Origin of the sequence: Novosphingobium taihuense (assembly GCF_007830315.1) — a bacterium.
Classification (GTDB): Bacteria; Pseudomonadota; Alphaproteobacteria; order Sphingomonadales; family Sphingomonadaceae; genus Novosphingobium; species Novosphingobium taihuense.
This window is the reverse complement of record NZ_VLKJ01000001.1, coordinates 169,182-399,867: the sequence shown is the minus strand read 5'-3', so window position 1 is coordinate 399,867 and position 230,686 is coordinate 169,182. Positions and strand designations below refer to the sequence as shown.

Annotated in this window: 191 protein-coding genes (2 of these 191 only partly in view); 122 read left to right on the top strand and 69 right to left on the bottom strand. The window is 63.3% G+C overall.

The annotated features are described in order from the left end of the window. From IQ25_RS01780 to IQ25_RS01760, 5 genes are all read left to right on the top strand, one after another. Positions 1 to 774, top strand: partial view of a CaiB/BaiF CoA transferase family protein gene (locus IQ25_RS01780; protein WP_144901658.1) — the 3' portion only. 417 nt of this gene lie to the left of the window's left edge; only the last 774 of its 1,191 coding nucleotides appear in the window; its start codon lies beyond the left edge, outside the window; its stop codon occupies positions 772 to 774. 142 nt (positions 775 to 916) lie between these two features. Next, positions 917 to 2,863: a TadE/TadG family type IV pilus assembly protein gene (locus IQ25_RS01775; RefSeq protein ID WP_144901656.1), complete on the top strand. Its 1,947-nt coding sequence runs from the start codon at positions 917 to 919 to the stop codon at positions 2,861 to 2,863. Beyond that, positions 2,860 to 3,444: a TadE/TadG family type IV pilus assembly protein gene (locus tag IQ25_RS01770; protein WP_258536928.1), complete on the top strand. Its 585-nt coding sequence runs from the start codon at positions 2,860 to 2,862 to the stop codon at positions 3,442 to 3,444. Before IQ25_RS01775 ends, IQ25_RS01770 begins: the two co-directional genes overlap by 4 nt. A 29-nt stretch (positions 3,445 to 3,473) precedes the next feature. Then, positions 3,474 to 4,106, top strand: coding sequence for a TadE/TadG family type IV pilus assembly protein (locus IQ25_RS01765; RefSeq protein WP_246415401.1), 633 nt, complete (start codon positions 3,474 to 3,476; stop codon positions 4,104 to 4,106). 117 nt (positions 4,107 to 4,223) lie between these two features. After that, positions 4,224 to 4,655, top strand: coding sequence for a CHRD domain-containing protein (locus IQ25_RS01760; RefSeq protein ID WP_158637648.1), 432 nt, complete (start codon positions 4,224 to 4,226; stop codon positions 4,653 to 4,655). A gap of 1,716 nt (positions 4,656 to 6,371) precedes the next feature. Here IQ25_RS01760 and IQ25_RS01755 read toward each other — a convergent pair. The 4 genes from IQ25_RS01755 to IQ25_RS01740 form a co-directional block, all read right to left on the bottom strand. Beyond that, on the bottom strand, positions 6,372 to 7,586 hold the full coding sequence (locus IQ25_RS01755; protein WP_144901650.1) for an argininosuccinate synthase: 1,215 nt from the start codon (positions 7,584 to 7,586) through the stop codon (positions 6,372 to 6,374). 104 nt (positions 7,587 to 7,690) lie between these two features. Next, on the bottom strand, positions 7,691 to 8,665 hold the full coding sequence (locus IQ25_RS01750) for an MBL fold metallo-hydrolase (RefSeq protein ID WP_144901648.1): 975 nt from the start codon (positions 8,663 to 8,665) through the stop codon (positions 7,691 to 7,693). A 78-nt stretch (positions 8,666 to 8,743) separates the two neighbouring features. Continuing rightward, positions 8,744 to 10,087: an aldehyde dehydrogenase family protein gene (locus IQ25_RS01745; protein WP_144901646.1), complete on the bottom strand. Its 1,344-nt coding sequence runs from the start codon at positions 10,085 to 10,087 to the stop codon at positions 8,744 to 8,746. Positions 10,088 to 10,185: 98 nt separating this feature from the next. Continuing rightward, positions 10,186 to 11,460, bottom strand: a complete 1,275-nt coding sequence (locus IQ25_RS01740; protein ID WP_144901644.1) for an SAM-dependent methyltransferase — start codon at positions 11,458 to 11,460, stop codon at positions 10,186 to 10,188. Positions 11,461 to 11,598: 138 nt separating this feature from the next. Between IQ25_RS01740 and IQ25_RS01735 the strand changes: the two genes are divergently transcribed. After that, positions 11,599 to 13,647: a S46 family peptidase gene (locus tag IQ25_RS01735; RefSeq protein ID WP_144901642.1), complete on the top strand. Its 2,049-nt coding sequence runs from the start codon at positions 11,599 to 11,601 to the stop codon at positions 13,645 to 13,647. 52 nt (positions 13,648 to 13,699) lie between these two features. On the opposite strand, the gene IQ25_RS01730 is transcribed toward IQ25_RS01735, so the two are convergent. Further along, a complete protein-coding gene (locus IQ25_RS01730; protein ID WP_144901640.1) occupies positions 13,700 to 14,074 on the bottom strand; it encodes a glycine zipper 2TM domain-containing protein in 375 nt (124 codons plus the stop codon). Between the two features lie 310 nt (positions 14,075 to 14,384). After that, positions 14,385 to 15,785 carry an OprO/OprP family phosphate-selective porin gene (locus tag IQ25_RS01725; protein WP_258536927.1) on the bottom strand — a complete coding sequence of 467 codons (1,401 nt, stop codon included), beginning with the start codon at positions 15,783 to 15,785 and terminating at the stop codon, positions 14,385 to 14,387. Positions 15,786 to 16,134: 349 nt separating this feature from the next. Between IQ25_RS01725 and lepA the strand changes: the two genes are divergently transcribed. After that, complete coding sequence (gene lepA / locus IQ25_RS01720) at positions 16,135 to 17,952, top strand: translation elongation factor 4 (RefSeq protein ID WP_144901636.1); 1,818 nt, start codon at positions 16,135 to 16,137, stop codon at positions 17,950 to 17,952. A 73-nt stretch (positions 17,953 to 18,025) separates the two neighbouring features. On the opposite strand, the gene IQ25_RS01715 is transcribed toward lepA, so the two are convergent. Then, entirely contained in the window at positions 18,026 to 19,816 is a 1,791-nt protein-coding gene (locus IQ25_RS01715; protein ID WP_144901634.1) for a DEAD/DEAH box helicase, read from the bottom strand. Between the two features lie 257 nt (positions 19,817 to 20,073). Between IQ25_RS01715 and IQ25_RS01710 the strand changes: the two genes are divergently transcribed. The 4 genes from IQ25_RS01710 (at position 20,074) to IQ25_RS01695 (ending at position 23,664) form a co-directional block, all read left to right on the top strand. Then, the gene (locus tag IQ25_RS01710; RefSeq protein WP_144901632.1) at positions 20,074 to 20,985 is read left to right on the top strand and encodes a CmcJ/NvfI family oxidoreductase; all 912 of its coding nucleotides are present in this window, start codon (positions 20,074 to 20,076) and stop codon (positions 20,983 to 20,985) included. A gap of 57 nt (positions 20,986 to 21,042) precedes the next feature. Beyond that, positions 21,043 to 21,531 (top strand): flavin reductase family protein, encoded by a 489-nt coding sequence (locus IQ25_RS01705; protein WP_144901630.1) that lies wholly within the window; start codon positions 21,043 to 21,045, stop codon positions 21,529 to 21,531. 244 nt (positions 21,532 to 21,775) lie between these two features. Then, positions 21,776 to 22,471 carry a Crp/Fnr family transcriptional regulator gene (locus IQ25_RS01700; RefSeq protein ID WP_144901628.1) on the top strand — a complete coding sequence of 232 codons (696 nt, stop codon included), beginning with the start codon at positions 21,776 to 21,778 and terminating at the stop codon, positions 22,469 to 22,471. Between the two features lie 305 nt (positions 22,472 to 22,776). Then, entirely contained in the window at positions 22,777 to 23,664 is an 888-nt protein-coding gene (locus IQ25_RS01695) for a bestrophin family protein (protein WP_144901626.1), read from the top strand. A 58-nt stretch (positions 23,665 to 23,722) separates the two neighbouring features. Here the strand turns inward: IQ25_RS01695 and IQ25_RS01690 are convergent, their stop codons facing one another. Together IQ25_RS01690 and IQ25_RS01685 are read right to left on the bottom strand one after the other, a co-directional pair. Further along, entirely contained in the window at positions 23,723 to 26,143 is a 2,421-nt protein-coding gene (locus IQ25_RS01690) for a TonB-dependent receptor (RefSeq protein ID WP_144901624.1), read from the bottom strand. A gap of 311 nt (positions 26,144 to 26,454) precedes the next feature. Continuing rightward, the gene (locus IQ25_RS01685) at positions 26,455 to 27,141 is read right to left on the bottom strand and encodes an OmpW/AlkL family protein (RefSeq protein ID WP_144901622.1); all 687 of its coding nucleotides are present in this window, start codon (positions 27,139 to 27,141) and stop codon (positions 26,455 to 26,457) included. Positions 27,142 to 27,376: 235 nt separating this feature from the next. On the opposite strand from IQ25_RS01685, the gene ccoN reads away from it, so the two are divergent. The 12 genes from ccoN to IQ25_RS01625 all read left to right on the top strand — a co-directional run bounded on the left by ccoN (position 27,377) and on the right by IQ25_RS01625 (position 40,254). After that, the gene (gene ccoN / locus IQ25_RS01680; protein ID WP_144901620.1) at positions 27,377 to 29,023 is read left to right on the top strand and encodes a cytochrome-c oxidase, cbb3-type subunit I; all 1,647 of its coding nucleotides are present in this window, start codon (positions 27,377 to 27,379) and stop codon (positions 29,021 to 29,023) included. Positions 29,024 to 29,047: 24 nt separating this feature from the next. Continuing rightward, positions 29,048 to 29,797, top strand: coding sequence for a cytochrome-c oxidase, cbb3-type subunit II (gene ccoO, locus IQ25_RS01675; protein WP_144901618.1), 750 nt, complete (start codon positions 29,048 to 29,050; stop codon positions 29,795 to 29,797). Continuing rightward, the gene (locus IQ25_RS01670) at positions 29,794 to 29,964 is read left to right on the top strand and encodes a cbb3-type cytochrome c oxidase subunit 3 (RefSeq protein WP_144901616.1); all 171 of its coding nucleotides are present in this window, start codon (positions 29,794 to 29,796) and stop codon (positions 29,962 to 29,964) included. The genes ccoO and IQ25_RS01670 overlap by 4 nt, the downstream gene beginning before the upstream one ends. After that, positions 29,957 to 30,871, top strand: coding sequence for a cytochrome-c oxidase, cbb3-type subunit III (ccoP, locus tag IQ25_RS01665; RefSeq protein ID WP_144901614.1), 915 nt, complete (start codon positions 29,957 to 29,959; stop codon positions 30,869 to 30,871). Before IQ25_RS01670 ends, ccoP begins: the two co-directional genes overlap by 8 nt. Positions 30,872 to 30,886: 15 nt before the next feature. Next, positions 30,887 to 32,401, top strand: a complete 1,515-nt coding sequence (ccoG, locus tag IQ25_RS01660; RefSeq protein WP_144901612.1) for a cytochrome c oxidase accessory protein CcoG — start codon at positions 30,887 to 30,889, stop codon at positions 32,399 to 32,401. Then, the gene (locus IQ25_RS01655) at positions 32,398 to 32,868 is read left to right on the top strand and encodes a FixH family protein (RefSeq protein WP_144901610.1); all 471 of its coding nucleotides are present in this window, start codon (positions 32,398 to 32,400) and stop codon (positions 32,866 to 32,868) included. Before ccoG ends, IQ25_RS01655 begins: the two co-directional genes overlap by 4 nt. Continuing rightward, positions 32,865 to 34,988 carry a heavy metal translocating P-type ATPase gene (locus tag IQ25_RS01650; RefSeq protein WP_258536926.1) on the top strand — a complete coding sequence of 708 codons (2,124 nt, stop codon included), beginning with the start codon at positions 32,865 to 32,867 and terminating at the stop codon, positions 34,986 to 34,988. The genes IQ25_RS01655 and IQ25_RS01650 overlap by 4 nt, the downstream gene beginning before the upstream one ends. Further along, on the top strand, positions 34,985 to 35,134 hold the full coding sequence (gene ccoS, locus IQ25_RS01645) for a cbb3-type cytochrome oxidase assembly protein CcoS (RefSeq protein ID WP_144901608.1): 150 nt from the start codon (positions 34,985 to 34,987) through the stop codon (positions 35,132 to 35,134). Before IQ25_RS01650 ends, ccoS begins: the two co-directional genes overlap by 4 nt. Further along, positions 35,131 to 35,391: a hypothetical protein gene (locus IQ25_RS01640; RefSeq protein ID WP_144901606.1), complete on the top strand. Its 261-nt coding sequence runs from the start codon at positions 35,131 to 35,133 to the stop codon at positions 35,389 to 35,391. The genes ccoS and IQ25_RS01640 overlap by 4 nt, the downstream gene beginning before the upstream one ends. Then, positions 35,381 to 36,730 (top strand): oxygen-independent coproporphyrinogen III oxidase, encoded by a 1,350-nt coding sequence (hemN, locus tag IQ25_RS01635; protein WP_144901605.1) that lies wholly within the window; start codon positions 35,381 to 35,383, stop codon positions 36,728 to 36,730. Before IQ25_RS01640 ends, hemN begins: the two co-directional genes overlap by 11 nt. A 101-nt stretch (positions 36,731 to 36,831) precedes the next feature. Beyond that, positions 36,832 to 37,446 carry a bifunctional 4-hydroxy-2-oxoglutarate aldolase/2-dehydro-3-deoxy-phosphogluconate aldolase gene (eda, locus tag IQ25_RS01630; protein WP_144901603.1) on the top strand — a complete coding sequence of 205 codons (615 nt, stop codon included), beginning with the start codon at positions 36,832 to 36,834 and terminating at the stop codon, positions 37,444 to 37,446. Between the two features lie 24 nt (positions 37,447 to 37,470). Beyond that, positions 37,471 to 40,254, top strand: a complete 2,784-nt coding sequence (locus tag IQ25_RS01625) for a phosphoenolpyruvate carboxylase (protein WP_144901601.1) — start codon at positions 37,471 to 37,473, stop codon at positions 40,252 to 40,254. A gap of 22 nt (positions 40,255 to 40,276) precedes the next feature. Here the strand turns inward: IQ25_RS01625 and IQ25_RS01620 are convergent, their stop codons facing one another. The 16 genes from IQ25_RS01620 to IQ25_RS01545 form a co-directional block, all read right to left on the bottom strand. Continuing rightward, complete coding sequence (locus IQ25_RS01620; protein WP_144901599.1) at positions 40,277 to 41,377, bottom strand: potassium channel family protein; 1,101 nt, start codon at positions 41,375 to 41,377, stop codon at positions 40,277 to 40,279. 51 nt (positions 41,378 to 41,428) lie between these two features. Further along, positions 41,429 to 42,541 carry a HupE/UreJ family protein gene (locus tag IQ25_RS01615; protein WP_158637647.1) on the bottom strand — a complete coding sequence of 371 codons (1,113 nt, stop codon included), beginning with the start codon at positions 42,539 to 42,541 and terminating at the stop codon, positions 41,429 to 41,431. Between the two features lie 4 nt (positions 42,542 to 42,545). After that, complete coding sequence (locus tag IQ25_RS01610) at positions 42,546 to 43,892, bottom strand: tetratricopeptide repeat protein (protein WP_144901595.1); 1,347 nt, start codon at positions 43,890 to 43,892, stop codon at positions 42,546 to 42,548. 16 nt (positions 43,893 to 43,908) lie between these two features. Beyond that, positions 43,909 to 44,667: a DUF4331 family protein gene (locus tag IQ25_RS01605; RefSeq protein WP_144901594.1), complete on the bottom strand. Its 759-nt coding sequence runs from the start codon at positions 44,665 to 44,667 to the stop codon at positions 43,909 to 43,911. Beyond that, complete coding sequence (locus IQ25_RS01600; protein ID WP_144901592.1) at positions 44,667 to 45,332, bottom strand: DUF4331 domain-containing protein; 666 nt, start codon at positions 45,330 to 45,332, stop codon at positions 44,667 to 44,669. The genes IQ25_RS01605 and IQ25_RS01600 overlap by 1 nt, the downstream gene beginning before the upstream one ends. A gap of 176 nt (positions 45,333 to 45,508) precedes the next feature. Next, entirely contained in the window at positions 45,509 to 46,912 is a 1,404-nt protein-coding gene (locus IQ25_RS01595) for an SLC13 family permease (RefSeq protein ID WP_246415440.1), read from the bottom strand. A gap of 72 nt (positions 46,913 to 46,984) precedes the next feature. Next, positions 46,985 to 47,800 (bottom strand): phosphoadenylyl-sulfate reductase, encoded by an 816-nt coding sequence (locus IQ25_RS01590; RefSeq protein ID WP_144901587.1) that lies wholly within the window; start codon positions 47,798 to 47,800, stop codon positions 46,985 to 46,987. A gap of 24 nt (positions 47,801 to 47,824) precedes the next feature. Beyond that, complete coding sequence (locus IQ25_RS01585; RefSeq protein ID WP_144901586.1) at positions 47,825 to 48,256, bottom strand: DUF934 domain-containing protein; 432 nt, start codon at positions 48,254 to 48,256, stop codon at positions 47,825 to 47,827. After that, complete coding sequence (locus IQ25_RS01580) at positions 48,249 to 49,901, bottom strand: nitrite/sulfite reductase (RefSeq protein ID WP_144901584.1); 1,653 nt, start codon at positions 49,899 to 49,901, stop codon at positions 48,249 to 48,251. The genes IQ25_RS01585 and IQ25_RS01580 overlap by 8 nt, the downstream gene beginning before the upstream one ends. A 25-nt stretch (positions 49,902 to 49,926) precedes the next feature. Next, the gene (locus IQ25_RS01575; RefSeq protein ID WP_144901582.1) at positions 49,927 to 50,334 is read right to left on the bottom strand and encodes a class I tRNA ligase family protein; all 408 of its coding nucleotides are present in this window, start codon (positions 50,332 to 50,334) and stop codon (positions 49,927 to 49,929) included. A 1-nt stretch (position 50,335) separates the two neighbouring features. Next, the gene (locus IQ25_RS01570) at positions 50,336 to 50,632 is read right to left on the bottom strand and encodes a DUF2849 domain-containing protein (protein WP_144901580.1); all 297 of its coding nucleotides are present in this window, start codon (positions 50,630 to 50,632) and stop codon (positions 50,336 to 50,338) included. Beyond that, on the bottom strand, positions 50,629 to 51,399 hold the full coding sequence (gene cobA / locus IQ25_RS01565; protein WP_144901578.1) for a uroporphyrinogen-III C-methyltransferase: 771 nt from the start codon (positions 51,397 to 51,399) through the stop codon (positions 50,629 to 50,631). Before cobA ends, IQ25_RS01570 begins: the two co-directional genes overlap by 4 nt. A 118-nt stretch (positions 51,400 to 51,517) precedes the next feature. Continuing rightward, positions 51,518 to 52,528: a mechanosensitive ion channel family protein gene (locus IQ25_RS01560; protein WP_258536925.1), complete on the bottom strand. Its 1,011-nt coding sequence runs from the start codon at positions 52,526 to 52,528 to the stop codon at positions 51,518 to 51,520. Then, positions 52,525 to 53,760, bottom strand: a complete 1,236-nt coding sequence (metC, locus tag IQ25_RS01555) for a cystathionine beta-lyase (RefSeq protein WP_144901574.1) — start codon at positions 53,758 to 53,760, stop codon at positions 52,525 to 52,527. The genes IQ25_RS01560 and metC overlap by 4 nt, the downstream gene beginning before the upstream one ends. A 381-nt stretch (positions 53,761 to 54,141) precedes the next feature. Further along, positions 54,142 to 54,984: a sulfurtransferase gene (locus tag IQ25_RS01550; protein ID WP_144901572.1), complete on the bottom strand. Its 843-nt coding sequence runs from the start codon at positions 54,982 to 54,984 to the stop codon at positions 54,142 to 54,144. A 140-nt stretch (positions 54,985 to 55,124) separates the two neighbouring features. Further along, entirely contained in the window at positions 55,125 to 55,634 is a 510-nt protein-coding gene (locus IQ25_RS01545; RefSeq protein WP_144901570.1) for a hypothetical protein, read from the bottom strand. A gap of 148 nt (positions 55,635 to 55,782) precedes the next feature. Here IQ25_RS01545 and IQ25_RS01540 point away from each other — a divergent pair, with 148 nt between their 5' ends. Then, positions 55,783 to 56,310 carry a hypothetical protein gene (locus IQ25_RS01540; RefSeq protein WP_144901568.1) on the top strand — a complete coding sequence of 176 codons (528 nt, stop codon included), beginning with the start codon at positions 55,783 to 55,785 and terminating at the stop codon, positions 56,308 to 56,310. A gap of 91 nt (positions 56,311 to 56,401) precedes the next feature. Continuing rightward, complete coding sequence (queF, locus tag IQ25_RS01535; RefSeq protein WP_144901566.1) at positions 56,402 to 56,854, top strand: preQ(1) synthase; 453 nt, start codon at positions 56,402 to 56,404, stop codon at positions 56,852 to 56,854. An 8-nt stretch (positions 56,855 to 56,862) separates the two neighbouring features. Here queF and IQ25_RS01530 read toward each other — a convergent pair whose 3' ends face one another. Together IQ25_RS01530 and IQ25_RS01525 are read right to left on the bottom strand one after the other, a co-directional pair. After that, on the bottom strand, positions 56,863 to 57,345 hold the full coding sequence (locus tag IQ25_RS01530) for a winged helix DNA-binding protein (RefSeq protein ID WP_144901564.1): 483 nt from the start codon (positions 57,343 to 57,345) through the stop codon (positions 56,863 to 56,865). A 259-nt stretch (positions 57,346 to 57,604) separates the two neighbouring features. After that, complete coding sequence (locus IQ25_RS01525) at positions 57,605 to 57,991, bottom strand: hypothetical protein (RefSeq protein WP_144901562.1); 387 nt, start codon at positions 57,989 to 57,991, stop codon at positions 57,605 to 57,607. Between the two features lie 232 nt (positions 57,992 to 58,223). Between IQ25_RS01525 and IQ25_RS01520 the strand changes: the two genes are divergently transcribed. From IQ25_RS01520 to IQ25_RS01505, 4 genes are all read left to right on the top strand, one after another. Continuing rightward, a complete protein-coding gene (locus tag IQ25_RS01520; protein ID WP_144901560.1) occupies positions 58,224 to 59,810 on the top strand; it encodes a hypothetical protein in 1,587 nt (528 codons plus the stop codon). A 93-nt stretch (positions 59,811 to 59,903) separates the two neighbouring features. Further along, positions 59,904 to 62,582, top strand: a complete 2,679-nt coding sequence (locus IQ25_RS01515) for a TonB-dependent receptor domain-containing protein (RefSeq protein ID WP_144901558.1) — start codon at positions 59,904 to 59,906, stop codon at positions 62,580 to 62,582. Between the two features lie 257 nt (positions 62,583 to 62,839). Continuing rightward, the gene (locus IQ25_RS01510; protein WP_144901556.1) at positions 62,840 to 63,184 is read left to right on the top strand and encodes an ArsR/SmtB family transcription factor; all 345 of its coding nucleotides are present in this window, start codon (positions 62,840 to 62,842) and stop codon (positions 63,182 to 63,184) included. Next, the gene (locus IQ25_RS01505; RefSeq protein ID WP_144901554.1) at positions 63,177 to 63,665 is read left to right on the top strand and encodes an SRPBCC domain-containing protein; all 489 of its coding nucleotides are present in this window, start codon (positions 63,177 to 63,179) and stop codon (positions 63,663 to 63,665) included. Before IQ25_RS01510 ends, IQ25_RS01505 begins: the two co-directional genes overlap by 8 nt. 2 nt (positions 63,666 to 63,667) lie before the next feature. Here IQ25_RS01505 and IQ25_RS01500 read toward each other — a convergent pair whose 3' ends face one another. Together IQ25_RS01500 and pobA are read right to left on the bottom strand one after the other, a co-directional pair. Next, positions 63,668 to 64,342: a response regulator transcription factor gene (locus tag IQ25_RS01500; RefSeq protein ID WP_144901551.1), complete on the bottom strand. Its 675-nt coding sequence runs from the start codon at positions 64,340 to 64,342 to the stop codon at positions 63,668 to 63,670. A gap of 107 nt (positions 64,343 to 64,449) precedes the next feature. Further along, on the bottom strand, positions 64,450 to 65,619 hold the full coding sequence (gene pobA / locus IQ25_RS01495) for a 4-hydroxybenzoate 3-monooxygenase (protein WP_144901549.1): 1,170 nt from the start codon (positions 65,617 to 65,619) through the stop codon (positions 64,450 to 64,452). Positions 65,620 to 65,732: 113 nt separating this feature from the next. Here pobA and IQ25_RS01490 point away from each other — a divergent pair, with 113 nt between their 5' ends. The 4 genes from IQ25_RS01490 to IQ25_RS01475 all read left to right on the top strand — a co-directional run bounded on the left by IQ25_RS01490 (position 65,733) and on the right by IQ25_RS01475 (position 69,126). Beyond that, positions 65,733 to 66,578 carry a helix-turn-helix domain-containing protein gene (locus IQ25_RS01490; protein WP_144901547.1) on the top strand — a complete coding sequence of 282 codons (846 nt, stop codon included), beginning with the start codon at positions 65,733 to 65,735 and terminating at the stop codon, positions 66,576 to 66,578. Positions 66,579 to 66,857: 279 nt separating this feature from the next. Then, positions 66,858 to 67,991, top strand: coding sequence for a cobalamin-independent methionine synthase II family protein (locus tag IQ25_RS01485; protein ID WP_144901545.1), 1,134 nt, complete (start codon positions 66,858 to 66,860; stop codon positions 67,989 to 67,991). Then, positions 67,988 to 68,380: a nuclear transport factor 2 family protein gene (locus IQ25_RS01480; RefSeq protein ID WP_144901543.1), complete on the top strand. Its 393-nt coding sequence runs from the start codon at positions 67,988 to 67,990 to the stop codon at positions 68,378 to 68,380. The genes IQ25_RS01485 and IQ25_RS01480 overlap by 4 nt, the downstream gene beginning before the upstream one ends. Further along, positions 68,377 to 69,126, top strand: a complete 750-nt coding sequence (locus IQ25_RS01475; RefSeq protein ID WP_144901541.1) for an IclR family transcriptional regulator — start codon at positions 68,377 to 68,379, stop codon at positions 69,124 to 69,126. The genes IQ25_RS01480 and IQ25_RS01475 overlap by 4 nt, the downstream gene beginning before the upstream one ends. A 21-nt stretch (positions 69,127 to 69,147) precedes the next feature. Here the strand turns inward: IQ25_RS01475 and IQ25_RS01470 are convergent, their stop codons facing one another. From IQ25_RS01470 to IQ25_RS01435, 8 genes are all read right to left on the bottom strand, one after another. Further along, entirely contained in the window at positions 69,148 to 69,987 is an 840-nt protein-coding gene (locus IQ25_RS01470) for a beta-etherase (RefSeq protein ID WP_144901539.1), read from the bottom strand. Positions 69,988 to 70,260: 273 nt separating this feature from the next. Continuing rightward, positions 70,261 to 71,649, bottom strand: coding sequence for a syringate O-demethylase (gene desA, locus IQ25_RS01465; protein WP_144901537.1), 1,389 nt, complete (start codon positions 71,647 to 71,649; stop codon positions 70,261 to 70,263). Between the two features lie 288 nt (positions 71,650 to 71,937). Next, positions 71,938 to 72,195 (bottom strand): ATP synthase F1 subunit epsilon, encoded by a 258-nt coding sequence (locus IQ25_RS01460; protein ID WP_144901535.1) that lies wholly within the window; start codon positions 72,193 to 72,195, stop codon positions 71,938 to 71,940. A 47-nt stretch (positions 72,196 to 72,242) separates the two neighbouring features. After that, the gene (gene atpD, locus IQ25_RS01455) at positions 72,243 to 73,685 is read right to left on the bottom strand and encodes a F0F1 ATP synthase subunit beta (protein ID WP_144901533.1); all 1,443 of its coding nucleotides are present in this window, start codon (positions 73,683 to 73,685) and stop codon (positions 72,243 to 72,245) included. A 28-nt stretch (positions 73,686 to 73,713) separates the two neighbouring features. Continuing rightward, positions 73,714 to 74,586, bottom strand: coding sequence for a F0F1 ATP synthase subunit gamma (locus IQ25_RS01450; protein ID WP_144901531.1), 873 nt, complete (start codon positions 74,584 to 74,586; stop codon positions 73,714 to 73,716). 221 nt (positions 74,587 to 74,807) lie between these two features. Next, on the bottom strand, positions 74,808 to 76,337 hold the full coding sequence (atpA, locus tag IQ25_RS01445; protein WP_144901529.1) for a F0F1 ATP synthase subunit alpha: 1,530 nt from the start codon (positions 76,335 to 76,337) through the stop codon (positions 74,808 to 74,810). 28 nt (positions 76,338 to 76,365) lie between these two features. Continuing rightward, positions 76,366 to 76,920, bottom strand: a complete 555-nt coding sequence (locus IQ25_RS01440; RefSeq protein WP_144901527.1) for a F0F1 ATP synthase subunit delta — start codon at positions 76,918 to 76,920, stop codon at positions 76,366 to 76,368. A 180-nt stretch (positions 76,921 to 77,100) separates the two neighbouring features. Continuing rightward, positions 77,101 to 78,657: a S1C family serine protease gene (locus tag IQ25_RS01435; RefSeq protein ID WP_246415402.1), complete on the bottom strand. Its 1,557-nt coding sequence runs from the start codon at positions 78,655 to 78,657 to the stop codon at positions 77,101 to 77,103. A gap of 146 nt (positions 78,658 to 78,803) precedes the next feature. Between IQ25_RS01435 and ada the strand changes: the two genes are divergently transcribed. Continuing rightward, a complete protein-coding gene (gene ada / locus IQ25_RS01430) occupies positions 78,804 to 79,853 on the top strand; it encodes a bifunctional DNA-binding transcriptional regulator/O6-methylguanine-DNA methyltransferase Ada (RefSeq protein WP_144903056.1) in 1,050 nt (349 codons plus the stop codon). Between the two features lie 3 nt (positions 79,854 to 79,856). Continuing rightward, positions 79,857 to 80,738, top strand: coding sequence for a CPBP family intramembrane glutamic endopeptidase (locus IQ25_RS01425; protein ID WP_144901523.1), 882 nt, complete (start codon positions 79,857 to 79,859; stop codon positions 80,736 to 80,738). Here the strand turns inward: IQ25_RS01425 and IQ25_RS01420 are convergent. Beyond that, on the bottom strand, positions 80,735 to 82,288 hold the full coding sequence (locus tag IQ25_RS01420) for a cryptochrome/photolyase family protein (protein WP_144901521.1): 1,554 nt from the start codon (positions 82,286 to 82,288) through the stop codon (positions 80,735 to 80,737). The genes IQ25_RS01425 and IQ25_RS01420 overlap by 4 nt on opposite strands. A 48-nt stretch (positions 82,289 to 82,336) precedes the next feature. Then, on the bottom strand, positions 82,337 to 84,502 hold the full coding sequence (locus tag IQ25_RS01415) for a primosomal protein N' (RefSeq protein WP_144901519.1): 2,166 nt from the start codon (positions 84,500 to 84,502) through the stop codon (positions 82,337 to 82,339). Positions 84,503 to 84,574: 72 nt separating this feature from the next. Here IQ25_RS01415 and IQ25_RS01410 point away from each other — a divergent pair, with 72 nt between their 5' ends. The 12 genes from IQ25_RS01410 (at position 84,575) to cysS (ending at position 112,173) form a co-directional block, all read left to right on the top strand. Continuing rightward, positions 84,575 to 85,258, top strand: coding sequence for a DUF4197 domain-containing protein (locus tag IQ25_RS01410; protein WP_144901517.1), 684 nt, complete (start codon positions 84,575 to 84,577; stop codon positions 85,256 to 85,258). A 95-nt stretch (positions 85,259 to 85,353) separates the two neighbouring features. Then, complete coding sequence (fsa, locus tag IQ25_RS01405; RefSeq protein WP_144901515.1) at positions 85,354 to 86,007, top strand: fructose-6-phosphate aldolase; 654 nt, start codon at positions 85,354 to 85,356, stop codon at positions 86,005 to 86,007. A 28-nt stretch (positions 86,008 to 86,035) separates the two neighbouring features. Beyond that, positions 86,036 to 87,850 carry a cobaltochelatase subunit CobT gene (cobT, locus tag IQ25_RS01400; protein ID WP_144901513.1) on the top strand — a complete coding sequence of 605 codons (1,815 nt, stop codon included), beginning with the start codon at positions 86,036 to 86,038 and terminating at the stop codon, positions 87,848 to 87,850. A gap of 46 nt (positions 87,851 to 87,896) precedes the next feature. Continuing rightward, the gene (locus tag IQ25_RS01395; protein WP_338112185.1) at positions 87,897 to 88,568 is read left to right on the top strand and encodes a nitroreductase; all 672 of its coding nucleotides are present in this window, start codon (positions 87,897 to 87,899) and stop codon (positions 88,566 to 88,568) included. Between the two features lie 11 nt (positions 88,569 to 88,579). Then, positions 88,580 to 89,251, top strand: coding sequence for a nitroreductase (locus IQ25_RS01390; protein WP_144901511.1), 672 nt, complete (start codon positions 88,580 to 88,582; stop codon positions 89,249 to 89,251). A 181-nt stretch (positions 89,252 to 89,432) separates the two neighbouring features. After that, positions 89,433 to 92,600 (top strand): CHAT domain-containing protein, encoded by a 3,168-nt coding sequence (locus IQ25_RS01385; protein ID WP_144901509.1) that lies wholly within the window; start codon positions 89,433 to 89,435, stop codon positions 92,598 to 92,600. 3 nt (positions 92,601 to 92,603) lie between these two features. Further along, on the top strand, positions 92,604 to 94,649 hold the full coding sequence (locus IQ25_RS01380; protein ID WP_144901507.1) for an adenylate/guanylate cyclase domain-containing protein: 2,046 nt from the start codon (positions 92,604 to 92,606) through the stop codon (positions 94,647 to 94,649). Then, on the top strand, positions 94,636 to 95,406 hold the full coding sequence (locus IQ25_RS01375; protein ID WP_144901505.1) for a hypothetical protein: 771 nt from the start codon (positions 94,636 to 94,638) through the stop codon (positions 95,404 to 95,406). The genes IQ25_RS01380 and IQ25_RS01375 overlap by 14 nt, the downstream gene beginning before the upstream one ends. Before the next feature lie 3 nt (positions 95,407 to 95,409). Continuing rightward, entirely contained in the window at positions 95,410 to 96,177 is a 768-nt protein-coding gene (locus tag IQ25_RS01370) for a hypothetical protein (RefSeq protein WP_144901504.1), read from the top strand. A gap of 233 nt (positions 96,178 to 96,410) precedes the next feature. Further along, entirely contained in the window at positions 96,411 to 98,183 is a 1,773-nt protein-coding gene (locus IQ25_RS01365; RefSeq protein WP_258536924.1) for a ShlB/FhaC/HecB family hemolysin secretion/activation protein, read from the top strand. Next, complete coding sequence (locus IQ25_RS01360; RefSeq protein ID WP_144901501.1) at positions 98,183 to 110,653, top strand: hypothetical protein; 12,471 nt, start codon at positions 98,183 to 98,185, stop codon at positions 110,651 to 110,653. Before IQ25_RS01365 ends, IQ25_RS01360 begins: the two co-directional genes overlap by 1 nt. Positions 110,654 to 110,691: 38 nt before the next feature. After that, positions 110,692 to 112,173, top strand: a complete 1,482-nt coding sequence (cysS, locus tag IQ25_RS01355) for a cysteine--tRNA ligase (protein WP_144901499.1) — start codon at positions 110,692 to 110,694, stop codon at positions 112,171 to 112,173. On the opposite strand, the gene IQ25_RS01350 is transcribed toward cysS, so the two are convergent. Then, positions 112,170 to 112,832, bottom strand: a complete 663-nt coding sequence (locus IQ25_RS01350; RefSeq protein WP_144901497.1) for a TonB-dependent receptor — start codon at positions 112,830 to 112,832, stop codon at positions 112,170 to 112,172. The genes cysS and IQ25_RS01350 overlap by 4 nt on opposite strands. 107 nt (positions 112,833 to 112,939) lie before the next feature. Here IQ25_RS01350 and IQ25_RS01345 point away from each other — a divergent pair, with 107 nt between their 5' ends. From IQ25_RS01345 to IQ25_RS01315, 7 genes are all read left to right on the top strand, one after another. Beyond that, positions 112,940 to 113,878 (top strand): D-2-hydroxyacid dehydrogenase, encoded by a 939-nt coding sequence (locus IQ25_RS01345; protein WP_181447154.1) that lies wholly within the window; start codon positions 112,940 to 112,942, stop codon positions 113,876 to 113,878. Positions 113,879 to 114,046: 168 nt separating this feature from the next. After that, positions 114,047 to 115,702: an acetolactate synthase large subunit gene (locus tag IQ25_RS01340; protein ID WP_144901496.1), complete on the top strand. Its 1,656-nt coding sequence runs from the start codon at positions 114,047 to 114,049 to the stop codon at positions 115,700 to 115,702. Positions 115,703 to 115,823: 121 nt separating this feature from the next. Next, the gene (locus IQ25_RS01335) at positions 115,824 to 117,260 is read left to right on the top strand and encodes an aldehyde dehydrogenase family protein (RefSeq protein ID WP_181447153.1); all 1,437 of its coding nucleotides are present in this window, start codon (positions 115,824 to 115,826) and stop codon (positions 117,258 to 117,260) included. Positions 117,261 to 117,446: 186 nt separating this feature from the next. Further along, a complete protein-coding gene (locus tag IQ25_RS01330) occupies positions 117,447 to 118,868 on the top strand; it encodes a multiheme c-type cytochrome (RefSeq protein WP_144901491.1) in 1,422 nt (473 codons plus the stop codon). Next, positions 118,868 to 120,856, top strand: a complete 1,989-nt coding sequence (locus IQ25_RS01325) for a GlcG/HbpS family heme-binding protein (RefSeq protein ID WP_144901489.1) — start codon at positions 118,868 to 118,870, stop codon at positions 120,854 to 120,856. The genes IQ25_RS01330 and IQ25_RS01325 overlap by 1 nt, the downstream gene beginning before the upstream one ends. Further along, the gene (locus tag IQ25_RS01320; protein WP_144901487.1) at positions 120,856 to 122,862 is read left to right on the top strand and encodes a hypothetical protein; all 2,007 of its coding nucleotides are present in this window, start codon (positions 120,856 to 120,858) and stop codon (positions 122,860 to 122,862) included. Before IQ25_RS01325 ends, IQ25_RS01320 begins: the two co-directional genes overlap by 1 nt. Positions 122,863 to 122,873: 11 nt before the next feature. After that, positions 122,874 to 127,454 carry a hypothetical protein gene (locus IQ25_RS01315; protein WP_258536923.1) on the top strand — a complete coding sequence of 1,527 codons (4,581 nt, stop codon included), beginning with the start codon at positions 122,874 to 122,876 and terminating at the stop codon, positions 127,452 to 127,454. 53 nt (positions 127,455 to 127,507) lie between these two features. Here the strand turns inward: IQ25_RS01315 and IQ25_RS01310 are convergent, their stop codons facing one another. Both IQ25_RS01310 and IQ25_RS01305 read right to left on the bottom strand, forming a co-directional pair. Beyond that, positions 127,508 to 127,888, bottom strand: a complete 381-nt coding sequence (locus IQ25_RS01310) for a hypothetical protein (RefSeq protein WP_144901483.1) — start codon at positions 127,886 to 127,888, stop codon at positions 127,508 to 127,510. Next, positions 127,878 to 128,066 (bottom strand): hypothetical protein, encoded by a 189-nt coding sequence (locus tag IQ25_RS01305; protein ID WP_144901481.1) that lies wholly within the window; start codon positions 128,064 to 128,066, stop codon positions 127,878 to 127,880. The genes IQ25_RS01310 and IQ25_RS01305 overlap by 11 nt, the downstream gene beginning before the upstream one ends. Positions 128,067 to 128,185: 119 nt before the next feature. On the opposite strand from IQ25_RS01305, the gene IQ25_RS01300 reads away from it, so the two are divergent. Together IQ25_RS01300 and IQ25_RS01295 are read left to right on the top strand one after the other, a co-directional pair. Further along, the gene (locus IQ25_RS01300) at positions 128,186 to 128,884 is read left to right on the top strand and encodes a S24 family peptidase (RefSeq protein WP_144901479.1); all 699 of its coding nucleotides are present in this window, start codon (positions 128,186 to 128,188) and stop codon (positions 128,882 to 128,884) included. A 46-nt stretch (positions 128,885 to 128,930) separates the two neighbouring features. Further along, positions 128,931 to 129,599 carry an MBL fold metallo-hydrolase gene (locus tag IQ25_RS01295; protein ID WP_144901477.1) on the top strand — a complete coding sequence of 223 codons (669 nt, stop codon included), beginning with the start codon at positions 128,931 to 128,933 and terminating at the stop codon, positions 129,597 to 129,599. A gap of 68 nt (positions 129,600 to 129,667) precedes the next feature. On the opposite strand, the gene IQ25_RS01290 is transcribed toward IQ25_RS01295, so the two are convergent. Next, the gene (locus IQ25_RS01290; protein ID WP_144901475.1) at positions 129,668 to 130,060 is read right to left on the bottom strand and encodes an MAPEG family protein; all 393 of its coding nucleotides are present in this window, start codon (positions 130,058 to 130,060) and stop codon (positions 129,668 to 129,670) included. A 245-nt stretch (positions 130,061 to 130,305) separates the two neighbouring features. Between IQ25_RS01290 and rpmF the strand changes: the two genes are divergently transcribed. The 5 genes from rpmF to IQ25_RS01265 all read left to right on the top strand — a co-directional run bounded on the left by rpmF (position 130,306) and on the right by IQ25_RS01265 (position 133,413). Beyond that, positions 130,306 to 130,485 carry a 50S ribosomal protein L32 gene (gene rpmF, locus IQ25_RS01285; protein ID WP_039331452.1) on the top strand — a complete coding sequence of 60 codons (180 nt, stop codon included), beginning with the start codon at positions 130,306 to 130,308 and terminating at the stop codon, positions 130,483 to 130,485. A 25-nt stretch (positions 130,486 to 130,510) separates the two neighbouring features. Then, complete coding sequence (gene plsX / locus IQ25_RS01280; RefSeq protein ID WP_144901473.1) at positions 130,511 to 131,593, top strand: phosphate acyltransferase PlsX; 1,083 nt, start codon at positions 130,511 to 130,513, stop codon at positions 131,591 to 131,593. After that, positions 131,590 to 132,567 (top strand): beta-ketoacyl-ACP synthase III, encoded by a 978-nt coding sequence (locus tag IQ25_RS01275; RefSeq protein WP_144901471.1) that lies wholly within the window; start codon positions 131,590 to 131,592, stop codon positions 132,565 to 132,567. The genes plsX and IQ25_RS01275 overlap by 4 nt, the downstream gene beginning before the upstream one ends. Before the next feature lie 128 nt (positions 132,568 to 132,695). Further along, positions 132,696 to 132,992: an integration host factor subunit alpha gene (locus IQ25_RS01270; RefSeq protein ID WP_181447152.1), complete on the top strand. Its 297-nt coding sequence runs from the start codon at positions 132,696 to 132,698 to the stop codon at positions 132,990 to 132,992. A gap of 10 nt (positions 132,993 to 133,002) precedes the next feature. Continuing rightward, positions 133,003 to 133,413: a MerR family transcriptional regulator gene (locus IQ25_RS01265; protein ID WP_144901469.1), complete on the top strand. Its 411-nt coding sequence runs from the start codon at positions 133,003 to 133,005 to the stop codon at positions 133,411 to 133,413. A gap of 512 nt (positions 133,414 to 133,925) precedes the next feature. Here IQ25_RS01265 and IQ25_RS01260 read toward each other — a convergent pair. Together IQ25_RS01260 and IQ25_RS01255 are read right to left on the bottom strand one after the other, a co-directional pair. After that, positions 133,926 to 134,471, bottom strand: a complete 546-nt coding sequence (locus IQ25_RS01260) for a SixA phosphatase family protein (protein WP_144901467.1) — start codon at positions 134,469 to 134,471, stop codon at positions 133,926 to 133,928. Further along, the gene (locus IQ25_RS01255) at positions 134,468 to 137,188 is read right to left on the bottom strand and encodes an ATP-dependent DNA helicase (RefSeq protein WP_144901465.1); all 2,721 of its coding nucleotides are present in this window, start codon (positions 137,186 to 137,188) and stop codon (positions 134,468 to 134,470) included. Before IQ25_RS01255 ends, IQ25_RS01260 begins: the two co-directional genes overlap by 4 nt. A gap of 177 nt (positions 137,189 to 137,365) precedes the next feature. On the opposite strand from IQ25_RS01255, the gene IQ25_RS01250 reads away from it, so the two are divergent. Continuing rightward, positions 137,366 to 138,193 (top strand): flagellin N-terminal helical domain-containing protein, encoded by an 828-nt coding sequence (locus IQ25_RS01250; protein ID WP_144901463.1) that lies wholly within the window; start codon positions 137,366 to 137,368, stop codon positions 138,191 to 138,193. Between the two features lie 125 nt (positions 138,194 to 138,318). Next, positions 138,319 to 139,926, top strand: coding sequence for a lysine--tRNA ligase (locus IQ25_RS01245; protein WP_144901461.1), 1,608 nt, complete (start codon positions 138,319 to 138,321; stop codon positions 139,924 to 139,926). Position 139,927: 1 nt separating this feature from the next. On the opposite strand, the gene IQ25_RS01240 is transcribed toward IQ25_RS01245, so the two are convergent. Both IQ25_RS01240 and IQ25_RS01235 read right to left on the bottom strand, forming a co-directional pair. After that, positions 139,928 to 141,793, bottom strand: coding sequence for a DUF885 domain-containing protein (locus IQ25_RS01240; RefSeq protein ID WP_258536922.1), 1,866 nt, complete (start codon positions 141,791 to 141,793; stop codon positions 139,928 to 139,930). Beyond that, the gene (locus IQ25_RS01235) at positions 141,784 to 142,461 is read right to left on the bottom strand and encodes a prolyl hydroxylase family protein (protein WP_144901457.1); all 678 of its coding nucleotides are present in this window, start codon (positions 142,459 to 142,461) and stop codon (positions 141,784 to 141,786) included. Before IQ25_RS01235 ends, IQ25_RS01240 begins: the two co-directional genes overlap by 10 nt. Positions 142,462 to 142,718: 257 nt before the next feature. Between IQ25_RS01235 and IQ25_RS01230 the strand changes: the two genes are divergently transcribed. Continuing rightward, entirely contained in the window at positions 142,719 to 143,084 is a 366-nt protein-coding gene (locus tag IQ25_RS01230) for a MarR family winged helix-turn-helix transcriptional regulator (RefSeq protein WP_144901455.1), read from the top strand. 66 nt (positions 143,085 to 143,150) lie between these two features. Here the strand turns inward: IQ25_RS01230 and IQ25_RS01225 are convergent, their stop codons facing one another. Next, positions 143,151 to 144,230, bottom strand: coding sequence for an RcnB family protein (locus IQ25_RS01225; RefSeq protein WP_144901453.1), 1,080 nt, complete (start codon positions 144,228 to 144,230; stop codon positions 143,151 to 143,153). A gap of 136 nt (positions 144,231 to 144,366) precedes the next feature. On the opposite strand from IQ25_RS01225, the gene IQ25_RS01220 reads away from it, so the two are divergent. The 3 genes from IQ25_RS01220 (at position 144,367) to IQ25_RS01210 (ending at position 146,394) form a co-directional block, all read left to right on the top strand. After that, positions 144,367 to 144,957: a flavin-binding protein gene (locus tag IQ25_RS01220; protein ID WP_246415404.1), complete on the top strand. Its 591-nt coding sequence runs from the start codon at positions 144,367 to 144,369 to the stop codon at positions 144,955 to 144,957. Between the two features lie 88 nt (positions 144,958 to 145,045). Further along, on the top strand, positions 145,046 to 145,909 hold the full coding sequence (locus IQ25_RS01215) for an AraC family transcriptional regulator (RefSeq protein WP_158637646.1): 864 nt from the start codon (positions 145,046 to 145,048) through the stop codon (positions 145,907 to 145,909). Between the two features lie 11 nt (positions 145,910 to 145,920). Next, positions 145,921 to 146,394, top strand: a complete 474-nt coding sequence (locus IQ25_RS01210) for a DUF6265 family protein (protein WP_144901449.1) — start codon at positions 145,921 to 145,923, stop codon at positions 146,392 to 146,394. 74 nt (positions 146,395 to 146,468) lie between these two features. Here IQ25_RS01210 and ettA read toward each other — a convergent pair whose 3' ends face one another. Next, positions 146,469 to 148,148: an energy-dependent translational throttle protein EttA gene (gene ettA, locus IQ25_RS01205; RefSeq protein ID WP_144901447.1), complete on the bottom strand. Its 1,680-nt coding sequence runs from the start codon at positions 148,146 to 148,148 to the stop codon at positions 146,469 to 146,471. 131 nt (positions 148,149 to 148,279) lie between these two features. Beyond that, positions 148,280 to 149,170 (bottom strand): hypothetical protein, encoded by an 891-nt coding sequence (locus IQ25_RS01200; protein ID WP_144901445.1) that lies wholly within the window; start codon positions 149,168 to 149,170, stop codon positions 148,280 to 148,282. A 93-nt stretch (positions 149,171 to 149,263) separates the two neighbouring features. Here IQ25_RS01200 and IQ25_RS01195 point away from each other — a divergent pair, with 93 nt between their 5' ends. Continuing rightward, a complete protein-coding gene (locus tag IQ25_RS01195; protein WP_246415405.1) occupies positions 149,264 to 150,628 on the top strand; it encodes a M28 family peptidase in 1,365 nt (454 codons plus the stop codon). Between the two features lie 85 nt (positions 150,629 to 150,713). On the opposite strand, the gene IQ25_RS01190 is transcribed toward IQ25_RS01195, so the two are convergent. Both IQ25_RS01190 and IQ25_RS01185 read right to left on the bottom strand, forming a co-directional pair. Then, a complete protein-coding gene (locus IQ25_RS01190; RefSeq protein WP_246415406.1) occupies positions 150,714 to 151,727 on the bottom strand; it encodes a sensor histidine kinase in 1,014 nt (337 codons plus the stop codon). Positions 151,728 to 151,846: 119 nt separating this feature from the next. Next, on the bottom strand, positions 151,847 to 153,094 hold the full coding sequence (locus tag IQ25_RS01185; protein WP_144901440.1) for an acetyl-CoA C-acetyltransferase: 1,248 nt from the start codon (positions 153,092 to 153,094) through the stop codon (positions 151,847 to 151,849). Between the two features lie 136 nt (positions 153,095 to 153,230). Here IQ25_RS01185 and IQ25_RS01180 point away from each other — a divergent pair, with 136 nt between their 5' ends. The 5 genes from IQ25_RS01180 to IQ25_RS01160 all read left to right on the top strand — a co-directional run bounded on the left by IQ25_RS01180 (position 153,231) and on the right by IQ25_RS01160 (position 157,285). Further along, the gene (locus IQ25_RS01180) at positions 153,231 to 154,433 is read left to right on the top strand and encodes a M20 metallopeptidase family protein (protein WP_144901438.1); all 1,203 of its coding nucleotides are present in this window, start codon (positions 153,231 to 153,233) and stop codon (positions 154,431 to 154,433) included. Between the two features lie 17 nt (positions 154,434 to 154,450). Further along, positions 154,451 to 154,864 carry a hotdog fold thioesterase gene (locus IQ25_RS01175; RefSeq protein WP_181447151.1) on the top strand — a complete coding sequence of 138 codons (414 nt, stop codon included), beginning with the start codon at positions 154,451 to 154,453 and terminating at the stop codon, positions 154,862 to 154,864. Between the two features lie 72 nt (positions 154,865 to 154,936). Next, positions 154,937 to 156,043, top strand: a complete 1,107-nt coding sequence (locus IQ25_RS01170) for a PAS domain-containing protein (RefSeq protein ID WP_144901434.1) — start codon at positions 154,937 to 154,939, stop codon at positions 156,041 to 156,043. After that, entirely contained in the window at positions 156,040 to 156,429 is a 390-nt protein-coding gene (locus tag IQ25_RS01165) for a response regulator (protein ID WP_246415407.1), read from the top strand. The genes IQ25_RS01170 and IQ25_RS01165 overlap by 4 nt, the downstream gene beginning before the upstream one ends. A gap of 58 nt (positions 156,430 to 156,487) precedes the next feature. Then, positions 156,488 to 157,285, top strand: a complete 798-nt coding sequence (locus tag IQ25_RS01160; protein ID WP_144901432.1) for a tyrosine-protein phosphatase — start codon at positions 156,488 to 156,490, stop codon at positions 157,283 to 157,285. Between the two features lie 4 nt (positions 157,286 to 157,289). Here the strand turns inward: IQ25_RS01160 and add are convergent, their stop codons facing one another. Beyond that, positions 157,290 to 158,384, bottom strand: coding sequence for an adenosine deaminase (add, locus tag IQ25_RS01155; RefSeq protein ID WP_258536921.1), 1,095 nt, complete (start codon positions 158,382 to 158,384; stop codon positions 157,290 to 157,292). Positions 158,385 to 158,608: 224 nt separating this feature from the next. Between add and trxB the strand changes: the two genes are divergently transcribed. Further along, the gene (gene trxB / locus IQ25_RS01150) at positions 158,609 to 159,577 is read left to right on the top strand and encodes a thioredoxin-disulfide reductase (protein ID WP_144901427.1); all 969 of its coding nucleotides are present in this window, start codon (positions 158,609 to 158,611) and stop codon (positions 159,575 to 159,577) included. On the opposite strand, the gene IQ25_RS01145 is transcribed toward trxB, so the two are convergent. The 4 genes from IQ25_RS01145 to IQ25_RS01130 are packed head-to-tail and all read right to left on the bottom strand — an operon-like array spanning position 159,567 to position 162,298. Beyond that, positions 159,567 to 160,355 (bottom strand): hydrolase 1, exosortase A system-associated, encoded by a 789-nt coding sequence (locus IQ25_RS01145; protein ID WP_144901425.1) that lies wholly within the window; start codon positions 160,353 to 160,355, stop codon positions 159,567 to 159,569. The two genes, trxB and IQ25_RS01145, sit on opposite strands and share 11 nt — an antisense overlap. Continuing rightward, on the bottom strand, positions 160,352 to 161,014 hold the full coding sequence (locus IQ25_RS01140; protein WP_144901422.1) for an alpha/beta hydrolase family protein: 663 nt from the start codon (positions 161,012 to 161,014) through the stop codon (positions 160,352 to 160,354). Before IQ25_RS01140 ends, IQ25_RS01145 begins: the two co-directional genes overlap by 4 nt. Beyond that, positions 161,011 to 161,268 carry an acyl carrier protein gene (locus tag IQ25_RS01135; protein WP_181447150.1) on the bottom strand — a complete coding sequence of 86 codons (258 nt, stop codon included), beginning with the start codon at positions 161,266 to 161,268 and terminating at the stop codon, positions 161,011 to 161,013. The genes IQ25_RS01140 and IQ25_RS01135 overlap by 4 nt, the downstream gene beginning before the upstream one ends. Positions 161,269 to 161,305: 37 nt before the next feature. Further along, positions 161,306 to 162,298 carry a GNAT family N-acetyltransferase gene (locus IQ25_RS01130; protein WP_144903033.1) on the bottom strand — a complete coding sequence of 331 codons (993 nt, stop codon included), beginning with the start codon at positions 162,296 to 162,298 and terminating at the stop codon, positions 161,306 to 161,308. A 29-nt stretch (positions 162,299 to 162,327) separates the two neighbouring features. Between IQ25_RS01130 and IQ25_RS01125 the strand changes: the two genes are divergently transcribed. From IQ25_RS01125 to IQ25_RS01065, 13 genes are all read left to right on the top strand, one after another. Next, positions 162,328 to 163,854, top strand: a complete 1,527-nt coding sequence (locus tag IQ25_RS01125; RefSeq protein WP_144901420.1) for an acyl-CoA ligase (AMP-forming), exosortase A system-associated — start codon at positions 162,328 to 162,330, stop codon at positions 163,852 to 163,854. Continuing rightward, a complete protein-coding gene (locus IQ25_RS01120; protein ID WP_144901418.1) occupies positions 163,851 to 165,077 on the top strand; it encodes a pyridoxal-dependent decarboxylase, exosortase A system-associated in 1,227 nt (408 codons plus the stop codon). Before IQ25_RS01125 ends, IQ25_RS01120 begins: the two co-directional genes overlap by 4 nt. A gap of 211 nt (positions 165,078 to 165,288) precedes the next feature. Further along, positions 165,289 to 165,936: an XrtA/PEP-CTERM system exopolysaccharide export protein gene (locus IQ25_RS01115; protein ID WP_144901416.1), complete on the top strand. Its 648-nt coding sequence runs from the start codon at positions 165,289 to 165,291 to the stop codon at positions 165,934 to 165,936. 7 nt (positions 165,937 to 165,943) lie between these two features. Next, positions 165,944 to 167,461: an XrtA system polysaccharide chain length determinant gene (locus IQ25_RS01110; protein ID WP_144901413.1), complete on the top strand. Its 1,518-nt coding sequence runs from the start codon at positions 165,944 to 165,946 to the stop codon at positions 167,459 to 167,461. An 11-nt stretch (positions 167,462 to 167,472) separates the two neighbouring features. Then, positions 167,473 to 168,426 (top strand): AAA family ATPase, encoded by a 954-nt coding sequence (locus IQ25_RS01105; protein WP_144901411.1) that lies wholly within the window; start codon positions 167,473 to 167,475, stop codon positions 168,424 to 168,426. After that, positions 168,423 to 170,138: a preprotein translocase subunit YajC gene (locus IQ25_RS01100; RefSeq protein ID WP_144901409.1), complete on the top strand. Its 1,716-nt coding sequence runs from the start codon at positions 168,423 to 168,425 to the stop codon at positions 170,136 to 170,138. Before IQ25_RS01105 ends, IQ25_RS01100 begins: the two co-directional genes overlap by 4 nt. A gap of 18 nt (positions 170,139 to 170,156) precedes the next feature. After that, a complete protein-coding gene (locus tag IQ25_RS01095; RefSeq protein WP_144901407.1) occupies positions 170,157 to 171,431 on the top strand; it encodes an XrtA/PEP-CTERM system-associated ATPase in 1,275 nt (424 codons plus the stop codon). Between the two features lie 23 nt (positions 171,432 to 171,454). Further along, positions 171,455 to 172,357, top strand: coding sequence for an XrtA system polysaccharide deacetylase (locus IQ25_RS01090; protein ID WP_144901405.1), 903 nt, complete (start codon positions 171,455 to 171,457; stop codon positions 172,355 to 172,357). Further along, positions 172,354 to 173,409, top strand: coding sequence for a FemAB family XrtA/PEP-CTERM system-associated protein (locus tag IQ25_RS01085; protein ID WP_144901403.1), 1,056 nt, complete (start codon positions 172,354 to 172,356; stop codon positions 173,407 to 173,409). The genes IQ25_RS01090 and IQ25_RS01085 overlap by 4 nt, the downstream gene beginning before the upstream one ends. Then, positions 173,406 to 174,635, top strand: coding sequence for a TIGR03087 family PEP-CTERM/XrtA system glycosyltransferase (locus tag IQ25_RS01080; RefSeq protein WP_144901401.1), 1,230 nt, complete (start codon positions 173,406 to 173,408; stop codon positions 174,633 to 174,635). The genes IQ25_RS01085 and IQ25_RS01080 overlap by 4 nt, the downstream gene beginning before the upstream one ends. Then, positions 174,622 to 176,190, top strand: coding sequence for an exosortase A (xrtA, locus tag IQ25_RS01075; RefSeq protein WP_144901399.1), 1,569 nt, complete (start codon positions 174,622 to 174,624; stop codon positions 176,188 to 176,190). The genes IQ25_RS01080 and xrtA overlap by 14 nt, the downstream gene beginning before the upstream one ends. An 11-nt stretch (positions 176,191 to 176,201) precedes the next feature. Beyond that, positions 176,202 to 178,091: an XrtA/PEP-CTERM system amidotransferase gene (locus IQ25_RS01070; RefSeq protein ID WP_144901397.1), complete on the top strand. Its 1,890-nt coding sequence runs from the start codon at positions 176,202 to 176,204 to the stop codon at positions 178,089 to 178,091. An 85-nt stretch (positions 178,092 to 178,176) separates the two neighbouring features. After that, positions 178,177 to 180,456 carry an EAL domain-containing protein gene (locus IQ25_RS01065; RefSeq protein ID WP_246415409.1) on the top strand — a complete coding sequence of 760 codons (2,280 nt, stop codon included), beginning with the start codon at positions 178,177 to 178,179 and terminating at the stop codon, positions 180,454 to 180,456. Between the two features lie 265 nt (positions 180,457 to 180,721). On the opposite strand, the gene zapE is transcribed toward IQ25_RS01065, so the two are convergent. From zapE to IQ25_RS01050, 3 genes are read right to left on the bottom strand one after another with little or no spacing between them, the layout of a single operon-like run. Beyond that, the gene (zapE, locus tag IQ25_RS01060; protein WP_144901395.1) at positions 180,722 to 181,855 is read right to left on the bottom strand and encodes a cell division protein ZapE; all 1,134 of its coding nucleotides are present in this window, start codon (positions 181,853 to 181,855) and stop codon (positions 180,722 to 180,724) included. Further along, complete coding sequence (locus IQ25_RS01055; RefSeq protein WP_144901393.1) at positions 181,852 to 182,316, bottom strand: PaaI family thioesterase; 465 nt, start codon at positions 182,314 to 182,316, stop codon at positions 181,852 to 181,854. The genes zapE and IQ25_RS01055 overlap by 4 nt, the downstream gene beginning before the upstream one ends. A 3-nt stretch (positions 182,317 to 182,319) precedes the next feature. Then, positions 182,320 to 183,102, bottom strand: coding sequence for a succinate dehydrogenase iron-sulfur subunit (locus IQ25_RS01050; RefSeq protein WP_144901391.1), 783 nt, complete (start codon positions 183,100 to 183,102; stop codon positions 182,320 to 182,322). 595 nt (positions 183,103 to 183,697) lie between these two features. Between IQ25_RS01050 and IQ25_RS01045 the strand changes: the two genes are divergently transcribed. Beyond that, the gene (locus tag IQ25_RS01045; RefSeq protein WP_158637644.1) at positions 183,698 to 185,518 is read left to right on the top strand and encodes an alpha/beta hydrolase family protein; all 1,821 of its coding nucleotides are present in this window, start codon (positions 183,698 to 183,700) and stop codon (positions 185,516 to 185,518) included. A 77-nt stretch (positions 185,519 to 185,595) separates the two neighbouring features. Continuing rightward, positions 185,596 to 186,291 (top strand): HAD family hydrolase, encoded by a 696-nt coding sequence (locus tag IQ25_RS01040; RefSeq protein WP_144901387.1) that lies wholly within the window; start codon positions 185,596 to 185,598, stop codon positions 186,289 to 186,291. Between the two features lie 4 nt (positions 186,292 to 186,295). On the opposite strand, the gene IQ25_RS01035 is transcribed toward IQ25_RS01040, so the two are convergent. Next, positions 186,296 to 186,928 carry a class I SAM-dependent methyltransferase gene (locus IQ25_RS01035; RefSeq protein WP_144901385.1) on the bottom strand — a complete coding sequence of 211 codons (633 nt, stop codon included), beginning with the start codon at positions 186,926 to 186,928 and terminating at the stop codon, positions 186,296 to 186,298. A gap of 89 nt (positions 186,929 to 187,017) precedes the next feature. Continuing rightward, positions 187,018 to 188,142, bottom strand: a complete 1,125-nt coding sequence (locus IQ25_RS01030) for a ThuA domain-containing protein (RefSeq protein ID WP_144901383.1) — start codon at positions 188,140 to 188,142, stop codon at positions 187,018 to 187,020. A gap of 129 nt (positions 188,143 to 188,271) precedes the next feature. On the opposite strand from IQ25_RS01030, the gene IQ25_RS01025 reads away from it, so the two are divergent. Together IQ25_RS01025 and IQ25_RS01020 are read left to right on the top strand one after the other, a co-directional pair. Beyond that, positions 188,272 to 189,636 carry an amino acid permease gene (locus tag IQ25_RS01025; protein ID WP_144901381.1) on the top strand — a complete coding sequence of 455 codons (1,365 nt, stop codon included), beginning with the start codon at positions 188,272 to 188,274 and terminating at the stop codon, positions 189,634 to 189,636. Positions 189,637 to 189,643: 7 nt separating this feature from the next. Beyond that, positions 189,644 to 191,353 carry an amidohydrolase gene (locus IQ25_RS01020; RefSeq protein ID WP_144901379.1) on the top strand — a complete coding sequence of 570 codons (1,710 nt, stop codon included), beginning with the start codon at positions 189,644 to 189,646 and terminating at the stop codon, positions 191,351 to 191,353. 311 nt (positions 191,354 to 191,664) lie between these two features. Here IQ25_RS01020 and IQ25_RS01015 read toward each other — a convergent pair whose 3' ends face one another. Beyond that, positions 191,665 to 194,517 (bottom strand): Rne/Rng family ribonuclease, encoded by a 2,853-nt coding sequence (locus IQ25_RS01015; protein ID WP_144901377.1) that lies wholly within the window; start codon positions 194,515 to 194,517, stop codon positions 191,665 to 191,667. 543 nt (positions 194,518 to 195,060) lie between these two features. Between IQ25_RS01015 and IQ25_RS01010 the strand changes: the two genes are divergently transcribed. From IQ25_RS01010 to IQ25_RS00985, 6 genes are all read left to right on the top strand, one after another. Then, positions 195,061 to 196,011 carry an N-acetylmuramoyl-L-alanine amidase family protein gene (locus IQ25_RS01010; RefSeq protein ID WP_144901375.1) on the top strand — a complete coding sequence of 317 codons (951 nt, stop codon included), beginning with the start codon at positions 195,061 to 195,063 and terminating at the stop codon, positions 196,009 to 196,011. Between the two features lie 56 nt (positions 196,012 to 196,067). Further along, on the top strand, positions 196,068 to 198,602 hold the full coding sequence (locus IQ25_RS01005; protein WP_144901374.1) for a penicillin-binding protein 1A: 2,535 nt from the start codon (positions 196,068 to 196,070) through the stop codon (positions 198,600 to 198,602). Between the two features lie 62 nt (positions 198,603 to 198,664). Further along, on the top strand, positions 198,665 to 199,219 hold the full coding sequence (locus IQ25_RS01000) for a peroxiredoxin (protein ID WP_181447149.1): 555 nt from the start codon (positions 198,665 to 198,667) through the stop codon (positions 199,217 to 199,219). An 89-nt stretch (positions 199,220 to 199,308) separates the two neighbouring features. Next, the gene (prfB, locus tag IQ25_RS00995; RefSeq protein WP_144901370.1) at positions 199,309 to 200,436 is read left to right on the top strand and encodes a peptide chain release factor 2; all 1,128 of its coding nucleotides are present in this window, start codon (positions 199,309 to 199,311) and stop codon (positions 200,434 to 200,436) included. Next, a complete protein-coding gene (locus tag IQ25_RS00990) occupies positions 200,436 to 201,206 on the top strand; it encodes a class I SAM-dependent methyltransferase (RefSeq protein WP_144901368.1) in 771 nt (256 codons plus the stop codon). Before prfB ends, IQ25_RS00990 begins: the two co-directional genes overlap by 1 nt. After that, positions 201,206 to 202,615, top strand: a complete 1,410-nt coding sequence (locus IQ25_RS00985; RefSeq protein ID WP_144901366.1) for an NAD(P)H-dependent flavin oxidoreductase — start codon at positions 201,206 to 201,208, stop codon at positions 202,613 to 202,615. The genes IQ25_RS00990 and IQ25_RS00985 overlap by 1 nt, the downstream gene beginning before the upstream one ends. A gap of 66 nt (positions 202,616 to 202,681) precedes the next feature. Here the strand turns inward: IQ25_RS00985 and IQ25_RS00980 are convergent, their stop codons facing one another. The 5 genes from IQ25_RS00980 to IQ25_RS00960 all read right to left on the bottom strand — a co-directional run bounded on the left by IQ25_RS00980 (position 202,682) and on the right by IQ25_RS00960 (position 207,180). Then, on the bottom strand, positions 202,682 to 203,215 hold the full coding sequence (locus IQ25_RS00980) for a hypothetical protein (RefSeq protein WP_158637643.1): 534 nt from the start codon (positions 203,213 to 203,215) through the stop codon (positions 202,682 to 202,684). 151 nt (positions 203,216 to 203,366) lie between these two features. Continuing rightward, the gene (locus IQ25_RS00975) at positions 203,367 to 203,774 is read right to left on the bottom strand and encodes a hypothetical protein (RefSeq protein ID WP_144901362.1); all 408 of its coding nucleotides are present in this window, start codon (positions 203,772 to 203,774) and stop codon (positions 203,367 to 203,369) included. Positions 203,775 to 204,058: 284 nt separating this feature from the next. Beyond that, positions 204,059 to 204,625, bottom strand: a complete 567-nt coding sequence (locus IQ25_RS00970) for a YkgJ family cysteine cluster protein (protein WP_144901360.1) — start codon at positions 204,623 to 204,625, stop codon at positions 204,059 to 204,061. Between the two features lie 73 nt (positions 204,626 to 204,698). Then, on the bottom strand, positions 204,699 to 206,009 hold the full coding sequence (locus IQ25_RS00965) for an ammonium transporter (RefSeq protein WP_144901358.1): 1,311 nt from the start codon (positions 206,007 to 206,009) through the stop codon (positions 204,699 to 204,701). A gap of 151 nt (positions 206,010 to 206,160) precedes the next feature. Then, positions 206,161 to 207,180, bottom strand: coding sequence for a 2-hydroxyacid dehydrogenase (locus IQ25_RS00960; RefSeq protein ID WP_144901356.1), 1,020 nt, complete (start codon positions 207,178 to 207,180; stop codon positions 206,161 to 206,163). Between the two features lie 115 nt (positions 207,181 to 207,295). Here IQ25_RS00960 and IQ25_RS00955 point away from each other — a divergent pair, with 115 nt between their 5' ends. Then, positions 207,296 to 207,790, top strand: coding sequence for an SH3 domain-containing protein (locus tag IQ25_RS00955; RefSeq protein ID WP_144901354.1), 495 nt, complete (start codon positions 207,296 to 207,298; stop codon positions 207,788 to 207,790). Between the two features lie 77 nt (positions 207,791 to 207,867). On the opposite strand, the gene IQ25_RS00950 is transcribed toward IQ25_RS00955, so the two are convergent. Next, positions 207,868 to 209,064 carry an acetyl-CoA C-acyltransferase gene (locus tag IQ25_RS00950; protein ID WP_144901351.1) on the bottom strand — a complete coding sequence of 399 codons (1,197 nt, stop codon included), beginning with the start codon at positions 209,062 to 209,064 and terminating at the stop codon, positions 207,868 to 207,870. A gap of 115 nt (positions 209,065 to 209,179) precedes the next feature. Here IQ25_RS00950 and IQ25_RS00945 point away from each other — a divergent pair, with 115 nt between their 5' ends. The 24 genes from IQ25_RS00945 to IQ25_RS00830 all read left to right on the top strand — a co-directional run. Then, positions 209,180 to 209,965 carry a prepilin peptidase gene (locus IQ25_RS00945; RefSeq protein WP_144901349.1) on the top strand — a complete coding sequence of 262 codons (786 nt, stop codon included), beginning with the start codon at positions 209,180 to 209,182 and terminating at the stop codon, positions 209,963 to 209,965. Between the two features lie 21 nt (positions 209,966 to 209,986). Further along, positions 209,987 to 211,420 (top strand): coniferyl aldehyde dehydrogenase, encoded by a 1,434-nt coding sequence (locus tag IQ25_RS00940; RefSeq protein WP_144901347.1) that lies wholly within the window; start codon positions 209,987 to 209,989, stop codon positions 211,418 to 211,420. 161 nt (positions 211,421 to 211,581) lie between these two features. Further along, complete coding sequence (locus IQ25_RS00935) at positions 211,582 to 211,956, top strand: NADH-quinone oxidoreductase subunit A (RefSeq protein WP_144901345.1); 375 nt, start codon at positions 211,582 to 211,584, stop codon at positions 211,954 to 211,956. 5 nt (positions 211,957 to 211,961) lie between these two features. Further along, a complete protein-coding gene (locus tag IQ25_RS00930; RefSeq protein WP_144901343.1) occupies positions 211,962 to 212,507 on the top strand; it encodes a NuoB/complex I 20 kDa subunit family protein in 546 nt (181 codons plus the stop codon). Positions 212,508 to 212,712: 205 nt separating this feature from the next. Next, a complete protein-coding gene (locus IQ25_RS00925) occupies positions 212,713 to 213,555 on the top strand; it encodes an NADH-quinone oxidoreductase subunit C (protein WP_144901341.1) in 843 nt (280 codons plus the stop codon). Further along, positions 213,552 to 214,763: an NADH-quinone oxidoreductase subunit D gene (locus IQ25_RS00920; RefSeq protein ID WP_144901338.1), complete on the top strand. Its 1,212-nt coding sequence runs from the start codon at positions 213,552 to 213,554 to the stop codon at positions 214,761 to 214,763. The genes IQ25_RS00925 and IQ25_RS00920 overlap by 4 nt, the downstream gene beginning before the upstream one ends. Further along, positions 214,760 to 215,110, top strand: a complete 351-nt coding sequence (locus tag IQ25_RS00915; protein ID WP_084280200.1) for a nuclear transport factor 2 family protein — start codon at positions 214,760 to 214,762, stop codon at positions 215,108 to 215,110. The genes IQ25_RS00920 and IQ25_RS00915 overlap by 4 nt, the downstream gene beginning before the upstream one ends. Further along, positions 215,107 to 215,304, top strand: a complete 198-nt coding sequence (locus IQ25_RS00910; protein WP_144901336.1) for a hypothetical protein — start codon at positions 215,107 to 215,109, stop codon at positions 215,302 to 215,304. Before IQ25_RS00915 ends, IQ25_RS00910 begins: the two co-directional genes overlap by 4 nt. Further along, a complete protein-coding gene (locus tag IQ25_RS00905; RefSeq protein ID WP_144901333.1) occupies positions 215,297 to 215,965 on the top strand; it encodes a complex I 24 kDa subunit family protein in 669 nt (222 codons plus the stop codon). Before IQ25_RS00910 ends, IQ25_RS00905 begins: the two co-directional genes overlap by 8 nt. Before the next feature lies 1 nt (position 215,966). Further along, the gene (gene nuoF, locus IQ25_RS00900) at positions 215,967 to 217,265 is read left to right on the top strand and encodes an NADH-quinone oxidoreductase subunit NuoF (protein WP_144901331.1); all 1,299 of its coding nucleotides are present in this window, start codon (positions 215,967 to 215,969) and stop codon (positions 217,263 to 217,265) included. Further along, the gene (nuoG, locus tag IQ25_RS00895; RefSeq protein ID WP_144901329.1) at positions 217,265 to 219,274 is read left to right on the top strand and encodes an NADH-quinone oxidoreductase subunit NuoG; all 2,010 of its coding nucleotides are present in this window, start codon (positions 217,265 to 217,267) and stop codon (positions 219,272 to 219,274) included. Before nuoF ends, nuoG begins: the two co-directional genes overlap by 1 nt. Then, positions 219,271 to 220,314: an NADH-quinone oxidoreductase subunit NuoH gene (nuoH, locus tag IQ25_RS00890; RefSeq protein WP_039331349.1), complete on the top strand. Its 1,044-nt coding sequence runs from the start codon at positions 219,271 to 219,273 to the stop codon at positions 220,312 to 220,314. Before nuoG ends, nuoH begins: the two co-directional genes overlap by 4 nt. 128 nt (positions 220,315 to 220,442) lie before the next feature. Continuing rightward, the gene (locus IQ25_RS00885) at positions 220,443 to 220,751 is read left to right on the top strand and encodes a hypothetical protein (RefSeq protein ID WP_144901327.1); all 309 of its coding nucleotides are present in this window, start codon (positions 220,443 to 220,445) and stop codon (positions 220,749 to 220,751) included. After that, positions 220,748 to 221,233 (top strand): NADH-quinone oxidoreductase subunit NuoI, encoded by a 486-nt coding sequence (gene nuoI / locus IQ25_RS00880; RefSeq protein ID WP_144901325.1) that lies wholly within the window; start codon positions 220,748 to 220,750, stop codon positions 221,231 to 221,233. Before IQ25_RS00885 ends, nuoI begins: the two co-directional genes overlap by 4 nt. Positions 221,234 to 221,245: 12 nt before the next feature. After that, positions 221,246 to 221,863 (top strand): NADH-quinone oxidoreductase subunit J, encoded by a 618-nt coding sequence (locus tag IQ25_RS00875; protein ID WP_118074063.1) that lies wholly within the window; start codon positions 221,246 to 221,248, stop codon positions 221,861 to 221,863. Beyond that, positions 221,863 to 222,168 carry an NADH-quinone oxidoreductase subunit NuoK gene (nuoK, locus tag IQ25_RS00870; RefSeq protein ID WP_011445933.1) on the top strand — a complete coding sequence of 102 codons (306 nt, stop codon included), beginning with the start codon at positions 221,863 to 221,865 and terminating at the stop codon, positions 222,166 to 222,168. The genes IQ25_RS00875 and nuoK overlap by 1 nt, the downstream gene beginning before the upstream one ends. Positions 222,169 to 222,172: 4 nt before the next feature. Beyond that, positions 222,173 to 224,221 (top strand): NADH-quinone oxidoreductase subunit L, encoded by a 2,049-nt coding sequence (nuoL, locus tag IQ25_RS00865; RefSeq protein ID WP_144901323.1) that lies wholly within the window; start codon positions 222,173 to 222,175, stop codon positions 224,219 to 224,221. Then, the gene (locus IQ25_RS00860) at positions 224,218 to 225,759 is read left to right on the top strand and encodes an NADH-quinone oxidoreductase subunit M (protein ID WP_144901321.1); all 1,542 of its coding nucleotides are present in this window, start codon (positions 224,218 to 224,220) and stop codon (positions 225,757 to 225,759) included. The genes nuoL and IQ25_RS00860 overlap by 4 nt, the downstream gene beginning before the upstream one ends. Then, entirely contained in the window at positions 225,759 to 227,222 is a 1,464-nt protein-coding gene (nuoN, locus tag IQ25_RS00855) for an NADH-quinone oxidoreductase subunit NuoN (protein WP_144901319.1), read from the top strand. The genes IQ25_RS00860 and nuoN overlap by 1 nt, the downstream gene beginning before the upstream one ends. A gap of 4 nt (positions 227,223 to 227,226) precedes the next feature. Continuing rightward, positions 227,227 to 227,958 (top strand): biotin--[acetyl-CoA-carboxylase] ligase, encoded by a 732-nt coding sequence (locus IQ25_RS00850; protein ID WP_144901317.1) that lies wholly within the window; start codon positions 227,227 to 227,229, stop codon positions 227,956 to 227,958. Then, positions 227,942 to 228,724, top strand: a complete 783-nt coding sequence (locus tag IQ25_RS00845; RefSeq protein ID WP_144901315.1) for a type III pantothenate kinase — start codon at positions 227,942 to 227,944, stop codon at positions 228,722 to 228,724. The genes IQ25_RS00850 and IQ25_RS00845 overlap by 17 nt, the downstream gene beginning before the upstream one ends. 53 nt (positions 228,725 to 228,777) lie before the next feature. Beyond that, positions 228,778 to 230,373, top strand: a complete 1,596-nt coding sequence (locus tag IQ25_RS00840; protein ID WP_221236595.1) for a ribonuclease J — start codon at positions 228,778 to 228,780, stop codon at positions 230,371 to 230,373. Positions 230,374 to 230,378: 5 nt separating this feature from the next. Continuing rightward, positions 230,379 to 230,651 carry a DUF1467 family protein gene (locus tag IQ25_RS00835; protein WP_144901311.1) on the top strand — a complete coding sequence of 91 codons (273 nt, stop codon included), beginning with the start codon at positions 230,379 to 230,381 and terminating at the stop codon, positions 230,649 to 230,651. A gap of 2 nt (positions 230,652 to 230,653) precedes the next feature. Beyond that, on the top strand, positions 230,654 to 230,686 hold the 5' portion of the coding sequence (locus tag IQ25_RS00830) for a glycosyltransferase family 39 protein (protein ID WP_158637642.1). 1,473 nt of this gene lie beyond the right edge of the window; only the first 33 of its 1,506 coding nucleotides appear in the window; the start codon lies at positions 230,654 to 230,656; its stop codon lies beyond the right edge, outside the window.

Here is a 230,686-nt window from a genome sequence, read left to right as displayed (position 1 = left end):
CTTCAGGCCTACGATGACGTGATCCAGGCAGCGACTGGTACGGCGACGCTGCTGCCACGCGTCGATGGCGATCCGCGTCCGCGCTATCTGCCTTCGCTGATCGCCGACAAGGTGGCGGGCCTGCATGCTGCCTACGCCGCGATGGCGGCAATCGTCCACAAGCAGCGTACGGGTGAGGGACAGCGGGTGGAAGTTCCGATGTTCGAAGTGTTCTCGAGCTTCATGCTGCTCGAGCACCTTGGCGGACTGACCTTCGACCCGCCGAAGGGGCCGGCTGGTTATGCCCGCCAGATCGATCCGCATCGCCAGCCTTTCCCCACCTCTGACGGCTGGATCAGCATCGTCGCCTACACCGACGATGCCTGGGCGCGAATTTTCACGCTGCTCGATCAACCGGATTTCCTCAATCAGGAGCACCTTGCCACGCCGCAATTGCGGATAAAGGCGCAGGCTGAGCTTTATCAGGCCATTGCCCGCTTCACGTCTGCGCTGACCACCGCCGAAATCCTTGAGCGCTGCCATGCAGTACAGATCCCCGCGCAGGCCGTGCGCGATCTTGGCGAGGTTTTGGATGACCCACATCTCGCTGCAGTCGATTTCTTCCGTCGCCGTGAGCATCCGGCCGAGGGGGCGTACTTCGAGCAGGCGGCTCCTGTGAAGTTCGCGGTTTCCGGGAATGGTAAACCGAACCTGCTGCCACCGCTGATCAATCAGGATGGAGATGCGGTACGGCTCCACGGATGGCAGTCATTTAACCTCCCGAAAGATGGTTAACGCAAGCCAATGTTTCTATTAGGAAAATTACTCATTAATTCGAGATAAATCCCGAATGAAAACCCACTCAAGGTAAGACTCTGGAAACCGTCCGGCCCGCTTCTGGCCTTCTCGCTTCGCAGCAGAAGGCAGTTTGGACGCAATGTCGGGGTTTCTTGCCAGGCTTCATCGCAATACGAGCGGCAGCGTCCTGCCGATCGCCGCTGCGAGTGTGCCGGTCATCATCGCCCTTATTGGCGGCGGGCTCGACATCAATCGCGTCTACAAGGCGCGCAACCGCCTGCAGTCGGCCTGTGACGCGGGCACGCTCGCCGGCCGCCGTGCGATCACAACCAACGGTTACGATGCGACCGCGCAGGGCCAGGCGTCGGCCTATTTCAACACCAACTTCGTCCCTGGCGATCTCGGCGCGACGGGCACGACCTTCACGACAGCTTCGACGAACAATGGCAATCTGATCACCGGCACGGCGCAGACCACGGTTGAGACGGTGGTCATGAACCTGCTGGGCGTCGACAGCATCCCCGTCAGCGTCTCGTGCAGTGCGACGATGGGCGTGGGCAACAGCGACATCACCATGGTGCTCGACACCACCGGCTCGATGGGCAACACCCTGTCAGGTACGAGCCAGACGCGCATCCAGGCGCTTCGTGTCGCGATGAAGAACTTCTACGACACGGTGGCCACGGCCACGCAAGGATCGAACGCCCGCATCCGCTATTCGTTCGTGCCCTATAGCTCGTCGGTCAATGTCGGGCGGCTGATCTACAATCTCAACCCGGCCTATCTTGCCGATACCTGGCCGATCCAGTCACGCGAACCGGTGTTCAACACGATCACCGAGCGGGTGTTCACGGGCTGGACCGAGCCCGTGAATACAAGTGAGCAAAGCTACTCGACCGAATCGATCGGCAGCACGACGCAGTACACTTCGACGAATTACTCGTCGCAAGCGAACTGCAATGCCGCGCGTCCCGCGGATGTGACCTGGGCCAATAATGGCTCTGCAACCACTGCCACAACGACGACGACCAACGGTTCCGGTCAACAGGTCGTGACAACCACCACGACACAGCCGCAGCGCAAGACGACATACATCTGCCAGCAGCAGAACAACAATCGCTGGCGCGTCTACTATTACTACACCACACGCAACTTCATCACGCGCAGCTACGCGACGTCTGACCCGATCTACGAGACCCGCACCCGGCAGGAGTTCGCGAACTGGGCCTATAAGGAAGTCAGCGTCGACACGAGCAACTACAAGACTTTCGCGGCCGTCAGCAAACCCAATGGATCCAGCGGCGCTGCAGCCAGCTATACCTGGGGCGGGTGCATCGAGGAGCGCGAGAGCGATGCTACTTCGAGCATCAGCTATTCTGGCGTTACGGGCATGTCCCCGTCGACCGCGCTCGACCTCGATGTCGATCTGGTGCCCAATGACGACCCTGACACCAAATGGGGGCCGATGTGGCCTGAACTGGCATACTACAGGACAGTGACCAACTGGCAGGGCACATTCCTGACCAATTCCGTACAGACTTCTCAAGGCACCCGCGCCTCGTCGTATTGCCCCTATCAGGCGCAATTGCTGTCAACGATGAACCAGTCGGCGTTCTATACCTATGCCGATGCGCTGGTAGCCGCGGGTTCGACCTACCACGATATCGGGATGCTCTGGGGCCTTCGGCTGAGCTCGCCCGAAGGGCCTTGGGCAAGCACGGTGAACGTGCTCCCGACCAACGGCGGCAAGGTTTCGCGCCACATCATCTTCATGACCGACGGCCAGATGGAACCGAGCATCTCGATCCAGTCGAGCTATGGCATCGAGTGGCACGACCGGCGCGTGACCGACGATGGCCAGACCGATCAGGCGGCTCGCCATACCCTTCGTTTCCGCGCCTTGTGCGACAATGCCAAGGACAAGGGCTTTCGTATCTGGGTCATCGCCTTTGCCTCCAGCCTGACCACCGATCTCAGCTACTGCGCGTCGAGCAACAGCTCGTTCCTTGCGACGAATGCGACTCAGCTGAACAGTGCCTTCCAGGAAATCGCCAAGAACGTAGGCGAATTGCGGGTGTACCAGTGACGGTTCGGCAGCAGCTCGCGCGCGATAGCCAAGGCGTGACCACGATCGAGTTTGCCATGGTCATGCCAGTATTCCTGCTCGCACTGGTCGGATGCCTTGATCTCGGCCAGATGGTCTATGCAATCGGCGTGCTCGACGGCGCAGTGGAGAAAGCTGCGCGCGATTCCACCCTGGAGACGGGCAATACGGCCAACGCTGATGCGGCAGTCACCAGCGCGGTGGAGAAGATTTTGCCCGGCGCGCGGATCAGCTCCACGCGCAAGAGTTATTTCGACTTCGCCCATGTCAGCAGGGGCGAGCCGCTTAACGACACGAACGGCGATGGGCTGTGCTCGACAGGGGAGGGCTATACCGACGAAAACGGCAATGGCTCATGGGACGACGATCTGGGCCGCACCGGCAATGGCGGGGCGAACGACGTCATCGTCTACACCGTCAACGTCCGTTACGATCCGGTCTTCGCAATACCGTTTGTCCCGATCGACTGGCGCGAACGGGAGATTTCCTCGACTGCGGTCAAACGCAATCAGCCATACGCGCTGCAGGAAGGCGGCTACGGATCCACGGCACGCGTATGCTGAAATCCGCTCTTGCTTCCGTCCGGAACTTTATGCGCCGCCTGCTGCGCAACACCTCGGGCGTGTCGGTTATCGAGTTCGCGATCGTCACCCCGTTCATCCTCTCGATCGCGCTTTACGGGATCGAGGTCGCCTACATGAACGCGGTCGACATGAAGCTCAGCGAGATTGCGCTGTCTCTGGCTGACAACGCCTCACGCATCGGCCAGACCGACAACAGCGTGGTGACGCCTACGGTCAGCGAGACGGATATCAACGAGGTCATGCGCGGGGCGCAGGAGCAGGCGGCAGGGCTGGAATTCGCCACACGCGGCAAGATCATTCTCACCAGTCTCGAGCGCGACAGCGCCACCGGAAAGCAGTACATCCGCTGGCAGCGCTGCTACGGACGGCTTGGGCGGCAATCGGCCTATGGCAACGATTCCACGCGCAACGGTCTGAACGGCACGGCTCTGGCAGGCATGGGCAGCGGAACCACGAAGATCACGGCGGGGGCGGGCAGCGCGGTCATGTTCGTAGAGGTCTACTACCAGTACGAAGGCCTGCTCGGCACGACGTTTGTGAGGAATCCGGTGATGCGCAAGGAAGGCGCGTTCCTGATCCGCGACAACCGCAATCTCACCCCAGGCGTGACCGGAACCGGCGGAAGCTATCCTTGCACCTGAGCGTGCGGTGTTGCACGCGATCAATTCACGCAAGAGCGGCGAAGGTGTAGTCTCTCCACGGTGTCCCGCAGGCAGACGGAGTCGTTTGCGACCGGGCCGGAGCAGGGAGAGATGTCGATGAAGCATGCAGAACTTGCAGCGTTCGCAGCAGCAGTTGCCATTGTAGCAGCTACGGTAGGCCCGGCCATGGCCAAGCCCGCAACGCTCGTCGCCGCGCTTGGCGGCGCGGCCGAGACGGCGGGAGGCGATCCGGATGGCGTTGGCGGCTTCAAGGCCGAGGTCGATGACGAGACCGGCGACTTCTGCTTCACCCTCTGGGCCGACAAGACCGCCAAGCCAACTATGGCCCACGTCCACGAAGGCACGGCCGGCAACGACGGCAAGCCCGTCGCCACGATCGAGGTTACCGGCAAGGACAGCGACGATTGCATCGCAATGGAACCGGAACTCCTCAAGAAAATCATCGCCACACCGGGAGCTTACTACGTCAACATCCACACCGCCGACTTCCCCAAGGGCGCGGTAAGGGGACAGCTTGAGGTGAAGTGAGACCTTTAATCCTCCCCGTTTTTCCAAAGGGCAAACGGGGAGGGGGACCGCCAGCGCAGCGGATGATGGAGGAGCGCCAGCAAGGACTTACATGGGAGCCGCGCTCGTTAAAGTCGGGGAACCCGTTACTTCCCAGCGAATGTCCAGCGCCCCTTTTTCTGTAAGCCAGTCGTAAACCAGCCACGCGAGGCCCTGAATTGCCGTCGTAGGCCCCAAGCGCGCAATGAACCGTCCGTCATTCACATCGTCAAAACGAACGCGGTGAAAGTGGTACTGAAACCAGGACACCCAGACTGACTGCTTTCCAAACAAGGCGGGCAGTACTTTATTGCCTTGTGCGCGCATGTCCGCACGGAATTCGCTTGCAATCCGAACCGAGGTGGTGAGCTTCCGACCTTCCGGAATTGTGAAGCTTACCCTGTCTCGCGGGAGCAAAGACTTAGTTGTCGTGTGGCCGTGGTCTGCTTGGCTGGCCATTCCAGCTTGAGCGAGCCTTTCTAGCATTATGAGATCACGGCCGCGATAGCGGACACAGTCGACTTCGCTCGACCACATCGCGCGGATCGTCCTGTTTATCTCATTCGGCGAGCACGGTTGTCGGACTATCGAGCAATGGTGCTCGCCGGTGTGAAATATCTCCGGTGCGATGCTCTCTGGTACCCCGCAAAGAAGGCAGCAATCCGCAACTACATAGAAGTCCCCGTCCGTAACGGCGGCGCGTTCTGTAACTGGCGGCGTCGCTTCCATTAGACAAACATAACCGGCATTGCAGCACTCAGCTACAAAAAGCGCCTTGGCAGATCGGTAAAACGGCGACGTCCCGTAAGGGCCATCTTCGGACAGGCAGCACCGTCCCTGAAAATCGAAAAGCAATACCGCAGGCTAGCTCTGGCAGACCAAAGCGTAACCCCCAAACAGCAAATGGGGGCCAGCAGTGCTGCCGGCCCCCACTCTACGTCCGCTCTGGCTTGTCTCGTCGCGTCTTGCTTCGGCCTGTCCGCGCTGGTCCGTCATTGCTGACGGCCATGCGCCTTGTGGCTTTGCTCGGCGGAGCGCGCTTTGCGCGTGGCGGGCGTCTGGTTGGATGCCGTCCGGGGCGCGTAGCCCCTGGGCTGCTGCCGATCCGTGCTTTCGCACAAGGTCGCGCCGCTATCCGTCCTTTCGCCTTCCCGCGCCGGTCGAGTGCCAGGCACTCCTCCGTCGCTCCGGTTTTCCGCGACTGTCCCGGCTGCTCTTGCGAGCGGGCCGGAAAAAGCCGTCCGTGGGCGTTTCCCCTTTGTCTGGTGGCTCGCTCCCGACCGGGCTTGCGCCTTGTCGGACGAACGCCGCCGTTCGCGGGGGTGAAATGCTGTCCGTCATCCTTGTCTTCGCCGCATCGCGCCGGTTGGAGACCGAAGCCTGCCCGCGCGCTGCACCGTGGAAAACGATGCCGTTCCGCATTCCGTTTCCGATCACGAAGGCCGCAGTTTTGCACATCCGCAAGCGGCCCTAAGGCACCTGCCGGTTGGTTACGCTGCAAACTATCCGTGTTCGTATCGCGATGCATTTATCCTTTGAAATTCAGAGGTTTGGGCCCTGAACTCCGAGGCTTCGTGCGCTCTCGACACACAAAAGCTGCGCCTCTTGTCCGAGTCGCGCAAGCAAAAAGTGCGGGAGTTATCCACAGCCCCCGCACCTTTCGGTGGATAGTTATTGTGCAGCGCCGAAGCGCAGCAATTACCGTCCCTGCTGGGCGAGCAACCGCAACCGGAGTGCGTTGAGCTTGATGAAGCCCGCTGCATCCTTCTGATCGTAAGCGCCCGCATCGTCCTCGAACGTCACGTGGCGTTCGGAATAGAGGCTGTCGGGCGACTTGCGGCCGACGACCGAGGCGCTGCCCTTGTAGAGCTTGAGCCGAACGGTGCCGTTCACGCGGGCCTGCGAATGGTCGATTGCCGCCTGCAGCATCTCACGCTCGGGCGCGAACCAGAAGCCGTTGTAGATGAGCTCTGCGTACTTGGGCATGAGCTCGTCCTTGAGGTGCGCAGCGCCGCGATCAAGCGTGATGCTCTCGATTCCGCGGTGGGCGCGGGCATAGATCTCGCCGCCCGGCGTTTCGTACATGCCGCGGCTCTTCATCCCGACGAAGCGATTCTCGACGAGATCCAGCCGGCCGATGCCGTGCTTGCGGCCAAGGTCGTTGAGCGCCGCCAGCAGCGTGGCAGGCGACATCGCCTGACCGTTGAGCGCAACGCCATCGCCCTTTGCGAAATCGATGGTGATGTATTCCGGCTGCTCCGGCGCGTCTTCCGGATTGACCGTGCGCGAATAGACGTAGTCCGGGGTTTCTTCCCACGGATCTTCCAGCACCTTGCCCTCGGACGAGGTGTGAAGCAGGTTCGCGTCGGTCGAGAATGGGCTTTCGCCGCGCTTGTCCTTGGGCACCGGGATCTGGTGCGCTTCGGCCCAGGCGATCAGCGCGGTGCGGCTGGTCAGGTCCCATTCGCGCCACGGGGCGATCACCTTGATGCCGGGTTCGAGCGCATAGGCCGAGAGTTCGAAGCGGACCTGATCGTTGCCTTTGCCGGTGGCGCCGTGCGCGACAGCGTCAGCCCCGGTTTCGCGGGCGATCTCGATCAGGCGCTTGGAGATCAGCGGGCGGGCAATCGACGTGCCGAGCAGGTAATCGCCTTCATAGCGAGCATTGGCGCGCATCATCGGGAAGACGAAATCGCGCACGAATTCCTCGCGCAGATCATCGATGTAGATGTGGTGATCGGGCACGCCCATCAGCTTGGCCTTGGCGCGGGCGGGCTCAAGCTCTTCGCCCTGGCCGAGGTCGGCGGTGAAAGTCACGACCTCGCAGCCATAGGTGACCTGCAGCCACTTGAGGATGACGGAGGTGTCGAGGCCGCCGGAGTAGGCAAGGACGACCTTCTTGATATCTGACATGGGCGGAGCGACTCCCCTTAGAACACGCGCCGCGCGCCTAACAGGCGGGGGGCAGGGGTGCAAGGTTTGCCGGGATATGTCTGGCTGGCGGAGGTGGCGTGAAGTCAGGGGCCAAAGTCTGACAGGGGCTTGTTCTTGTAATAGGTGGCGAGCTTCTGGAGATTCTCGTGATGCGCCTCGCGATAGGCCCACCACAGGCTGACGGTGCCAGCCTTGAGCTCTGCAGGAATGAACCGCTCTATCGGCTGGATGGCAAAATCCTTGTCATGCGCGTGTTCGGCCATGGCGCGGATATAGTGCCGGGTCATGTCGATCAGCGCGGTGGTGTAGCCGCCCTTTGCGATGATCGCCGGATCGCCGTGATTGGGGAGGATGCCGGTGGGACTCCATGACTTCATCTCGCCAAGATTGCGGTATTGTTCGGCCAAACTTTCTGGTTCTGCGATGAAGGTAAGGGTGTCCTCCAGCGTATCGCCCGCCAGCAGCAGCCTGTCCTGCGGCAGCCACGCCACGAGGCCGTCGGCGGAGTGAATGTTTACCGGGCGCAGTTCGACCGAGTAGCGGCCCACGCTGACCGTAGTCGGCTCGGTTATCCCAACTTCGGGCACCTTGAATGGCGAGATCGCGGGCGGGCCTTGCAGGGTGCCGTCCTTGATCTTGGGTTTGTGCCTGATCAATTGCGCCCGCGTTTTCTCCGTCGCGATCACCGAGCTGTCGGCATAGACTGCATTGCCGCCGACGTGATCGAGATGCCAGTGGCTGTTGGCGACGATAAAATGCCTGACCCCGCGCTTCGCCAGGTAATCGCGCACGAATTGTGCCTGAGTAACGCTGGGGTAGGTGTCATAGACCAGCGCTTCGCTGCCATCGATCACGGCGTAAGTGGCAACGCCGACGAAGTTGGCGCCGTGATCGGCCCAGGTAGCCTTGGCCATGTTGACGCTGCTTTCGGCAGGGCGGCCATCGTAGAAGGCAAAAACGTGGTCGTTGATCGGCATCACGCGGATCTCACCTGCATGGGCAGTGGCCACTGTCGCGAGGACTAACCCCAATGCCGCAAGTGCTCTCCTGATCGCCATGCCGTCCCTCTTGCCTGTCTTGCACAAGCTAGGGAGGCACTGGACGATCAGGAATAAGCTGAAATGCGCAGGTCCGCCTCAGGTATGCCGGTAGATCGCCCTCTCATGGCTGAAGCACTTGAACCCGAAGACGCCGTGGTAGCTGCCCATGCCGCTGGTGTTCACGCCGCCGAAGGGCAGGTTGTTTTCAAGATAGTGCGAGAACACGCCGTTCACCGTCACGCCACCTGACGAGGTGCGCGACAGCACCTTTTCGACGTTCGCTTCGTCCTTGCTGTAGACGTAGAGTGCCAGCGGCTTGTCGCGCGCATCGATGTAGCCGATGGCCTGATCAAGCGTGTCGTAGGTCATCACCGGGATCACTGGCGCGAAAATCTCGTCCTGAAGGATCGTCATCTGAGGGGTGACGTCGGTCAGCATGGTCGGGTGGATGGTGAGGTGATCGGCCTCGAACGTGCCGCCAACGGCCACCGTAGCGCCCTTGGCCACGGCATCGTCGAACATGGCTTTCACGCGGTCGAAGTTCGCCTTGTTGACGACCTGCGCAATGCCATCCTTCTTCAGCGCGCCGCTTTCGTCATAAAGGTTCTTCTCGACGTTCGCCTTGAAGCCTTCGACCAGCGCGGCCTTCTTGTCTTCCTTCACGAAGACGTAGTCGGGGCTGATGCAGGCCTGTCCGCCATTGAACTGCTTTGCCGCAGCAAGCTGGGCCGCGATCTGGCCAATGTCGGCGCTGTCGTCGACAATCACCGGGGACTTGCCGCCCAGTTCAAGCGTCACCGTGGTGAGATGCTTTGCGGCCGCGGCCATCACGATCCTGCCGACGCGGGGCGAGCCAGTGAAGAAAATGTGATGGAACGGCAGATCGAGCAGCGCAGTCGCCACCGAAACGTCGCCTTCGAACAGGGCCACGTCCTTTTCGTCGAAGGCTTCCCTGATGATGACCGAGGCGATCCTGGCGGTGGCCGGGCACAGGTCGGTCAGCTTGACGATGCAGGTGTTGCCCGCCGCAACCGCAGCGGCGACCGGACCGAGCGCGAGGCCGAGCGGGAAGTTCCATGGGCCGAGGATCAGGCACACGCCGCGCGCTTCATAGCGGATCTCGGCGCGGTCAGCCGGGTTCATCGAAGTCGGCACTTCAACCGGCTTCATCCACTCATCGAGATTGTCGATGTTGCGCTGGACGTTGGCAGTCACGTTCATGACCTCGGTGACGCGAATTTCGCCCACCGGCTTGCGCGTGTCTTCGAGAACAGCTGCGACGATATCGTCTGCGTGAGCTTCAACGGCTGCCTTCAGGCGGGCAAGCTTTTCCTTGCGCACTTCGGCGCTGGAGGCCTTTGCTTCCCACATGTGGGCTTGCTGGAGTGCGAATACGCGGGCGATATCGGCGGAAAGGTCGGCGGCGGTGGGTACGGTCATTGCTTCGGCATCCTGCTGCGATCAATTTGTTAGATGAGCTAACGAATTGATCGCAGCAAGGCAATGCGATCTTGCAGCCGTGTCCGTTGTCTCTTTGTCTACTCGGCAGCGGATTTCATCAGGTGCCATTCCGGCGCGTCGTCCAGCGCCGCCAGCCGCGCCCATTCCTGCTGCATGTAGTCGCGCGTCATCGGCAGCGCGCTGCGGCGCTTCACGCTCTGGATATGGAAGTTTACCATGCCGCCGTGGCGGAAGCTCTGTTCCGCCCCTGCGAGATAGAACTGCCACATGCGGAACAGGCGTTCATCATAAAGCGCAACGATTTCATCGCGGTGCATCGTCGTGCGGCGATACCATTCTGCCAGCGTGTAGGCATAGTGGTAACGCAGCACCTCGATGTCGCCGACTTCCCAGCCTGTTTTCTCGAGCGCGGCGACCAGTTCACTCATCGCCGGAATGTATCCGCCCGGGAAGATGTACTTGCGCGTCCATTTGTCTGTAGTCCCCGGAGCGCCCTTGCGCCCGATCGTGTGGGTCAACATGATCCCGTCAGGATCGAGCAGTTCGTTGGTCTTGGCGAAATACTCACCGAAATTGGGCGCGCCGACGTGTTCGATCATGCCGACGCTGGTAATGCGGTCGAATTGGCCCTGCACATCGCGATAGTCGATCAGCTGGAACCTGACCTTGTCGGCGACGCCGGCTGCCTCGGCCCGCTCCTGCGCGAATTTCACCTGATCGGGCGCGAGGCTTACGCCGAGCACCTCGCAGCCGAAGTGGCGGTTGAGATAGAGCGCAAGGCCGCCCCAGCCACAGCCGATGTCGAGCACGCGCATGCCAGCACTCTGCCCTGGAACAAGTCGCAGCTTCGCGGCAATCAGGGCCTTCTTGTCGACCTGGGCCCGTTCCAGCGTGTTTTCCGGATCGCGGAAGTAGGCCATCGTGTACTGCCGGTCCTCGTCAAGGAACAGCTCGTAGAACTGGCGTGTCAGGTCGTAGTGGTGGACGACGTTCTTCGAGGCCTGCGCACGCTGGTTGATCTGGTCTATGCGCGAAACGACCTTGCCGAGGGCCTTCCGGATCGGCCCCTTGCGGTCGATCCCTCCGCTGCTGCTGGCATTGCCCATCACGAAGAGGACGAAATCGCGCACGTCGTGCGGCGGTTCAATGACCATCCGACCGTCCATATAGGCCTCACCCGCACCGACGCGCGGATCCCTGGCCACGTGCATGGCCGCGCCCTTGTCGGTGAAACGAATTTTCAGCGGAGATGCCGACTCTTCGCCGTAAGCGTACTCCTTGCCATCATGATCGATTACGACGAGCCTGCCCTTGCGGATCAGCCTCTTGAGCATCTGGTCTAGCAGCCACATGCGCGCAGGTTATTCGATGGCGATCCTGTCGCAAGGATTAATTGCTGCAGGCGCGATGTAACATTGTCACTTTCAAACCCTTTTCTGGCGTGCAATGGTTAATGCAATTGCAATTGTAACCTTTCAGGACCGGGTGCCATGGCCAAATTCCGTCTTGCTGCCTCCGCTGCGCTACTGGCGCTTACCTTCCATTCTACACAGGCCTTGGCCGACGAAGGCATGTGGACGTTCGACGCTTTCCCGACCGCGGGGATGCAGAAGGACTATGGCTGGGCCCCCGATGCCAAGTGGCTCGGGCGGGTGCAGGCGGCAGCGGTCCGCCTGACCGGGGGCTGTTCGGCCAGCTTCGTCTCGCCGGAGGGGCTGATCCTGACCAACCACCACTGCGTCGTCGAATGCGCGCAGGACAATTCGACCGACCAGCGCGATCTTCTGAAGGACGGGTTCATTCTTGCCCGGCGCGAAGAGGAGCTGAAATGCCCCGGTCAGCAGGCCGAGGTTGTCACCGCCATTTCCGACGTCACCGCGCGGGTCAAGGCGGCGATCGGCACTTTGACGGGCGAGGCGCTGGTGAAGGCCCGCGATGCCGAAGTCGCGCGGATCGAGAAGAATGGCTGCAAGGATGCCGCGAAGCAGCGCTGCGAGGTGGTGACACTGTTTGGCGGCGGACAGTACAAGCTCTATACCTACCGAAAGTACTCCGACGTGCGCCTTGCCTGGGCGCCTCAGTTTCAGGCCGCGTTCTTTGGCGGTGATCCGGATAACTTCAATTACCCGCGCTACGCACTAGATGCCGCATTCCTGCGCGCATACGAGAACGGCAGGCCAGTTCCAACTCCTGCCCATCTCTCATGGAACTCTCGGGGGCCGAAGGCAGGCGAAGCGACTTTCGTGGTAGGCAACCCGGGGGCAACGCAGCGGCTTTTCACGACTGACCAGATCGCCTTCCAGCGCGAAGTCGGCCTCCCCCTGACCACCACCATGCTGTCCGAACTGCGTGGCCGTCTGATCTCGGCGATGGAAGAAAGTCCGCAGCAGAAGCGGGAAGGGGCAGATGAGCTGTTCGGCGTCGAGAACTCGCTGAAGGTCTATATCGGTCGGCAGAAGGCCTTGAATGATCCCGCCTTTCTCAAGATGCTTGGCGATGCAGAAGCGGAGCTCAAGGCAAAGACCCTTGGCAAGCCGGGTATCGGAGACCCTTGGGCGGACACGGCCAAGGCGGTGCAGGCCTACCGCGACATCTACATGCCATGGCGCTTCATCGTTCCCCGCTCGACCCTCATGGAGCAGGCGCTGACCCTTGTGCAGGGTGCGGCGGAGCGGGAGAAGCCCAATGCCGAGCGCCTGCCCGATTTCCGTGACAGCAGCCTCGAACTGACCGCAAAAACTCTGCTCGATGAAGCCCCGGTCTACCCATGGATGGAGCAGCTCGAATTGGCGTGGAGCCTCTCGAAGGCGCGGGAATATCTGGGCGCCGATGATGAGGATACCAAGCTGCTACTCGGCAGGGAATCCCCAGAGGCGCTGGCAGAGCGGCTGGTGGGCGCCACCACCCTGGCCGACCCGGCGGTGCGCAAGGCGCTTTGGGAAGGTGGGCGCAAGGCGGTTGAGGCGTCGACCGACCCGATGATCGTCTATGCCCGCAAGATCGACGGGCGCGAGCGGGAACTCAAGAAGCTGGTCGACGAGCGGTACGCCGGACCGCTTGCTCAGGCCGGAGCGCGGCTCGCCGATGCGCGGTTCATGGCCTATGGCGAGAATGTCTATCCAGATGCCACCTTCACCCTGCGCATCAGTTACGGCAAGGTGCAGGGCTGGAAGGAACGCGGGCAGGACGTCGCACCAGTGACGACGATCGGTGGTGCATTTGATCGGGCGACCGGCGCAGAGCCGTTCAACTTGGCAAGCGCCTTCTCGGCCAATGAAGCGAAGATCGACAAGACGATCCCGTTCGACTTCGTGACCACCAACGACATCATCGGCGGTAATTCCGGCTCACCGGTGATCGACCGCGACGGCAAGGTGATCGGCGCTGCGTTTGACGGCAACATCCATTCGATCGGTGGCAACTACGGCTATCAGGGCGATGTGAACCGAACTGTCGTGGTAAGCACCGCAGCGATCAGTCACGCGCTCGAAGTGATCTATCCTGCGCCCGCCTTGCTGAAGGAACTTTTCGGCAAATGACAATAGGGCGGCCCGAACGAGCCGCCCTTCAACACATGAGCCACGGAATGGATTAGCGGCAGCGACCGCCGCTGCGTTCGATCTCGCGACCAAGCAGCGCGCCACCTGCGGCACCGAGGATCGTGCCAAGTGCGCGGTCACCACGCGTGTCGATCGCGCGGCCGAGCAGCGCGCCACCGGCAGCGCCGATGATCAGACCGGTAGTCCCGTTGCTGCGCTTGCAGTAGTAACGTCCGTCACGACCGCGCCACACTTGATCACGGCTGGTGACTCGGCGCGGCTCGAGATAGCGGCCGCGGCTGTCGTAGATGCGGTCATGCTTGGCGCGGTGTCCGTGCGCTGGCGCCCAGTGCGGCGGGTCGGCCAGAACCGGGGCGGCGGGAAGGGCGACGGCGGCCAGTGTGGCTGCGAGAATGGCTTTCTTCATGGGATGCTCCCTGAAATTGCTTGCGATTACGCGGGTCCGAAGTGGGACTTGGCGTGACAACCTGCAGTTTCGCTCGTCGATCCCCAACGTCAGATGAACGATAAGGCTTCCGGCCCGTTTCGCGATGAGGTGAACGCCTGTTGCGGTGAGCCGTGGGGCGTCGCGGCCAAACAAGCTAATTCCCAACGAAAACCAATACGGTTATGGATGCTGAGAAAATGTTCCTGAAAGCAGTGGCGGGGCGGGGTCAGCGTATGCGACTACGCTGAGCCCCAGCCTGGAAGCAGCCGTGCATTGACCGGAGCGTGGGTCAGTAATTCCACTGGATCTGCGCGCGGATCAGGTCGCCCTTGGCGCGACCAGTCCGCCGCTCATCCGCTTCGCTACGGTTGACGTTGGCATAGTTCAGCGTCACCTCGAGCTCCTTCATCGGCAGCCATTCGACGCCGACTTCGTATTCATCGACTTCCAGTCTCGGCGCGTTGATCGCGCTTTTCCAACCGCCGCGGTACTTCTGCCAGCGCGCAAACGGGATGAGTTGTCCGATCGGCGTTTCGGGAATGCGGTACATCCCCATTACATAGCCACCGGTTGCGCGCTGGGAACGGATGGCGCCAAGCGTGCGATCCCACTGCGGCGCGGTGCCGAAGGTCCATTCAGCCTGGATGCCGAATGGTTTGGGATAGATCATCCCGTGGAAGTTCACGTGGTTATCGTCATAGGAAATGGTGGAAACGCCGCCTGAGCGTACTTCCGGGCGGAACTGGTTGCGCATCGCGGTGACGCCGAATTCCGCAACCTGGCCATCGAGGCCAATCCCGTCGAGCCTGAAGGGCATGGTCGCCATGGCCACCGTCATCAGGCCACCGTTGCGCTCGACGCGGTTGATGCCCTGTCCGTTGTAGGCAGCAATCGCAAAGGCGCCGTAGTTGCCGAACAGCTTCTGGCCATCGTGCGAAAGCTCGTCCCAGATCTTCTGGACCTTGGGCGGGGTGTAATAGAGCACTACACCGAGATCGCGCTCGCCGGGAACCGGAGCGTTGATCGCGTCGGTACGATCGAGCGGAAGCCGGTTCGACGAGCTTTGCAGGTTTTCCCAACCGTAAGGCACCTTCGACTGGCCGAGGCGTACCTTTAGCGTCTTGGCCTTGTCCAGATAGACGTCGGCATAGGCATCGCGCATCTGGAAGAAGTGCTGGCGCGATTCCGTGCCCGACTGGTTGCTGACGGCCGCAGCCAGATCGCCTTGCATGTAGAGCGAGACGCGGTCTGAGATGTCGCCTTGGACGACAAGGCGGGCACGGCGGAGGGAGAAGTTGCCATTTTCGTTGATGCCGCTGTCCTGCACCGAGCGCAAACGGGAGATACCAGCCGGCGCGCTCTTGGGACCGCTGATGATCTCGTTCATGCGCAGCTGCGTGTAGCCGCGGATCATGAGCTTTTCATGCCATGCCTTCTTCTTGGGCGCAGGCTTGGCTTCGGGCGTTGCAGCAGCGAGCACGGCCGGTTGTGCCGCGCCATTGCCGGTTTGCGGGGAGGCAGCAGCTACCGGGGCGGGAGCAGCTGCCGGAGCAGCAGCCGCCATTTGCGGCGTGGCCTGCGCGGCCTGCATCGCCTTGACCATGGCCTTCAGTTCATCGACCTGACGCTGAAGATCGGCGATCTTCGCATCCTGATCTTCAGCCGCCTCAGCCACCTGTGGCACCGACACGAAGACACTCGCTGCGAGTGCTGCTCTGAACGCCCTGTTACCTGCCACCGTCTGCCTCCGTCGCAAAATGTTGCTGGGGCGCTAGGTGTGGAAAATGACGGGTTTGTGACAGTGAAGTGACGTGAGGATTTTGGCGGGACGCCGATAAATTGATACAAGGTGTTGAATATTTTCCGTAAATTCTGGTGTCTAGGCATTCCGGCACGTTGTCAAACAAACGTCTTTTTATTGTAATGAATTGTTGCTGGCGGCGATTTGCCCGCAGAGGCTCTGGCCATCGTGACTCGCAGGGCGAGGCCTGCTAACGGCGCTGCGTGCGCACCGCACCGCTTTCATTTCAAAGACCGACATGACCGACCTCGCGCTTATCCGCAATTTCTCCATCATCGCCCATATCGACCACGGCAAGTCCACGCTGGCGGATCGCCTGATCCAGTACACCGGCGGCCTGACCGAACGTGAAATGTCCGAGCAGGTGCTCGACAACATGGACATCGAGAAGGAGCGCGGGATCACCATCAAGGCGCAGACCGTGCGTCTCGATTACACTGGCAAGGACGGCAAGACCTATCAGCTAAACCTGATGGATACGCCCGGCCACGTCGACTTTGCCTATGAAGTGAGCCGCAGCCTTGCCGCCTGCGAAGGCGCACTGCTGGTGGTTGATGCCGCGCAGGGCGTGGAAGCGCAGACGCTCGCCAACGTCTACCAGTCGATCGAACATGACCACGAGATCGTGCCGGTAATCAACAAGATCGACTTGCCCGCAGCCGAACCCGAAAAGGTCAAGGCCGAGATCGAGGACGTGATCGGCCTCGACGCCAGCAATGCGGTGCTGACCAGCGCGAAATCGGGCATCGGCATTGAGGAAGTGCTCGACGCCGTGGTCGAACGCATTCCGCCGCCCAAGGGTGACCGGGCCAAGCCGCTCAAGGCGATGCTGGTGGACTCGTGGTACGACCCGTACCTCGGCGTGGTCATTCTGGTGCGTGTGATCGATGGCGTGATCAAGAAGGGCCTGCAGGTCAAGTTCATGGCCGGCGGGACCGAGCACCTCATCGACCGCGTCGGCTGCATGCGCCCCAAGATCGAGACGCTGGACGAACTGGGTCCGGGCGAGATCGGCTTCATCACCGCGCAGATCAAGGAAGTGGCGCAGGCCCGCGTGGGTGACACGATCACGACCGTCAAGCAGGGCGCAGTCGATGCGCTGCCGGGCTTCAAGGAAGTGCAGCCGGTGGTGTTCTGCGGCATCTTCCCGGTCGATGCGGCCGAGTTCGAGAAGCTGCGCGAGAGCATTGCCAAGCTGCGCCTGAACGATGCGTCGTTCAGCTTCGAAATGGAATCGAGCGCGGCACTGGGCTTCGGTTTCCGCTGCGGCTTCCTCGGATTGCTGCACCTCGAAATCATTCAGGAGCGACTAAGCCGCGAGTACGATCTCGACCTGATTACCACTGCGCCTTCAGTGGTTTACCGCATCCAGTTGCGCGCGAGCCGCACCGACAATGCGCGCGAGATCCTGCTGCACAATCCTGCAGACTATCCCGATCCCAGCCGTATCGAACAGATCGACGAGCCGTGGATCAAGGGGACGATCTATACCCCCGACGAATACCTCGGTTCGGTGCTCAAGCTGTGTCAGGACCGGCGCGGCATCCAGACCGGACTCACCTATGTCGGCGGACGCGCGCAGGTAACTTACGAACTGCCGCTCAACGAAGTGGTGTTCGACTTCTACGATCGCCTCAAGTCGATCAGCCGTGGCTACGCAAGCTTCGACTACGAGCAGATCGGGCTGCGCGAGGGCGATCTCGTAAAGATGAGCATCCTCGTCAACAACGAGCCGGTGGATGCGCTTTCGATGATCGTCCACCGCAGCGCGGCAGAAGCGCGCGGACGGCACATGTGCGAGCGGCTGAAGGACCTGATCCCGCGCCACCTGTTCAAGATCCCGATCCAGGCGGCGATCGGTGGCAAGGTCGTCGCGCGCGAGACGATCGCGGCAATGCGCAAGGACGTGACCGCCAAGTGCTATGGCGGCGATATCACCCGCAAGAAGAAGCTTCTGGAAAAGCAGAAGAAGGGCAAGGCCCGCATGCGCGAGTACGGCAACGTCTCGATCCCGCAGGAGGCGTTCATCGCAGCGCTGCGGATGGGCGAAGAGTAGGCTTGGCCTCAGGTGCTAACGAAAAGGCCCGCCGGAGGCGATCCGGCGGGCCTTTTCGTAACAGCGCGGTTGTTCAGCGAGCGCCTTGCGGGCCCTTGCGGTGCGGCTTGCCTTGCGGGCGGGCACCAGCCGGATGCGGGCGGCGTGGGCCGCGACGTTCGTCAGCGCCCGGGGCGAGATTGCGCGGGCCGTTGTGGCGGGGGCCGTCTCCGCGCGGGCCGTCGTTGGCCGAACGGCGATTGTCGCGCGCGACCTCGCGTGGGCCATCGGGAGCGGGCTCGATGTGGATGCCGTTTTCGTCTTCGCCCTTGGGATCGGCGGTGCGGCGTACGGCCTCGGCAAAGCGCTCGGCAATGGCGCGGGGCACCTGGAACCAGGTTTCGTTGGGAGCAATGCGGATCGCGCCGATTTCCTGACGCGAGACGTGGCCGCGACGGCACAGCGTCGGCAGGATCCAGCGCGGGTCGGCGTTCTGGCGGCGGCCGACGTCCATGCGGAACCACATGACATCATCGAAACCGGGGCGGTGCGCAGGCTGCGCGCGGCCCGCGTCACTGCCCGAAAGCAGTTCTTCGGGCTGGGGCAGGGCGGCGCGGTGAGCGCGGACGAGCGCTGCGGCAAGTTCTTCGGGGCTGCGCTGTTCGAGCAGGGTGCGTGCGATCTCGAGATCGGCTTCGTCCGTCTCGACCGGCGCGAGGATCGTTTCGAGCAGGCGCTCGCGGTCCTGCGCGCGGATCGCTTCAGGCGTCGGCACTTCGACCCATTCGGCGTTGATCCGCGCCCCGCGCAGCATCATCTCGACGCGGCGGCGGCGCGGGAACGGCACGATGAGCACTGCGGTGCCCTTTTTGCCGGCGCGGCCGGTGCGGCCCGAGCGGTGCTGCAGCGTCTCGGCGTCGCGCGGGATTTCCACGTGGACGACAAGGCTGAGGCTGGGTAGGTCGATGCCGCGCGCGGCGACGTCGGTGGCGACGCAGACGCGGGCGCGGCGGTCACGCAGTGCCTGCAGCGCGTTGTTGCGCTCGGACTGGCTGTGCTCGCCCGAAAGCGCTACGGCGGTGAACCCGCGTTCGAGCAGCGTTGCGTGAAGACGACGGACGTTGTCGCGCGTGGCGCAGAACAGCATCGCGGTCTCGGCTTCGTGGAAGCGCAGCAGGTTGACGACGGCGGCCTCGATTTCCGCAGGCGCGACGGCAACGGCGCGATAGGCGATGTCGCCATGGCCGCGATTTTCGCCCACGGTGGAGATGCGCAGGGCATTGCTCTGGTAGCGCTTGGCCAGGGCCTCGATGGGCTTGGGCATCGTGGCCGAGAACAACAGTGTCCGACGGTTTTCCGGCGTCGCGTCGAGCAGTTCCTCGAGGTCTTCGCGGAAGCCCATGTCGAGCATTTCGTCCGCTTCATCGAGCACGACGCAGGCCAGCGCCGAGAGGTCGAGCGCGCCGCGCTCGTGGTGATCGCGCAAGCGGCCCGGCGTGCCGACGACGATGTGTGCGCCGCCCTGCAGCATGCGACGCTCGCGCGACGGGTCCATCCCGCCGACGCAAGTGGCGATCCGGGCGTGAGTGGGGGCATAGAGCCACTGCAGTTCGCGGCTCACCTGCAGGGCCAGTTCGCGCGTGGGGGCGATGACCAGGGCAAGCGGGGCGGTAGCGAAGGGCAGGGCGCTTTCGTCGCGGATCAGCTCGTTTGCCATGGCAAGGCCGAACGCGACGGTCTTGCCAGAGCCGGTCTGGGCCGAGACGACGAGGTCGCGACCATGGGCTTCGGGTTCGCTGACCGCGCTCTGGACCGGGGTCAGGGCGGTGTAGCCATGCGCTTCGAGAGCCTGCGCGAGCTGGCTGGGGAGGTGTGCAAAAGTCATCGTCAAAATCGCCATTCCTGCCGCGACAGCGGCATTCGCATCAGTGTTGGGCCAATATCGGCTGGGTGGCCGGGTCATTTCCCGGCACGAATCGCCTCAGCCCGTTCCCACACAGTGCACGGCGATACCTGTGCGGCGCCCCTTACACGGGTTTGATCCGTTTGGCTTGTATTTCTTTTCACCACGAGACTTGATTAGGTATACTAACATATGGGATGGTGCAGAAAGCCCGGAATAGGGCCACGGAGAGGCAAGACATGACCGAAGCTGCGCAGATCGAATCGATCGAGGAGTCCGCCCGCCGCGCTCCTGCGTTGATCCGGTATCTGGGCGATGGCAATTACGTGACCCGGCGCTACGTCTCGCAAGGGGCCGAGATGAACACGGGTGAATACTTTGATTACGCCTGTGACGTGCGCGATGGGATGCCGATGCGCGATCACTTCACGCTCGACGTCCACGGCTTCGTGCTGGGCAGGCATCGTTCCACGATTGTCGATTTCCATGACAAGCCAGCCGTCGACGCGGCCTACCTTGGCGAAGTGGAGGAGTTGGTTACGAAGCTGTGCGGTGCCACGCGCACCGCCGCCCAAGGGTGGATGATTCGCACTTCGGCCGACCTTTCGGCGCGGGCGAGGGAAAAGGTCGAGGGATACCAGCATTCGGGCGGCATCCAGCCTCCGGCCGGCGAGGCGCACGTAGACTACAACGAGATCACCGGCCGCCGCGCCGCGGCGCGGATCTATGCAGATCGCTTTCCCGATGGCCCCGGCTACAAGCGCTACATCTGTTTCTCGCTCTGGCGGACGTTCTCGCCTGGGCCGCAGGACTGGCCGCTGGCGGTATGCGACGGGCGCACCGTGACCGACGAGGAGACGGCCTCGAACACCTTGTTCGTGGTCGACGAGTTTCCGGTGGGAGACGCACTGACGGCACCGGTCGCAGGTGAGGACCAGATGATTGCGGCTACGATCTTCCGTCACCGGGAGCGCCATCGCTGGTGGTACTTCTCGAACATGCAGGCCGACGACGTGCTGTTGTTCAAGTTCCAGGACAGCGACCATTCCGTCACCTGGCGTTGCCCGCACACCGCCTTTCACGATACCAGCCTGCCTGACACGAAGATCCGCGAGAGCATTGAAGTGCGCTGTATCGCGTATGTGGAATAGGGTTACAGGCTATGAGCCCGGTTGACGCCCGCGCGATTTGGCGACAGGCAGGCGCGCATGATCGATCCCCGCCATTTCCGAAACGTGCTCGGCACCTGGCCGACCGGAGTCTGCGTCATCACCTCGGTCGAGGAGGACGGGACACGGCACGGACTTGTGGTCGGCTCGTTCAGTTCGATCTCGCTTGATCCACCGCTCGTAGGCTTTTTTCCGGACAAGCGTTCCGGCACCTGGCCGAAGATCGCGGCGACGGGGCGCTTCTGCGTCAACGTCCTCGGCTCGGACCAGCTTGAGCTGTGCAAGCGCTTCGCGGCGCGCGCAGAGGACAAGTTTGCCGAATTGGCGCACGATCACACGCCCTCGGGCATGCCCCTGCTCGAAGATGCCATCGCGTGGATCGACTGCAGCGTCGAACGCGTGGAAGACATCGGCGACCATTTCCTCGTGGTCGGCGCAGTGGAAGCGCTTGACCGGCGCGAGCAGGGCACGCCCCTGCTGTTCTTCCGTGGCCAGTATCACGACGTGACGCATCTGCCGAACCACTGAGCGCCTGCGAAGAAAACTAAAAATTGTTTGTGTTTTTGACATCCGTCAACGCGGATGCGCGCACTCGCGCCTAGACCGGACTTCGACGAAGCGGGGAGGCGGCCTCCTACCAGCCACCGCCCCGCTCCGGCGATTTCTCCCCAACTCGGGCGGTCCGGCAATCCGGCCCGCCCCATTTTTTTGGCAGGTGGATACGCCTTCATCGCCAATTGCCGGAAAAGGTCCGGAATGATAACGAAGGTGCATGTCTTCCTGTGATACATGCGTCGTTCGCAATCGGGCCATCTGTTCCGGTCTGGACAATCGCGAGATCGAAGCGCTCAATCAGATCGGTCGGCGCCGACAGGTTACGGCAGGTGAACCGCTGATCTGGGAAGACGATGACTCCCTCCTCGTCGCCAACGTGATCGAAGGCGTACTCAAGCTGACCACCAGCACCGAAGACGGGCGCGAACAGATCGTCGGCGTGGCCTATCCTTCCGACTTCATCGGCAGGCCTTTCGGCCAGACCAGCAGCGCCAGCGTTGTCGCGCTGACCGATGCGCGGGTCTGCGTATTCTCGCGCAACGATTTTGACCGGTTCGCCCGCGAGCATCCGGAACTGGAACACAAGCTGCTTGAGCGCACGCTGGCTGAGCTTGATCGCACACGCTCGTGGATGATGCTGCTTGGCCGCAAGAACGCCTCTGAAAAGATCGCGACGTTCCTGCTCGAGATGTCTGATCGGTTGGCTGAAACGGGCTGCACTCCGGCTTTCGGTCCCGCCAAGCGCTTCTCGCTGCCTTTCTCGCGCCAGCAGGTGGCAGACGTGCTTGGCCTGACGATCGAGACGGTCAGCCGCCAGTTCACAAAGCTCAAGAACGAAGGCGTGATCGAACTGCCTTCGCGGCGCGAGGTCGAGATCGTCAATCGCGGGGCGCTGGTCGCCCTGGCAGGTTAAAAGCTCCTCTGCCGACTATCCGGCCCAGCGGCAGAGCGGAAAAGATTTGATACGGAAACGCTGCCCGGTCTGATCATTTCTCTGCGCAGTCATCGCGCAAGAGGAGTTCAGATGCGGCAAGATCATCCACAGAGGCAGGAAGAAAACCCGAAACCCGCCTTGCGCGACGTCCTCTTGCTGATCGGTGCCGGCATACTTCTGGCGGCCTTCCTTGCACTTATTGGACATGCTGACTGGTTTCGCCTTCGTCCGGTTTCAACTGCGGCTTCGGCCATGTCTGCAGCAGCTAGCCAGGACAAAGGCGCTTGATAACCAAACCAGTTCCGTCGCTTAAGACGATCATTTCCGAAGTCTGGAAGCCTGCGCTGATTCTGTTCGTGTGGGACGTGGTGGTGACGATCACCTACTACGTGCTGCCGTTTCGCGCGCCCGAATTGCCCTTTACCTTGTTCGGTTCAGCTGTTGCCCTGTTCCTGGGCTTTCGCAGCAACTCGGCCTATCAGCGATGGTGGGAAGCGCGCAGCCTTTGGGGGCTCATGATAAACGCCAGTCGCAACATCGGCCGGGCTGCCCGAAACTTCATGCCCGATCCGGAAGGTGCTGAGCTCAAGCGCCAGATCGCTTTTCGCCAGATCGCCTACGTCAACGCGCTGCGCTGCCAGTTGCGCAGGCAACCGCTTGACGACGTGGTCCTGGGCTACATCGAAAAGGCAGAGGCGTCATCGACGCTGGAACGAACTAACGTTGCCAACGGTCTACTCGACGGACTAGGCCGCAAGATCGACGAAGCCCGACGTGCAGGCTGGCTGGATACCATCCAGCAGACCCAGATGGAGCGCGTGCTCGTCGATATCGCCAATGCACAAGGCGGGATGGAGCGGATCAAGAATACCCCGCTGCCCAACCACTACCGCTTCTTTCCCGTACTGTTCGTGCACATGTTCTGTGTGCTTCTGCCGTTCGGGTTGGTCGAGACCTTGGGTTTTGCCACACCGCTCGGTTCGACGATAGCCGGGCTGATGTTCCTTGCAGTGCTCGCGATCGGCGATGATCTTGTCGATCCCTTTGCCAACAGCGTGCACGATCTTCCGCTTTGTGCGATGTGTCGCACGATCGAGATCGATCTGTTGCAGTCGATGGGACTGGAGGCTCCGGAACCGATTGTGCCTGATCGAAAAGGCATTCTTTGGTGAGCAGACAAAAGGCCGGCCCCGCAAGGGACCGGCCTTTCGCTTATCCGATCCGCCCGGATCAGAACGACTTGCGCACGGTCATGCCGATCTTGCGGGGCGTGCCGACATTGTAGCCAAGACGCGCGCGGCCACCGCGTTCGCGGTCGAGCGAGAGCAGCGGCGTCTCGTTGAACAGGTTGTTGGCATAGACCAGCACCGACAGCCCGTTCTCCCAGTTCAGACCTGCCGAGATGTTGACCAGGTTGTAGCTGGGCAGCTGGTAGGAGCCGAAGTTGTAGGCGCCGGTGCCATTGGCAAGCGTAGCCGGGTTGAAGAAGATCGAGTTCGAGAACGAACCTGCACCTGCCTCCTGATCCGACGGCTGCGTGAAGCGGTTGCCGACGTGCTGGAAGCTGGCATTGGCCGAGAAGTCCATGCCGTTCGAGACTTCAGTCGTGTAACCGGCGGTCGCCGACATCTGGAACTTCGGCACGGTTGGCAGGCGGTTGCCATCGCGGATGCCTGCAATGATTGCGCCAGTGCCATCCTTGACGCTGCTGTCGAACTTGGATTCGATCACCGATCCGTTGACGGCAAGCGAGAAGCCCATGCCAAGCTGCGCGGCCATTTCCACTTCCACGCCCGCCGTGTGCGCCTTGGGAACGTTGAACACCACGCGTGAGGAGCAGCTTCCGGCGTCGGCAGTGACCTGCAAGTTGCGGATGTCGTTATAGAACGCTGCCGCATTGAAGGTTACAGGGCCGCTGGCAAGCTTCACGCCAGCTTCGTAGTTCCACAGCGATTCGTCCTTGTAGTTCGGGCGATTGCCGTAGGTCTTGGCGTCTGGTCCGTTCGCCCCACCCGAGCAGAGCGGAATGTTGAGCGGATCGTTCACGCCGCCAAGGCGGAAACCCTTCGAGGCCTGGATGTTGACCGAAAGATCGCGGCTCGGCTGATAGCTGACGATGAAGCGCGGGTTGAAGCCGTCGCTCTTGGTCTTGTCGCCGATGTTGCGGTCACCGTTGGCGAAAACGCCGCCCGAGATGAAGTCACGCGATTCCTTGAAGTCGTAGTAGCGGCCGCCGGCAGTCAGCTTGAAATCACCAACCTTGTAGCTGGCTTCACCGAACACGGCGAACTGCTCGATGTCATACGGGATGTCGGCGTTGTATGGCGAGTTCAGCGGGAAGCCGTTGGCGGCACCGGCCGACACGCCGTCACCGAGCGCCGCATCGACCAATGCGTCATAGCCCGGGGTGGGCAGGCGCTGTGCGTACTTGCGGTCGATCTTGCTGTAGAAGCCGCCGAGCACCCACTGGAACGGACCCTTGTCAGTCGAGGCCAAGCGCAGTTCCTGCGTCCAGGTCTTGAGCTTGGTCGCGTCCTTCAGATTCGAAGGCAGGTTGCCGAGAGCAGGGGCCGCGCCCAATGCGGTGATGAACGGCGAAACCGAGACCGAGCCAGTCAGCGCCGAAGCATCGCGGCTGACGAGAATGTCGCGATGGATATAGGTGGTGACGCTGGTGACGTCGATCGTGTCGGCTACGGGCGCGGTAATGGTGAGATCGGCCAGAGTGGTCTTGTCGCGGAAGCCTTCGCGCAGCTTCAGGTACTGCGTGTTCTCGGGCAGGGCAGGGGCACCGGCCAGCGGGCTCTGGTAGAGGTGATAGACGTCGGCGCGGTTGAATCCGTTGGTCTTGATGTCCTGATAGACGATGCGCGGCGTGATCTTCAGGCCAGCGACGGGTTCGAACAGGACCGCAGCGCGCACACCATAGCGTTCACCATCATTGATGTTCTTGCCGGCAGCAGGCCCAACCGCGTTGATGAACCCGGCGAAATGCTCGCCATAGCCGACCACGCGAAGGGCTGCATTCTCGCCCAGCGGCACGTTGACTGCGCCCTTTGCTGCATAGCCGACATCGCCGCCATCGAGCACGTTGACGTCAGCGGCGACCTGGCCCTCGGTCTGGCCCAACTTGGGCTGGTTCGTGATGTAGCGGACGGTTCCGCCGACCGAACCCGAACCGAACAGCGTGCCTTGCGGGCCGCGCAGAGTTTCGACGCGGTTGAGGTCGAACAGGTCGAAGTCCGGGGTGAACAGCGAAAGCGATGTGACGGATTCGTCGAGGTAAATGCCGACCTGTTCCTTCACGCCGGGCTGGTCGCGGACGATCTGGCCTGCGGAAACGCCGCGGACCGAAACCTGGCTCTGGCCGGGCCCGAGGTTCTGGACGGTGAGGCCTGCGACCGAGCGCGAGATGTCCTCGATCGAGGTGGCACCGGTCTTCTCGATGTCGGCGGCGGTCTGGGCGTTGACCGAAAACGGCACTTCCTGGATTGTCTGCGCGCGCTTGGTTGCGGTTACGACGATCTCGTTGCCTGTGCTGGCGTCATCGGCCTGTGTTTCGTCGGCAGACTGGGCGAGGGCGGGGGTCGCGATCACCAGCGAGGCGACGGACGAAAGCAGAATCCTGCGAATGCGGGCTGGGTTAGCCATTGTTGTATCCTCCCGAAATGGTGCAACTTTGGTTGCCGTGGCAACTTGTTCTGAGCCAAGTGCTGGAGTTCCCATGCGCCGAAGCGAGTGCATGACGCAATTGCGCTCTGAGGGCGTGTTGCTTGTTTGCGTGAGGCTGTGGCTGCCGTGCAACAGCTGGCAAAGCCACGGAAATCCTCACCTTTGTAAGCTTCACAAACAAAAAGTGGCGGGCAGGAAACCAGCGAGGCGATCCCAGAACCTCGTGATTTCCTGCCCGCCGTCCCCGTGTCCGGCACGCGTGGGGGGTGCCGGACGGGAAGGGGATTTCGTCAGAAGCGGTAAGCGAGACCTGCACTGAGAACCCAGGGATCCATGGTGTGCTTGGTCGCGAGCACTTCGGTGTTGCCGGCGTAGAACCGGGCCGTGGTATCCGAGAAGTACTTCTTGGCGTCGAGGCTGATGCCCATGCCCTTGTCGTTGATCGGAATGTCGACACCAGCCTGCAGGGCAAAGCCCACGCCATTTGACATCTTCACCTTGGTCACGCCGAGCGGCACGATGCTGCTACCGGGCTTTTCGTCGATGTAGAAGAAGACCGATGGGCCTGCACCGACATAGGGCTTGATCCCGCCGCCAAGCGGCATGTGGTACTTGAGGGTCAGCGTCGCCGGCAGGATGAGAACGTGATCGACGATGTTCGTCGCGGGCGCGAGCGCGCCGCGGCCGCTGACGTGATGCTGCGTGAAGCAGCAGATTGTCTCGGCCGAGATGTTCGGGGTGAGGAAGTACTCGACGGCGAGGGTGGGAACAACATTGTTGTTCGCATCGGTTTGCGCGCCGGTGGTCAGACCCAGCGGGTCGTTCTTCACTTCGACGATCTTGCCGTCCGCCAGCACGGCGGTGCCGAGCACCTTGACCTGCAACTTGCCTTCGGCCGAGCCGGCAAGCGCCGGTGCCGGTGCAAGCGCGGCGGCTGCGAATGCCAGGGGCAGGGCGGCGGTAATCAGCTTCTTCATTGCTCTAGTCCTGCACCGCAGATGGCCAGCCCCTCGCTGGCCCCAGATCCTCTGCGGCTCGAACAGCCTGATGCACTGCACCGAATCGCGACACATTGACCGAGCGCAAAAATGCGAAATCGCGCCCTTGGACTAAAGTATGAGACTGATTTGGCGCGATTTGACCCGGATCAATGTTCCTTCCCCGCCATGGGTGCAGCGCGGCATCCACATCACTCATGGAAGGGAAGGCTCCATGGAATTGGCGCTCTCGCGCACTGGCCTCTGGCTTGTTGCGCTTCTAATCGCCGTCGCCGCCTGCGCTGCAGCGGTCGACGCGGGTTTCGCGATCCACATGGGCATCGTCGCGCTCGCCTGCATCATCGGGCTGGTCGTCACGCTGCGCGGGGTGGATCTCTCCAAGGCCATAATGGCGCCCGATCAGGGCCGCTATGACGACGACGTGATCCGCTGGGGCGTGATCGCGACCGTGTTCTGGGGCATGGCCGGGTTTGTCGCAGGCCTCGTCATCGCCCTGCAACTGGCGCTTCCGGTGCTGAACCTCGGTCTCGAATGGACTGCGTTCGGTCGCCTGCGCCCACTACACACATCCGCGGTCATCTTCGCTTTCGGAGGCAACGCGCTGATCGCCACGTCGTTCTACGTCGTGCAGCGTACTTGCCGGGCGAGGCTGGCCTTCCCCGGCCTCGCCCGTTTCGTGTTCTGGGGATACCAACTGTTCATCGTGCTGGCCGCCACCGGCTATCTGCTCGGCATCACCCAGGGCAAGGAATACGCCGAGCCCGAATGGTACGTCGACCTCTGGCTGACCGTCGTCTGGGTCGCCTACCTTGCGGTCTTTGTCGGCACTATCGTCAGGCGCACCGAACCGCACATCTATGTCGCCAACTGGTTCTACCTGTCGTTCATCGTCACCGTGGCGATGCTCCACATCGTCAACAACCTGAACTGGCCGGTCAGCTTCGTCGGCAGCCGCAGCTACCCGATCTTCGCGGGCGTGCAGGGCGCGCTGGTGCAGTGGTGGTACGGCCACAACGCGGTCGGCTTCTTCCTCACCGCCGGATTCCTGGCGATGATGTACTACTTCGTTCCGAAGCAGGCCGAACGCCCGGTATTCTCCTACCGCCTGTCGATCATCCACTTCTGGGCGCTGATCTTCCTGTATATCTGGGCGGGTCCGCACCACCTCCACTACACCGCACTGCCCGACTGGGCGCAGACGCTGGGCATGGTCTTCTCGGTCATGCTGTGGATGCCGAGCTGGGGGGGCATGATCAATGGTCTGATGACGCTCAACGGTGCCTGGGACAAGGTCCGCACCGACCCGATCATCCGCATGATGGTCATGGCGCTCGCCTTCTATGGCATGAGCACCTTCGAAGGCCCGATGATGTCGATCAAGTCGGTCAACAGCCTTTCGCACTATACCGACTGGACCATCGGCCACGTCCACTCGGGCGCTCTGGGCTGGAACGGCATGATCACCTTCTCCTGCGTGTACTACCTCGTGCCGCGCCTGTGGAACCGCGAGCGTCTGTACTCCCTGCGCATGGTGAACTGGCACTTCTGGCTCGCGACCGTGGGCATCGTGTTCTACGCCGCCTCGATGTGGGTGGCAGGCATCACCCAAGGCCTGATGTGGCGCGAATATGGCGCTGACGGTTACCTGGTGAACAGCTTTGCCGAAACCGTCCTTGCGCTGAAGCCGATGTTCTTCCTGCGCGCCTTCGGTGGCCTGCTTTACCTCGCAGGGGCCGTGGTCATGACCGTCAACGTCTGGCGCACGATCCTCGGCCACCTCCGCGCAGAGCCTGCGATGAGCGATGCCGCCTTCGATCCCGAAAAGGACCGTCCCATCGTCGCTGCGCCGCAAGCAGCCTGATCCGACGCATCCGGAGAAAATCCCATGACCACCATCGTGGAAAAGCACAAGAAACTGGAGCGCAACGTCACCCTGCTGGGCATCTGCGCCTTCGCAGCGGTGACCGTGGGCGGCATCGTCGAGATCGCCCCGTTGTTCTGGATCGACAATACGATCGAGAAGGTGGACGGCATGCGCCCCTACACCCCGCTCGAGCAGGCCGGACGCGACATCTACGTCCGCGAGGGCTGCTACGTTTGCCACAGCCAGATGATCCGTCCGTTCCGCGACGAAGTCGAACGCTATGGCCACTACAGCCTCGCCGCGGAATCGATGTACGACCACCCGTTCCAGTGGGGATCGAAGCGCACCGGGCCGGATCTTGCCCGCGTCGGCAACCGCTACTCCGACGAATGGCACGTCCAGCATCTGAAGGATCCGCGCGCCGTGGTGCCGGAATCGATCATGCCGACATACGCGCACCTTGCCGAGCATGACCTTGATCTGGGCGACATGACGGCCGAGCTGCGCACGCTCTACCAGGTCGGCGTGCCCTACTCGAAGACTGACATCGAGAAGGCCAACGAGGACCTCAAGACCCAGGCCGATCCGGATGCGGACGCTACCGACCTGCTCAAGCGCTACCCCAAGGCGCAGGCGCGTGACTTTGACGGTGATCCCAAGCGCCTGACCGAGATGGATGCGCTCGTCGCCTATCTCCAGATGCTCGGCACCTTGGTCGATGTGAATGCGCCCGCCGCCCAAGAGGACCTTGCGAAGGAGAAGGGCCGATGAACACCCACTCCACTTACGACCTGCTGCGGCACCTGGCCGACAGTTGGGGGCTCGTGGTGATGACGGGCATCTTTCTGGGGCTTTGTCTCTGGCCGTTCCGTCCCGGCACCACGCCGCTGAACCGCGAAGTCGCCAACTCGATCTTCAAGGACGAAGACGATGTCTAAGCCAAAAATTGACGACGCAACCGGCGTCGAAACCGTCGGCCACGAGTGGGACGGCATCGAGGAACTCAACAATCCCCTGCCGCGCTGGTGGCTGTGGACGTTTTACGCCACGATCGTCTTTGCGATTGCCTACTGCGTGGTCTATCCGGCATGGCCGCTGCTTGACCGGGCAACCGCAGGCACGTTCGGCTGGACCAGCCGTGGCGATCTTGACCACGAGATGAAGGCCGAAGCCTCGCGCCGGGCCGGGCTGCTGGCGGAGCTGGACAAGCGCACCGTCGAACAGATCGCCGCCGATCCACGCCTGCGTCGCGCCGCGATTGACGGTGGCCGCGCCGCATTCAAGGTCAACTGCATTCAGTGCCACGGCAATGGCGCAGCGGGGAGCGCAGGCTATCCCAACCTCAACGATGACGACTGGCTGTGGGGCGGCGATGTCGCCACGATCCACCAGACGCTGCTTCATGGCGTCCGCCAGCCCGGCGACGACGCCACGCGCATGAGCCAGATGCCAGCCTTCGGGCGCGATGGCATCCTGACTCCTGCGCAGGTGCAGGACGTGGTCAGCCATGTCCGCGTGATCAGCGGGCAGGAAAAGCCCAGCGGCTCCTCGCAGCGGGGGGCAGAGATCTTCGCGGCCAACTGCGTCGCCTGCCACGGCGCTGCCGGTGAAGGCGGTCGCGCATTCGGCGCACCGAAGCTCAATGACGCGATCTGGCTTTACGGTGGTGACCGCAAGGCCCTGACCCAGACGGTGACCAATGCCCGCTACGGCGTGATGCCCGCATGGGGCAGCCGCCTCGATCCGGTCACGGTCAAGATGCTGGCGACATACGTCCACTCTCTCGGTGGTGGTGAGGAAGCACCCGCTTCCGCCGCTCCCGACCCCGCAACTGCTGCGAACTGACAGGACAACACGGTCATGACTGCGCACGATCCCAAACTCAGCGCGGACCACTCGAACGAAATCGGCCTTTACGAGAAGCGCAAGTCCGTCTTCCCGAAGGCTATCGATGGGCCATTCCGTCGCTTCAAGTGGCTGGTCATGGCCGTGTGCCTGGCGATCTACTGGGGCACCCCGTGGATCCGTTGGGATCGTGGACCCTATGCCCCGGACCAGGCGGTGCTGATCGATCTGGCGCACCGCCGGTTCTTCATGTTCGACATCGAAATCTGGCCGCACGAATTCTATTTCGTCGCGGGCCTGCTGATCATGGCGGGGATCGGTCTGTTCCTCGTGACGTCGGCCGTAGGACGTGCCTGGTGCGGCTATGCCTGCCCGCAGACGGTATGGACCGACCTGTTCCAGCACGTCGATCGCCTGATCGATGGGGATCGCAATGCCCAGCTGCGCCTGCAGAAGGCGCCGTGGACTGCCGCCAAGATCGGCAAACGCGCGTTGAAGTGGGGCATCTACCTTGCCATCAGTTTCGCCACCGGCGGTGCCTGGATCTTCTACTTCGCCGACGCACCGACGCTGCAGTACGAATTCTGGACCGGCACGGCTGCTCCTGTCGCCTATGCCACCACCTTCGTCCTGACGATGACCACGTTCATCTTCGGCGGGTTCATGCGCGAGCAGGTCTGCATCTACATGTGCCCCTGGCCGCGCATCCAGACGGCGATGCTCGACGAGAAGAGCCTGATCGTCACTTACAAGGACTGGCGCGGCGAGCCGCGCGGTTCGGTGAAGAGCGCGGTCAAGGCTGCGACCCCGCTAGGTGACTGCATCGACTGCATGCAATGCGTTGCCGTCTGCCCCACCGGCATCGACATCCGCGAAGGTCCGCAGATTGGCTGCATCACCTGCGCGCTGTGCATCGACGCCTGCGACAAGGCCATGGCCGACGTCGGCCGTCCGCGCGGACTGATCGACTACTGCACGCTGGTCGATGCCGAGAAGGAGAAGAAGGGCGAGGAGCCGACCCCGGTTCTCAAGACCATGTTCCGGCCGCGTACGCTGATCTATCTCGGTGTCTGGTCAGCCATCGGCGCGGCCATGCTGTTTGCCCTGGGCCAGCGCGCCCGGCTCGACATTTCGGTCGCCAAGGACCGCAACCCCGAATTCGTGATGCTGTCCGACGGCACCGTCCGCAATGCCTACACGATCAAGCTGCGCAACATGGAAGAGCGCCCGCGCACTTTTCGCGTCGCGCTCGAAGGCCTCGCCGGCGCGGCGATGTTCACCGACGAGATGGACGCCACCTCTGCCCGGCGTGACCTCACCTTGCGTGTCCCCGCCGACACCACCCAGCGCCTGCGCATCTACGTTGTCGACCAGCGTGGCGAGGAAGGCGAACACCACCGCGAACATGGCGAACATCATCGCGAAAGGGGCCACGGCGAATTCGCCTTCGTCCTGACCGCGCCCGATGATGAAGGCGGGATGGACCGCAGCGAAACCACCTTCACCACCCCGGAAGGACACGACGAATGACCCAGATGCGTCGCACAGTCCGCCCGTTCACGGGCAAGCACATCACCCTGATCCTCGTCAGCTTCTTCGGCGTGGTCGTCGGCGTCAACGTCCTGATGGCGCGCCTTGCCACATCGACTTTCGGCGGCGTCGTGGTCGAGAATTCCTACGTCGCCAGCCAGCACTTCAATGGCTGGCTCAAGGAAGCCAGCGCCGAACAGGCGCTCGGCTGGAAGGGTGCCGTCAGCCGCGATACGCAAGGCAGGGCAGCCATCGTCCTGCATGACAGCGCCGGCAAGGCCATCGCTGCCGCCAAGGTGACGGCAATTGCCGAGCACCCCCTCGGCCAGCGCCCGCAGACCGACCTCGTCCTGCACGAAGTAGCACCCGGCACTTATGCTGCTCCGCTCGAAGCCGGTCGCTGGCGCCTGCGCGTGACGGTCGAAGCCGAAGGCAAGGTCTGGCGCACCGTGGGCGACGTCCTGTGAACGCGCCCGCTCGCCTGCGCGCCGTCCCCGATGACGCGATCCACACCGTTCTTGCGGTGCCCGGAATGCACTGCGCCGGATGCATGGGCAAAGTCGAGCGGGCATTGGCCGCGCTCGACGGCGTGACCAGCGCCCGCACGAACCTGACAGCGCGCACTGTCGAGATCGTCCACGCGCCATCGGTCGAAATGCCCGCGCTCGTCGCCACGCTCGCCGCCACCGGCTTCGACGCCCAGCCGCGCGAGATCGAGGCCGAGCCTGTCTCTGCCGTCAAACCGCTCCTGGCCCCGCTCGGGGTCGCCGCCTTTGCCTGCATGAACGTCATGCTCATGTCGGTCAGCGTCTGGTCCGGGGCGGACGGCACCACGCGCTCGCTGTTCCACTGGGTCTCGGCGATGATCGGCGTTCCCGCCATCGTGTATGCCGGAAGGCCGTTCTTCGCTTCGGCCTGGAAAGTCCTGCGCCACGGCAAGACCAACATGGACGTGCCCATCTCGATCGGCGTGACCATTGCTACCGGCCTCTCGTTTTACGAAACGCTGACCGGCGGCACGGAAGCATGGTTCGACGGCGTGCTGATGCTGCTCATGTTCCTGCTCGCAGGCCGCGTGCTCGACGCGATGATGCGTGACCGCGCACGCTCGGGCGTCGATGCCCTGCTGCGGCAGGTGGCGACCGGCACAATGGTCGTCGAGGCCGATGGCGCAACCCGCTGGCTCGATACGAAATCCCTGCGCCCCGGCATGCTGATGCGCGTCGCGGCGGGCGAGCGTCTCGCCGCAGACGGCGAAGTCCTGCGCGGCACCAGCCGCTTCGACCAGTCGCTTCTGACCGGTGAAAGCGCGCCCGTCGAAGCCATGCCGGGGACGTTGGTCCACGCAGGCACGCTCAATGTCGATGCGCCCGTGGACGTGCGCGTCACCGCGAGCGGGCAGGACACCGCCCTGTCCGAGATCGCCCGCCTGATGGAAGCGGCTGGCCAGTCGCGCTCCAAGTACGTGCGCATCGCCGACCGCGCCTCGCGGCTCTATGCGCCTGCCGTCCACACGCTCGCAGCGCTGACTTTCGCCGGATGGATGATCGCAGGCGCCGGGGTCTACCAGTCGCTGGTCATCGCCATCGCCGTCTTGATCATCACCTGCCCCTGCGCGCTCGGCCTTGCCGTTCCGGTGGCGCAAGTCGTCGCAGCAGGCGCGCTCCTCAAGAAGGGCGTGCTGGTCAAGGATGGTTCCGCGCTCGAACGCATGGCCGAAGTCAACCGCATCCTCCTCGACAAGACCGGCACGCTCACCCTCGGCCGCCCTGTGCCCGACGAGGTTGCCCTTGGTGCCCTGACCGACGTGCAGGCCGCCGTGGCGCTCGCGCTCGCCAGCCATAGCCGACACCCGCTGTCGCTCGGCCTCGTGCAGGCGCTGGGCGCGCGCGACGTGCGAGCCGCAACGCTTGAGGACGTGCAGGAGGAGGCTGGGCAGGGGGTCACCGCGCGCTGGAACGGCCTGTCGGTTGCGCTCGGGCGCCCCGCATCGTCCGCCGGCATGGCCACCGCGCTGCGTATCCAGGGCGATGCCGTGCGCGTCATTCCTTTCGCGGATCGCCTTCGCCCCGATACCCAAGCCGCACTGGCCGAACTCAAGGATCTGGGCGTCGAACCTTCGATCCTTTCGGGCGATTCCCTGCAAGCCGTGGCGACCGTCGCCCGCGCCACCGGCCTGACTGCGCAAGCCGCTGCCTCTCCCTTTGACAAACAGGAAGCGCTCCAGCGCCTGCAACGCGTCGGGTGGAAGGTGATGATGGCGGGCGATGGCCTGAACGACGGCCCTGCGCTCGCCGCCGCCAACGCCTCGATCGCACCCGGCTCGGCCAGCGATGTCGGACGGCAGGCATCGGACATGGTCTTCACCGGAGACTCGGCTCTCGCCATCCCCCGCGCGATCCGCGTCTCGCGCGCCACGATGAAGGTCGTCCGCCAGAACTTCGCATTGGCTATCGGCTACAACGCCCTTGCCGTGCCGCTGGCAATCCTCGGCCACGTCACGCCGCTCATCGCGGCCGTTGCCATGTCGACCAGCTCGCTGATCGTCGTCGCCAACTCGCTGCGGCTGGCAGGAGGTGCGCGATGAACGGCATCGCCTTCATGCTCCCCATCGCGCTCGGCATGGGCCTTTTCGGGCTTGCCGCCTTCTTCTGGGCCCTGAAGCGCGGCCAGTTCAGCGATCTTGACGGGGCCGCCGCGCGCATCCTGATCGACGAAGAGGATCAGCCGTGAGCCGCCTCATGCGCTTTGCTGCGCCGCTTGCCGTGCTGCAGATGGCCATGCCGGCACCATCTCACGCGAGCGTGATCATGGTCGCCTCCTGCGGCGGAGCCGGAACGCCGGTCCCCTTGCGTATTCCTGACAAGGACGATGGCAGCAAGAGCCTGCCCTGCTGCAAGATTTGTCATATCTCAATGCGCAAGCGCGCCACCGCCGATAGCTGTTGCGAGAATACCGGGGAAGGTGAGGACGAATCCGATGGCTGCTGACGTGATGACCGGCCCCGAAACCTTCGCTGGATGGACCTACTGGCCCGAACTCCTCGAAACCCCGGTTCCACGCTACACCAGCTACCCCACTGCTGCCGAATTCGTCGAGGAGAGCTTCGAGGAACGCCAGCGCGCCGCCTTGCAGGCCCTGCGGGGCACGGTCTCGCTCTATCTGCACATCCCCTATTGCCAGGAAATCTGCTGGTACTGCGGCTGCAACACTGGCGCTGCCAACAAGAGCCAGCGCCTCGGCGCATACCTCGAAGCGCTGCACCATGAGATCGAACTCGTCTCTCGCCTCCTGCACCCTTCGGTCCGCGTCTCGCGCATCGCCTTTGGCGGCGGCAGCCCCAACGCGATCAAGCCGACTGACTTCGTCCGGCTGGTCGACCGGCTGACGCTGAACTTCCGCCTCGAAAAGCCGGTTCTGTCGATCGAACTGGACCCGCGCACCCTGGCGCCAGACTGGTTCATGGCGATCCGCGGCATCGGGGTGATCAAGGCAAGCCTTGGGGTGCAGACGCTCGATCCCCGTGTGCAGGAAGCCATCGGCCGCATCCAGCCGCGCGATCTGATCGCGCGCGCCACCGATGGCCTGCGCAACGCCGGGGTGGATTCGGTCAACTTCGACCTGATGTACGGCCTCCCGTTCCAGACCGACGAGATACTCAGCGATACGCTCGAGCAGTCTGTCGCCATGGGCGCAGATCGCGTCGCGCTGTTCGGCTATGCCCACGTGCCGCACATGATCCCGCGGCAGAAGCGCATCGATGTCAGCCAACTGCCAGACCAGCGGGCCCGTTTCCGCATGGCGGCGCAAGGCCATGCGCAACTGGCCTCCGCCGGTTACCAGCCTGTCGGCTTCGATCACTTCGCCCTGCCCGAAGACGATCTCGCCGTCGCTGCACGCACAGGCACCCTGCGCCGCAACTTTCAGGGCTTCACCGAGGACCAATCGCCCGTGCTGCTCGGCCTTGGCGCATCCTCGATCAGCGAGTTTCCCGAACTCTTCGTCCAGACCGAGAAGAACGCCGGACGCTATCGCATGCTCATCGGTGCCGACCAGCTTGCAGGACGCAAGGGCGTGGCACGCTCGGCCGAGGATCGCCGTCGCGGCACCATCATCACCGATTTGCTCTGCCGGGGCAGCGCAACGATCGACGCCGACCTCCTCGCAGGCAATCGCGACCGGCTCGAGCCCTTCATCGCGCGCGGGCTCGCCAGCCTCTCCGGCAACGTTCTGACGCTTGCCAAGTCAAGTGAACCCTACGCCCGTTCGATCGCCGCCGTGTTCGATGCCTATCGCTCCGGCGTCCGGCAATTCAGCTCGGCCGTCTGATCGACCCGCAAGAATAGCTATGCGCCCACCCTTAGCAGGTGCACAATACGGCTGAGTCGCGTTAAGCCCACCCTCCACAAAGGCCGCGAGAGGGACACGCCATGAAGCCGATTGAAACCATCATGCGCACTGCTCCGGTCATTCCGGTGCTTGTCATCGACAATGTCGATCATGCGCTCCCCATTGCCCGTGCTCTTGTGAAGGGTGGCCTGCGAGTCCTCGAAGTCACGCTGCGCACGCCCGCCGCGCTCGACGTCATTCACGCGATGAAGGCTGTCGAAGGCGCGATCGTAGGGGCTGGCACCGTCACCAATCCCGATGAACTCAAGTCTGCGATCGATGCCGGTGCCGAATTCATCGTCTCGCCGGGCCTTACCGACAACCTCGGCAAGGCTGCCGTGGCTTCAGGCATTCCCTTCCTGCCCGGTACCGCCAGCGCGGCAGACATCATGCGCGGCCTGGATCTCGGCCTGACGCACTTCAAGTTCTTCCCCGCCTCGACCTCTGGCGGACTGCCCGCACTAAAGGCGTTGGCGGCACCGTTCCACCAGTGCAAATTCTGCCCCACTGGCGGCATTACCGCCGCCACCGCGCCCGAGTGGCTGGGTTTCGATCCGGTCCTGTGCGTCGGTGGCAGCTGGGTGGTCGGAAAAGGCACGCCCGATGAAGCAGCAATCGAAGCGGCTGCACGCGAAGCGGTAGCGCTGGGGCAATAAGCGGATACAGGGAATACAGCAGACATGAAGACGGTCGCCAAGCTCAAGGCCAGGTTGCAGAAACTCCATGAGCGGACGGCCGAAACGCCGCTGTTCAACCCTGTCTTCCAACTCAGCCACGATCTGTCGCGGCTGCTCGAAGGCGGTGACCTTGCGCTGTCCGACATCGACAGTCTTGTCGCCGAACTCGAATGTGAAGCGCTGCAAAGCCGCGCCGCGCGCCTCAAGCGCCTCGTCGCGCCGACCGTGCCTGCCGAAAATCTCGCGCTGATCGAGGCACTGAACCCTGAAGAAGCGGGCTTTTCAGAGTTCCGCCAGCGCTGGGAAAAGCCGCTGCTCCACGCAGTCTTCACCGCGCATCCCACCTTCCTGCTCAGCCCCGCGCAGTCCGATGCCGTGGCTACTGCTGCGCTGGCAGACGATCCGCAGGCCTCCACCGTCTGCACGGTCCCGCACGAAGGCCCGAAGATCACGCTCGAGTTCGAGCATATCGAGGTCTGCAACGCGATCAAGCGCGCAGGCAAGGCCCGCGATGCGATCAACGCCAGGCTGCTTTCGCACGCCCGCCAGCGCTGGCCGGGCCGCTGGCTTGATTTCAGGCCACTGCCCTTCCGCTTCGCCACCTGGGTCGGCTACGACATGGACGGCCGCACCGATATCGGCTGGACCACCTCCATCGCCTTCCGCCTGCGCGAAAAGGCGCTGCGCCTTGCGAGCTATGCTGCGTCGCTGCGCGCGATTAATGACGCGCATCCGATCCTGGCAACGCTAGATGCCGCCCATGCCCATTCGGCGGACATGGCCGAGCTTTTCTCCTCGCCGCTCGATAACCCCGAAGCGCTCTCTGCCGCCGCCAACCGCCTTAGCGCCGACGATCCTGCCAAGCTGCTCAGCCTCACTCCGCTGATCGAAGCGCTCGAAGCAGAGGCCAAGAAGGCTGACGAGGCCACTGCGATCCCGCTCGCCACTCTGGCCGCTGCCATGCGCGCCGACGGCCTTGGCATCGGCTGGATCCACTTCCGGGTGAACTCGTCGCAACTGCTCAACGCACTGCGCCGCCGGATCGACCCGGAAGGCACGCTCGACCTTGGCAGCAAGAGCGCGCTTTCGCGCCTGCGCGAACTGCTCGCCGAGGTGAAGCCGCTGCGCGTCAACTTCGGCGCACTGGCCATCGAGACCAGCACAGCCATGCGCCAGTTCCTGGTCATGGCCAAGATGCTCCAGCACATCGATGCCGATGCGCCGATCCGCATGCTGATCGCCGAATGCGAACAGCCGCAAACCGTGCTGGCCGCGCTCTACTTCGCCAAGCTCTTCGGCATCGAAGGCAAGGTCGATGTCTCGCCCCTGTTCGAAACCGAGACCGCGCTGGAACACGGAGGCCGCTTCCTCGAAGCGCTGCTTTCGGAAGAATCCTACCGCAACTACGCCCGCCTGCGCGGCCGCGTCTCGATCCAGACCGGCTTTTCTGACGCAGGTCGGTTCATGGGCCAGATCCCTGCCGCGCTTGCCATCGAACGCCTGCAGGGCCGCCTTGCCGAAGCGATGAAGGCCAACGGGCTGACCGATGTCGCCGCGCTGATCTTTGATACCCATGGCGAATCCATGGGCCGCGGCGCCCACCCTTCGGGCTTTGCCGACCGCCTGACCTGGCCACTGTCCGGTTGGGCTCGACGCCGCTTCGCCCGCGCCGGGATCACCATCGAACCCGAAGCCAGCTTCCAGGGCGGCGATGGCTACCTGTTCTTCCGCAACGACGAACTCGCGCTCGCAACGCTCACCCGCATTGCCGAGCACGAAGCGCTCGATCAGGATCTCACGGCCAAGGACCCGTTCTACGACCGCACCGACCTTAGCCTTGATTTCTACCGCTCAATCCGTCGCGTCCAGCGCGAACACCTTGAAAGCGCGACCTATTCCCGCGCGCTGACCGCGTTCGGCCTCGGCCTGCTCAAGGGCACCGGCAGCCGCGTCTCGCGCCGCCAGTCAGACATCGGCGCCGATCGCACGATGAGCCTGCGCCAGATCCGCGCGATCCCGCACAACGCCATCCTCCAGCAGATCGGCTACCCGGTGAACGTGATTGCCGGGGCCGGGACCGCTGCGGGCGAGGAGATGGAATCGGTCGCCGAACTGCTTGGCCGGTCCACCCGCGGCAACCAGCTTGTCCGCCTCCTGCGCGCCGCCAACGGCCTTGCTTCGATCAAGACCGTCGCCGCCCATGGCGAGCTGTTCAACTCTGCCTACTGGGCCAGCCGACCCTATCGCGGCACCGAGACCGCGCTCGAGAATGCCTGCCTTGCGCTGGCGGACTACCTCACCAAGGACGACAGGGCAGGGGTGTTCCGCCGCCTCGTTTCACGCCTGCGGGTGGACTGGATGAAGCTCCACCGCCTGCTCTCACTGGTCCCCGGGCAAAAAGCCGGGCGCGATGCCGCGCAGGACGATGACCGTCGCAATATCGGCCTGCTGCAATCGGTGCGCCTCGCGCTGCTGATGCACATGTTCATCCGCGCGGTGCAGGTCCCGCCCTTCGCCCGTTCGAACGACGTCAGCCGGGAAGACGTGCTGGAAATGGTCCTGTCACTTCGCGTGGATGATGCGCTCGCCCAGCTGCGCCGCGCCTATCCGGTGATCGAGCCCGAGATCACCGATTTCCCGGTGGACGAGCCGACTGATTATCCGGACCATCGCGGCGAGGACTACGGCGCGATCCGCGCGCGCTTCATCGACCCCATCGAACGCGCCCACGCCCTGAATATCCGCATCGCCGTCGCAATCGCCAACTACTTCGGCGCGCACGGGTAAGCGCACAGGGGTGGGCCTGCGCTCACCCCACAAACGTCCGCCCGTGCTTCACCGGGGCACGCGCCGCGCTGAACACTGCGCCCGCCGACAGCCTGCTGCCGCGCACCACCAGCATCACCTTGTCGCCCGCTTCCAGCGACACGTCCTCGCCCGGATGCTGGATCGACTGGCCATTGCTCCTGTCGATCTGCACGACGAAAAAGGCGCCATTGCCCCGCCGCTCCGCTTCGCCGACGGTTTCGCCGGTCAACGCGCCATCGGGCAGCACCTGAACCACTTCGAGGTCCAGCCCGAAGTCGTGCAGGTTGCGCCGCACCGCGCCGATGCTTTCCAGCGCGTCGCCCGTCGCGGGGTAGAGGATCATCTCGACAATCCTTTCGGCCCCGATGTGCGTCGGCATCACCACCCGGTCGGCCCCTGCGTGGAACAGCTTGTTCTCGGTCGTCGGCGCCTCGCCGCGCGCAATGATCTCGATGCCAGGATTGAGATTGCGCGCAGAGAGCGTGATGAACACGTTCGCCGCGTCGTCCGGCAGAACGCTTGCCAGCACCTTGGCCCGGGCAATCCCCGCCGCCTTCAGCGTCTCCTCGTGGGTCGCTTCGCCCACCATGCAAAGGAACCCTTGCGCCTTGGCGTCCTCTGCCTTGGTGTGATCGCGCTCAAGGATCAGGAACGGGCGCCTGGCCTCGGTCATCGCCTTGGCCAGTTGCACACCGATCCGGCCATAGCCGCAGATGATCACGTGGCCGTCCAGCTTCTCGATTTCGGTCATCATACGATCCAGCCCCATCAGGCGTCGGAATTGAAACAGGGTGAAGACCTGCACCAGCGCGCCGGTCAGCACGATCATGCCGGTGCAGCCGAGCATGATCGTCGCGCTCGTCCACCAGCGCAGGAACAGGGTATCGACGGGCCGGATCTCCCCATAGCCGACCGAGAACACCGTGAGCAGCACCATGTAGGCGGCATCGCCGATCGGCCAGCCAGCAAACACGAAGCCGCAGGTCGATACGACATAGACCGCAAGGACGAAGATCAGCGTGCCCGTCAGCAGACGCAACGGCGAGCCGAGCACGGAATTCGCTCCCTGCGTCAGTGCTGAACCGTCACCATCCCGTTCCATCGCGCCCCCTCCATGCGCGACGATAGGAGGCCGCGGGCAGCCTTGTCCATATCAGGATGCCCCCAGCCTCTGGGTTAACCAGACAAGGGCGGCAAGGCCGGTCATGGCGGCAAGAGCCAGCCTCGCCCTGTCCCCGTGCCGCCACCGGGAAAGCGCGATGATTGCGTGCAGCGCCACCAGCACGACACCAAGCTGCACCGCTTCGATACCAAGGTTGAAGCCCAGGATCGCCACCGCCCGCGTGATCGCGCCCAGCCCGAAGTTGCTGACAAGCGTTGCGAAGGCGAGGCCATGGACCAGCCCGAACAGCCCCGCCACGACCGGCTCCTTCCCCGGAAACAGGGGCCGTGCGGCGTGAATGGCCGAAACCAGCACGGAAAGCGCAATGCCGGCCTCCACCGGCTGTGCGGGCAGGCGCACGCCGAAGAACGCGGCGAGGATCAGCGTTGCCGAATGGCCCACGGTGAACGCGGTGACGATCCACGCCAGCTTGGCAAGCGTCTCGCGCCCTGTGCGCCTTGCGCTCCAGCGCCCGCCCGCCGCGATCAGCGGCGCGGGCAGCAGCAGCGCGAGCAGGAACAGCAGGTGATCGTATCCTTGCGCAATGTGATGCGCGCCAAGCGCGAAGGCATTGCCAAACATCGCCCCCATTCCCGCGTGGCCGCGATCGACAACGAGTTCGGGCCTGCCCGATGTCAGCGCGCCGACAAGCTCGCGCTCCCCCCGCACGCCGCCCGCCAGATCGCCGTCGACCACCAGCAAGGCAAAGTGGCTCGGAGCCTCGCGCGTCACCACGTGCCAGCGCCAGCGCAAGTTGCGATCCGATGCACCCGAGGGCGGGGTCAGCGTCAGTTGAAGGTGAAGGTCTGGCGGCCCGGCGATCTGCTCGAACGCGATGCGGTCAACGCCGATGGTCCATCGCCTGCCGTCCTGCGCCAGCACCGCCATGTCTGCCAGCACCCGCGCCGTGGCTTGCGCAAGGCTCTGCGGCTGGTTGTCGGTGGCAAGTCCGGTCGCATAGCCGAACTCGGCCTGCGGAACGATAACGTCGGCCTTCACCAGTCCAGGTGCGAAGTCGAGCCGGATTTCGGAATTGGGCGTCAGATGGGCAAGGGCAGGGGACGGCAAAAGGCCACCCAGGAGCGCCAGCCATGCCGCAAGCACCAGCCTAATCGTGGCCGAACCAGACGTAGCGTGCCGCAGGGTCCGTCGCCTTGGGATTGATATCAAGCGCTTCCTCCCGCGCGTCGTCGGCAGCATTCGTATCGCCCAGTGCGGTGTGGACATCCGCCAGCGCAAGGTAAAGCCCAGCCGTTCGCCATCCGGTATTCTCCGCGCGTTCCAAAGTCGAAAGCGCGCCCTTGGCGTCGCCGGTCAGCAGTTGCGCGCGCGCCAGCAGGATCAGGCTCGCTCCATGCGGCCGCCGTGCGGCATCGGCCCTGGCAACGGGCAGAGCCTTGGCCGGATCGCCCAGCGCAAGTTCATGCTCAACGAGATGTGCCGCCGCTGCTTCGGGCAGCGCCCGGTAGCGCTCCGCCCAGATCGCCGCCGCCTTGTCCGCCCACTGGCGGCTTTCCGCCCCGCGACCCTGCAGGCGCAAGGTGAAGGCCAATGCGTCCATGATCTCGGGCAGGGGGGCCTTGGCGACAATCGCCTCGTAGCGCCTGACCGCCCCCGGCACATCGCCCTCCAGCGCCTGCTGCTGCGCCACATGCGCCATGGCCAGTGGATTGCCGGGAAAGAAGCCATCGGCAAACCGCGCCCAGATGCCCGCTGCCTTCCAGTCGCCGGTGCCATAGGCAATTGTGGCGCGCAGCAGGGCGGCTTGCGCCTTCGCGCTGCGAGTAAGCTTGTTCGCCCGCAAGACGGCATTGACCCGTCTGCGAGCCAGCAATGGATCTCCTGATCGAAGAGACAGCATCGATTGCCGCAATGCGATACTGGCATTGCTTTCGGCTTCCTCCGCTCGTCCGTAAGCGAGGCGCGAGCGCTTCATGTCCCCGCGCTGAAGCGCAATATCGCCCTTGATGGCCCAGCCGTCGGCCTGCTCATCGGACGTGGGCTCGCCTTTCTGTGAATCGAAGCGCGTCAACGCCTCGTCAGCCGCATCCAGACGGTGTGCAAGAACTGAAATGGTCGCGCGCGAAAGGCTCGGGCCTGCAGGGGCTTCGGACTTGGCCATGCCCTGAGCCAGCAGGGCATCCGCCTCGGCAAGATCGGCGTAATTGCCGCTCACCCGGAAGCGCGCGGCGAGCGCCCGGCCGAGCATTTCGAGCCTCAGCCATTCGTCCGGCGCAGATTTCAATCGGTCGCGCGCGTTGTTCACGCCGTTGTCTGCGGCGGCCAGCGCTTCGGTCTGGTTGCGGGGGCCGAACCATGGCTTGACCTCGCCGGGCAGCGGATCGGGCGGGCCTTGCCGCGCCTTGATCTTGTCGGAAACGATGCTGGCGGCGGCCACCAGGAATACCGCCGCCAGCAGGATCCACGGCCACTTGCGACCGCGTTCGCTCGTCATTCGCTTGCGCCTCTCGTCAGGACTTTGTGGCGCAGATCTTGAGTTGCAAGTTCTCCAGATCGTCGCCGATCAGATCGAACAGCTTGTGCAGTTCGTTCTTGTATTCGGCCAGGTACTTCTGGTTGGTGGCATCGCCAGTAGGCGTATCGTCGTTGAAGCTCAGCTTCATCGACGATCCGATCAGCGCGGTGGCCACCGCAGGGTTGCCCATGCGGTCGACCGAGACATAGCCCGAATCCGGATCGTTCCGGAAATTGAACCCGCTGCCAGTACCCGAGGCGATCTGCGGCGCGCCATTCGGCGCGGCAAGGAACGGGAAGGTAATGCTGAAGGGCTTGTCGTTGGCAGGCGGGTTGAGCGGCACACCGGCCAGCGTGTTCGGGCCTTGCCCGGTCACCGTCATGTCCAGCAGCAGCGTGGCGAGCAGGATATCGATGACCTGATCGTCCAGATCGCGTCCGTTCGGGAAGTGCGAGGTCCGCGTCAGATCAAGCTTCAGCGTATCCGGGATGAGGATCGAGGTCAGTGTGGCCCCGTTCTCACCTTGAATTGCCTGCGTGAAGCAGCGATCGACATTGTAGCTGACTGCCGTCGCCGTTGGCGTGGGCGTGCCGGTAGCGGTGGTGCTGGGCAATGGGGCCGGCACGACGACCTGGCTGCCTGAGCCATCCTCGCCGCAGGAAACAAGCATTGCTGCCAATGCGAGCGGCGTTGCGATCTTTATCAGCTTTCGCGCGGAAGAAGCTGCCCAAATGGTTTTCAGGGGGTCAAACATCAGATGTTCCCTCCGAAGCGAAGCGTCTGTCCCCAGACCTCGATCTTGCTCACGCTCGATCCGAGGTTCGCATCGGGGATCTCGAAGACGATTGCGGTGTCGTTCTGGCCGTCGAAGAAGTTGCGGTCGTTGCGGATACGGATCGTTCCGAACGAGCGTGTTTCACGAAAACCGATGAGATCGAAGAAAAACGGCTCGTCAAACAGGCCTGCACGAGCCTTTACGCCGCCGCTGGTCAGGGTTGTCTCGACAGGTCCCTCGAGCACGCCGTCGACGCCCGGAATACCCTCGAACCGCACGCCCCAATCGTTCGCCCCTTGACCCTTGCCGAAGCGGGCCTTGATGACGAACTCCGGCGTGTTGCCCGGCGCCTGAGTAGAAATGTTGATCTTGTAGAGCACATCGCGGTCGTAATACGTCGGCGCGGTCGTCGGCACCGGCCCCGCAAAGGTCATCGCGATGCGTGTCGTGCCATTGGCATGCCATGCAAAGACGTCCGCGATGTCGGCCGGGATGTCCGGTGTCGGATCGACGCCAGCATCGGTGCGGGCTCCCGGATCGAGGTGGTCGGCGCTTTCCGCCACCCCAGTCGGCAGCAGCATCAGCGCGGCGAGGCTGGCTGCCCCGGCGCTTCCCGCCAGCAATGTCTTGAAAATGCGGCGCACGGCGAATCTCCCCACTGCGAATCCTGACGAAAGAACGTGCGACCACTCTTTCGCCTCATTCTGTGCGAACGGCTGTGCAAGTTCGCACAGCGATTCAGCCGGAGGCCGTTTTTTCTTACCTAACCCAAAACTTTGCCCGAGGTGAAGTGCTAACTGGCGAAACTACGTAATGTGCATCAGATTATTGCAGCCATCGCCCAGACCACGCCGACCAGCAGGAACACGCCCGCCACGTCGAGCGCGAAGCCTGCTTTGATCATCGAGCGCATCGTGCAATGTCCGGTAGCCCATGCCAGAGCATTGGGCCCTGTCCCTGCAGGCAGCATGAACCCCCAAGTCGCGGCAAAGGCGGCGGGCAGGGCGAGCAGGATCGGGTCTGCACCCAGCGCCGCCACCAGCGCCGCAACCACCGGCATGATCCCGCTCGCCGCCGCGATATTGCTGGCGAACTCCGTCACCACGATCACGAAGGCCACCAGCACCAGCGCCACCAGCGGCAGCGGGACATGCGCCAGCGGCAGCAGCATCTCGCCCATCCACCTGGTCAGCCCGCTCTCGGTCATGCCCATCGCCATGGCAAGACCGCCGCCGAACATCAGGACCACGTCCCAAGGCGCGCGGTTGGCTTCGGGCCAAGTCAGCATCGGACGCCCTGTGCCATCGGGCAGGAAGAACAGGATCAGGCCCGCAATTGCGGCCACCGTACCATCGGTAAAACCGCCCTTGGGGAACACGCCCTCAAGCACCGGCTGGAACACCCATGCCAGAAACGCCAGCAGGACCACCGGCAGCAACCGCCTTTCAGCAATGCTCCAGTCCTTCGCGTGGCCAATGGCCTCCCGCGCCGCCAGTGGGTCGAAGCCGTCCTCGTGCAGGCGCTGCACCCGCGCGATGATCCACGCGGCCAGCGGCACGGCGACGATCACGATCGGAACGCCATACAAGGCCCACTGCAGGAAGGTGACCTTGGTCCCCAGCGCCTTTTCGATCAGCCCTGCCGCGATGGCATTGGTCGGCGTCCCGATCAGCGTGGCGAGCCCGCCGATCGAAGCGGCAAAGGCAATGCCCATCGGCAGGGCACCCGCCATCCCCGCAGTCTCGCCCTCGCGCACGCCGCCCGCGCGCAGCATGGCAATCGCCATCGGCATCATGATCAGCGCGGTGGATGTGTTGGAAATAAAGCTCGAAAGCACCGCTGTCGCGGTCATCACGCCAAGCAGCAACTGCCCCGGCTTGGTCCCCGCCAACCCCATGATGAAGAGCGCCAGCCGCCGGTGCAGCCCGGTGCGCTCGATGGCCAGGGCAAGAAAAGCCCCGCCGATGAACAGGAACATGATCGGCGAATAGTAGGAGCCCGCCGTCTTGTTGGCATCGGCAACGCCCGTCAGCGGCAGCACGAGGAACGGCAGGAAGGCCGTCGCCGAGAGCGGCAGCGCCTCCGTCATCCACCAGGCCGCCATCCACCAGACGAGGCCCGCCGCGCTCCATGCCGCATCGGGCATTCCGGCAGGGGCAGCGGTCAATTGCGTTACGGCAAACCCGAGTGGCCCAGCCCAGAACCCGATCCTGCGCGCATCCAGTGCCAAGCGATCACTCCCCATTTATCCCGGGGAGCGACCTAGCAGAGCGCAGTCACGACTGGCAAACGCCGATCAGAAGACCGGATCGTATCCCGGCGGCAGTTCATCACCCGGCTTGGCCGCATCGGTCGGCGAGTGAATACCGCACTCGGTCTTGTCCCAACCCTTCCAGCGGCCCGAGCGTGGGTCTTCACCCGGCGCGACCTTGCTGGTGCAGGGCGCGCAGCCGATCGAGGGATAGCCCAGCGCCACCAGCGGGTGGGGCGGAAGGTTATGCTCGGCAAAGTAGGCTTCGAGAGCCGTCTTGTCCCACGATGCCAGCGGATTGATCTTCAGCCGCCCCTGCGCGTCCGAATGGTCGATCTCGAAGCGCGGCAAGCCAGCGCGGGTCTTCGACTGGAAGCCCTTCCGCCCGGTCAGCGACGCGTCATAGTGAAGTAGCGCCTTGGCCAGCGGCTCGACCTTGCGGATCTCGCAGCAGCCATCCGGGTCCCACGACCAGCGCAACCCGTTCTCGTCCTTCTTGGCGATGACTTCCGCATCGGGTTCGATGATCTGGAGATTGGTCATCCCCAGAAACCCGATCAACTCGTCGCGGTAGGCCACGGTTTCCGGAAAGTGCTTGCCCGTCTCGAGGAACAGCACCGGCACCGACGGGTCGACCTCGGCAATAAGGTGAAGCAGGACAGCACTTTCCGCGCCAAAGCTTGAAACGACCGCGAGATCGCCCGCCAGCCCGTCACGGATCACCGAACGCAGCATCTCCTGCGTGTCGCTGCCCCGGAACAGGTGGTTCAGGCGGATCGCGTCCGTCTCGGTAAAGCGCGGCCGGGTATCGATCAGGTCGATTGTCCGGTTGGCCGCGCGTGCGCTCTTGGTGCTGTCCATTGCTTCGTTCCTCGGTCCCGCAGCTTATGCGGGGTGACGCTTCGCCCAGATTGCGGGGCGTCCGTCGACTGTCTTCTGGTAGACGTCCGGCCAGGTCGCGAAGGCCTTGTCGGCGGCCTCGGCGCTGATCGGCTGGTTCGGCGCAAAGCTGTCAAACCCGCAGCGGCGCATGTGGCTCAGCTGGTCGAGCAGCACATCGCCCACCGCGCGCAGTTCGCCGGCATAGCCATGCTCGCGCAGGATGCGCGCCGCCGAATAGCCGCGCCCATCGGTATAGGCCGGGAAGTTCACTTCCACGAGGGCGATCCGGTCAAGATGCGGCAACAGCGCGCGCGCATCGTCGCCGGGCTCGATCCGCACCGCAGTCGCGTTCGACTGGTCGGCGAAAGCATCCACCGTCACCGCCGGATCACCCACCGGCTCGTCATCGCGATAACGAAGGTTCTGCTCAACCATTGGCGGTCTCCTTGGCATAGATCGCCTCCTTGAACGGAGCCATGCCGATGCGGCGGAAGGTATCGACGAAACGCTCGCCATCGACGCGCTGGGCAAGATAGACGTCGGTCGCCTTTTCCACCGCGTCGACGATGCCATCTTCGTTGAAGCCTGGACCGGTGATCGTGCCGAGCGAGGTATCCGCGCCTTCGCAACCGCCGAGCAGGAGCTGGTAGTTCTCCACGCCCTTGCGGTCGACGCCGAGGATGCCGATGTGGCCTGCGTGGTGATGCCCGCAGGCATTGATGCAGCCCGAAATCTTCAGCTTCAGCTCGCCCAGCTCGCGCTGGCGGCCAAGGTCCGCAAAGCGGTTCGAGATCTTCTGCGCCACCGGGATCGAACGGGCATTGGCAAGGCTGCAGTAGTCGAGGCCCGGGCAGGCGATGATATCGCCGATCAGGTCGAGGTTTGCAGCGGCCAGCCCCGCTTCATCCAGCTTCTGCCAGATCGCGTAGAGGTCGGCCTTCTTCACATGCGGCAGCACAATGTTCTGGGCATGGGTCACGCGCAGTTCGTCGAACGAATGCTCGAGCGCGAGGTCGGCCATCAGGCGGATCTGGTCAGCCGTGGCATCGCCCGGAATGCCGCCGGTGGGCTTCAGGCTGATGTTGACGATGGCATAGCCCGGCTGCTTGTGGGCATGGACGTTCTGGTCCACCCACAATGCGAAGTCAGGATCCGACAGGTCCAGCTCGTCGGAGGCATTGGCGTCAAAGCCGGGCTGCTCGAAGAAGCCCTTGATGCGCTCCAGCTCTGCCGCAGGCGGCTCGAGGCCGAGCGTCAGGATGTGCGCGAACTCTTCCTCCACCTGGCGGCGGTATTCGTCGGCACCGATCTCGTGGACGAGGATCTTGATGCGCGCCTTGTACTTGTTGTCGCGGCGGCCATAGCGGTTGTACACACGAAGGCACGCCTCGGCGTAAGACACCATCTGCAGCGGCGAGATGAAGTCACCGATCACCGGCGCGATCATCGGCGTGCGGCCCATGCCGCCACCAACGTAGAACCGGCAGCCGATCTCGCCCGCGTCGTTCTTCACCAGCTGAATGCCGATGTCGTGCAGCTTCATAGCCGCGCGGTCGGTTTCCGAACCGATGATCGCGATCTTGAACTTGCGCGGCAGGTAGTCGAACTCCGGATGGAAGGTCGACCACTGGCGCAGCAGCTCGGCATAGGGGCGCGGATCGACCAGCTCGTCAGCCGCAGCGCCAGCGAACTGGTCGGACGTGGTGTTGCGGATGCAGTTGCCGCTGGTCTGGATCGCATGCATCTCGACCGAAGCGAGATCGGCGAGGATGTCGGGCGCATCCTGCAGCTTGATCCAGTTGTACTGGATGTTCTGGCGCGTGGTGAAGTGGCCATAGCCGCGGTCATACTTGTCCGCGATATCGCCCAGCATGCGCATCTGGCGGCTGTTCAGCGTGCCATAGGGCACGGCCACGCGCAGCATGTAGGCGTGAAGCTGCAGGTAGAGGCCGTTCTTCAGGCGCAGCGGCTTGAACTGGTCCTCAGTGATGTCACCGGCAAGGCGGCGCTCCACCTGGTCACGGAATTCCGCGACGCGGGCATCGACCATGGCCTGGTCATATTGGTCGTACTGATACATCGTCGTAACTCTCGATAACGGGACTTCAGTGTTTCAGGTAGGCAAGCAATGCACCAATTATTGCCGCAATCAGCAGAATTGGCAGAAACTTTCGGACGAGTTGACCAAAATTGGCAGCTAGAGCAGGCGCTTGAGTTGCTTCACTCAACCATCGCCGCAATCGGTCAAACTCATCGTCGGCAATCGTGCTGAGCAAAGGTGTGAGGTCTTTGTCTCGGTAGGCTGCCAGCTCGTAGGCATAGTTGTCTGCCTTGCTAGGCTGATCAAAATGCCTGTAAACCGATGCCGCTGTTGCCTTGATCAGGTCGTCACCCACCGGCTGCAAAGCGCATTTCTCACAACGGTCAAAGGGTTCGTGCTTCTCTGCGCCACATTGTGTGCAAAGAGCGCGAACTTGCCCGTCCTCGAGAAAGTCGCCTTGGCCGATGGCCATCTCAGATCACCCAGTTGCCGGCGGCGGGGTCGGCAGGCTTGAGGGAAAGGTCGAGGCGGACCGTCGGCCCCAGCGCCCGGATACGGTCCTTGATGTGCGCAGGACGCACGCCTTCGTCGGTCAGCGTGGCTTGGATCACCTGCGTGTCGGTGACGATCTGCTTGGCGTTCTCGCGCGCGATGATCGCCTCGGCATGTTCGCCTGCTTCCACCGCATCGTTGACATGGCGCGACCAGCCTTCGCCGGTCCACCAGATCACGTCGCCGGTGCGCAGATCACTTCCGGTAATGACCTTCACTGAACAGCCTCCAAAACTTGCTTCAATTCCATCATGTCTCCCCGGCCTGCCACTTCACCAATCACGATGAGGGCAGGGCTCTTGACCTTGTTGTCCGACACCAGCGGTCCAAGGCCCGCCAATGCCCCGCGCAGCACGCGCATCTGCGGCCGCGCGGCATTCTCCACCACGGCCACCGGCATCGTGGGCGCCAGCCCGTCTGCCATCAGTTTCTCGGCAATCGCGTCAGCCGTGGCGACGCCCATGTAGATGACCAGCGTCCGGCCGACGCCTGCAAGGCCCGCCCAGTTCTGGTCCGTTAGTCCCTTGCACTGTCCCGCCACGAACGAGACGATGCTGGCCGCATCGCGATGGGTGAGGGGGATCATCGCAGAGGCCGCAGCCCCCATTGCCGCGCTCACGCCCGGAACCACCTGCACCGGCACGCCCGCTGCGAAGCAGTCTTCCGCTTCCTCGCCGCCACGCCCGAACACGAAGGGATCGCCGCCTTTGAGGCGCACCACATCGTTCCCGGCCAGAGCCTCGCGCACCAGCAGAGCGTTGATCTCTTCCTGACGCATCGTGTGGCGCGAACGCTGCTTGGCGACCGAGATCATCCGGCAGCCCTTGGGCGCCATGGCGAGAATCGCGGGATCGACCAGCCCATCATGCACCAGCACCCGCGCATTCATCACCAGCCGCGCCGCACGCAGCGTCAGCAGGTCCGGATCGCCGGGCCCTGCGCCGACAAGGAATACGGTTCCGACTCTGGAAGAGGGATTGCTCATGAGGGCCAGATGGGCGCGCGGCCTTCAAGTCGCCAGTGAGAATGCTTTTCCCCCCCGCTAGATGATCTTTAGCGGAAGGGGGCAGTCAGCACCATCGCCCACGCCCCCTACATAACCGTCACCCCGGGCTTGACCCGGGGTCCCGCTTTTCGTTGGTGGGCGATGCAGAAGGAAGCGGGACCCCGGGGCGAGCCCGGGGTGACGAAGGAATTGGCGCGGAAAGCTCACCCTTCAAAGCCTCCACCAATGCCCGCAGCCCCTCGCTGTCCTTGAGGTTCATATCCTGCTGCGGGAAGGGAATCTCCACCCCGTTGTCCCTGAACAGACGCCACACTGCTTTGAGGATGTCCGACCGCACGTTGCCGACGCCGCCCTCGGGATCGTCGATCCACACCACGATCGTCATGTCGATGCTGCTCGGCCCGAAGGCGCTCAGCAGCACGCCGGGCGAGGGGAAGCTCAGCACGCGCGGCACGCCGGCCACGGCCTCGAGCATCAGCTTCTCGACCTGTTCCAGATCGCTGCCATAGGCCACGCCGACCGGAATGTTGATCGCCACCTCGCGTGAGGAATAGGACCAGTTCTCGACCTGCTGGGTCATCAGGTTCTCGTTCGGAATCAGGTACTCGCGGTTGTCGCGCGTCGTCACAGAAACCGCGCGGATGCCGATCTTCTTGACCTCGCCGAACGAATTGCCCTTGCCGTCGTTCACCGCGATCACGTCGCCCGGCTTGATCGAGCGGTCCATCAACAGGATGATCCCCGCGATCAGGTTGCCGAAGGTTTTCTGCAGGCCGAAACCGATGGCAAGGCCGAACGCGCCCGAGAACACGGTCAGCGCGGTCAGGCTGATGCCCAGCACATCGATGCCGACCATGATCGATATGCCCCAGACCACGATCGTCGCGATCTTCTCGCCCAGCAACTGCTGCGTGCGGTCAAGGCTGGTCAGCCGCCTGAACGTCCTCCGCGCCAACCTGCCGATCAGTTGCGCTGCCACGATCACCAGCAGCATCACTATCACGATGCGCAAGGCGCCCCAGACCGAGATGTGATAAGTGCCGAGATCGAAGCCGATCTCGTTCAGCAAGCGGATCACGTCGGCAATCTGCTGCTTGAGGCTGTTCACGTGGAAGCTCCTGCCCATGCCGCAAGCCCACGCTCAAGATCGGCGATCAGGTCAGCGGTATCCTCAAGGCCAATGGAAAGGCGCACACCGAAGCAGTCCTGCGCATCCATGCCCTTGAGCGGCCATGCGCTCGCCGTGCGGATGCTGGCAGGATCGACCGGCGTCGCAAGGCTCTCGAACCCGCCCCACGAATAGCCGATACCGAACAGGTCGAGCGCATCGATCAGCGCATCGCGCGCCGCGCTCGTCCCGCCTTTCAGCACGAAACTGAACAACCCGCAGCCGCCGGTGAAGTCACGCGCCCAAAGCTCATGCCCCGGCGATCCCGGCAGCATCGGGCACAGCACCCGAGCCACTTCCGGCCGCCCTTCCAGCCACCTGGCAATCGCCAGCGCAGAGGCGGTCTCTGCCTCCAGCCGGTGCTTCATCGTGCGCAGGCCGCGCAGCATCAGCGAGGCATCGTCGGGCGAGACCACGAGGCCCAAACCCTGCGAGCGCAGCCGCAGCTTGCGATACCACTCGGCCCCCGCACTCGCACTGCCCATCATGCAGTCGGAGTGGCCGGACACATGCTTGGTCAGGCTCATCGTCACGATGTCCACGCCGTGCTTCAGGCCCGAGAATCCGAGCGGCGAGGCCCAGGTGTTGTCGAGCACCGAGACGATCCCCCGCGCCTTCGCCGCCGCCGCCAGCGCGGGCACGTCCTGCACCTCCATGGTCAGGCTGCCAGGGCTTTCCAACAGGACGCACCGCGTCCGCTCGCAACAGGCCGCCTCGAACGCGGCGAGGTCGGTCGGATCGAACCAGCGCGTCTCGATGCCGAGGTCCTTCAGCAGGCCCCGGCCCATGACGCGGGAGGGTTCGTAGGCATTGTCCGTCATCAGCAGGACGTCGCCCGGACGCAGCACCGTCAGCAGAACTCCGGCGATGGCCGATACCCCCGACGGATAGAGCACAGTTCCCGCTGCGCCCCCCTCGAGTTGGGTCAATGCCTCTGAGAGTGCCCACTGAGTTGGAGATCCCCTTCGCCCATAGTAGAAGCGCCCGTCCTCGTTGGCCGGATGCGCCCGAAGCGCTGCCATATCGGGATAGAGATGCGTCGAAGCGCGCCACACCGGCGGATTTACCACAGCCCCCGGATGCCCCGGCGTCCCGGTCCACTCCGCCCGCCGCCCGGCAAGCACGCCACGTGTGGCGAGCCCGTAATTGTCGATGTCGTCAGAACTGCTCATGGTGTCGGGCGATAGCAGGACCCGACCTGCGGTTCGACTGCTTTAAGCTTTTCCACTCGGCAGAATCCTTGCCGACCCGCAAAAACCAATTGTCAACTTATATTGTAGAGATTAATGGGGGTTTTGACGGGACGTATGCAGAGTCGACCGCTTCTCGAACTGATCTTTTGGGAGTTCAGCGAATGTCTCAAGCAATCCTGATCAACCCGGCCCCGCTGGCCGAATCGCGACATTGCAGAGCGCAAAGGCGACCCGCAAACGCGCCGCGCCTGCGAATTGGACGGATGCTCGCTTGCATGTTCTGCGCCGCCTTCTGGGTGACCGTCATCACGCTCATGCTTTGAACGCGCGCTGCTCAGCGCTCGCTGTGTGCCGCCGCCTTCAAGCTGTCCCAGTTGCCTTGGGCGTCGCGGGGTCCATGCCCCACTCGCTCCACGACCCGTCATAGAGCGCGACGTCTTCCTTACCGATCAGATGTGCGGCGAAGATCAGCACGTTGGCAGTCATGCCTGAGCCGCAGGACGAGATCAGCGGGCGCGACAGGTCGATACCCGCAGACTCGAACAGGGTGCGGATGGCGTCAGGCGATTTCCAGGTGCCGTCGGGATTGAACAGGCTGGAATAGGGGAGGTTGCGCGCGCCGGGAATGTGTCCGCTGGCCAGCGCCGGGTTGGTTTCCGGCACATCGCCCGTGAAGCGCCCGGCACCGCGCGCGTCGATGACCAGTTCGGCCTTGCTGTCGAGATTGGCGAGGACGTCGGCTTTCGAGCGCACATGGCTATCATCCGACCACACGGTGAAATGCCGCTGCCGCAGCGTTTCCACGCCCTGCGCGCACTTCCGCCCCTCGGCCTTCCACTTGGCAATGCCGCCATCGAGCAGGGCGACGTTCTGGGCCCCGAACATCGTCAGCATGAACCACGCGCGGGTGGAAGTCTTCACCGGGCTGTCGTCATAGATCACGATCCGGCTGCCATCGCCAAGGCCGAGCGCCTGCATCCGGCTTGCGAATTTCTCGGCCGAGGGCAATGTGTTGGGTACGGACGAGGCCGCGTCGACCAGTTCGGCAAGGTCCATGAACACCGCGCCGGGAATATGGCAGGCCTCGTATTCCAGCCTTGGCACGCGACCATGCTCGGGCAGGAATGCCGTTGCGTCGACTATGCGTAGATCGCTCGCGCCCATCTCGTCCGCGAGCCACTGGGTGGAAACCAGCGATTCCATGGTTAACTGTGCTCCTGCCTGCCTGCGCGACCCGTCTGGCGCGGGTTCGTTTCGCCGAGACTAGACGCGGCAATCACCACCGTCGACCGGAAAAAGGTTCAGGCTGTCGAGTTTGTTTGTGCACTGCGAAGACTGCCGCTTCAGGCAAAGGCCGGCACGGTCAATTCCCGTCGCCCGACCTTGGGATAGACCCTTGGCCCCACATCAAGGCGGAACGGCTGCAACCGCTCGCCAGCCGCCAATTCTTCCAGCCCGACGACGAACGCGGCCCTGAGCTTGATGACCCGACCGGCGTCGCGTGCGGTCACTTCGAACCGCACCAGCGGCACGAACAACGCGGCACTGCCATGGCGGATCGGAGTGATTGCGGCGAGCGGGAGGCGCACCTCGCCGCCTATTTCCATCGTTTCGCCGGCAGTCAGACCCGGTAGACTGTGCAGCACCTGCGCCTCGCCAAGCCCCAATTGTTCTTCCGCCGGGCGCGAAGCATGGGCCGAGATCATGTCGCCCCGCACCTCGATGTCCGAGAGCGAGGCGCCCGCCGCAAGCGACAAGCGATAGGACAGCGTCGCATGGACAAGGCTCGCGCTCATGCGGACAACGGAAATATCCAGCGCCAGCGGAGCAGCTACTGGAGCCGGTGGAACCATTGTTGATGGCCCCGTGCTCTGGGCAGGGCGTGGGGGTGGAATGTCCCGAACGACCGGAGGTTCGAACGAAGGTTCCTCCACATCGTTACGCCTCCGCCTTGACACGATCCAGCCGCCCGCAACGACGACAGCGAGCCCTGCAAGCACCATGGCCCACAGCGGAATGCCCTGCTTCTCACCAGCAGTCACCGGCGCTGATCTGGGTTCGGATCGCACCGAGGGGGCAGGCGGCTCCAGCGTTGTGGCGGCGCCTGTCGATGTGGGCGATGGCATCGCCGCCGGAGCGACTGTCGGCGTTGCACTTGGGGCTTCGCGAACGGACCCTTGCGCGGAAGGTTCAGCGGCGGGCCGCGTCGGGCGGGGCGCCGGCGTGGCGGTCGCTGGCGAAGCTGATGGTGAGGGCAGGGGAGCGGGCGTGATCGACGGCGCTGGCGTCGGCGTCACAGCGGGGTTCGGTGCCGGGCGCGGCGGCGGCGCGTCGGACACCACCGGGCCTTGGGCGGCGGGTGTCTGGGTGCTCGAAGGCGGCAATTGCCATGAGCCGGCATCTTGCGCCTGCGCCACGCTGCCAAGCGCGAGACACGCACTCGCCGTCAGCCAGAAGCCTTTCTGGCGCTGTGCAATCTGGAAGCCCGTCCTGAACGTCATGGCTGGGCAAGGCCGGTCGGCAGTTTAATGCCCGGTGAACCATCGGGCACGATCCGCCCACTTGCTCCAGAGCTGCGACGGGTGCATTGGGCGGGCAATATCCAGTCAAAGGCCAGTCCATGACCAAGACCCCGCTATTCCTCGGGCAGAACAGCAGCTTGCCCGCCTCGCCCGAAGAGGCCGTGCTCGATTACGTGCCCAACCCGCGCTCCGGCACGCTCTACATGATCCGATTTGCCGCGCCCGAGTTCACCTCGCTGTGCCCGGTCACCGGCCAGCCCGACTTTGCCCATCTGGTGATCGATTACGCGCCGGGCGAGACGATCGTGGAATCCAAGGCGCTGAAGCTGTTTCTCGGCTCGTTCCGCAATCACGCCGGATTTCACGAGGACGTGACCGTCGGCATCGGTCAGCGCCTGTTCGACGAAATGAAGCCGCAGTGGCTGCGCATCGGCGGCTACTGGTATCCGCGCGGTGGCATTCCGATCGATGTGTTCTGGCAATCCGGGCCGCCACCTGCGGGTCTCTGGCTGCCCGACCAGGGCGTCGCCTCCTATCGCGGGCGGGGCTGACGGGGCGTTCAGGCGGCGAGCGTAGAGCGTTCGACTGTACGCGCCGCCGGAAGGCTGGAAATTGCGTTGCCGGGCGAAATTGCCATGGCGATCCGCTCTGCCCCCGATTGCGTCAGCCGCACCCAGACCCGGCGGCGGTCGCTTGGGTCGGGCTCCCTCACGATCAGTCCTGCTTCGTGGAATATGGCGAGCCAGCGCAGGACCGTTGCGCCCGGGATATTGGCGCCAAGGCCAAGGCCGGTCACCGAAATCTGCCGCATCTCGACATGGTGGATGAACAGTTCGAGCATCAGGTCCCAAGCCGGATCTGCGACCTGAATGCCGGGAAAGAGCTCCTGCCGCCGGCGCCGGGCCTGGATTTTCGCCTTCGCGATGGCAGCGAGCCTCTCGAACGTTGGCACCGTTTCGCCATGAACCTCTTCATGGTGCCCCAGGAGCTCTCCGATCAGTGTCTGGATCGCTGCCAGTCTCGCCAGTTCTTCCTTGTTCATCCTTGCCGACCCCCGGTCCACCCCTCCCGGTGGACTTGAATGTCGATTTTAATGCATCAAATAAGATGCTGAATACAATTGAATAATTTCAGTAGGCGAAAAAAGTCGCTTCGACTTGGCGCAACTAAAGTTAGGAGATGAGAACGCTCGCATCGCGCTCGCATCGCAGATTAGTCGTGATATGGGTGCATGGACCAAAAGGGATCCGCTCAAGATCCCTTTCGTGTCGCAGTGGCTGGCCGCTGCCGCACCCCCTATGTCAGCGCAGGGCGAGTACCTCGTCGCTGCCCAGTCGCGACAGGGCGAGCGTGGCCGCGCGGCGGGAGTCGATCCAGCGGCCATCCGAAAGCTGAACGTCATAGCGATCGTCCGAGGCGACCGCGCTACGGTAGAGCTTTGCGGCGCGATCCCTCTGGCCGAGCATCTTGTAGGCGGTGCCAAGGTTGATCAGTGCGAGCGGATCGCCACTCTTGGCAAGTTCACTGTTTTCGATCCGCGCGATGGCTGCCATCGGGCGTCCGGCGACGATCTCATGGAAGCCGACATCGCCGCTGGGCAGGGAGGGAGCAGGAACAGTCAGCGGTGGCGTGACCATGACGGCAGACTGGCTCATCAGAGCTGCGGCAAGAAGCAAAGTGTTGGCCATGATGTCTCTCCGTTAAGCGATTGCTGTGATTTTCACGAAGCATGCCATGATTCTCTGCTTCTGCAATGAAACTGAAACATTGTCACAAAAGTGCAACTTTAACACCCGCGCGAATCCGTGTGCGTCGTCACATTGGTCAAATAACCGTCAGATAAATTGACACAAAACTGTCAGGAAACCGCAAAGAGGCTGTCACTTTGCAGGCCTAGAGAACCCCTCGACCAAGGCGGGGATGGCTCCCGCCGCCATCCATGGGGGATACCAAGTGAAGAACATCCACGGCCTGTTCCTTGTCGGCTGCAGCGCACTGGCGCTCGCCGGCTGCGGCCCCACCGACATCGCATCGCCCGGCACCGGCGGCAACGTCATCATCAATCCTTCGCCGACGCCAACTCCGACCCCGACGCCAACTCCAACGTCCACCCCGGTCACTGCCGCTGCGGGTTGCCCGACGATCGAAGACCCGACGGGCCTGACCGACGCCGGTACCGTCACATCTGCACAGGGCTCCTGGCGCGTCTGCACGCTGCCTGCGCGCATCACCCGTTCGACCACGCTCCCGAAGATCGCGGGCCTGCTCTACTCGATGAACGGTCGCGTCGATGTCGGCAACGATGCCGGCTTCAGCAGCACCAGCACCGGCGTGACGCTGACCATCCAGCCCGGCGTGATCCTGTTTGGCAACACCGGCACGTCGTGGCTTGCCGTCAACCGCGGCAACAAGATCAATGCCGTTGGCACCGCCACCGCGCCGATCATCTTCACCAGCCGTGACAACGTGCTCGGCCTCAACACCGAAACGTCGCAGGGCCAGTGGGGTGGCGTCGTGCTGATGGGCCGTGCGCCGATCACCGATTGCACCACCGGTTCGGTCGCCAGCGGCGGCACCGCCAGCACTTGCGAGCGCCAGACCGAAGGCGCGGCTGATCCTGCCCTGTTCGGCGGCACCAACGATGCCGACAACAGCGGCACGATGAAGTACGTCCAGATCCGCTACTCGGGCTACGTGCTCGGCTCGAATTCGGAACTCCAGGCGCTGACCCTCGAAGGCGTCGGCTCTGGAACCCAGTTCGACTACATCCAAAGCTACAACAGCTCGGATGATGGCGCGGAATTCTTCGGCGGCACCGTCAACATGAAACACTACATCTCGGTGGGTGCCGACGATGACAGCCTCGATATGGATACCGGTGTTCAGGCCAATCTCCAGTACCTGCTGCTGATCCAGCGTGCAGGTTCGGGTGACGCGCTGATGGAACTCGACAGCAACGGCAACGAAGCCCAGACGCCGCGTCAGGTTTCGAAGATTGCAAACTTTACCGCTGTCCAGGCTCAGACCAGCAGCAACAACGAAGCTGCCGATCAGGCCGCGCTGCTGTTCCGTGGCAACTCGGACATCTCGCTCTACAACGGCGTGGTCAACACCCCGAACAATGAATGCATCCGCATGAACGGTTCGGGCGGTGCGAACGCCTCGACGCTCGTCGCTCGCTCGGTGGTGATGTCCTGCAACGCCACGAAGTACCTTGGCACCGGCACCTACACGGCGGCTCAGGTTCAGACGTTCTTCGGTTCGGGATCGAACAACAACAACGACGGCTTCACGTCGACGTTGACCGGTGGCTTCATCAACGGTGCCAACGAAACTGCCGTGACCGCCTTTGACGTGACCACGCTGTCCTCGTTCTTCTCGGCGGTAACCTACATCGGCGCCGTCAAGGATGCCTCGGACACCTGGTACGCTGGTTGGACCTGCAACAGCACGGCTGCGAACTTCGGCACCACCAGCCAGTCCTGCACGCTGCTGCCGACCACCTGATCGGCGCCTTTCGGGAAACCCGGGGGGTGGCCGGCAACGGCTGCCCCCTTTCCCGCACCACGGAACTTTCCTTTTCCCCAGGGGGGACGACAGATGAATACCTTGCGGCTCGCACACCTGCTGCTGCTTTCCACCGCGCTGTTCAGCCCGGCGCTCGTTCACGCGCAGGATGCCACGCAGACGCCGCCTTCGGCACCGGAAGCGCCTGCCGATCAGGCCGTTGCCGATGCACAGCCCGAGCAGCAGCCACAGGAAGCAGCGCCCGAAGTCTCGATCCCCGGTGGCGAGATCGTGGTGACCGGCCAGCGTGACCGCAACCTTCAGCGCGCCGCGCCGCAGGTCGTCTCTGTTCTCGGCACGGCGGAAATCGCCCGCACCGGCGAAGGCAACATCGCAGGCGCGCTCGGCCGCGTGACCGGCCTGAGCGTCGTCGGCAACGGCTACGTTTATGTGCGAGGTCTTGGCGATCGCTATTCTCTCGCCCTGCTTAACGGCTCGCCCCTGCCGAGCCCGGAACCGCTCAAGCGCGTCGTACCGCTCGACCTGTTCCCCTCCAGCATCATCGCCTCGTCGCTGGTGCAGAAGTCCTACTCGGTGAACTACCCCGGCGAATTCGGCGGCGGCGTGGTCAACCTCACCACCAAGTCGGTCCCGCAGGAAGCCTTCGTCAACATTGGGATCGGCGGATCCTGGGATACGGAAACCACCAACCAGCTCGGTTACACCTATTATGGTTCGAGCACCGACTGGACCGGTTTCGACAATGGCCAGCGCGATTATACCAACGCCTTGCAGAGCTTCTTTGCCAGCGGCGAACGGCTCAGCTCAGGCAAGGTCGATGCCGTTGCCGTGGGGCAGGGCATTGTAAACACCCGCAACGGCCTGACCCAGCGCATCCCCAACATGCCGGGCAACGGCTCACTCTCGCTTTCGGCTGGCAAGTCGTTCGATCTCGGCGGCGCGACCCTCGGCGTGATCGCCACGGCAGGCTACAACAACAAGTGGCTGACGCGCGACGTGACCAGCCAGACCTCCGTCGAATCCGACCTCGCTGACCTGCAGTCGGACTTCCGTCGCGTGACGACGGATAACCGCATCGTCGTCAACGGCATGCTCGGGCTCGGCCTCGAATTCGGCCGCAACAAGATCCGCTGGACCAACCTCTACATCCGCGACACGCTCAAGCACACGCGCATCAGCCTTGGCCAGCGCAACCAGACTACGGTCGATTACCAGCAGCAGGAAACCGCCTGGTACGAACGCCAGCTGATCGACAGCCAGATCGTCGCCGAGTTGAAGCCGCTCGACGGCCTCAGCGTCGACCTTCGCGGCGGCTTTGCCAATTCGCAGCGTGAAGCACCCTACGAGCTGAGCTTCGAATACGTCCGCACGAATGTCGCTTCGGACCCGCTCGGCCAATATTTCGTCAACAACCTCGACGGCAACTCAGGTCGTGCCAACGTCAGCTTCTCAGACCTCAACGAAGACCTGTGGTCGGGCGGCATCGACGTGTCCTACAAGGTCTCGCCAGCGATCACGACGACCATCGGCTATGCCTATACCGACACGCGCCGCACCAGTTCGCGTCGCGATTTCCAGTGGCGCGCTGTTGACCTTCCCGATGGCGTGAATCTGTTCCGCCCGGACTATCTGCTGAGCAACGCCGTCACCAAGGCCTTCAACATCGGCCTCGTCGACACCAACGAAGGCAATCCCGCCTTCCTCGCCATGCTCAAGAACCACGGCGCCTACGCCAAGATCGATGCCCAGCTGACCGACAAGCTGCAACTCGATGCTGGTGTGCGCTATGAGACCGCCAAGATGGCTGTGTCGGCCATTCCGGTGTTCAGCGACGTGACTTCGATCACTGCGCCGACCAGCCTGAACAACGATTACTGGCTCCCGGCGGCAACGCTCACATGGTCGTTCCGCGACGACATGCAGCTGCGCGCCAACGCTTCGAAGACGATCGCCCGCCCGCAGTTCCGCGAGCTGATCTACCAATTCTACTTCGATCCCGACACCAACCGCACTTATCGCGGCAACCCGAACCTGCAGGACAGCACGCTGACCAACGCCGAGGCCCGCTACGAGTGGTACTACGCGCGTGACCAGCGCTTCTCGATCGCAGGCTTCTGGAAGCGGATCGACAAGCCGATCGAAAGCTTCGTCAGCCTCGAAAGCGACAACTTCATCACCAGCTTTGCCAACGCGCCCAAGGCCGATCTCTACGGCGCCGAAGTCGAACTGCAGAAGTACTTCGACCTGTCGGACTGGGGTGGCTTCTGGGAAGCCCGCCGCTTCGCGCTGATCACCAACTACACCTACACCAAGTCGAAACTGAAGGTGAAGGAAGGCGACCAGACCTCGTACTACCTCGCCGCTTCGACCCGCGCGCTGGACTACTTCACCAACGGCGCGCCGCTGACCGGACAGAGCGAGCATATCGCTAACGTCCAGCTCGGTCTCGAGGACACCGACGGTCTGTCGCAGCAAACCATCCTGCTGAGCTATGCGAGCAAGCGCGTCTTCAGCCGCGGCCTGCTCAACACTGGCCAGCCCGACGTGGTGCAGGACCCGGGCCTGCGCATCGACTTCGTCGCGCGTCAGGGCTTCAAGTTGTTCAAGAACGATGTCGAGCTCAAGTTCGAGGCCCGCAACATCACCGGCCGTCGCAACTACGAATACCAGCAGTCAGGCACCAACCGCGTCGAGGTAAACTCCTACGACGTCGGCCGAACGTTCGCGCTGTCGGCTTCGATGACGTTCTGAAGTCTTTCACAGTCAATCCACCTCGAGAGGCGGCCTCGCAAAGGGCCGCCTCTTTTTTGTCGACCGTCGTTCGCAAGCGCCCAACCCGACTAACTCGTCATTGCGAGCGGAGCGAAGCAATCCAGAGCGGGTTGAGCTACTCTGGATTGCTTCGTCAGCTTCGCCTCCTCGCAATGACGAAGCTTGTTCGCAAAAGGCAGGTTCGCGGCTTTTTGTAACTTGCGGATCGTGCAGGCTTATGTCAGAAACTGAACCACATGGTTCAGTTTGAACGCCTCGACTTGTCCTTTGCCGCCTTGTCAGACGCCACGCGGCGCGGCGTTGTTGAGCATCTGGTGCGATCCGATGCTTCCGTGGGCGAACTGGCCGATCGCTTCGGCATGACGCTCACCGGCATGAAGAAGCACATCGGCGTGCTCGAGCGGGCAGGGCTGGTGGCCACGGAAAAGCAGGGCCGCGTGCGCAAGTGCCGCATCGGCCCGCGCCGGATGGAAGAGGAAGCGGCGTGGATCGAAAGCTACCGGCAGATGTGGGATGCGCGCTTCGCCGCGCTCGACGGCATCCTCGAAGACCTCGCGCGAAGGGAGAATGGCGATGAATGACTCAGCTGAAAGTTCGCAGGGCAACACCGTCGTGGAACGTCGCTCGGATCGCGAGCTCGTCGTTATCCGACGCTTCGCTGCCCCGGTCCATCTCGTCTTCCGTGCCTGGGCCGACCCGGCGCTGTTCCGCCAGTGGTGGATCCCCCGGTCCTACGGCATGACGCTCGTCTCGTGCGAGATGGACGTTCGCAAGGGTGGAACCTACCGACTGGAAATCGGCCATCCCGCTTCGGATCAACCGATGGCTTTCTTCGGCACCTATATCGAAGTCGTGCCCGACGAGCGCATCGTCTGGACCAACGAGGAAAGCCGGGACGGCGCAATTACCACGGTCACTTTTGCGGCAAGGGACGGCCAGACCGAAGTCAGCATCTCCAACCTGTTTCCCTCCGCCGAGGCACTGGAGCAGGAACTCGCTTCCGGCGCCTGCGACGGCACCCGCGAAAGCCTCGACCAATTGGAGGGTTTCCTCCAAGCCTGACTTCAGGGGCGATCCAGCACGTATCCCAACGACCGCACCGTCCGCAGCGGCGATCCCGCACCAACATCGCGCAGCGCCCGCCGCAGTCGGCTTACCCAGGCGTCGACGGTGCGCTCGTCAATCGGCTGGTCGTGCTTGCCCAGCGCCGTGATCAGCTGTTGGCGGCTGAACACGTGGCCGGGCTGCTCCATCAGGTAGCGCAGCAGGCGCAACTCGTTGGGCATCAGCAACAGCGGTTGTTCGCGCCAGCGCGCCTGCATCGCGGCAAGATCGAGCGTCAGTTCGCCCAGCTTGAGCATGCGGGCAGGGGCCTCATGCTCGGGCAACTGGACCGACAACACCCGGTCGAGCAGCGCGCTGCGGTCAACGGGCCCCACGATATAATCGTCCGCCCCCGCGCGCAGCGCCCGACGCTTGGCCTCGGCGTCATCGTCCTCCAGGATCACCGTGATATGCGCATCGTGGCCGAGACTGTCGGCGCAGCGCAGCCGGCGGCACAGTTCCAGCCCGGACATCTCATCAAGCACCCAGTCGATGAACGCCCAGGGCCGACCTTCCATCAGCGGCAGTGGCGCCTGAGCCTTCCAGCGATGGAACACCACGCGCAAGTCCGAATGGACAAAGGCCTCGCGCCCGCCCGGAAGGTCCCCTGTAAGTAGGATGTCGATATGCCGCATGTAAAACAAAGCCCCTGTCGATGGGCTTGTTCTGTCGCGATTATGTGACGGGCAAATGACGATGTTACAGGGAACGGCAACCCTTTTGGGCAGGGAGTTCTTTCGCCTTACACCGGCAGCCCGACGTAGTTCTCGGCGATGCTGGTCTGCGCGGCCACGCTGCTCGAAATGTATTCGAGCTCGGCCACCTGCATCGCGCGTTCGAACGGACCGTCCTCGGGGAAGCGATGCATCAGCTTGGTCAGAGACCATGAGAACCGTTCCGACTTCCACACCCGGGCCAGCGCCTTGGCGGAGTAGCCGACGACGGCATCGTTGTCGGCCCGCTTGAAGAAGCCGGTCAGGGCTTCGGCTGCGTAATGCACGTCGCTTGCCGCAAGGTTCAGGCCCTTGGCGCCGGTAGGCGGCACGATATGCGCGGCATCGCCGCAGAGCAAAAGGCTGCCATGGCGCATCGGCTCGAACACATAGGAGCGCAGGGGCGCGATCGACTTCTCGATGGACGGCCCGCGCGTCATGTTCGCCGCGGCTTCAGGCCCGAGGCGCACCGCCAACTCATCCCAGATGCGTTCGTCCGACCAGTCCTCGACCTTCTCCGTCAGCGGCACGTCCACGTAGTAGCGGCTGCGCGTGTGGCTGCGCATCGAGGCGAGGGCAAAACCGCGCTCATGGTTCGCATAGATCAGTTCGTGGTTGCACGGCGGAACGTCGGCCAGAATGCCGAGCCAGCCGAACGGATAGACCCGTTCATACTCGCGCGCCACGCTCGTCGGGATCGCCTTGCGGCTTGGCCCATGGAAGCCGTCGCAGCCGACGATGAAGCGCGCATCGATCCGCTGCTCCGCACCATCGAGCGCATAAGTCACATAGGGCGCATCGCTCTCAATATCGTGCAGCGCCACATCATCAGCACCATAGATCACTTGCAGCCCGCGTTCGGGCGCGGCGTCCATCAGATCGCGGGTGATCTCGGTCTGGCCATAGACGACCACCGTCTTTCCGGTCAGGTCGGCCACGTCGATACGGATCAGGCGCTCGCCATCGGCAAGGTTGAAGCCTTCTTCAACGAGGCCCTCGGCCTTGAGGCGGGCATCGAGGCCCAGCCGACCCATCAAGCCGACGGTGATCTGCTCAAGCACGCCTGCGCGGATGCGGCCAAGGATGTAATCGGGCTGCTGACGCTCGACCACGACGCAATCGACGCCTTCGGCCTTGAGCAAGTGTCCGAGCAGCAGGCCCGCAGGCCCCGCGCCGATAATGGCAACCTGGGTCTTCATGAATCACATCTCCCACGCGCCCGCACTGGGATGCGGGATCATGATGACAAATTGACAGAAGCACTGGTTATGAGGAATGCAGCGTCAGGACAAACAGCTGGCACTTTCGGGACATGATCGAGGCGATACCGCGATACGCTCTTTATGGTGAAGGCACTGCGCAGAACACCGGCGGTTTCGCGCATATCGAAACCATTGCAGAGCGCAGCGCCTTGCACGACTGGGAAATCGGCATTCACCGGCACGACCACTTCGTGCAAGTTCTGCTGGTAGAAGAGGGACACGCCGCAGTAACCCTCGATACCGTCACTACCGGCCTCGAAGGCCCCGCTCGGGTCATCGTGCCCGCCGCCGCCGTCCACGGATTCCGCTTCCGCCAGGGCACGCGCGGATTTGTCCTCACCTTGTCCACCGACTTTTCCACACGTGCAACTGGCCCCACTGACCCTTTGATCACCGCCCTCGCACGCGGCGGTTCGGCTCCGCTCGGTCCGGAGGCAGCCAATCGTGCCTTCTGGCTCGCGCGCGAGATGCTTGGCTTGCAGCAGCAGTGGCAGCAGCATGACCCGCTTTTCCTTGCGTTTGCCGAAAGCCTGATCCGCACCGTTGCCCGCGACGTACCTGCAGTGGATGACGCCACGCGCGCCGACCGCCGTCTCGACCGATTCCGCCAGCTCGTAGAACTGCACTACCGCCAGCACCGCGATCTCGATTTCTATGCCGGCGCATTGGGCCTCACCCGCCGCACCCTGTCACGCCTCACTTCCGCGCGCCTCGGCTGCAGCCCGATGGACCTCATCCACCGCCGCCTCGCCCTCGAAGCCCACCGCCTGCTGCGCTACACCACCGCGACCGCCGCCCAGGTCGCCACCGAACTCGGCTTCGAAGACCCCAGCTACTTCTCGCGCTTCTACCAGCGCGTCACGGGGCGGCGACCTTCGGAGGACAAGGCGGGTTGAGGCCGTCGCGTGAGCATTTTGGGCTGTCCTACACTGGCCATTTCTGAAAGGCTCCAGCGCATGGGATTCGCACGCGCCTTTGCACGCTTGAGAGGGGCCTCCGGGAGGAGCAGGAGCTGCCCAAATCCGGGTCCCCTGAGTTTTCTCTCTGGACAGTGTAAACGGCGTAAACCCCCGCAGAGCGCGTTCTTCGCAAAAACCCCGCAAATCCGCTTGTTTCACTCGCCAAGTAGGCTATGAATTTTTCACAGATATGAATTGCGGATGAGGCTTTCTGAAATGGCAAAGATCAAGACCACCCACGTCGGCAGCCTCCCGCGCGGCGATGAACTCACCCCGCTGCTTCTGGCACGGGACAAGGGTGAAGCCTACGATGCGGCCGAATTCGATGCGAAAGTTTCCGCCGCCGTCGATGCCGCGGTCAAGACGCAGGTCGATGCGGGCGTCTCGGTCGTCTCAGACGGTGAACTCGGCAAGGTCGGCTACTCGACCTACATGATCGAACGACTCTCGGGCTTCGGCGGCCATATCGATCGCAAGCCTGCCGCTGACCTCGCCGAAGTGCCCAACCTCGCCAAGAAGCTCTCGGCGATCATGGGCAGCCAGGAATTTGTCCGCGCTTCATGTATCGGCCCGGTGCGCAAGGTCACGCTCCAGCCGCTGCACGACGACATCCGCCGCTTCAAGTCTGCGCTCGAAAAGCACGCGGCGCCCGATACCGAAGCCTTCATGAACGCGGCATCGCCCGGCCTCATCACCGCCTTCCAGGTCAACCGCCACTACCCGAGCCACGAAGCCTACCTCGCAGATCTCGCCGATGCGATGCGCGAGGAGTACGAGACGATTGTGGACGCGGGCTTCTACCTCCAGCTCGATTGCCCCGACCTCGCGATGAGCCGCCACACCGGCTATCAGGACCTTTCGGACGAGGAGTTCGTCAAGGTCGCCGCCGCCAACGTCGAAGCGCTGAACGCGGCCACTGCCAACATCCCGCCCGAGAAGATGCGCATGCACATCTGCTGGGGCAACTACGAAGGCCCGCACGATCACGACATCCCGCTCGAGCGCGTGATCGACATCGTGATCGGCGCGCGGCCCGCCACGGTCCTGTTCGAGGCCGCAAACCCGCGACACGAGCATGAATGGAAGGTCTGGAAGGACGCCAAGCTGCCCGACCACAAGATCCTCGCGCCCGGCCTGATCGACACTTGCTCGAACTACATCGAGCATCCCGAACTGATCGCCCAGCGCATCGAACGCTTCGCCGGGATCGTCGGCGCGGATCGCGTGGTGGCGAGCACCGATTGCGGCTTCGGCACGTTCGCGGGTTACGGCAAGCTTGATCCGATCGTGACCTGGCGCAAGCTCAAGTCGCTGCGTGAAGGCGCGGACATCGCCGCGAGCCGCCTGTGAGTCCGGACGACCGCCGCGCTGTCGAGCATGACTGCGCTCGCCTGATCGCGCTCTACGCCAACCTTAACGACGAGGCGCGGTGGGACGAAGTCGCAGCACTCTACGCCGAGGACGGCGTGATGTACCGCCCGACCGCGCCCGATCAGGGCGTTGAAGGGCGCGCGGCGATCCTTGCCGCGTTCAAGGCCCGCCCGCCGCGTACCACGCGGCATGTCTGTTCGAACGTGGTGATCGACGTCGAAGGCCCGGCAACTGCGCGCGGCACCAGCGCGATGCTGCTGTTCACGGGCGAGAGCGCGCCGCTGGTCGGCTCGTTCCACGACCGCTTCGTGCTGACCGCCGAAGGGTGGCGTTTTGCCGAGCGGCGCGGGAGCCTGCTGTTCAAGTGAACGCGCCCGCCGCCTCGAACCCGGTCAAGTCGGCGATGCGCACGCTCGATGTGATCGAGTATGTCGTGGCGAACCGGCAGGGCGCAGTGGCGCAGGAGATCGCAAGCGCGCTGGCCATTCCTGTCAGCAGCTTGTCGTACCTGCTCGCGACCCTGACCGAGCGGGGATACCTGACTCGGGAAGGGCGGCGCTACCTGCCGGGGCCGGGTCTGCAGCGCCTGCGTGCGCCCGATGCCGCTCTGACGCTCGAGGATCGGGTCGCTCCACTGGTGCGTGCACTCAGGAGCGAGCTGAACGAGACCTCATCGTTCATGGTCCGGCGCGGCTGGGAAGTGGAAGCACTGGTCACAGAAGCGAGCGATCAGGCGCTGCGCTACGCCGTCGATCCCGGCACGCGCCGCCCGCTCCATGCGCTGGCCGCAGGCAAGATCATGGCGGCGTGGCTGCCTCCTGCCGAGATGGCGCGCTACTTCGCCGAGACCGATCGGACTAGGTTCACCCCCCAGACCCGCGTGACTGAAGCCGAGCTGCGCGCCGACTTCGCGCAGATCATGGCAACCGGTTTCAGTCTGGCGCGGGAGGAGGCGACGCCGGGCATCTGCGGCATGGCCGTGCCGGTATGGATCGACGAGCAACTGGCCGGAGCCTTCAGCGTCGCCGTGCCCGCAGTGCGCTTCAACGAGGCGCTGGCCGAGCGTATCCGCCAGTTGTTGCTGCGCACCGCCAGCGCACTGGGTGACCGCTGAGCGGCCACCCCTCGGCTTCGTTTAATTCTTGAGGCCTTCGGTGATGCGCTTGGTCTCTGCGCGCGTCGAATCCGGACCGGTGTTGCGCTTGTAAATGCCGCCCTGGCCTGCGGAACGGTTGAACAGATCGGGGTCGCCCTCGCGCTGTTCTAGGCCGAACAGGGAGTGCAGGCCGGGGTGGCGGCCAAGACCGCCGTACAGATCGAGGCAGCGTTCAATCCACGGGCGCAGCGGATCGTCGTTGGCCAGTACCGGGATCTTGCAGACCGAAGCGGTGAACAGGATGCCGCCCATGATGCGGTAGTCGGCATAGTTGGGCGATGATCCGCCAAGCCATTCGTGCTGGCCGAGCGCGGCACGCAGCGGTTCGAGCGCGGCGCTGATCTTGGGCAGGCGGTCTTCGCGTCCGGCCTGAACATCCTCGAGCTTGCGGCCCAGCATCTTCTCGCGGCTGTGGGTGACGTATTCATGATCGGCCGGCACCGACAGGTCGCGGTAGTCAGCGCAAAAGCAGAACATCCATGGGCCGACCGCTGCGTTCCAGAACCAGTGGTCCAGCGCCTTGAGCGTGGCTGCCACGCTTTCGTGGGGGATCAGGGCAGGGCGGTCCGGATACTTGGCGTCGAGGTATTCGACGATGCCCCAGCTATCGAGCACGAATTCGCCATCGTCGACGATGGCGGGCAAGCGTTCGGTCTTGCCGCCCGTGCGTTCAAGAATGCCGGTGAAACCGCCGGGCACGACATCGAGGTCGAAGCCCTTGTGCTTGAGCGCGTACTTGGTCGCCCAGACGAACGGGCTGATCGTTGCGCCGGTCGAAAGGGCGAGGTCGTAGAAGGTGATGGTGTTGTTGGCGGCCATGACATCCTCATGTTTTCGTTGCTGGCAGTGTGCCAGATATTGTTAGTAACACAAACGGAATTTATGGAGCTGAACGTCTGTTTCTCGTTGCCTTGGATTTGGTCAGCTCTTCCGCTCGCTCTTGCCGACGCGGGTCATTCGGAAGAAAGCTGGCTCCCGGATCAAGTCCGGGACAACGAGGAGTGAGGAACGAAGGAAGCGCCCAAACGCAAAGAGCGCCGGACCCGTCGGGATGGGCCGGCGCTCTCGCAGTCGGGCTGGTTGCCCTAAGACTTACTTCTTCGTGCGCCAGCCTTCGGCGTAGTTGTCACGGGCGACTTCCGAGTAGGGAACGGCGGCGACAGTGGCCTTGATCTCGGTCTGGACGTGGGGCTCGACGGTCGGCTTGGTGGTGCCGCCGTTGGGCTCACCCCACAGCAGGCTGACTTCGGTGCCGGGTTCGACGTAGCCCGGCTCCATCATCGCAAGCGTGAGGAACTTGCCTTCGTTGGCGGTGTAGCCGATCCAGGTCGAGAGGCCGACCATCTTGCCATCGGCAAGAACCTGATCGAACGGGTGCATCGAATAGACCGCGCTCGGGTACTCCATGAACTTGGCGCGATCGCCCTTGCTCAGGGCCGACGACTGGACGCGCATCACGTCTTCGTTGTCCAGCGCGAGCGTTACCTTGGTGCGATGCTTGCCTTCGGCGGCCATCTTCTCGAGTGCGGCGCGGCCGATGAAGTCGTGGTCGAACTTGACGAAGGGTCCGTAACCGAGGTCCCACGGCGTCGTGTAGTAGCCTTCGATGGTTTCGGGGACGTAGCTACCGCCGACCGAGCACTTGGCTTCATAGGAATTGGCGGTGAGCCATTCACGGTAGGGGCGCAGAGCTTCGCCGGTGTAGATTGCGGGGAAGGGCGAGGGGATCCAGCCTGATTCCAGCGTGTTCGAGGAATAGGCGCGGCCACCGACGAGCGCCATCTGGAACGCCTTGCCAGCTTCGACCAGAGCAGCGTGGACGGCGCCGTAGTCTTCCCAAGGCCCCATCAGTTCGAAGCCCGGCTGGCCGGCCATGCCATGGCGCAGCGCACGGACTTCCTTGCCGCCGATGGTCATCCGGGTCATGTGGAAGAATTTGAGGTCGGGCGCAGTCTTGCCGGTGGCCTTCTCGATGATCTTCATCGCGTTCGGGCCCTGGACCTGGAAGCGGTAGGAATTGCGCTTGCCATCGGTGCGCATGGCCCAGCGTTCGTCACGTTCGATGGTGACGTTCCAGTTACCGCTGGCGGCGTGATATTCGACCCATTCGATCGTAGGCGCGCGGCCGACGAGGTTGAAGTGGTTCTCGTCGAGGTAGAAAAGGATCACATCGCCGATCACGTAGCCATCGGGGGTGACGGGCACGAACTGCTTTGCGCGGTCAGGCTGGAAGTTCTTGAACGAATTGATGCCGAGATGCTCAAGCATCTTGAAAGCGTCAGGCCCCTTAACCGCCAGATCGACCATGTGGTACGACTGGTTGTAGAGCACCGCAGAATGTGCCCATGCCCACTGTTCGTTGCGCCAGTTCGAATATTCTGCCGGAACGCCCGGATAGACGTTTGGCCCGACCTGCTGGTTGCGGACGAAGTTTACGAGGTCACCGGCATTCTGGATGACCTGTTCGAGGGTCTGGGACATGTTCTTCGCTCTCCCGATGCAATTTCGCGGATGTGGATTCGCTATGCCCCAATTTCGCGTGCTTGAAAAGTTCGGAATGATGAATTGGGTAAAAAATTGTATGTGTTGCATACAGACGCGGTGGGGGACCATCCTTCACTAGGCTCAGCATGAGCGGGCTTTGGGGAATGCGGCTTCCTACCATTCCGCACAGCCTGAGCTTGTCGCAGGCCCGTCGCGCGTGGACGGCACAAACGAAAAGGGCCGACCCTTTCGGGCCGGCCCTTTCGAAGTACGTGTTGAGGCCGATCAGCCTTCGACGTGTTCGGCCAGAACCGTCAGGCCGTTGGCACCGACTTCGGCGAAGCCGCCCTGGACCTTGATCTCTTCAGGAGCCGATCCGGCCGACTTGTAGACCTTGATCGAGCCGTCCTTGACCGTCGACATGAACGGCGCGTGGCCTTCCAGCACGCCAAATTCACCGTCAGTACCGGGAACGACGACCATGTGGACCTCTTCCGAACGGACGAGGCGGGCCGGGGTGACGAGTTCGAAGTGGAGAGACATCTCTTGCCTTTCGGTCTCCCCGGGGCTCGCCCGGGGAGCTAGCTCAATCAGGCTTCAGCAGCCAGCTTCTTGGCCTTTTCGACCGCTTCGTCGATGCCGCCGACCATGTAGAACGCGGCTTCGGGAAGGTGGTCGTACTCGCCGTCGACGACAGCCTTGAACGAACGCACGGTGTCTTCGACCTGGACGAACTTGCCCGAGATGCCGGTGAACACTTCGGCGACGTGGAACGGCTGCGACAGGAAGCGCTGGATCTTGCGGGCGCGGGCGACGGTCAGCTTATCTTCTTCCGAAAGCTCGTCCATGCCGAGGATCGCGATGATGTCCTGCAGCGACTTGTACTTCTGCAGGGTTTCCTGAACGCGGCGGGCGGTCTGGTAGTGCTCTTCACCGACGACGGCGGGCGTCAGCACGCGCGAGGTCGAGTCGAGCGGGTCAACCGCCGGGTAGATGCCGAGTTCCGAAATTGCGCGGTTCAGCGTGGTCGTTGCGTCCAAGTGAGCGAACGAAGCGGCTGGTGCCGGGTCGGTAAGGTCGTCCGCGGGAACGTAGATCGCCTGCACCGAGGTGATCGAACCCTTGGTGGTGGAGGTGATGCGCTCCTGCAGCTGGCCCATGTCGGTAGCCAGCGTCGGCTGGTAGCCCACGGCCGAAGGAATACGGCCGAGCAGAGCCGACACTTCCGAACCTGCCTGGGTGAAGCGGAAGATGTTGTCGACGAAGAACAGAACGTCCTGACCTTCCTGGTCGCGGAAGTATTCTGCCATGGTCAGACCCGACAGAGCAACGCGAGCGCGGGCGCCCGGGGGCTCGTTCATCTGGCCGAACACGAGCGCAACCTTCGAGCCATCGGGGGTCGGGTTGCCGTCGGCATCCTTGGCGATAACGCCGGCGTCGAGGAATTCGTGGTAGAGGTCGTTACCTTCACGGGTGCGTTCACCGACGCCCGCGAAGACCGAAACGCCGCCGTGGCCCTTGGCGATGTTGTTGATCAGTTCCTGAATGAGAACCGTCTTGCCAACGCCTGCGCCGCCGAACAGGCCGATCTTGCCGCCGCGAGCATAGGGGGCGAGAAGGTCGATGACCTTGATGCCGGTCACGAGGATCGCGGCTTCGGTCGACTGCTCGATGAACTCGGGAGCCTTGGCGTGGATTGGAGCGGTCTGCTCAGCGCCAACCGGGCCACGTTCGTCGATCGGCTCACCGATGACGTTCATGATGCGGCCGAGGGTCTTGGGGCCGACGGGCACCGAGATCTGCGCGCCGGTGTCACGGACGGGCTGGCCGCGGGTCAGGCCGTCGGTCGAGTCCATCGCGATGGTGCGGACGGTGTTTTCGCCGAGGTGCTGCGCAACTTCGAGAACGAGGCGGTTGCCGTTGTTGTCGGTTTCAAGCGCCGAGAGAATCGCGGGGAGTTCGCCCTCGAACGCGACGTCGACGACGGCGCCGATGACCTGGCTGATCTTGCCGGTAGCTACTGCGGTGGCCATTTTCGTTTCCTTGCCTTCTATGTCGTCGTCAGAGCGCTTCGGCGCCCGCGATGATTTCGATGAGTTCGGTGGTGATCGCGGCCTGGCGGCTGCGGTTGTACTGGATGGTGAGCTTGTTGATCAGCTCGCCCGCATTGCGCGTCGCGTTGTCCATCGCGGTCATCGACGCGCCCTGTTCCGAGGCTTCACGCTCGAGCAGAGCACCGAAGAGCTGCGTGGTGACGTAGCGCGGCAGCAGTTCCTCGAGGATTTCCTCCTCGCCCGGCTCGTATTCCACCACAGAGTCGACAGCGACGGTGCTGGTGGGGGCGGGGACCGGAATGATCTGCGTGGTGACCGGCTGCTGCGTCAGCGCGTTCTTGAACACCGGGGCGACGAGGTGGGCGACGTCGAACTTGCCGGCCTCGAACATGGCGATCAGCTCACGCGCGATGGCGGCTGCTTCGTCAAAGCCCGGTGTGCGCACGTTGCTGGTGTCGTATCCGGCGGCGATGCCGTTCGGATAGTCACGGCGGATCGGTGCGCGACCCTTCTTGCCGACGAGGTAGAAGGTCACGGTCTTGCCAGCGGCTTCAAGCGCGCGCGCCTGCAGCTTGGCTTCCTTGACGAGGTTCGAGTTCAGACCGCCGCACAGGCCCTTGTCGGTGTTGACCACGACGAGGAGGTGGCGCTGGTCAGAGCCGGTGCCGCGCATGAGCAGCGGACCATTGTCCTGACCTGCAACCTTGGCGGCGAGGCTGCCCATGACTTCCGCGAGGCGGCTGGCATAGGGGCGTGCGGCTTCGGCAGCCGCCTGCGCCTTGCGCAGCTTGGCCGCCGCGACCATCTGCTTGGCCTTGGTGATCTTCTGGGTCGACTTGACCGAGTTGATCCGGCCCTTGAGTTCCTTAAGTGAAGCCATGTGAAGCCTATCTGGGTGCGACAGCGAAAGCGACGACAACTATAACTAGCACAATTGTAAGTATAACCGCAGTGCGAAGCCATACTTTCGCGTTCTCGACTGCCTTTTCTCGTTCTTCGGCAGGACGCAAATGGGCCAATTCAACCAATTCACGCCCTTTGTAGATAAGATAGATCATCGGCATAAACAGCCACGGTAGTGAGCTGATTGCCGATCCCATCTTATGCGAACTGCTTGCCGAAAGCGTCGAGCGCGGCGACCAGCTTGCCCTTGGCTTCGTCGCCAAGGTCCTTGGTGTCGCGGATCAGGCCGAGCAGGTCAGCGTGCTGCGTGCGCAGGAAGCTGAGCAGTTCGGCTTCGTACTCGGTGACGCGCGTTACCGGAACGCTGTCGAGGTAGCCTTGCGTACCGGCGAAGATCACGCAGGTCTGCTCTTCGAAGCCGAGCGGCGAGAACTGGGGCTGCTTGAGCAGCTCGGTCAGGCGCGCACCGCGGTTGAGGAGCTTCTGGGTCGAAGCGTCAAGGTCCGAACCGAACTGGGCGAAGGCCGCCATTTCGCGGTACTGGGCGAGCTCGAGCTTGATCGAGCCGGCAACCTTCTTCATCGCCTTGGTCTGGGCCGAGGAACCGACGCGCGACACCGACAGACCGACGTTGATGGCCGGACGGATGCCCTGATAGAACAGGCCGGTTTCAAGGAAGATCTGGCCGTCGGTGATCGAGATCACGTTGGTCGGGATGTAGGCCGACACGTCGCCCGCCTGGGTTTCGATGATCGGCAGTGCGGTGAGCGAGCCAGCGCCGTTTTCGTCGTTCATCTTCGCGGCGCGCTCGAGCAGGCGGCTGTGGAGATAGAACACGTCGCCGGGGTAAGCTTCGCGGCCCGGAGGACGACGCAGCAACAGCGACATCTGGCGGTAGGCGACGGCCTGCTTGGAAAGGTCGTCATAGACGATCACGGCGTGCATGCCGTTGTCGCGGAAGAATTCGCCCATGGTCGCGCCGGTGTAGGGAGCGAGGTACTGGAGCGGAGCCGGTTCCGAAGCGGTCGCGGCGATGACGATGGAGTATTCCATCGCGCCGTTCTCTTCGAGCTGGCGGACGATCTGCGCAACGGTCGAGCGCTTCTGGCCGACGGCGACGTAGATGCAGTAGAGCTTCTTGCCTTCGTCGGTCCCGGCGTTGGCAGCCTTCTGGTTGATGAAGGTGTCGATCGCGACGGCGGTCTTGCCGGTCTGACGGTCACCGATGATCAGCTCGCGCTGGCCACGGCCGACGGGGACGAGAGCGTCAATTGCCTTGAGGCCGGTCTGCACGGGTTCATGGACCGACTTGCGCGGGATGATGCCCGGAGCCTTGACTTCGACGCGCTGGCGGGTGGCGTCAACGATCGGGCCCTTGCCATCGATCGGGTTGCCGAGCGCATCGACCACGCGGCCGAGCAGGCCCTTGCCGACGGGGACGTCGACGATGGTGCCGGTGCGCTTGACGACGTCACCTTCCTTGATCTCGGAGTCCGAGCCGAAGATCACGACACCGACGTTGTCGGCTTCGAGGTTCAGGGCCATGCCCTTCACGCCGTTCGAGAACTCGACCATTTCACCGGCCTGGACGTTGTCGAGACCGTGGATACGGGCGATACCGTCACCCACCGAGAGCACGGAACCGACTTCCGAGACCTGGGCTTCGGTGCCGAAGCTGGCGATCTGGTCCTTGATGACCTTCGAGATTTCAGCGGCGCGGATTTCCATTTTCAGCCTTTCGTAGAGCCTTGAGGCTTCAAGCCTTCATCGCCTGGGCGAGGGAATTGAGACGGGTACGGATCGAGCTGTCGATCATCTGGCTGCCGATCTTCACGACAAGGCCACCGAGGATTTCAGGATCCACGCTGGTCTTGAGCTTGATCGACTTGCCGGTGCGGCCCTGCAGCTTTTCAGTGAGGGCAGCGATCTGGGCATCGTCGAGCGGATGGGCGCTGGTCACTTCGGCGCTGACTTCGCCGCGGTGGGCAGCGGCGATCTGCGCGAAGGCGCGGATCACGTCAGGCAGGGCCGAAAGACGGCGGTTGGCGGCGAGAACGCCGATGAAATTCTTTGTGAGGCTGCTCAGACCCAGCAGCGATGCGACGGCATCGATGGCGCGGCCCGCTTCATCGCGGCCGAGCTTGGGGTTGTGAATGAGGCTGGTCAGATCAGCCGATTCGCGCAGTGCAGCATCGAGCTTCTCGAGATCGCCTTCCACAGCGGCAACAAAGCCCTGTTCATTGGCCAGATCGAACAACGCCGAAGCGTAACGCCCTGACAAGCTGGCCGTAATGCCGCCGGAAATCTCCACGCGCCGAGGTTCCTTCATCCAAGGATAAGCCGAGGCAGACCATTGCCCGGAGATGAACACCGGGTGGCCTGCAGACGGGGCGCGCCTAGCAACGTCAGGCCCATATGACAAGATGCGACTTGGCTTCTTGTGCATAGGTATGATCGTGATTTCCCTGATCCCACCTTCGGCGGGCAGCGATCAGGGCGCTGGCTGGCAGTTGTAGCGCATGCGTTCGTTGGGCTCTGTTGGCAGCAGCGCCTTGATAGCCTGCTGGTTCTGGCCGAATTGCCGCGCTGCATCCTCGCCCGCGCCACAGGCTGGCGCATTGAGCTTGGCCCGCTCCGAACGGGCCCTCGTCATGGCATCGAGACCAACGAGAAAACGCTCGACGGTGTAGGTCTTCGAATCCGGGTCATACGAATTTACGGAGATCGTCTCTTCGCCGTTGGGGACGAAAATCCGCGACCATCCGTCCTGCGCGAGGCCGTATTGGGTCTTGCCGTTCATGCAGCCGTCTTCCCGCCATTCGACCGGCACGTCGGTAATGTCCGAGACGGTGACGCGGCTGCGTTCGGGATCGAGCACGCAGATCATCCGGCCAATTCCGGGAGAATCGAGAGCAATTGACGAGCCGGTCCCCGAGGGCTGAGGCTCTTCAAGCATTTCGCGGGCGCGGGTGTCGATCGATGAAAGCGAAGGGCGCAGGAACCAGACTGCCACGGCCGAGACAAGCAGGGCGCTTGCGCCGAAGACATACTTGCGCTCGAACGTGCTGCGCCGCCGGGAGGCCTTGACCATACCCCAGCCACCGACGCCAAGCGCGCCGACAAGCAGCAGCGCGGCCAATGCCATGCCGTTGTCGCGTGCCGATAGGACGGCGATCTCGGCATCACGGCGAGCCTTGTCCATGGCGCGCTGCTGCGCCTGGGTGCGGGCTTCGTTCTCTGCAGAGAGGCGGGCCTTTTCTCCGGCGGCACGTTCAGCCTCGGCGCGGTCGAGATCGGCGATGGAGCGGCAGGGAAGGCCGCTGGCATGCACATCGACTTTTGCGCGCAGGAGGAAGGCGGACAGCTCGCGCATTGAGATGGCGAAGTAGAACGACGAATCGGTGCTGTTGTCGCTCACCGTGCCGAACGAGTTTACGCCGATCACCCGTCCGCAGGAATCCAGCAGCGGTCCACCCGAATTGCCTGAGCCGAGCGGTGCGGTGTGCAGCAGCGTATCGAACGAGCGCGAGGAGCGGCCGCCCGAGAGATAGCCGCGCGTCTTCACCGCCTCCTGTGGAGTGACCAGATCGGCCATCGAGAGCCCCTGCGCCAGATCGACGTTGCCGGGGTAGCCAACGGCATAGACTTCCGATCCATCGCCGGGGACGCCTGGAAACAGCGTGATCGGGGTGAGAGTGCCGCCGCCTTCAATGCGGAGCAGGGCGAGATCGTTGCCCGGCGAATAGGCGACGAGCTTTGCCGGGTAGCCGTTGCGGCCCTCAGCAGGGACGACGCCTGCGATCAGGCTGTCATCACGGCGCAGTTCCTCGACGACATGGGCGTTGGTGACGATCAGGTTGGGAGTGACCGCAAAACCGGTGCCGTGGGTGATTAGGTTGGCGCGATCACCATCGCTTTCGATGATGACGACGCGGACGACCGAGCGGCTGGCGGCGGAGATGTCCGCCGGGTCAGCCAGCGTTGCCGGAGCCAGAAACACGGCAAGCAGCAGGGCGAGGAAGGCAGTTATCTGTTTGGCGACACGCATGCCTGCGCTTCTTGCGCCCTTTTGCTTTGACCGCAAGGTGCGGGACGCCCTGTCACACCCGTCCGGGCAGGAGGTCTCCACAACAAGGAGATGATTCGATGGACCGCGCAAGTTCTTGCCCGGACGCTATGGGAGGCTATTCCCTCATGGGGATGAGCAACGCAACGATCAGCGATGATGAAGCATGGATGGCCGTGCTTGCCCGTGACCGTGCGTTCGACGGGCGCTTTGTCACCGGCGTGCTGAGCACGGGGATATATTGCCGACCTTCGTGCTCTGCGCGTCATCCACGGCGCGAGAATGTGCGCTTCTTTGCCGATGGGACCGCAGCGCGCGCGGCGGGGCTGCGGGCTTGCCTGCGGTGTTCGCCAGATGAGGTGTCGCGCGATGAGCGGGCGGCGCTGATGGCGATCGAGGCGATCAAGGCGGCGGGGCAGACGCTGGCGCTGACCGATCTTGCGGCGCAGTGCGGCTATTCCCCGACTCATTTCCAGCGAGTCTTTGCGCGCGCCACCGGACTTTCGCCCGCTGCCTATGCGCGCGCTCTGCAGAAGGAGCGGATGGCGCAAGTGCTGACGGGAGCGGAGCGGGTGACGGATGCGATCTATGATGCAGGGTTTTCAGGACCGTCGCGGTTCTATTCGGCGGCAGAGGAACGACTTGGCATGACCCCTTCTGCATGGGTGAACGGCGGGCGCGGCGTGACGATCCGCTGGGCCGTGGTCGATACTTTGATGGGGGCGATGCTGGTCGCCGCGACTGGCAGGGGGGTCTGCCGCCTTTCGTTCAACGAGGACGAGAGCGCCTTGCGTGCGCGCTTTCCCGAGGCCGTGCTGGAAGAGGGCGGCGAGGGCTTTGCCGCGTTGCTGGGCGAGGTCGTGGCAGCCGTGGAAGCGCCGGGGGACCATTCGCATATCCCGCTCGACGTGAAGGGTACGGCTTTTCAGGAGGCGGTGTGGCAGGCGCTGCGGCGCATCCCGCCCGGCGAGACGCGCTCCTACGCGCAGATCGCTGCGCAGGTGGGCAAGCCGGGCGCGGTGCGGGCGGCGGGTTCGGCCAATGGCGCGAACAACGTGGCGGTTCTTATCCCCTGCCATCGCGTAATCCGCTCGGACGGATCGCTCGGCGGATATGCCTATGGGCTTGAGATCAAGCAGCGATTGCTGGACAAGGAACGGGAGACCAACCGGGGGTAAGGCATGGACGATCTTCAGACGGCGGATCAGGCGCAGGGGCCGGGAATTGTGCGGCGGATCGTTGCCTTTCCGCTGACGCTGATGATCATCGAGTTCTTCGGATTCGGAATTGCCGCATCGGCAGCGTCCGTCGCACTCCACAAGGTGGTGAATGAAGGGACGCCGGGCTATTTCCTCGGCGGGTTGACCGTGGCCGTGCTTGCCATACTGATCTATCTCGGCGCGCGGCGCTGGATCGAGCGGCGGGCCAACGACGAACTGCCAATGCCGCTGCTCCTGCGCGAGCTTCCTCTCGGCCTGCTGATCGGGGCGGGGTTGTTCACGCTGATGACCGGGATCGTCGCGCTGATGGGCGGGCTTGCGGTAGAGCGGGTAAATGGCATGGGCGCGCTCTGGGCGATGCTGGCCATGGCTGTGACTTCGGGGACGATCGAGGAGATCCTGTTCCGGGGCATCCTGCTGCGGCATATCGAGGCCATGCTGGGGACATGGGCGGCGCTGGCGATCACCTCGGCGCTATTCGGCCTGGCGCATCTCGCCAATCCTGGAGCGAGCCTGTTCGCTGCCTTTGCCATCGCGATGGAAGCGGGCATCCTGCTGAGTGCCGCTTACCTTTGGAAGCGCCGGCTTTGGATTCCGATCGGCATCCATGCGGCGTGGAACTTCACGCAAGGGTGGATTTTCAGCGTGCCGGTTTCGGGCAGCAAAGCGCCCGAGGGACTGCTGGTGACGACGCGCAATGGGCCGGACTGGCTGACCGGCGGAGCGTTTGGGCTTGAGGCCAGCGTCATCGCGATGCTGGTCGCGACGGCTGCCGGGCTGGTTCTGCTGGTGCGCGTTGTCCGGCAGGGCGGGATCAGGCCGCCGATGTGGGTGAAGCGCTAACGCGCCCAGCCGGGCTTGGCCGGTACGAGAGTCTTGAGGAACGCGTCTGCGCTGTCGATGTATTCGGCGCGCTTCTCCTCGCTCATGCGCCGCCAGGTGGCGTAGGGCTGCGCGAGGCGGTGGTAGCCTGACAGCTTCTTCTCGTTGCGAGCGAGGAAGTGCCAATAGAGTGCATTGAAAGGGCACGCTTCGGGGCCGGTCTTCTGCTTCACCTTGTAGGTGCAGCTGCCGCAGTAGTTGCTCATGCGGTCGATGTATGCACCGCTGGCGGCATAGGGCTTTGAGGCAAGGCGGCCCTTGTCTGCGTGGAGGATCATTCCGGCTACGTTGGGCAGTTCGACCCATTCAAAGGCGTCGGCATAGACCGTGAGATACCAGTCGGCGACGTCTTGCGGCCTGATGCCGGCGAGCAGCGCGAAGTTGCCCAGCACCATCAGGCGCTGGATGTGGTGGGCGTAGGCGTTGTCTCGCGTGGTGCGGACGCAATCTGCAAGGCAGCGCATTTTCGTCTCACCGGTCCAGTAGAAGTCAGGCAGGGGGCGGTGCGCGTCGAGGCCATTGGCGTCGGCCAGACCGGGCATTTCGAGCCAGTACATGCCACGGATGTATTCGCGCCAACCGATGATCTGGCGGATGAAGCCTTCCACTGCCTCCAGCGGCGCGCGGCCTTCGCGCCATTCTGTTTCGGCGCGGCGGCACAGGTCGAGCGGGTCGAGCAGGCCGATGTTGATCGCGGGCGAAAGGGCGGCGTGGAACAGAAAGTCCTCGCCCGCCAACATCGCGTCTTGATACTTGCCGAACAGGGGCAGACGGTCTTGCAGGAACGCGTTGCGAGCCTTCTCGGCGTCGGCGCGGGTGACGGGCCAGTTGAAGTTGTCGAGCGATCCGAAGTGGTTGGCGAACCGGCTTGAGACGAGTTCGAGCACTTCGCGCGTGATGGCGTCATGTGCGAAAGGCGGCAGGGCGGGGGGCTTGAGCCCGGCTTCGGGGCCGCCACGATTTTCGGCGTCGAAGTTCCAGCGGCCGCCGACGGGCTTGTCGTTCTCCATCAGCAGGCCGGTCTTGCGGCGCATCTCGCGGTAGAACCACTCCATGCGCAGTTCCTTGCGGCCTGCGGCCCATTCGTAGAAATCGGGCAATGGGCAGATGAAGCGCGTGTCGGGCAGGATACGCAGGCGGACGGGGAGATCGATGCGCCATTGTTCCATGGCCTGGCGCACGCGCCATTCGCCGGGTTCAGTCACCTGCACGCCGCGCGGTCCATGGCGCTCGATCGCGCGAAGGACCTCGCCGGTGAAACTGCCGGTGTTCCGGGAATCGTCGAGGCGGACGTAATCGACCGTCCATCCGGCTCCGCGCAATTCTCCGGCGAAGTGGCGCATGGCTGACAGGATCAGTGCGATCTTGGCCTTGTGGTGGCGGACATAGGTCGTCTCGTCAGCCACTTCCATTATCAGGATGACGGTGTCATCCGGATTGCGGTCCGCAAGGCTGGAGATCTGGGGCGAAAGCTGGTCGCCAAAGATGGGGACGAGGACTGGGCTGGGCATCCAGTCGGAATGGCCGAGCGGGCGTTTGGTTCAACCTGCCCCAAAGTGTCAGACGAAGCTGTAAGGGTCGATATCCACCGCCACACGCACGCCCGGCGGGAAGCGCAGGGGATCGAGCCATTCGCGGATCACGCGTTGCAGTTCGGTGGAGCGGCGGGCGTTGATCAGCAGGCGATAGCGATAGCGACCGCGCAGCAGCGAGAGGGGGGCAGGCGCGGGGCCGAGGATCAGGACGTCGTCGAGCCGCGGGGCGGAGCCGCCAATGCCGCGCGCTGCATCGCGGGCTTCGGCTTCGTCCTCGCTCGATACGATGATCGCGGCCCAGCGACCGAAGGGCGGGGCACCGGCATCGCGACGGGCTTCGGCTTCGGCAGCATAGAAGGCGTCGCGGTCGCCGCTGGCGAGGGCTTCGATCACCGGGGCTTCTGGGTGGCGGGTCTGGATCAGGACTTCGCCGGGCTTCTCGCCTCGACCGGCGCGACCTGCCACCTGCGCAACCTGCTGATAGGTACGCTCGGCGGCGCGCAGGTCTCCGCCCTCGAGGCCCATGTCCGCATCGATCACGCCGACGAGGGTCAGTTCGGGGAAGTGGTAGCCTTTGGTTACGAGCTGGGTGCCGACGATCACGTCGATGGCCTTGTTGCTGGCCATCTCGACAAATTCCGCGGCCTTGGCCGGGCTGGTCAGCGTGTCGGAGGTGACCAGCGCTACGCGAGCCTCAGGCAGGATTTCGGCGACTTCGTCGGCGATGCGCTCAACGCCTGGGCCACAGGCGACGAGGCAATCGGGCTCGCTGCATTCGGGGCAGGCATCGGGCGTCGGCACCTCGTGCCCGCAATGGTGGCATGCGAGACGGCGGGAGAGGCGGTGTTCGACCAACCAGGCCGAGCAGTTTGGGCACTGGAAGCGGTAGCCGCAGGTGCGGCACAGCGTCAGCGGGGCATATCCGCGGCGATTTAGGAACAGCAGCGACTGCTCGCCCTTATCCAGCCGGTCCTTCAGTGCCTTGACCAGCGGAGGGGCGATCCAGTGGTTGCGCTCGGGCTGTTCAACCCGCAGATCGACGATCTGGATGTCGGGCATGGTCGCGCCGCCGAAGCGGGCAGGCAGGACGACGCGTTCGTAACGACCGGCCTCTGCCATTTGCAGGCTTTCGAGCGCGGGGGTCGCGCTGGCGAGGATGACCGGCACCTTCTCGAAATGCGCGCGCATGACGGCCACGTCGCGGGCGTTGTAACGCACGCCGTCGTCCTGCTTGAACGAGATTTCGTGGGCTTCGTCGACGACGATCAGGCCGAGCTTGGCGAAAGGCAGGAACAGGGCACTGCGCGCGCCGACCACGACCTGCGCGGTCCCATTCGCCACGGCCCGCCATGCGCGACGGCGTTCTGAGGACTTGAGCGAGGAGTGCCACGTGACCGGAGCAACGCCGAAGCGTGCCTCGAACCTCTTGAGGAAGGTTTCGGTGAGCGCGATTTCGGGGAGGAGGACGAGGACTTGCCCACCCGCTTCCAAGGCGGCGGCGATGGCCTCGAAGTAGGTTTCGGTCTTGCCCGATCCGGTTACGCCGTCGAGCAGGAATGGCCGGAAGGCGTGCGCCTTCACCGCCGAGACGAACTTTGCCGCGACGTCCGCCTGCAGGTCCGAGAGGTCTGGCGCAGCAAAGTTGGGATCTGCGGGCGGATAGGGGCGGTCCGAATCGACGACCACTGGTTCGAGAAGCCCGGCATTGACCATTCCGCGCAGGACGGCATCGGAAACGCCCGCGATCTCGGACAGTTCGCGGATCGTTGCCTGCTGGTCGTGCAACAGGTCCAGCGCGATCAGGCGTTGCGGGGTGAGGCGGGCAGTTTCCTTGCCGGTCAGCCGGTATTCGGTGACCGTGCTTCCTCCCTGCAGCGCGGCAGTGCTAGACAGCGCCATGCGCGTAACGGCGGCGAGGGGGGCGACATAATAGTCCGCGGTCCATTCAATCAGGCGGCGCAAGGGGGCAGGGAGAGGGGGAACCGGCAGGACCTGCAACAACGGGCGCAGCTTGGCATCAGGAACCTCGGTTCCCGGCAGCCGTTCCGCTTCCCACACAACGCCGATGATTTGCCGAGGACCCAGCGGCGCAAGGACGACGCTGCCGGGTTCCACCGTAATTCCGGCGGGCACGCGATAATCGAGCGGGCCGAGCGCTGAATTGAAGACGAGGCATCGGACGCGGTTCATGTTCGCCGGTCTATATGGGGGCGAAGCGCTCCGGGCAAAGCCCGCGTGGGCCAGAATTGAGGAGAACTACAGATGTCGCAAGGTTCCATGCTAGTCGCTCGCCGCACCATGCTTGGCGGCATGACGTCACTGGCAGTGTTGTCGGTTGCGGGTTGTGCGAGCTATCCAGCGTTCTCGCTGGAAGAGGCCGTGCGGCGCCTGCTGTTCCTTTCCACGGACCGGGCCTTTGCACGGCTGCTGGCCCCGGGCGGCTTCTGGGACGATCAGGTCACGCGAATGGCCTTGCCCGAGGCTATCGGCAATCGCGGCGGCGTTCTTGCCCGAATCCTGACAGGCCCCATCGTGAAGGATCGGCTGCAGCGGGCTTTCAACGACATGGCATATGATGCGGCCGAGCGCGCCGCGCCCGCCGTCACCGATGCCGTGCGCACTATCGGCATCCGCAACGCGCTGGCTCTCCTGCGCGGTAGTGATCCGATGGGAGCCACGGCGTTCCTGCATCAGGAAATGGGCACGAGCCTCGTCGAGATCATGGTGCCAGAATTCGGTGACGCGATCCGCGTGAGCCGCGATCCGTTGGTCGGCGAAGTGCTTTCGGCTCTGACTGGAGTCAACGTTGGCGGGATTGCCAACTCTCTTGCCTATGAAGCCGACAATGCCATTTTCCGCGCGATCGGCCGCGAGGAAGCCGCCATTCGCGCCGACCCGCGTTCGACCAACGATCCCTTGCTGATGGCGGCATTCGGCATCAAATAGTCTGACAAATTCGCATGCGCAGGCCCTGACATTGGCCGAGGCTTTCCTTATAGGCACGGGGGAATCACTTCTCCCCTGCTGGAAGGCCTCGTCCCATGAAGTTCTTCGTCGACACTGCCGATACTGCCGAAATCGCCGACCTTGCCGCTACCGGCTTGCTTGATGGCGTAACCACGAATCCGACCCTGATCGCCAAGGCAGGCAAGGACTTCATCGAAGTCACGCGCGAGATCTGCGGTCTGGTCGATGGGCCGGTGTCTGCCGAAGTCGTGGCTCTGGACCACGAAGGCATGATGCGTGAGGCCGAAGTGCTGCGCAAGATCGCGGACAACGTCTGCATCAAGGTGCCGCTCACGATCGACGGACTCAAGACCTGCAAGGCGCTGACCAGCGATGGCACGCAAGTCAACGTCACGCTGTGCTTCTCGGCCAATCAGGCGCTGCTCGCCGCCAAGGCCGGGGCAACCTTCATCTCGCCCTTCGTCGGGCGTCACGACGACAACGGCTTCGACGGCATGGACCTGATCCGCGACATTCGCCTGATCTATGACAACTATGCGTTTGAGACCCAGATACTCGTCGCCTCCATCCGCCATGGCGTCCACGTGCTGGAAAGCGCGCGCATCGGTGCCGACGTGATCACCGCGCCCCCGGCCGTGATCAAGGGCCTGTTCAAACATGTCCTTACGGACAAGGGCATCGAAGGCTTCCTTGCGGACTGGGCGAAGACCGGCCAGAAGATTGGCTGATCCTCTCTGAATCACGGGCATTTACGCATTGGCTGACGAAACTCCCCTCGACCGTTTCCGTTCGGTGCTGACCGGCACCGCGCGGGCGATCTCGCTCGATCCCGAGGTCGAGGTGGCGTGGACAGCCGATGCGCCCGTTCAGTCCGGCCAGTCGATGCGTGTGCCAATGCCGGGGCGGGCGCTGCCGGCAGATCAGGTGGCCGAAGCTCGCGGCCATGCGGATTCGATGGCGCTTCGGTTACGCCACCACAACGCTGCGCTGCATGGCCGCAATGCGCCCTCCGAAGCGCTGGCGCGAGCGTGCTACGATGCCGTCGAGCAGGTCCGCTACGAGGCGCTGGGTGCAAACGCCTATGCCGGGATGCGCGGAAACCTCGGCGCGGCGCTCGCGATGCGCATGGCGTCCGATCCGATTTCCCGTGCGGCAAAGCCCGAAGACGTGCCGCTGCCGACGGCGCTTGCGCTCCTGCTGCGCGAGAAGCTGACTGGCGAGGCATCTCCCGCTTCAACCGACACCGGCATGGGGATGGTGCGCAGCTGGATCGAGAGCAAGGTCGGCGGTGATGTCGAGGGCCTTGCGCTCTCGCTCGACGACCAGCGCGCGTTCCAGCAGATCGCGCTCGACATGCTCCAGCATCTCGACCTCACGCAGTCCGCCTCCGATCAGGAAGAGGACACGCAGGACGACGAAGGCGAGGAACAGGAAGACGAGGGCGAGGAGGAGCCGAGCAGCTCCGACGATCAGGAGCAGCAGCCCTCCGAAGTCGCGGGCGACACCAGCGAGGGCGACGAGGATTCGGAGTCCGAACAGGAAGTCGAACAGGACGACGACGCTGCCGATTCCGACATGGCCGACGATGGCGAGGAGGGCATGCTGCCCACGCGCCCGAATCGGCCTTGGACCGACCTTCCCGAAAACTTCGACTACAAGAGCTACACCACCCAGTTCGACGAGATCATCTCGGCCAGCGATCTCTGTGACGAGGAAGAACTGACGCGGCTGCGTGCCTATCTCGACATGCAGCTCAAGGGACTGCAGGGCATCGTCACGCGGTTGGCGAACCGACTGCAGCGCCGACTTATGGCGCAGCAGAACCGTTCGTGGGACTTCGATCAGGAAGAGGGCCTGCTCGACGCCGCGCGCCTCGCGCGCGTGGTGATCTCGCCCGGCCATTCGCTGTCGTACAAGATCGAGCGCGATGTCGAGTTCAAGGACACGATCGTCACGCTGCTGATCGACAATTCGGGTTCGATGCGCGGACGGCCAATTTCCATCGCGGCGATCAGCGCCGACATCCTTGCGCGGACGCTGGAGCGCTGCGGGGTGAAGACCGAGATCCTCGGCTTTACCACGCGCGCCTGGAAGGGCGGACAGAGCCGCGAGGCATGGCTGGCTGGCGGCAAGCCTTCGCAGCCGGGCCGCCTCAACGACTTGCGCCATATCGTCTACAAGAAGGCGGACGAGCCCTGGCGCCGTGCGCGCAAGAACCTCGGCCTGATGATGCGCGAGGGGCTGCTCAAGGAAAACATCGACGGTGAGGCGCTGCTCTGGGCCCACACCCGCCTGCTGGCACGCCCAGAAGACCGCCGCATCCTTATGGTCATTTCCGACGGCGCGCCGGTCGACGATTCGACTTTGTCAGTCAACAACGCGGGTTATCTGGAACAACACCTTCGCAAGGTGATCGACTGGATCGAGAAGCAGTCGCCAGTTCAGCTGGTGGCGATCGGTATCGGGCACGACGTAACGCGGTACTATCGCCGGGCCGTCACGATCATGGATGCTGAGCAACTGGGCGGCACGATCATCGAACAGTTGGCGGATTTGTTCGAGGATGAGTAAGTCGAGCAGCTTGACGTCCCTGGTTTAACCGGGCAGCTAATCCGGCATGAACTCCATGACTGTCAGCGAAGCCGTCCTTTCCCGTCGTTCGATCCGGGCGTTCAAGCCTGATCCTGTGCCGCTTGAGGTTATACGGCGGGTTATGGACAAGGCGCGTTGGGCGCCCTCGGGGTGCAATTTCCAGCCTTGGGAGGCGACGATCGTGACCGGTGCGCCGCTGGCTGAATTGCAGGCCAAGATGCTGGTCTCCCCGATGCAGGACCCTGCGGAATATTCCTGGTCTGATCCTGAAGTGATCCCTGAATGCAAGGCGCGGCTGCAGCAGGTAGGCGCGGCGATGTATACGGCGATGGGCGTCGGCCGCAGCGACGGCGATGCGCGGGCCGACTTCGTTCGCAACAACGTCGCTTCGTTCGGTGCACCTGCCGTGCTGCTGTGTTATTTTGACCGCCGCATGGGACCGCCGCAATGGTCGGACGTCGGCATGTGGCTCCAGACGATCATGCTGTTGCTGCGTGAGGAAGGGCTTGATTCCTGCCCGCAGGAATTTCTCTCGATGCATGCCAAGCTGATCAAGGAGTTCATCGGTGTTTCGGATGAAACGCACATCTTCTTCTGCGGCATCGCCATCGGTTATCGCGTCGAAGACACCGCGGTGAACCAGTTCCCGCGCGAGCGCGTGGACATTGACGGCAACGTCCGCTTCCTCGGTTTCTGAAGGTCTTCGAGATGGACGTGACCGAAGCGGTTCTGTCGCGGCGGTCAGTTCGCCGTTTCCTGCCTGATGTCGTCCCATGCGAGGTGCTGGAGCGCGTACTGCGCAAGGCGCAGCGTGCGCCGTCGGGCGGCAATGTGCAGCCTTGGAATGCCAAAGTGCTGGCTGGAGAACCACTGGCGAAATTGGTCGCTTCCGTGGCCGAGGTCATCCCGCAAGGCCGGGCCGCGCATTCGCCGGAATACGCGGTCTATCCGCCTGAACTCGATGGTGCCTTCGAGGCACGCCGCTTCGGAGTAGGCGAGGCGATGTATGCCGCGCTTGGTATCGGGCGGGAGGACAAGCGCGGTCGACTGGCGCAGTTCATGAACAACTTTCGCGCATTCGGTGCTCCGGTACTCATGCTGGTGCATACCCCGCGCTACATGGGGCCGCCGCAATGGTCGGACATGGGCATGTGGTTGCAGACAGTAATGCTCCTACTACGCGAGGAAGGTCTCGATTCCTGCGCGCAGGAAGCCTGGGCTGTCTATCAAAAGCAGGTCCGGGAATGCGTCGGCCTGCCAGATGACCACGTGTTCTTTTGTGGCCTCGCCATCGGTTGGCGCGATCCGGCAGCACCGGTGAATCAGTTTGACGTTCCACGGGCGCCGCTTGAGGAAGTGGTCTCCTTCGACGGCTTCTGACGTCGGATTGATACAATTCGCGTGGCATCGACGGGTGTATCGCTTGGCATCCGTGCGGCAACGCGCCTATGCTGTGCCAAAAGGCACAAGAGTCCTCGGGTAACGCAAGATATTGGCTGCAATTGGTCGCGGTTTCCGCAGTGGACGTTTCGTCCGGCGGGGCAGGCCGGGAGAGCAAGTGATGCGTAATCGTCAGGCAGGACATTGGGCAAGGCTCGGAGCGGGTGCCGCGGCACTGGCCCTTATGCTTGGGGCAGGCAGCGGTTCTGTCTCAGCTCGGGAAGATTCACTCCTGCTGCGCGACAGTTTTCCGCTGGGCTCCGGCGGAAGCAAGGCGCTGTGCCAGGTTCAATCTCGCACGACCGATCCCGCAAACCGCAGTCCGATGGACCGGACATGGGCCATAGTATGCCGCGATTCGGCCTTGCCGGTCGGCTATGTCTTTGCCTTGCGTCACGGGCAGGACGATGAGCTGGCGCGGCTGGTGCAAAGGCGTCGTGACAAGGTTTCGTGCAATGCCACGGCTACGGCTTCGGTCGGCGAGCGCATGCGGCAGGACTGTCGATGGAAGGACCCGGACCTTGCCTATGAAGTGGTGAGCGTGGCACGCGGCAATACGACCTATGTGGTCGAGGGTTTTTCCGCCTACCATGGCGCGCTCGATCTGGCTCTGCGCTCGATCTACGCAGACCGTCTGCTTGATGAGCCGATCGAAGTGGCCACGACATCGGTGAACGACACCGAAGCCTACGCGCGCATCCAGGCGCTGACACTCGATCCGGCAACCGCGCTTGCCGAGGGATATCGGCGCAACAATTCGGGCGATTACGCCGAAGCCGCCGCCTATTTCGAGACGCTGGACCAGCGTCAGGCGTCAACCGGCGATGTGCCGATCGACCGGGTGGAGTTTCTCGTCAACGCGGGACTTCAGCGTTCCAACCTTGGCCAGTTCTCCGAGGCGGACCGCCTGTTCGCCGAGGCTGATGCCATGCCTGCGGGGAGCGGTGTGGTGGAACGGTTGCGGCGCAACTACGAGGCGATCCACCTGCTGAATCAGGAGCAATACGCCAAGGCGCTGGAGCGGCTTGGCACGCCGCTGCGCCAGACCAGCGCGATGGGGGCGGACAGTCTGCGCGCGACAATGGAACTGACGCCTTCTGTCTCGCGCCGTATCAACGCTTCCGACCTTACCGCCAATGCCATGGGTCTGGTCGACGATCTGCGCCTGACTGACGACGAGCGGGCAACCATTCTCGATGCCCAGAGCCTGCAATTGCGCGGGACGGCGTTGCGCCTGCTTGGCCAGCGGGGAGAAGCGCGGATGGCGCTCGAGCAGGCACAGGCCCGCGCGCTGGCCGTGCGAAATGGGCGCGTCGTATCGATCGTGCGGATGCGCGCGCAGTTGCTGACCGAACTGGCGACTCTCGCAGAGGACGAGGGCAGAGCAAGCGATGCTGAAGCGTTGTTGCGATCCGCGGTCGATATCGTGGGCGTGCAATACCCAGAGACGCGGAGCATGGCGGCAGCACAGGCGCGATTGGCGGCCTATCTGGTCCGTCAGGGGCGACCTGCAGAGGCCGAGCCACTTTACCGGGAAGTCGTTTCACGTTCGGTCGAGCGGGAAAACGGGCTTTCAGGCCTGTCGCGCCAGATGGCGCCCTACTTCGATCTTCTCGCCTCGCGCATGGGCGCCGATGCGGCGACGAGCGATGCCTTCTTTCAGGCGTCGCAAGTCCTGGTAAGGCCAGGCGTTGCAGAAACGCAAGCTGTGCTGTCGCGTGAACTTTCTGGTGGAAGTGACGAGGCGGCAAGGCTTTTCCGCCAGTCCAATAGTCTGACGCGCGCGGTCGAACGGGCACGCATGACCTATGCGGCACTGCAGAGGCTTGATGACGCCGCAGCACGGACCGATGAGATAGCCGAAGCTGCCAAGCGCGTCGCGGATCTGGAGGCGCAGGAGCAGGCAACAGTCATCGAGCTTGCCAATTATGCGCGCTATCGCGTTGTAACACAGCGGGTAATTGGCCAGAAAGAGCTTCAGGACGGGCTTGGTGCGGGTGAGGCCTATGCCAAGATGGCAGTGCTCGGCCCTGATGTGTTCGTGTTCTTTGCAACCAAGGACAAGGCGGTGGGATACCGCGCGCCGATCACTTCGGGCGAACTTGAGAAGTCTGTTCAGGCGGTACGAGATTCGATCTCGCGTTTTGACGGCAGACAGTACGTGACCGGCACTTTTGCCGCGAACGAGGCGGCGGCGATATACAAGGCGCTGTTCGGCCCTGTTTCGGCTGATCTGGGCGCGGCCCATCATCTGATTTTCGAGCCTGATGGTGCCATGCTGAAGCTGCCCGTCAACGTCCTCGTCGCTGACGAAGCGTCAGCCAAGACCTACCTTGCGCAGGCAGACACTCCCGCTGGCGATCCGTTCGACTTGCGCGGGGTGAGCTGGCTGGCGAAGGACAAGATCGTCTCTACGGCCGTTTCGGCGCGCTCCTTCATGGATGCCCGCAAACAACCCGGTTCGAAGGCGCACGAGGCCTATCTTGGGCTGGGGCGCAATACGGCGGTTTCGGCGAGTTCAACATCGGCCGTTGCGCGGGTTCGCGGCGCGGATGGCGAGATGATGGCGGATTGCAGCTGGCCTCTTGCCACGTGGAACCGGCCCATTTCCGAAGCCGAACTGCTCAAGGCGCGAATGTTGCTTTCCGGGCAAGGGACCGACCTCATGGTTGGGCCTGCTTTCTCCGATACCGCGATCAAGTCTCGAGGCGATCTGAACAATTTCCGCATCCTTCACTTTGCCACACATGGCCTTGTCACTCCGCCTCAGCCATCATGTCCGGCGCGACCGGCGCTGGTCACCTCGTTCGGGCCGCAGGGCTCGGATGGCTTGCTGAGCTTCTCCGAAATCTTTGACCTGCGGCTCGATGCCGACATGGTGATCCTGTCTGCATGCGATACGGCAGGGCAGGCTGACGTCGCCGCAACGCGCGACGCGGGGATCGTGACCGGAGGTGGCTCGGCGCTCGAAGGCCTTGTTCGCGCGTTCATTGGCGCGGGTAGCCGATCCGTGCTCGCAAGCCATTGGCCCGCTCCCGATGATTTCGATGCGACGGCGCGGCTGATCAACGGTCTCTTTGCGGCCGCTCCCGGTACGGCGACCGGCGAAGCGCTGCTCAAGGCGCAGGACGCGCTTATGGCCGATGTGGATACGTCTCACCCTTACTACTGGGCGGGCTTTGCAATTATCGGTGACGCCGCGCGGCCGCTGGTGGCGCAAGGTGCGCGCATGGCCGCGGTGCAGGGGATGGCACCGTTGGCCATGAAAGCAGGTCCGGGGGGAAACTGACGAATGGCACGTGATGGCCGCGCAGGCGAAGCAAGGCCGCGCGATTTAGGGCGGACGGCGAAACGCAGTCTTTCGCAGCTGGGCTGGCAGCGCACCGTAGTGGCGCTGGCGCTTCTGGCTTTCGCTCTGTTCATAGCATTCAACAGCTGGAACTTGCCGCTGCTTCGCGATGCGGAAGCCGGGCTCTACGACCTGCGTGCCGCCAATTTCGCACCACCGACTGATACCGACAAACGCGTGACTCTGGTCGTTTATACCGCTGACACCAATCGTGCGACGGGCCAGATCTCACCGGTTGACCGGACGATCCTGGCCAAGGCGCTGACCCAGATAGACCAGCTTGGCGCCAAGGGCATCGGCATCGACGTGCTTTTCGATAGCCCGCAGGACGATGACGATCTGCTGCGCGCCTCGCTAAAGGCCATGCACACGCCGGTATTCCTCGCTTTTGCCGATAACCGGACCAATCCCGAAGCAATTACATACGAGCAGGAGCAGGACCTCAAAGCGTTCATGAAGAGCGCGGAAACTGACAAGGTGAAATCGGCGTCGATCCTGCTTGAAACCGATGCCGATGGCGTGGCCCGTCGCTGGCCGCGGCAATATGCGGGCCTGCCGCCGCTGCTCTCGGTCGCGCTGACCAATGATAGCAGCGATGCCGATCCACGGTTTGCCCGCTACACCGGACCGATCCGCTATCGCGTGCCTTCGGCGAGCGACCGCCCTGTTTTCAACAAGATCCCGATCGATCTCGTCGCCGATCCCGACACCGCACCACTGGTGGCCGATGCTATCAAGGGCCGTTATGTGCTGATCGGCGGCGACTTTTCGGACTTTGACCAGTTCGACACGCCTTTCACGCGCACCGGCAATCCGGTTACCGGTGAAACGCGCATGATCGGCGTCGAGGTTCACGCTTCGATGCTGGCACAATTGCTCGACAAGGCCTGGAAGGAGCGACCAGCGGTATCTCTCAAGGTGATTGCGGCGGTTCTTGCCGTGGCGTTGGGTGCGGCGACGGCGATCGCGCAAGTGAGGACCTGGGTGCTGGTACTTTGCGTCGTGGCGCAGTTCGCGCTGTTTCTGGCGGTGCCTTTCGCCGTTGAACGGGCGGGATACGACACTCTCGATATGCCTGCCACGGGCTGGCTGATCGGTTGGCTCGTTGCCTACACTGCCATCAGTTCGGGCCTGCGAGCGATCAACGCGGCTCAACGCGAGTTCGCGCAAGGAGCGCTGGGCAAGTACCTGCCGCGCTCGGTGGCGGCCGAGATCATGCGCAATCCCGAGCGGCTGTCGCTGCATGGCGAGAAGCGCGAGATATTCTGCCTGTTCAGCGATCTCGAAGGGTTCACCAAGCTGACTCACGCTGTCGAGCCGGAGATGATTGCGCGGCTGCTGAACGACTATCTCGATCGTCTGAGCGCCGTGGTGCTGCAGTATGGTGGAACGCTCGACAAGTTCGTCGGCGACGCTGTGGTTGCATTCTGGGGCGCACCTATTGCCTACCCTGATGACGGGGAGCGCGCAGTCAAGGCTGCCTGGGCGATGTATCTGGCGGGCGAAGAGTTCCGCAAGTCGGTGCCAGAGGGCGTGCCCAAGATCGGCCGAACCCGCGTCGGCGTGCATTACGGCGAGGCGGTGGTCGGCAATTTCGGTGGCGAGGGGCGGATCCAGTACACTGCGCTGGGCGATGCGATGAATACGGCTGCTCGCCTGGAAGGCGCCAACAAGCCGCTCGACACGCGCGTGCTGGTGAGCCGCGAGGCGGCAGAGCGGTCAGGGCTCGACTGGTTCCGGCCAATGGGATCGGTGACGCTGCGCGGGCGCAAAACACCGGTCGAGGTGTTCGAACCAGTGCCGGACCTTGACGAAGCCGAACGAGGTCTTGCTGTAGAGGCTATCAGCGCACATGCGCTGGGTGACACGGATCGTGTGAAAGCTCTCACAGACACAATGCTCGAATCGGCGCATGACGACGATGCGATGATCAACCTGATCCAGAGATTGCGACAGACGCACAAGGGAGAGAGTTATGTTCTTGGTTGATGGCAAGCAATTGCGCGCTCTTGCGGCGGGCGTGGCAGCCATTGCCGGACTCGCGCTAGCGAGCGAAGCCATGGCGCAATCGGTGGTGGTCCGGTCGACAGGTCCGTCTTCGGCAACCTATCCGCAGGGCAAGAAGCTGCCGGCCGACGCTACTGTGGTTCTCAAGGCTGGCGATCACGTTACCGTGCTCGACAAGGCGGGCACTCGCGTGCTCAACGGGCCGGGCTCCTTTGCTCTCAACGGTGCGGTCAATCGCAATGCTTCGACAGGCGGGACGGCGCTGGCGGCGATGATGGCCCGGGGTGGCGCGTCGCGGACCCGTACCGGGGCAGTGCGTGGCGCTCCGGCAGCACCCGTCGCTGTGGCGCCAAGCGGGCCGGAGAACATCTGGTATGTCGACGTCAGCAAGGGCGGCACCTACTGCGTCGCTGATCCTGCGACCGTGGTTTTGTGGCGCCCTGAAAAGACTGACGAAGGCACCGGCAAGCTGCTTTCGCAGGATGGCAGCGTGGCTGATGTGACCTGGCGCGCCGGGAGCGCTCTGAAGGTCTGGCCAGCAGCCAGTGTGCCGGTGGTCGACGGGCAGACTTACACCTTCAACAATGCCGTTGGCGCGCCGGTCAAGATCCGAACGATGGTCATGCCCAACGTCCCCACGGACGAGCTCGAAGTGGCAGGTGCCATGGCAGAGAAGGGATGCACAGCGCAGCTCGATCTGCTTGCGAACCTTGCGCAGACAACCCAGGCCGGAGGCTGAACAATGCGTCGCAAGGAATTGGGCGTCGTAGGATTTCTGGGTGCTGTTGCGATGCTCGCAGTCTCGGCGACGGCGGCGGCGCAAGCCGTCGTCGTGCGATCGACCGGGCCGTCGGCAGTGGCTTATCCGAAGGGCAAGAGGCTCCCCGCCAATGCTTCGGTCGTGCTCAAGGCCGGGGACGTGGTTACCGTGCTCGACAAGGCCGGAACGCGGGTGCTGAAGGGCGCCGGATCGTTTACGCTGGACAACGCGGTAAACCGCGATCGCAGCGCGGCCGCCTTGCTTGCGCGCTCACTCAGCAATCCGGCGTCGGTGCGGGCAGGGGCCGTGCGCGGCGCGGGTGACACGTCGGGTGAGCATGTCATGCCGGTCAGCATCTGGCTTGCCGACACAGCTGAAGGCGGCAACGTCTGCGTTCCGCGTGGCAGTGATCTCTACTTGTGGCGGGAAGACGGCAAGGCTCGAAGCTTCACCTGGCTGACGGAGAGCGCAGGCGGCGAGATGGTCCGCATGCAGTGGCCACCGAGGACTGTCGGCATTGCCTGGCCAAAAACCATGCTGGCGCCGCAGGAGGGCCGGATCTATCGCATTTACGACGAGACGGCGCCTGAGAAAGCGGCAGAATTTCGTATCGTGATGCTCGAGCCGGAAGCCGTTCCTGCGGACGCTGAGTCACTCGGGACACTGCTGCTCGACAATGGGTGCAAGGCGCAATTCGATTGGCTTGCTGCAACCCTTGCAGAACCTGAAATACTGGAGCAAAAACCTTAGGGGAAGCACTAATGCCGACTTTGTTCGGCAACGTGAATCCGTAACTATAACAAGGTCTTGGTAGGCCAATAGAGTTAGCCGCCACGGGTCGCGCCTGTGGAGATTCGACTGCGATGGCCGATAATGTTGCCGCCATGCCCCGCGCCGGGGCGACATTTCCTGTTTCACTGCGGGACAATCCGCTGATTGCGCGACCCCGGTTTGCGAGCAGCGCAGCCGTACGGGCAGCGGCATTGGCGTCCGTCCTGGCTCTAGGCCTCATCAATTCAACTGCTTCAGCGCAGACCGTTCCGCCCCCTTCGATACAGCCTCCGACGCGTGAAGAAATTCAGCGTGGTGTCGCCGAAGGCACGCTTAATCGAGGCGGTCCGGTAGATGTCGATGCCTCTGAAGTCGAACGAGCGCCTTGCCCCCTTGCAGCGCCAGATTTCGCAGGCATTCGGCTTAAGCTGTCCTCGGTCACCTTCTCCGGCATGCAGGATCTACCCGATTTCAATCTGACCCAGAGCTACGCCGAGTTTCTTGGCACCGAGCAACCAGTCTCAGTCATTTGCGAGATCCGCGACCGTGCTGCTACCGCATTACGCCAGGCAGGCTATCTGGCAGCCGTGCAGGTTCCGCCGCAGAAGATCGACGGCGGGGCGGTACGGCTCGACGTGCTGCTCGCGCACCTCAAGCGAGTGCAAGTCAAGGGCGATCCGGGGCGATCGGAGAAGGCCCTGCTGCGGTATCTGAACAAGCTGACTCAAGAACCTGTTTTCAATACACATAGCGCCGAGCGCTATCTCTTGCTGGCCAAGGACGTTCCAGGCCTCGACGTCCGCCTCGCATTGCGTCCGCTCGAAGGCTCGCCCGGAGAAGTGATTGGCGAAGTTTCTGTACGGCGCGTTCCGGTCTACGCCGAAATCGGCGTGCAGAACTACGGTTCGCGCGCCGTCGGGCGCTATAGCGGCCTTGCGCGGGTCCAGCTCAACGGGCTGACCGGACTTGGCGATTCGACGACCGCCAGCTTCTTTGCCACGACGGACCTGCACGAGCAGAAGGTGCTGCAACTCGGTCACGAAATGCGGCTCGGCGGCGAAGGCTTCAGCTTGCGGGGTGACTTCACTTACGGCTGGACCAATCCAACCGTGATCGATGCGAGGGCGGACTTCCACTCGCGCACGCTGTCGGCCTCGCTTGAAGGGAGCTATCCCATCGTGCGCTCTCAGGCCTACAACCTGACGCTGGCAGTGGGCGGCCAGATTGCGGATCAGGATCTCGATTTCGGCAGCATTGCGCTCAACAGGGATCGCCTGCGGGTGCTCTATGCCCGAGCCGACACCAATGGCGTCAGCCGGCGCAGCCTGACTGGTCGCGATGGTTTCACGCCGTTCGAGCCGCACTGGTCGTGGGGACTGTCGCTCGAGGCACGCCAAGGTGTCGATGTTTTTGGTGCGACGAAAGGATGCCTTGGCGCGCTCGCGCCCACCTGCCGGGGGGCTGGGAAGGTTACGCCAAGCCGGATCGAAGGCACGGCCAAGGGCTTCGTTCTGCGGGCGTCTGGTGTTTTCGACTATCGCCCGGTGCGCAAGCTGACTCTCAGTCTCCAGCCCCGTGCCCAGTATTCGCCGGACAAGCTTCTGTCGTATGAGGAGTTCTCGGGCGGCAACTACACGATAGGGCGTGGCTACGATCCAGGCGCGGTCATTGGTGACAGCGGCGTTGGCGTGCGCGGTGAAGTGCGGGTCGGCTCCATGATCCCGAAGGTCGCAGGTGGCAATGCCTTCCAGCCCTATGCTTTCGTCGATGCGGCTTGGGTGTGGAACCACGACAGCACGTTCGACGGACTTGATCCGCAGAAGGTTGTCTCGGTGGGCGGCGGTCTTCGGGCAGCAATCCATGATGCCATCCGGCTCGACGCCGGTGTCGCCGTGCCCTTGCACGATCCGCTGGGCCTGAACGTCAAGGGCAAGGCCCGGTTCATGCTCAATCTCTCGTTCCAGCTCCTGCCGTGGAGGCTGTGATGGCCCGTAACGTTTCCGCCATGTCGCTCCGTCGCAAGCCTTCGATTGCCCGCCTCCTGGCCGGCATATCGGGCGGTGCTGCATCGCTGGCGCTCGCGTCCATGCCTGCTCCGGCGCTCGGACAAGCGGTCAACGGGACGCCAACGCCCCAGTTCGGCATCAGTGGCGTGTCGCGCTCAACGCCGGGTCTGGATGCGGTCTTCGTGACCAACAGCGAGGCTTTGCTGGACTGGACTGCAAGCGACAGCGGGGGCGTTTTCCTGCCCGAAGGCAACACCCTCCGTTTCATCTACGACGGCAGCACGCCCTATACCGTGCTGAACCGGGTGACGGATACGGCTGTCGGCGGTCCGCTGTCGATATCCGGGACGGTTGAATCGAGCAGTCTGGGCAAGGTCTGGTTCTACAACGCAGGCGGCTGGGTCGTTGGCCCGAAGGGCGTCTTCAATGTTGGCAGCCTTGTGCTGACGTCCTTGCCGATCACGATCGATCCGGCATCCGACACCGTTTCGCGCCTCTATGGCGACAAGAACGAGATCCGCTTCGGCACCGCGCTGGACCCGAAATCGTTGGTGACGATTCAGTCGGGCGCGCAGATCAATGCGAGCCTTGCCAACAGCAGCTACGTCGCCGTGGTTGCGCCGCGCGTGGAGCAGGCGGGCACCGTCTCGGTCAACGGCTCGGCCGCCTACGTCGCAGCTGAAGCGGCGACGATGACCATCAACAGTGGCCTCTTCGACATCATCGTCGACAGTGGCAGCGATGATACTGAAGGCGTTGTTCACACCGGCGCGACCGGGTGGCCTGCAAACTCCAGTTCCACCGACGCAGACCATCGCATCTATCTTGTCGCCGTACCGAAGAACCAGGCGATGACGGCGGTCGTGTCCGGCTCGATGGGCTACAACGGAGCAACGACGGCGAGCGTCGTGGATGGCTCTATCGTGCTCTCCGCGGGGTACAATGTTGCAGGCGGAAATGTGTCTGCCGACAGTGTGGTTGGTGGAAATGCATCGCTTACGATCAGTGGACTGACGGTCGGCCAGACGGGCGCGCAGACTGACCTGATCGGGCATGCCTCCCGCGATGTGAACATCGATGCGACTACATCATCCACGTCGGTGCGGGGCACAGTCGACCTTCTGGCGCGGCGTAATGTCTCGGCAAAGATCGACAACGGCAATTCCCTTGTCGCGGACAGCGGGCTTTCGCTTGGTTCGATGAATGGCGCCAAGGCAGGCAACGTGTCCGTGTCGGTTGCAGGCGGCGGCTCGCTGAATGTCGGCGGGGCGATGGATCTTTACTCCATCGCAACCGGTGCGATTCAGACCGATCCCCTTAATGGCGATGCGTTGCTGGGCGGAAGTGTCGGCGAGGATGCCGCTTCGGGCAATGTCGGCCTGACGATTACCGACGGCGACTTCAACCTCGGCAGCGCCAACCTGAAAAGCATGGCGACTTCGGGTGTTGGTGGACTGTCCGCAGGCAGCGCGATTGCCGGTGACGTCACGATTGACATCGTGCAGACCGACGGCGCAGCTTCCACGTTCGGCGGTTCTCTTGGCGGCGTGGAAATCTACTCGTACGCGGCCAACGGAGCATTCAGCCTCCAGTCGCCAGTCAACGGTGGTAATGCCGTGGCAGGCGCTGCCAGGCTGACGGTGCACGGAGGCACGTTCGATTCCTCCAGCATAGCGATCGCCTCAGATGCGGGGACTTTCGCCGGTGTCGAAGCTGTACCGCTCAATGCCACTGCTGGGGCCGTTTCTATCAGCTTCGCGAACGGCAACGGATCATTTTCGACTGGTGGCATCAGTGCCGCTAACTACGCTACCGCGAGTGACGGCGGCTTGGCGACGCTGGGCGACGTCAGCCTTTCCTATGACAATGTCCAGAGCGTCACTTCTGACTCTTTCGGCAGCATCGGGCTGCAGTCTTATGCCTACGGCAACCTGATTACGCCCAACACGGTGTCGCTCACCCTGTCAGGTAGTTCCAATCTCGAGACTTTCGGGTCGGTGGTGTCGCTTCAGGCGGAAGGCCGCAACGACACGGTCACGCAGCTTGCCGGCAATGTGAGTTTCGTTGCAGATGCCAGTACGCTGAGTGCATCGCAGCTTTATCTGAATTCGCAGGCCTTCGCCAGTGGTAGCGGCATAGACGCCGTCGGCGGCAACGTCAGCGCGAACTTGCAAAATGGTGCCAATGTCAATCTCGGCGTGGCAGCCTCGTTACAGTCCACGGCGCGTGGCGGAAGCGGTCCGGATGGTGGCAGCGGTACTGGCGGCACTGTCAGCTTCACCATTGCTGACTCCTCCTTCACCGCTGTGGACTCGCCTTTCAGCGACGGCTTGAGCCTCCTGTCCAATGGTGTGGCAGGACGGAGAACCGACGGAGCGGGACGCTCGGGCACGGGGCTGGGCGGCACCGTCAGTTTCATCCAGACCGGCAAGCCGACCAGCGTCCTGGTCAACTCGGTAACTCTTACAAGCCTTGGTCAAGGAGGCAGGCCAGACATTAGCGCTCGGACAGGCCTCGTGGCCCAGGCGGGCGACGGAGCGTCGGGCGTCGGCGGCGATGTTTCCTTCAGCGTGGCCGAAGGTACATTCTCGGCATCGTCACTCACGATCGAGGCCACCGGCGAAGGTGGAAATGGCGACAATGTGGCCGGCTTTGCGCCCGGGACCGGCGGAAGCGGGACTGGCGGCACTTCGACGCTCTCGATCACCGGAGGCCTGCTGACGGCTTCCACTGTCGACGTGACCGCGTCTGGGTTCGGCGGTGACGGAGCGCAATCCTCTGATGCCCTCGGCATTGTCGGCGGCATCGGTGGTGCAGGCACGGGTGGCAGCGCCACGGTCAACCTCACCGGTGGCACTCTGCGGGCAGAGGGGCTTACTGTCGAAGCCAATGGCAACAAGTCGCAATCCGATGGCTTTGGCGTCAGTTACTTTGGTAACGGAGGGTACGATTTTAATGGCACTGGTGCTGCGGGCGACGGCGGTCTCGGCACAGGTGGAAATGCGCTGCTGACCATCGATGGCGGGTCCTTGGGCGAGATACCCTTCTCCTCGGCTGGTCTTCCCGTCACGGTAACGGTGAATGCTATCGGCGAGGGTGGTGCAGGCGGTTTCACTTTCGGAAGCTCGGGCGTTGGCAATCGATCCGGGGCTGGTGGCAACGGCCAAGGTGGCACTGCGGGCATTCGTTTCCTGTCGGGAACGTTCGATGCCCAGATGATCGGGATCGATGCTACGGGTCTCGGCGGACTGGCCGGCAATGATGCGAATACTGCAGGCGAATTCGCTCTGAATGCTGGCAAGGGTGGCGACGGTGCCGGGGGCACTTCCACGCTGGAATTAGTGGGCAATTTTGGCGTGGCGACCACTTCGGGAAGCACTCGCAATCTCGAAGTGCGTGCCGATGGCATCGGGCAGGCTGGCGAAAGTGGCCTGATCGGTGGCGAAGGTGGCAGTGGTCTCGGTGGTACGGCCCGTATTCTTGTAAGCGGCGGCAGTTCCTCGTTCGCTGATCCGGTTCTCTCTGCGGAAGGTCTCGGCAAGGCCGGTGGGAACTCCACCGATGGATACGGCGGTGGCGCGGGAGGAAGCGGCACCGGCGGGCAGGCCGTCATCGCTGTTACTGGAGACGGAACAAATCTCAGCATTGCCGGCGCATCGCTGCGGGTGTCCGGGCTGGGTGGCGCGGGCGGACGCGGCGGCGCTGGTTCGGATGCGGTCGACGAAGCGGGTGACGGCGGGGCAGGCGGGGCAGGAACCGGCGGTGCAATCAGTCTTGTAGCATCTGACCTCGGGCAACTAAATTCGACCGGCACAGAAGGATCGTTGTTCGCGTCGAATGGCATTGGCGGCGCCGGAGGACTCGGCGGCAACTCTGCAGCCAATGGCTGGCGTACTTTGGGTGATGGCGGCGACGGCGGCAGCGGCCGCGGCGGCACTGTCGATGCACTGGCGCAGGGCGGTGGCGTCATCACGTTCGATGACCTGACGCTCGGCACCAATGGTTTGGGTGGGGCTGGCGGTTCGTTCGTCAGTCTCGATGTCAGCGGCACATTTGACCAGTCGGTCGGCGGTGCAGGTGGAGCGGGCTTCGGCGGATCGATAAGTGTTCAGGCAGTCGGTCTGAATTCCCGTGTGGAAGCGCCAAGCCTGGTGGCCAATGCGAATGGCCGTGGCGGCGCGGGCGTCAACGGGTCCGGCTACGCTGTGGACGGCAGTTCGGCAGATGGCAGCGCCGGAGGCAGCGGTACGGGTGGAAGCATCTCGGTCCTGGCCGATGCAGGAGGCGCAATCGCGCTTGCTACGGCAGACGGCAACGTCGGGCTTTCTGCCAATGGCATTGGCGGAAATGGTGGGAGTGCCTTCGCAGCGATAACGGCATCTACCGGAATTGGTGGCAATGGAGGTAACGGCGGCGACAGCGGCTCGGGCACCGGCGGCACGGTTGCCATCGCCGCGCTGGACGACGGCACTGCGTCGCTGGGCCTGCTCGGCACTGTCACGCTCTCGGCCAACGGGATCGGCGGCATTGCAGGGCTGGGCGGCGATGGAGCAAACTCGACTGCTCCGGTCACGCTTGGCGGCAACGGGGGTAACAACGGCCTTGCCGAAGCAGGCCGCGGCGGCACGGTTACTGTCGGTGCGGCCGGAGGCGTCGCAATCTTCGGAACGCTGCTGGCAAATGCTACCGGCGAAACCTTCGACCGTCCCTTTGCCGGAGCAGGGGGCAGCGGAACCAGCGGGGTCGGACTTCCAGGAAGTTCCGCCTTCGTCACACCCTCGGGTGGCCAGGTCTTCTTCAGTTCTGCTGATGGCAGCTTGTCGAGCACGGGCTCGCTGGTGGCAGGTGCGACAAGCGTCGACGTCAGATCAAAGCGCACTTTCCCGGCCTCGAACTTTGCATTCATAAATGAGTTGGGTGGGACTATCTCGCTCACATCATCGAGCACGGCACCGGTTGATGCCATGCGTTTCGCCAGCTTCAGCGGAGATGCGTCGGGTTCCTTTGCAGGCTTCTCCGACCCGGCGATATCGCTGACGGCGGTCTCGGGACCAATCGCGTTTGATGGGGACCTGAACCTGCTGGCAGCTGGTTCGATCTCGCTTTCGGTAGCAGATGGGCTGAGCATCACTGCAGGTGGCAGCGCGTATTTGGGCAGTGACACCGGGATAGATATCGCTGCCGCCGGAACCGGACAGTTCTCCGGGAACTCTATCGAATTGCAATCGCGCGGCGGCATCGGCATCGCTGTGGCTGGATGCGCTACGACGACCTGCCGTCCGATCGAAGCCACTACCAGCCTGTTGGCCGATGCATCGGGCGATTTCACGATTTCCGGCCCCGCAATCGTGGCAGGTCTTGGCTCGCTTGACGTCTATGCTTTCGGCAATGTCACCGGCGATGCAGCCAGCGGGTACTTCTCGGGCGGCAACCTTCGGGTTCGGGCCGGCCAGGACGCCACGATCCGCAATGCCAGCGGTGCGACCCTCGACCTTGAAGCAGGCGCGATTCCTGACGGTGCGACGCTCTATTTTGATGGTCTTCTGACGCTGGGCGAAGTTGGCGGCGGTGGCTTGTTCAATGCGGCCGGCGACATCGTGTTCGCCAGCGGCGGCGGAATTGCCGTAACGGGTGGTAACAGCTTCAGCACGGGCACCGGGATCGACGTGCGTTCGGGCAACGACATCATTGTCGGCCGGAACAACAGCTTCGTGGCCAACACATCCGCAGCTGTTCCCGGCCTCCCGGTGACGTTCGCAGCGGGCGGGCTTACGCTGCAGTATTCGCTAGCTCCCGAAGACATCGCCGTGCTGGCGTTTGGCAGCGGTACCACCGTGTCGGCCGGGACTGGCGCGATCGCACTTTCAGGCGCGGCCATCGATGCGCGGCTGGCGACTTTCACTGGAGCGAGCTTCCGGGCCGATGTGCTGCAGACGCTCGGCCTGACCTCGCCCCGTCGGAACAATGGCGAACGGCTGGATCCTGACTGCCTCGAGGGTGCGATCTGCATCGGTGACATCGATGTATCGGGCACAGTCCGGATCGGAAACACTGACACTGTGCCACTCGACATTCGCGCAGTTGGCACGATTTCGGGCTCGGATGTGCGGCTTCTGGCCACTGGCAACGTGACGCTTGAGGGCGTCGGACGCGTTGCGCAGATCGTGTCCACCGGCAACCTGTCGATCCGTTCGGTTCTGGGCGACATTGCGCTGCTTGACGGCGCCGTGGTCGAAGGCGGAACAGTTCGTCTTGCTGCGGGCGCCAACATCTTTGGCACTGGCAACGTTACGGCCACGGTCGACGATATTGGTTTGTTCGCTGGCGGCGATATTGACGCGGCATCGCTCACTGCTGCGCGCGAGTTGACGACTGACCTTGCCGCTGGTGGCTTGGCGGAAGGCGCGTTCTCCACACTTGGGGCTCTGCGTGTAGGAGCGTTGACACTTGGTGCAAGCACGGACATCACCACGGGCACGAGCCTAGAGATCGGAGCGCTGGCGTTAGGCGGCTTCAACGGATCTCTAAGCGCAGGCACCGTTCTAGATCTGGGTTCGACCACTGACGTCAATGACCTGTCGCTCTCAGCGGGGACGAGCGTTGGGTTCACCTCTCTTCTGGTGGACGGCAACCTCGTTATCTCCGGGCCATCCGTCACCGGCACTAGCGCACAAGCAGGTGGCACCCTTTCGATCACCAGCGACAGCCTTGCGGCTGATCTGCTGCAATCGGCGGGCGACCTTACGCTGACGGTGACCAATACTGCAGCACTTGGCGCCGTCAATTCGACCGGCGGCTCGGTCACCATCGACCCGGCTTTGCTGACGTTCGATGCGATCACCTCGGCCAGCGGCATCACGCTGAGCGGGGGCGTCATCACCGGTGGCACGCTTGATGCGGGAACGAGCATCGAGGTCACCGCGACCGGTGCGCTCACGCTTGCTTCGGCCAATGCGGGTACGACGATGTCGCTGGGTGCGGACAGCTTGCAATCCGGAGCGCTGGATGCAGGGGATAGCCTGACGCTGACGATTGCCAATGGGGCGACGTTGACGGGGGCGGCCACTGCCGGTGGCGATCTTGTCGCAAGCTTCGGCACGCTCGATTTCACCACGCTCGGCGCCACGGGGCTGGTCAGTCTCGAGGGGACGGACCTGACGGGCAGCAGCATTACCGCCGGGATCAGCCTGACCGCCTTGCTCGCAGGCAACTACGCGGTCACCGATGCGCAGAGCGGGACGAGCCTGTCGCTGCAATCCGCGACCGCGACGGCGACCACGCTCTCGGCCGGTGCCAATCTTGATGCGACGGTAACCGGCCTTGCCGATCTGGCCGATGTCTCGGCGCTGGGCGACCTGACGCTGAGCGCCGGATCGCTGCTTTCCGGTTCGATCACGGCCGGCGGGCTTGTCGGTATCGACGTGAGCGGGACGGCGACCGTCGGTGCGACCACTGCGGGCACGACGCTGACCTTCGACGCCGGAACCCTGAACGCAGACAGTCTCGATGCCGGGACAGTGCTTTCACTGACCGCTGCGAACGCTGCGACGATCACCGGGACGGCCAGCGCCGGGACCGATGCTTCGGTCAGCGCGGCAAGCCTGACGGGTGGCTCGTTCACCGCCACGGGCAACCTTGGCATCACCACGACCGGCAACGCTGCCTTCGCCGATGCATCGGCCGGAGGAGCCCTGACCCTGTCAGGCGCGGACGTGTCGATCACCAGCCTTTCCGGCAAGACCGTCGACATCACTGCGACCAACGTGCTTGGCAACAGCATCGCCCTGACCGATGCCCTGTCGATCAACGCCACCGGCGACATCACCCTGGCGCTGATCGGCCCGACGGCGGGGACAGTCGACATCACCGGCGCCTCGCTTTCGCTCGATCTCGTCAACGCGGGCGACCTGGGCATCGCGATCTCGGGGGATGCCCTGATCGGGTCGGTGCTCGGCTCTGGCAAGGTGACCCTGTCGGCTGCCAATCTTCAGGTCGACAGTCTTGGCGCTGCGGGCGTGGTATCGCTTTCGGGCACGACCATCGGCGCAGGCACGATCCTTGCCGACAGCGATCTTGGCATTTCCGCCACGGGCAATGTCACGCTCGACCGGGCAGAGGCGGGCGGCACGCTCGCCATCACCGCCGCAGGCCTTGGCGCAAACACGCTGCAATCGGCGGATGACCTCACGCTGACGGTGGCCAACACGGCCGCGCTTGGCACGGTCACTTCGACCGGCGGCTCGATCTTCATCGATCCGGCACTGCTGACCTTCGATGCGATCACTTCGGCCAGCGGGATCACCCTGAGCGGCGGCACGATCACCGGCGGTACGCTCGATGCGGGCGGTGCCGTCGATGTCAACGCAACCGGCGCTCTGACGCTCACGTCCGCCCGGTCCGGAACCACGCTGTCGCTGATCGGGGCCAGTATTCAGGCAGGCTCACTGAGTTCCGGCGCCACCAGTTCCGTTGCCGCTCAAGACCTCGTCAGCATTACCAACGCGATCAATTCCGGAGGGGATGTCTCGATCACGGCTGCCGGGCTCGCCACTCCGCTTCTTCAGTCCAACAGCGGAAACGTCACGCTCGCGATCAGTGGACTGGCGGACCTGAGCAACGTTGCAGCCAGCGGCGGCGATCTCCTCATCAACGCGGGGACGCTCCGTTTCGCTTCGGCCAGCGGGCTCCGGGCGGTCCGGCTGAGTGGCACTGACATTGCTGGAACAACCGTAACCTCGGGCACGTCCACAAGCATCAGCGCGTCGTTGATCGCCAATGTCGGCACCGTCACTGCAGGGTCGAGTGCAACAATCAACGGGCAGGATTTGACTGTCTCGAAGGTCACGGCCGGGACGTTCACCGATTTCGACGGCAGGATTATCAACGTTGGCGAAACGACGGCCGGAACCACCGCTTTTGTCGATGCTGGCGATTTCATCTTCGACAAACTCACCGCTGGCGAAAGCGTCGAAATTCTTAGCGCGGGCGACACCACAGGGGGCAGCCTCATCGCGGGCACGACCCTCAGCATATCGGCGCGCGGAGACGCGCAGCTTGACGATGCACAGGCGGGCGGTGCAATCACAATCGGGGCAGCGAATCTCAACGCGCTGACCGTCACCGGCGATGCGGGACTGTCGCTGGTCGTCACAAACGCGATTGATCTGGACACAGTGAAGGTTCTGGGGTCGTTCGATCTGTCCGGTGCTTCACTGAACCTCGGGTCCAGCAGCTCGGGTCTCGACAGCACCTTCTCGCTCACCGGCAATGCTACCATCGGCAGCGTGGCTGCAGGCCTCGCCACTACCGGCCAGAACCTTGTCCAGATCGTCGTCCAGGCGCTCGCCAATTCCTACACGGGCGGCACTCTGGCGCCTGTGTTCGACGTGGTTCAGGGACAAACCATAACGGTGTCGTCGTCTACCAACGACTTGTGGAGCGCCGGTTCATTGCCGAGGATCTCGGACGGCGACGGTCTCGTCGTCTTCCGCGTGGCCACGGCGCAGGACGACTCCGGGTTCCAACCTGGCACGCAGATCGGCGCAGCCTTCGGCAACCTGACGATCGGCAATTTCAGCGCGCCGTTCGGAGCGCTTGTCGGGCAGATCGGGAATGAGACCGTGCTTCTCGGCGCAAACGGGACTGTGACGGCCCCGGCTACCGGCACGCTTTCGGTGGGTTACTGGGACTCCAACGCCGGGGACAACTTCGGCAGCATCGCCTTCACGTTCGGGACCGGCGGCGGTGGCGGCAGCGTGTCAAGCCCTGCAAACGTCAGCATTACGACCGGCGGCAATCTGACGGTCGGTTCTGCCGCTGCCAGCAGTGCCATCACACTCGATGCAGCAGGCGCCCTCAAGCTAGACACCGCTGATGCCGGAACCGCGCTTTCACTGACGGGCAACACGATTGACGCAGGGACGCTGATGGCCGGGACAAACATCGCAATCGCCAGCACCGGCACCAGCGTGATCGGCAATGCCTCCGCAGGCGGATCTTTCTCGGCCGACGTCGGAGCGCTGGATTTCACCTTGATCGACGCTGACGGCGCAGTCGACATTCGTTCGCTTACCGGCACACGCGGAGGAGACATCACTTCCGGCGCAAGCATCACGATCGACGAAGATGGCGCGATCACGCTCGGCAATGCCACGGCAACCGGAACGGTCGACCTCGCGGCTGACGGCTCTCTGACCTACGGCAAGCTTGATGGCGGTTCCGTTGCCGTTAGCGCTGCATCGGCCAGTGGTGGAGCGATCACGGCACGTACCGGCAGCCTGGCGCTTACCACTATCGGCGACCTCTCGACGGGGGCGCTTGATGCGCGAGGAGCGATTACCCTGTCCGCTCGCGACGCGACGCTGGCCAGCGCCCGTTCCGATGACGATATCGGTGCCAACGTACGCTCGTTCGCAAGCCCGAGCATCAGCGCGGCGGGCAACTTTATCATTACCGGCACAGGCGCGGTGGAAGTAGGAACGGCAAGCGGAGGAGATGCGCTCAACGTAACCAGCCAGACGCTGACCTTCACGCGAATGACTGCGGGCAATGCGCTCAATATCACGACCTCTGGCGACATCACTGGCGGCGATCTCGTCGCCACAGGACAGATGCGCATCAATTCGGGCAATGGCAATTTCACCTATGGCACGCTCGATGGTGGCGACATCGCGATTGTCGGAGGATCGATTGCCGGCGGCGTGCTTCAAGCGCGAACGGGGGCTGTGAACATCGCTGTCGCCCGAAGTGCTGCACTGGGTGCCATCACCGCTGCCGCAAACGTTGGCATAGATGCACGAACGCTCGCCTTCAGCACGATCAACGCTGGCGGCGCGTTCGGGACGAACAACGGTACGATGACCGGCACATCGATCAGCGCAGGGCAGGACATATCGATATTCAGCCAAGGCGATGTCTCGCTCTCCGGTCTCTCGGGAGGCGTTGCAGCGGTGCGGTCGAACGGCGTGGTCAACATCACCGGCATCGAGCTGACAGGACCCATCAGCGTCAGCGCCGACGCAGTGGGCCTCGATGCAACCGGCAATCTGGCCATCCGCCGCATCTTTGCCGAAAGGGGCAACGTCGATGTAACTGCAGGAGGCTCGATCGACGCTGATACGATCCTTGCGCTGGGCGACATCGACCTTCTTGCGCGCAATGGCGATGTAACGGTCGGAGATCTGTCTGCCGGGTATTCGGACGTCTTCAGCGACGCGGTCAGGCCGCAGGGCCAAGTCTCCGGCGCCGTCGGGCAAGGAAACATCGATATCGTGGCAAGTGACAACATCGTGATCAACGACGTTGCCGATGCCGCGCAGGTCTTCACCATGACGGCGGGCGATACCATTCGCATCAATGGCCTTGCTACCGGGGGGCAGATGGACCTGTCCTCGGCAGACCTTGCCATCGGAGACAGTGGCCGCCTTGGAGAAACCGCTCACACCTCGGCCATTACCCTGCGCAATACAGGGCAGGGCGTCACACGTCTGGGCGACAACATCCCGTCCACGACAGGCGGGTATGCTATCTCGCAGGCCGAGTTCGCCCGCATCCGCTCGCGTGGTGACCTCACCATCCGTGGAATCAGGCCGATGCTTGTAGGCGACCTTACGGTCGTTGCGCAGGCAGGGACGGTGCAGGGGCAGATCGGCGAGACCGGAACCTTGTCACTGCGCTCCACAGGGTTGATCTCGTTCCTCGGCGGGCTCTCGATGAGCAATGCAGCAGGCAACACGCTATCAGTCAGCAGCAGTGCCGACGGGATATTCCTTGATGCGCAGACTGGCTCGATCCGCTTGCTCGAAGGCGAAACACGTGGCGGGTCGCTGCTGCTTTCGGGCAGCGGTATCGCCATGGTCACGCGAACGGCGCTCGGGGATATTGCGCAATTGACCGACACCGCACTCATCACCGATCGTCTCGGCTTGAACGATGGTGTCACCGATGGCCGGACGCTTGTCGAAGCAGATGCGATCACGTTGCGGTCGGATGAGCAGGTCTATATCCAGAATACCTCGATCGGCACGCGGCTTGACGATCGGCGAGGGCTGGTTGCGAACAGTCTCAGGATTGGTTCTCGTGAAGGCGGTGTGCTGGACATCGTGATCAACGGCATCGTCAACGGCCAGACCGGAGTAGATGCCATCGAGCAGATCACCTTCGAAGAGGCGTTCACCGATCTTTCGTCGGTCAACGGTTGCGTGATCCTGAGCGCCAACACCTGCAACAAGCTGCCGTTCGAGATCATCGAATTGCGCGATCTCATCGAGGAAGTGCTGAAGAACGATCCTGCCGACAACGCGCTGCAGGTGGTCGACAGCTTCACGAAGACTTCGCTGATCCAGCTTAACCAGATCGCGCCAGCTGGGTTCGAACCGCTGATCGACGAGCCGGTGACCGGCACCGGCAACGACGATCTCCTCGGCGAAGGCAAGCAGGACGGCGAGTGACTTGACCTGATGGGCGCGGGCGGGGCAAGGGCTGATCCATGTCAGCCCATGGTCCTGCCCCGTTCAGCCCGTCCGCACCTCTCAAGCTGTTCAACAGCCTGACGCGGCAGGTCGAAGCTTTCCAGCCCGTCCACGATGGCGAGGCGCGCGTCTATTCCTGCGGGCCTACGGTCTATAATTACCCGCACATCGGCAACATGCGCGCCTATGTCTTCGCAGACATTCTGGGGCGTACACTGTCGTTCAAGGGGCTGAAACTCACCCACGTCATCAACATCACGGATGTCGGCCACCTGACCGACGACGCCGATGATGGCGAGGACAAGATGGAGAAGATGGCGCGGGCTCAGGCCCAGTCCATCTGGGACATCGCGCAGCACTATACCCAGGCTTACTGGGAGGACGTGAAGGCGCTCAATATCCGCCAGCCCGCGCGCTGGACGATCGCCACCGAATATGTCCCGCAGATGATCGCCTTTGCGCAGAAGATCGCGGACAAGCACTGCTACGAACTGGATAGCGGGCTCTACTTCGACGTCTCGACGGTGGCGGACTACGGGCGTCTGGCGCGCGCCCAGACCGAGGACGGTGAGGGCCGCATTGAGGCAGTGGAAGGCAAGCGCAACGCCGCCGATTTCGCGATCTGGCGCAAGACTCCATCTGGTGAGAAGCGCCAGATGGAATGGGATTCCCCATGGGGCAAGGGCGCTCCCGGCTGGCATCTCGAATGCTCGGTCATGTCGGGTGAAGTGCTCGGCTTCCCGTTCGACATTCACACCGGCGGGATCGACCACCGCGAGATCCACCACCCCAATGAGATCGCACAGAACCAGGCATTCTGCTGCACCAATGGCCTGGACCTGCCCGCCAACTCCGGCGCGCGAGTGTGGATGCACAACAACTTCCTCGTCGAACGCTCGGGCAAGATGAGCAAGTCGTCGGGCGAATTCCTGCGGCTGCAACTGCTGATGGACAAGGGGTATCATCCGCTGGCCTACCGAATGATGTGTCTGCAGGCGCACTACCGCAGCGAGTTGGAGTTCTCTTGGGACGGTCTGGCAGCGGCGCTTACGCGATTGAAGCGCATGCTGATCTCAGTCGCTCAACTGAAAGAGCGCGTTGGCGAAGGCGAAGCCCTGCCGGGCCCCCGCTTCACGCCATTCCTCGAGCGTTTCGATGCCGCTGTTTCGGACGATCTAAACACACCGGTCGCCCTGACGGTGTTCGAGGAAGTGCTGGCGCTGAAGAAGATCGATCCGGCGGAGAAGCTCGCTGCGCTTGCTGCCATGGACACCGTGCTCGGCCTCGATTTGCTGAAACTCGACCGTCAGGCCCTGCGCATCAAACCCAAGGGCGTCGCAATCGAGGAAACCGAAGTCGAGGCCACCCTAGAAGCCCGCAAGGCCGCCCGCGCCGAAAAGGACTTTGCCCGCTCCGACGCCCTGCGCGACGAACTCGCGGCCAAGGGCGTCGAGGTCATGGACGGTGACCCGCTGGGCTGGGAGTGGAAGCTGGGCTAGCGCCTGGGCACCACGACCAGCTTGTACGGGATATACAGCAGGACTTCCGAAAGGCTCGCTCGGGTCCATTCGACTGGGCGATTCAACCCTTCGATCTCCACGCCGTAGTCGGGGCCAAGCTTCGCTGCCATGGATCGTGCATCTGCGGCAATCGCATCGGCCACAGCGCCGCGGTATTGATCCGGGGCTACCACCGACAGCGTCAGATCATCGGTCCCGCCGAACTCTGCGCGCCCTACAGGCTCTACAGCCTTGATGAAGTCGGCAATCTTCTTCTCCGCGACTACGCCCGACGTCGGTCCGCTCAGTGGGACCTTGATCAGGAAGACCGCGCGCGAGGTATCCGGCCGTCCGGCCCCGTTCAGGGCAAGCGACCGGTAGTTCTGCAAGGTCAGCGGCTCGACCGTGCGCTGCCCGTAGGCAAGTTGGACCCCATGCTTGGGTGCCAGCCGGATCGCGTTCTCGATCATTTGGTAAACCTCGGCGATGCGCTTGCCCGCATCGCGCGTGTCCCCGGTGATCGAAACTTCCTGAACAGCGAAATCGGCGACGCGCTTCAAACCTACGGCGGGCACGCGTTCGTCGAACGTGTCGGATTCGCGGCGCATGGCCGTCACGATCACTTCGGACATGCCATCGTCCTGAGCAATAGCGGTCATTGGGCAAATCATGCTTCCGAGACAAATCGCCAAGAAAATCCGTTTCATCGCACTCACCCTCTCCGCTAGGTCAACGCGAAACCAAACAGTGCGGGAGAGCTCTGTCAATGACCGTCCTCGTGATGAACGCCATGGCCGCGCCGCTGATTGAGCCGCACTTGCCCGAATGGGTCGAGCCGCGCTTCTTCCGCAACGCCGAGGAACTGTTCGAGCTTGCGCCATCGGCTGACATCGGTTGGTTCGATCTCTACCAGCCGAGCGGCATGGACAAGGCGATCCGGCTGGCGACGAAGCTCAAGTGGCTGAACTCGGTCTATGCCGGGGTCGACTTCTTCCCGCTCGATGTCCTTCGCAAGCGGGGCGTGATCCTGACCAACGGCACCGGCATCAACGCGATAACCATCGCCGAATATGTGGTCATGGGCATGCTCACCGTGGCCAAGGGATATCGTGATGTCGTTCGCTCGCAGGACCGGCACGAATGGCTGCTCGACAGCCCCGGCAAGGTCGAACTCGCCGGAAGCCGTGCGCTGATCCTTGGTTATGGCGCGATCGGGCAGAAGGTCGAGCGCATGCTGCAGGGATTCGATGTCGAGATCCTCAAGGTCCGTCGCTCGAGCAGCGAAGGCACGCTTGGACCAAACGAATGGCGCGGCCAACTCGGCACGTTTGACTGGGTCATTCTGGCTGTCCCTGCCACACCGGAAACCGAAGGCATGATCGGCAAGGCGGAGATCGCCATGATGAAGCCGGGCTCCACACTGGTGAACGTCGCACGCGGCACCGTTGTCGATCAGGATGCGCTGATTGAGGGGCTGAAGGCCGGACGGCCCGGCCATGCCTTCCTTGATGTGGTTACGCCCGAGCCGCTCCCTGCCGATCATCCTCTGTGGGACGTGCCCAACGCCCACATCACAAGCCATCTATCCGGCCGCGCACAAACAAAGATGTTCGAACGCTCAGTCACCCGTTTCCTCGAAAACCTTGTCCGTTTCCGCCAGGGCGAGACCCTTCAGCCCCAGGTCGATCTTTCGCTCGGTTACTGAGCGTGAAGGGCGTGACTTCGGGGCGCGGCTTTGATAGCCATGCACCCAAGGGGCAGGTGCGGGGGCCATAACGACACGCACCGGTTTCAAGTCCCTCGAGGTCGCATCCGAGTTGGGGAAGGGGAACGCAGCCTTGGCCGCGTGTTCCCATTGATGGAGCGACCAAAAATGGCCGAAGGCAAGAAGGCGTCAGACCTGTTCATCGAGTGCCTTGAAGAAGAAGGCTGCGAATACATCTTCGGCGTTCCGGGCGAAGAGAACCTCGATTTTCTCGATTCGCTGTCCCGCTCCAGCAAGATCAAGCTGATCCTTACGCGTCACGAACAGGGCGCGGGCTTCATGGCCGCCACTTATGGCCGCCACACCGGCAAGACCGGCGTCTGCATCGCAACGCTCGGGCCGGGCGCCACGAACTTCGTCACGGCTGCAGCCTATGCCACGCTGGGCGGCATGCCGATGCTGATGATCACCGGCCAGAAGCCGATCAAGAAGTCCAAGCAGGGCCGTTTCCAGATTCTCGATGTCGTCTCGATGATGGGCCCGATCACCAAATTCACCCACCAGATGGCCTCGTCGGACAACATTCCCAGCCGCGTGCGAGAAGCCTATCGTCTGGCCGAGGAAGAGAAGCCGGGCGCGACGCATATCGAGCTGCCTGAGGACATCGCTGACGAGCACACCGATTCCCGGCCGCTGAAGCGCAGCCTTGTCCGCCGCCCGAACGCCGACGCCAAGTCAGTCGCGCAGGCTGTTCATGCGTTGCAGAACGCCAAGGCGCCGGTGCTGGTGATCGGAGCGGGTGCGAACCGCAAGATGACGGGCAAGATGCTCGCCGAACTGGTCGAGAAGACCGGCATCCCTTTCCTCACGACGCAACTGGGCAAGGGCGTGATCGACGAACGCCATCCGAAGTTCCTCGGCTGCGCAGCGCTCTCGGCCGGAGACTTTGTCCACCGCGCGGTCGAAGACGCCGACCTTATCGTCAACATCGGCCATGACGTGATCGAGAAACCGCCGTTCTTCATGCGTGAAGGTGGCACTCCGGTGATCCACGTCTCGACCAAGACGGCCGAAGTCGATCCAGTCTATTTCCCCTCGATCGAGGTGATCGGCGATATTGCCAACGCCATCTGGCAGATCAAGGAAGCGATCACGCCGAACCCTGCGTGGAACTTCGACCACATGCTGGCCTACCGCTCCGCCGAAGTTGCGCATACCGCGCCGCTCGCCGCCGACACCCGTTTCCCGATCTTCCCGCCCCATCTTGTGCAGCAGATCCGCGATGCCATGCCCGAGGACGGAATCATTTGCCTCGACAACGGCGTCTACAAGATCTGGTTTGCCCGCGGTTACACGGCCTACCAGCCCAACACGGTCCTGCTCGACAATGCGCTCGCCACCATGGGCGCAGGGCTCCCCTCCGCGATGATGAGCGCAATGCTCTATCCCGAGCGCAAGGTCATGGCGATCTGTGGCGATGGCGGCTTCATGATGAACAGTCAGGAGATGGAAACCGCCGTCCGCCTCGGACTCAACCTTACGGTGCTGATTCTCAACGACAGTTCCTACGGTATGATTCGCTGGAAGCAGGCCAACATGGGCTTCGAGGACTTCGGCCTGACCTACGGCAACCCCGATTTCGTCAAGTACGCGGAGAGCTATGGCGCCAACGGCTACCGCGTCGAAAGCGCGGCGCACCTGAAGGACCTCTTGGCGCACTGCAACTCCACGCCCGGCGTTCACCTGATAGATTGCCCGGTGGATTATTCGGAGAACGATCAGATTCTGAACAAGGACATCAAGGAACTGTCCAAGGCGCTCTAGGGTTCAGGCGAACATGGTGTCGTCGCCCCGGACATGATCCGGGGCCCCGCTTTCTCCCTGCGGCGGTGCAAGAAATGGCGGGATCCCGGATCGGGTCCGGGATGGCGTGGAGTTTGAAGCAGTGACCAAGTTGAAAGACGTCTATCCGCTCTACCTCAACAACAAGGCGGTGCAGCCCAACACCGACCTTGCGGTGACAGACAAGTTCACTGGCGAAGTAGCCTTCCGCACCGCTCTCGCCACGCCCGACGTAATCGACGAGGCGATTGCCGGTGCCGTTCGCGCGGCAGAGCCGATGGCAAAGCTCGCCAGCTATGAAAAGCGGGACGTTCTCGATCACTGCGTGAAGCGCTTTGCCGAGCGCAAGGATGAACTGGCCTATGCCCTGTGCGTCGAGGCGGGCAAGCCCATCGCCGATTCGGAAGGCGAAGTTGGCCGACTGATCGACACCTTCCGCATCGCGGCCGAAGAAGCGACGCGAAATTACGGCGAAGTCCAGCCGCTGGACATTTCCCCGCGCGCCAGAGGCTACATGGGCATGTGGAAGCGCGTGCCGATCGGGCCGTGCAGCTTCATCTCGCCGTTCAACTTCCCGCTGAATCTTGCCGCCCACAAGATTGCGCCGGCCATCGCCATGGGTTGTCCCTTCGTGATGAAGCCCGCCAGCCTAACACCGCTGGGGGCGATCATCATGGGTGAAGTGCTGGCCGAGTGCGACGTCCTGCCCGAAGGCGCATTCTCGATCCTGCCCGCCAGCCGCGATGGCGCGGACCTGTTCACCACCGATGAGCGGCTCAAGCTCCTTTCCTTCACCGGTTCACCTGGTGTTGGCTGGGAACTGAAGGCCAAGGCCGGCAAGAAGAAGGTCGTCCTCGAACTTGGCGGCAATGCTGCCGTGGTCGTCGACAAGGACGCTGACCTTGAGCATGCGCTCGCCCGGATCATCTTCGGCGGATACTACCAGTCCGGCCAGTCCTGCATTCACGTCCAGCGCGTGATCATTCACGCCGACATCTATGACCGCTTCCGCGACATGCTCGCCGCCAAGGTGAAGGACCTGAAGTCCGGCGATCCCAAAAATCGCGATACTTTCATCGGCCCAATGATTTCGGCGAAAGAAGCGCAGCGGCTCAAGTCGTGGATCGATTCGGCTGTGGCAGGTGGGGCAAAGCTGCTTGCGGGCGGTGGGTGTCAGGGCAACATGCTCGAGGCCACGCTGCTCGAAGGCTGTACCCGCGAGATGGACGTCTATACCGAAGAAGCCTTCGGCCCGGTCGTGATCCTCTCGAAGTTCACCGAATGGGAAGCGGCGCTAGATGAGGTGAACGACAGCAAGTTCGGCCTACAGGCAGGCCTGTTCACGTCCGACCTGCACAAGGTCATGGATGCGTGGGACCGGCTGGATGTCGGCGGAATCGTCGTCAACGATGTCTCGTCCTACCGCGTCGACAACATGCCCTATGGCGGGGTCAAGGATTCGGGTCTGGGCCGCGAGGGAGTGCGCTTCGCCATGGAAGACATGTCCGAAATCCGGAACATGGTGATCCGGCGGCGGTGAATTTGATAAAGGTGTGGTGTCTGTCTTTCTGATATGTTTCCATGAAATCGGATTAGCCACTTGAACCGAAGGGGTAGAGTGTCCTAGTCTCCGATCAAACGGGGTCGCATTGCAGCACTTCCGGCCAGGGCTTCCGCACAAGGCATAAAGCCGCGCGGCAAGCAGAGCCGGTGGGGACGAGGGGCAATGCAGGTTATCATCTTGGGAATCGGGCGGCTGGCGGCACTGTGCCGTGCGATTCCGCGTTCCGGCGTCATGGCCTTTGTCGCGTGTCTTGCCATGGCAGGCGCCGCGCTTGGTGCTTCCTCGCTTGTCTCACCTGCTGCAGTGCAGGCCCAAGGCACCGCACCAGCCGTGCTGCGTGGCCACGTTGGAGTGGCCTCCTGCGCGGGGTCCACCTGTCATGGCCGCAGCGTTGCCGATGGCGCCGTGGTCCGGCAGGACGAACTCATGCGCTGGCAGGAAGAATCCTCGCCTTCTGGCGCGCATAGTCGTGCTTGGCGCGTTATCCAGGAGCCGCGCGGTCAGGCTATTGTCCGTCGCATGGGCCTGGATGCCGCAGGCGTTCAGCGTGAGTGCGCCGGTTGCCATGCCTCACCCGGTTCCGCGCGCCCCGCCGATGGTGTCGATTGCGAAGCATGCCATGGCGCATCCGGCGGCTGGCTCTCCACCCACTACACCGTTGGCGCCAGCCATGCCCGCAACGTCGCACAGGGCATGACCGACCTGACCCGTCCGCAGGTCAAGGCGCAGGTCTGCCTCGATTGCCACTTCTCCGGCGATGCCAAGGGGCAGTTTATCGCCCACCGCATCATGGCCGCAGGTCACCCGCGCATCTCGTTCGAGCTGGACCTGTTCACCACGCTGCAGCAGCACCACGACGAAGACGCCGATTACGTCCAGCGCAAGGGCGGCAAGACCAACTCGATGCGCATGTGGGCGGTAGGGCAGGCCGAGGCGGTCAAGCGCAGCCTCGAACTCTACAGCCAGCCAGCCCGGGCGATGGACGGCGTGTTTCCCGAATTCACATTCTACGATTGCCACTCCTGCCACCGCCGGATTTACGATGGGGAAGACGGCAACGTGACTGCGGTGCGCAATCCGGGTCGCCCGATCGATCTTGGTACCCCGCCATACAACGACGAGAACATGATCATGCTTCTCGCCGCCGCGCGTGTTGTCGCGCCTGACGCCGCCGCTACCTTTGATGCCCGCGCCAAGGCATTCCATCGTGCCATGCTCGCGAACCGTGCCGAGACGGTCGCCGCCGCGCAGGCGCTGCGCCAGTCAGCAGACGCACTGTCGTCGCGCTTCGCTTCGGCCAGCTTCACCCGCGAACAGACCTTCGCGATCATGGAGTCGATCGCCAGCGATGCCATTGGTGAGCGCTACACCGACTATGAAGGGGCGGTGCAGTCGGTCATGGCAGTCGACACGCTGCTCGGTGGCATGGTCAATCAGGGCATGGTGTCCCCGGCTTCGGCGAACGGCCTGCGCGTGCAGATCAATCTGGCCTACGCTGCCGTTCGCGATCCGAACGGCTTCCAGCCCCTCGCTTTCCGCCGCGCTCTGGGCAGCGCAGTACGTTCGATCCGGAGCCTTCGCTAATGCGTATGCCGTTGGCTTTCCGGCAGACCACCGCCGTCGCACTCGCGCTCTCTCTCACACTGTCAGGGTGCGGCGGCGGTGATTCTGGCTCGGGCGGTACCTTCACGCCAACGCCGACGCCTAGCTCTGCCTCCAGGTTCTTCGCCGATCCCGCGCAGGAAGCGCTGACCGCTGCCGAAGTGCAGCAGATCATCGCTCAGGCCGTCGGCGAGGCAAAGGCGCTCAATTACCCTGCGATCATTGCCGTGGTCGATCGCGTCGGCAACGTGCTGGCGGTCTTCCGCATGAACGGCGCTGCCACCCGCATGATCATCAGTCCCCGCACCGCAACTGGGGAGATTTCCCCGCGCGAAGTCGATGCGCAGGGCCTTGAAGTCGAAGCGACGATGGGCGCGATTTCCAAGGCGGTCACGGCCGCCTATCTCTCGTCGAGCGGCAATGCCTTCTCGACCCGCACGGCAAGCATGATCGTGCAGGAGCACTTCCCGCCCGCGCCCAACACGCCTGGTCTTGAATCTGGTCCGCTGTTCGGCGTGCAGTTCAGCCAGTTGCCTTGCTCCGACCTTTCCGCACGATTCTCGTCGGGCAACGCTGGATCGGGCGCATTCATCGGCCCCAAGCGTGCCCCTCTCGGCCTTGCGGCTGATCCGGGCGGCCTGCCGCTCTACAAGAACGGCGTTGTCGTCGGTGGCATCGGCATCATGGCTGACGGCGACTATGCCTACGACCCCGACGTGACCGACGTCGATGGCGATCCGGAAGAGTTCATGGCTCTTGCCGGCATTCAGGGTTTCGCGCCGCCCGCCGAAATTCGCGCCGATCGAATTCCGGTTGACGGGTCGACCCTGCGCTTTGCCGATGCCCGGATAGAAGGCCTGCACCCGCTGCAGACCAGCTTTTCGGCAATCAACAACGTGGCTGGCACGTTGATCCCGGTGCGCGGCTACTATGACGGCACGTCAGTCCTCGCGGGCACCCCCTATGGAACTGAGGCCAGCGGTATCCGTCGTGCCACCTCGAGCGAGTTTTCGCTCGCGGATGCCTACGTCTTGAGCAATGGTTCCGGCACCAACCGCTATCCTGTCAAGTCCGGCACCGACGCTGCTGCCGTGGGCACCCCGCTGACCGCTGCCGAAGTCCGTGCGGTGCTGGAAGAAGCCTTCACGATCATGACGCGCGCCCGCGCGCAGATTCGTCGCCCGCTCGACAGCCGCGCACAAGTCTCGATCTCTGTCGTGGATACTTATGGCGAAGTCCTCGGCCTCGTCCGTGGGCCGGATGCTCCGATCTTCGGCATCGACGTTTCATTGCAGAAGGCCCGCACCGCCGCCTTCTTCTCCAATCCAGTGGCTGCCGATCAGCTGAACGCCAACACCGATGCGGAAATTCCTGCTTTCGTTCAGCGCACTCGCGATTTTCTGGGCGACCAGACGGCGCTGACCGGCAAGATCGCCTTCGCCGACCGCTCCGGAGGCAACCTCTCGAGGCCATTCTTCCCTGATGGCGAAGTTGGCCGTCCGCATGGCCCGCTCTCGCGCCCGATCAGTGATTTCAGCCCGCTCGCCACGGGCCTGCAGATCGCTCTGGTGAAGGCCAACCTGCTGCAGCACGCGGTCTTCGTCGAAGGCTCGCTCAATGCCCGAGACGTCGTCCAACGTTGCACGGCAGTGCCAGACACGCCGACGGGCAAGAAGCGCCTGGCCAATGGCATCCAGATATTCCCCGGCTCGGTCCCGATCTATCGCAACGGCAAGCTTGTTGGTGCCATCGGCATTTCTGGTGACGGCATCGATCAGGATGACATGATTGCTTTCCTGGGTACGCATAATGGCGGCGCAAAAGTCGGCACCATCGGCAATGCTCCCAAGGAAATCCGCGCCGACACGATTGTCGTCCCCGTGGGGCAGGGCGTGCGCCTGCGCTACGTGAACTGCCCCTTCGCCCCGTTCCTCGATACGAGCGAACAGAACGCCTGCGAGGGCAAGTGATGCAGCAGGTCGCTCTCCTGATCGCACCCGTTCTTGGTATCGCCCAGCCGCAGGCTCAGTCTGTATCGCTCCCGTTTTACGTGCAGGACGCGTCGGGAACGGCGCCGGGAGCAGCTGAGCCGCAGCAGGCGCCAACGGCTGACAGCAAGGCCGCACTGCCTGGCGGTGAAACGGACGCGGAAGGTGCCCTCATCGACGGCCGCCGTCGCCCCGGCTTCAACAAGCAGCTCCCCGAGAAGGTCGATCAGGACAATCCCGGCGCGGTTAACGCCCCGCCGCCCGAAGCCTTTTACGACAAGTACGATGGCGAGGGCCCGGTCGGCGATCTCGGCCTCGACGTCAGCTTGCCGGACCGCTGGCGCATCATGGCTTCGCTGTGCCCCAAGAAGGACCCGGCAACCGGCAAGAAGGACCGCGCGCTGTACACGCTGTTCCCCAAGCTGGAATATGCCTGCCACTCTCAGCTCGATCCGTTCCACCACAACCTGCTCAAGGGTGACCGTCCGCTCGCCCGGGGCAAGCGCCCCGGCTTCCTCAAGGGCGATGACTGGTACCTGCTCGCAGGCGCCGTGTCCGATACTGTGGTCGAGCCGCGCAGCTTCCCGATTCCTGTCGGCAACCAGACGACGACCAACCCCAACGAGATTGATACCTTCGGCCGAAGCCACAGCCTCGTCCTGTCGCAGACCTTTATCGCCAGCCTCTCGCTGCTCAAGGGCATGACCGCGTTCAAGCCGCCGGTGATCGAATACCGCATCGCGATTGCCGGCAATATCAACCACGTTCAGGTGCCCGAACGCCGCGTGCTTTTCGTCGAACCGTCGAAGGGCACCAGGCGCACCGATGGCTTCATCGGCCTGCAGGAAGCCTTCATCGATTATCATATCGGCCGATTCGATACGAAGCGCTACGATTTCATCAGTATGCGTGCCGGCATTCAGCCGATGCAATCGGACTTCCGCGGCTTCCTGTTCAACGACAACCAGCTCGGCATCCGCCTGTTCGGCAATCGTGACAACAACCGCGTCCAGTTCAATCTTGCAGCCTTCTGGCGGCTCGAGAAGGAGACCAACTCGGGTCTCAACGATGTCAGCCGCGCTCCGCGCAATGACTTCGTGTTCATGGCCAACCTGTACCGGCAGGACTTCCCGTTTGTCGGCCTGACCAGCCAGATTTCGGCTACCTACAACATGAACCGCGAACGCAACGAGATCGCGGTCGACACCAACGGCTTTCCCGTTCGCCCGGCGCTCATCGGCGATCTGCGTGGGCGCGAATATGACGTGGTTTATCTGGGCTACGCGGCTGACGGACATATCGGCCGCTTGAACGTGACCGCGCAGGCCTACGCAGCACTGGGCGAGGACCGGAACAACTTCCTCACCAGCCGCCCTGCCGAGATCAAAGCCTTCATGGCCGCCGCCGAACTCAGCTACGACATCGACTGGTCACGCATCCGCCTCTCAGGGCTCTGGGCGAGTGGCGACAGCGACCCTTATGACAAGACCGAAGGTGGTTTCGACGCGATCTTCGAGAACCCGCAGTTTGCTGGCGCCGACACCAGCTATTGGATCCGCCAGACCATTCCCTTTGCCGGCGGTGGTCGCAACATCTCGGTCAATGGCCGCAACGGCATCCTGAACTCGCTGCGTTCCTCCAAGGAGCAGGGGCAGTCGAACTTCACCAACCCCGGCACGATGCTTGTCGGCCTCGGCACCGATTTCGACCTTACCCCCACGCTGCGCGTCTCGACCAACGTCAACCACCTCTGGTTCGAGAATACGAAGGTCCTGCAGGTCCTGCGCAACGAAGGCTCGATCCCGAAAGACATCGGCTGGGACGCCTCCGTCTCGGCAATCTGGCGTCCCAACGCCTCGCAGAACCTCGTCTTCCGCCTGTCAGGTGCAGTGCTGGATCCGGGCGCGGGTTTTGACGACCTGTTCGCGCAACAGGGCAAGGCCAGCCGCTTCTACTCCGTCCTCGCCAACGCGACTCTGGCCTTCTGATGACCCAGCTCATGACCCAAACGCGCCGATTTCGTACTCTTTCGCTGGCATGGCTGGTCGCGGCGCTCGCCGCGCTGCTGATCCCGAGCGCGCTCTACGCGTCGGGTGAAGAGACGCCGCAGAAGGTCACCCACACCCGCGCTCCTGCCGCGCCGAGAGGCCAGCCGGGCGATACGGTCGAAGAACAGTGGGCCTACGTCGACAAGCAGAACGCAGGCTGCGTCAGCTGTCACACAAAGAGCGATCACCGCACCATGCACGCCAGCCCGGCGGTGGTGCTGTCGTGTGCGGATTGCCATGGCGGCAATACCAAGATCATGGCGGATCGCTCCTGGAACCGCAATTCCATCGATTACGTCGCGGCGATGAGGGACGCTCACGTCCTGCCGAAGTATCCTGTGGCATGGGGCTGGCCGTCCTCGGCAAACCCCAAGCGTTCCTACGCCCTGCTGGCGAAGGAAAGCCCGGAATTCATCCGCTTCATCAACCCGTCGGACTATCGCGTTGCCCGCGATTCCTGCGGGGCTTGCCACATGTCGATCATCGAGGCGTCCGAACGTTCGCTGATGTCGACCGGCGCCATGCTGTGGGGTGGCGCGGCCTACAACAACGGCATCGTCCCCTTCAAGAACTACCTCTTCGGCGAGAGCTTCACCCGTAATGGTGAGCCGGCCCTCTTGAAGTCGGCATCCAAGGAAATCGGCCCAGACGGAAAGCCGATGTGGGGCACGGTCACGCCGAAGGAAAAGGCCCGCGGCGCGCTGCCGATCATGTATCCGCTGCCGCGCTGGCACACGATCCCGCCGGGCGATGTGTTCCGCGTGTTCGAGGATGGCGGCCGCACGATCAACCCGCAATTCCCCGAAATCGGCCTGCCCAACTCTACCGGACTGATCCAGCGTCTTGACGAACCCGGTCGTCCTGATCTCAAGCAGTCGAACCGCGGCCCCGCCACGGGCCTGCGTGTCGCGATCCCGGTGCTCAACATCCACAAGACGCGCCTGAACGACCCGTTCCTGTTCCAGATGGGCACCAACGATCAGCCGGGCGACTATCGCTCGTCGGGCTGTGCCGCGTGTCACGTGATCTACGCCAACGACCGCGAACCGCGCCACTCGCTGAACTACGGCAAGTGCGGGCGCGATGGGCAGACGGTCACGGCCGACCCCACGATCAATTCACTGCGCGAGGGCCAGCACCGCAAGGGCGGCTACGGCTCGTATGATGCTGCAAAGGAAGAGCATCACGACAAGGTCCGTGGTACCGTTCTGGGCGGCAAGGGCAGTTACGTCGGCGGTGATAAGTCCGATCCCGAGCAGTCGAAGGACATGGAAAGCGATTGCTCCCGCGCGATCTCGTCGGCCGAGCAGCTGGTCTATGCCCCGGCCAAGGGCGTCGCGCCCCATGGCACGATGGATAGCGACAAGATGGACCAAGCCTCGGCCCATGCCATGGCGGGGCTTGATGCCAAAGGCCATCCCAAGACGGGCGAGCATGGCGAGGACGCGCACGACGCATCCGGCCCGGTGGCCATGCAGGATCGCGAACGCGGCCACCCGCTGGTCCACGCCTTCACCCGCGCCATCCCCACCGCGCAGTGCATGAACTGCCACATGCACCAGCCGAACATCTTCCTGAACTCCTACCTCGGCTACACGATGTGGGACTACGAATCCGATGCGCCCAGCATGTGGCCCGGGCCCGAAAACCGTGCGCCCAAGCCTGCGGGCATGTCCGATGCGGACTACGAGAAGACGTTCAAGAAGCAGTTCTATCCCAACATCGACGAACAGCGCGAAGTGCTCGATCGCAACCCCGAGGGTGCATCGACGCGAGGTCTGTGGCGCGACGTCGAATTCCTCCGCAACGTCTATGACCTGAACGACAAGCTCGAACGCACGCAGTTTGCCGACTATCACGGCCACGGCTGGAACTTCCGCGCCATCCTCAAGCGTGACCGTCGTGGCAACCTGCTCGACGATGAAGGCGATATGTCTTCGTACGGCACCGACAAGGCGCACATCATTTCGCCTGAGGACCCTGAAAAGTTCCGCAAGGCAGGGGAAGGCAAGTTCGTCGAACCGGGCGAAAGCAATCCGGGCAAGGCCGTCCACATGATGGACATCCATGCCCAGCTCGGCATGCAGTGCGCCGATTGCCACTTCTCGCAGGACAGCCACGGCAACGGCATGATCTATGGCGAAGTAGCCAACGCAGTCGAGATCGGGTGCAAGGATTGCCACGGCACGCCCGACAATTACCCGACGCTGCTGACCTCGAACCTGGCCGCGCCCGAGAAGGGCAACAACCTTGCGCTGTTGCGCAATGCAGATGGCCAGCGCCGCTTCGAATGGTACAACGAGGCCGATGGCCGCCGCGTCCTCGTCCAGCGTTCGATCATCGACCCCAACTTGTCCTGGCGCGTAAGCTTGGTGAAGGATTCGGTCGACGCGCGCTATGCCGGAAAGATGGATGCCGCAGGGAAGCCGATCTTCAATCCAAAGGCTGCTCGCGCCAAGCTGATGGCCAAGTCGGCATCGGATGACGGCGTCTACAAGTTCGGTACTGGCGTGCCCAAGGAATCGCGCGCCCACCGTGACGACGACATGGCATGCTTCACCTGCCACCTTTCGTGGACCACCTCTTGCGCAGGCTGCCACCTGCCGATCGAGGCGAACTGGAAGTCGGCCACGCACAAGTACGAGGAAGACTACACCCGCAACTACGCGACCTATAACCCGCAGGTTGCGCGTGACGACATGTTCCAGCTGGGCAAGCACCAGCGCAACAAGTCGTCGGGATCGGATCCGGTGCAGTTCGATGCGGCGGGCACCCCGGTCGCAGGCAAGGCGATCACTGCGCCTATCCGCTCCACTTCGGCGCTGATCCTGTCATCGACCAACATCAACCGCGAACGCATTTACGTGCAGCAGCCACCGATCTCCTCGATCGGCTATTCTTCACAGGCCTTTGCACCGCACTTCCCGCACACCGTGCGCAAGAACGAGACGAAGCAGTGCACCGATTGCCACGTCAGCCAAGATGAGGACAACAACGCCACGATGGCGCAGCTCCTGCTGCTTGGCACCAACTACGTGAACTTCGTCGGCATGAACGCCTGGTTCGGCCTCGACGGTGGCTTCGAAGCCGTCCGCGTGACAGAATGGGACGAGCCGCAAGCCGTGATCGGTTCCTACCTCCATCGCTATGCATACCCGGACTACTGGAGGCAGCACGTCGACAAGAATGGTCGCGAACTGAAGAACTGGACGCGCGGGAAGATCGTCGACGGCAAGCTGTCGGGCGAGACGACTGGCCAGGAACAGTTTGCCAATGTCGTCGAAGGAACCAGGGACGCCGTCCGCTGTCTGCAGATGCGTGGTGAATACATGTACGTTGCCGAGGGCAAGGGTGGCTTCCGCGCCTATGACATCGCGGCAATTGGCAACAAGGGCTTCTCCGAGCGTATCGTGAAGGCACCGTTCTCGCCGCTCGGCCACGATACCCATGTTGCCACCTCCAATGCTACCTGCATGGCGCTGCCGACCAACCAGTCGATCGCGCCCACGCGCAACACGCCCGAACTGCGTGGCCTCAATCAGGAGCAGCCGTTCTCGCCGATCTACAGCTATGCCTTCGTTACCGATGCGGTCGAAGGCCTGATCGCGGTCAATGTCGATACGCTGGCCGATGGCGAGTTTCGCAACAATTACTTCGACCGCGCGCTGACCTTCAATCCAGACGGCGCGCTGACCGGTGCAAGGCACATTACGCTGGCGGGGGACTACGCCTATATCGTGACCGACAAGGCGCTCGTCACGGTCCATCTGCCCAAGCCATGGTCGCCGTCCAAGCCCTGTGAGGTCAGCGAAAAGAAGGGCGGCGAAACCTGCCTCGATCCGCGCATCACCTCGGTCGTGCCCTTGCGCGATCCACGCGCAACGGCGGTGCAGTTCCGTTACCTCTGGGTAACGACCGCCAATGGCCTCGAACTCATGGACATCACCAATCTGGCCGAACCGAAGGCCGTGCCCTCGGCCACGGTGCCACTGGCCGATGCGCGCCGCGTCTATCTTGCTCGCACCTATGCCTACGTTGCGGCCAAGTCGCAGGGCCTCGTCATCGTCGACATTACCGCACCCACGCGCCCGTCGATCTACACGAGCTACACCGCCGACGGTCAGCTCAACGATGCCGAGGACGTGATCGTCGCATCCACCAACGCCTCGCTCTTCGCGTACGTTGCCGATGGTCGGAACGGGATGAAGGTTCTTCAGCTGACGTCGCCAGCCAGCCAGCCGAACTTCTACGGCTTCTCGCCCGATCCAAAGCCCGAGCTGATCGCCTGGGCCCGTACGCCTACGCCAGCGCTCGCGCTGTCAAAGGGGCTGGATCGTGACCGCGGGGTAGATGAGACCGGCGGGCAGATGGCGGTGTTCGGTCGTCTCGGTTCGCGTCCGTTCACGCGGCCCGAGATGGAAGAGCTGTTTTTGAACAGCAAGGGTGACGTGTTCCGCGTGTCGAACGCCGTGGACATGAGCCTTTGGGTCGGCGCAAAGCCCGCCCCGATGCTGGCGAAGATCGACAACTAGCGTTTCCGGGTTGGAGAGGAGAGCGGGTGCCTCACGGGGCACCCGCCGATCATTCACTCCGCGTCGAGCAGCAGGATCTCGCACTCCACTTCCATGAGCGGCGCGGGCAGCAGTTCGTGGTCCACCCGTGTCACGGCGGCATCGGCTACGAGTTCGCGCCGTAATCTGAACTCGTGCTCGGGCAGGGCCGCGACGAAGTTCTCCCCATCGCTCACCGCGTCGCTGCCGGCGAAGCGCAGCACCAGCCGGTGCCTCGCTCCCGAGAAGGTGATGCTCGCCCAGGGCGTCTCGCCGTGACTGATGATCTCTGCCAGCGGCCCTGAGATCTCGCGCACGGCACGTAGCAACCTGTCGGCCGTGGTTGTCAGGGCGCGTGGCGGGGGAGGGGTTTGCGCGACGGATTTGGTCTCGAAGGCGCCCGGTTCAAGCAGCATGGACATTCTCTCCAAAGTTGTTCATGAAATGTTCCACGCGTGAGGTCAGCGCGGAACGAGGCTCGCGACCGTTGCGCAGGTCACCCACGAAACGGGGATCATGCGCGGCAAGGCGGCCGAACTTGGTGACGGACATTCCCGTCTGGCGAAGGAAACTCTCGACCTTGCGGAGCAGCATGTCCTCTCATCCTCCTGATGCTGGCGTCGCCGAGACGACTCGAAATAGGATTTTTCCTATGTTGATCTCCAAATCCTACAATGCTAGGAAAAGTCCTTCGAAATCGGAGGAAGGTTGAAATGGCGCTTCAGGATGGCGAATCGGATGACGGTGCCCGCTCCCGCCTCGTCACGCTCGCGGCGCAGCGCGGCGTCAGCCTGTCGGCGCTCTCCGCGCTGATCGGCCGCAACACGACCTATCTTCAACAGTTCGTCCGCAAGGGCAGCCCACGCAAGCTTGAGGAGAACGACCGTCGCACGCTGGCGGAGTTCTTTGGCGTGCCGGAAGGCGATCTTGGAGCTCAGCAGCGCAGTGGGGTGCTTGCGGTGGGGCAGGGGAGTGCAGTTTTGGCGCCAACTGTTCGCGCCGTCGCGCCCGAATGGGCCGACATCCCCCGCTTGCCACTTGGCGCATCAGCCGGTCCCGGCACCCTGCCTGCAGAGGAAATCCCCTCCGGCCGCCTGCGGTTCAATCACCGCTGGCTCAAGGGGCAGGGCCTCGAACCCGCCATGCTCACCGTCATCGAAGTCGAGGGTGATTCGATGGAACCGACGTTGCGCGATGGCGACGAGATCCTGGTCGACCGCACCCCGCGTCCATTGCGCGCCGGAATCCATGTGATCCGGCTCGACGATGTCCTGCTGGTCAAGCGCCTCGAACCCGGCCCCGGCGGCACATTGCGCGTCATATCCGACAATACCGCCTATCCCCGCCTCGAGCGCGCCATCAGCGAGGTGGAGATCGTCGGCCGCGTTGTCTGGAAAGGCGGACGTCTCTAGGCCGCCACGGCTTGCCAATTCGCCCCTCACGCGCCATCTCAGCGCCATGACCCAGCCCACAGCCGAACCCGCCTTCAAGGTCGCGATCATCCCCGTCACCCCGCTCCAGCAGAATTGCACGCTTGTCTGGTGCACGAAGACGATGAAGGGTGCTTTCATCGATGCGGGTGGCGATCTCGAAAAGCTGCGCAAGGCGATTGAAGTCACCGGCGTGACCATCGAGAAGCTGCTTGTTACCCACGGACATCTCGATCACTGCGGTAGCGTCGGCATACTTGCGCGCGAACTTGGGGTTCCTATCGAAGGGCCGCATGAGGCAGATCGTTTCTGGATCGCGAAACTCGATGAAGACTCGCAGCGCTGGGGCATCCCAGCTGAAGTGTTCGAGCCCAATCGCTGGCTCCATGACGGCGACAAGGTCGCCGTTGGCGAGGTCGAACTCGATGTGATCCACTGCCCCGGCCACACCCCCGGCCACGTGATCTTCCATCACGCACCCTCACAGGTCGCCATTGTCGGGGATGTGCTGTTCCAGGGCTCGATCGGCCGCACCGATTTCCCGATGGGCAATCATCAGGACCTGATCGATTCGATCACGCAGAAGCTATGGCCGCTCGGCAACGATGTGACGTTCGTGCCCGGCCACGGACCCAACAGCACCTTCGGCCGCGAACGCCAGACCAACGCCTACGTCAGCGACTACGCCCTCAGCTGAGCCGGCTCCCCCCTCCCGCCAGCGGGAGGGGTTGGGGAGGGGCTGTTCGCCAGACCCTCCAATTGAATTCACATATCCAGCGCGATGGACACAGCCCACACGCCCAGGCCAAGTTGCGAAAGCATGGTCGTCAGCGTGCCCACGCCGCGCAGGACGCCCAGCGGACCTCCATCCATGCCGATGCCATGCGCCACGCGGCCCAGCATGTAGAGGGCCGCAACACCCATCAGGTAAGGGTTGCCGGTCCGGGCAAGCTCGACCGCGGCTGTCAGCACCAGCACGATCGGCGTGTTCTCGATGAAGTTCGCCTGCGCGCGCATGCGGGCGATCAGTTCCATGTCGCCGCCGTCGCCGATGCTGATCTTCTTGGCGGTGCGAACCATGCCGATGCGGATGGAAAGCCAGATATTGATGGCAGCGGCCGCAGCGGCCGCGCACAGCGTGATTGGCAGGATGGTCATGCCCTGTATTATCCCCTCTCAAACGGCCCCCATGTGAGGGTCCATCGCCAAAGCTAGCGCGCCCTAGCTTGCAAAGCATCAGAAAATCCTTATAGGCGCGCCTTCGCCCAGCGATTGGCGAATCCCGTGACTTGTGGCGTCCTTCGCCGCGTACGGGTCCTGTGCCAAACAGGGCTTGTGCGAAGGTCCGGTTTTCCCTATCGCGCCCGCAACAAAACTACGCAATTCTAAGAACAGGTGCCGAGATGGCCGTCCCTAAAAGAAAGACTTCGCCCTCCCGCCGGGGCATGCGCCGCAGCCATGACGCACTGAGCGTCGAAGCGTTCCACGAATGCTCGAACTGCGGTGAACTCAAGCGTCCGCACAACCTGTGCAACGCCTGCGGTCACTACAACGGTCGCGAAGTCATCGCCGTCGGGCTCTAAGCCTTAAAACGGGGGGACTGAGGACATGAGCCTGCCGCGTATCGCCATTGATGCGATGGGCGGCGATGAGGGCGTGCGCGTGATGGTTGAAGGCGCGGCACTTGCCCGTCGTCGTCATGACCGCTTCAAGTTCCTCCTCGTCGGTGATGAGGCCCGCATCAAGCAGGCCCTCGAAAATCATCCAAACCTGCGTGAAGCTTCGGAAATCCTCCATGCACCCGATGTGGTGTCGGGGGACGAGAAGCCTACGCAGGCCCTTCGCCGTGCCAAGACCACCTCGATGGGGCTGGCGATCAACGCGGTGAAGCAGGGTCATGCCGGAGCTGCTGTCAGCGCCGGCAACACCGGTGCGCTCATGGCCATGGCCAAGCTCGCGCTGCGCACAATGCCTGGGATTGACCGGCCTGCGCTCTCTGCACTGCTGCCAACGCTTGGCGAACATGACCTGATCATGCTCGATCTTGGCGCAAACACCGATTGCGATGCCCGCAACCTGGTGCAGTTCGCGATCATGGGTGCGGCCTATGCCCGCATCGTCAATGGCCTTGAATCGCCTCGCGTCCGTCTGCTCAATATCGGCACGGAAGAGACCAAGGGCACCGATTCCCTGCGCGATGCCGCCAACCAGCTGAAAGAGCTGGCGGGCGATCTGGCAATGACCTTCGATGGCTTCACCGAAGCTGACAAGCTTTCGCGCGGCGATTGCGACGTCGTCGTCACCGATGGCTTTTCGGGCAACATCGCATTGAAGTCGATGGAAGGCGCTGCCCGCTTCGTGGCGGACCTGCTGCGCCGCAGCTTCTCCTCGTCCTTGCGCTCGAAGTTCGGCTTCCTGATCTCGCGCCCGGCGACTGAATTGCTCAAGCATCACCTTGATCCCAACAACCACAACGGAGCCGTGTTCCTCGGCCTCAATGGCGTCGTGGTGAAGAGCCATGGCAGCGCTTCGGCGCTGGGCGTGGCCAATGCCGTCGCAGTAACGGCCCGTCTGCTGGAGGAAAACCTGACCGAGCGTATCCAGGCTGACCTTGCGCGCCTCGGCGCGGAAGCCATTCGCACCAGCGGTCGCGGCAAGTCGGCACCCGTCACCAGCGAGGACGCGGCATGAGCCTGCGCGCAATCATCCGGGGCAGTGGCTCTGCCCTGCCGCAGCGCTGCGTGACCAATGCCGAAATGGCAACCTTGGTCGACACGACCGACGAATGGATTGTCGAGCGCACCGGCATCCGCCAACGCTATCTCGCTGGCGAGGGCGAGACGACGTCCACGCTCGCCACCGAAGCGGCGCGCAAAGCTCTCGAAGCGGCGGGCATCGATGCTGCAAAAGTCGATCTGATCGTGCTGGCCACGGCGACGCCCGACCAGACGTTTCCCGCCACCGCCACCCTCGTGCAGCATAACCTCGGCTGCAACGGCGGCATCGCTTTCGATGTCGCGGCGGTCTGCTCGGGCTTCCTCTACGCGCTCGCCACCGCAGACTCGATGATCCGTACCGGCATGGCCAAGTGTGCTATTGTGATCGGGGCAGAAACCTTCAGCCGCATTCTCGACTGGGAAGACCGCACCACCTGCGTGCTGTTCGGTGATGGTGCAGGCGCGATCGTGCTCGAAGCGCAGGACGTTGACGAGACCGATCCTGCCGCCCCCGGCGTGATCGCCACGCGCCTCCACGCCGATGGCGCGCACAACGAACTGCTCTATGTCGATGGTGGTCCTTCCACCACCGGCACCGTCGGCAAGGTCCGCATGAAGGGCCGCGAGGTGTTCCGCCACGCTGTCACCAATCTGGCCAATGTGCTGCGTGAAGTGCTTGAAACTTCAGGCCACGATGCGTCAGAGATTGACTGGGTCGTGCCGCATCAGGCCAATTTCCGCATCCTCGACGCCACCGCGCGCAAGCTCGATCTGCCTGCGGAAAAGGTCGTCGTCACGGTGGACAGCCACGCCAACACCAGCGCAGCATCCGTGCCACTTGCCTTCGATACCGCGGTCCGCGATGGCCGGATCAAGAAGGGTGATCTGGTGATGTTCGAAGCCATGGGCGGCGGCTTCACCTGGGGCGCCAGCCTCGCGCGAATCTGATCGGGGCGCAACCCGTCCCGCATCGAGCCAGTCTTATCGTTTTCAAGCAATGGATTGCATTGCGTTCCGCAGAATCAGCGTTATTGTCACTCCCCTTGGCGTCTTCTGACTTCTGGGGGGAATAAAGGATGCGTTCTGTAGGTACCCTGACACGGGCCGATCTGGCCGAGAGCATCAACCGCCGCGTAGGACTGTCGCGTGCGGATTCGCTCGAAATGGTTGAGTCCATCCTGCAGCACATGTGCGAGGCACTGGCTGAGGGTGAAAACGTGAAAATTTCGGGCTTCGGCACCTTCCTGCTGCGCGACAAGGCGGAGCGCATCGGCCGCAATCCCAAGACCGGCATCGAAGTGCCGATCACGCCGCGCCGCGTGCTAAGCTTCCGCGCCAGCCAGATGCTCAAGGACCGCATCGGCCAAGGCTGATCATCAGCGGATGAACGCTCCCCAACTTCCCGATGCCGGACCTGACCCGGACGACGGCAAGGAACCGGGCGCATTCCGCACGATTGGCGAAGTGGCCAAGACGCTCGGCATCCGCCAGCACGTCCTGCGTTATTGGGAAGAACAGTTTCCCACGCTCCGCCCGCTCACCCGAGCGGGCGGCCGCCGCTACTACCGCCCCGAAGACGTCGCCCTCATCACCGAAATCCACCGCCTCCTCCACAAGGAAGGCTTCACGATAAAGGGCGCAAGGCAGGCGCTGCGGGGGAAGAAGGGGGCTGCTGTAGCTGTGCTCCCGTCGCCGGAGCCAGCCCCGCATGCCTCGGATGAACAATCCGCGGCACCACTGGTGAACTATCTGCAATCAATCCGCGACCGGCTGGCTGCTGCGCTGGAAGAGTAGGGTTCGCCATAAATGGCCAAGCCCCCCGTCGAGCATGGGGCGACACGGTCCTAAATTGGCAGACTGGCCTTGTAGAAAGATTTTCGCCGCCCCGTGCTTGACACGGGGCTGGGCTTGCTTTGACAACGTGACGTTTGTCAGGATCGCTCTATTGTGAAGTTTGGTCGCCTCTTCATGTTTTGAAGCGCCATCATGAAGTGCGCTTATATCGGTACCAGATCAGAATCTACTCTTTTTACGACAGGGCAAGACTTTCCGATTTTCACTCCATGGCGCCTGAAGTGAACTCCACCCCAATAAAAACACATCTTCCCAGAAATTCTATGACGCGGTGAATATGGAACCTCTTTAGGTTGATCGCCGCCAATGAGAATGACGCTGATATTCTTGCTGAAGACCGGGGGATAGATCCCAACTAAAATGTACAAAATATCCAAGAGTAGGAATACGGCGGCGTACATGCTGTAACGGAGCAATCTTCGTTTAGGGATCCCGACCTCCACTAACGAACCTCAATCCACCAACACCGGCCCCAGCGTCGGATCCAAATCCCGAGGCCGCTTGATCTCCACCAACCGTGCGCAGCCTTCCGCCACGTCCGCCCAATCGTCCACATCAAGCTCCATCACCGCAAACGTCGCGGTCGGGAACTTCTCCTCCACCACTTCCCGCAACGGTGAGGAGCCATCATCGGGCACCAGGTCGAAGATCAGGTCCTCCAGCCCCGGATTGTGCCCGATCATCAGCACGCTTTTCGGATCGCCGGATAGTTCCTTCAGCAGGTCGATCAGTGTGGCGGAACTGGCGAGGTAAATCCGTCGGTCCCATTCAACCTTGAACGTGCACTTCCACGCCTTGCTGCTTTCCTCGACCGTCTCGGCCGCGCGGACGGCGGGGCTGGCGATCATTCGGTCGAACGTGCGGCCGGTGTCGCGGATATATTCGCCCATCGCCCGCGCGCCGCGCTTGCCGCGTTCGTTGAGGGGGCGGTCGAAGTCCCGCGCGCGCGCATCGCTCCAGTCCGATTTGGCGTGGCGGAAAAGGGCCAGTGTCTTCACGAAATCCCCTCGCGCGGTGTCTGTGCACTCTCCCGTCCAGAAACACTGGCGCTCACGCTTTGTAAAGCCACATCAAGCGTCACGCGCCGGATCGGTGTGCCTGCAGGAAAGGCCGAGAGCAGCCGCGAGGGGAAGGCCGAGGACAGCACCACGAAGTGCCCCTTGTCCCCGGCAGAGCGGATCAGCCGCCCGAAGGCCTGCGCCAGCCGCGCCCGGATGATCCTGTCGTCATAGGCCGAACCGCCGCCCGCCAGCCTGCGCGCGCGGTGCAGGATCGAAGGCTTGGGCCAGGGCACCTGCTCCATCACCACCAGCCGCAGCGAATCCCCCGGCACATCCACCCCGTCGCGCAAGGCATCAGTGCCGAGCAGCGAGGCGCGCGGATCGTCGCGGAAGATATCGACCAGCGTGCCCGTATCGATCGGATCGACATGCTGCGCGAACAGCGGCAAGCCGCCGCGCGCCAGCCGGTCGGCAATCCGGCCATAGACTGCGCGCAACCGCCGGATCGCGGTGAACAGGCCCAACGCCCCGCCGCCCGAAGCCTCGATCAGCCGTCCATAGGCCGCCGCCAGCGCCGGAATGTCGCCCTTGGGCACGTCGGTCACGATCAGCACTTCTGCCTGGGACGCATAGTCGAACGGACTGTCCGCCGTGAACAGGCGCGGGGCAATGTCGAGATGCGGCGCTCCACTGCGCTCCACCGCGCTCGACCAGTCGTCCCCATCGCGCAGAGTGGCCGAGGTCATCATGACCCCGTGCGAAGGCGCCAGCACGGCATTGGCAAAGGGCTTCATCGGATCGAGGTAATGCCGGTGCAGCCCCACATCCCACTCGCGCCCGTCGGAACGCTCGACCGCAATCCAGTCGACAAAATCGGGATCGCCCGGACCACCGAGCCGTGCCAGCAGCGCAATCCATCCGGCAATCAGGTCGCTGCGCCAGCCGATGGCACTGCGCGCCCCCTCGATTCGCGCCCGCGCCGGGCCATCGAGCCAGTCTGGCCCATCTTCGACAATCGCCTCAAGCCGCAACCCCAGCCGCACCAGCGGCTTGCGCAGTGCTTCCAGCGCCTCCTGGGCCCTTCCGGCAACCTCGATAAACCCGCCGTCCAGCTGCGCGATCTCGGTCTCGAGCCCATAACCCGCTTCCTGCCCGCCGCTTTCGTCGCGCGCATAGGCCAGCGCCCGCGCCGCGCTGAGCAGGTCTTCAATCGGCCCCGATGGCGTGCCTTCCACCACCCGCGCCAGCCAGCCTTCGGAGGGCAGGGCTTCTGCCGCCTCGCGCGCCTGCGCAATCGCGCGCTCGCCTTCCTCGTCGTAGCTGGCAACGTCGGCCAGTCGCGCCGAAAGCCCGCGCCGTCGCCCGCGAGACTTTCCCTCCGGCCCGATCACCCAGCGCCGCAGCTCGATCGTCTCTGCGCCCGTCAGCGCTGCCGAGAACGTCGAGTCCGCTGCCTCGAACACGTGATGTCCTTCGTCGAACACGATCCGTGTCGGCCGCTGCGCCGCATCACGCCCCCGCGCGGCGTTGACCATCACCAGCGCATGATTGGCAATCACAAGTTCCGCATCGGCCGAAGCCCGCGCGGCGCGCTCGATGAAGCACTTCCGGTAATGCGGACACCCGGCATAGACGCATTCACCGCGCTGGTCGGTCAGCGCCGCGATGCCGCGCTTGCGGAAAAGCGTGCCTAGCCAGCCCGGCAGGTCCCCGCCGATCATGTCGCCATCCTGCGAGTACGCCGCCCAGCGCGCTACCAGCTGCGCCAGAATTGCCGCCCGCCCGGCAAACCCGCCCTGCAGCGCGTCCTCCAGATTGAGCAGGCAAAGGTAGTTCTCGCGCCCCTTGCGTACCACAACCGGCGGCTTGCCATTGCGCGAGGCCGGGAACGCCCGCCTGCTTTCCCGCCGCAACTGTCGCTGCAGCGCCTTGGTATAAGTCGAAACCCAGACCGTCCCGCCCGATTGCTCCGCCCACAATGACGAAGGCGCGAGGTAGCCGAAGGTCTTGCCCGTGCCCGTGCCTGCCTGCGCCAGCACCACGTGCGGCTGGCCCTGGCCCTGCCGCGGCGCGAACATGCGCGAGGCTTCGCGCGCATAGTCCTGCTGCGTCGGCCGCGCTTCCGCTCCCGCACCGGTCAGGTCTTTCAAACGAGAGACCACTGCCGTCTCACCCAGCACCACCTGGGCCGGCTGCGGCCGCTCTGCCGCTTCCTCCCACTCCGGCAGCTTGGCGAACAGCCAGCGCTCCGCCCGCTCGGGCTTCCTGATCCGGGGCCCAAGCAAAGTGGCCCAAGGCCAACGCATCCGCACCAGCGATTGCAGCGCCGTCCACGCCCCCTCACGCTCGGCCCAGTCCGCACTCTCGCACGTCGCCAGCAAAGCCTCGGCGGCCTCCTGCAACAGCCCCGGGACCTTGTCGTCACCCGCAGGCTCGTCCAGCCCCAGTGCATGAGCCAGCCCCTTGGGCGTCGGAACCATGAAGCGCGCCGGATGCACGAAAGCGAACAGCTCCAGCAGATCGAGCCCGGAAAGATCGGGATAACCCAGCCTGCTCGCCACCAGCGGCGCGTTCAGCATCAGCAGCGGCGTATCGGCCGCCGCCACGATCGCGTCGCCCTTGCCAACGCCGCGCGTGGCAAAGCCGTCGCGCAGCCAGCACCCGCCATGGCTTGCGTGAATCGCTGGCAGCGAAAGGGCAGGGCGCTCCGTCACAGCCCAGCGTTAGAACAGGAATGGAACATCGGGCAACCCCGTCACGCGTGAAAACGCAAACCTTTCACCGCGATTCACCAATGCCCTTAAAACCTCAACACGCCCGCCGTCCTTCTCACCAGCAACCGATACCGGCGTGTCCCACCAGATGCTCCGGCCCATAGTGGAGAATGGGAAATGGCAGTCATCAACACAAATATCAGCGCGGTTCGCGCGACTAATGCCTCGAATACGGCCAACAAGATGCTCGGCACCGCAATGGAGCGCCTCTCGACCGGCAAGCGTATCAACGGCGCCAAGGACGACGCCGCAGGCCTCGCCATCAGCACCACCATGACCTCTCAGATCAAGGGCATGGGCCAAGGCGTCCGCAATTCGAACGACGGCATCAGCCTTGCACAGACCGCCGACGGCGCCCTCAACGAAGTGACCGCAATGCTGCAGCGCATCCGCGAACTCGCAGTGCAGTCTGCCTCGGGCACCTATCAGGACGCCACAGACCGCGTCTACATGCAGAGCGAAGTCGATCAGCTCACTGCGCAGGTCGATCAGATCATCACCAACACGAACTTCAACGGTGTCCAGTTGTTCGACGGCAGCGTCACTTCGATCACGATCCAGGCCGGTTCGGACGCTTCGGACCAGGTCATCCTGGACATCGCCGATCTTACCACGCTCGCCGCTTCGGGCGGTGCAGCCGGCTCCTACGACGTGTCGACAGCAACAGCGGCCAACACCTTGCTAGGCACGCTGGACTCGGAGCTGGACTCGATCTCGGGCGCGCGTTCACTGCTCGGCGCAGGCCAGAACCGCCTCGAATCGGTGATCAACAACCTGAACGACAACATCACCAATCTTTCGGATGCCCGTTCGCGCATTCTCGATACCGACTACTCGGCGGAAACCACCGCCATGGCCAAGGCCCAGATCCTGTCGCAGGCATCGACCGCGATGATCGCTCAGGCCAACCAGGCCCAGCAGAACGTCCTCTCGCTTCTGAAGTAAGCCTCCCTCAGAAGCCTCCACGGAAGGGCGGGATCGCGTGCGCGCGGTTCCGCCCTTTCGGCTTTGTTTCGAATGCCCCCTTTTCGCTTGCGCGAGCCGCGCTCAAGCGCAAAAGGGCGGGCACTATGACCGATGCAATCCACACCGCCGCACAGACCTCCAAGGCTTGGCCCTTCGAGGAAGCCCGCAAGATCATCAAGCGGTATCCCGGCGGCAAACGCGATGCGTCCGGCGAACTGGTGCCGGTGCTGTTCGAGACCGGTTACGGACCATCGGGCCTGCCGCACATCGGCACCTTTCAGGAAGTTCTGCGCACCACCTTCGTGCGCCGCGCCTATGAAGTGCTCACTGGCGGCCACCCCACGCGCCTCGTCGCCTTTTCCGATGACATGGACGGTCTGCGCAAGGTGCCCGACAACGTGCCCAACAAGGCGCTGCTTGATGCCCATCTTGGCCATCCGCTCAGCCGTATTCCCGATCCATTCGAGAAGTTTGAAAGCTTCGCCCACCACAACAATGCGATGCTGCGCGATTTTCTCGATCGCTTCGGCTTCGATTACGAGTTCGTTTCGGCTTCGGATCGCTACAACTCGGGCGGGTTCGATGATGCGCTGAAGAACGTCCTGCGCAACTGGCAGGCGATCATGGACATCATGCTTCCCACCTTGCGTGAGGAGCGCCGCAAGACCTACTCGCCAGTCCTGCCGGTTTCGCCGACCACCGGCGAGGTCCTGCAGGTGCCAGTCGAAGTCGTCGACGCTGAAGCCGGTATCGTCCGCTTCACTGACAGCAACGGCGAAACCATCGAACACACGATCCTTGGCGGCTGGTCCAAGCTGCAATGGAAGGTCGACTGGGCCATGCGCTGGGTCGCCCTTGGCGTCGATTACGAAATGTGCGGCAAGGACCTCACCGACAGCGTCACGCAATCGGGCAAGATCGCCCGCGTTCTCGGCGGCCAGCGCCCCGAAGGCCTGATCTACGAACTCTTCCTCGACGAGAAGGGCGAGAAGATCTCCAAGTCCAAGGGCAACGGTTTGACCATCGAGCAATGGCTCGAATACGGCAGCGAAGAATCCCTGGGCTTCTACCTTTTCCGCGAACCCAAGAGCGCCAAGTCGCTCCACGTCGGGATCATCCCCCGCGCTGTCGACGAATACTGGCAGTTCCGTGAGAAGATCCCCGGTCAGCCGGTGGAGCAGCAACTCGGCAACCCGGTCTGGCACTTGCTTCGTACAAACGGCTACCATGGTGGCGAGGGTGAGAGCCTGCCGGTTACTTACGGCCTGCTGCTCAACCTCGTCGGCGTGCTTGGTGCGCAGGCTACGCGCGATCAGGTCTGGTCCTACCTCGGCAACTATGTCGAGAACGCCGATCCCGCCGCGCATCCCGCGCTCGATGGTCTCGTCACCCGCGCGCTCGCCTACAACCGCGATTTCATCGCGCCCACGCTCCAGCGCCGCAAGCCCGAAGAGAACGAGGCCAAGGCCCTTGCCGCGCTCGACGAGGAGCTGGCCGGAACTTCCGACGATGCAACGCCTGAGGAACTTCAGAACATCGTTTACGAGATCGGCAAGGACCCGCACTACGGGTTCGAGCAGCTGCGCGACTGGTTCAAGTGCCTCTATGAAACCCTGCTCGGCTCCAGCGCAGGCCCGCGCATGGGCAGCTTCATCGCGCTCTATGGCGTGGCCAATACCCGCAAGCTGATCGCAGAAGCGCTGGGCGACTGAACTATCTGGCTGCGCGGGTGCGAGCGATCCACCCGCGCACCTTGCCCTCCAGCACTGCCATCGGCAGCGCGCCACTACCCAGCACCTGGTCGTGGAAACGGCGGATGTCGAACTTGCGGCCCAGCGCGCCCTCGGCTTCCTTGCGCAGCCGCTGAATCGTCAGCGCGCCGATCTTGTACGACAGGGCCTGCCCCGGCACCGCAACGTATCGGTCCACTTCAGCCTCGGCATCGCTGCGCCCCATGCCAGAATTGGCGAGCATGTAGTCCACCGCCTGCTCCCGGCTCCAGCCCTTGGTGTGCAGTCCGGTATCGACGACCAGCCGCATCGCCCGCAGCATTTCGTCGTCGAGCGTGCCCCAGTGCTGCATCGGGTCCTTGTAGAACCCCATCTCGTAACCCAGCGTCTCGGCATAGAGCGCCCAGCCTTCGATATAGGCCGTATTGCCGCCAAATCGCTGGAAGTCGGGCAGGTTTGCGTTCTCCTGCGCCAGGCTGATCTGGAAGTGATGCCCCGGCGCCCCTTCGTGCATGTAGAGCGTGGTCATTCCGGTCAGGAACCGGCTTTTCAGATCATAAGTGTTGAAGAAGAACGTTCCCGGTATCGAACCATCGGACGATCCCTGCGCATAGCTTCCGCCCGCCTCGAACTTCGCGCGATAGGCGGGGTAGGGCTGGATCTGCAACTCCGTGCGCGGCAAGTGGAGGAAGTAGCGTGGGGCCAGCGCATCGACCTTGCGCGCCGCCAGTCGGAAGCCCTCGGCCAGTTCCGCCTCGCTCTTGGGATGATAGCGCGGATTGGCGCGCAGATCGTCGAAGAAGGCGCGCAGGGGACCGCTGAAGCCAAGCTCGGCCTTCACCTGCTCCATCTCGCGCTGGATGCGCGCCACCTCGCGCAGGCCCAGATCATGGACTCCCGCAGGATCGAGATCGAGCGTCGTGTTCGCCCGCACCAGTTCGCGATAGAGTTCTGCCCCGCCAGGCAGGGCCGAAAGCCCGACCTGCTCGCGCGCGACCGGACGATACTCATTGGCAAGAAACCGGCGCAGCGTGCGGTAGGCGGGATAGACATCGTGGCGCACCACGTTGCCCAGCTCACGCCGCAGCCGCACCCGCTCGCCTACCGGCACGTCCTGCGGGAAGTTCCGCGCCGGCGACATGAATGGCGAGCGTTCCATCGGCTGGGCAAGCAGTGCATCGATCTGCGCGACCATGTTGTCCACCGTAAGCCGTGGCTCGGTCACGCCTGTGGCCATGCCCTCGCGGAAGCGCGCGATCGCGTTGTCGAACACGCGCCCCAGCACGCGGTGGCGCGCGATCAGCAGTTCGTAATCCCCGGTGGTGTCGAGCGCCAGGCCGCTGCCCGGCGATGATAGCTCGGGGTAGGCGACGTGAAAGCCGCCAAAGTGATTGAACGGCCGCAGTTCAAGCAGCGTCTGCGATTCAGGCGCCAGCAGCGCCTGCTCGGTCCGCTTGGCATCTTCCAGCACCGCGCGCGAGAGGCGGTGTCCCTCGTCCAGCCGCGCCGGATCGATCCGCGCCAGCCGCGCCAGCACTTCGGCATTGGCTTCCCGCCGCTCGGCCGCCAGCTGCGGCGTAAACAGCATCAGCAAATCTTCTGCGGAAACCTTCTGTCCCTGCTGCAGCGCGCCCAGTGGATCGAGCGCGAAGCCGCGCCGCATTTCGTCTGCGAACAGACGGTCGAGTGCTGCATTCTGCGAGAGTTGTGGGGAAGCGACCGGCTCCGCGTCGATCCGCGCCACAGCGCGCTCGTCGGCCAGCGCGTGCCCGAGTGCCGCGCTCCCCGGCGCGGCCAGGGCAAGAGCCCACGCGAATCCGGCATATGCCGCGCGCAGGCTTACTGCCACGGGCGCGCCCGGTACCATTTGGTCAGGACGTATTTCACGCCTTTCACAACCGGCATGCCGGCGTGCATTGCATTGGGATTGGGCGTGCCATCAGGCTTCATGTTGTTCCAGATAAGCAGGGCGCCCGGTTGGGGCGGTATCGAAAGGTCGACGCGGGGAAAGTCGGTCGTCCCGCCTTCCTCCACGGCATTGAGATAGGCCATTGCCGTCCAACTACGCTGTCCCCCTCGCTTCTGTTCCGCCTCCCAGAACGGTTGCGAGGGCAGGAAGTGATCATAGTGTCCGCGAAACTCTTGTCCCGGTTCATAACGCTGCCCCTGGATCGTCTCACCGAGAGCTGGATCGATCCCCATCAGATCATCGATACGCCGCTGCAGCATCAGCACGAACGGATCGAACGGATCGACGTCGCCGGTGTAGCTCGTTCGCCCCGTCGCGTCGCTACCCTTGTACGTGGGGGAGGGGCGCGCCACTGCATCGACAATGGCAATCAGGCGGTCGCATTCAGCCTTCGAGAAAAAATCCGCTACCCCAAATATTTCCAGTTCATCGCGCGGAATTCGATAAACGCCGGCGTCGTGTTGAAGACGATTGCGAACAGTTTCACCAACCCTTCGAAGTGCATTTGTCTCGGCAGTTGACTGGGTCTTCTTTGCAAACAAGGCCATGCGTTGGCGTCTCATATTCTAGCGCTGATGTGCTGGCTAACCAGATCAATTGGTCCGAATTGGATACATGATACGAATTTCATCAAGCATTCTGCTACTGATTGGGTTAACCATGAAAACAGTTGAATTCGCAAGCGGTCGCCAATTGATCAGGAACGTCGGTCGGACATGCACGTTCAAGGTGCCGTCTGGCGTCTTTAAGTGCAAGGGTTTTGCCCGGATGCCATGGTCTTTGTCCGCCCGCCCGGGAGCATTTCTTGGACGCCATTTCCGATCCCGATCTTGAAAGCCTCCGCCTCGCCTTGTCGCTCTATGCGCTGCGTCGGAAGCGTGATGCCGTTTCCGCGCGCAAAGGCCTGTTCGGCGAACCAGGATGGGACATTCTGCTCGATCTGTACATCGCCGATCGTCGACGTACTGAAATCCAGGTCTCAAGCGTGTGCCTCGATGCGGGGGTCCCTTCGACCACGATCCTGCGCTGGATTTCGCGATTGGAAGAGGAAAATCTCGTCTATCGCGAAGCGGATACGACCGATGCCCGCCGCCGCTACGTACGACTGACCGACGATGGCCGCGCCCTGATGCGCAGCGTCCTCAAGGCCATGTCCGGCACGGGCCTCTAAACGCACCGCGCATGGTAAAAGGCCCCCGCACCTTACGATGCAGGGGCCTCCCTCCATGTACCAGTCTTACCAGAAGAAGTCGTAGATCACGTCCACCACTTCGCCCGAATAGGTGTCGACCAGCAGCACGTCGTCGTAATACCGTACCCAGCGGTAACCGCCATAGGCCGGTGGCAGGCGATAGGACCACGGATCGTTGATCCAGTAGTTCTGTCCGTAGAAACCTGAATTCAGGAAGATCCCGATCGACAGGCGGCTGTAGTTGTACCCGCGATAGGGCGCGTAGTAGCGGGGCAGGCGGTAGATGCCGCGATTGACCGAGCGATAGTGGCTCCAGTTGTAGCGGTTGTCGCGACGCCAGTCGTTGTTCCAGCGGCGGTAGTCATTGGCACCGTGGTTGCGCCAGTTGTCGCGCCGCCAGTTATCATTGCGCCAGCTGTCATGGCCCCGATAATCGCGATGGCGGTTGCGATCGCTGTAGGTGCCGTTCCGGTCGCGGTTCCAGTCCCGACCATCGCGGTTCCATTCGCGCCCGTTGCGGTCCCGGTTCCAGTCGCGGCCGTCGCGGTCACGACCATCGCGGTTCCAGTTCCTGCCGGCTTCGGGATTGGTCCCGTTCCACCGGGTGCCATCCCAGCCGCGCTGCGGCACGGCCGGCGTGCCCACCCGGTCTGGAGCAGGACGGTTCACCGTGCCCGACTGCCAATCGCGTCCCCGACTCTCGCGGCCCTGATTGTCCCGTCCCTGCTGCCGACCCCAGTCGCGCTGGGAGCCCTCGGCGCGACCCTGCCATGCAGGCTGCGAAGGCCTGTCAGGGCGCTGCTGGGCCTGCGGATTGGAACCGCCCCATGCAGGGCGCTGCTGTGCCTGCGGATTGGAACCACCCCATGCTGGACGCTGAGGCTGGACTTGTGCCTGCGGCGGGCGTTGCGGACGCGCCTCTCCCTGCGAATCACGGCGCCACTCGGCGCGTGGACCCTGTCCGGCCTGCTGGTTGCGGAAATCGCCGCCGCCACGCTGCCATCCACGCCCGCGTTCCTCGCGCTGCTCTGCCTGGGCCAAGGCCGCTGAGGGAATTGCCGTCGCGGTCATGGCCACGGCCAGCACCGCAAGCGCGCTGTTTCTGAAGATTGACTTGGGCAACATGGTCGCCGACCTTTCCCGAAAACCAGACCGAAAATCGTTTTGCGGTCCGTGATGACGCCTTGTTAGATGATTCGCACTGTCCCAAGTCTGAACCGGTTGGGTTGCCTTCCGTTCATGTTTAGCTGGAGAAAGCTGAATGGATTTGACGCTCGATAGCGTCCTCGCCGAAGCCATTTCGCGGCTTCAACTGGCGGCACGCGATCGCCACCATGCAATGCACACGCCGGTCGTCGCAACGCCTGATGGAGACATGCGCATCATGGTCCTGCGCGAAGCCAGCGAGGGGCTCTCAACCTTGCGTTTCCACACCGACCTGCGCAGCCCCAAAACGGCCTTGATCGGCCAAGGTGCACCTGTCGGCGTGCTCGCCTACGATCCGGTCGACCGGGTTCAATTGCGCATGCGCGGAGAAGGCCGGATCGAGCAGTACGGCTCCATCGCCGACGCCGCATGGGACCGCGCCAACGCCTCCAGCCGCCGCTGCTATCTCGCCGGAACCGGTCCCTCGGGCGTCCTCGCCGCGCCCGGCTCCGCGCTTCCGGACCATCTGCTCCACCGCGCGCCGACGCTCGACGAAACCCTGCCAGCGCGGGAGAACTTCTGCGTCCTGCTCGTCGAAGTCCGCTCGCTCGACTGGCTCCACCTCACCCACGAAGGCGGCACTCGCGCCCGTTTTACCCGGTCGCAAGCCAATGCGCCGTGGCAGGGGGCTTGGTTGGCTCCATGACTCGGGCAAGCGCGGTTTGCGCAAGATCGGGAACGACGACGGGTGGAAGCAGCGGCAAGATCGCGCCAGAAGGATTGGAGAGCCCGCGATGAAACCTGACCAGCGAAGCCGCTACGCCGCCCGGATCGAGCGCGCAATTGCCCTGCTCGAACGCAGCCTTGCGACGGGCGAGGCACCTGTTCTTGCCGACCTCGCAGCAGCAGCGGCGATGTCTGAGTTCCACTTCCACCGCATCTTCCGCCTCATGACGGGAGAGGCGCCTGGCGCTGCGATCACGCGTGCAAGGCTGGCAGGCAGCCTCCCTGTCCTTTCAAGCCATGGCATCGGCGCGGCCACGGGCCAGAGTGGTTATGCCACCTCGCAGGCCTATGCCCGTGCTCTGCGCGCTGCCACCGGTCAGACGCCGTCGGCGCTGGGTAGTGATGCGCAGGCCCTCGATCTTACTGCCAGAGCCCTTGCCGAACCGTCCGGAGCGCAAGAGACGCCGCTGAGGATCGAGATCGTGGAGCTTGCTCCCTTGCGGCTGCTCGCTGTCCGCAATGTTGGGGCTTATGCGGAACTCAACCGGGGCTTCGGTCATCTATTCGGGCTCGTACTCGCCCAGATCGGGCCCGAGAGCCTTCAGGCGATCTGGGGAATGCCGTTGGACGATCCCCGCTTTGCTAGGCCCGAAAACTGCAGCTTCATTTGCGCGCTCGACACTGGCGGCCACGGCGAAGCGACGGGCGATCTCGAAGAGCATCGGCTGCCAGGAGGCCACTATCTCTCCTTCTCGGCTACCGGCAACTACGATGCTCTCCATGACCGGATAGATGTGCTCTACATCGATCTGCTGGAGCGTGATCTTCCTTTGGGAGACGGGCCGGTTCTGATCAACTATCTCGACGATGCTGATGAGGTGTCCCCACCTGACCAGCGCGCGCATGTCTATCTGCCACTGGCTGCGGAATGAGGGAGAACACCATGAAAGCAGCGCTATTCATCGTTGCAACCATGGTGCTGCTTCCTGCAAGCGCCATGGCTGCACCCGCTGCTACGCTCGCTGACATCGCGTGGATGGAAGGCAGCTGGGAGGGCGAGGGGATCGAGGGCGCCCCGGCGCTCGAGGCCTATGCGCCGGCTGCCGGAGGCCAGATGGTCGGCCACTTCCGTCAGCTGAACAAGGATGGTTCGGTGATGTTCTACGAACTGATCACCATCGTCGAGGACGGCGGCTCGCTCGCCTATCGCCTCAAGCACTTCAACGCCGATCTCACCGGCTGGGAGGAGAAGGACAAGGTCGTCTCCTTCCCGCTCACCGACCGCAAGGGAGACCGGCTGGACTTTTCCGGCCTCGTCTATGAGCGCACCGGCAAGGACAGCATGACCGCTTCGGTCAGGGTCACCGAAGGCGGCAAGACCGAAACCATCGTCTTCCACTTCCGCCGCAAGGGCTGACTTCACACACACCGAAAAAAGCCCCGCCAGCCACAAAGGCTGACGGGGCGTCTTCAATCACAAAACGCGTAGGATCAGCGCGTAAGCTTCTTGTACGCCAGCGCGGTCGGGCGATCGGCCGCATCGCCCAGACGGCGGCGCTTGTCTTCTTCATAGGCCGCGAAGTTTCCTTCGAACCATTCGACGTGGCTGTTGCCTTCGAATGCGAGGATGTGCGTCGCCAGACGGTCGAGGAAGAAGCGGTCGTGCGAAATGACCACGGCGCAACCGGCAAAGTTCTCGATCGCGTCTTCCAAGGCTGCCAGCGTTTCGACGTCGAGGTCGTTGGTCGGTTCGTCGAGCAGCAGCACGTTGCCGCCAGCCTTCAGCATCTTGGCCATGTGCACGCGGTTGCGCTCACCGCCCGAAAGCTTGCCGACATTCTTCTGCTGGTCCGCGCCCTTGAAGTTGAACGCGCCGACATAGGCACGCGTGCTCATGTCCTGCTTGTTGACGGTCATGTAGTCGAGGCCGTCAGAGATTTCCTGCCACACGTTGTTGGCAGGGTTCAGATGGTCACGGCTCTGGTCAACATAGCCCAGATGCACGGTCGAACCAATTTCCACCGTGCCGGAATCAGGCTGTTCCTTGCCAGTCAGGATCTTGAACAGCGTGGACTTGCCCGCGCCGTTCGGCCCGATGATGCCGACGATGCCGCCCGGCGGCAGCATGAACGAGAGGTCTTCGAACAGCAGCTTGTCGCCATAGGCCTTCGAGATATTCTTGACCTCGATGACCTTGCCGCCAAGGCGCTCGGGCACCTGGATGACGATCTGGGCCTTGCCGACCGGACGGTTGTCCTGCGCGTTCTGCAGTTCCTCGAACTTGCGCACGCGCGCCTTGCTCTTGGTCTGGCGTGCGGCGGGGGTCTGGCGGATCCACTCGAGTTCGCGCTGCAGGGCCTTCTGCTTGCCGCTTTCCTCGCGGCTTTCCTGCTCCATGCGCTTGGCCTTCTTCTCGAGATAGGTCGAGTAGTTGCCTTCGTATGGGTAGTAGGAACCGCGATCGAGTTCGAGGATCCAGCCCACCACGTTGTCGAGGAAGTAGCGGTCGTGGGTGATCATCAGCACCGCACCCGCATATTCCTTGAGGTGGTGTTCAAGCCACTGCACCGATTCCGCGTCGAGGTGGTTGGTCGGTTCGTCGAGCAGCAGGATGTCCGGCTTCTGGATCAGCAGGCGGGTCAGCGCCACGCGGCGCTTTTCACCGCCCGAGAGGCTGTCCACCGCCCAGTCGCCCGGAGGGCAGCGCAGTGCTTCCATCGCGATCTCGAGCTGGTTGTCGAGCGTCCAGCCATCGACGGCGTCGATCTTGGCCTGAAGTTCGCCCATTTCCTCCATGAGCGCGTCGAAATCGACGTCTTCCGGCGGATCGCCCATGATGTTTGAGATTTCGTTGAACCTGTCGACAAGGTCAGCCGTCTCGCGCGCGCCGTCCTTGACGTTTTCGAGCACGGTCTTGGTTTCGTCGAGCTGGGGCTCCTGCTCGAGATAGCCCACGGAGATGTTCTCGCCGGGCCAGGCCTCGCCGGTGAAGTCCTTGTCGATCCCGGCCATGATCTTGATCAGGGTCGATTTACCTGCACCGTTCGGACCGACGATGCCGATCTTGGCACCCTGGTAGAACTGCAGGCTGATATCCTTGAGCACCGGCTTGGGTGCACCGGGGAAAGTCTTCGTCATGCTCTTCATGACGTAGGCATATTGGGCGGCCATCTTGCGTCCTTGGTCGGAATGTCGAGTTGTTGTCGCGCGCTCTACAGGCGCGCGCGCGACGGGGCAAGCGCGCCGCGCTTGGCCTGCCTGTTTGCCGTGGCGGCCTGCCGATTTCGCGGCAGCCCCATCGGTCAGTAGTAGATGAAGATGTACTGGTACGTGATCGATATCGGCTTGAACATCTGCATGCGGATGGGCCGGTTGACCTTGACCTGCGCGGTGCCTTGCGCCGCATCGACGCTCATCACCTCAACCTCGGCGCCAAGTATGTCGCTGAACACCACAGGGTAGGGCTTCTTGCGCGGATTGGTCTTGAATTCGGGATAGGTCTGGTGTCCGCCTAGAGCGTCTACAGTGAACACGTAACTGTAGCTGGCGTCCTGTCCATTGCGCCTCAGGTAGAGACGCATAGTCATCTGGTTGGTTTCCGGCTTGAACTTCTCGACCCGTAGTTCGAACTCGCCATGGGTGTCGTCGGGCTGCATCATCCTGACGGTGTAGGGTACGGGCTCGATCGGAATGGCGCCCTGTTCGGCCTTGTCCTTGGCGCCCGAGAGGAAGACCCTGTCCAGCCTGCGGTCGCCGTCGCCGTCGACAAAGCAAAAGCGGACTTCGGTATCGTACTTCGAAAACCAGTTGCCGATCATGTATTCGCCGAATTTCGAGCGCGTGCGCTGGTTCTCTCCGCAATACATGCGGCCATCGGTTCCCGTCAGCCGCTCCGTCCGTTGTGATGCCAGAACCGGCTCCAGCCGGGTTCCTGCAGCAACGTTATCGGTGAACTTCGCGATGGCGACCGAAATGGGAGCATCGACCGTGACGATCTCGGTCTCCAGAATTTCGCCACGCAGGACCACGTCGCCTTTGCGAACGGTAAACGGCTCGCGCAAAGGGTGCTCGGACTCCTTGGGAATGACGGTTTCCGGCAATGGAACCACTGCGGTCCGCGCCGCCGTAAGAAACGCAAGGCATGCAACAGCCGCGACGGCGCGCCCAAAGCGCCGACCGAACTCGCTCGACATCAGATTTCCCCCCGGATACCAATCGGCTCATCAATGCCTTTCCCGGAAACGGGAAGCAAGATCAGCCCTGCATATGAAGGACCGTCCCCGATCATGAAATGTGCTCAAAATGGAACAATGTCTCCGGCTCCTGCGCGCGGTCTCACGGTCCTTTCTCTTGCTATGCTTGCCGCGCTGTCTCCGGTCGCAGCCCATGCCGCACCGGATTCCACGGCCTGGGACCTGCTCGCCGGTCTTACCAGCGAAGTGGGCCCGCGCCTTGCCGGGAGCGAGGGTGAGGCCCGGGCTCGGGTCTGGGCCGAAGCGCGGCTCAAGGCGCTCGGCTTCAGCAAGGTCGCCATCGAACCCTTCCCGATCCGCGGCTACGTGCGCGGCAAGGACGAGGCTAGCATGACCACGCCGATCCCGTTCAAGCTGGCTGTCACTGCACTGGGTTACAGCGGCACTACGCCGGACAAGGGCATCGAAGGCGAAGTCGTCTATTTCCAGACGCTTGATGCGCTGAAGGCGGCCCCCGCAGGCTCGCTCACCGGCAAGATCGCCTTCATCGACCACGCGATGAAACGCAGCCAGGATGGCAGCGGTTACGGCCCCTACGGCCAGGTCCGCCGCGCCGGGCCGGGCATTGCTGCTGCGAAGGGCGCAGCGGGCGTCGTCATCCGCTCAATAGGCACCGACAGCCACCGCAACCCGCACACCGGCGGCACCAATTTTCCGCAAGGGATCAAGCCGATACCGGCAGGCGCTGTCTCCAACCCCGACGCCGACCTGATCGCCCGCATCGCCCGCAGTGGCAAGCCGATCCGCCTCAACCTGACGCTCACCGGCAAGACCGTCGACGGGCTGCCTTCGGGCAATGTCATCGGCGATCTGCCGGGCCGCGATCCCTCGCTCCCGCCGATCCTGCTCGGCTGCCATCTCGACAGCTGGGATCTCGGCACCGGCGCGATCGACGACGCGGCTGGCTGCGCGATCATCACCGCCGCCGCGCTCAAGGCGCAGGAGGGCGGGGCCACTTTGCGCACCATTCGCGTGCTCTGGGCCGGGTCTGAAGAGATCGGCGGCTTTGGCGGCAAGGCCTATGCCGACAAGCATGGCGAGCCCCATGCCCTTGCAATGGAAAGCGATTTCGGAGCGGGCAAGGTCTGGCGCGTGCAGTTCAACATGGGCGACAAGGCCCTGACCGACCGCATCGCCGTCGCACTCTCGCCGATGGGAATCGTGCGCGGAAGCGGCAAGGCGGACGGGGGGACTGACGTCGAGCCGGTGATCGAAAAGCAGAAGCTGGCGGTGGTCGATCTCAACCAGGACGGCACCTACTACTTCGACCTGCACCACACTCCGGACGACACCCTCGACAAGGTCGATCCCGCCGATCTGGCGCAAAATGTCGCGGCCTGGACCGAGGTGCTCAAGATCGTGGCGAACGAGGCGGGGCCGATCACCGCAGCGCCCTGATCGCCCTGCCACGGCGGGCGCGAGTTGGGGCTTTGCCTCCGGGAGTTGGGGGGGAGTTGCCCGTTTGCCTCGGAGAGTTGGAGAACTAGCCTGCGTCCTCGGGAAACTCGACGATGGTGGTCACGCCTTGGGTGCCGTCGATGGCCACCGTGCCGCCAAGTTGCGCGGCAAAGCCCCTGATGATCGTGGTTCCAAGCCCGCGATGGCGCTGGACCGGCGCTTGCGGATCGCTGGAAAGGCCCCGGCCGTTGTCGGCAATGGTCAGCCGTAACCGGCCCGCCGCGATCCGCTCCAGTTGCAGCCGCACTTCGCCGGAGTCGCCATCGGCAAAGGCATGCTTGATGCTGTTGTTGATAACTTCGGTGATCAGCAGCATCAGCGTCATCATCCGGTCGATGGCGAGGTGCGCGTCGACCGCGTTAACAAAGACGGTGACATGGGTTGCCTCGGCCACCTCCTTGGCCTGCGCCACCACGCTCTCGATCTGTTCGGGCAGGGGAAGGCCGCTGGCGGCGGGATCGTAGAGCTGGCGGTGGACGCGACCCATCAGCTCGATCCGCTTGTCGGCACTTTCAAGCACGGCCACGGCGGTTTCGGGCGCCCGCTCGATCTGGCGACGCTGCAGGCGCAGCATCGAGGAGATCGAGGCCAGATTGTTGGCTACGCGGTGTTGCAATTCCTTGAAAAGCAACGTCTGTTGGTCGGCCATGGCGGCCAACTGGCGCTGGCTTTCCAGCAAGCGTTCCTGCCGCTGCTGCAGTCCGTCGATCAGCAGGATGTCGACCACGATAACCGCCGCAAAGAACAGCAGCGCGGTCGCTACCGGCCAAGACACTGCAAAGGAATTTACCGGGGGAATGAAAAAGTACCAGGAGGACAGCAGGCTCAACACACCACACAGGGCCCCGGGGCCCCGGCCTGCGATGAAGGTCGTGACGATGACGGCTGGAAAGTAGGTAAGAAAGGGAAAGCCGGGCGGCAGAATATGGTCGGCAGCTTGCCTGATCAGGGTTGCCAGTCCCACAAGTGCAATGGAAAATGCATAACCAGACAGTTTTCCGCTGAGTGGCCGGAATAGAGTGCGCGGAAATCTGGTCATCTTGCGCAGACGACTGCCATCGGGCGGCGCGCTTTGCAACGTAACAATTGCAACTGTGTGAAAAGAAGGGGCCGGCATCGCCGATGCTGGCCCCTGATGCTTTCAGATCCGCAATTCTATTAGATGCGCTCGATGATGATCGCCGGGGCCATGCCGCCCGCTGCGCACATCGTGACGAGGCCGTAGCGTCCGCCGGAGCGTTCGAGTTCGTCCAGCGCAGTGCCGATCAGGATCGACCCGGTCGCGCCGATCGGATGGCCCAGCGCCATTGCGCCGCCGTTGATGTTGACCTTTTCGCGGTCCAGTTCGAGGTCGCGGATGAACTTTTCGGCAACCACGGCAAAGGCTTCGTTGATCTCCCAGACGTCGATGTCGTCCTTGGTCAGGCCAGCCTTTGCGAGAACCTTCTTCGCGGCGGGGACCGGGGCATTGAGCATCAGCGTCGGATCATCGCCCTGGTTGGCATAGGCGACAATGCGCGCGCGAGGCTTGAGGCCGTGCTTTTCGGCATAGGCGGGCGAGACGATGAGCAGCGCCGCTGCGCCATCAACGACGCCCGATGAATTGCCGGCGTGATGGAAGTGCTGAATCTCGACGTCGGGATAGCGGCGATTGATCTGCTTGCGGAACGTGGTGCCGCCAAGATCGAAGTCGGCAAGGCCCGAAAAGCTGGGCTTGAGCGCAGCGAGGCCTTCGGCGGTGGTTTCTGGACGCGGGAATTCCTCGCGGTCGAGAGCGACCGAGCCATCATCGTTCAGCACGGGCACGACCGACTTGGCGAAGCGGCCTTCCTTGATTGCCATGTCGGCGCGCTGCTGGCTGACCAGCGCCAACGCGTCGAGCGCTTCGCGGCTGATGCCTTCGATGCTGGCGATGGCATCGCCGCACACGCCCTGGTGCGACTGCGGATGGATTGCGTCGAGTGCCATGTTGCCTGCACCCATGCCGAGCGGCTTGATGCCGGCATTGGCCTGTTCTGCGCCATGGGCTGTCGTAAAGCTCATCATTTCGGTGCCGCCTGCGATCACGCAGTCTTCCATGCCCGACATGACGGATGCGCAGGCGAGATTCACCGACGTGATGCCACCGCCGCAGAACCGGTCCAGCGTGGTGCCCGAGGCCGAGATGTCATACCCTGCTGCCAGCGCGGACATGCGCCCAAGATCGCCACCCTGCTTGCCGACTTGCGACGAGGTCGACCAGATGATGTCATCGACCGTCGAGGTGTCGAGATTGTTGCGGTCCTTCAGCGCCTTGAGCACGGTGGCGGCAAGGTGCTGCGGATGCAGGTGCGACAGCGCGCCCTTGCCGGGCTTGCCAACTCCGCGCGGGGTGCGAACGGCATCGATGATATAGGCTTCAGGCATCGGGTTTATCTCCGTCGGAAACTATTTAACCGACCGATTAACGTGTCATGCCCGCTCGTGCAAGCCTTATCCCTCAGGCTCGACAGCAGGCCCGCAACGTGTCAGCCTTGAGGCATTCAGACAACAAGAGGCCCTCATGCTTCACCACGAACTGCTCGAACAGGCGCGCGGGCTTTCCGATGCCATTGTTACCCTGCGCCGCGCGATCCACGCCGAGCCGGAGCTTGGTTTGCAGACGCCCAAGACCCGCGACAAGGTGCGCGCTGCGCTTGCTCATCTGCCCCTGGATTGGCGCGAAGGTCCTTCGACGACCGGCCTGGTTGCGACGCTCAAGGGTGGAGCCGGAGCGGGCCGCCGAGTGCTGCTGCGCGGCGACATGGATGCTCTGCCAATGAACGAGGAGACAGGGCTCGATTTTGCCTCGACCATTCCGGGCGCAATGCACGCCTGCGGCCATGACACGCATACCGCAATGCTGGCGGGCGCGGCCGAGCTGCTCTGCGCGCGGGCCGACCAACTGGCAGGCGAAGTGCAGTTCATGTTCCAGCCGGGCGAAGAAGGCTTCCATGGTGCACGGTTCATGCTTGATGACGGGCTGATCGATCCGCTGCCCGATGCGGCTTTTGCCTTGCACGTGATGCCCAACAGCCCGCACGGACTCGTCGCCGGTCGCACAGGCGCTTTGCTCGCCTCTGCCGACCAGTTCGACATCGTCGTGCAGGGTCGCGGCGGCCACGCCTCGATGCCGCACGATGCGCTCGATCCTGTGCCCGTGGCCTGCGAGATCGTCACCGCGCTGCAGGCGCTGGTAACGCGCAAGTTTCCGGTGAGCGATCCGGTGGTGGCGACCGTCGCCAAGATCGAAGCGGGCACGGCGCACAATGTGATTGCCGATCGCGTAGCGATGCGCGGCACCCTGCGCACGCTTTCGCCCACGAACCGCGCCCGCCTGCGCGAAGTCCTCGAGCACGCGGCACAGCATATCGCCGCTGCCCACGGCATGACCGCAGACGTCACGATCACACCCGGTTTCCCGGTGACGGTGTGCGACGGGCGCGCAGTGGATCTTGGCGAGCAGGTGGTCCGCGATCTGATCGGCGAGCAGGGTTTCCACCGCCTCGACAATCCGATCATGGGGGCCGAGGACTTCTCATACGTGCTGGAGAAGGTGCCCGGGGCGATGTTCTTTCTGGGCGTGGCGCACGAGGGCGTTGACTGGCGTTCGTGCTGTTCGATCCATTCGACGCGGATGATGGTCGATGAAAGCGTGTTGCCGCTTGGTACGGCCGTGCTGGCTGGTTGCGCCGAGAAGTTCCTGCGCGAGGGTTTTGCGGCGTGATCTGGTGGAACGGGGAGATGCCTTCGCTTGAGCGCCTGACGCGGCTCGGGAGTTCCTCGATGCCCGCGCACCTCGGCATCGAATTCGTCGATTGCGGGGAGGACTGGATCAGTGCGCGGATGCCGGTGGATCATCGCACGCACCAGCCTTTCGGTCGTCTGCACGGAGGTGCATCGGTAGCACTCGCCGAGACGATCGGATCGATGGCGGGCGCGATGGTGATTGATCCTGAAAGGTTCGTCTGCGTCGGCATGGAGATCAACGCGAACCACCTGCGCCCGGTCCGCGAGGGCTGGGTTCTTGCAACCGCGCGGCCCGAGGCCCTGGGCCGCAGCACCCACGTCTGGTCGATCCGCATCCATGACGAAGCGGACAAGCTGGTGTGCATTTCCAGACTGACGCTGGCGGTGATTCCATTGGAGCGCAGATGATGTTGCTGTTTTTCATGCTTTAAAAGGGAACCAAGCCGTAGCGACTGCATTTCGGTGGCAGGTGCCACTGATATGAACCACAACAGTTTCAACGATTCCCCCGTACCTGACCGGACCGATCAGGCCCACACCGCGTTTGATTCCTCGGTTGCGCGCTTCCGTGCGCAACATCCCGAAGACACGTTTTCCGGAGCATCCGGCGTGCTTTTCGAGCAAGCCATGGCACAGACGCGCATGGCGATCTGTCTTTGCGATCCTCATGAGCCAGACATGCCGATCGTTTTCGCAAACCGCGCTTTCCGCCACCTGACCGGATATGAAGAGCACGAGATCGTCGGGCGCAATTGCCGCTTTCTGCAAGGGCCGCACAGCGATCGCTCTGCTTTGGTTCGTATCCGTAATGCCCTTGCGAACGAGGAAGTGACCGTCGTCGAGCTGTTGAATTACCGAAAGGATGGTTCGGCGTTCTGGAACGCTCTGCATCTTGGGCCAGTCTACGATGCGGAAGGCAAGCTGGTTTATTTCTTCGGAAGCCAGTGGGACGTCTCCGATGTCCGGGCAGCTCGGGCCGAAGAGCTTCATGCCCGCGAACTGGCGCGAGAGCTGTCGCACCGCATGAAGAACATGTTCGCGGTTATCGGCGGCATCGTGAATTTTACAGGGCGCGTGCGCGGGGTCGAAGCCGAAGCGCGCGAGATCAATGATCGCATCCAGGCACTGGGGCGGGCCTATGAGACCACGCTGGACGATTCCAGACGCGGCACTGTCGAGGTGGGCCAGGCAATCCGCGCGGTGCTGGCGCCATATGACCCGGATGGCACGCGATTTCGCTTTGAAGGCAATGGCTTGCGTTCCGACTTCGGCGCTGTCTCGGTCCTTGGGCTGTCTCTCCACGAACTTGCCGTCAACGCCATCCGCAATGGCGCGCTGAGCACCGACAAGGGGTGGGTCACCGTAGCATGGCGCAAGAACGGTTCAGCCGATGGACCGGCAATCCGCATCGATTGGATGGAACACGGACGCGGTTCGGGCGTCCCTGACAGTGACAGTGCCTTTAGCGGTGCGGATGGGATCGTGGATCGGATGCTCGACATGGCAAGGGGAGGAATCGTCAGGGAATGGCACAGCGAAGGGCTCCGCGCGAAACTCAACATTCCACTGCGGGAGGCCGCTGAATGAGCGGCATGCATCCCTCATCGAACGAGCCCCGACGCGTTTTGGTGCTGGACGACGAACCCCTGATCCTGCTCGATCTCGAGTTTGCTGTGGAGGATGCCGGTTGCAAGCCGCTCACCGCGCTGGATTTGGTGGAGGCGCTTTCCATTGTGCAAAACAACGCCATTTCTGCCGCTATCCTCGACGTTTCGCTGGGGCAGGGACAGACGTGCGAACAGGTGGCGCGAGCGCTGGCAGCCTTGGGCGTGCCCTATGTGCTGCATACAGGCGATCTGGACCGGATGGACGAGGCAGTACGCAGCCTTGGCGGGACTCTCGTACCCAAGCCGACACCTGCCTCTGTCGTGGTAGCTCGCGCTCTTGAACCCCTGACCGTGCGCCATCAGTGAAGGCTTGCGCCTGATCGGATGACCGCGCATGGCGGCGGCGGGCGGCAAGGACGATTCAATGGCTACCTCCACTGAAGCACGCGTGATCACGCTGGCTGGGATCCATAACTTTCGCGATTACGGCGGCTATGCGGCGCGTGCAGGGCGACTGCGGAATGGCGTGCTCTGGCGTTCTGGTCAGCATAGCGACGCGACGCCCGAAGATCTCGACGTGGTCCATGGTCTGGGCATTGCCACAGTGATCGACTTGCGCGGCGATAGCGAGCGGCGCGGCAACCCCTGCCTTCGCCATCGGGACTGGTCGGGCAACGTGCTCTTCCATCCCGGCGAGACTGCCAGTGCCGAAGGCCGCGCAGTCCATGAGGAAATGGCGGCGCAGGTCCGCACAGCCGACGATGCGCGCAACGCCATGCTCCGCCTTTACGAGACTCTGCCGTTCCGTCCCGTTCTGGTCGGCACATATCGACTTTACATGACGGCGTTAGCCGAGCGGGAAAGCCCGAGTCTGCTGCATTGCCTGGCCGGAAAAGACCGCACCGGGCTTGCCGCCGCGCTGGTCCACAGCCTGCTCGGCGTGCACCACGATGACATCGTCGCCGACTATCTCCTCACCAACACCGCTGGCAACGCCGAAGCCCGCATCGAGGCTGGCGCGCGGCATGTGCGCGAAGGTTTTGGCCGGTCGATGGACGATGCGGCCGTGCGCGTGCTGATGGGCGTCGAGGCGCCGTTCCTTGACCGTTCGTTTGCCACGATTGCCGAGCGGCACGGCAGCATCTCGGCCTATGCGCGCGATGTTCTGGGCGTGACGCCTGACGTGCTGGCGGCGATGGAGCGCAACCTCGTCGAGGGTTGAGCGCTCAGGCTGATTTCACGTAAGCATCCAACCGCGCGATCATCGCGGCCTTGTCCGCTTCGGGCAGCCATGCTGCCTCAAAGCCGTAGCGCGTCATGGCGATCAGCTCCGCTTTGCTCAGGCGGCTGCGGTCGACGGCGCGGATCAGCACGCCGTCGATGTATTCGCTGCCCATGTAGGCAGGGTCGTCGGACGAGATCGTGACCTTGAGCCCGGCGTCGAGCATCGCGCGGACGACATCCACCGGCATTTTCTCGGTGCGGCGCAGCGTGCCGGAGAACGTCGGGCAGACGGTGAAATAGATACCGCGTTCCTTGGCAATCGCCACCAGTTCGGTCGACTGGACGATGTTGCCGCCGTGATCGATGCGATCGACCTTGAGGTCGGTCAGCACGGTACGGATGTTCTTGAGCGTGTCGGTCTGGTCCACGTCACAATGCGCGGTGACCTTGAGCCCGTTGGCGCGCGCCTTGGCAAAGTGCTCTCGGAACTTCTCGGGCGGATTGCCCGCCTCGTCGCTGTCGAGCCCCACGCCGACCAGATCGGCCTTGAACGGCAGCGCCGCATCGAGTGTGGCCATTGCGCTTTCCGCCGAAAGATCGCGCACGAAGCACAGTATCAGTTGCGATCGGATGCCGAGCTTGCTCTCTGCATCGCGCCGCGCGCGGGTGATCCCGCCGATCACGTCGGCCATGGTCACGCCACGCTTGAGGTGCTCCTGCGGATCGAAGAACATCTCGGCATAGATCACGTTCTGCGATGCTGCCTTGGCGAGGTAGGCATAGGCGAGGTCGTAGAAATCCGGCTCCTTCTGCAGCACTTTCATGCCGTCGTAGTAGATCGCGAGAAAGCTCGGCAGGTCATGGTACTGGTAGCTCGCCTTCATCGCGGCCACGTCGGCGAAGGGCAGGTTCATGCCGTTGCGCTTTGCCAGCGCGAACTTCATCTCGGCTTCAAGCGTGCCTTCGAGATGGACGTGGTATTCGCTCTTGGGCAGGCCGTGGATGAATTTTGCCAGCGTCGGATCGGTAACCGGTGCGACCGCCCCAGCGTGCCTGCCCAGCGCCAGCGAGCCGCCGAGCGCTGCTAAACCCTTCACGAAATCCCTGCGATGCATTTGCGATGCCCCCGTTATGCGCGACGCACTTCTCGGGCGGAGCAGGCTCTCAAGTCAAAATCCTTTTGCGCAACGCCGCGTTGGCAAAATGTGCGCATGGCTGCCCCCAAGAAAATCTGTCCGATAGCTGCGGATAAAGCCCCTTTGGCGGACTCGCTTTTGACGCCCGCGCTGCTTATCTCGCCAACCGACTGGAGGAGTTTTCCATGGCGACCACGCACAAGACCCGCATGCTCATCATCGGTTCCGGCCCGGCCGGGCTTTCCGCCGCGATCTATGGCGCGCGCGCAGGCATGCAGCCGATCGTGGTGCAGGGGCTCCAGCCCGGTGGCCAGCTGACAATCACGACTGATGTCGAGAACTATCCCGGCTTCCGCGACGTGATCCAGGGCCCGTGGCTGATGCAGGAGATGCAGGCACAGGCCGAGCATGTCGGCACGCGGATGATGTGGGACACGATCCTCGACGTCAGCCTCGATGGCAGCCCCTTCCGTGCGGTGGGCGACAGCGGCGACATCTACGAGGGTGACGTTCTGGTCATCGCCACGGGCGCACAGGCGAAGTGGCTTGGCGTTCCGGGCGAGCAGGAGTTTTCGGGCAAGGGCGTTTCGGCCTGCGCCACCTGCGATGGATTCTTCTATCGCGGCAAGAAGGTCGTCGTGATCGGCGGCGGCAACACTGCGGTCGAGGAAGCGCTTTACCTTACCAACCACTCGCCCGACGTCACGCTGATCCACCGCCGCGACAGCTTGCGCGCCGAGAAGATCCTGCAGGACCGCCTTTTTGCGCATCCGAACGTCAAGGTGCTGTGGAACGCGAAGGTCGACAGCTTCGTCGGCGAAGCGGGCAAGGGCCTGACCGGCGTAAAGGTGGTCGATACCATGACCGGCGCGGAAAGCGTGGTTGAGACCGACGGCGCATTTGTCGCAATCGGCCATGCTCCGGCTACCGAACTGTTCAAGGGCAAGCTGGAACTTGATGACAGCGGCTACATCGTCGTCGAGCCCGGCACGCCCAAGACCGCCATTCCCGGCGTCTTTGCCTGCGGCGACGTGATGGACCACACCTACCGTCAGGCCGTGACGGCTGCCGGCACCGGCTGCATGGCCGCGCTCGATTCCGAACGGTTCCTCGCGGAGCTGGACTACAAGGCCGCGCAGGCGGTTACCGCGTAAGCATCTCGATCAGCCGCGCGTGGAGCCATTCGCGCGCGGCTTCATCCGAGAAGCTGTGCGAGGCGCTGTCGACGCGCTGGATGCGCTGGTCGGCGATGCCCCAGACTTCGCTGAACATCTGCGCCGTCCGGTCACGGCTGGCCAGCAGGATTGCTGTCTCGCCGGTAAACGCGGAAAGGGCCGCCTTCATCTCGTCAACCAGTCCCTGTGGCGCAGCCGTCGGCGCTGCGGCACTGCGCAGGCCCTTGGCGAGCTTGGCAAGATTGACCCCGCCAGTGAGCAGACGCCAGACTTCGCGTGGATTGGCGAGTTTGGCCAGATAGCGGCTGCGGATCGCCGAGGCAGGCATGGCCTCGGGGGCTTCCTCGCCATCGATGGTCCAGGGATTGGCCAGCACCATCGCATCAAGCGCGAGTGCCGGGGCATTGAGCATCAGCGCGGCTGCCGCATCGCAATTGCCGAAAGCGACCACGCGCGAGAGGTGCGGCATTGCCGCGCGAAAGGCCGCAAGAGCAGCTGCGATGTCAGGCCCCGAGTGCCGGAACGAAAGATTCTCGCCCTTGCTGTCGCCCACCCCACGCCGGTCGTAGCGGAACACCGGAAAGCCTTCGCCTGCCAGCCTTGCGGCCAATTGCGCCTGTCCGCTCCATGAGCCCGCGCGCAATTCGTTGCCGCCGGAGACGATCAGCAGGCCCGCGGAATGGCTCGAAGTCTCTCGGTCGAGCGTACCGAGGAGCGTCGCGCCCTCGCAGGCAAAGGTGAGGTGCTGGCGGGTCATCCGGCGATTATCCTCGCCAGCGCTGCCGACTGTGCAGGCGCGGCGGCAGGCTCTGCCCGGAGCCACAGGCCGCCACCACCACCAAGTTCGGACTGCGCGATCAGGCGCTGGCCTTCGATCTCTGGCATAGCATGTTCAAGGCCAGCGATCAGCGAGGCCCCGCAGCGCCAGCCTGCCAGTTCCAGCCCCTCGGTCCGCCCTCGCTCAAGCAGGTCTGCGCTGTCCTCATGTTCGCCCGCCTCGCGCGCAGCGATGACCCGGGCGCGGATCATCTGGCGCAGGATCGAAGTGCCCTTGGCCGGTTCCAGCACCCAGCCGGGCATGGCATTCGGATACACCAGCGCACCGCCGCGCACCGCCAGCACTTCGCTCGCACGGAAGTGCCGTGCGGCGATCAGCATCGCGCTGCGCCAGCCGTGGAGGCTCTGTGCCGTGAAATCCTGCAGGCTCTCGTTGCAGCCGGGCAGGTCCGGCAGGAATGTGTCGATGCCGGCCTGATCGAGCAGGCGCATCATGTCGACCAGCATGCGCCGCATGCGGTTGGCTTCGTCGAACAGGGCAGGGACGATCAGCAGCCGCCGCGGGCGGTCACGATCGAGGGCAAGCGCGTATTCCTCGCTCTGGCCATGCGGGCCGGGGCAAGGCCAGGTTGCGATCACGCCGCTACTTTTGCTTCCAGGAACGACAGGAGGTTGCCGTAGCTCTCGAGCAGTTCGCCATCGACCTCGTCGTCCTCGATCACGATGTCGAGCCGGTCCTCGATCTCGGTCAGCAGGCCTGCGACAGCCATCGAATCAAGCTCCGGCAGGTCGCCGAACAAGCCGGTGGAAGCGTCGAAGGCGGCCACGCGCTCGGCCGAAAGGCCCAGAACGTCCTGAAGGATCGCGCGCAGTGTGCTGTCGGTGTCGCTCATCAGTGTTCCGGCTGCCATTGTGTCGTTCATCGCGCCCTTAACCATCGTGGTTCGGGGAAACAAGGGGGTGCAGCCTGCGACGCAGCAGAGCGCGCAGCAACGAGGGCCAGTGCCGGACCGAGGTCTTGCGCCACGCACGCACGCGCCAGCGGATGCGCACCTGTTCCATCCAGTCACGCTTGTACGAATCGTCGCCGGTTCCGAAGTCGATCAGCGAAACGCCATCGCGATCAATCACATGCTCAAACATGGCAGCGCTGAGCAGCGTTCCGGGCGATTGCTTGCGGAAGCGTTCGTCGTGGGCGAGCTTGTGAATGAACGCCGTGCCGCCTTCGACGGTCCAGAACTGCGCGGCAACGGGTTGGCCATCGATCTCCGCAAGGCCAAGGCGGAGGCGACCTGCCTCGCTTTCCATTTGCGCCCATGCCCTCAGGAAGGCGGGAGAGCCTTCGCCGGGCTTCCAGCTCAACGTGTAGATCGCCTCGTAAGCATCCCAGTCCGTTTGGGAAAATTCGGTGACGAGGCGCAGATGCACTTCGCCCTTGCGGCTTTTGCGGCGGACAGTTTCGCGCAAGGCTCCGGGGCGGTCGGCCCAGTATTCGGCAAAGCTGCGGCCGTTGACGCACAGGATGTGGTTGGCATCGCACGGTTCGCTGATCGTGATCCATCCGGCCTTGCGGAAGGCTGCTGCCAGGGCTTGCGCTTCCTCTTCAGGCATTGGCGCGAACATGGCGCGACCAAGTGGAAGGCTTTGTACAAGTTCTGAAAGACCGGACATATCCCCAAGTGGAGAAACGAAAAAGTTGTACCAGTTGGCAAGGGGAGCAACGTGACTTCCGGCGTCCAGCCATGGCAGGACGGTCGTGGCGGTGCCATCGCTGGCCACGCCGATCCGGGCTTTGCCGGTATCCAAACAATGGTCTGCCAGCAGGGCAAGCCAGTCCAGCCGCTCGAACGGCGATGTGCCTTGCACCGCGATCACGCGCGGGTCGGCTTGCGCTTCCTTAAGACTGGCGTGATAGACGTCCAACGCTCTTGCCATTCCCCATAGAGAACCGAGTGCCAGAAACGCCCGATCCCACCGTGTATCCGCTTGATCACCTTGCCCTTCGCGGTGAGCGCAATGCCCCTGCGCTGGTGCTCAAGGATCGCACGCTAAGCCACGAAGCGTTAAATGCGCGTGTAGGAACCCTTGCGAAGTGGTTGAAATCACGCGCGGGTGATGCCGGGTCCCGCGTGGCGACTTGGTTGCCCAAAACCGAACTCGCCTGCCTGATGCCGCTGGCGGCGGTGCGGGCAGGGCTGGTCCACGTGCCGGTGAACCCGCTGCTGAAGCGGGCCCAGGTGGCGCATATCCTTGGCGATAGCGGTGCGGCGATCCTGATCGCCAACAAGGGGCGGCTCGATACGCTGGAGACAGGGGATGCCGCCTGTCCCGTGATCGATGAGGCGGCCGTGTGGGCGGAAGTGGAGGCGGAAGGTGGCGAACTGCCACCGTCCGACGCCGCGCCCGACAGTCTCGCGGCTATTCTCTACACCAGCGGTTCCACCGGACGGCCCAAGGGGGTGATGCTCAGTCAGGCCAATCTGTGGCTCGGCGCGGTGAGCGTGGCGCATTATCTGAAGATCGTGCCGCAGGACCGGGTGCTGGCGGTGCTGCCGCTGGCATTCGATTATGGCCAGAACCAGCTGCTTTCCACCTGGTATGCAGGCGGCAGTGTGGTCCCGCTCGATTACCTCACGCCACGCGACGTGGTGAAGGCGGTGGCAAAGCATGGCGTCACCACGATCGCCGCCGTGCCGCCGCTATGGCTGCAACTGGTGGAGTTGGGGTGGCCTGAGGACGTGGCCGCGTCGCTTCGGCGGCTGACCAATAGCGGCGGTGCGCTGACGCCATCGCTGGTCCGGGCGTTGCGCACGAAGTTTCCCGCTGCCGATCTCTACCCGATGTACGGCCTGACCGAGGCGTTCCGTTCGACCTATCTCGATCCGGCGCTGGTGGACGCGCATCCGACATCGATCGGCAAGGCGATACCGTTTGCAGAAATTCTTGTAGTCAATGACTTGGGTGGGGAAGCTCAGGCAGAGGACGAGGGTGAACTGGTCCATACCGGCCCACTCGTCGCGCAGGGCTATTGGCAGGATGCCGAGCGGACGGCAGAGCGATTCAAGCCTGCGCCTGCGTTCTCGAAACTGGGCGGCATGGCGGTGTGGTCGGGCGATCGGGTCAGGCGCGATGCCGAGGGACTGCTGCACTTCGTCGGGCGGCGCGATGCCATGATCAAGACCAGCGGCAACCGGGTCAGCCCGCAGGAAGTGGAAGAAGCCGCCGTGGCGACGGGGCTTGTGGCCGAAGCGGTGGCGCTGGGCTTGCCCGATCCGCAACTGGGGCAGGCGATCCATCTCGTCGCCCGGGCCGCACCCGGTGCAGAGCAGGCAGACCTGATCCCCGCGCTGACCCGCGCGCTGCCCAATTTCATGGTGCCTCGTCACGTTCATTGGCGTGACGTCATGCCCGTCAGTCCCAATGGCAAGCTGGACCGGGTTGCACTCGCGGCGGAACTGGCCAAGGACATGAAGCCATGAAACCGCTAGGGCCCATTCCTGCAGGCTACGAAGCCATCGACGGCGTGCTGGCAGTTGCCGGCCGCAAGGTGACCGATCTGGTGGCTGAGGCCGGCCGCACCCCGCTGTTCGTATATTCGCGCGATCTGCTCAGCGCCCGCGTTGCGGCCCTGCGCGTGGCGATGCCCGAGCGTTTGGCTATCCATTATGCCGTGAAAGCAAATCCTTATCAGCCATTGCTCAAGCATATGCTGGGACAGGTCGATGGCTTCGACATTGCCTCGGGCGGCGAGCTTGAGATCGTGCGAGCAGTTGGCATCGATCCGGCGCGGGTCAGCTTTGCCGGGCCGGGCAAGCGTGATGCGGAGCTTGAGGCGGCGATTGCGGCGGGCGTCACGCTCAATCTCGAATCCGAGGGCGAAGCCAGTCGTGCGCTGGCCATCGCGGAGCGTCTCGGCATTGCGCCGCGCCTTGCCATCCGGGTCAATCCCGATTTCGATCTCAAGGGATCAGGCATGAAGATGGGCGGCGGGGCCAAGCCTTTCGGCATCGATGCCGAGCGTGTGCCGGCCCTCGCGCGCAAGCTGATTTCGGCAGGCGCGGACTGGCGCGGCTTCCATATCTTCGCGGGCAGTCAGGCGCTTTCGGCTGACGCCATCATCGAAACGCAAGGTCAGACGCTGGCGCTGGCCGCGCGTCTGGCAGAAGAATCGGGTGCGGCGCTGCCCAAGTGCAATCTGGGCGGGGGCTTTGGCATTCCCTACTTTCCCGGCGACGAACCGGTAGATATTGTCGCCGTCGGCGCAGCGCTTGCGGAGCGGTTCGCCGATCTGCCCGAAGTGCTCCAAGACACTGCATTCTGCATTGAACTCGGCCGCTATCTTGTTGGTGAAGCTGGCGTTTATCTCGCCACTGTGGTCGACCGCAAGGAGAGCCATGGCGAGACCTATCTCGTCACTGATGGCGGGCTCCATCATCAGCTGGCAGCCTCCGGCAACTTCGGCACCGTTGTTCGTCGCAACTATCCCAGCGCCATCGCCACGCGCTTTGGTGAGGCTGTGGAAGAAGAGGCGAGCATCGTAGGGTGTCTGTGCACGCCGCTTGACCGGCTGGCCGACAAGGGCGGTTTTCCAAGGGCTGACGTCGGCGATATCGTCGCCATTTTCTGTGCCGGGGCCTATGGTGCCAGTGCCAGCCCGGCCATGTTCCTGGGCCAAGGGCCGGCTGCGGAAATGCTTGTCTGACAATCGCATAGGTTCCCGCCGTTAACCCCTGACGTGACGCCAGTCCCGTTACGGGACGCGACCGAATGGCCGCTTGGCGTCACGCCTTCAAGCAATCAAGGCTAACGCAATCTTCACCCTTTTTGGCGATAGCCAGCGGTGAATTGCGGCTCTGCGCGCGCTGTCTGCGGACAGGGCGGGCCGGGAACCACCGCAGCAAGAAGGACAGTCCATGCCGTTCAATTCGCGTCTTACCCGTATGCTTGCAGGCACGGCCATGCTGAGCCTTGCCCTGTCGGGCTGCAGTGGCGTCGGTGGCGGGCCCCAACTGCCGCCAGCCTCGTTCGTGGCCCTGCAGGAAGGACCGGGCGAAGAATACGTGATCGGCCCGCTCGACGAGCTGACGATTTTCGTCTGGCGCAATCCCGAACTGGGCGCGAGCGTACAGGTCCGTCCCGACGGGCGTATAACCACTCCGCTGATCACCGACATGCCGGCCGTGGGCAAGACACCGTCGATGCTGGCCGAAGACATCAAGCTCCAGCTTTCGCAGTACATCCAGGAGCCGATCGTCTCGGTCATCGTCAACAAGTTTGCCGGGACTTTCAGCCAGCAGGTGCGCATCGTCGGCGCGACCGAGAAGCCAGCCTCGATCCCGTTCCGTGCCAACATGACGCTGCTCGATGCGATGATCGCGGTCGGCGGGCTTTCGGAATACGCCGCAGGCAACAAGGCGCGGCTGGTTCGGTTCGACAAGCAATCTGGCAACCAGAAGGAATATGCAGTGCGCATCGGCGATCTGCTGCGCAAGGGCGATACCAAGGCCAACGTCCTGCTCATGCCCGGCGATGTGATCATTATCCCCGAGAGCACGTTCTGAGCCGCCGATGACCAGTATCTATGAAGAAGTGCGCATCGCGCTCTATGGCATCTGGCATCGTCGCTGGATTGCGCTCGGCATTGCCTGGGCGGTCTGCGCGCTGGGCTGGCTGGTCGTGGCGATGGTGCCCAACAGCTACGAATCCAAGGCGCGCATCTTTGTGCAGATCGACGATGTGTTGGCCGACCAGATCGGCATCGGAGGCGATCGCAAGCGCGACATCGAACGCGTTCGCCAGACGCTGACCAGCGCGGTCAATCTCGAGAAGGTCGTCCGCGCCACGCGCCTGGGCGACAAGGTGACGTCCGACAAGCAGATGCAGGCTGCGGTTGAAAGCCTTGGCAAGCAGGTCACGGTGGTCAGCCAGCAGGACAACCTGTTCGAGATCACCGGTACTGCTGGCGGCGGCGGTCGCAACGATGGTGAGAATGCCAAGCTGGCGCAGGATGTCGTCCAGAAAATGATCGACATTTTTCGCGAGGAGAACCTTGCCGGTGGACGCGGCGAGATGACCGATACGCTCGCCTTCATGGACCAGCAGCTGGCCGATCGTAAGAAGGCGCTCGAAGCAGCTGAACTGAAGCGCACCGAATTCGAATCCAAGAACGCAGGCTTCATTCCCGGCGCCGGTTCGCTCACCACCCGGCTCGAAGCTGCGCGTAACCAGATGCGCGATGTCGAATCGAACCTGCTCGCGGCACAGAGCGCGCTCGCCTCGATCAACGGGCAGCTTTCAGGCACGCCGCAGACCATTGCCATTCCGGGTGTTTCGGGCGGTGCCAAGGGCGCGCTTGCCCAGGCCATGTCCGATCTCGGCGCGATGCGAGCTCGCGGGCTGACCGACAGCCATCCGGACGTGATTTCCGCCAAGGCGCAGATTGCCAACCTGCAGAAGGCTGCGGCGGGCGAGGGCAGTGGCGGTGGTACGCCTAATCCGGCCTACAGCTCGCTCGTCTCGATCAAGGCTGACCGCGAAGCGAGCCTCGTCTCGCTGCAGTCGCGCCGCGCTTCGCTCCAGGCCGAAATCTCGCAACTCACCGCGCAGCAGTACAGCGAGCCAACCGTGGCCGCTGAAGCCGCGCGCATCAACCGCGATTACGACGTGCTCAAGGAGCAGTACGACAAGCTCCTGCGCGACCGCGAGCAACTGCGCCTGCGCGGCCAAGTCGAGACCGAGCGTGACGCGGTGAAGTTTGAAGTGATCGACCCGCCGACAATGCCGCGTGGGCCAGCTGCGCCGGACCGTCCGCTGCTGTTGCTGCTCGTCCTGATCGTCGGCATCGGCGCAGGCTGTGGCGGCGCCTTCGCCATCGGCCAGCTCCGTTCGGCCTATTCGACCACGGGCCAGCTTGAACGCGCGACCGGCCTGCAGGTGCTCGGCGGCATCTCCGAGGCGATCACCCGCACCGCGCGGGCAGAGCGTGCGCGCAGGCTCAAGTGGTTCGCAGGCGGGGTCGCCGGTCTGTTCGTGATGCTCTTCGTCCTCCTCGGGGTCGAAATGCTCAAGCGCGGCATGGTGGCCTGAGGAGTGATGCGATGACCGACCAGAGCAAGATCCCGCTGCCAGCCTCCGGCCCCTCGCTGATCGAGCGCGCTTCGGGTGCCTTCGACTTCCGCACCCTGACGCGGCCTGTCGTGCCCGACCTGCCGCCTGCGCCGATGCCCAAAGTGGTCGCCGCGCCGCCAGCACCCGCGCCTGCGCCATTCGTCGCTCCGGTTGCCATGCCAGAGCCTGAACCCGAGCCCGAGGTGCGGCACTTCACTGGTCCGCGCCATGTGATCGACCGGGCCCACTTGCGCGAACAGTGCCTGATCGAACCCGAAAGCAGCGTCACCGGCCTGCTTGAGGAGTTCCGCATCGTGAAGCGCCAGCTCCTGCGCACCGCCGCCGAATCGCGCGGCGATCTGCATGGCGAGCGCATCCTCGTCGCCTCGGCCCATCCGGGCGAGGGAAAGACCTTTTGCGCGGTCAACCTCGCGCTGTCGATGGCGGCGGAGAAGGACACCGAGGTCCTCCTGGTAGATGCCGACTTCGCCAAGCCATCGGTGCTCTCCACGCTCGGCTTGCCCGGCGGTCCGGGTCTGATGGACGCACTGGCCGATCCTGACATCGCGGTAGAGGACTGTGTGCTCGGCACCGACATCGCCGGGCTCTATGTCCTGCCCGCAGGCAACGCCACCGGGTCCGACACCGAATACCTCGCCTCCGCCCGCACCGAAGCGGTGCTCGAGCGGCTGACGCGGCATTCGCCCAACCGCATCGTCATCTTCGATTCGCCGCCGGTGCTCGCCGCATCGCCTGCCAGTGTGCTCGCCCACCATGTCGGGCAGACCGTCGTCATCGTGCGCGCGGACCTCACCGGCGAGGCTGCGCTGCGCGATGCGGTCAGCCTACTTGGCGCCTGTGACGACATCAAGCTCCTGCTCAACGGCACCCGGTTCTCGACCACCGGCCGCCGTTTCGGCACCTATTACGGATACAAGGAATGATCCGGACACGGCTTCCTTTGCGCTTGGCGGCGCTTGCCGGAGCGATGCTCCTGGCCGCGCCGCTCCACGCGCAATCGCTCGATTACGAGAGCGTCGATGGCGATGCGCCGTCGGACAAGGCTGATGCACCTAACAAGAGCAAGGGCCGCGGCCTGACCTCGCGCGGTGCAGGCGGTGGTCCGCGCACGACGATCCGCCCCTACATCGAGGCGACGCAGAACGTCCTGTGGGAGCTTTCGCCCGGTGACGAGGTGCTGACCTACAGCACGATTGCCGCAGGCGTTGACGTCAACCTCGACGGCCGCCGCACGCAGGGCGCGGTCTCGGTGCGCTATGAACGCCGCATCTCGCAATCTGACCGACTGCGCGATGGCGATACGCTGTCCGGTCTCGCTCGCGTCAAGCACGACCTGATCCCGCGCACGCTCTCGGTGGAAGCAGGCGCGCTCGCCGCACGCACCCGCGTGGAAGGGAGCGGCGCATCGACGCTCAACCCGCTCGCCGCCAACGACGCGGTCAGCCAGGTCTATTCGATCTACGCAGGTCCTGCCGTGTCGACCCATGTCGGCGATGTTGCGCTCGCCGGGTCGTACATGCTCGGCTACACCAAGGTGCAGCAGAAGGACGCGGTCCAGCTTGCCCCCGGCCAGCCGCTGACCGACATCTTCGATGATTCGGTCTCGCAGTCGGCGCAGCTTTCGGCAGGGATCGCGCCCGGTACGGTTCTACCTGTGGGCATCACCGCCAGCGGCTCCTACTATCAGGAAGATGTGACCAACCTCGACCAGCGCGTGCGCGACATGCGCGCCGGGGTGCAGGTGACTTATCCCGTGACCATGGAACTCGCGCTCGTTGGCGCCGTGGGATACGAGAACGTTGAGGTATCCTCGCGCGATGCCGTCCGCGATGCCAATGGTGTCCCGGTGCTGGGCAGCAATGGCCGCTACGTGACCGACAAGTCACGCCCCCGCGAACTTGCCTACGACACCGAAGGATTCACCTGGGATGCCGGCGTGATGTGGCGGCCCAGCCGCCGCACCGCGCTCTCGGCCTTTGTCGGCCGTCGCTATGACAGCACGACCTATTACGGCAGCTTCTCCTACAACCCGAACGCGCGCAGCTCCCTGACCGTCGCGGTCTATGACAACGTCTCCGGCTTTGGCGGGCAGGTGAACCGGGCGCTGCGTGATCTGCCGACCGACTTCCAGGTCAACCGCGATCCGTTCAACGGACAGATCAGCGGTTGTGCGATCGGTTCGGAATCGGGGGGCTGCGTCAACAATGCGCTGTCCTCGGTCGCCAGTTCGGTGTTCCGCGCGCGCGGCGTCAATGCCACTTATGCGCACCGCATCGGTCGGATGCAGGCGGGGATCGGCGCAGGCTACATTCGCCGCAAGTATATCGCTCGCGAGGACTCGGTGCTCGGCGCGGCCAACGGCATTGTCGACGAGAGCTTCTATGTCGATGCCGGGCTGAATGGCCCGATCGACCGTCGTTCGAGCTTTGCCGTCTCGGCTTATGCCGCATGGTTCCAGTCGGGCGCATCCAGCCTTGGCGACGTGACCACGGTTGGCGCCAACGCGGCCTACTTCCGCAATCTGACCGACCGCCTCGTGGCGACCGCAGCGGTCGGTTTGGATAGTGTTAACCGTAAAGTGATTGAAGATCAGGTAGTAGCCTCAGGCCTTGTCGGCCTGCGCTATTCCTTCTGACGCCCGGAGACGGCTTCGATGTACGATGAATTCTATGGCCTGACGGGTCGCCCTTTCCAGCTGACGCCCGATCCGCGCTTCTATTTCGAGAGCGGAACGCACCGCAAGGCCCTGTCTTATCTGGGTTATGGCCTCGCACAGGGGGAGGGCTTCATTGTCATCACCGGTGAGGTTGGCGCAGGCAAGTCCACGCTTGCCGCGCACCTGATGGCCACGATTGACCGCCAGCGACTCACCGCCGCGCAGATCGTCACTTCGGCGCTCGACGGCGAGGAGCTGATCCACGTTTCGGCACGCGCCTTCGGTCTTGAAGTGGCCGGACACGACAAAGCCACCGCACTCGCCCAGATCGAAGCCTTCCTGCATCACGAAGCGCGCGAAGGCCGTCGCTGCCTGCTGGTGGTGGACGAATCGCAGAACCTCTCGGTCGAAGCGCTCGAAGAGCTGCGCATGCTCTCGAACTTCCAGTTGGGCGCGCATCCGCTGCTGCAGATACTGCTGCTCGGTCAGCCCGAATTCCGCACGCTGATCCAGACATCGCCGGAGCTGGAGCAACTGCGCCAGCGCGTGATTGCCTCGCATCACCTCGATGCGATGGAGCCTGCCGAAGTCGGCGCCTATGTCGAACACCGTCTGGCGATGGTTGGCTGGCAAGGGCGCCCGCAGTTCGATGCGCGGGTCTATGCCGATCTTGCCAAGGCCAGCGGCGGCGTGCCGCGCCGGATCAACCAGATCGTCAACCGCCTGATGCTGATGGGTGCCGTCGAGCAGCGCGACCATATCGATGCCGCGATGCTGCAGGCCGTACTGGCCGATCTCGCCGGTGACGGTGCCTTCGGCACGCCGCAGGTTTCCGTGACGCCCGCTCCTGCAGCCGACGTGCCGCAGATCGACATGCCGGTCGCTGCCGCCGCAGCACCTGTGGAAGCCGCAACGGTCGCTCCCGCGCCTGCCTTCGATGAAAGCGTCTGGCGCGCGGCTCTGGCCGAGCGTGACGAGCAGATTGCCGAGTTGCAGCAGGCGATCATCGAGCTGGCCGACATGCGCGCCGCGCCTGTCGCGCCCGTGCCCGACTTCGATCTGGCCGCCCAGCTTGAGGAAGCCAACCATCGCATCGCCGCGCTGGAACAGCGTCCGGGTGACGAAGCCGTGCTTGAGGCGCTGGCCGAGGCGCAGCGCCGCGTCGCCGCGCTCGAATCGCGCACCAGCGAGCAGGAAATGGCGATCCGCCACACGCTGACCATGCTGATCGAGTGGATCGAGGCCGAAGACTTCCATCGCGCCGCTGCGTGAGCGACGCATCAGGGGATAGTGCAATGTCGTCCGGGGTGCTGAACGGCCGGGTGCTGAACGGCCAAGTGCTGAACGGATTGTCCGTCGACGTGGAGGACTGGTTCCAGGTCGGCGCGTTCGAAACCGTGATCGACCGGGCTGACTGGGACGGGCTGACCTGTCGCGTCGAGCGCAACTGCGAGCAGATACTAGCCCTGTTCGACCATGCGGGCGTGAAGGGCACGTTCTTCACGCTGGGCTGGATTGCCGAGCGTTACCCGGCAATGATGCGCCGGATTGCCGCGGCAGGTCACGAGATCGCCAGCCACGGCTGGGACCACGCTCGCGTATTCACCTTGGGCCGCGAAGCATTTGCCGCTGACATCGAACGTGCGCGCAAGGTGCTCGAAGATGTAACCGGCGAGCGAGTTACCGGCTATCGCGCGCCAAGTTTCTCGATCGATGCCCGAACACCCTGGGCGCACGAAGTGCTGTCCGAGCAGGGCTATGTCTATTCCTCATCAGTCGCGCCCATCGTCCACGATCACTACGGCTGGCGAGAGGCCCCACGCTTTGCATTTCGCCCGGTCTCGGACGCGGACCTGATCGAGATTCCGGTTACGACCGCTGAAGTCGCGGGTCGTCGCATGGCTGCAGGCGGGGGCGGGTTCTTCCGGCTCTTGCCTTATGCCGTCTCGCGCTGGGCGATCCGTCAGGTCAATGAACGCGATGGCCGACCGGCGGTGTTCTATTTCCACCCATGGGAAATCGATCCGGACCAGCCGCGCCCGCCGGTCGCTCCGCTCAAGTCGAAGCTGCGGCACTACACAAATCTCGATGTCATGGCGGCAAAGCTTTCGCGTCTGGTGCGCGAATTCCGTTGGGGCCGCATGGACGAGGTCGCTGCAATAGAGGCGGCGCGCACGCCCTTTCGTGAGGCTGCATGAACGCTCCGTTCTTCCCTGCCAGCGCGGTTGCGCGCATCGCCGATCCGGGCGACCATGCGGCAATAGCGCGCTTCCTTGCCGACCATCCCGACACCACAGCCTTCCACCGCGCCGAATGGCTCGATGCCGTCGAGCGATCGACCGGGCACAGAACCCACGTTCTCCTGTCCGAACGGGACGGCGCGATCCGTGGCGTCCTGCCGCTGCATGAAGTCCATTCCCCGCTGTTCGGTCGAGCACTGGTTTCCACCGGTTTCGGCGTTGGCGGCGGCGTCGTGGGTGAGGGTGATCCCGCACTTTTCGCAGCCGCGCAGGAACTGGCCGTCCGTCTCAACTGCCCCACACTCGAATTGCGCGGCGGGCCTTTGCCGCAAGGCGAGGGCTGGCACGTCAAGACCGACAGCCACGCAGGCTTCGTCATTGCCCTCGCAGCTGACGATGATGCGCAGCTGCTCGCCATCCCGCGCAAGCAGCGCGCCGAAGTGCGCCGGGGCCTGGGCCATGGCATGGAAGTGCGGACCGGGCGCTGTGCCGATGATCGCGCGATGCATTACGCTGTCTATGCCGAATCCGTGCGCAATCTCGGCACACCGGTATTCCCGAAACGCCTGTTCGATTCAGTGATGGACGGCTTCGGCGTTGATGCCGATATCCTGACCGTTCTCCACGAAGGGCAGCCGCTCGCCTCGGTGCTGAGTCTCTACCATCGCGGCGCGGTCATGCCTTACTGGGGCGGCGGCACCCATGCCGCGCGGACGATGCGTGCCAACGATGTGATGTACTATGCGCTGATGAACCACGCGCGCGGACGCGGATGTGACCGTTTCGATTTCGGCCGTTCCAAGGTTGATACCGGGGCATATCACTTCAAGCGCAACTGGGGCTTCACCCCCGAACCACTCGCCTATGCGACATGGACTGCCGACGGCCAGGCCCCGCGCGACGTCAACCCGCTCAGCCCGCGCTACAAGGCCAAGATTGCGCTTTGGCAGAAACTGCCACTCAGCCTCGCCAACCGCATCGGCCCGTTCATCGCCAACGGCCTTGCATGAGCGAAGTCCTGTTCCTTGCCCACCGCATTCCGTTTCCGCCGGATCGCGGTGACAAGATCCGCTCGTGCCACGTTCTGCGCCACATCGCGGGGCTTGCTCCTGTCCATGTCGCCTGCTTCGCCGATGACGAAGGCGACATGGCCCATGAGCCCGAGCTGATCGCCGTCGCCGCAAGCCATTGCCTCGTGCCGCGCACCCGCTCGCTGAAGTTGGCTGGCGTAGAGGCTTTGGCCAGCGCCAGGCCGGTCAGCCTCACCGCTTTTGCCGACAAGCGCATCGCCACCTACGTCGCACAAATTCTGGCTGAGCGCCCCATCAGCGCAATCTACGTCTTCTCCGGCCAGATGGCGCAATACATCCCCGCCACTTTCGCTGGACGCGTGGTGATGGATTTCGTCGATGTCGATTCCGCCAAGTTCGAAGCTTATGCCGCCGCCGCCCGCTTTCCCGCGAGCCGCCTCTATGCCCGCGAAGCCCGCCTGCTCTCGCGCTTCGAAAGCGACATTGCCCGCCGCGCCCACGCCAGCCTGCTCGTCACGCCGGAGGAAGCTGCGCTCTTCCGCCAGCGCCTGACCCCCGGTTCAGAGCCGCGCGTAATGGCCCTCGGCAATGGCATCGACACCGATTTCTTCGACCCGGAAGGCATGCCTCCTGCACCCGAAATGGCAGGCGAGGGGCCGCAACTGACCTTCACCGGCCAGATGGACTACCCGCCCAACGTGGCCGCCGTCGAAATGTTCGCCCGCGAAGTCATGCCGCAGATCCGCGCGACATTTCCGCAGGCGCGCTTCAACGTTGTTGGCCGCGCGCCGACGCTGGCGGTCCGTTCGCTTGAACGCGTCAACGGCACCCGCGTCACTGGCGCGGTGATCGACGTGCGCCCCTGGCTTGCCGGAGCCGACCTCGTCGTTGCTCCGCTGACCATCGCGCGCGGCGTGCAGAACAAGGTGCTCGAAGCCATGGCCATGGCCCGCCCGGTCCTCGCCACGCCTGAGGCCGCCACCGGCATCCCTGCGCGCGAGGGCCACGAACTGGTCGTCGCCAGCGGTTCCGACGCTCTCGCCAAGGCAGCGCTCAGCCTGCTCCACGACAAGGTCCGTGCCGCCACCATCGGCCAGTCGGCCCGCGCTTTCGTGCTGGAAAAGTGCGGTTGGGCCGGAGTGCTGGCCCCGCTCGCTGGCCTGCTCGGCCTGTCTGGCCCCGAGTCCCCCCGTGTCGCTGCCTGACCTCGCGCTCAAGGCCCCGCTCGGCCGTGCGGTTGCAGCGCTCCCGGTGCCATGGCGTCGCGCGCTCGCGCTGCTGGCGTGCGCATGGACAGGCAACGTCGTGCTCTTCGCCTCCGACTGGCAGGCGATGTTCCTGCAGTGGTGGGACAGTTCGACCTACAACCACGTTCTCCTCATCCCCTTCATCCTCGGCTGGCTGATTTCACTGCGCTGGCGTGAAGTGGTGCGGATCGAGCCCCAAGCCTGGTGGCCCGGTCTGATCGCTTTCGCGGGAGCCGCGTTTCTCTGGCTGCTCGGCACTTTCGCCGGCCTCTCGCTCGCCACGCAGCTTGGCGTGGTCCTCATGGCGCAGGCGAGTGTGCTGGTCCTGCTCGGTCCCCGCGCCTGCGCCGCCCTGCTGTTCCCCATCGCCTACATGCTGTTCCTCGTCCCCGCAGGCGACGAGCTGATCCCTGCGCTCCAGACCATCACCGCGAAGATCTCGATGGCGCTGCTGGCGCTCAGCAACGTGCCTGCGCACATCGAAGGCGTGTTCATCACCACCCCCGGCGGCTATTTTGAAGTGGCCGAGGCCTGCTCCGGCGTGAAGTTCCTCATCGCGATGATCGCCTACGGCGCACTCGTCGCCAACGTCTGCTTCGCTTCGTGGACCCGCCGCATTGCCTTCATGGCGCTCAGCATCGCGATGCCGATCCTTGCCAACGGCGTGCGCGCATGGGGCACGATCTTCATCGCCGAGCATCGTGGCATCGAATTTGCCGCCGGTTTCGACCACATCTTCTACGGCTGGATATTCTTCGCCGTGGTCATGGCGCTGGTCATGGCCATTGCCTGGCGCTTCTTTGACCGCGCCATTGACGACCGCATGGTCGATGCCGAAGCCCTCAACGGTAACGCTCTTCTGGCAAGGCTCTCCGCATTCTCCATGGGGCAGGGCAGGGCGCTGCCCGCGCTCGCCGCCATCGCACTGGTGTTCAGCGGATGGAGTGCATGGGCCAACAGCCTCGAAGCCCCGGTCCCGGCGCGCATAGCTTTCCCCGAGGTCCCCGGCTGGCAACAGGTTGACTACACCCCGCAAGCCGCGTGGAAGCCACTCCACACCGGCGCAAACCACGTTTTGCTAGGCCGCTTCCGCGATGACGCAGGCCACACCGTCGACATCTCCTATGCGCTCTACGCAACGCAGGACGACGGGCGCGAGGCAGGCGGCTTCGGGCAGGGCGCGATCCCGCTCGGCGGTGGCTGGGCTTGGGAAAGCTCGCCCGCTCCGCTTGCCCAGGGCCATGCCGACCGCATCCAGACCGCGGGCCCGGTGCATCGCCTTGCCGAGACGTTCTACCGCTCCGGTCCGCTATTCACTGGCAGCAACACTCGCCTCAAGCTCGAGAACATCCTCGATCGCCTGCTGCTGCGCGAACGCACCACCGCCACGCTTATCCTGTCTGCCGAAGACGCAATCCCCGGCCAGCCTCCGGCCGAAGCCTCCTTGCGCGCCTTCCTCAACGCAGCCGGACCAGTGGATGCGTGGATGGACCGCGCTGCCGCAGGCCGCTAGGCTTCCTTCGCATGTGCGGAATCGCAGGAATCATCCATACCGAAGGCCTCAAGCCTGTCGATCCTGACCGGGTCCGCCGCATGTGCGACGCCATCGCGCATCGCGGCCCGGACGGGGAGGGCGTGTGGACCGCGCCCGGCGTAGGCCTCGGCCACCGCCGCCTGTCGATCATAGACCTGGCCGGATCGCCCCAGCCGATGATTGCGGCAGAGGGCGATGCAGTGATCGTCTTCAACGGTGAAATCTACAATTTCAGGGACTTGCGCAAGGAGCTTCAGGCGCTCGGCGCGACTTTCCGCACCGATGGCGATACCGAAGTGATCCTGCAGGCATGGCGGCAATGGGGCGTCGATTGCCTGCCGCGCCTCCACGGCATGTTCGCCTTCGCGCTCCACGACCTGCGCCAACGCACCACGCTGCTCGTCCGCGACCGTTTTGGCGTGAAGCCGTTGTTCACCGCGCGGCTGGCCGATGGTGCGGTGATCTTTGGCTCCGAGCTAAAGGCGCTTCTCGCGCATCCCTCGCTAAGGCGCGAAATCGATCCGCTGGCGGTGGAGGACTATCTCGCATGGGGTTACGTCCCCGATCACCGCTCGATCCTCAAGGGTGTCGAGAAGCTGCCTGCGGGGCATTACCAGCTCCTGCGCCCGGATGCCCCGCCGCCCGCTCCGGTGCAATGGTGGGACGTCTCCTTCGCCGACCGCGAGAAAGGCAAGGCGGACGACCTCGGCGCGCACCTGCTCCACCACATGCGCGAAGCCGTCACGTCGCGCATGCTGGCGGACGTGCCGCTCGGCGCGTTTCTGTCGGGCGGAGTGGACAGTTCCAGCGTCGTCGCGCTCATGGCCGAGGCGAGCACCACACCGGTCAAGACGTGCTCGATCGGTTTCGATGTCGCCGCGCTCGACGAAACCGCTTACGCCGATCGCATCGCCGCGCAATTCCATACCCAGCACTGGAAACGCACCGTCTCGCCCGAAGACTTCTCGCTGGTCGACAGGCTGGCGGGCATGTTCGACGAGCCGTTCGCCGACGCTTCCGCGCTTCCCACCTTCCGTGTCTGCGAACTGGCGCGTGAGCACGTGACCGTGGCGCTTTCCGGCGATGGCGCCGACGAGGCCTTTGCGGGTTACCGCCGCCAGGCCTTTCAGCACCGGGAAGAGCAGGCCCGCTCCCTCCTGCCAGCAGCACTTCGCAAACCGCTGTTTGGTGGCCTTGGCCGGGTCTGGCCCAAGGCAGACTGGGCGCCACGACCATTGCGGGCCAAGACCACGCTGCTCAGCCTCGCCGGCGATGGCGAAGAGGGCTATGCTCGCGCACTCGCGGTCACCTCGGCCGATTTGCGCGACACGCTTTACAGCCCCGATTTCAAGCGCTTGCGTGGCGATTATCGCGCCGAACAGCCGTTCGTGGACATGATGCGCCGTGCGCCCGCCCGGTCCGGGCTAGACCGCGCGCAGTATGCCGACCTCAAGTTCTATATGCCCGGTGACATCCTCACCAAGGTCGATCGCACGAGCATGGCGGTCAGTCTCGAAGCGCGCGAACCGCTGCTCGATCATCGCCTCGTCGAATTCGGCGCGCGCCTGCCCGAAGGCCTGCGCGTGAAGGGCACGACCGGGAAGTGGCTGGTGAAGGATACGATGCGCCGATACCTGCCCGAGGACGTGCTGTTCCGCCCAAAGATGGGCTTCGTCACGCCCATTGCTCAGTGGCTGCGCGGACCACTGGCAGAAGAAGCGCGCGGCCTTGCCGCCAGCGGAGCGCTCGCCCGCACAGGCTGGTTCGACAGCGCCCGGATCGATGCCCTGGCCGACGCACACATTTCAGGACGTTCAGACCACAGCCGCCTGATCTGGCAGCTTCTCATGTTGCGGAAATCCTTGGATCGGCTTGGTTGATACGCGTTTAAGTTTGTTTGCCCGGTAAGGTGATCTTCACCAATCCGGACTAATCCAGCGTGGAAACAATGTCGCTGGACCTATGTTGAAGCAACTGCGCTCCCCGCTGTATCTCGCGCTGATAATTCCGGCGTTGCTGGCGCTTACCGATTTGCTGACGCCAATCGACCAGCCTTTCCGCAACACTTTGGCCAAGCTTAGTTCGCACGCTCCCAGTCATTCGACTATCGTTCTTAGCTTTGATCAAGGTATTTATGCGGGTGAAAAGTCGATCATCGGAACAAGGCGGCTTGCGACCGTAATTGAGCAGGTCGCCAAGCAGATGCCACAGCGGGTGCTTATCGACACTCCCGTCGTCTTTGGTGAAGATCGGGACGGTGATCGTAAGTTGAAAGCATCGATTGATCGGTTGAAGCCTGACGCGAGCTTCGTCGTTCGGAGCAAGGAGCTTGGCACCCTAGGGCATGAATTCGTGCCGTCCGACTTCGATATTCCAGAGCCGGCCCAGATTGCGAATATCCCGGTGGTGTTGTCCGCCTGGAATACCAACTTCATGGAATACGGCGTGTCATCCGCCTATTCAATAGAGGTCAATGGCCGATCGTATCCCTCCGTGGCCGCATTTCTGGCAGAAAAAAGTGGTGGTCCACAGAATTACTTTGGGCCAAATACTCTTCTCGATATAGAGAGCATACCTTTTGTACCCGTGGAGAAGTTTTTGCATGGAGAATATCAAAATGGGTTGATGACGGGTCGTACAGTTATTATCAATTCAGCGGGTGTGGTTCGCCCCGTCGGCTATTTTGGTCACGGGCGATATCATCCACTTGCACTCGATCTTGCGGGCGCAGATGCGCTTGGATTGCCGTTTGCAGTGAATTTGGGATACTACCCCTTACTATTTGGGGTTTGGCTCCTGATCGCTGCGGCGAGCAGAGCTGTGAGAAGGCGTACAAAGTTTGTTCTTTACGGCTCAAGCCTGGCTTTCACCTTTTGTGTGCCGGCAGTCTTACAACAAGTCGGCCTTACAGCAGATATTGGGGCGGCAGTACCCTGCTTGGCGATCTATTCGTCAATCCGTCTCTGGCAGCTCCGTGTAAGACGTGTACAGCACACCAGTACATCTGGATTGCCAAACTTCTTGGCGCTGAGCGAACAGCCTCTTGGGGTTGGCCGCGATGTGATTGTTGCAATCATCGCTCGGTATGAGGAGATACTGGCAACACTCCCCAAGGAACTCCATGGAGAATGCGCCAAGCAGATTGCCCGGCGCCTTTCGGTCGGGTCAGGGATCGAAACAATCTACAATGGTGATGGCGGCCATTTTGCATGGACCGAGGAAGCGCGGCCGCTCGAGATGCAGCTTAATCATTTGGAAGGCTTGCGCGCCCTATTCTCGGCGCCGCTGCAGATCGGCAGCTTCACTTTCGACACGAATATCCATTTTGGTCTGGACCGCAACGAAGGTTTGGACCCACAGGCACGCCTGAATTCAGCACTCGCAAGCGCAAACGACGCTTTGGGTTCAGGACGATCTGTCGAACTTTTCGAAGCCGATCGACTCGCCGAAGCGACGTGGGAACTCTCGCTCCACGCAAGGATCGACGAAGGTCTCCGCAATGGAGAGATCTGGTTGGCATTTCAAAGTCAGTGGGACATGCGAACCAGCGAGTTGTGTGGCGCTGAAGCGCTCATTCGCTGGAATCACCCCACTCGTGGTCCCATCGCGCCAGACGCGTTTATCCTTCAGGCTGAACGGGCAGGGCGCATCGACGCATTGACGTATTGGGTAGTCGATGAGGCCATCACCGCAACGCTGGCCTTGAATTCACTAGACCGCCATGTCCAGATGAGCATAAACCTGTCAGCCCAAATGGTCGACAAACCCTCGCTTGTCGCAAATTTTGCCGAAATCGTGCGGCGGCGGAATATTGATCCACGTCTTCTGACGGTCGAAGTGACCGAAACATCGAGCGTGCGAAATCGGCCTGCAGCAGTGCAGAACCTGTCACAACTGCGGGCAATGGGCTTCCGGCTGTCAATCGATGATTTCGGCACCGGAGAGGCCAGTTTGGCTTATCTTGCCGACCTGCCAAGCGACGAACTTAAGCTGGATCGCCGCTTCGTTTCTCGGCTGATGACGCGTGACCGTGAGCGCCATATCATTCGCTCCACAATCGATTTGGCTCACGCTCTAGGGCAAACAGTTGTTGCGGAGGGTATCGAGGATGAAGCAACTTACCGGGCTTTAGCCGACATGGGTTGTGATGTTGGACAGGGCTATTTCCTCGGCAAACCGCAGGCTTTTCCAGAGTTTTATAAGGTATTTCTCGAATTGGGACGGCGCCGATTTGGAGTCGTTTAGAACTTGTTAACCAATAAACTTGGTGTTAACCATGTGTCTCCGACCGTGGATGGAGGCACGAATGTCTGCTTTGAACGCCGTTATCGAGATCCTGCGCTGGTTTTGGGGCTGATCTAAGGGGCTGTTTTTCATTGAGAAACAGCCAAAAAACAGAAATACGCTGCTTGCTCGCTGGGCGGCAGCGTTTTTCGTTTCTTAGGCAATCAGGCTAGAGCCACGATTCGCGGTTAACTTTCTCAACGAAGCTTGACTGGATAGCTCAGGCTCAATCTTCGCCGTGGCCCAGTGCCAGATAGTCCTGGCTCTGCATTTCCATCAGGCGGCTTACGGTGCGGTCGAACATGAACCGCCCTTCCTCGTCACCCTTTCCGTTCCAGTCATAAAGCTCTGCGGGCTCCGCATCAGCGGTGGCAATGAGCTTGACCTTGTGCTCGTAGAGAGCGTCGATCAGCGTGATGAATCGCGCGGTCTCGTTGCGCAATTCAGGCCCGAGGCGCGGGATCGCGACAATGATCACGGTGTGATAGTTGCGCGCGATGGCTAGATAATCCGCCGCGCCGCGCGCTTCGCTACACAGCCGCTTGAAGCTGAACACGCCCACGCCCTTGAGACTCTTGGGCACGTGGAGCAGGCGTCCACCGCCAACGTCGAGTTCGCAGGCGGGCACATGCTCGCTGTCCTCTGGCGGATAGTCGGTCAGGCGGAAGAAGGCCTCGCGAACTTTTGCAGTCGAGTCGGGGCCAACCGGCACGTGCCAGGTGCCTACGCCCTTCATCCGCTCCAGGCGGTAGTCGGTCGGGCCGTTGAGCGTCAGGACGTCGAGCCTGCCTTCGATCAACGCGATGAAGGGCAGGAAGTGCTCGCGGTTGAGGCCGTTCTTGTAGAGGTCCTGCGGGGCGCGGTTTGAAGTCGTGACGACGGTGACGCCGCCCTCGACCATCAGCGCGGTGAACAGGCGGCTCATGATCATCGCGTCGGCGCTGTTGTTGACGACCATCTCGTCGAAGCAAAGCACCCGTGTCTCGGCAGCGATGGCGGCGGCGACGGGGAGGATGGGGTCGCCGCTTTCCTTCTTGCGCTCCTCGCGAAGGCGGGCATGGACGTCGAGCATGAACTCGTGAAAATGCGCGCGGCGCTTGGCCGTGACGGACAGGTTGTCGTGGAACAGGTCCATCAGCATCGACTTGCCGCGCCCGACACCGCCCCACATGTAGACGCCGCGGGGCGGGGCTGAGGGCTTGGCGCCGAAAAGCTTGCCGAACAGACCCGGCGCTGACGGTGGGGATTCCAGTTCCTGCTGCAGCGCATCGAGCCGTGCGGCGGCGGCGGCCTGTTCGGGATCGGGCTTGAGTTCACCCGCCGCAACGAGTTCCCGATAGCGCTGCAGGACCGAGGTCATCGTTTGGTCGGCTTGCGGATCGTGCCGTTGAATGCGGCGATGGTGTCGCTGCCCTGTTCGACCAGACCGCGCAGGAAGACGAGGCGGCCGGTTTCGCGCAGTACTTCGACGACGGCATCGAGCGGCTCGCCAACGCGTCCCGCACCGATGAACTGGGTCGACAAGTCCAGCGTGACCGAGCCGGCTGCATCGCCCTGAAGTAGCGTGTGCAAGCCTGTGAACATGGCGATGTCAATTAGCGCCAGCGTCACGCCGCCGTGGACGGCATCGAGAATGTTCGAGTGCTGGCGTTCGGGGAGCATGCGCAAGCGGACGAGCCTCACGCCGTCGCCGCGATGCTCGATCCGGGTGATCAACCCGCCCATGACTTGCCCGTTGAACCGGGTCTCGTCAGTCAGGTTCCAAGTGAACCAGCCGGGATGATTCTCGGCTGGCTCGTAACGGAAGGCTGGATCGTTCACCGATTAAACGAGGCGCTCGGCCTGCATCTTCTTGATTTCGGCGATCGCGCGGGCGGGCGAGAGGCCCTTCGGGCAGACGTTCGCGCAGTTCATGATGGTGTGGCAGCGATAGAGGCGGAAGGGATCTTCCAGCTCGTCAAGGCGCTCACCGGTCATCTCGTCGCGGCTGTCGGCCAGCCAGCGGTAGGCCTGGAGCAGGATGGCGGGGCCGAGGAACTTGTCGGAGTTCCACCAGTAGCTCGGGCACGAGGTGCTGCAGCAGGCGCACAGGATGCACTCGTAGAGACCGTCGAGCTTTTCGCGCTGATCAGGGCTCTGCAGGCGCTCCTTGCCCGAAGGCGTGGGGCTGACGGTCTGGAGCCAGGGGCGGATCGAGGCGTACTGGGCGTAGAAGTGAGTGAAATCGGGGACGAGGTCCTTGATCACTTCCATGTGCGGCAGCGGCGTGATGCGGATTTCGCCGTCAAGATCCTCGATCGCGGTGGTGCAGGCGAGGCCGTTGCGGCCGTTCATGTTCATCGCGCACGAACCGCAGATGCCTTCGCGGCAGGAGCGGCGGAAGGTGAGGGTGGGGTCCTGCTCACCCTTCATCTTGATCAGGGCGTCGAGCACCATCGGGCCACACTGCTCGAGGTCGATGTCGAACGTATCGTAACGCGGGTTTTCACCCGAATCCGGATCGTAACGATAGACCTTGAACTTGCGGATCTTGCCGTTGGTGGCAGCGGCGTGATGCCGAGCCTTGCCGGTGATCTTGGAGTTCTTCGGAAGCGAGAAAGTCGCCATCTTGGTTTCCTGTTCCGCGAAGTTCGTGAAGCCTGTTCGAATCGTCCTTAGCGAATGCAGCGCAGGGGGCAAGAGGCTGCGAACTGCCCAATGGTTGAGGTTGGCTCCTTCATATATGCGAAAAGGGGTTTACGGGGTTTACACTGTTCAGGGAAATTCGGGGCTGGGGCTTTTTGGTGGATTCCTGACGCAGCGTTCATGTGTTGTTCGCATATGTGAACTGGGTTTGGGGTGATACCTCCCCTCCTTCAGCCGCTGTGCGGCTGCAACCTCCCCAATTGTCTTGCGGGAAAATGCGAAGGAACTGCGAAGGATGGTGTCGGGTTTGCATCATCATTGCGGCACCATGCCGTTTTGCAGTCGTGTAGGACAGTGACGAATACGGTGTTGCTTGCACTTGATCCTGAGGACGATTTCTCTAGCCTGAGACGACGCAATTCACGGGGGACTAGTGCGAATACTTTCATCGGCCATGGCGGTGGTGCTTCTTTCTGCCGGAAATCTATGCGCGCAAACCGCCGTTTCCGATCAGCCTGTCGCGAAACCTGTGGCTGTGACTGTTCAGGCACCACTGCCGGCCTCGGCATATGCGCAATTGCCTTTTGTCGAGGGAGCACGGCTTTCGCCCGACGGGCTTTGGATCGCCGGGCAGTTTGCCGTCAACGGCAGCCAGCGGATTGTGGTGATCTCGCCGTTCGATACAGGTTCACTCAATCAGGCCGCATTGCCCGACGATGTCGAGGTAAGTTCTATGCAGTGGGTCGGAAACGACAATCTGTTGATCCGGATAACTGCGATACGGCCTTTCGATGTTGGCGACAGGGCCTATATTTCACGCGTTGTGGCGCTCAACCGGAAGACCGACAAGTTCACCAAACTTATGTGGGACCTTGGTGGGCAGAACGCGGCTGACGTCCTGTGGGTGCCAAAGGATGGTTCGACCAAGATTCTGCTTGGCGGGCAGAACTCGATCTACATGGGTGAGGATTTTTGGCCGGCGGTGTACTCGGTCGATGTTACCAACGGTCGGCACACTACCGAAGCCAACCCAAGGTCAGAAGTGCTCGACTGGGTTGCGGATACTTCGGGCGTGGTGCGTGCGGCGATCTCGAACGATCGGACGAAAGGTACGCGGACTCTGCTCTATCGTGCAAAGAAGGGCAGAACCTTCGACCGCAAGGATCGCCGTGCCTACGATGACCTTGAAGTGCCAGTCCTGATCCGGGCCGACGAGAACAAGATGCTGGTCCTGCGCCCGGGCACCGATGGCCGCGATGCCCTTGTCGAGATTGACGGTGACAGCGGCGCCGTGCTGCAGACGCTTTATCAGGCCGAACCTGGCGTGGACATTGAGGGTGTGCGCTATGACGACTCCGGTAACGAGATTCTGGGTGTCTATTTGGGCGGCAATGCAACCGACCCCCTGCATTGGCTCGATCCTGCACTTGGTGAATTGCAGAAGGCTTTCGAGAAGAGCCTGAACGGCAGGCGTGCGAGGATCGTTTCGCTTTCTGCCGACCGTCAGCGCATGCTCGTTCGGGTGGACAAGCCTGATGAGGCTGGGCGGCTCTATTACTTCGACGCAGCCGACGGGAGCCTTCGGCTGTTTGCCAATCTCAACAGCGCGACCAATGGAACGCGCGCGGGCAGGATGGAGAAGGTACACTACAAGGCGCGCGACGGGTTGGAGATCGAAGCGATCATGACCACGCCTTCGGGGCGTGAGGCGAAAAACCTGCCCGTGGTGATCCTGCCGCACGGCGGACCTTGGGCGCAGGACACGATGGACTGGGATTACTGGGCTCAGTTCATCGCCAGCCGTGGCTATCTGGTGATTCAGCCCAATTTCCGCGGTTCTACCGGCTATGGCGAAGCGTTTCTCAAGAAAGGCGAGGGACAGCTTGGCCTTGCCATGCAGGATGACGTGAACGACGCGCTGGCATGGGCCGCGAAACAGGGACTGGCCGATGCCAAGCGCGCCTGCGTTGTCGGCGCCAGCTATGGAGGCTACGTGGCGATGTGGGGCGCGGCGCGCGATCCGGACATGTGGCGGTGTTCGATCTCGATCGCCGGGGTTGCCAACTTGCGGCGTGAAGTGAACGACTTTGGCGACCTGCTTTTCGGCAAGCGCTACCGTGAACATTGGCAGAAAATGACGCCGGATTTCCCTGCGGTATCGCCAATCAACCACATTGATGCGATCAAGGTGCCAATGCTGCTGATCCACGGGAAGAAAGACCTGACCGTGGACCACGCGCAATCACAGAGCATGTTTAACAAGATGAAAGCGGCGGGCAAGAACGTCGAATTCGTCTCGCTCCCCAAGGCCGATCACTACTTTACCCGCGAGCCTGACCGGCTGGCGCTCCTTTCAGCTATCGAGGCGTTTCTGGCGAAGCACAATCCGGTGGATTGAGGCTTTCAGGCCAGCTCATCGCGTGGCAACTGGCATGTCCCCAGTTGCGCCGGTGCATGTGGTCTGGAGCATTTGAATTGCCAATCAAACTTATCTGTCTCGATGCCGATGACACGCTTTGGCACAACATGCGGCATTTCAATGCAACCGAGGAAGCACTCTACAGCCTGATCGCGCCGTTTGCGGATCGTCACGTAACCCGTGAAGTTCTGGATGCCTGCGAAGCGCGTAACCTCAAGCTCTATGGCTATGGAGCAAAGGGTTTCACGCTATCGATGATCGAGACTGCCGTGGAGCTTGTCGGCGATCCGCTGCCGCAGGGGGTGATTGCGGGAATCCTTGAGGCTGGTCGTCAACTGCTCGCACATCCCGTGGAACTGTTCGACGGCATTGCCGAAACGCTCGAGGTCCTTTCGACGCGCGGACGACTGTTGCTGGTGACAAAGGGAGACTTGCTTCATCAGGAAGCGAAGCTGGCGGCATCTGGTCTGGGCGACATGTTCAGCGGGATCGAGATCGTCAGCGACAAGACGGCAGGTCTGTTTGCCGACTTGTTCCGCCGCGAAGGTGTCTTGCCGCACGAGGCAGTGATGGCCGGGGATTCACTGCGTTCGGATATCCATCCCGCTTTGGAAGCGGGCGCCTGGGCAGCTTACGTGCCGCAACCGGGCGCATGGTCGCACGAAGTTGCGGCCGTGCCCGAGCAGCACCCACGCTTCACGCAGTTGGTGCGGCTGGGTGATCTGCCCAATTGGCTGGACGGTCTGGACTGAAAGGTCAGCGAATCTTCACTGCCGCGCCCCATTCCATCCATGCCGCCCATTTCGGCATGCCGTCCATGTACTGGTGGCCGGGATGTTCCAGCTGGAACCCGGCCTGCAGCACGGGTGCGGTTACGGCGCGGGACAGGTGGCAGCCGCCCATCAGCGGTTTCCAGACCGGTTCGATGCGTCGCTGCCACTTTGCCACGTTTCCGTCAGGGCTAAGGCCGTGTTCCAGAAAAAGCAGCGTGCCGCCGGGCTTGAGGATGCGGCGCAGTTCCGCGAGGACCTTTTGCGGGTCATCGACTGAACAGAGCGTATAGGTGCAGACGGCGGTGTCGAAGCTTTCGTCTTCGAACGGAATGTCCTCGCCCACGCCTTCGCGAATATCCGCCTGCCAGCCTTTTTTGGCAGCAGCTTCGCGGGCGTAGTCCAGCAGTTTGCCCGATGGATCGATCCCGGCAAAGCCGGTGACGCGGGTGCTATCGTAGAACTGCTGGTTGAGGCCGCCGCCGCAGCCAATCTCGAACACCCGGCCTTGCGCGCGCGGCACGACGCCTGCGCGCAGTTCCATGATGGCCGGTGAAGCGCAGGCACACTTGATCATGCGCGGCACCACGTGCGCGTCCCATACCGCTTTCAGTCCCATCACTTGCCCCCGTTTCGGCTATATCCCCGTCCGTTGCCAACGATGGTGCCGATTTCAGGAAGGCGATGCAATCGTTGTGACGGCGCGTTTCACTTCGGCGCGGGGCAGCCTTCGGGGGCGAGGCCCATGGCCCAGAGTATGCCCTGATCGAGCAGCTTCACGCTTTCGGGCTGGCTGTAGTTTTCAGGGCGGTGGCCGATGGCGGTGTAGAAGCTGCGGCCCTTGGCCAGGCAGCGGGTCCATGCAATCGGATGATCGCCCATGGCAAGCTTCCGGCCGAACCCTTCGCCGGGATTGTAGGTGCTTTCATCAAGCGTGGCGATGACACGAGTGGTCTTGCTGCGGGGGCTGCGGTCAAAGGAGTACCATTCCTCGGTCATGTGCCAATCGGCGGGGAGGCCTTGCGCTGCGGGATGGATCTTGTCCTCGACCACGACGCGCGCCTCCTGGAATTGTGGGGCCATCGGGTGGCCGATGAAGCGCGCACCGATCAGGGTATCGGCGTACCAGTCCCAGAAGAACTGGGGATCGCCGCCCGAACCGTGGATGCCAGCATAGCCGCCGCCGCGCTCGATCCAAGTGCGGAAGGCGGCGCGCTGCGGGATGGTGAGGGCATCGCCGCTGACGTTGTTCCAGACGACGGCCTTGAAGCGCGCGAGGTCGCGCGCGTTGAACACGCCGCCCTTGTCGGTGAAGACGATGCCCCAGCCGTGGCGTGCGGCGATGCCGCGCAGGGCAGTTTGGGCCGCATTGACCGAGGGGCTGTCGCGGAAGCCGGTGATCTTGCCGAAGACGAGGATGGATTCGCGCGGAAGGTCTGCGGGAAGAGCAGGGCGGTCGTTGTCGTAGGTGCGGCAGCGGGTGGCGACGTCGGCGGGCGAGAGCTTTACCCTGGCGAGGCCCGCGTCGAGCTTGGCCACGAATGCCGGATCGCCTTTGCCGAGCATGGTCAAGACCGAGCGCGGGGTGACGATGCGGTCAAAGCCGGGGGGCAGGGCATTGCCGCCGAAAGGCTTCATCATCATTTCGGGGAGGCCCGGCGAGGCCGCCTCGACCACGGCGCGCGCGGCGGGGACGTCGAGCACGTCGGCAAGCGGGGACTGCGTCGACAGGGACTGGCGACCGAGAGGGCAGTCGGTGACGCCAGCGGCCTCTGCAGTGCCGCTCAACAGCGCCAGCGCGGCTGTAGCAGTCATCATCAAGCCCTTGGTCATCCCGCGCTCCATCGTTCCATGTTTGCGCTACCTTGGCGTGGCTGACAGCGAGGGTCAATCGCTTGCACTGGCAGGCTCGCGCGAATGACGTATTGTCCGCGGCTCGAGAAAGTTCACGAAGGACGACTGATGGCCGGGGGACAAGTGGAAGCAGGGGAGAACAGGCTCGAGGCGGCGCTGCACGCGCGGCACGTGGCGATGATCGCGATTGGCGGAATCATCGGCGCGGGGCTGTTCGTCGGCTCGTCGACCTCGATTGCGCAGATCGGGCCGGCGGTGGTGGTGAGCTACGGCCTTGCCGGGCTCGTGATCCTGATGATCATGCGGATGCTGAGCGAGATGGCGATGCTGCATCCGGGGGCGGGGTCGTTCACCGAGCATGTGAGGATCGGGCTGGGGCCGCTGGCGGGGTTCGTCGCGGGGTGGCTCTACTGGTATTTCTGGGTGATCGTGGTGGCGATCGAGGCGATTGCGGGCGCGGTGATCCTGGCGCTGTGGCTGCCGTTCGAGGTGTGGCAGATCGGCTGCGTACTGCTGGCGCTGATGACGGTGGTGAACCTGTTCTCGGCACGGTCCTATGGCGAGTTCGAGTTCTGGCTATCGACCGCAAAAGTGGCGGCGATCCTGGGGTTCATCGTGATTGCGGGGCTGTGGGCGTTCGGCGTGACCTCACCCTCGGGCAACACCTTTGCCAACCTGACAGCGCACGGCGGCTTTGCGCCCAAGGGCTGGGGCGCGGTGATCGGCGGGGTGACCTCGGTGATCTTCGCGCTGTGCGGGGCGGAGATCGCGACGGTGGCAGCGGCAGAATCGCATGCCCCGGCCAAGGTCATCGCGCGGATGACCGGCTCGGTCGCGCTGCGCATCCTGTTGTTCTACGTGGTCTCGTTGACGCTGATCGTGGCGGTGCAGCCGTGGAACACGGTGGTGCCGGGGCAGAGCCCCTATGCCAGTTCGCTGGCACTGATGGGAATTCCCGGCGCGGCGACGATCATGAACGCTGTGGTGCTGGTGGCGGTCCTGTCGTGCCTCAATTCGGGGCTCTACGTGACCTCGCGCGCGCTGTTCGGCCTCGCGCGCCATGGCGATGCTCCGCAGGCGCTGATCCGGCTGAACAAGCGCAAGGTTCCGGCGCGGGCGACGATCATCGCCAGCCTGTTCGGCTATGGCGCGATGGCGGCCTCGGTGCTTTCGCCCGAGGGGGTGTTCAGCTTTCTGGTGAGCGCATCGGGCGCGCTGATGCTGGTGATCTACCTGATGGTCTGCCTTGCGCAGGTGCGGATGCGCAAGATTACCGAGGCGACGGCGCCCGAGACGCTGCAACTGAGAATGTGGCTGTTTCCGTGGCTCTCATACGCGACCATTGGCGCGATCGGCGTGGTGCTGGTCGCCATGGCGCTGGTGCCCGAGTTGCGCCCCCAGTTCCTCGCCAGTGCGGTGACGGTCGGCATTGCCGCCGCCGCGTGGTTCTTCTTCCGCCGACAAAGGACCTGACCCTCTGATGAAAACTGCCCGCCTGCTCGCTCTCGCTCTTGCCGTACTGCCGCTTTCTGCAATGGCGGCACCCGCCCAGCAAGCGGACCTCCTGCTTGTCAACGGCAAGGTGCTGACCGTGGACAAGGACTTCACGGTGCGATCCGCAGTAGCGGTAAAGGACGGGAAGATCGCGGCAGTGGGCGGGCCGGAGATCGCGAAGGCGTGGACGGCGCCGCGGACGGTGGACCTGAAGGGGCGCACGCTGATGCCCGGCTTCATCGACGCGCACCTGCACCTGACCAGCGTTTCGCCACGCTCGGTGGAGCCTGCGAAGGCGCGCTCGATTGCCGAGATCGGGGCGATGGTTTCGGCCAAGGCCAAGGCGCTGGGGCCGGGGGAGTGGGTTATCGGATCGGGTTGGGACGAGGCGCTTCTGGCCGAGAAGCGCAATCCCACAAGGGCCGATCTCGATGCCATGGCGCCTGATAATCCGGTGGTGCTCGTGCGCGCAGGTGCGCACAGTGCGGTTGCCAATTCGCTGGCGCTCAAGCTCGCCGGGATCGACCGCAACACGCCTGACCCCGCTGGCGGGTTGATCGAGCGCGGAACGGACGGAGAGCCCAGCGGCATCGTGCGCGAGCGCACCGACCTGATCCTCAAGCTGGTTCCACCGAGCACGCCGGCACAGATGCGCCCGAGCTACGTCAAGTCGCTGAAGGACCTGCTGGGACTTGGCATCACCAGCTTCATGGAAGCATGGACCACGATCGATGACGAGCCGGTCGAGTTGGGAGGTATTCCCGGTGGCGGCGGCAATGGCGCGCGTGCCCATACCTTCAAGCAACTGAGATCGATCTATGCGGAGGAGGGCGAAAGCTTGCCCCGTGCTACGCTGTACATCATGTATCCCGGTGCCGAGCGCCTGAAGAAGTTTCCTTATCACACTGGCTATGGTGATGACCGGCTCAAGCTCGGCCCCATTGGCGAGAGCGCCTACGATGGTGGTTTCACAGGGCCGACCGCAAGGACGTCGCAGGACTACAAAGGCCAGCCCGGTTTTCGCGGCACGACCTTCATGAGCGAAAGCGCGCTGCACGAGATGGTGGCGACGTCGGCCTCGCTCGGCTGGCAACTGGGCATCCATGCCATCGGCGACGAGGCGATCAACACCGTTGCCGCGGCCTATCATGACGTGCTGGCAACGCGGCCAAAGAGCGATCACCGCTGGTTCCTCTCGCACTTCACCATGCTGCCGACCGAGCAGACGATGAAGACGATGGTGGCCGACGGCGTGTGGACGACGGCACAGCCGAATTTCACCTACAATCTCGAAGGCCGCTACCTTCAGGTGCTCGATGGCGAGCGGCTTGATCGTATCAATCCCATGGCAACGCCGATCAACCTTGGCGTTAACGTGGTGATGAGCAGCGACAACCTGCCGATCGGGCCGATGGTGGGGCTCTATGCGGCAGTGACCCGCAAGGGTCTGACCGGGCACCAGTTCTCTTTGAAAGAAGCGATTACGAGGGAGGAGGCAATCCGACTTTACACGGCCAAGGCAGCGGCGCTGGCATGGGACGAGGGGAAGAAGGGCAGTATCGAGCCAGGCAAGTTTGCCGACATGATCGTGCTGGACCATGACCCTCTGGCTGTACCGGCGGAGCAACTGCTGACGACGAAGGTCGACATGACGTTCGTGGGGGGCAAGCTGGTTTGGAACCGGATGGGGGAATAGACTAGCCGCTCCGTCAGCCGCTTTGCGGCTGCCAGAATCGCGCGACATCTGACCCGTCGGTGGGTCGCAAGATGGGATGGTCACGCTCTGGGGAACGAACGGGGGGATACGTCCCCTGCTAGCACCGCTCCCATTACTTCGTCATTGCGAGCGGAGCGAAGCAATCCAGAGCATCTTGCTCAAGGATCTGGATTGCTTCGTCGGCTTCGCCTCCTCGCAATGACGAAGATTTGTTTGCACAAGGCATAGCCGCCAACGGAAAAGGCCCCGCCATTGCTGGCGGGGCCTTTCTGTTTGAGCCTTGCGGTGCCTCAGGCGCCGAAGGTGCGCTGCCACCAGCCGCGGCGCGGCGAGGATGGCTCGCCGGTTTCGGTTTCGGCAGTAGCTTCTTCGGCGACCGGAGCTTCGGCGGTGACCGCTTCGGCAGGGGCGGCGTCGGAGGCGACAGCGTCAGCCTTCTTGCGGCGGGTGCGCTTGGGCTTTTCGGCCGGGGCTTCGGCAACAGCCTCAGCTTCCGGGGCAGGGGCCTCGGCAGCGGGGGCCTCAACTTCAACCGGAGCGGCTTCAGCTTCCGGCGCAGCCTCGACCTTCTTCTTGCGGGTGCGCTTGGGCTTTGCAGCGACCGGAGCAGGGGCCTCTTCTACTGCTTCGGCAGCTGGGGCTTCCACGGCAGGAGCGGCTTCCTCGGCAACCGGTGCATCGGCAGCAGGTTCGGCCTTCTTGCGGCGCGTGCGCTTGGGCTTTGCAGCGACCGGAGCTTCCTCTGGCGCTGGTGCCTCGGCCTCGACGGGTGCGGGGACCGCTGCGGGCGCTTCGGTAATGACGGGTTCTGCCGCAGCTTCACCGCCTTCAGCCTCGCCGTCCTTGGCGCCGTCCTCGGCATCGCCTTCAGTCTGATCCGAGCCAGCTTCGCCGTTCTCACGGCCACCGCGCCTGCGACGACCACGACGGCGACGCTTGCGCGGACCACGGTCCGTACCGTCGTCGTTTTCGTCGGTGCGGGCAGCTTCGTTGCCTTCAGCCTCGGTGCCTTCGCCGTCAACTTCACCATCGGCGGCTTCGGCTTCATTGCCTTCGCCTTCGCTGATCTCGCTGCCGTCCTCGTTACGATCACGGTTGCGGCCCCGGCGGCGCTTGCGGCGCTTGCGACGCCCATCGCTACCGCGTTCTTCGCCTTCGCGCTGGCCGGAACGTTCGCCACCTTCATCGGCATCACGATTGCGGCCGCGACGGGGCTGTTCCTCGACTTCTTCCTCTTCGTCGAAGTCCTCCTCGACGATATCGTCCTCTTCAGGCTCGATGATCGGTTCGAAGCGGGGGACGAATTCGGGCTTGGGACCGCGCGAGGCGACGCGCATCTTCGCGCCTTCGTTCTCGCCCTCGGGGATCACTTCGACAGTGACGCCATAGCGCTCCTCGATCTCGGCCAGATCGCCACGCTTGGCGTTGAGCACGTAGATCGCGGCTTCCTGCGACGCATAGAGCGTGACGACGTTGCCCTTGCCCTTGGCGGCTTCGTCCTCGATCAGGCGCAGCGCGGACAGACCAGCCGACGAGGCGGTGCGGACAAGGCCGGTGCCATCGCAGTGCGGGCAGCCGCGCGTGGTGGCTTCGAGCACGCCGGTACGCAGACGCTGGCGGCTCATTTCCATCAGGCCGAAGCCCGAGATGCGGCCAACCTGGATGCGGGCGCGGTCGTTCTTGAGCGCGTCCTTCATCGCCTTTTCGACCTTACGGACGTTCGATCCGTATTCCATGTCGATGAAGTCGATGACCACGAGGCCTGCCATGTCGCGCAGGCGCAGCTGACGGGCGATTTCGCGTGCGGCTTCGAGGTTGGTGGCAACGGCTGTCTGCTCGATGCCGTGCTCCTTGGTCGAGCGGCCCGAGTTGATGTCGATCGAGACGAGTGCCTCGGTCGGGTTGATGACGAGATAGCCGCCGCTCTTCAGCTGGACGACCGGATCGTACATCGCAGTGAGCTGATCTTCGGCACCATAGCGCTGGAACAGCGGCACCGGATCGACATAGGCCTTCACCCGCTTGGCGTGGCTCGGCATCAGGAGCTTCATGAAGTCCTTGGCCGCACGATAGCCGTGCTCGCCCTCGACGACGACTTCCTCGATCTCGCGGTTGTAGATGTCGCGGATTGCGCGCTTGATCAGGTCGGAGTCCGAATGGATCAGCGCAGGGGCGACCGAGCGCATCGTGCGTTCGCGGATCTCGTCCCACAGGCGGGCGAGATAATCGAAGTCGCGCTTGATCTCGGGCTTGGTGCGCTGGAGGCCTGCGGTGCGGACGATGCAGGACATCGAGCGCGGCAGTTCCATCTCGGTGATGATCGTCTTCAACCGCTTGCGGTCAGCCGAGGAGCTGATCTTGCGGCTGATGCCGCCGCCATGACTCGAATTCGGCATGAGCACGCAATAGCGGCCGGCAAGGCTGAGGTAGGTGGTGAGGGCGGCGCCCTTGTTGCCACGCTCTTCCTTGACGACCTGGACCAGCAGCACCTGACGGCGCTGGATCACGTCCTGGATCTTGTAGCGACGGCGCAGCGCCATGCGCTTGGCGCGCAGTTCGTCGGCTTCCTTGCCCTGGCTGCGGCCACCCTGACGGCGTCGGCCCTGATTGCGGCCACGACGGCGGTTGCTGTCGCCCTCTTCGCCTTCTTCTTCCGAAGCTTCGGCGGACTCTTCGCCCTCTTCGCCTTCGTGGTCGAAGCCGTTCTCGACCACGCCGCCTTCGATGGTGGCGACTTGGTCCTTTTCGGACGTGTCGACCTCGGTCACGCCCTCGTCGGAATCATAGCCTTCGCCATCGGCGTAGTCTTCGTCGTCACCATCCTCGGCGGCGCGCAGGGCGGCCTCTTCCTCGGCGTGGGCGGCTTCTTCGGCGAGAAGGGCCTCGCGGTCCTCCTTGGGGATCTGGTAGTAATCGGGATGGATTTCGCTGAAGGCGAGGAACCCGTGACGGTTGCCGCCGAAATCGACGAACGCCGCCTGAAGCGAAGGTTCTACACGTGTTACCTTGGCGAGGTAGATATTGCCCTTGATCTGCTTGTGATCAGCAGATTCAAAGTCGAACTCTTCAATCCGATTGCCCTTCAGCACCGCCACCCGGGTTTCTTCCTGGTGGCGCGCATCGATTAGCATGCGCGTGGTCATTACAAATTCTCCAGCCGCGCCGCCGCTGGGTTGGCCCTTGGGGCAACCATGCGTTTCTGGCGCGGATCGTTTGGGATGCACGAAGGCCCTGTGCACGGATTGCTCCGTTGCGGTGGCCATTCGCGAATGCGGGTTTGCCGGATCGGAGCGCTGCGGCGCGCAGCATATCGGCTGCCTTGCCCTGTCGCTCGCCGCCCGGCGGCGGTTGGTTTGCGTCTGCTGTGAGGATAACTCGCGGCGAAATGCGCGTGCCGCCAACCGTCCAAGCCGCGACCGCCCCGGTGGGGCAGCTAGGCAGGAACGAAACGCGGCTCATCATCACGGCATCAACCTTGTGGCGTGGAGAGGTGCGCTTTCGCTTCGTTCTCTCCACGTAGGCGGGATCTTCGCCAGCGGCCTGTCCCTCGCCCACCGCGGCGCAAAGGTGCGCTTTCCGGCGGTTTCGACGTGGATGTGCCGGTGCTGGCTCGCCCCGGTAGATGGTTGCTAGCACTGCAATTGCAAAGCGGCAATTAAAACAATGTCGGGAAAGACGCGTTAACCATGACTGCGTTTTCGGTCTGGACCGCCGGGGGTGGGGCGGGGCATAGGTCGTGGCAGATGGAGAGCCGGGGCGTAATCATAGCAGTGTTTGCAGCGCCAGTGCTGGCTGCTGCAGCGATGTGGGCGGCGTTTTCGACCGGCGTCGCGTCGATAGAGCCGCGTTACGTTGTCCGGCTGGCGATGCCGGAGAGCGGCGGGCGCATCGGCTTGCCCAAGGTCGAAGGCCCGCCCGATGCGGGTCGCCCGCTGGTGGTGATCGATGCAGGGCATGGCGGGCATGATCCCGGTGCGAGCGGCGCAGCCGGAGAGCGGGAAAAGGACCTGACCCTCATGCTGGCGCAGAGCTTGCGCGATGCCTTGCTGGCCGAGGGACGGGTGCGCGTGGCGATGACGCGCGATACGGACCGGTTCCTGGTGCTGGAAGAGCGTGCCGACATTGCCCATCGGCTGGGCGCGGACCTGTTCGTTTCAGTCCACGCCGACGCTGCGCAGAACGATGCAGCGCAAGGGGCAACGGTATATACGCTGTCGGACAAGGCCTCGGACGCGGTGGCTGGTGCACTTGCTGCGCGGGAAAACCGGGCTGACACCGTCAACGGGGTCAATCTCGAAGGGAAGGAAGCGGCGGTATCGTCAATCCTCGTCGATCTGGCGCGGCGCGAGATGCGTGAGCGGTCGGTGCGGTTCGGGGAACTGGTTGTACGCGAGGGGCAGCAAGCGTTGCGTTTTCACGAGACACCGCGCCGGGAGGCGGCGTTCGTGGTGCTCAAGTCGCTCGACCTGCCCTCGGCGCTGATCGAGGCGGGCTACATCAGCAACGAAGAGGATGCGCGAGCGATGCGCGATCCCGAATGGCGCAAGGTTTTTGCCGGCTCGCTGGCACGGGCGATCGAGATTTTCCTGGCTGAGGGGCAGGTTCCGGCTGCAGCGGAGAATGCGGCGCTTCGGTGAGTTGTGCAGGTTCGCTCTGGCTTGGCACGGCGAGGGCGTGCTAGAGGCGCTGCAACATGGCTGAAGAGACGTCCCAGCAATCCCGGTTCAAGCTCATCCGCGACGAAGGTCGCGCACGGTGGCGGACCGCGTACTCATGGTATCGTGCGAAGTGGGGTACCAGCCGCAGGTTCCGGGTATTGAACTATATCGTCGGGGCGCTCCTCGTCGGCTGGTTCGTGCTGTGGGTGGCGGTGATCCGCACGATGCCATCGGCCGACAAGCTGCTGACCTACCAGCCGCCGCTGCCGACGATGGTGCGCGGCAACGATGGCGAGATCGTCTCGAGCTATGCCCGCGAACGGCGCGTGCAGCTGCGTTTCGTCGATTTCCCCGAGCCGCTGATCAACGCTTTCCTCTCGGCTGAGGACAAGACGTTCTGGACGCATGGCGGCATCGATTACCTGGGCTTTGCGGGTGCCGTGGTCGACTATGCGACCAAGTATGGCTCGGACGAGCGTGCCAAGGGTGGTTCGACCATCACGCAGCAGGTTGCGAAGAACATCCTGCTTGGCGACGAATACTCGATCACCCGCAAGCTCAAGGAAATGGTCCTGGCGCGCAGAATCGAGAGCGTGCTCGACAAGCAGCAGATCCTCGAGCTCTATCTCAACGAAATTCCGCTGGGGCGGCAGAGCTTTGGCGTGCAGGCGGCGGCGCGGGCCTATTTCGACAAGGACGTCGGTGATCTGCAGCTGCACGAGGCGGCGTTCCTCGCGATTCTGCCCAAGGCGCCGGAGCGCTATGGCCGTGCCAAGTACGAAGACATGGCGATTGCCCGGCGCAACTGGGTGCTCGACCAGATGGTCAAGAATGGCTGGGCGACGCCGCAGCAGGCAGCCGCTGCGCAGGCGATGCCGCTGGGGCTGAAGCCGCGCCGGGCGGAGAATTATACGGCGGATGCGGGATATTTCCTTGAGGAAGTGCGGCGCCAGCTGATCGAGAAGTTCGGCGAGAAGGCCGAGGACGGGCCGCACAGCGTCTATGCCGGTGGCCTGTGGGTGCGCACCTCGCTCGACACACAGCTGCAGACCGCATCGCAGAATGCCCTGCGCGCGGCGCTGCTGCGTTATTCGGGCGGGCGGGCATGGCACGGACCGATCGCGCGGGTCGACGTAGATGGTGATCGCTGGCAGACCGAGCTGATCACCAGCAACATTGCGATCAACTACCAGAACTGGCGGATCGGCGTGCTGCTTTCGCGCAGCGGATCGAGCGGGCAGGTGGGCTTTGCCGATGGCAAGACTGCGAGCCTGATCGGGTTGCCAGACAAGATCCGTCCGGGTGACGTGACGGCAGTGGCGCCGGTAAATGGTTCGACTTACGCGGTGCGGACGGTGCCCGAGGTTTCGGGCGGCATGGTCGTGGAAGATCCGCAGAACGGGCGCGTGCTGGCAATGCAGGGCGGGTTCGATGCGCGCCTTGGTTCGTTCAACCGCGCGACGCAGGCCAACCGTCAGCCGGGTTCGACGATCAAGCCGTTCGTCTATGCAACGGGCCTCGACAACGGGATGACCCCGGCCTCGATGGTCGTCGACGGGGCGTTCTGCGTCTATCAGGGCGCGGCGCTGGGCGAGAAGTGTTTCCGGAACTTCAACAACGAAGGTGGGGCAGGCAGCCACACCATGCGCTGGGGGCTGGAGCAATCGCGCAACCTCATGACCGTGCGGATCGCAAACGATACCGGCATGGACAAGGTCGTGCGCACGATCAAGGCCGTGGGGATCGGCGAATACGAGCCCTACCTGTCGATGGCGCTGGGTGCGGGCGACACGACCGTGCTGAAGATGGTCAACGCCTACGCGGCACTGGCCAACCAGGGCCGCCAGCACAATCCCAGCCTGATCGACTATGTACAGGACCGAAACGGCAAGGTGATCTGGCGTTCTGACAACCGGCGCTGCGATGGCTGCTCGATGCCGCAATGGGATGGCAAGCCGATGCCGCGCCTCAAGGCAACCGGCAAGCAGGTTATGGACGCGCGCACCGCCTATCAGGTGGTGCACATGCTTGAAGGCGTGGTGGTGCGCGGCACGGCAGTGACGCTGCGCGACCTGAATCTCCCGCTGTTCGGCAAGACGGGCACGACCTCCGGGCCGACCAACGTCTGGTTCGTCGGCGGATCGCCCGACATAATCGCGGGCGTCTATATCGGCTACGACCAGCCACGCAGCCTTGGCGGCTATGCGCAGGGTGGACGCATCGCGGCGCCGGTTTTCAAGCAGCTGGTGCAGGAAACGCGCTCACGCTGGAAGGATATTCCGTTCACCGCACCCGAGGGCGTGCGCATGGTCAAGATTGACCGTGTTTCGGGCAAGCGCGTGTTCGGGGGGACGCCGGAAGACGACGTGGCCAAGGCTTCGGTCATCTGGGAGGCGTTCAAGCCCGACACCGAGCCACGGCGCACGGCGCGCGAAGGCGAGGTGAGCGCCAAGCAGGCGGTGATCGATGCGTTGCGCAAGGCGCGCGCGGCGCGCGGCATTCCCGCAGGCAGCGCGGAAGACGCGCCGGTTGAGCAGGACTTCCTCGAGGAGCAGGGCGGGATCTACTGATCCTGCCTATTCCGGCCTGCACTCAAAGGCATTGGCGGGATAGCACATCGTCTGGTAGCGTCATGCACATGAAGCTTCGCAATCTTGTCGCTGCCGCAGCAGCCTTCGCCTTTATCGCCTCCGCTCCGGCGTCCGCCGAACTCAAGGCCGGTGCGCGCGCGCCCGACTTTGCCGCCAAGGGCGCGCTGGCGGGCAAGCCGTTCTCGTTCAACCTGAAGGATGCGCTGAAGAGGGGGCCGGTGGTCCTGTACTTCTATCCCAAGGCGTTCACGCAAGGGTGCACGCTGGAAGCCCACGCCTTTGCCGAGGCCAGCGACGATTTCAAGGCTGCCGGTGCTACGGTGATCGGCATGTCCAACGACAAGATCGAGACGCTGCAGAAGTTTTCGACCGAAGCCTGTCGTGACAAGTTTGCGGTAGCCGCTGCCACCCCGCAGGTGATCAAGTCCTATGACGTCGCGCTCAAGGCCGTGGGCATCCCGACCGGGCTGACCAAGCGCACCAGCTATGTCATCGGGCGCGATGGCAATATCGTCATGGTCCACTCGGAAATGGACTATCGCGACCATGTGAAGCTGACGCTGGCAGCCGTGCGAAAGCTCGGCGGAGCGCGCTGAACGCAGCAGCAAGACACGCTTGGGCTTTACATGCCTGCCCGCTTCGCTAAGCGGCGCAGTTCGTTTTGCGTTTGACCGGAGTTGTTTCCATGCGTGCCGAGGGGCAGGCCCATATCGACCGCATCAATGCCGCGCTGGCACTGGTGCGAAAGTTCCTCGACTGGGACCGCGCCGTGCGCCGTCTGGACGAGCTGAACGCGCGCGTCGAAGACCCCAAGCTTTGGGATGATCCCAAGAAGGCTGAAGAGGTGATGCGCGAGCGCCGTCGTCTTGAAGCCTCTATCGGCACGGTGAACGAGATCGGCCAGGAAATGGCCGATGCGATTGAGTTCATCGAGCTTGGCGAAATGGAAGATGACGAGGCCACGGTGAACGAGGGCCTTGCCACGCTTGCCGCGCTGGCTGATCGTGCCGACAACGACAAGGTCCAGGCGCTGCTGGCAGGCGAAGCGGACGCAAACAACTGCTTCCTCGAAGTGCATGCGGGCGCCGGCGGAACCGAAAGCCAGGACTGGGCGGAAATGCTCCAGCGCATGTACACGCGCTGGGCTGAGCGGCATGGCTACAAGGTCGATCTGGTCGACTATCACGCGGGCGAAGCAGCCGGGATCAAGAGCGCGACACTGCTGATCAAGGGCGAGAACGCCTATGGCTATGCCAAGACCGAGAGCGGCGTGCATCGTCTCGTCCGCATCAGCCCCTATGACAGCTCGGCGCGGCGGCACACGTCGTTCAGCTCTGTCTGGGTCTATCCCGAGATCGACGACAACATCGAGGTCGAGATCAATCCGGCCGACCTGAAGATCGATACCTATCGCGCTTCGGGTGCGGGCGGCCAGCACGTCAACACCACCGACTCAGCGGTGCGCATCACCCACGTGCCGACCGGGATCATCGTGGCGAGCCAGAATGACCGCAGCCAGCACAAGAACCGGGCGACCGCGATGGGCATGCTCAAGGCACGCATCTACGAGGCGGAACTTGCCAAGCGCGAAGCGGCGGCGAGCGGGGAATATCAGGCCAAGACCGAGATCGGCTGGGGACACCAGATCCGCTCCTATGTGTTGCAGCCCTACCAGCAGGTGAAGGACCTGCGGACCGGCGTGGTTTCGACCAATCCCACCGAAGTGCTCGACGGCGCGCTCGATCCGTTCATGGCCGCAGCGCTGTCGCAAAAGGTCACCGGCGAGAAGGTTGCAGTGGAGGACGACGACTGATGGGCCGGGCTTCGGCCCATTCCAAGGTTGCCGTGGCCGTTCTGGCCCTTTTTGGCGTTGCTGCTTGCCAGCCGAAGGTCGAGGACAAGCGCGCCGAAACCGCGCGTGCTTTTCCGCTGGCCGACCGCCCGGTTTCGAAAATCGTCAGCAGCCAGTTTTCGACAGAGGCCGACCGTGACCGCCAGGGTGAGGCGAGCATGGTGATGGACCTTGCCGGGGTGAAGCCGGGCATGAGCGTGGCTGATATCGGCGCGGGCGAGGGCTACTATACCGTGCGCCTTGCCGAGCGGGTGGGACGTGGGGGGCGCGTTCTGGCGCAGGACATCGATGGCGATGCGCTGCGGCGACTTGGCGCGCGCGTCGAGAAGGACCGGCTGGACAACGTCTCGATCAAGCCGGGAGCGCAGGACGACCCCAAGTTGCCCGAGCGCAGCTTCGACCGCATCTTCATGGTGCACATGTATCACGAGGTCGCCGAGCCCTATGCCTTCCTGTGGCGGGTCTGGCCGGCGCTCAAGCCCGGAGGGCGGGTCGTCGTGGTCGATGTCGATCGCTGGACCGACAAGCACGGCATTCCTCCGGCGCTGCTGATCTGCGAACTGGAGGCGGTGGGCTTTCGCTTGGATGAATTTCACCGTAAACCGGAAATCGCCGGATATTACGCCCAGTTCACGGCCGCGGAGACGCGGCCCGAGCCGGGCAGGATCAGGCCATGCCGTCTCAAAACGGCCAAGGGTGCGAGCGCGACAAGCGCGTTGAAAGGAAATTGATGTCTGCGTTCAAGGGGTTGAAGCCGATTCTCTATGGTGGCCGCGAAGTCTGGCCGCTGGTCGAGGGCGGCAAGGGTGTGGCGGCAACGAACCACATGAGTTCGGGCGCCTGGGCCGCAGCCGGCGGTATCGGGACGGTCAGCGCGGTGAATGCCGACAGCTACGACGCCGAAGGCAAGATCATTCCACAGGTTTATAACGCGCTGACCCGCAAGGAACGGCACGAGGAACTAATCAAGTACGCCATCGATGGCGCGGTTGAGCAGGTCAAGCGCGCCTACGACATCTCGGGCGGCAAGGGTGCGATCAACATCAACGTGCTGTGGGAAATGGGCGGGGCGCAGGCCGTGCTCGAAGGCGTGCTGGAAAAGACGCGCGGGCTGGTGACCGGCGTGACCTGCGGTGCGGGAATGCCGTACAAGCTTTCCGAAATCGCGGCGCGGTTCAATGTGAACTACCTGCCGATCGTCTCTTCCGGCCGTGCGTTCCGCGCGCTGTGGAAGCGCGCCTATCACAAGGTTTCGCATCTGCTGGCGGCAGTGGTCTATGAAGACCCGTGGTTGGCGGGTGGACATAATGGCCTGTCCAACGCGGAAGATCCCAAGAAGCCGGAAGATCCCTATCCCCGCGTCAAGGCGCTGCGTGACGTCATGCGCGCCGAGGGCGTGTCGGACGACGTGCCGATCGTGATGGCGGGCGGCGTTTGGTTTCTGCGCGAATGGAACGACTGGATCGACAATCCCGAGCTTGGCGCGATTGCCTTCCAGTTCGGCACGCGGCCGCTGCTGACCGAGGAAAGCCCGATTCCGCAGGGGTGGAAGGATCACCTGCGCACGCTCGAGCCCGGCGACGTGCTGCTCCATCGCTTCTCGCCGACGGGCTTCTATTCCTCGGCGGTGCGCAATCCGTTCCTGCGGGCGCTCGAAGCGCGTTCGGAGCGGCAGATTCCCTATTCGCGCGTTGCGGCAGGCGAGCATACCGCGCAGCTCGACGTGGGCGTGCGCGGCAAGAACTTCTGGGTCACGCCCAACGATCTCGCGCGGGCACGCGAATGGCATGGCGCGGGCTACGTTCACGCGCTGCGCACGCCTGACGATACGATGGTGTTCGTGGCGCCGCAGGAGCGCGAGGAAATCCAGCAGGACCAGAAGGACTGCATGGGCTGCCTGTCGCACTGCGGGTTCTCGTCATGGAAGGACCATGATGATTACACCACCGGTCGCCTCGCCGATCCACGCAGCTTCTGCATCCAGAAGACTTTGCAGGACATCGCTCATGGGGGTGACATCGACAAGAACCTGATGTTCGCAGGGCACGCTGCATACAGGTTCAAGCAGGACCCGTTCTATTCCAACAACTTCACGCCAACGGTGAAGCAGCTGGTCGACCGTATCCTGACGGGTGATTGATTAAATAGCGGGCGGGCGTCGGGAAGTCGTCGTACGATGATGACCCGCCGCCCGGCCTGAGCCGTTTCAGGCGGTGGCGCTTGCTCTTGCGCCCTTTGGCAGATGGCCCTTGTCCGGCTTGCGGAACTCCGCGTCGAGAAAGCGTTCGAGCACGAACATCTTCACGACGAAGCGCGCTTCTTCGGGCGTTAGGTCAGGCTGTCGGGCGGCGAGGCGGGCAAAGTGGTGGCGCGCTTCGAAGATCGGCATGCCCGTTGGCAGGGCCTTCTTTACGTCAGCTGCAAGCCTGCGGGCTGTTGCGATCTTGTCGAAGGCCTGATCCTCGGCGAGTTCGTTGCGGCGGACCTTTTCCTGCAAGCGGCAAAAATACTTGCCGCAGACGGAAGGTCGCCATTGGTCGTAGCGGGTGCAGCAGGCGCCATCGAGGTAATGGCAGGCGAACAGGAAGGTGGCATGGCCTTCGGCGTTGCGGCCTGTTTTCAGGCCGATACCTTCGACGCTGGCAACCTCGTCATCCCGGATCTTGGCGTCCTCGTAGAGCGTACCATCGCAGCAGAGGCCGCAGGACAGGCAAAGCCTGCTTTCGAGCGACAGTTGCAAATCGGATGACGCCATTTTGGCAGAATAGAGGATAGCCCGGGGGCTTGGCCATTTGTCGCATGGCATGGGAGTGGTGGAAATTAGTCAGGATTGACGGCAAACTTTAGTTCCTGGGGCTGCCATCCGACGCGGTGCTTCCGGCCTTTTCTGATCAGCTTTCGGCAGAGGCCACCGACGCCGCGGGCAGATGGCTGCGCTTCGGTCCTCTGAATTCTGCATCGAGAAAGCGCTCGAGCACGAACATCTTGACGACGAAGGACGCTTCCTCGGGCGTGAGGTCCGGCTGCTTTGCTGCAAGGCGTTTGAATTCGTGCCGCGCCTTGGCGATCAGCAAATCACTTGGCAGCGCGGATTTCACGTCATTGATGAGGTTGTGCGCTCGCCCGATCATGGCGAAGGCCTCTTCCTCAGTGATCAACCCCTTCCGGGCCCGCTTCTGAACATGGCAGAAGTAATCGCCGCAAACGGAAGGTCGCCAATCCTGGTAGCGGGTGCAGGCAGCACCATCGAGATACTGGCAGGCCAGAGAAAAGGCGGGCAGATCGTCGGTCGTCCGCATCGTTGTCAGGCCGATCCGCGCGGTATCATCAACCTCGCTTTCGCCAATCAGGGCGAAAGGGAAAAGGGTGCCGTCACAACAGATGCCGCAAGCAAGGCAAAGTCTGCTCTCGAGTGGAAGGTCTGTGTCGGTCCGGGACATTGCCCATCGGGTACAATTCTGGAAGCCGAATCGCCATTTATCGAACGTCAGGCGAGTGTTGGAATATACGGATAGAAGTGACCTAACTATAGATAGGGAGCCGTTGCCTTGGCCGATTTAGCGAGGCTCAGGCAACTGGCTGGCTAATCGAGGTGCGGTGGGGAAGCGTTCGTCGGCTGACTGGGCGGGCCTTCATTCCCGAACATCGATTTGCGCGGATCGCGGAAATAGCGGTCTAACAGGAGATCGAAGGCTGTCAGCTTGAGCAGGAAGGTCATCTCAGTAGGGGTGCGTTCCTGGCTGCTGGCGATCATCTGCCGACGGTTTCGCGCCTGATTGAGCGTTTCGTCTTTCAGCAGGTCTGCCTGCAATTGCTCGCGCTGTTTGAGCATCTGGTCCACGCGCCTGACGGCCTCGCCACTCTCGATCTCGCCCCCGCGCAGGGCCTTGAGCGTATGGCAATGGAACTTGCGGCACGTTTCAGGGCGTCGGGAATAGATCTGGCAGCGCTGGCCCACCGAATGGGGGCACGGCTGATAGAAGATCGCATCGTCCTTGCGGGATTCCATGGTGAAAAGGCCGCCAAGTGCGACCTCCTCGTCCCGGCTAACTTCGACGTAACCGAAGATCGTGCCGTCACAACAGGCCGCGCATCCGGTGCAGAGGTCCTGTTCCAGCTGTGGCGGGGCTGCGGTTTCGCGCGTGGTCATGCCCTCTGACTATTGGCCGCAAAGGCAAGGTGCAAGGCGATGTTCTGATCGAGCATCGCCTTGCACGAGGATGTCAGTCGAATTCCCAGGCACGTTCGCCGTGGCTGGTGATGTCGAGGCCTTCGCGTTCCTCGTCCTCGCTCACGCGCATCGGGATGACCATCGATACCATGAGGGCGCAAACCACCGTGGCAAAGGCGCTCCACAGCGCGACAATGCCGACGCCTGCGACTTGTGCGACGAGCTGGCGCGTGAGGTCCATGCCCTCGGCAAAGCCGGTGCCGCCGAAGGCCGGGGCGATGAACACGGCAAGGAGGACCGAACCGAGCATGCCGCCGACGCCGTGCACGGCAAAGACGTCGAGTGAATCGTCGATCTCGAGGCGCTGCTTGACCAGCTGGATCATCGGATAGCACACGCCAGCGGCGAGCGCGCCGAACAGCATGGCGGAACCGGGTGCGATGAAGCCTGCCGCGGGCGTGACCGTGGCAAGACCTGCGACCGCACCAGTGGCAAAGCCGACCGATGTGGGCTTGCCCACGCTCATCTTTTCGATGCCGAGCCAGACCAGCGCGGCAACGCAGGCGGCGATATGGGTGTTTATGATCGCCGAGGCGGCATCATCGTTGGCGGCAAGGGCGGAACCGCCGTTGAAGCCGAACCAGCCGACCCACAGCAGAGCGGCGCCCGCCATGGTCAGCGCAGGGCTGTGCGGCAACATCAGCGTCTTGGGAAAGCCCGAGCGCTTGCCGAGCAGCATGGCAACGACCAGCGCCGAGATGCCGGCCGTTGTGTGGACAACGATGCCGCCGGCAAAGTCGAGCGTGCCGAGGCGCGTCGCGAGCCAGCCGCCGCCCCAGATCCAGTGCGCGACCGGTGCATAGACCAGCAAACCCCAAAGTGCCGAGAACGCCACGACCCAACCGAAGCGGGCGCGATCGATCCAGGCGCCGACCATCAGCCCCGGCGTGATCAGGGCAAAGCACATCTGGAACAGTGCAAAGGCGCTTTCAGGAATGGCGGTATTGGCGCGGACGTTGCCGAGATTGAGCAGCATCCATGCGTTGCCACTGCCGAGCCAGCCGCCCGAGACGTCACCGAAGGCCAGTGTGTAGCCGACCGCAACCCATAGCACCGAGGCTACAGCGGCGATGGCGCCGACCTGTACCAGCACGGCCAGAAAGCCCTTGGCGCGCACAAGGCCGCCATAGAACAGGGTAAGCCCCGGCATGGCCATCATCAGCACGAAGGCGGAAGACACGAGAATCCAGGCAGTGTCGCCTGAATTGGCCGCGTCCTCGACGCTGACCACATCCTGGGCATGGGCCAATGCCGGCAGAAGCATGGCCCCGGCGGCGAGCACGGTCGCCACAATCTTTCGCATGTACAGCTCTCCCCCTCGCACAGCGCTATCTGTGCCAGATACTCTCCGCGAGCGGCCTTAAAGCAACAATGCGGCAGCGCACAAGCGCGCGCGAAAACGTTTGTTGTGCGAAATGCGACGAAAGGACGTTGAATCTGACGCCGTGAAAGGGTCAGACGAGGCCTTCAAGCACCTGATCGGGCGGACGGTGGCCATCGGCCCAGAAGCGGATATTGGCGATGACCTTGTCGCCCGAGGCTTGCCGTCCCTCAAACGTCGCGCTGCCCATGTGCGGCAGGATAGCGACGTTGTGGTGTGCCAGCAGGCGGGCATCGACCTGCGGCTCGTGTTCGAAGACATCAAGACCTGCGCCGCCGATGCGTCCTTCAACGAGCGCCTGGATAAGCGCCTCTTCCTCGACCAGCGTGCCGCGCGCGGTGTTCACCAGATAGGCCTCGGGCTTCATCAGGGCGATCCGCCGGGCATCGATCATGTGGTGCGTTTCGGGCGTGGCAGGACAGTGCAGCGTGAGGATGTCGGCCTCACCAACGAGCGTGTCGAGATCGGGTTCGAAGCGGGCACCGAACATCGTCTCGAGCGCTTCGGGCAAACGGTGGCGGCTGTGGTAGACGACGTTGAGGCCAAAGGCACGCGCGCGATAGGCTACGGCCTGTCCGATGCGGCCCATACCGACGATGGCGAGCGTCTTTCCGGCAAGGCGGTGTCCGAGCATGGTCGATGGCGCCCAGCCTTCCCACTTGCCCGCGCGCAGCGTCCGTCCGCCATAGTTGAGGCGCCGCGCCACCGAGATGATCAGCGCAATGGTCATGTCGGCGGTATCGTCGGTGAAGACGCCGGGGGTGTTGGTGACGATGATCTTGCGGGCGCGGGCTGCCGAGAGATCGATATGTTCCGTACCGGCCCCGAAATTGGCGATCAGGCCGAGCTGCGGGCCAGCTTCCGCGATCATCGCGGCGTCGATCCGGTCGGTGACGGTGGGGACGAGGACGTGGGCCGTCTGCATCGCCTCGACGAGCCGGTCGCGACTCATCGCGCGATCGTCGGCGCTGAGCGTGACATCGAACAGTTCGCTCATCCGGGCCTCCGTTTCGGGCAGGAGACGGCGGGTGACGACGACGCGGGGAATGCCGTCGACGCGGCGGGTCGGGCGATAGTCGGCGGAACTGGGCATGGAGGCGAAGCTAGGCCGCAGGACCGCCACCGGTCAAGCGGTGCGAACGCGCGCAATGGTGGACAGCAGGTTGTGCGGTGTTGCCCTGCGCCGACATTTTTGCGACGGCTGGACCATGACCAAGAGTTACGCCCGGCTTCTTGCCGCAGTCATTGCAATCCTTGTTTCCGTGGCGTTCGGCCCCGCAGGCACGCTCCATGCGCAGGATACGGATGATGGCGTGCCTTACTGGGTCTCTACCCGCAAGGACACGGCGAACATGCGTGTCGGACCGGGGCGCGAGTATCGCATCAACTGGACCTATACGCGCAAGGGCGTGCCGATGAAGGTGCTGCGCCTGATGGGTGGCTGGCGGCTGGTCGAGGATCCGGACGGCGCACGCGGCTGGGTGCTGCAGCAGTTCCTGAGCCGCGAGCGGACCGGCATCGTCAAGGGCAGCATCACCGCGCTGCGCGAGAACAAGGACGGAACGGGTCGGCTGTTGTGGCGCGTGGCTCCGGGCGTGATGGGCAAGATCGGCGATTGCAAGGCCGGGTGGTGCGCTTTCGACGTCGACGGGCGCAAGGGCTTTGTCCGCGCAAGTGCGGTGTGGGGAGCTGGGCAGCCCTGAGGATCAACGTCAGGGCTTGAAACGAAAAACCCCGGCCTTGCGACCGGGGTTTTCGTTTTTGGGCGAGGTGCCCGGCGTCAGACGAGTTCGATCGCCAGTGCAGTCGCTTCGCCGCCGCCGATGCAGAGGCTGGCGACGCCCTTCTTGAGGCCGTGCTTCTTCAGCGCGGCGATCAGGGTGGTGACGATGCGGGTGCCCGAAGCGCCGATCGGGTGGCCCAGAGCCGTCGCGCCGCCGTGGACGTTGATCTTTTCGTGGGGGATGCCGAGATCATGCATCGCGAACATGGCGACGCAGGCGAAGGCCTCGTTGACTTCGAACAGGTCAACGTCGGCGATCGACCAGCCAGCCTTTTCGAGCACCTTCTTGATCGCGCCGACCGGAGCGACGGTGAAGTCCTTGGGCTCCTGCGCGTGGGCAGCAAGGGCAACGACCTTGGCGACGGGCGCGAGGCCTGCGGCCTTGGCGACGCTTTCACGGGCGAGCACGACGGCGGCCGCGCCATCGGAAATCGACGACGAGGTTGCGGCGGTAATCGTACCATCCTTGGCGAAGGCTGGCTTGAGCGAGGGGATCTTGTCGGGGCGGCCCTTGCCGGGCGCTTCGTCGGTATCGACGGTGACTTCGCCGGCGCGGGTCTTCACCGTGACCGGTGCGATCTCGTCCTTGAAGGTGCCGTCGGCAACGGCCGCCTGCGCGCGGCGGAGCGATTCGACGGTGTAGGTGTCCTGCTGTTCGCGGGTGAGCTGGTAGGCATTGGCAGTATCCTGCGCGAAGGTGCCCATGGCGCGACCGGCTTCGTAGGCGTCTTCCAGACCGTCGAGGAACATGTGGTCATACGCGGTGTCATGGCCGATGCGGGCGCCCGAGCGGTGCTTCTTGAGCAGGTACGGGGCGTTGGTCATCGATTCCATGCCGCCAGCGACGACAACGTCAACGCTGCCCGATGCGAGGGCTTCGGCGCCCATGATGATCGTCTGCATGCCCGAGCCGCAGACCTTGTTCACCGTGGTCGCCTGAACCGACTTGGGCAGGCCAGCCTTGATTGCGGCCTGACGGGCAGGGGCCTGGCCGAGGCCCGCAGGCAGGACACAGCCCATGTAGATGCGTTCGATGCTGTCAGGCGCGACGCCAGCACGTTCCACTGCGGCCTTGACGGCAGTGGCCCCGAGATCGGTGGCGGCGACATCGGCGAGAGCGCCCTGCATCGCGCCCATCGGGGTGCGGGCATAGGACAGGATGACAACGGGATCGGCGGACGAGAACTGTGCCATGGCTTGACGGCCCCTTGCGTTTGGGTGCTGATGGGCGGGCTTGTGTGCGCCCGCTCTTCGAGTGGGTACATAGTGCTGCACTGCAGCGAACGCAAATGGGGCATTGGTAGAACGGATGCTAGACCCTGCATTTTTGCCACCATCGCCCGGAATTGCGCTGATCGGTGCATCCGTTCTGGGCGCGATTGTCGGCAGTTTCCTCGGCGCGGCGCTGGTCCGAATGCCGGAGGGGCGCTCGGTGGTGACCGGGCGCTCGGCCTGCGACGGATGTGGCAAGGCGCTGACCGTGATGGAACTGGTGCCGGTACTCTCGTGGCTGGCGCAGCGGGGCAAGTGCCGCGCCTGCGGAGCTCGGATCGGCAGGGGGCAACTGGCCTGCGAACTCGGCGGCGCGGCAGTGGGCATCGGAGCGGTGCTGGTGGCGCGCGAAGGGCTGGTCCTGGCGGCGATGCTGCTGGGCTGGCAACTGCTGCTGCTGGCATTGCTCGACCTGCGTCATCTGTGGCTGCCGAGAGTGCTCGTCGGCTGGCTGGCAGGGAGTGGCGGGCTGGTGGTGCTGGCGCGGGCGTGGTTTGAACAGGACGTAGGGCCAGTGTTGATCGCTGCAGGGGGCGCGGCGCTGGGGTTCCTGATGCTGTGGCTGATCGCGCGGTTTTACCTGAAGGCGCGCGGGCGTGAGGGCATGGGGTCGGGCGATCCGCCCTTGCTTGGCGCAATTGGTATATGGCTTGGGCCGCTCGGCGTGGTCGAGGTCATGCTGGGGGCGAGCATTCTGGGGATCGCGGCGGCTATTGTCATGCTTGTAAGCAAGCGTAAGATCGATGCCGAAACGGCGCTGCCGCTTGGAACCTGCCTTGCCGCTACGGCATGGCCGCTGTTCCTGCTGCAAGGGCTGGGATGACGCGATTCGGGGGAGACAGGAATGCTCGAGGAAACTTCGCGCGACGAGATGTTGGCGGCGTTGGGCAAGCAGCGCAAGGCATTCACGGCAGCGCGGCCAGAACCGCTTTCTGTCCGGCACGACCGGCTTGAGCGTTGCGCGCGGATGATGCTGGAGCATGGCGAGGACTTCGCCCGCGCGATGAGCGCCGACTTCGGCCATCGCAGTCACGAGCAGTCGATGCTGACCGATGTGATGCCATCAATCAGCCTTATCCGCTATTCGCAGAAGCGGATGAAGGCGTGGAGCAGGCCCGAGAAGCGGCATGTGGCGTTTCCGCTGAACCTGTTGGGCGCGCGGGCCGAGGTCCGCTACGAGCCCAAGGGCGTGATCGGCGTCGTTGCGCCGTGGAATTTTCCGGTGGGTCTGACGATGGGGCCGCTGGCGCAGGCCTTTGCGGCGGGTAACCGCGCAATGCTCAAGCCCAGCGAGTTTACCGAGCGGACTTCGGAACTGATGGCCGAGCTGTTTCCGAAGTTCTTCGGCGAGGATGAAGTGGCCGTTATTCTTGGCGGGCCGCAGACCGGGCAGGACTTCTGCTCTTTGCCGTTCGATCACCTGCTGTTCACCGGAGCGACCTCGATCGGCAAGCATGTGCTGCACGCGGCTGCGAACAATCTTGTGCCGGTGACGCTGGAACTTGGAGGCAAGTCGCCAACGATCCTGGGCCGTAGCGCCGATGTGGCGAAGGCAGCGGAGCGGATCGCGCTGGGCAAGATGATGAACGCGGGGCAGATCTGCCTTGCGCCGGACTACATGCTTGTGCCCGAGGAACTGGAGCACAAGGCCATCGGCGCAGTGCAGGCGAGCGTTGCGCAGATGTATCCGACGCTACTGGCCAATGACGACTATACCTCGGTGATCAACCGGCGGCACCGTGACCGGCTGGTGGGTCTTGTCGATGATGCCGTGGCCAAGGGCGCGGAGGCCATCGTCGTCAATCCGGGGAACGAGAACTTCGAGGGATCGAACGGCAACAAGCTGCCCCTGACCATCCTGCGCAACGTGACTGACGACATGAAGGTCATGCAGGACGAGATCTTCGGGCCGGTCCTGCCGGTGAAGACGTACTCGCGGATCGACCAGGCCATCGATTACATCAATGCGCATGACCGGCCGCTGGGCCTCTATTACTTCGGCGAGGATTCTTCCGAGCGCGAGACGGTGCTGACGCGGACGATCTCGGGCGGTGTGACCGTCAACGATGTTATTTTTCATGTCTCGGCGGACGATTTGCCGTTCGGCGGGGTGGGGCCTTCGGGGATGGGCAGCTACCACGGCGTCGAGGGTTTCCGGTCATTCAGCCATGCGCGCGCAGTCTATAGCCAGCCGAAGATCGATCTGGCCAAGATTGCTGGGCTGAAGCCTCCTTACGGCGCCGCGACGGCTCGGACGCTCAAGATGCAGCTGAAGTAAGCGACACATACGAATTCGATTGTCTGCGGCCAAGTGTCGGGCCCTTCAGGTCTGCGCGAAAAGGACGGGCAATTCCGCCCTTACCGCATTGCACACCACTTGCGCAGGCGCGCTGTCGGGACTAGGGCGCAGGCGAACCTGCAGCTTCGCGAGTCAGCCCTTTGGTCGATCTGTCTCAATACCTGCCGATCCTGATCTTCCTCGGGATCGCTCTGGCACTTTCATCGGCATTCGTGTTCCTTCCCATGGGCGTTTCGCGCCTCACGGGGGCTCACAATCCGAACGCCGAGAAGCTGAGCGAGTATGAATGCGGCTTTCCCGCGTTCGAAGATCCGCGCAGCCAGTTTGACGTGCGGTTCTATCTCGTCGCGATCCTGTTCATCATCTTCGATCTCGAAGCCGCGTTCCTGTTTCCCTGGGCCGTCAGCCTGAAGGAAACCGGTTGGGCCGGGTGGACGACCATGATGGTCTTCCTCGGCGAACTGGTGATCGGCTTCATCTATGCCTGGAAGAAGGGCGCGCTGGACTGGGAATGAGCAACATGGCCACGTCTCCCCTCATCACCGCAAATCAGGGCGCGGTTGCCGCGCCCGATCAGGCGTTTTTCGACAGCCTCAATGCCGAGGTCAACGACAAGGGCTTCCTCGTCACCAGCACCGAGGAGCTGTTCCAGTGGGCCCGCACCGGCTCGCTGTGGTGGATGACCTTCGGCCTTGCCTGCTGCGCGGTCGAGATGATCCACGTCAACATGCCCCGCTACGACATGGAGCGCTTCGGCGTTGCCCCGCGCGCTTCTCCGCGCCAGTCTGACGTGATGATCGTGGCCGGAACGCTTTGCAACAAGATGGCCCCGGCACTGCGCAAGGTCTACGATCAGATGTCGGACCCCAAATACGTGATCTCGATGGGGTCGTGCGCCAATGGCGGCGGCTATTATCACTACAGCTATTCGGTGGTGCGCGGCTGTGACCGCATCGTGCCCGTGGACATCTATGTCCCCGGCTGCCCGCCGACTGCCGAGGCGCTGCTCTATGGCGTGATGCAGCTGCAGCGGAAGATCCGCCGCGCGGGGACCATCGAGCGATGACGGAGCCAAACAGCAAAGCCCGAGTCATTGTTGGCATAATCATGCTTGAGACTCTGCCAGTAGTGGCATTGACTTATGACAGCCTGCGCGCCGTAGCAGTGGCTGCTTCACCAGCACTGATCCAGATGGTGTTTGGTTTGACAGCTATCGGCGTACTCGCTGGAGCAACTGTATTCGCTCGCAACATTTTTTGCAGGAGCGCAGGATGACCGTTCTCCACTCCGCGCCGCGCTGGTCCTCGAACGAGGGCGTGAAGGATGCGCTGGCGGCTGCGCTCGGCGCGATGCTGGTCAAGGCTGACGAGGAGCATGGCGAAATCCTGCTCACCGTCGCGCGTGACAGCATCGAGGATGCGCTGCGCCTGCTGCGCGACGATCACGAATACCAGCAGCTGATGGACATCGCAGGCGTCGACTATCCGCAGCGGGCGGAACGCTTCGACGTCTGCTATTGCCTGCTTTCGGTGACGAAGAACCATCGCGTGATCGTCAAGACCTCGACCGACGAGGCGACGCCGGTGCCGACCGTGACGACGCTCTGGCCGAACGCCGGCTGGTACGAGCGCGAAGTCTACGACATGTTCGGCGTGCTGTTCGCGGGCAATCCGGACCTCCGCCGCATCCTGACCGACTACGGCTTCCAGGGACATCCGTTCCGCAAGGACTTCCCGCTGACCGGCTATGTCGAGCTGCGCTATTCGGAAGAAGACAAGCGCGTGGTCTATGAGCCGGTGCAGCTGGCGCAGGACCTGCGCCAGTTCGACTTCATGAGCCCGTGGGAAGGCGCGGACTACGTGCTGCCGGGCGATGAAAAAGCGGTAACGCCGCCGCCTGCGCCTGCTCCCGTTGCCACGGCGCCCGATACCAAGGGCACGGCTTCGGTCGACAAGCCCAAGACCACGGACAGTAAGGCCGATACCGGCGCAGGCGACAAGGCCAACGCCGAGGCGGCAAAGCCTTCGGATGGCAAGGATTCCGCCGTGGACGCACCCGATGCGCCCAAGGCGACCGATGATCGTCCGGCCAAGACTGACGGAGAGGGCGCATGAGCTTCTCGCTCGAGGAATCGCCGACCACAGGCGACGAGGTCATCACCAACTACACGATCAACTTCGGGCCCCAGCACCCGGCGGCGCACGGCGTGCTGCGCATGGTGATGGAGCTTGACGGCGAGATCATAGAGCGCATCGATCCGCACGTCGGCCTGCTGCATCGCGGCACCGAGAAGCTGATCGAGCACAAGACCTACCTGCAGGCGCTACCCTATTTCGACCGGCTGGACTACTGCTCGCCGCTTGGCATGGAGCACTCCTATGTGCTCGCGGTCGAAAAGCTGCTGAACATCGAGGTTCCGCTTCGCGCCCAGTACCTGCGCGTGCTGTTTGCGGAGCTGACCCGCATCTGCAACCACATGCTCAACCTCGGTTCGCATGTGATGGACGTCGGCGCGATGACGCCGAACCTGTGGATGTTCGAAATCCGCGAGGACTGCCTCAACTTCTTCGAGCGCGCATCGGGCGCGCGCATGCACTCGGCATGGTTTCGCCCCGGCGGCGTGCATCAGGACGTGCCGCTCAAGCTGCTGACCGACATGGCGGACTGGATCGACGAGCGCCTGTTTCCGCTGTTCGAGGACGCGATGAGCCTCGTGGTCGACAACCGCATCTTCAAGCAGCGCAATGTCGACATCGCCGTGGTTTCCAAGGAAGACGCGCTGCGCTGGGGCTTCTCCGGCCCGATGATCCGTGGCTCGGGCATTCCGTGGGACTTGCGCAAGAGTCAGCCCTACGACGTGTACGACCGCATGGAGTTCGACATTCCCGTCGGCACCAGCGGTGACTGCTACGACCGCTTCATGGTCCGCGTCGAGGAAGTGCGCCAGTCGGCCCGCATCATGCGCCAGTGCATCGCGCAGATGCCCGAAGGCCCGATTGCCAGCACCGACCGCAAGGTGGTGCCGCCCAAGCGCGCCGAGATGAAGCAGTCGATGGAAGCGCTGATCCATCACTTCAAGCTCTACACCGAAGGCTTCCACGTTCCGGCGGGCGAGGTCTATGTGGCGACCGAAAGCCCCAAGGGCGAATTCGGCGTCTATCTGGTCTCGGACGGCTCGAACAAGCCCTACCGCTGCAAGATCCGCCCGACCGCGTTCAGCCACCTCCAGGCGATGGACTTCATGTGCAAGGGCCACATGCTGCCCGACGCCACCGCCATCCTCGGCGCGATCGACGTGGTGTTCGGGGAGTGTGACCGGTGAGCAACCTCGACACCGCCAAGGCCATGATCGCCGCCTATAACGCGCAGGACGTGGATACCTACGTCTCGTACATGACCGACGACGCCTGCGAGGCGAACTATCGCGGTGATGTGGTGCGTGAGGGCAAGGAGGGCACGCGCTCTGGCCTTGCCGCCGCATTTGCGCGCTGGCCGCAGAACCATGCCGAGATCGTCGAGGCGCAGGCCATCGGCAACTACGTGCTGATGCGCGAGCATGTGACGCGCGGTCCCGCCACCGATGGTTCGGCGCTGGTCGAGCCGTTCGACGTGATCGCAGTCTATTCTTTCGAGGGCGACAAGTGCTCTCGGGTGGAGTTTATCCGGTGAAGTCCACGTTTGACCTCATGCGCCTCTGGGCCATCCTGACGGGCCTCGCGCTCGCCGCATGGTACTTCGGCGAACTGTATCTTGGCGCGCAGGCGACCGAGACACTGCCGATGCTGATCGCCGCGATCGGCGGGTTCGAGCTGTTCCACTATGCGCAGGACATCCTGATCAAGCGGGGGCGGACCAATGGCTGATCGCTTTATCGAACCGGACAGCCCCGAACTGCGTGCCCGCTGGGGCGCCTTTGCGTGGACGGCGGAGAACGCCGAGCAGGCCAAGGTCATCGTCGGACGCTATCCGGCAGGGCGTCAGCGCTCGGCGGTGATGCCGCTGCTCGATCTGGCGCAGCGCCAGGTGGGGGCGGAGCTGAATACGCAAGGCTGGCTGCCGATCCCGGTGATGGAATACGTGGCCAAGTACCTCGACATGCCGGTGATCCGCGTGGTCGAGGTCGCGACGTTCTATACGATGTACAACATCGCGCCGATCGGCCGCTTCCACGTGCAGGTCTGCGGCACCACGCCGTGCATGCTGCGCGGGTCGGACGACATCATGGCCGCCTGCAAGGGCAAGGGCCTGAAGAAGGGCCACACGACGGCGGACGGCATGTTCACGCTGACCGAAGTCGAGTGCATGGGCAACTGCGCGTCTGCTCCCATGGTCCAGATCAACGACGACAACTACGAAGACCTCACCGCCGCCGACATGGAGCGCATCCTTGACGAGCTGGCCGCAGGCAAGCAGCCGAAGACCGGCACGCAGCTGCCGGGGCGTCACACGGTGGAACCGGCAGGCGCGCTGAGCAACCTGACGGCGATGGTTGACGCCAACCACGATTACCGAGGGGAGTGGTAAGATGGCCCTTCAGGACAAGGATCGCATCTTCACCAACGTCTACGGCTTCCAGCCGTGGAACCTTGCCGCCGCGAGGACGCGCGGGGACTGGGACAATACCAAGGCCCTGATGGAGCGCGGGCAGGACGCGATCATCGAGGAAATCAAGGCCTCGGGCCTGCGCGGCCGTGGCGGTGCGGGCTTCCCCACCGGCATGAAGTGGTCGTTCATGCCCAAGGAAAGCAAGGATGGCCGTCCAAGCTTCCTCGTGATCAACGCCGACGAATCCGAGCCGGGTTCGTGCAAGGACCGCGAAATCATCCGTCATGATCCGCACAAGCTGATCGAAGGCGCGCTGATTGCTGGCTACGCAATGCGTGCGCGCGCGGCCTACATCTACATTCGCGGCGAATATATCCGCGAGGCCGAAACGCTGTTCGCCGCCGTGCAGGAGGCCTATGACGCGGGCCTGATCGGCAAGAACGCGAGTGGGTCGGGCTACGATTTCGACGTCTTCGTCCATCGTGGTGCGGGCGCCTATATCTGCGGCGAAGAGACCGCGATGATCGAAAGCCTTGAGGGCAAGAAGGGCCAGCCCCGCCTCAAGCCGCCGTTCCCGGCAGGCGCGGGCCTCTATGGCTGCCCGACCACGGTCAACAACGTGGAATCGATCGCGGTCGCGCCGACGATCCTGCGTCGCGGGGCTTCGTGGTTCTCCTCGTTCGGGCGCGAGAACAACAAGGGCACCAAGCTCTTCCAGATCAGCGGCCATGTGAACCGGCCCTGCGTGGTCGAGGAAGAGATGAGCATCCCGTTCAGCGAGCTGATCGAGAAGCACTGCGGCGGCATCCGTGGCGGCAAGGACAACCTGCTGGCCGTGATCCCTGGCGGATCGTCGGTTCCGCTGGTTCCGGCGGCCGAAATCTGGGACGCGCCGATGGACTTCGATGGCCTTCGCGCGCTGGGCTCGGGCCTAGGCACCGCCGCCGTCATCGTCATGGACAAGTCAACCGACATCGTCCGCGCGATCAGTCGCCTTTCGTACTTCTACAAGCACGAAAGCTGCGGCCAGTGCACGCCCTGCCGCGAAGGCACCGGCTGGATGTGGCGCGTGATGGAACGCCTGCGCACGGGCGATGCAGACGTCGAGGAAATCGACATGCTGTTCAACGTGACCAAGCAGGTCGAAGGCCACACCATCTGCGCACTGGGTGACGCCGCCGCATGGCCGATCCAAGGGCTTATCAAGCACTTCCGCCCCGAGATCGAGCGCCGGATCGCCGAGAACGCTCGGCCAGCACTGTCAGAGGCAGCAGAATAATGCCTAAAGTCAAAGTCGACGGCGTAGAGCTTGAAGTTCCGGCAGGTGCTACTGTCCTGCAGGCGTGCGAGCTGGCCGGCAAGGAAATCCCGCGCTTCTGCTATCACGAACGGCTGAGCATTGCCGGCAATTGCCGCATGTGCCTGGTCGAAGTGAAGCCGGGGCCGCCCAAGCCGCAGGCTTCGTGCGCGCTGCCCGCCACCGAAGGTCAGGAAATCCGCACGGATTCCGAGATGGTCAAGAAGGCGCGGGAAGGGGTGATGGAGTTTCTCCTGATCAACCACCCGCTCGACTGCCCGATCTGCGATCAGGGTGGCGAGTGCGATCTGCAGGATCAGTCGGTTGCCTATGGGCGCGGTGCCTCGCGCTATCACGAGAACAAGCGCGCGGTGACCGAGAAGTACATGGGCCCGCTCATCAAGACGACGATGACGCGCTGCATCCACTGCACCCGCTGCGTGCGCTTCAGCGAGGAAGTGGCGGGCGTTGACGAGATCGGCGCGCTCTATCGCGGCGAGACGATGCAGATTTCCACCTATCTGGAAAAGGCTGCGGCGCACGAGCTTTCCGCCAACGTGATCGACCTCTGCCCTGTCGGCGCGCTGACTTCGCGCCCCTATGCGTTCGAAGCGCGTCCGTGGGAGCTGAAGAAGACGCTGTCGATCGACGTTTCGGACGCGCTGGGTTCGAACATCCGGCTCGACAGCCGTGGCCGCGAAGTGCTGCGCATCCTGCCGCGCGTGAACGATGACGTGAACGAGGAATGGCTGTCCGACCGTGGCCGCTACATGGTTGACGGGCTGACCCGCCGCCGCCTCGACAAGCCGTGGCTGCGCCGTGACGGCAAGCTGGTGGCGGCGACTTGGGCCGAGGCGTTCGAGGCTGTCGCGAAGATCAATCCGGGTTCGTCGGTGGCGGTGATCGCGGGTGATCTGGTTGATTGCGAGACGATGTTTGCGGCCAAGAAGCTGGGAGGGGCCTTGGGTTCCACGCTGCTTGAAGGCCGTCAGACCGGCCTTGCTTATGACACGTCGAACCTTGCGGCAGTGAACTTCAACTCTACGCTGGCTGGCATCGAGGATGCCGACGCCGTGCTGATCGTCGGCTCAATGATCCGCGATGAAGCGCCGCTGCTCAACACCCGCCTGCGCAAGGCGGTGAAGAAGGGCGCGAAGGTCTTCGTGGTCGGCCCGCAGTGGGATCCGACCTATCCGGCGACGTTCCTGGGTGACGATCTGGCGGTGCTGGGCAACCTGCCTGCCGAAGTCAGCGATGCCTTCGGCGCGGCGCAGAAGCCTGCGATCATTCTGGGCGGCGCGGCTCTGGGCAAGGGCGCTCTGGGCGCTGGTCTGGCCTTTGCCGAGCAGTTCAACCTCGTGCGTGAGGGCTGGAACGGCTTCAACGTGATCCACATGGCCTCGAGCCGCATGGGCGGGCTGATGCTGGGCTATGCGCAGAAGGGCGGCATTGGCGATCTGGTTGCGGCCAAGCCGAAGATGGTCATCTCGCTTGGTGCGGATGAGGTGGACTTTACGAAGTTTGCCGACAGCATGATCGTCCACATCGGCCATCATGGTGATAAGGCAGCGCATGCTGCCGACGTGATCCTGCCCGCCGCCGCGTTCAGCGAGAAGGACGGCACTTACGTCAACACCGAAGGCCGCGTGCAGTATGCCGAGAAGGCCGTGTTCGCGCCCGGCGATGCCCGCGAGGACTGGACGATCCTGCGCGCGATGGCCGATGCGCTCGGCGTCTCGGTCGGCTTCGACAGCTTCGAGCAGCTTCGTGCGGCGATGGTTGCCGAAGTTCCGGCGCTGGGCGTCGAAGGTCTGGCCGATTACGGCGCGCTGCCTGCCGCTCCCTCGGGTGCGAAGGCTGAAGGCGTGATTGCTGGCTATCCGATCAAGGACCGCTACCTGACCAACGCCATTGCTCGTTCCAGCCCGACGCTGCAGCGCTGCTCGGCGGAACTGCTGCACGGTGAAAGCTTCGCGGAGGCCGCGGAATGACCGAGTTCTTCATGGGTCTTGGCCTCTCGTACGAGTGGGCCTGGGGCATTGCCACCATCTGCGGGATCCTGCTGATCGCGTTCCCGCTGATGCTGGGCGTTGCCATGATCATCTATGCCGACCGCAAGATCTGGGCGGCGATGGCGCTGCGCAAGGGGCCGAACGTGGTCGGGCCGCTGGGCCTGCTGCAGTCGTTCGCCGACGGTCTGAAGGTGTTCCTGCAGGAAACCATCATTCCTTCGGCCGCGAACAAGGGCCTGTTCCTGATCGCGCCGATCATCACCTTCACCGTCGCGCTGATGGCCTGGGCGGTGATCCCGTTCAATTCGGGCGCGGTGCTGGCCAATATCAACGTCGGCCTGCTCTATGTTCTGGCGATCTCGTCGCTCGGCGTTTACGGCGTGGTGATCGCGGGCTGGTCGTCCAACTCGAAGTACCCGTTCTTCTCGGCGATGCGCGCCTCGGCGCAGATGATCTCCTATGAAGTCTCGATCGGCTTCATCCTGATCTGCGTGGTGCTGTGGGCGGGGACGTTCAACCTGAACGACATCGTCAAGGCGCAGCAGAGCCACGTGTGGATCATCAACGGCTTCGTCGCGAACCCGCTGCTGTTCCCGATGTGGGTGATGTTCCTGATCTCGGGCATGGCCGAAACCGCACGCGCGCCGTTCGACCTTACCGAGGCGGAATCGGAGCTGGTTGCGGGGTATCAGACCGAATACTCGTCGATGGCCTTCGCGCTCTACTGGCTCGGCGAATATGCCAACGTGCTGCTGATGTGCGCGCTGAACGCCGTGCTGTTCTGGGGCGGATACCTGCCGCCGCTCGACATTCCGGTGCTCTACCTCGTGCCGGGCTTCGTGTGGCTGCTGCTCAAGATCCTGTTCTTCTTCTTCATCTTCAGCTGGGTGAAGGCGACCGTCCCGCGCTATCGCTATGACCAGCTGATGCGCCTGGGCTGGAAGATCTTCCTGCCCGTATCGCTGCTGTTCGTGTTCCTCGTCAGCGGCTACCTCATGGCGACGGGGCATTTCGCATGACGGTGTTGGTCGCAATTTCGATGCTTCTAGCGGGGCCTCTCCTTCAGGTCCCGCCTGAACCGCCAGCCCCTAAAAGTGGGGCATTCAAATGTGAAATGCACGCTCGCCCTTTATATGGGCTCCAGCCCATGTTTACGATGACTGGCAGAATAGTCGGCTGGACAAAGGTGAACGGAAAGCCGGCAGAAGCGAAGCTACTGTTAGACGCACCATCTGAGTACCGCCTGACGGGCGAATATTCAGTCACCCCAAAGATTGGCGAGATGCGCTTTTCGTCCTTCGATTCTGACACGAAGGTGAGAATATCAGGCGTGTTCACTTCGACTGTCTCTGAAACTGGCACCATCGTTATGACTTGGGAGACGGATTTCGGTCGTCCAACTGAATTTGTGGGTCTTTGCGACGTCAAGTTTTCGAGTGAGGAGATGTCTCGGTGACCGCCGCCCAACTCATCAAGAGCTTCACCCTTTGGGAGTTCGTGAAGGCGCACTGGCTGACCTTGAAGTATCTCTTCAAGCCCAAGGCGACGATCAACTACCCGTTCGAGAAGAACCCGCTTTCGCCGCGCTTCCGTGGTGAACATGCGCTGCGCCGTTATCCCAACGGCGAAGAGCGCTGCATCGCGTGCAAGCTGTGCGAGGCGGTGTGTCCGGCACAGGCGATCACGATCGAGGCCGAACCTCGTGAGGACGGCAGCCGCCGCACCACGCGCTACGACATCGACATGACCAAGTGCATCTTCTGCGGCTTCTGCCAGGAAGCCTGCCCGGTCGATGCCATCGTCGAAGGGCCGAACTTCGAATACGCGACCGAAACGCGCGAGGAGCTGCTTTACGACAAGGCCAAGCTGCTCGCGAACGGGGACAAGTGGGAGCGGGCGATTGCCGCGAACCTTGAAGCCGATGCGCCGTATCGCTAGGGGGCCGCGCCAATGATTCAGGTATTCGCCTTCTATCTCTTCGCCACGCTCTGCATCTTCAGCGGTGCGGTGACGATCCTTGCGCGCAATCCGGTGCATTCGGTGCTCTGGTTGATCCTCGCGTTCTTCAACGCTGCCGGCCTGATGGTGCTGGTGGGTGCCGAGTTCATCGCGATGCTGCTGGTCATCGTCTATGTCGGCGCGGTTGCGGTGCTGTTCCTGTTCGTGGTCATGATGCTTGACATCGACTTTGCCGAACTGCGCGCCGGGTTCGTGAAGAACTTCCCGCTCGGGCTGGCGCTGGCAGTCGTGCTGTTCGTCGAGCTGTTCGTCGGCCTGATCGTGCGCGGTGCCGGTTCTGTGGCGCTGGGCAAGGCCGATGGCTCGGCTGCGCAAGCCGCTGACATGTCGAACATTCAGGCCATCGGCGCACTGCTTTACAGCCGCTACCTGTTCCTGTTCGAAGCGGCGGGCATCGTCCTGCTGGTTGCGATGATCGGCGCGATCGTGCTGACGCATCGCCAGCGCACTGACACGCGCGGCCAGAACGTCTCGAAGCAGAATGCGCGTCGTCCGGAAGAGGCGACAATCAATCTCCAGCCGGAAGTGGGCAAGGGGGTCCAGATCTGATGATCGGCATCGAACACTACCTCGTCGTCAGCTCGATCCTGTTCGTGCTCGGCGTGCTTGGCATCTTCCTCAACCGGAAGAACGTGATCATCATCCTGATGGCGATCGAACTGATCCTGCTTTCGGTGAACCTCAACCTCGTCGCGTTCAGCGCGTTCCTGCACGATCTTGTCGGCCAGGTCTTCGCCATGTTCGTGCTGACGGTGGCTGCGGGCGAGGCCGCGATCGGGCTTGCGATCCTCGTCATCTATTTCCGTGGCCGCGGCACGATTGCCGTCGACGATGTCAACCGGATGAAGGGCTGAACCGATGTCTTCCATCCTGATCATCGTATTCCTGCCGCTTCTGGCAGCGATCATCGCAGGCCTCGGCAACAAGAAGCTGGGCGCGGTTCCGTCCAAGGTCGTGACCACCGGCGCGCTGTTTATCTCCTGCGCGCTGTCCTGGCCGATCTTCCTCTCGTTCCTTGGCGGCACTGCCGAGGCGAGCGTGACGCCGGTGCTGCACTGGGTTTCGTCGGGTGACCTCGACTTCTCGTGGGCGCTGCGGGTCGACACGCTGACCGCGGTGATGCTGGTGGTGATCACCAGCGTCTCGGCGCTGGTTCACCTGTACTCGTGGGGGTACATGAGCGAGGAGCCGGATCAGCCGCGCTTTTTCGCGTACCTCTCGCTGTTTACCTTTGCCATGCTGATGCTGGTGACGGCGGATAACCTCGTGCAGATGTTCTTCGGCTGGGAAGGCGTGGGCCTTGCCTCGTACCTGCTGATCGGCTTCTGGTTCCGCAAGCCCTCGGCCAATGCTGCCGCGATGAAGGCCTTCGTGGTCAACCGCGTGGGCGACCTTGGCTTCATGATGGGCATCTTCGGGACGTTCCTGGTGTTCGGCACCGTGTCGATCCCGGCGATCCTAGAAGCCGCGCCCGGCATGGCCGGATCGACCATCGGGTTCCTTGGTTACCGCTTTGACACGATGACCGTGCTGTGCCTGCTGCTGTTCATCGGCGCGATGGGCAAGTCGGCGCAGCTCGGGCTGCACACCTGGTTGCCTGACGCGATGGAAGGCCCGACCCCGGTGTCGGCGCTGATCCACGCGGCGACGATGGTGACCGCGGGCGTGTTCATGGTCTGCCGTCTTTCGCCGATGTTCGAAGTCAGCCCGACGGCGCTGTCGTTCGTGACCTTCATCGGGGCGATGACCTGCATCTTCGCGGCAACCGTCGGCACGACGCAGACCGACATCAAGCGCGTGATCGCCTATTCGACCTGTTCGCAGCTGGGCTACATGTTCTTCGCGGCGGGCGTCTCGGCCTATGGCGCGGCGATGTTCCACCTGTTCACGCACGCCTTCTTCAAGGCGCTGCTGTTCCTTGGTGCCGGATCGGTGATCCATGCGATGCACCACGAGCAGGACATGCGGTACTACGGCGGCCTGCGTAAGAGCATTCCGCTGACCTACTGGGCGATGATGATGGGCACGCTGGCGATCACCGGCGTCGGCATCGTCGACGTGTTCGGCTTCGCCGGGTTCTACTCGAAGGATGCGATCCTTGAGGCGGCCTATGGCAAGGGCACTGAACTTGGCCACTTCGCCTTCTTCCTCGGCATCTTCGCGGCGCTGCTGACCAGCTTCTATTCGTGGCGTCTGGTGTTCCTGACCTTCTTCGGCAAGCCACGCTGGGAACAGTCGGAGCATATCCAGCACGCGGTTCACGATGCGCACGGCCATGACGATCATGCCCATGGTCACGACGATCATGCGCACGCCGATCATCATGACGAGCACAGCGACGGCACGGCGGGCTATCACCCGCACGAAAGCCCGCTGAACATGCTGGTTCCGTTGGGTGTGCTGTCGCTGGGTGCGATCTTCGCGGGGTACGTGTTTCACCACGCCTTCATCAGCGAAGGCACGGGCGAGTTCTGGAAGGGTTCTCTGGTCTTTGCCGAGCATACGCTCCACGCGATGCACGGCGTGCCGACCTGGGTGAAGTGGGCGCCGTTCGCGGTCATGGCTACTGGCCTGCTGATTGCTTGGTATGCTTACATCAAGAACACGAAGTTCCCGGCGGCGTTCGTCGACCAGTTCGGGTTCCTCTACAAGTTCCTGCTTAACAAGTGGTACTTCGACGAACTCTACCACAATGTCTTCGTCGTCCCCGCGATGTGGCTGGGCCGCGTGTTCTGGAAGGTTGTCGACCAGGGCGTGATCGACCGGTTCGGACCGAACGGTGCCGCATGGGTCGTGGCCCAGGGCAGCCGCGCCGCCGCCAAGCTCCAGTCGGGGTATCTCTATAGCTATGCGCTGGTCATGCTCGTCGGCCTTGTCGGCGCGATCAGCTGGGTGATCGCACAATGACCGGTTTTCCGATCCTCTCGCTGATGCTGCTGGTGCCGCTGGTTGCGGCAGTGGCCTGCCTTGTCGTGCCGCGCGAACAGGCGCGCTCCGTTGCGCTCGTCGCTACGCTGATCGACTTCGTGCTGGGGGTGATCCTCTGGGCGAATTTCGACATCGGCGGCGCGCAGTGGCAGTTCACGGAAAGTGCTGCGGTGTTCTCGGGCTTCTCGTGGAAGCTCGGCATCGATGGCATTGCGCTGCTGCTGATTGCGCTGACGGTGTTCCTGATGCCGATCTGCATCGGTGCCAGCTGGACCTCGATCGACAAGCGCCAAGGCGAATATTACGCGGCGTTCCTCCTGATGGAGACGCTGATGATCGGCGTCTTCGCAGCGCAGGACCTGTTCCTGTTCTACATCATGTTCGAAGCCGGCCTGATCCCGATGTACCTGATCATCGGCGTGTGGGGCGGTGCTGAACGCATCTACGCCAGCTACAAGTTCTTCCTCTACACGCTGCTCGGCTCGGTGCTGATGCTTATCGCAATGTTCTGGATGGTGAACGAGGCGGGCACGACCGACATCCCGACGCTGATGGCCTACAACTTCCCGGTTCAGGCGCAGACCTGGCTGTGGCTGGCCTTCTTCGCGAGCTTCGCGGTGAAGATGCCGATGTGGCCGGTCCACACCTGGCTGCCCGACGCGCACGTTCAGGCGCCGACTGGCGGTTCGGTGATCCTGGCAGGCGTGCTGCTGAAGATGGGAGGCTACGGCTTCATCCGCTTCTCGCTTCCGATGTTCCCGGAAGCCTCGGCCCAGTTTGCGCCGCTGATCTTTGGTATGTCGATGGCTGCAGTGGTGATCACTTCGCTGATTGCGCTGGTGCAGCACGACATGAAGAAGCTGATTGCCTATTCGTCGGTCGCGCACATGGCGATCGTGACGATCGGCCTGTTCGCGTTCAACCGTCAGGGCCTCGAAGGCTCGATGCTGATCATGCTGAGCCATGGTCTGGTGGCGGGCGCATTGTTCCTCAGCGTCGGCGTGATCTACGACCGCCTGCATACGCGTGAAATCGCACGGTATGGCGGCCTTTCGATCAACATGCCCTATTACGCGGTGTTCCTGCTGCTGTTCACGATGGCGTCGATCGGCCTTCCGGGGACGAGCGGGTTCGTGGGCGAGTTCCTGTCGCTGATCGGGGTTTACCAGATCTCGAGTTGGGTGGCGCTGATCTGCACCACGGGCATCATCCTTGGTGCGGCCTACATGCTCTACCTCTATCGCCGCATTGCCTATGGCGAGCAAAAGAATGCCGATGCCGCCGCGATGCTCGATCTCGACAAGCGGGAGTGGGCGATGATGGTGCCGCTGGCTGCGGTGGTGCTGTGGATGGGCGTTTACCCCGAGAGCTTCATTGCGCCGATGCGCAAGGACATTGCCGCGCTCGATGCGCGCCTGGCGCAGGCCAAGCCCAAGGGCGATGCCCAACCTACTGCTGGAAAGCCAATGGCTGCTGCCCATTCTGAACACTCTGCCGCGCACGGGGAGGCACACTGATGGACTTCGCCCGTTCGCTGGCGCTTACCGCGCCTGAAATCCTGATCTCGATCTCGGGTCTGGTCCTGTTGCTCGTTGCCGCCTGGGGCGGCGACAAGGCATCGCGACTGATCTCGATTGCCTCGGTCGGCGTGCTTACCGCTTGCGCTTTCCTTACGGCGCCCACGCTTTGGGGTCAGCTGATGGGGGCTGATGTCTCGGCCTTCGGTGGCCAGCATCGCGCCGATGCCTTTGCCGCCTTTGCCAAGCTGCTTATCTACGCTTCGGCGGGTGTAACGCTGATCGTTTCGCAGTCGTTCTTCGACAAGGTGCGGGCGATGCGCGCGGAGTTTCCGCTGCTGGTGCTGTTCGCCTCGCTCGGTATGGGCATGATGGTCTCGGCCGGAGACCTGCTGGCGCTCTACGTCGGCCTTGAGATGAGCAGCCTTGCCTCCTACGTGATGGCATCGATGCTGCGCACGGACGAGCGTTCGGCAGAATCGGGCCTGAAGTACTTCGTGCTGGGTTCGCTCGCTTCGGGCATCCTGTTGTTCGGCATGAGCCTGACCTACGGCTTCACTGGCACGACCAGCTATGCCGGGATCAACTCTGCGCTGGCGGGCGGTCTTTCGACCGGTGCGACGTTCGGCGTGATCTTCATGCTGGCGGGCCTTGCGTTCAAGATCAGCGCCGCGCCGTTCCACATGTGGACGCCCGACGTCTATGAAGGCGCGCCGACACCGGTGACGACGTTCTTCGCCACGGCTTCGAAGGTCTCTGCGCTCGGCTTGCTGATGCGCGTCAGCTTCGAGGCGTTTGGCAGCCAGCCGCACGCATGGCAGCAGGTGGTGATCTTCGCATCGCTGCTCTCCATCGTGATCGGTGCGCTGGGTGCGATCGGCCAGAACAACATCAAGCGCCTGATGGCCTATTCGTCGATCAACAACGTCGGCTTCATCCTTATCGGCCTTGCCACGGCGACCCGTGCAGGCGCGTCGGCGATGCTCGTGTATCTCGCGATCTACGTTGCGATGTCGGTGGCAGGTTTTGTCGCCGTGCTGCTCCTTCGCGACGAAAACGGCGAGCAGGTCGAGGCGATTTCGGACCTTGCTGGTCTTTCGAAGACGCGACCGTGGATTGCACTGGCGCTGGCGTCGGTGATGTTCAGCCTTGCCGGCATCCCGCCACTGTTCGGGTTCTGGGGCAAGTTCGTGGTGTTCCAGGCAGCGGTGCAGGCCGACATGATCGTGCTGGCGGCCATTGGTATCGCTGCCTCGGTGATCGGCGCATTCTACTACCTCAAGGTCGTCAAGGTCATGTACTTCGACGAGGCGGTGGACAAGGTGAAGGGCGCGGGTGAAACCTCGCACACCGTGCTGCTCGTCCTGTCGACGCTGGCGATCTCGCCGCTTGGCTACCTTGGCACCAAGTGTCTCGGCACGCTGGCCGATTACGCCACTGCTGCGTTGTTCCCGGTCGGCTGAGCACTTGATCCAAACGGTTGCCGAAATCTCCTCGACCAATGGCGCGCTGCTGGCGCGCCTTGGCGGGGGAGAGGCCCTGCGCGAGGGTGACTGGCTGGTGGCAGACCGGCAGACCGCCGGGCGCGGTCGTGCGGGGCGGGTCTGGTCTGACGGTTACGGCAATTTCATGGGATCGACCGCCGTGCAATTGCGCGCCTCCGATCCGCTCCCACAGACGCTGGCGCTGGTTGCTGGTGTTGCCGTCCACGAGACGGTCAGGGGGATTGCGCCGGGGCTGTCTGATCTGCGGCTGAAATGGCCGAACGACGTGCTTGTGGGTGAAGCCAAGCTGGCGGGTATTCTGCTGGAGCGGCATGGCGATGCGGTTGTCGTCGGCATCGGGGTCAATCTGGCACAGGCACCCGAAGTTCGGGATCGCGTTACGGCATCGCTGTCGGTTTTGGGTCATCCTGTGTCGCGCGATGCTTTTGCGGCTGATCTTGCTGCGCGGTTTCGCGATGCTGTGGACCGGTGGCATTTCGGCGAATGGCCACTGCTGCGCCAGCAATGGATCGCGCGCGCCTTGCCCACAGGGACGCTTGTGTCGGTCAAGGATAGCGAGCAGGGCACGATCATCGGCGCATTCGGCGGAATCGACGAGAATGGTGTGGCCCTTCTGCGCTTGGCGGATGGCGCAGTCCGTGCCATCCACGCGGGCGACATAGAAATGGTGGGTTCCCATGCTTCTGGCGGTTGACGTCGGCAATACCAACATCGTCTTCGCGCTGTTCGATGGCCGCGAGATCAAGTCGCGCTGGCGCGTGGCGACCGATCCGCGCCGGACGGCGGACGAGTATGCGGTGTGGCTGCTGCAACTCATGCAGATCCAGGGCTTTGATTCCAAGGTGGTTTCGCAGATCCTGATTTCGACGGTGGTGCCTCGCGCGCTGCACAACCTTACTGTCCTTTCGCAGAAGTACTTCAAGCTGGAACCGCTGATTGCGGGACAGCCGCCCGTTGAATGGGGTTTCGAGGCCGACGTGGACGAGCCGCGTTCGCTCGGTGCCGACCGTGCGGTCAATGCCATTGCGGCGCATGCCAAGTATCCCGGCGACCTGATCGTTGTCGATTTCGGCACGGCGACCACGTTCGATGTGATCGACTTCAATGGCGCCTACAAGGGCGGCATCATTGCGCCGGGGATCAACCTCTCGCTCGATGCGCTGGTCAATGCCGCGGCCAAGCTGCCGCGCATCGCCATAGAAGCGCCGACGCGGACCAAGAGCGTTATCGGGCGCAACACCGAAGACCAGATGCACATCGGCGTATTCTGGGGCTATGTGGCGATGATGGAAGGCCTGATCGCGCGGATGCGGGCTGAAATCGGGCGTCCGGCCAAGGTCGTCGCCACCGGAGGCCTTGCGGTCCTGTTCGGCGACCACACCGACATTTTCGACCATGTGGACACAGATCTCACGCTCGATGGGCTGGCGATACTGGCAGAGCGGGTAGCAAATCAGTGAAGTCACCTAAAGAACTGCTGTTCCTCGCCCTTGGTGGTTCGGGCGAGATCGGGATGAACGTCAACCTCTATTGCTGTGATGGCAAATGGCTGATGGTCGATCTCGGGATGACCTTTGCTGATCCGTATTACCCCGGCATCGATCTCGTCTTCGCCGATCTCGACTTCATCGAGCAGCGGCTCGACGATCTGGTGGGGATTGTGCTGACCCATGCACACGAGGACCACATCGGCGCAGTGCCCTATTTCGCGCAGGACCTCGGCGTGCCGCTCTATGCGACGCCGTTCACCGCCAAGCTGGTACACGAGAAGCTGGTCGAGGCGGGGATCGAGGACGAGGTCGAGCTCAACGTGATCGACCATCTCGACCGGTTCGAACTGGGGCCGTTCGGCATCCGCTACGTGCCGTTGGCGCACTCGATCGCCGAGGGCAATGCTCTGCTGATCGACACGCCTCACGGCAAGATCTTCCACACCGGCGACTGGAAGCTGGACGACGAGCCGCGCATCGGCACGCCGGCGACGGAGGAAGAACTTACCGCCATCGGCGACGAGGGCATTCTCGCGCTGGTCTGCGATTCGACCAATGTGTTCAATCCCAAGCCTTCAGGCTCGGAAGGAGAAGTACGCGCCGGGTTGCTTGAGGCGGTTGGCGCGCAGAAGGGGCGGCGCGTTGTCGTTACGACTTTTGCGTCGAACGTGGCGCGGTTGCAGACGCTGGGCGAAGTGGCCGAGGCAACCGGACGCAAGCTGTGCGTGGCAGGACGTTCGCTCGATCGCATCATCCGCGTGGCAAAGTCGTGCGGCTATCTGAAGAACTTCCCCGATCTGGTCCACATGGATGACGCGATGGACGTGCCGCGCGGCGAACTGCTGGTGCTGGCCACGGGCGGACAGGGCGAGCCGCGCGCGGCTCTGGCGCGTATCGCAGGCGAGCAGCATCCGGTGCGGCTCGAGAAGGGCGACGTCGTACTGTTCTCCAGCCGCCAGATTCCCGGCAACGAACTTGCCATCGGCCGCATCCAGAATGCGCTGGTGGAGAAGGGCGTGCGGATCGTGACCGACAAGCAGTCTATGATCCACGTTTCGGGGCATCCGGGACGGCCCGAACTGGTGGCGCTCTACGACTGGATCAGGCCGGAAATACTTGTGCCGGTTCACGGGGAAATCCGACACATGGCCGAGCAGGCTCAGCTGGGGCTCGACGAGGGCATTCCCAAGGCGATCCTGCAGAAAAATGGTGACCTGATCCGCCTTGCGCCTGACGGGCCGAAGAAGCTTTCGGAAGAGCGGGCGGGACGGCTCGTGCTTGATGGCGACATCATAGCGCCTGCCGATGGTGAAGGCGTCGTCGCGCGGCGCAAGCTCTCTCAGAACGGGCTGATCAGCGTTGCTCTGGCTGTGCGTCATGACGGCCAGTTGCTTTCGGACATCGATGTCGGTGCGATCGGAATTCCGCTCGACGAGGACATGGAAGCCTTCGTGGCCGAGGCCAAGGTCGAAGCGGCAGACGCAGTGCGCAAGCTCAAGGGCGACCGCAAGCGCGACCGCATCGCCGTGGCCGAAGCCGTGCGGCTTGCGGTTCGGCGTGCGGGCCAGCGCTGGTCGGGCAAGAAGCCGGTCGTCCAGGTCTTGCTGCGGGAAAGCTGAAGCCGATGAAGATCACTTCGATCATCGCCATATACGGGCTGTTCTGGGTCATGGCGGCGTTCATTGTCCTGCCCTTCGGTGTGCGGACGCATGATGAACTGGGACAGACCAAAATCCTGGGTCAGGCCGACAGTGCGCCGGGGAATTTCAACCCGCGCCGGATCGCGTTCCGCGCCACGATCCTCTCGGCCCTGATGTTCGGTTTCTACTATGCGAACTACATCAACGGGTGGATCACCGTCGCCGATCTGGACCTGACCACCTACTTCTCGCACTGACCGTGGGCGAGGGGGCGGGCAGCATTGGGACAGGT

Excerpts from the sequence above, each read along its gene's own strand:
- IQ25_RS01200 (WP_144901445.1), bottom strand. The coding sequence starts at position 149,170 with ATGTCGAGCGAGTTCGGTCGGCGCTTTGGGCGCGCCGTCGCGGCTGTT.
- IQ25_RS01490 (WP_144901547.1), top strand. The coding sequence starts at position 65,733 with ATGATCGAGGCGATACCGCGATACGCTCTTTATGGTGAAGGCACTGCG.
- fsa (WP_144901515.1), top strand. The coding sequence starts at position 85,354 with ATGAAGTTCTTCGTCGACACTGCCGATACTGCCGAAATCGCCGACCTT.
- IQ25_RS00920 (WP_144901338.1), top strand. The coding sequence starts at position 213,552 with ATGAGCTTCTCGCTCGAGGAATCGCCGACCACAGGCGACGAGGTCATC.
- IQ25_RS01245 (WP_144901461.1), top strand. The coding sequence starts at position 138,319 with ATGACCGATGCAATCCACACCGCCGCACAGACCTCCAAGGCTTGGCCC.
- IQ25_RS01370 (WP_144901504.1), top strand. The coding sequence starts at position 95,410 with ATGCGTCGCAAGGAATTGGGCGTCGTAGGATTTCTGGGTGCTGTTGCG.
- nuoG (WP_144901329.1), top strand. The coding sequence starts at position 217,265 with ATGCCTAAAGTCAAAGTCGACGGCGTAGAGCTTGAAGTTCCGGCAGGT.
- IQ25_RS00940 (WP_144901347.1), top strand. The coding sequence starts at position 209,987 with ATGCTCGAGGAAACTTCGCGCGACGAGATGTTGGCGGCGTTGGGCAAG.
- IQ25_RS00835 (WP_144901311.1), top strand. The coding sequence starts at position 230,379 with ATGAAGATCACTTCGATCATCGCCATATACGGGCTGTTCTGGGTCATG.
- nuoN (WP_144901319.1), top strand. The coding sequence starts at position 225,759 with ATGGACTTCGCCCGTTCGCTGGCGCTTACCGCGCCTGAAATCCTGATC.
- nuoH (WP_039331349.1), top strand. The coding sequence starts at position 219,271 with ATGACCGAGTTCTTCATGGGTCTTGGCCTCTCGTACGAGTGGGCCTGG.
- IQ25_RS01235 (WP_144901457.1), bottom strand. The coding sequence starts at position 142,461 with ATGGCCTTGTTTGCAAAGAAGACCCAGTCAACTGCCGAGACAAATGCA.
- IQ25_RS00965 (WP_144901358.1), bottom strand. The coding sequence starts at position 206,009 with ATGCGAAAGATTGTGGCGACCGTGCTCGCCGCCGGGGCCATGCTTCTG.
- atpA (WP_144901529.1), bottom strand. The coding sequence starts at position 76,337 with ATGGAAATCCGCGCCGCTGAAATCTCGAAGGTCATCAAGGACCAGATC.
- IQ25_RS01760 (WP_158637648.1), top strand. The coding sequence starts at position 4,224 with ATGAAGCATGCAGAACTTGCAGCGTTCGCAGCAGCAGTTGCCATTGTA.
- IQ25_RS01160 (WP_144901432.1), top strand. The coding sequence starts at position 156,488 with ATGGCTACCTCCACTGAAGCACGCGTGATCACGCTGGCTGGGATCCAT.
- IQ25_RS01625 (WP_144901601.1), top strand. The coding sequence starts at position 37,471 with ATGAAGACGGTCGCCAAGCTCAAGGCCAGGTTGCAGAAACTCCATGAG.
- IQ25_RS01765 (WP_246415401.1), top strand. The coding sequence starts at position 3,474 with ATGCGCCGCCTGCTGCGCAACACCTCGGGCGTGTCGGTTATCGAGTTC.
- plsX (WP_144901473.1), top strand. The coding sequence starts at position 130,511 with ATGAGCCTGCCGCGTATCGCCATTGATGCGATGGGCGGCGATGAGGGC.
- IQ25_RS01590 (WP_144901587.1), bottom strand. The coding sequence starts at position 47,800 with ATGGACAGCACCAAGAGCGCACGCGCGGCCAACCGGACAATCGACCTG.
- IQ25_RS01470 (WP_144901539.1), bottom strand. The coding sequence starts at position 69,987 with ATGGCCGCCAACAACACCATCACCTTCTACGACCTCGCCCTTTCGACC.
- IQ25_RS01540 (WP_144901568.1), top strand. The coding sequence starts at position 55,783 with ATGGCCCACAGCGGAATGCCCTGCTTCTCACCAGCAGTCACCGGCGCT.
- IQ25_RS01015 (WP_144901377.1), bottom strand. The coding sequence starts at position 194,517 with ATGACCACGCGCATGCTAATCGATGCGCGCCACCAGGAAGAAACCCGG.
- queF (WP_144901566.1), top strand. The coding sequence starts at position 56,402 with ATGACCAAGACCCCGCTATTCCTCGGGCAGAACAGCAGCTTGCCCGCC.
- IQ25_RS01165 (WP_246415407.1), top strand. The coding sequence starts at position 156,040 with ATGAGCGGCATGCATCCCTCATCGAACGAGCCCCGACGCGTTTTGGTG.
- IQ25_RS01180 (WP_144901438.1), top strand. The coding sequence starts at position 153,231 with ATGCTTCACCACGAACTGCTCGAACAGGCGCGCGGGCTTTCCGATGCC.
- lepA (WP_144901636.1), top strand. The coding sequence starts at position 16,135 with ATGACCGACCTCGCGCTTATCCGCAATTTCTCCATCATCGCCCATATC.
- IQ25_RS01775 (WP_144901656.1), top strand. The coding sequence starts at position 917 with ATGTCGGGGTTTCTTGCCAGGCTTCATCGCAATACGAGCGGCAGCGTC.
- IQ25_RS01380 (WP_144901507.1), top strand. The coding sequence starts at position 92,604 with ATGGCACGTGATGGCCGCGCAGGCGAAGCAAGGCCGCGCGATTTAGGG.
- IQ25_RS01325 (WP_144901489.1), top strand. The coding sequence starts at position 118,868 with ATGCGTATGCCGTTGGCTTTCCGGCAGACCACCGCCGTCGCACTCGCG.
- IQ25_RS01330 (WP_144901491.1), top strand. The coding sequence starts at position 117,447 with ATGCAGGTTATCATCTTGGGAATCGGGCGGCTGGCGGCACTGTGCCGT.
- IQ25_RS01575 (WP_144901582.1), bottom strand. The coding sequence starts at position 50,334 with ATGGCCATCGGCCAAGGCGACTTTCTCGAGGACGGGCAAGTTCGCGCT.
- cobA (WP_144901578.1), bottom strand. The coding sequence starts at position 51,399 with ATGAGCAATCCCTCTTCCAGAGTCGGAACCGTATTCCTTGTCGGCGCA.
- IQ25_RS01090 (WP_144901405.1), top strand. The coding sequence starts at position 171,455 with ATGTCGTCCGGGGTGCTGAACGGCCGGGTGCTGAACGGCCAAGTGCTG.
- desA (WP_144901537.1), bottom strand. The coding sequence starts at position 71,649 with ATGTCCCAGACCCTCGAACAGGTCATCCAGAATGCCGGTGACCTCGTA.
- IQ25_RS01210 (WP_144901449.1), top strand. The coding sequence starts at position 145,921 with ATGAAAGCAGCGCTATTCATCGTTGCAACCATGGTGCTGCTTCCTGCA.
- IQ25_RS01195 (WP_246415405.1), top strand. The coding sequence starts at position 149,264 with ATGAAATGTGCTCAAAATGGAACAATGTCTCCGGCTCCTGCGCGCGGT.
- IQ25_RS01320 (WP_144901487.1), top strand. The coding sequence starts at position 120,856 with ATGCAGCAGGTCGCTCTCCTGATCGCACCCGTTCTTGGTATCGCCCAG.
- IQ25_RS01385 (WP_144901509.1), top strand. The coding sequence starts at position 89,433 with ATGCGTAATCGTCAGGCAGGACATTGGGCAAGGCTCGGAGCGGGTGCC.
- IQ25_RS01105 (WP_144901411.1), top strand. The coding sequence starts at position 167,473 with ATGACCGACCAGAGCAAGATCCCGCTGCCAGCCTCCGGCCCCTCGCTG.
- zapE (WP_144901395.1), bottom strand. The coding sequence starts at position 181,855 with ATGACCTCGGTCCTGCAGCGCTATCGGGAACTCGTTGCGGCGGGTGAA.
- IQ25_RS01305 (WP_144901481.1), bottom strand. The coding sequence starts at position 128,066 with ATGCTGCTCCGCAAGGTCGAGAGTTTCCTTCGCCAGACGGGAATGTCC.
- IQ25_RS00860 (WP_144901321.1), top strand. The coding sequence starts at position 224,218 with ATGACCGGTTTTCCGATCCTCTCGCTGATGCTGCTGGTGCCGCTGGTT.
- IQ25_RS00925 (WP_144901341.1), top strand. The coding sequence starts at position 212,713 with ATGACCGTTCTCCACTCCGCGCCGCGCTGGTCCTCGAACGAGGGCGTG.
- IQ25_RS01390 (WP_144901511.1), top strand. The coding sequence starts at position 88,580 with ATGGACGTGACCGAAGCGGTTCTGTCGCGGCGGTCAGTTCGCCGTTTC.
- IQ25_RS01410 (WP_144901517.1), top strand. The coding sequence starts at position 84,575 with ATGTCGCAAGGTTCCATGCTAGTCGCTCGCCGCACCATGCTTGGCGGC.
- IQ25_RS01435 (WP_246415402.1), bottom strand. The coding sequence starts at position 78,657 with ATGCGTGTCGCCAAACAGATAACTGCCTTCCTCGCCCTGCTGCTTGCC.
- IQ25_RS01070 (WP_144901397.1), top strand. The coding sequence starts at position 176,202 with ATGTGCGGAATCGCAGGAATCATCCATACCGAAGGCCTCAAGCCTGTC.
- IQ25_RS01035 (WP_144901385.1), bottom strand. The coding sequence starts at position 186,928 with ATGGGACTGAAAGCGGTATGGGACGCGCACGTGGTGCCGCGCATGATC.
- hemN (WP_144901605.1), top strand. The coding sequence starts at position 35,381 with ATGGCTGCTGACGTGATGACCGGCCCCGAAACCTTCGCTGGATGGACC.
- IQ25_RS01020 (WP_144901379.1), top strand. The coding sequence starts at position 189,644 with ATGAAAACTGCCCGCCTGCTCGCTCTCGCTCTTGCCGTACTGCCGCTT.
- IQ25_RS00955 (WP_144901354.1), top strand. The coding sequence starts at position 207,296 with ATGACCAAGAGTTACGCCCGGCTTCTTGCCGCAGTCATTGCAATCCTT.
- IQ25_RS01740 (WP_144901644.1), bottom strand. The coding sequence starts at position 11,460 with ATGTGGCTGCTAGACCAGATGCTCAAGAGGCTGATCCGCAAGGGCAGG.
- IQ25_RS01520 (WP_144901560.1), top strand. The coding sequence starts at position 58,224 with ATGGCTCCCGCCGCCATCCATGGGGGATACCAAGTGAAGAACATCCAC.
- IQ25_RS01450 (WP_144901531.1), bottom strand. The coding sequence starts at position 74,586 with ATGGCTTCACTTAAGGAACTCAAGGGCCGGATCAACTCGGTCAAGTCG.
- trxB (WP_144901427.1), top strand. The coding sequence starts at position 158,609 with ATGGCGACCACGCACAAGACCCGCATGCTCATCATCGGTTCCGGCCCG.
- rpmF (WP_039331452.1), top strand. The coding sequence starts at position 130,306 with ATGGCCGTCCCTAAAAGAAAGACTTCGCCCTCCCGCCGGGGCATGCGC.
- IQ25_RS00840 (WP_221236595.1), top strand. The coding sequence starts at position 228,778 with ATGAACGTCAACCTCTATTGCTGTGATGGCAAATGGCTGATGGTCGAT.
- pobA (WP_144901549.1), bottom strand. The coding sequence starts at position 65,619 with ATGAAGACCCAGGTTGCCATTATCGGCGCGGGGCCTGCGGGCCTGCTG.
- IQ25_RS00990 (WP_144901368.1), top strand. The coding sequence starts at position 200,436 with ATGGGCCGGGCTTCGGCCCATTCCAAGGTTGCCGTGGCCGTTCTGGCC.
- IQ25_RS01690 (WP_144901624.1), bottom strand. The coding sequence starts at position 26,143 with ATGGCTAACCCAGCCCGCATTCGCAGGATTCTGCTTTCGTCCGTCGCC.
- IQ25_RS00960 (WP_144901356.1), bottom strand. The coding sequence starts at position 207,180 with ATGCCCAGTTCCGCCGACTATCGCCCGACCCGCCGCGTCGACGGCATT.
- IQ25_RS01350 (WP_144901497.1), bottom strand. The coding sequence starts at position 112,832 with ATGACCGCTATTGCTCAGGACGATGGCATGTCCGAAGTGATCGTGACG.
- IQ25_RS00985 (WP_144901366.1), top strand. The coding sequence starts at position 201,206 with ATGTCTGCGTTCAAGGGGTTGAAGCCGATTCTCTATGGTGGCCGCGAA.
- IQ25_RS01095 (WP_144901407.1), top strand. The coding sequence starts at position 170,157 with ATGTACGATGAATTCTATGGCCTGACGGGTCGCCCTTTCCAGCTGACG.
- IQ25_RS01005 (WP_144901374.1), top strand. The coding sequence starts at position 196,068 with ATGGCTGAAGAGACGTCCCAGCAATCCCGGTTCAAGCTCATCCGCGAC.
- IQ25_RS00885 (WP_144901327.1), top strand. The coding sequence starts at position 220,443 with ATGTTTACGATGACTGGCAGAATAGTCGGCTGGACAAAGGTGAACGGA.
- IQ25_RS01580 (WP_144901584.1), bottom strand. The coding sequence starts at position 49,901 with ATGTATCAGTACGACCAATATGACCAGGCCATGGTCGATGCCCGCGTC.
- IQ25_RS01110 (WP_144901413.1), top strand. The coding sequence starts at position 165,944 with ATGACCAGTATCTATGAAGAAGTGCGCATCGCGCTCTATGGCATCTGG.
- IQ25_RS01190 (WP_246415406.1), bottom strand. The coding sequence starts at position 151,727 with ATGACCAGATTTCCGCGCACTCTATTCCGGCCACTCAGCGGAAAACTG.
- IQ25_RS01425 (WP_144901523.1), top strand. The coding sequence starts at position 79,857 with ATGGACGATCTTCAGACGGCGGATCAGGCGCAGGGGCCGGGAATTGTG.
- IQ25_RS01745 (WP_144901646.1), bottom strand. The coding sequence starts at position 10,087 with ATGACCGTACCCACCGCCGCCGACCTTTCCGCCGATATCGCCCGCGTA.
- IQ25_RS01395 (WP_338112185.1), top strand. The coding sequence starts at position 87,897 with ATGAACTCCATGACTGTCAGCGAAGCCGTCCTTTCCCGTCGTTCGATC.
- IQ25_RS00845 (WP_144901315.1), top strand. The coding sequence starts at position 227,942 with ATGCTTCTGGCGGTTGACGTCGGCAATACCAACATCGTCTTCGCGCTG.
- IQ25_RS01545 (WP_144901570.1), bottom strand. The coding sequence starts at position 55,634 with ATGGTTCCACCGGCTCCAGTAGCTGCTCCGCTGGCGCTGGATATTTCC.
- nuoK (WP_011445933.1), top strand. The coding sequence starts at position 221,863 with ATGATCGGCATCGAACACTACCTCGTCGTCAGCTCGATCCTGTTCGTG.
- ccoO (WP_144901618.1), top strand. The coding sequence starts at position 29,048 with ATGACCACCATCGTGGAAAAGCACAAGAAACTGGAGCGCAACGTCACC.
- IQ25_RS00930 (WP_144901343.1), top strand. The coding sequence starts at position 211,962 with ATGGCCACGTCTCCCCTCATCACCGCAAATCAGGGCGCGGTTGCCGCG.
- IQ25_RS00970 (WP_144901360.1), bottom strand. The coding sequence starts at position 204,625 with ATGACCACGCGCGAAACCGCAGCCCCGCCACAGCTGGAACAGGACCTC.
- ccoN (WP_144901620.1), top strand. The coding sequence starts at position 27,377 with ATGGAATTGGCGCTCTCGCGCACTGGCCTCTGGCTTGTTGCGCTTCTA.
- IQ25_RS01655 (WP_144901610.1), top strand. The coding sequence starts at position 32,398 with ATGACCCAGATGCGTCGCACAGTCCGCCCGTTCACGGGCAAGCACATC.
- IQ25_RS01145 (WP_144901425.1), bottom strand. The coding sequence starts at position 160,355 with ATGACCCGCCAGCACCTCACCTTTGCCTGCGAGGGCGCGACGCTCCTC.
- IQ25_RS01530 (WP_144901564.1), bottom strand. The coding sequence starts at position 57,345 with ATGAACAAGGAAGAACTGGCGAGACTGGCAGCGATCCAGACACTGATC.
- IQ25_RS01310 (WP_144901483.1), bottom strand. The coding sequence starts at position 127,888 with ATGCTGCTTGAACCGGGCGCCTTCGAGACCAAATCCGTCGCGCAAACC.
- IQ25_RS01175 (WP_181447151.1), top strand. The coding sequence starts at position 154,451 with ATGCCTTCGCTTGAGCGCCTGACGCGGCTCGGGAGTTCCTCGATGCCC.
- IQ25_RS01275 (WP_144901471.1), top strand. The coding sequence starts at position 131,590 with ATGAGCCTGCGCGCAATCATCCGGGGCAGTGGCTCTGCCCTGCCGCAG.
- nuoL (WP_144901323.1), top strand. The coding sequence starts at position 222,173 with ATGTCTTCCATCCTGATCATCGTATTCCTGCCGCTTCTGGCAGCGATC.
- eda (WP_144901603.1), top strand. The coding sequence starts at position 36,832 with ATGAAGCCGATTGAAACCATCATGCGCACTGCTCCGGTCATTCCGGTG.
- IQ25_RS01300 (WP_144901479.1), top strand. The coding sequence starts at position 128,186 with ATGGCGCTTCAGGATGGCGAATCGGATGACGGTGCCCGCTCCCGCCTC.
- IQ25_RS01270 (WP_181447152.1), top strand. The coding sequence starts at position 132,696 with ATGCGTTCTGTAGGTACCCTGACACGGGCCGATCTGGCCGAGAGCATC.
- IQ25_RS01340 (WP_144901496.1), top strand. The coding sequence starts at position 114,047 with ATGGCCGAAGGCAAGAAGGCGTCAGACCTGTTCATCGAGTGCCTTGAA.
- IQ25_RS01755 (WP_144901650.1), bottom strand. The coding sequence starts at position 7,586 with ATGTCAGATATCAAGAAGGTCGTCCTTGCCTACTCCGGCGGCCTCGAC.
- nuoF (WP_144901331.1), top strand. The coding sequence starts at position 215,967 with ATGGCCCTTCAGGACAAGGATCGCATCTTCACCAACGTCTACGGCTTC.
- IQ25_RS01585 (WP_144901586.1), bottom strand. The coding sequence starts at position 48,256 with ATGGTTGAGCAGAACCTTCGTTATCGCGATGACGAGCCGGTGGGTGAT.
- ccoS (WP_144901608.1), top strand. The coding sequence starts at position 34,985 with ATGAACGGCATCGCCTTCATGCTCCCCATCGCGCTCGGCATGGGCCTT.
- IQ25_RS01420 (WP_144901521.1), bottom strand. The coding sequence starts at position 82,288 with ATGCCCAGCCCAGTCCTCGTCCCCATCTTTGGCGACCAGCTTTCGCCC.
- IQ25_RS01115 (WP_144901416.1), top strand. The coding sequence starts at position 165,289 with ATGCCGTTCAATTCGCGTCTTACCCGTATGCTTGCAGGCACGGCCATG.
- IQ25_RS01750 (WP_144901648.1), bottom strand. The coding sequence starts at position 8,665 with ATGGCGATCAGGAGAGCACTTGCGGCATTGGGGTTAGTCCTCGCGACA.
- IQ25_RS01670 (WP_144901616.1), top strand. The coding sequence starts at position 29,794 with ATGAACACCCACTCCACTTACGACCTGCTGCGGCACCTGGCCGACAGT.
- IQ25_RS01710 (WP_144901632.1), top strand. The coding sequence starts at position 20,074 with ATGACCGAAGCTGCGCAGATCGAATCGATCGAGGAGTCCGCCCGCCGC.
- IQ25_RS00945 (WP_144901349.1), top strand. The coding sequence starts at position 209,180 with ATGCTAGACCCTGCATTTTTGCCACCATCGCCCGGAATTGCGCTGATC.
- IQ25_RS01290 (WP_144901475.1), bottom strand. The coding sequence starts at position 130,060 with ATGACCATCCTGCCAATCACGCTGTGCGCGGCCGCTGCGGCCGCTGCC.
- IQ25_RS01460 (WP_144901535.1), bottom strand. The coding sequence starts at position 72,195 with ATGTCTCTCCACTTCGAACTCGTCACCCCGGCCCGCCTCGTCCGTTCG.
- IQ25_RS01265 (WP_144901469.1), top strand. The coding sequence starts at position 133,003 with ATGAACGCTCCCCAACTTCCCGATGCCGGACCTGACCCGGACGACGGC.
- IQ25_RS01360 (WP_144901501.1), top strand. The coding sequence starts at position 98,183 with ATGGCCCGTAACGTTTCCGCCATGTCGCTCCGTCGCAAGCCTTCGATT.
- atpD (WP_144901533.1), bottom strand. The coding sequence starts at position 73,685 with ATGGCCACCGCAGTAGCTACCGGCAAGATCAGCCAGGTCATCGGCGCC.
- ettA (WP_144901447.1), bottom strand. The coding sequence starts at position 148,148 with ATGGCCGCCCAATATGCCTACGTCATGAAGAGCATGACGAAGACTTTC.
- IQ25_RS01705 (WP_144901630.1), top strand. The coding sequence starts at position 21,043 with ATGATCGATCCCCGCCATTTCCGAAACGTGCTCGGCACCTGGCCGACC.
- IQ25_RS01345 (WP_181447154.1), top strand. The coding sequence starts at position 112,940 with ATGACCGTCCTCGTGATGAACGCCATGGCCGCGCCGCTGATTGAGCCG.
- IQ25_RS01050 (WP_144901391.1), bottom strand. The coding sequence starts at position 183,102 with ATGGCGACTTTCTCGCTTCCGAAGAACTCCAAGATCACCGGCAAGGCT.
- IQ25_RS01620 (WP_144901599.1), bottom strand. The coding sequence starts at position 41,377 with ATGGAACGGGATGGTGACGGTTCAGCACTGACGCAGGGAGCGAATTCC.
- ccoG (WP_144901612.1), top strand. The coding sequence starts at position 30,887 with ATGACTGCGCACGATCCCAAACTCAGCGCGGACCACTCGAACGAAATC.
- IQ25_RS01135 (WP_181447150.1), bottom strand. The coding sequence starts at position 161,268 with ATGAGCGACACCGACAGCACACTGCGCGCGATCCTTCAGGACGTTCTG.
- IQ25_RS01030 (WP_144901383.1), bottom strand. The coding sequence starts at position 188,142 with ATGACCAAGGGCTTGATGATGACTGCTACAGCCGCGCTGGCGCTGTTG.
- IQ25_RS01225 (WP_144901453.1), bottom strand. The coding sequence starts at position 144,230 with ATGTTGCCCAAGTCAATCTTCAGAAACAGCGCGCTTGCGGTGCTGGCC.
- IQ25_RS01250 (WP_144901463.1), top strand. The coding sequence starts at position 137,366 with ATGGCAGTCATCAACACAAATATCAGCGCGGTTCGCGCGACTAATGCC.
- IQ25_RS01295 (WP_144901477.1), top strand. The coding sequence starts at position 128,931 with ATGACCCAGCCCACAGCCGAACCCGCCTTCAAGGTCGCGATCATCCCC.
- cysS (WP_144901499.1), top strand. The coding sequence starts at position 110,692 with ATGTCAGCCCATGGTCCTGCCCCGTTCAGCCCGTCCGCACCTCTCAAG.
- IQ25_RS01550 (WP_144901572.1), bottom strand. The coding sequence starts at position 54,984 with ATGGAATCGCTGGTTTCCACCCAGTGGCTCGCGGACGAGATGGGCGCG.
- IQ25_RS01100 (WP_144901409.1), top strand. The coding sequence starts at position 168,423 with ATGATCCGGACACGGCTTCCTTTGCGCTTGGCGGCGCTTGCCGGAGCG.
- IQ25_RS01220 (WP_246415404.1), top strand. The coding sequence starts at position 144,367 with ATGGATTTGACGCTCGATAGCGTCCTCGCCGAAGCCATTTCGCGGCTT.
- IQ25_RS01515 (WP_144901558.1), top strand. The coding sequence starts at position 59,904 with ATGAATACCTTGCGGCTCGCACACCTGCTGCTGCTTTCCACCGCGCTG.
- ccoP (WP_144901614.1), top strand. The coding sequence starts at position 29,957 with ATGTCTAAGCCAAAAATTGACGACGCAACCGGCGTCGAAACCGTCGGC.
- IQ25_RS01610 (WP_144901595.1), bottom strand. The coding sequence starts at position 43,892 with ATGACGAGCGAACGCGGTCGCAAGTGGCCGTGGATCCTGCTGGCGGCG.
- IQ25_RS01730 (WP_144901640.1), bottom strand. The coding sequence starts at position 14,074 with ATGAAGAAAGCCATTCTCGCAGCCACACTGGCCGCCGTCGCCCTTCCC.
- IQ25_RS01485 (WP_144901545.1), top strand. The coding sequence starts at position 66,858 with ATGGCAAAGATCAAGACCACCCACGTCGGCAGCCTCCCGCGCGGCGAT.
- IQ25_RS01185 (WP_144901440.1), bottom strand. The coding sequence starts at position 153,094 with ATGCCTGAAGCCTATATCATCGATGCCGTTCGCACCCCGCGCGGAGTT.
- IQ25_RS00875 (WP_118074063.1), top strand. The coding sequence starts at position 221,246 with ATGATTCAGGTATTCGCCTTCTATCTCTTCGCCACGCTCTGCATCTTC.
- IQ25_RS01735 (WP_144901642.1), top strand. The coding sequence starts at position 11,599 with ATGGCCAAATTCCGTCTTGCTGCCTCCGCTGCGCTACTGGCGCTTACC.
- IQ25_RS01700 (WP_144901628.1), top strand. The coding sequence starts at position 21,776 with ATGTCTTCCTGTGATACATGCGTCGTTCGCAATCGGGCCATCTGTTCC.
- IQ25_RS01010 (WP_144901375.1), top strand. The coding sequence starts at position 195,061 with ATGACTGCGTTTTCGGTCTGGACCGCCGGGGGTGGGGCGGGGCATAGG.
- IQ25_RS00905 (WP_144901333.1), top strand. The coding sequence starts at position 215,297 with ATGGCTGATCGCTTTATCGAACCGGACAGCCCCGAACTGCGTGCCCGC.
- IQ25_RS01315 (WP_258536923.1), top strand. The coding sequence starts at position 122,874 with ATGACCCAAACGCGCCGATTTCGTACTCTTTCGCTGGCATGGCTGGTC.
- IQ25_RS01170 (WP_144901434.1), top strand. The coding sequence starts at position 154,937 with ATGAACCACAACAGTTTCAACGATTCCCCCGTACCTGACCGGACCGAT.
- IQ25_RS01510 (WP_144901556.1), top strand. The coding sequence starts at position 62,840 with ATGGTTCAGTTTGAACGCCTCGACTTGTCCTTTGCCGCCTTGTCAGAC.
- IQ25_RS01085 (WP_144901403.1), top strand. The coding sequence starts at position 172,354 with ATGAACGCTCCGTTCTTCCCTGCCAGCGCGGTTGCGCGCATCGCCGAT.
- IQ25_RS01605 (WP_144901594.1), bottom strand. The coding sequence starts at position 44,667 with ATGTTTGACCCCCTGAAAACCATTTGGGCAGCTTCTTCCGCGCGAAAG.
- IQ25_RS00950 (WP_144901351.1), bottom strand. The coding sequence starts at position 209,064 with ATGGCACAGTTCTCGTCCGCCGATCCCGTTGTCATCCTGTCCTATGCC.
- IQ25_RS01500 (WP_144901551.1), bottom strand. The coding sequence starts at position 64,342 with ATGCGGCATATCGACATCCTACTTACAGGGGACCTTCCGGGCGGGCGC.
- IQ25_RS01415 (WP_144901519.1), bottom strand. The coding sequence starts at position 84,502 with ATGAACCGCGTCCGATGCCTCGTCTTCAATTCAGCGCTCGGCCCGCTC.
- IQ25_RS00975 (WP_144901362.1), bottom strand. The coding sequence starts at position 203,774 with ATGCGGACGACCGACGATCTGCCCGCCTTTTCTCTGGCCTGCCAGTAT.
- IQ25_RS01375 (WP_144901505.1), top strand. The coding sequence starts at position 94,636 with ATGTTCTTGGTTGATGGCAAGCAATTGCGCGCTCTTGCGGCGGGCGTG.
- IQ25_RS01685 (WP_144901622.1), bottom strand. The coding sequence starts at position 27,141 with ATGAAGAAGCTGATTACCGCCGCCCTGCCCCTGGCATTCGCAGCCGCC.
- metC (WP_144901574.1), bottom strand. The coding sequence starts at position 53,760 with ATGAGCAGTTCTGACGACATCGACAATTACGGGCTCGCCACACGTGGC.
- IQ25_RS01505 (WP_144901554.1), top strand. The coding sequence starts at position 63,177 with ATGAATGACTCAGCTGAAAGTTCGCAGGGCAACACCGTCGTGGAACGT.
- ada (WP_144903056.1), top strand. The coding sequence starts at position 78,804 with ATGGGGATGAGCAACGCAACGATCAGCGATGATGAAGCATGGATGGCC.
- IQ25_RS01525 (WP_144901562.1), bottom strand. The coding sequence starts at position 57,991 with ATGGCCAACACTTTGCTTCTTGCCGCAGCTCTGATGAGCCAGTCTGCC.
- prfB (WP_144901370.1), top strand. The coding sequence starts at position 199,309 with ATGCGTGCCGAGGGGCAGGCCCATATCGACCGCATCAATGCCGCGCTG.
- IQ25_RS01215 (WP_158637646.1), top strand. The coding sequence starts at position 145,046 with ATGAAACCTGACCAGCGAAGCCGCTACGCCGCCCGGATCGAGCGCGCA.
- IQ25_RS01715 (WP_144901634.1), bottom strand. The coding sequence starts at position 19,816 with ATGACTTTTGCACACCTCCCCAGCCAGCTCGCGCAGGCTCTCGAAGCG.
- IQ25_RS01120 (WP_144901418.1), top strand. The coding sequence starts at position 163,851 with ATGAAACCGCTAGGGCCCATTCCTGCAGGCTACGAAGCCATCGACGGC.
- IQ25_RS01025 (WP_144901381.1), top strand. The coding sequence starts at position 188,272 with ATGGCCGGGGGACAAGTGGAAGCAGGGGAGAACAGGCTCGAGGCGGCG.
- IQ25_RS01080 (WP_144901401.1), top strand. The coding sequence starts at position 173,406 with ATGAGCGAAGTCCTGTTCCTTGCCCACCGCATTCCGTTTCCGCCGGAT.
- IQ25_RS01000 (WP_181447149.1), top strand. The coding sequence starts at position 198,665 with ATGCACATGAAGCTTCGCAATCTTGTCGCTGCCGCAGCAGCCTTCGCC.